Origin of the sequence: Polaribacter sp. KT 15, from assembly GCF_900143115.1 — a bacterium.
GTDB classification, from domain to species: domain Bacteria; phylum Bacteroidota; class Bacteroidia; order Flavobacteriales; family Flavobacteriaceae; genus Polaribacter; species Polaribacter marinaquae.
This window is the reverse complement of the sequence record NZ_LT670850.1, coordinates 1252100-1482785: the sequence shown is the minus strand read 5'-3', so window position 1 is coordinate 1482785 and position 230686 is coordinate 1252100. Positions and strand designations below refer to the sequence as shown.

Here is a 230686-nt window from a genome sequence, read left to right as displayed (position 1 = left end):
GATGATATTAGAACAGGAAAAATATCTACAGATACGCCAGAGTTTGAAGCAGCAGAAAAAGAAGTTGCAGATAGAATAAAATTCTTTATCAACAATAAAGGAACACATTCTGTAGATTATTACCACAAAAAATTAGGTAAAATTATGTGGGAAAAATGTGGAATGTCTAGAAATAAAGCTGGTTTAGAAGAAGCTATTGTAGAAATATCTGAATTAAGAAAAGATTTCTGGAAAAACGTAATTGTACCAGGAACAGATACAGAATACAACGAACAATTAGCAAAAGCAGGTAGAGTTGCAGATTTCTTAGAGTTAGGAGAATTATTTGCAAAAGATGCTTTAGTAAGAGAAGAATCTGCTGGTGGTCACTTTAGAGAAGAGCATCAAACAGAAGAAGGAGAAGCAAAGAGATTAAAAGAATTTCAATTTGTTTCTGCTTGGGAATATAAAGGAGAACCAAAAGACGCAGTATTGCATAAAGAAGAATTGGTTTACGAGAACATAGAAGTTAAAGAAAGAAGTTATAAATAAGATAGACATTATGAATTTAACACTTAAGATTTGGAGACAGAAAGACTCATCTACAAAGGGTCAAATGGTAGATTATAAGGTTACTGAAATATCAGAACATATGTCTTTCTTAGAAATGATGGATGTTTTAAATGAACAATTAGTAAATGCTGGTGAAGAACCAGTTGCTTTTGATCATGATTGTAGAGAAGGTATCTGTGGTATGTGTTCTATGTATATTAACGGAGAAGCTCATGGGCCAGATAGAGGCGTTACAACTTGTCAATTACACATGCGTATGTTTAAAGATGGCGATACTATAACAATAGAACCATTTAGAGCAGCTGCTTTTCCTGTGGTTAAAGATTTAGTTGTAGACAGATCTTCTTTTGATAGAATACAACATGCAGGTGGTTACATTTCTGTAAATACATCTGGTAATACACAAGATGCAAACTCAATTCCTATCTCTAAGCATGCAGCAGATGAGGCTATGGATGCTGCAACGTGTATTGGTTGTGGTGCTTGCGTTGCAACGTGTAAAAACTCTTCTGCAATGTTATTTGTAGGTGCTAAAGTATCTCAATATGCTTTATTACCACAAGGGCAAGTAGAAGCTGCAGATCGTGTGCAAAACATGGTTGCACAAATGGATTTAGAAGGTTTTGGAAACTGTACAAATACAGGTGCTTGTGAGGTTGAGTGTCCTAAAGGAATTTCTTTAGACAATATTGCAAGAATGAATAGAGAATTGATGAAAGCAAATATTTAAAAATTAAGCTTTTTGTAATTAAAAACCCCAAAACTATTTAAATAGTTTTGGGGTTTTTATTTTAGAAATTTAATTCTATATCTTTAAAAAAATCTTTTGGAGAAATTTTAAGTTTTAGTAAGATAATTAGCAACCGTTCTAAATCTAGCTTTGTTTTTCCTTTTTCTACTTTAAAATAGCCACTTTCAGAAATTCCGATAGCATCTGCTAACTCTACTTGAGAAACGCCAGCATTACTTCTTAAAGTTACTATTTTCTGCAGAATTTTACTGTGTGTAGCATTAATTATATCTTTTTCAATCATTTTTTTATAATATACAATAGAAATGAATCAATGATGCGTGTAAACTACAATTACTTAAAAAAGTAGTTAAGATCTACATCTAAAATTTCTGCTATTTCTAGCATTCGTCTAAAATTTAAATCTGTTTTTCCTTTTTCTATTTTGTAATAACCACTTAAAGTTATTTCAAGTTTATTTGCTAAATCGGTTTGGGTAAGACCTAATTTTTTTCTTCTGTAGATTATCATATTTAAAATATTATTAATCTGATGATCTACACTTTGCAGTGAGCTGTTTTCATTCATTTTTTATAGCATTTTTTAGTTTTTCTAATTTAGTTTTTTGGCTAAACAGTTGTTTTTTAGTCTTTTTCTTTTTTCAAAAGTAAGAAAAAAAAATGTATTTAACTTTCTAAATTGGACTAGCTGAAAACAGTATGTTTTGGGTGTCCCTGAATTCAGCTAGTCTAAATCGGGTGGGTAGTTTTTTAGGATTATTAAAAAATAAGTTTCATCTTTGGATGAGAGAAAAATGCTGTGAAAAAGAAAAGTTTCTCTACAATATAGTTTTAAATAGCCCTTTTAGGCAATTTAGAAGCCCTAAATAAATAAACCTTTATCGTTTAAATTCATAAAATAAAAAGATCATTTCACTACAAAAGAGATGATAACAGACTTTAGTATGATGTTTATTTTATTGAAGTAAATAGAATTAAAAAGAAAACCTCTGCTTGCAGATTTAAGAAATATAAAAATTACTAAATAAATGTATCACTTAAAACAAATGCTTATGTAAATAAACAATAACAATCAGAGGAAGTCTTACAAAAGTAATGCTTTTTCTACAAGTTTTTGAAGAATTTTTAACTTGTTTATTCATTTAAATCTTCAAAAAAGATAATTAACAAACCCATAAAATAGGGTTTCAAATTTTTTAAAATGAAAAAAATAATATTAGGTTTAGCTATTGTATTTGGAATGTCTTCTTTTACTTCGCTAGAAGAGAGTAATACTACTTATGAGAAGGAAGTAAGTGTTGATGAGGTTGTATTTAATTGTGGACCAAATGCATCAGCTATTTCTTCAAGTTGTTTTAGTGGATGTGTATCTGTTGTTCCAAGATTAACAGGTGTTTTAGAAGTAGATGTAAATATCGCTAATGCAGGACCAAGAAAACCAACAATTGCAGAATTTCAAATAGCTCAGGAATTTCTTGATGATTATTGTAACAGTTAAAACCTTTTTTAAATTTTTTATGAAATATCTGCTAGTTTTTATTATTTTTTATAATTCAGTTAACATTCAGTCACAGAATAGTGATTACTACAAAATTGTTTACCAAACTAAATCAATGTTACTTAAAACTTATAAACAGCCCAAAGAAGCTTATGCCAGTTTATATGTTTATAAGGACAAATCTATTTATCAATGGGATAATGAAAGTCAATTAGATTCAGTTAGAGCAAAACGAAAAATAACTAATGAAGATCTCAGCAGATATTTTTCTAGAGAAAAATATGCTATAGAATTCGAAAAAGATGTTTTAAAATATTATGACAATTTTGGGGATAATGAATACCAATATGAAGAAAAAATTTCTTTTAATTGGGTATTAAAACCTGAAACAAAAACTATAAAAGGGTATAAATGTAAAAAAGCTACATTATCTTATGGGGGAAGAGATTGGATAGCATGGTATGCTATTGACTTGCCTTTAAATGTAGGTCCTTATAAATTTAGAGGTTTACCAGGTCTTATTATAAAAATGACAGACATAACTAATTCATATACTTTTTCTATACATAGCTTAAAAACTAAAAAACATCTACATTTAAAAAAACTTTATCACCTTAAAGAAGAAAGTGAACGTATAGTTGTTGATAGATCTAAATATAATGAAATCCGTTTTAAATATAAAAGTTTAAGTTTTCAAGATAGAATGAATTTGCTTAACAAAAATCAAGGTGTTACAAATGTATTAGAGTTTACAGGTTCAGATAATAATAATCCTTTTAAAAGTGAAAGAAACGTAGATCGTTCAAAAAAGAACAATTTTATAGAAATTGATCATAAAAAATAATAAACGTTAATAAAAATTAGTTTTTGAATATATTCTCAAAATTATTTTACATTTATCTGTTCCTTTTTGTTGTAAATGTTTTTGGGCAACAAATTACTATCAAGGGTAAAATAACAGACTCTATTTTTAAGCCTATACCAAGAGCGTCAATAGTTGCATCCTACAGTAAGAATGAAACAAATATTATAGCGTATTCAACCTCTAAAAAGGACGGAAGTTTTGTGTTGAATTTCAAAGAAGATTCTGCATATAAAGAGTTTTGGATATCATTTAGGCATCTTTCTTATGGCGCCAAAACAAGTAAATACAAAAACATTTCACAAGATTTGAAAGTTGCTTTAAAATCAAAAACTAATCTTCTTGAAGAGGTGGTTTTAAAAGCAAAGAAAGTTCTTCAAATTAAAGGAGACACTATTACCTATAAAGTAACAGGAATTCAAAAAGAAAAAGATTATACAATAGAAGAGGTTATTAATAGAATACCAGGTGTCAAAATAAATGAGAATGGACAAATAAGTTACAACAATAGAATTATAAGTCATTTTTATATTAATGGAGTAGATTTATTAGAAGGTAGGTATAATATAGCAACAAGAGGAATACCAGCAAGCTCTGTTAAAGAGATAGATATTATGAAAAATCATAATCATTCTCGTATAGATAAAGGTATTACAGATTCTGAAGATGTTGCTTTCAATTTAAAAATTAAAAAAGACCATAGCTTAGTTTTTGGTAGTGCTAAAGCAGACATAGGTACCCCTTTCTTTGCAAGAAATTTAGAAGTCACACCAATATATTTAAAAGAAAATTTTCAAGATATAGCAAGTGGAAAAACTAATAATATAGGTAATTCTCTTGAAAATAATGGTATGAGCCTAACATTAACAAATAGTGATTTTATTGAAATGGAAATTAACCCTCCTAATATTTTAAGCCCACCAAATACGAGCGGAACATTTATATCTAATAAATATTGGTTAGATAACAACTCTTTTTCGGTTACCAATGATGCTCTGATAAAAAGTGGTGGAGACTTGATATTAAAAGCGGGTGCAAATTATAGCTACAATGATAATAGGTTAAACCGCAGCTCTACACAAAGGTTTTTTTTTGACACAGATACTACGTTAGTAGATAAAGTTAATAGAAATGAAATTACAAAAAAGAATTATTATTTAGGTTTAGTACAAGAAATTAATAAGGATAAATTATACCTAAAGAATAGGATTACGATTAACGGACAGAACTCTAAAGGGGGGTCTAAAATTTTGCAAAATGGAAACTTATTAAATTATCTATACAAAGATGATGTAAAATCAATTAAAAACTTAACAGAATTTAAAACAAAAATAAATAATCGAATTATAAATAGTGGGCTGTTATTAAAATACATAAGAAGTAAAGAAGGTGTAAATGTAACTCCTAGTGTTTTTAATGATGTTATTTTGAGTAATAACAAACCCGAACAAACCAATCAGAATATAAATGTTAAGCAGTTCTCTCTAGGAGTCTATAGTGCTTATAATTTTCAAATGGGTAAGTTAAAATCTCAGTTAAAGCAAAGAGTTAATTGGAGCAGAGAGTCCTTAATTAGTAATTTAGCTCAATTTGATGGTACTATGGAAGAACAATTGATATTTCCTTTCCGTTCAGATTTTAGATTAAATATTTTTGAATCTATATCTAATTTAAAAAGCACTGTAAAATTTAAGGATCTTATGATTACCTTGAAACCCTCTTTTAAATATATTCATTTAAATAAAGTTGAACGTTTTTCTCCAGTATTAAATAGGAGAAAAAATTATCTGTTCTTTCAACCAAGGGCAACAATTAGATATAAAATTGATCATCAATGGAATATTTCTACAGTGGGTAGTTATGTATCATCAGTATCTCGTTTTTCTGAATTATTTAATAGTATTATTTTAAAAGATTATAGTAATCTTTATAGAAATCCAGAAGAGATTAACGTAACACGAAATATTTTTGGAATTTTAAATATTGGGTATACTAATATTTTAAAAGGCTTTTTTTTTAGTAATAGTTCTAGTATTGTCGAATCAAACTCTGATTTTATACTTTCAAGTAGTTTAGATTTAAATGGACTTATTCAAACAGAAGCAATTAAGTTGCCAAACAGAAGGATTAGTTTTACGAACAAAACAAATTTCACAAAAAGTTTTTTTAGAATTTTAAAAACAGATTTAAAATATACATTTAATCAAATTAAGTCTAATCAAATTTTTAATAATATAGAGCAAGAAACAAAGTTAATAAACCACTCTATAAACTTTGGCGTTAATTTAGATAATGACACTTGGTATGGTTTAAGGTATAATGGTTTAGTAAGATTTGGGAAAAGTAAGTCTAACGGTTTTAACACCTCAAATACATTTCTTAAACATAATTTAGAACTGGACTTTTATACATCATTAAAAACAAGAATTAATTTGGAGTCAGAATCAGTTTTTACAAGTTTTTCATCAAGCTTAGTAAATAATAGAAACACACTTTTTAATGCATCTTTTTATTACAAACCATCTAAGAAGTTATTTCTTAGAGTATCTTTTAATAATATTCTTAATGAGAAGTTCTTTTCGACGGTTCAAAATAGCTCAAATTTTGTTTTTGAATCTAAATTTTCATTGCGGCCAAGACAGTTTACTGTTGGTTTAAATTATTCTTTCTAGTAACAATACTTCTAAACTTATCACCACAGAATCTTTTTTAACCATAGATTACGACTTTTTAGACGGCTTTGTTTTTTAATTTTGATAATAGAAAAATGGAAAGTTAATTATTAGTTTATTAAAAAATACTTTTTGATATTTGGAAAGAGAAAAATGCTGTGAAAAAGAAAAGTTTCTCTACAATATAGTTTTAAACAGCCTTTTTAGGCAATTTAGAAGCCCTAAATAAATAAAATTTTATCGTTTAAATTCATAAAATAAAAAGATCATTTCACTACAAAAGAGATGATAACAGACTTTAGTATGCTGTTTATATTATGAAAAAAGTAATATTAAGTCTAGTATTTGTGCTAGCAACAGGTACAACATTAATGAATGCATCATCTTCTAATGATGAATTTTTACCAAATACCACAGAAACTATTGAGATGGTTGAGGAGTTTGGATGTGCGAGAGATTGTGTAGATGCAGCATTAGGTGCAACATTTGAGGATGCAGTAGATAATGCAGAATTACCATCTATGGATTTTTATCATAATGCTTATGAAAACTGTTATTACTCAAATTGTGTTAACTAATTAATGAATTAACCAACCAAAGAATCACTAAAATTTATTTTTTAGTGATTCTTTATAAAAATAATTATATATGAAGAAACAATTAGTATTAACTGTTATAGTACTTTTTTTAATTATTCTTGATGTTATTGGGCAAGATTTATCTGGAAGAATTACCTATAATGTATCACTAAATTTAACTATTGAACAAATAACGGAAAGAAATAAAGCTATTGGAAGAAAAGTTTCCCAAAGTTCTATAGATATGATAAATAATGCAAGAGATATTTTAGCATATTTAGAATTTAATAATATACATTCTATCCAAAAAACTGAAATTAAACTGAAAACTGAAAATATTCGTAAAATTAACAAAACCAGAGCAGGTGCAGGATATGATAAAGTGTTTTATATTAGTAATTCTCTTACACAAAAAAATAATATTTTAGAATGTAAAGTTTTAGGGGAGTGTTTTTTAATAGAACAACCCAAAGCCAAATGGAAAATCACCCAAATTAGTAAACTAATAGGTGGTTATTTATGCTATAAAGCTATATATGAAACTCCTTTATATCAATCTAAAAAACCAGTTGCTTGGTTTACACCTCAAATACCTGCAAGATATGGGCCAAAAATATTCTCAGGGTTGCCAGGATTAATTTTAGAGTTAGAAGATAACACAGTAACATTTACTGCCATTAAAATAGAATTAAACCCAAAAGAAAAAATTAAAATAAAAAAACCTAAAGGGATTGCTATAACTAAAGAGAAATATGATGCTTTATTAAGAAAAAAATTTCCAGAGTTTTATAAAAAATGGGAAGCATATAAAAAAGAGAAAAAATCTTAAATAAAAAAAACAAATGAAACCCTCTTGTTTTTAATTCGTTTCTATAAATAAGAAAACTTTAATTAAACCATTTCTATGAAACCTATTTTTACCATTTTACTTTTTTTTATTTCCGGAACACTTTTTTCTCAAAATAATTCTGGTATTGTAAAATATGAAGTAACCTTAAATTTCACATTAGAAGATATTGTTGCAGAAGAAAAAAAGCAAAAGAAAGAGTTAAAAACAATGCGTAAGATAATTTCTGAATCTAAAAAATCTGAAGTTGTACTTAAATTTGAAGCTACACAAGCCATATCATCTGTTTCTAAAAGAATGAAAGTAAATGAAGAAAAGAACGGAACTGACTTTGTTTATTCAAGAGCAGGAAGAGATAAGAAGTTTGTTACAAACATAATTGTAAAATCTAATCATATGCAAGAGTGTAAAGTTTTAGAAAAATGTTATTTAATTCAGCAACCAAAACTAGATTGGAAACTTACCCAAGAAACTAAAATTATAGGAGGTTACTTGTGTTATAAAGCAATTAACATTTCCTCTAATAACAAAAAGAAAAAACCAATTGCTTGGTATACACCAAATATATCTGCAAGTTTTGGCCCAAAACAATATTTTGGTTTACCTGGTTTAATTTTAGAATTAGAAGAAGCTGCAGTAATTTTTAAAGCTAAAGAGATTACATTAAACCCTAAAAATAAAATAGTATTTGAAATTATTGACGGAATTAAAATAACTAAAGAAGCTTATAATAAAAAAGTAAAGGCTTCATATTCAGGTTTTTATAAAAAAATAAGGTTTTAGATGAATGTATTTAACTTTCCAAATTGGACTAGCTGAAAACAGTATGTTTTGGGTATCCCTGAATTCAGCTAGTCCAAATCGGGTGGGTAGTTTTTTAGGATTATTAAAAAATAAGTTTCATCTTTGAGAGGAGAAAAATGCTGTGAAAAAGAAAAGTTTCTCTACAATATAGTTTTAGGTAGCCTTTTTAGGCAATTTATAAACCCTAAATAAATAAACTTTTATCGTTTAAATTCATAAAATAAAAAGATCATTTCATTACAAAAGAGATGATAACAGACTTTAGTATGCTGTTTATTTTATTGAAGAAAATAGAATTATAAAGAAAACCTCTGCTTGCAGATTTAAGAAATATAAAAATTACTAAATAAATGTATCACTTAAAACAAATGCTTATGTAAATAAACAATAACAATCAGAGGAAGTCTTACAAAAGTACTGCTTTTTCTACAAGTTTTTGAAGAATTTTTAACTTGTTTATTCATTTAAAACTCTAAAAAATTATTAATTAAATAAACCTAAATAAAAAAATAGGTTATAAATTTTATATTATGAAAAAAGTAATATTAAGCCTAGTATTTGTACTAGCAACAGGAACAATGATGAATGCGAAAAACATGTCTGTAGATGCAATACAAGATATAGACTGTGATCAATTTGCTAATGTTTCACAAGCTATAGTTTTAATGAATGGAGGATCATATGGAGATTCTTTAATAGCTTTCGATAATGCATATTCTGGATGTGTTGATTATAACATTGATAATTTAATTGAAATGGAAGAGCCTGAAGAATTGGATTAATTTAAATAAAAAAGTGAATCTGAGAATATTGAAAATAAAGTATAACCTTAATTTTCGCTATTTTCAGATTTTTTATTAATAAAATAATTGATTATGAATAAAGTTATACGGTTGTTATTCTTTTGTACATTAGGTGTTTATTCTCAAAATAAAGGAATTATAACCTACAGTGTATCTAAAGTAAAAATTGATACTCAAAAATATTTTGAAGGAAAAAAGGATAATCCTGAACTAAAAAAAATGGTAAATTCCTTTATTAATACTAAGGATGAATTAACATACTTATTATATTTCAATGCAGATGAATCTATATTTTTTAAAAGTAAAAAATTAAACTTACCTAACAGAAAAGAAAAACTTCTAGATATATTGGCAGGTAATGGGGTGTATTATGTAAACCTAAATGATAAAAAAGTCTTACATCAAAAAGAATTTGGAGGAGAATTATTTTTAGTGCAATCTAATTTTTTTAAATGGACTTTAACACAAGACGTTAAAATAATAAAAAATTATAAATGCTATAAAGCTATAGGGGTAAAAACAGTTGAAAACAGTAAAGGTATTTTTAAAAAGAAAGTTGTAGCCTGGTATGCACCTTCTATTAATATTAATTTTGGACCAAAAGAATATACTGGATTGGCGGGTGCTATTTTAGAGTTAAACGATAGTGACCTTATGTATTCAGTTAGAAAAATTGATCTAAATACTAAAAAAGAAATTAAAATTAAAAAACCAAAAAAAGGAAAAAAATTAACAGATGTTGAGTTTGAATTGATGACTAAAAAACTCTTTTATGAAAGAAATTGGAAACAAAGAAATTAATTATAAAAAAGTTACATAAATATTCTAATACCAGTTTTTATTAATATTTTGTCTTACAATTTTAAGCTTACCAAATATGTAACTCTTCAAAGTGGTTTATAAGATAGTATGCAAACTTTAAATATGTTGTAAAATATAGAAGCCTAGAATATTAATTGAAACCATTTACTTTTTATTTCGTTCTTAATAATAAAAAGCCGTTCGTTTTATGAAAAAGAAAACCATTTTAACACTTATCATTTTTATAAACACCATTGTTTTTTCGCAAAACATAAGTGGTAAAGTTACTTATGTTGTTTCTATGGAATCTTTAACGAAAGAAAAAATAGATTCAATTTCTAAATCTTTTAAAAAGAAAAACATAAAAATGGGTAAATGGATGCGTAATATATTTGAAAATACGCCCAATGTAAGTGCATACTTAGAATTTTCTAATGATGAATCTTTGTATTATGTGGAAAATGAAATGCAAAATGATGGAAAACCTGTTTTTAATGTGAATAGAACTTTTGCAGGAGGAGAAGATAGATATTATAAGAATATTAAAACAAAAGAATTTTATCATGAAAGTGATGTTTTTGATGAACTTTCATTAATAGAAATCCCTATTAAAAAATGGAAATTAACACAGGAATCTAAAATTATAGGAGGTTATTTGTGTTACAAAGCAATAGATTTAAGTTATAAAAGCAATAGTACCTTTGCTTGGTTTACACCAGAAATACCAGTAAGTTTTGGGCCTAAAAAGTTTGTAGATTTACCTGGTTTGGTGCTTGAGGTACAGTTAAAAAGTAGAAAAATTATTGCAAGTAAAATAATACTTAATCCTAAAGAGGAAATAAATATTAATAAACCTACAAAAGGCAAAAGAGTAACCGCAGAAGAAGCTAAAAAAAGGTATTCTAATTTTTGGAACAGTGTACAAAAACAATAAAAGTTTATATGAAAAAGATAAGTCTATTAGTATTGTTTTTTAGTGTATCTATTTCATTTTTCGCCCAAAAAATAACACTTTCTGGAGCTGTAAAAGATAGTTTACAAAACCCAATGCCGTATGCAAATGTTATAGCAAAGCCCAAAGATGTCTCTAAAAATCTAAAATTTGCAATAACAGATAATGACGGTTATTATAAACTGCTTTTAGAAAAAGGAGATACTATTAACATTAGTATTTCTTATTTAGGTTACAAACCTATAGAATATCAGTTTATTGCTTTTAAAAATACTAAAAAAGATTTTGTATTACAACAATCTTCAGAAAGTTTAGATGAAATTGTTATCGAATTGCCAGTAACAGTTAGAGGTGATACCACAACCTATAAAACAGACAAATTTACAGATGGTTCTGAACGCAAACTTAAAAATGTTTTAAAAAAATTGCCAGGTGTAGAAGTCGATAAAAACGGTAGTGTTACTGTACAGGGCAAAAAGGTAATCAAAATGTTGGTAGATGGCAAAAAGTTTTTTGGTGGTAATTCTAAATTGGCCTTAGAAAATATTCCTGCAAATGCTGTGGGTAATGTAGAAGTAATAGACAATTATAATGAAGTAGCTTTTTTAAAAGGATTAACAGATTCTGATGAAATGGCAATGAATATCAAACTAAAAGAAGATAAAAAACGGTTTCTTTTTGGTGATGTAGAAGTTGGTAAAGGCAATGAAGATTTTTATAAGACCAGTGCTAATTTATTTTATTATGCGCCTAAAATAAACGTAAATTTGATAGGAAACATAAATAATGTAAACGAAAAAACTTTCACGACTAAAGATTATATAAGTTTTTCTGGTGGTGTAAATGCCATTTTTAGCGGTAATTTTAATTTTAAAGGAGGCGCTTTTTCGCAGTTTATGCAAAGCAATGATGTATTAAAAAGCAAACAAAAGTTTGGCGCACTTAACATTACAAAAACGGCAACTTCTAAATTAGATGTTTCTGGTTTTGCCATTTTTTCTGGTACAGAAACTACCAATTTTAAAGAAGATTTTAATCAGTATACGACTTTTACAGAAGCAAGAACTAACAAAACAATTGCAGATAATTTATTAGGAATTGGAAATTTAAACTTAGAGTATACACCTAATTCTAAAGAAAAATGGTACGTAAGAACGCAGGTAAAAAGAACTAATAATACTATTGATAATAGCTTAAATTCTATAGTAAACGCTACTTCAAATTTAATTACAACAGATAAAAGTTTAAAAGCTACGTACATTAATCAGAATATAGAATGGCACAAAAGACAAAATGATGCACATACGTTTTCTTCTGTGTTTAGTTATGTTTTAGATAAAAACAATCAAAATGCTTTTTGGGAAACCGAAAACCCAATTTTACAAGGTTTAATTCCTACGGATAATAACCAAGATTTATTAAGAATTCTCCAAAATAAAAGCACTCAGGAGCAAAATATAGATTTTGTTTTTAAGCATTTTTGGGAAATCAATAACAGCAATCATATTTATACAACTGGTGGTAACAAGTTTTTAAATGAAGATTTTTCTACGGATGATAGTCAAAAGCTAGATAACGGAACAATCAATAATTTTTTTAATGGTGGGTTTGGTAACAATCTTAATTTTAAATTAAATGATTTGTTTGTAGGAATGCATTACAAGTTTAGAACAGGCATTTTTACGTTAAAACAAGGTGCTTTTTTACATAATTATAATTGGCAGTTAAATCAGCAAACACAAACCACAAAAAACAAATGGGTGGTTTTGCCAGATTTTTTAGCAAAAATTGAGTTTAATAAATCGAAAAAAATTACTATTAATTACAATTTAAAAACTTCTTTTTCTGATGCGAGTAGGTTTGCCAATCGTTTTTATTTACAATCGTATAATTCTGTTTTTAAAGGAAATGAAAATTTAGAAAACAATTTATACCACGCAGCAAGAATTTATTATAGTCGCTTTAGTTTGTACAGAGGTTTAATGCTGTTTGCCAATTTAAATTACAATAAACAAATAAAAGGTGTTAGAAATACGGTTGCTTTTGATGTAAATAATACAGAAGAAACGCAAAGAATCAATCAGTTTTTAACAACGAAATTATTTAGCAATCCGTCGGAGGATTTAAGAGGAACTGTGCATTTAGAAAAAAGCATAAAAAACATAAAATATAAATTTGATGTTGGTTTTAAAAACGCTAGTTATGTGCAAGAAATAGACAACAACCTACAAACCAATAAAAATAATAGTTATAATTACGAAGTTGGTTTCGAAACGATGTTCGATAATTTACCTACCCTAGAACTTGGTATAAGTAGAGATATTGGGCGCTTTATTTCTAGTAACAACACTTCTAAATTTATCACCACAGAACCTTTTGTAACCCTAGATTACGACTTTTTAGACGGCTTTGTTTTTAATTTTGATTATAGAAAAAGCATCTACGAAAATAAAGATTTGGGGCAGAAAAATATTTATGAAATAGCAAATGCAACCTTGTCTTATAAAAAAGAAGACAGTGCTTGGTCTTATAAAATTAGTGCACAAAATATGTTTAACGCTCAGTTTAAACAAAGCAATCGTTTTTCAGATTATGTAGTTTCAGATTCTAAAACTTTTATTTTACCAAGAATTATAATGTTTAGTATTGGGTATAATTTGTAATTTCAGTTAACAATAATTTTATTGATAACTGTGTATTGCTATTGAATACCATTTACTTCCTACCAAAATCTGCAGGAATTTCTCCCCATGCTTTGGTTTCCCATTTTAAAATTGGGTTTTTAAAAGTATTTTCTTTCAACCATTTTTCTGCTCTTTTAATCAGTTCTAAAATGTCTTTATTAGAAGCATCAAAATGCATGTTGGTTTTACATCTTTTTTGTTTAATCCAACTCATGGCAATTTTAGAATCAGAATAAATAGGAATATCTTCTTTGTTTTTGCTTTTTAAAAGTGCAATACCATGTACCAAAGCTAAAAACTCGCCAATATTATTGGTTCCTTTAGCGTAAGGTCCTTTTCTAAAAATTTCTTGTTTATTGTGCGTTAAAACACCTCTGTATTCCATTTTACCGGGGTTTCCTGCACAAGCAGCGTCTACAGAAATACTCTCTAAATTTGGTTTGCCGTATTTTGTTTTATCAGCAATAGAAAGTGTCGGTTTTTTGGTGTTTTTACCAATATAATCAGTAAAATTTTTAGAAAACGCAACTTCAGCATCATCTAGGCTTGCAAAAGATTTGTATTGTGCACCTTCGAAGCCGTCAATTTGTTTTTTACAAACATTCCAAGACTTATAAATTCCTTTTTTACGTCCGTTCCAAACCACATAAAACTTTTTTTTACTCATTTGTAGCTAAAATAACTTCTTCTATAACCTTCGGAAAGTAGCGTTGTTCTAATAAATGAATCTTTTCTGCAATGGTTTCTGGTGTATCCTGCTCGTTTAAAGCTGTATTTGATTGAAAAATGATGGCACCTTCGTCGTAATTTTCATTTACATAGTGAATTGTAATACCTGTTTCGGTTTCGTTATTATCTTTTACGGCTTTATGAACATGCATTCCGTACATCCCTTTTCCGCCATATTTTGGTAATAATGCTGGGTGAATGTTGATGATTTTCTTAGGAAAAGCATCGACTATTTTTTGTGGAATTCTCCATAAAAAACCAGCTAGAATTATATAATCTGCTTCGTTTTTTAAAATATTTAAGACCGTATCTGTTTTAGAAAAATCGTTTCTATTAAAGTGTAAACAATTAATATTTAAGTTTTTACATCGTTCAAAAACTTTGGCATGCTCATTGTTACACAACACTTTAGTAACCTTAGCGGTTTTAGTATGATTAAAAAACTTAATAATGTTTTCTGCGTTCGAACCCGAACCAGAAGCAAAAACAACAATACGCTTCATATCTATATATCTAAGCTACAAAAAAAAGAATAATTATTAACAAACTGATTGTTTTGAGTAAAGATTAAATTATTTTATTTACTTTTAATAATCATTTTTGGGACAAAAATTAGTTATAATTAATAAGATTTGTATTTTTGCCCCGATTTAAAATTTAAAATTAAAAAATTATGTCAGACATTGCATCAAGAGTAAAAGCGATTATCGTAGACAAATTAGGCGTTGACGATAACGAAGTAACAACAGAAGCTAGCTTCACAAATGATTTAGGAGCAGATTCTTTAGATACTGTTGAGTTAATTATGGAATTCGAAAAAGAATTTGATATCCAAATTCCAGATGATCAAGCAGAAAACATTGGTACTGTAGGTCAAGCGGTTAGTTATATAGAAGAAGCAAAAAAGTAAGAATTATATGCAATTAAAACGAGTTGTAGTCACTGGACTTGGCGCATTAACGCCAATTGGTAATAATATTGAAGAATATTGGAACGCCTTAGTTAACGGAGTTAGCGGAGCAGCACCTATCACTTACTTTGATGCTGCCAAGTTCAAAACTCGTTTCGCATGTGAACTTAAGGGCTTTAAGGTTAATGATTTTATTGACAGAAAAGAAGCCCGTAGAATGGATCGATTTACGCAATATGCAATGGTAGCTTCGGATGAAGCAATTGCAGATGCAGATTTAGATCTAGAAAACATTAACAAATTACGAGTTGGTGTAATTTGGGGAGCTGGTATTGGAGGTTTAGAAACTTTTCAAAATGAAGCTATAAATTTTGGTGCTGGAGACGGTACACCAAGATTTAACCCTTTCTTTATACCAAAAATGATTGCTGACATTGCGCCAGGACATATTTCTATTAAAAACGGATTTATGGGGCCAAATTATACTACAGTTTCTGCCTGTGCATCTTCTGCAAACGCGATGATAGATGCTTTAAATTACATTAGATTAGGCCACTGCGACGTTATTGTTACGGGTGGTTCTGAAGCTGCTGTAACATATGCAGGTGTTGGTGGTTTTAACGCAATGCACGCTTTGTCAACTAGAAATGAATCTCCAGAATCTGCATCGAGACCTTTTGACGCAGAAAGAGATGGTTTTGTTTTAGGAGAAGGAGCCGGAGCAATTATTTTAGAAGAGTACGAGCATGCAAAAGCAAGAGGTGCAAAAATATATGCAGAAGTAATTGGAGGCGGTATGTCTTCGGATGCTTATCATATGACAGCGCCACATCCAGAAGGTTTGGGTGTAATTGCAGTAATGAAAAATTGTTTAGAAAATTCTGGTATTAAACCAGAAGATGTAGATCATATCAATACACACGGTACATCTACACCACTTGGTGATGTTGCAGAATTAAAAGCAATATCAGAAGTTTTTGGAGACCACGCTAAGAATATCAATATCAATTCTACAAAATCTATGACTGGGCACTTATTAGGTGCAGCAGGTGCTATAGAATCGATTGCTTCTATTTTAGCAATGAAACATAGTTTGGTGCCGCCAACAATTAATCATTCTAATGCAGATGAAAATATAAACCAAGAACTTAATTTAACTTTAAATAAACCTCAAGAAAGAGAAATTAAAGTTGCAATGAGTAATACTTTTGGTTTTGGTGGTCATAATGCTTGTGTAGCATTTAAGAAATTAGATGAGTAGTTTATGAATAGTTTTATTCGTAAAATAGTTCAACCGCATTCTAAAGAAGATGCAGAATTTCATAACGAATTAAGAAAACTACTAAATTTTTCTCCAAGAAAAATAAATCAATACAAAAAAGCTTTTACCCATCGATCTGTTCAAATGTTAGACAGAAAAGGGAATCCTATAAACTACGAAAGATTAGAGTTTTTAGGAGATTCTATCTTAGGGTCTGTAATTGCTGCTTATTTATATAAAAAAGTTCCTACAGGTACAGAAGGTTATTTAACACAAATGCGCTCTAAAATTGTTAGTAGAGAGCATTTAAATGAGTTGGGTAAAGACTTAAATTTAATAAGATTTGTAAAAAGTAATATCGATCAATCTAATGTTGGCGATAATATTCATGGTAATATTTTTGAAGCATTAATTGGTGCTATTTATTTAGACAAAGGATATAATTTTTGTCAGAAATTTATATACCATAATGTAATTGTACCCTACGTAGATATCGAAAAACTAGAAGGTAAAATTACTAGTTATAAAGGTTTGATAATAGAGTGGTGCCAAAAGCAAAAGAAAATTTACAGCTTCGATACTTACGAAGATTCTGGTAACGACCCTGTAAAACATTTTAGTGTTAAAGTAAGTATAGATGGCGAGCAAGTTGCCAAAGGTAGAGCTACATCAAAGAAAAAAGCAGAAGAGCAAGCATCTAAAAGAGTCTATTTTGCTTTTCAAAAGCAAATTTCTCTAGATTAAAGCGATAACGTTTTCGTTAAAATAACTTAGAATACTCGTAAACTATTAGTAATTTAGCAAGATTAAATACTAAAAGTAAATTTACGATATATGCAAATTCATGCTTTAGGTTTAGAAGATTTTTGTGAAGAAGAATACTCTTTAATAGGTATTCATACAGCATTAGAAGACTACAGGCTTGCATATTTACTAAACAAAAATTTAAGCATAAAATTTTCTAAATCGACCAAAAATTTAGAGTTCGAAAAAGATAATAATTTAGCATCATTTTCTATCTATAATTTTTCAAGTAAAAAATACGATTACGATTGGTTTTTAATTGCAAATAGCTTTAAAAATGAGAACCAAACACAGTCTAACGAGTTACTTTTAACTACAGAAACTAGAACTTACTTAATTCCGGAAAAGAAGAAAGTAGATTTTTTTATTAAAATTTCTGGTGAAGTAGGCGATGCTTATGTTATAAATACAGTAAAAAAAATAAAGGAAATTGAACAAGTAATAACATCTTATTCAATAGATAAAAACACACTAAAGTCTAAAGACTTTTTAATATTTTAATATGACAGATTATAAAAAAACTAAAATCGTTGCAACGTTAGGACCCGCTACAGGTACTAAAGAAATTTTAACAAATTTAGCAAAAGAAGGTGTAAACGTCTTCAGAATTAATTTTTCTCATGCAGAATATGAAAATGTAAAGAAGACTGTTAAGACTATAAGAGAAATTAATGAAGAAAATGATTTCAACGTAGCTATTCTTGCAGATTTACAAGGACCAAAACTTCGAGTTGGTGTTATGGAAGATGGTGTAGTTTTAGAAGACGGAGATCTATTTACATTTACTACAGAAAAATGTACAGGTACTAAAGAAAAAGCTTTTATGACCTATCAACGTTTTCCTAAAGATGTAAAAGTAGGAGAACAAATTTTAGTAGACGATGGTAAACTATTATTTGAAGTAGTATCTACAGATAAAGATAAAGAAGTAGTTGTTAAAACGATAGTTGGTGGTCCTTTAAAATCTAAAAAAGGAGTAAACTTACCAAATACAGCAATTTCTTTACCCGCTTTAACAGAAAAAGATAAAGAAGATGCAGTTTTTGCATTAAGTTTAAATGTAGATTGGATGGCACTATCTTTTGTTAGAACGCCAGAAGATTTAAGGATGCTAAGAGATTTAATCGATCAACATTCAGAATATAGAGTACCTGTAATTGCAAAAATAGAAAAGCCAGAAGCTGTTGCAAATATAGATTCTTTAATTCCTTATTGTGATGGTTTAATGGTAGCTCGTGGAGATTTAGGAGTAGAAATTCCTATGCAAGACGTACCGTTAATTCAAAAGAAATTAGTTAGAAGAGCAAAAAGAGCAAGAATACCTGTAATTATTGCAACGCAAATGATGGAAACAATGATCGACAACTCTGTACCAACAAGAGCAGAGGTAAATGATGTTGCAAATTCTATTATGGATGGTGCAGATGCAGTAATGCTTTCTGGAGAAACTTCTGTTGGTAAACACCCAATTAGAGTTATTCAAAAAATGGCAGAAATTATTAAATCTGTAGAAAATTCTAGAATGATAAAAGTGCCACATGAAGCACCACATATTAGAACGAATAGATTTATTACAAAAGCAGTTTGTCATCATGCAGCATTAATGGCAAATGATATCGATGCAGCGGCAATTTCTACATTAACAAATAGTGGTTATACAGCGTTTCAAATATCTGCTTGGAGACCACAATCGTCAATTTTAGCCTTTTCATCAGAAAGAAGAATTTTAGGAAAATTAAACTTACTTTGGGGTGTTAAAGCATTCTATTACGATAAAAATTTAAGTACAGATGATACTGTTGTAGATATTAATAAACTATCTAAAGATAAAGGATACGTAAAAGAAGGCGATTTAATGATTAATCTTACTTCTATGCCAGTAGAAGCAAAAGGTATGGTAAATACATTAAGAGTGTCAGAAATAGACTAAAAAGCTATTCTTTTAAAGAAAATAAAAAGCATTTTGAGAAATCGAAATGCTTTTTTGTTTTTTAAATATTATTATATAATTTTATTACTGTTTTTCTTATTTTAAAAATGGCACAAACATCTTTTTTAGATGAAAGTATTAAACGATTCAATAAAAAAATATTAAAGCAGCGTTAATCTGGGCTAAGCTATTTTAAGAATAGTTTATATTTTCTAAAGTCTAAATCACTTTAAAAAACAAGCTTTTTAGAGATAATAATAGCATCATTAGTAACAAAAGGCATTGGCATCATTTCTTCGGTTCTTGGCTTTATGTTGAAGTTTTTGTTGGTTAACAAATCATAAGAAATTTCATTTAAAATAATATCTAATTTCTCGTTCACATCAACAGTAAAAGAAATTGTTAATTCTTTGTCACTATTTCCAAAGTGATAAATTAAAAATGTACCAGGTTTTGCTTTGTATTTTTTACCATCATTAACCAACATATCATTTACTTTAAATTGATGTAAACTAATGTTGTTTTTGGTTATAAATTCGAATTTATTAACTTTTCTTGTAGGTAAAAAGGTTAACTCTAAAAATCGTTTTGAGCCAATAATTGTATCTAAATCTGTGATTAAATTAGCATTTTCTATATTTTTAAAACTAGTTTTTTTAGCAAATTTAAAACGTGTGTTGTATTTACTTTTTGTGTCGGCATTTTCAAGTCCGCCCTCAGAGTAATCAGTATTAAAAATTTGTTTAGTATAAGCGTCTAAAATGGTATTGTAAGTTCCGTAATAAGCAGTTTTATCATCAGAATTCTGAATGTAAACGATGCTGTTAGGTTTCTTGTTTTCTGTTGAAAATCCGCTATTATACGTTGCCAAACCAAAAAATACTATAGCTAATATGCCACTTAATTTCTGAGTAAAAAAAGCTTTCTTTTGATGAAAACTAAGAATCATCAAACCAAAAACCAACACAATAAAAATTGCGCTAACAAAGACTATTTTTAAACCTAAACCAACAGGAAACATTTTAACCAAAGGAGCAAAAATATAAAGAGTTGGTATCGATAAAATGGTAAATAATATTCTTTTAGAACCTTCTTTTAAGTCTAAGAAAATTGCAATTGCTAAAATTAGTAAGGCACTAATAACCGGAATAATAAAAAAGCCAGCACCTTTTAGTGTGTAAGCAATAATTAAATTAATAATTAACCAGAAAAATAAGGGCGCTACTAGTAAGTTTGTAGGTTTTAATTCTTTTGCGCTACGCTTATAGATTGTAAACAATAACCAAAGATTTAAAAATACAAAGGCCGTAATATATTGATAACCATTGTAAGTAAAACCGTGTAAAATATCTTTGTACTGCGGATGTATAATTTGTAATAATTGCCATAATCCGAAAGAAATTAATCCGCATAAAACCAATGAAACTAAAAACGGTACAAAACCTTTAAAAATTCCTTTTGCATCTATTTTATTAAGTGAAATTCCGAAGAAAAGCAAAATAATAAAAACAATTAAACAACCTATTGTTAATGGTTTTACCCAAGAAAACGGAAATGTAAGCATTTTAATAAACGGAAAATTTACATACACAAAATCTTCTTCAGAATTTAAATTTGATAGACTTGCGTTTGCAAAATAATTTAAAGAGGTTGTAAAGTAATCTGCTTGATGTAAAAGTGTTTCTCGGTCTAATCTTTCATAAGAATCTTGCGCTGTATGATAATCAAAATGATCGCCAATAAAAGCAAAGTTAAATCCGTTAATATTTCCACTTTCTCTAAAAACAGTTAAATCTGTATCGTTTGGTAGTTTTTTATAAATAGAATACATTAAAGAATTTGCTGCCGGAAAATTGGGTTTTGTAGCCAAAAACTCTGATAGTAATTTGCTGTTTTTACCATTTGTTTCCATAAGCATATAGCTTGGTCCGCCACTTCCTCTAGCTTCAAAATTTAAAACCAAACCAACGTTTTTAGCCCAAGAATGTTGATCTACAAATGCTTGCGCACCTAATAAACCTAGCTCTTCTGCATCAGAAATTAAAATAATGATATCATTTTTTGGGGTAGCTCCTTTTGCTAAAAAAGCTCTAATTCCTTCTAAAATAGTAACTACGCCAGAGCCAGCATCACTTGCAGCTAAAGAAGAGTGTGGGTTTGCGTCGTAATGAGTAAGTAGAAGTAAAGCTTTATCAGAATTTGTGCCTTTAATTTTAGCGATAATATTTTCTGCAGTAGTAGCGGCAAACCATTTTTTGTTGATAGCAGTTTGGGTCTGAATTTGCGGTTTTAATCCCATTTTTTGCAACTCTGTTACAATGTAATTCTGCACATTTTTATGTTCATCAGAACCAACATAATGGGCTTTTGTACTAATGTTTTTTAAATGATGTAAGGCATTGTCTAAAGAAAAAGATGTTTCGTTTGTGTTTTTAGAAGTATTTATAGAGGGTTTTAAACTACTAAAACTCCAAAAAATTACACCTAAAATTAGTAGGGTAGAAACAATCGTAGAAAATTTATTCATGCTAAAATTTTATTTCTATAAAAGTAGTGAATTAAAAAAAATTATCATCAAAAGTAAAACCGATTAAAAATTTTGCTAACTTTAGTACAACTAAAAATCTAATATTATGGGAATTAAGAGCTTTCAAGGTAAAAGAGAAACCAATCAAATTAAAGAAGAAACACAAATTTTAGTGTCGGATTATATGACTACAAATTTGGTAACCTTTAAAGCAGAAGATTCTTTAGATTATGTGATAGAACAGTTGATTATTAATAAAATTTCTGGTGGACCTGTGGTAAATGAAAAAAATGAGCTTGTTGGTATTATTTCTGAAACGGATTGTATAAAACATATTTCTGAAAGTAAGTACTACAATATGCCTGTAGATACAAATAATACTGTTGGTAAATATATGGTTACAGATGTAGATACTATTGATAAAAACATGAATATTTTTGATGCAGCATTTAAATTTATTTCATCTAGAAGAAGAAGATTTCCTGTAATTGAAAACGGTAAACTTATAGGACAATTAAGTCAAAAAGATGTATTAAAAGCTGCTATTAGTGTAGAGGGTAATACATGGTAAATGTTATCTTCTTTTGCTAAAATTAATTGAAGGTAAATCTGTTATTATCAATTTTTGATTTTCGGTACTTACCAGTTCTGCAATCTTAGAATATGGGTAACCATTAACAGGTTCTTTAAGGTTTTTCCATTTGGCGATGCCAGCAACTGTAACTGTTTCTTCTAACTCTATAATTGCCTCTGTGTATCTTAAAGATTTATTAAAACCCAAAAAACCTTCACTTTTAATATTATAGTTTTTTAAAAGTTCTAAAAATTCTTTTGTAGGGCTGTTAAATGTACCTGATGAAGTTTTTTTATCTACAACTAAATAACTTTTAAAGTTTTTTGGTTTTAAGCTAGGTCTCACAATTACGTGTTCACCTTTACTTTTTATAAAAAATTCTTGAATTTTAGATTCTTGAATTAAAGTTTTCCAATGAGAATTCTTACCGTTGCTTCTTTTTTCTTCTATTATAATTTTATAATAGACGCATTCTCTTTTACTAAAAGGCGCAATAAGTGGTTGTTTTACATGCAATGCTTTACCAGTAACTTTTGTAAAACTATTAGTTTTTAAACCACCAACAGGCTTATTTGGCGTTTTAGCAAGAGTTCTTATAATTACTTGTTTATTACTAAAGTAATAGATAGCAATTGCCAGTATTATTAAAGCGATTAATACAATAAAAATCATAGTGTCTTTTTGTAAGTTAGTAGCTCTAACTTACAAAAAGTTACACTTCTTATTTATCTTTTCTAATTAATAAAAAAGTTTCATTTTCTAAAGCTAAATAACCTTCATTGTAAATGTAATGGTACAAGTTGCCGGTTTTTGTTTTATAAATTGATGTAAAAAACTGAAAATCGAAACCCTTGTCATACAATTTAGTTCGACTAACTTTAGTTTTACCCGTAGAATTTAAATCAGAAAGTATTTTATAATTTTTTCGAAGTCTATTATTAATATTTCTGATTAAATTTTTACTGTCTTTATTAATTCGGTTATTGTACGAGTTTCTACAATAATCAGAACAGAATTTTTTATCGATTCTACCCTTTAGCAGCTCGTTGCACTCTAAACACTCTTTTTTTTCCATTAATAGCAATCTTATTACACTTTTACTTCACCCCAATTTTCGCCAGATTTAATTCTTCTTAACTGCATTGTTGTAATACCAAATTGACTTGCAATAATTCTTAATCTAGTTCTTCTGTTAGGGTCTAACAACTTTTTCTTAATAATTCTAACTTTACCTTCTGTTAATTTTGCGCCAGGTTTAATACCAAATTTTGCAATTCTTTTAGGATTCGTTATTTGGTGTTTTGTTAATTCTTTTTGATTTACCCACTTTAAATTTTGATAGTAATTATCTTTTAAATCGTGGTTTAAATGAATTACAAATTTTTGATCTTCTTCTTTTTTTAGAAATAATAAACCAACAACTCTGTGCACATAAGCATTTGCTTTTCTCTTACTACCTATTTTGGGGTATGTAAAGGTTTCAAAATTGTTAATTTGACCAATTCTAAGAAGTTCGAAGACACCCTCTTCAATTTCTCTTTTTACTCTTCCGTAATTAGAAACGTAAAGTTTTTCTCTAGCAACATCATAATTTTCTTTTTCAAATAGCTTCCATTGTTCACTTCTGTACGATTTCATGTCTATAAGATTTTCATTTAGTAAATATACTAAAAATTATCCGTTTACAAACGACTACAAGTAATTACAACCGAAAGTAATTGTTTTAAAACCGAATAAGGAAGCAGTAGTGTCGCAATTTTGCAATGTCTAAACGAGTAGACAAAGTAAAATATAAACTTGCATTACATAATAAATGCACAAAACTTATCTTATGAATACGTTAAGAAACAAAGTACAGTTAATTGGTAGATTAGGTCAAGAGCCAGAAATAATAACTTTTAAAGATGGCAACAAAATGGCAAAATTTTCTATGGCAACAGATGATAGTTATAAAGACAAAGAAGGTAACAAAGTAGAGCGTGCTTATTGGCATAACATTATTATTAAAGGCGGACTTGTAAAAGTTGTAGAAAACTATATAAACAAAGGACAAGAAATTGCGGTAGAAGGTAAGTTAACCAACAGAACTTATAATACAGAATCAGGAGAAAAACGATACGTAACAGAGATTTTAGTAAGCGAATTATTGATGTTAGGAAGTAATTCTTAAAGGATATTAAAATATTGAAAAAAATAAAATCTACTCAATTTGAGTAGATTTTATTTTATCTTGGCATATCATTTGACATACTAAGACTAAACTAGAAAAAAATGAAAGTCATGAAAATCTTAACAATCTTAACCATATTATTTGGTTTTTCTCAATGTGGTAGTAGTTCAATAATTAAAAACCCTGCTTTTAAAGTAGAAAAAGCATTTTATAATAACTGGGTTGGCGGTCAAAAAGGTGTTGCTGGTACAAAACTTGAAATTCAATTAGAAAATGCTTTAGAAATAGAGTTTGATTCGATTTATTTTCAAAATAAAATAGCCAAAGCAGAGGTTGTTGTAAATGGTAATAAAGTACAATTGATTGGTCATTTTTCTACAAATGTAAATATAAAAAGAGATGTTATTTTAGATTCAAACCCTACTAAAGAATTAGAAAATACTTTGCCAACTGTTAAAAAGTTTCCTTTTCAATTAGATAAAAACGAGGCAATAATCAGTTTTAATAAAGATGGTAAATCTGTTTTTTACAAAGTAAAGAATATAAAAGAAGTTCAATCTCGCGCTTTTCCTACGGCTCAAAAAAATAATTAAAACATTGATTTTTAACGGATTGTGATTTAAAATAATTTTTGGCACGCAATTTGAATATTTCTAACTGTAACTTTAAAACTACAGCTTATGAAATCTTTAAAACTACTTTTTACATTTATTTTAACAGGAGCATTTTTAGGCTCATGTACCACAGTTTTCGAAGACAATTTTATAGAGAATGAAATCTCTTTAGAAGAAGTTGTATCTAATTACGATTTGTGGTACGTAGATTATCACAGAACTATTGGTAACGGAGACATTCCGTTTGTTGCTAAAGCTTTTACTTTATCATTTTTAGATGGCGTTTTATATGCAAATAATAATATAGCAGATATTGGTTTTACAGGAAATGGTTTAGGTATAGATGTTGGTACATATGACACGTATACAGGTCTTTTAGAAACAAGACACGATTTAGACGGAAGAAATGATTTTGAAGTAACTATAACTTCTAACAACGAAATTAGATTGTATAATTACAGACAAAATGTTACTTATTTTCTAATTGGTTACCAGACAAATACTTTTGATTATGACAAGTTGTTCTATGATAACATAGAGTATTTTTTACAAGAGTATCAAGCTTGGGAGAAAACAAGTACAACAGGCGGAGTGCCTAATGCATTTGATTTAGAAAATTACTTGCAATTTACTCCAGAAAATACAACTACTTTTTATAGTTCTCAAGACAACTTTGGCACACAAATTGCAAATATAAATTGGAGTTACGTTGGAGATTATGAAGTGTTTGATGTAACTGGTTTCGAAGACCTTAAAATATTAACACTTAATTATGATGGCGGAGATATAGAAGAGTTTGAATTAAGCGTTATAAATGATGGAAAGATTAGTCTTTACAACATAGAGTCTGAAACAACATATGTTTTTAATGGTAGAGGTTTTGTACAATATTTAAAAACTGACGCATCAGAAAAAAGTGCAAAATCTATTGTAAGGAATTCGAATAGAAAACGTACTAAAATAGTAAGAAAAACAAAAATTAGAAGAAATTTAAAATAAAGTTTGGTTAGTTGATTTTTGGTTGGTTATTGCTTAATAACCAATTGAAAGAGAAACCGTCCTGAGGAGGACGGTTTTTTCTTTGTTAATAATTGCTAAAAAGTATCTTTATCATTTAATTTTAAGCCAAAAAGATTTCATAATTTTATACTAAGTTTTAGCTTAAAATAAAAAAACATGAAATTAACAGCATTTATTACTGGCGCAACATCTGGTATTGGCGAAGCAACAGCAAAAATCTTTGCAAAAAATAATATTAGATTAATTCTTTGTGGTAGAAGATTAGATAGATTAGAATCTTTACAAAAAGAATTAAGTATTATTACAGATGTTACTATTTTACAATTTGATGTTTCTAATAGAGCTGCCGTAGAAAAAGCAGTTGCATCACTTCCAGAAAATTTTAAGCAGATAGATATTTTAATTAATAATGCTGGTAATGCACATGGTTTATCTACAATACAAGAAGGTAGTTTAGATGATTGGGATGCAATGTTAGATATTAATGTAAAAGGATTATTGTATGTTTCTAAAGCTATATTTCCGCAAATGATAGAAAGAAACAATGGTTTTATAGTAAACATCGGTTCAATTGCTGGTAAAGAAGTATATCCGAACGGAAATGTTTATTGCGCCTCTAAACACGCTGTAAATGCTTTAAATAAATCTATGAGAATAGATTTGAATAAACACAATATTCGTGTTTCTGCAATTCATCCAGGAGCCGTAGAGACAGAATTTTCAGAAGTTCGTTTTAAAGGAGATTCTAAAAAAGCAGCAGCAGTTTATAGCGGTTATAAAGCTTTACAAGCAGAAGATATTGCAGATATTATTCATTTTGTTGTAACAAGACCATATCATGTAAATATCGAAGATTTAGTAGTATATCCAACAGCACAAGCAAGTGCTACAATTTTAAATAAAGAATAAAAGATGTCAAAATCAGAAATAATAATAGGTTGCATGTCTTGGGGAGTTTGGGGTAAACAGTTTTCGACAAAAGAGCAATCAGAAATGATTCAATTTTGTGTAGAAAACGGAAATTCTACATTTGACCATGCAGATATTTACGGTCATTTTACTACGGAAGCTTCGTTTGGTAAAGGTTTTAAAGAAAGCGGAGTTCATAGAGAGGATATAAAGTTAATTTCTAAGAGCGGAATTCAGTTAGTAACAGAATCTAGAAATAACAAACTAAAACATTATAATTATAGCAAAGAATATATTGTTTGGAGTGCAGAACAGTCTTTAAAAAATTTACAAACAGATTATTTAGATACTTTTTTATTGCACAGACCAAGTCCGTTAATGCATCCTAATGAAATTGCAGAAGCAATTACTGAATTAAAAGAAAGCGGAAAAATTATCAATTTCGGAGTATCAAATTTTACGCCTTCTCAGATTAATTTAATTACAGAAAAATCTCCAGTAGAAGTTAATCAAATAGAATTTTCTTTAACACAACACACAGCAATGCATAATGGTAGTTTAGATCAAATGCTGCAAAAAGACATTCAACCAATGTGTTGGAGTCCTTTAGGAACTGTTTTTAAAGAGCAAACTGAACAGACAACTCGTATTAAAAAAGTTTTAACTCAGTTAGCAGAAAAATATAATGTAACAGAAGATGTTCTATTATTATCTTGGATTTTAAAGCATCCTGCAAATATTTCGCCAGTAATTGGTACAACAAATAGAGACCGAATTTTAAATGCAAACAAAGCTTTAAGCATAGAGTTAGAATTACAAGATTGGTTCTTATTATTAGAAGCTAGTAAAGGAGAAGAAGTGGCATAAAATGATAAACAAACGCCTTTTAATTAAAAACTTACTTTCTCATAATGATGAGAATAGTTTTTATGATAAAAAGCAAAGATTATCTTTAAATAGAAAAGACGGGAAAGCGAAATTTTTAAAACATATTTGTGCTCTTTCAAATTCGAATCCTTTTAATAATTCTTACATTGTTATTGGGGTAGAAGATGAAGAAAATAAGATTTTAGGTGTAGATTTTTTTGATGATAGTAAAATACAAAATCTTGTAAATGCTTATGTAACAAATCCTCCAAAAATTGCCTATGAAAATGTTCGTTTTCCTAGTTTACCTCGACATAAAGTTATTGGTTTGGTTACAATTTATCCAAATAACTTAATAGCTTCTCTATCAAAAAAAACATGGAAATACAATAAAGGAACCATTTTTTATCGAAGTGGAAGTATTTCGATGCCTTTTCTTGGCGAAAATTTCGAATTAAGAAATAGAAACAAAGATATTGTTACAGCCATTGAAAAAAATGCAAGTAATAATATTGAGTTAACTTTAAATGGCGTTTTCGATTTTATAAACAATCATAAACTTAAATACAATCCTCAATACAAAGTTTTTAATGAACAATTTGTGCTTTGTTGGGCAGGAGAAAAAAAAATTATTGATAACGAAGTTTACTATTCTAGAGTAGATATAGAATTAATTAACGAGCAAGTTCAGTTGTTTTTCTCTGCTTTAGATGATGTTAAAATTACGTATAATAATAATTCATTTATTATAACAGAATTTATTTTTCTAGGATTAGAAAAGCAAGAAAAATATTATCCGTTAGAAAAAACAATAATTCATTTTAAAGAAAATGGCAGACACGATATTGTAAATGACTTTTTGTTTGAACCACCTGTTTTTAATAATAAAGTTATGATACATATTTATAATAATTGCAATTTAATTGTTAGAAAATTATCAGAAAATAGACGGTTATCTGTTACAGAACACGAAGATGTTTTAAGATTGCCAACCAATTATTTAATTTGTTATTTACACGGTTTTCTAGATGCTGAAGAAAATTTAAAAAAAGCTAAAAGCTATATTAAAAGTTTAGAAAATAAATCTACTTATATAAAATATAAAGAAACTTTGCGTGTTATTAGAAAATTAAAATACGCATAGTAACTTGGATAACACTATCAATTACCGTTGTGGTAATATGGCTTTCATATTTATTGTAATGCAATTTTGTTAAATATTCATTTATACTTCTTTTTTTCTCTATAATCATAAAAATTAATCACTTATGTGAAATAATTAATATTCTACATTTATAAATTAAGTATAAATACTTAGTTTTGTTTTTAAAATACGTAATTATGAAAACAATAATTGTTGTAGGAAATGGTATGGTTGGTTATAAGTTTTGTGAAAAATTTGTAAACCAATCTCAAAACAAAGAATTTAAAATTATTGTTTTTGGTGAAGAACCAAGACCTGCATACGACAGGGTTCATTTAAGCGAATATTTTGAAAACAAAGATGCTAAAGCCTTAGAAATGGCTCCACTTGCTTGGTATGAAGAAAATAATATCGATTTAATTACAAATACTAGAGTTACAGATATCAGCAGGAATTCTAAAACAATAACTACTACTGATGATACTAAATATACTTACGATTATTTAGTATTGGCAACAGGATCTTCTGCATTTGTGCCACCCATAAAAGGCATAGAAAAAGAGGGTGTTTTTGTGTATAGAACAATCGAAGATTTAGAGGCCACTATGAATTATGTAGCCAAATTAAAATCTACAGGAACACAGAAGAAAGCAGCTATTTTAGGAGGAGGTTTATTGGGTTTAGAAGCTGCAAAGGCTTTAGTAGATATGGGTTTGGAAACTGCTGTTGTAGAATTTGCGCCTAGATTAATGCCAAGACAATTAAATAATGATGCCAGTAAATCACTTCAAAAAAAACTAGAAGCATTGGGTATTGAAATTTTACTTAGTAAAGCTACACAACAATTAACAGGAGAGAAATTTATAACAGGAATGCAATTTTCCGAAGAGGAAACTGTTCCTTTTGATATGTTATTGGTTTCAGCAGGAATTAGACCAAGAGATGAATTGGCTAAAACCTGCAATTTAGATGTAGGTAAAAGAGGAGGTATTCTAGTATCTAATGATATGAGAACCTCAGATGAAGCCATTTTTGCAATTGGAGAATGTGCCTTATTAAATAGCATGATTTATGGTTTGGTGGCTCCTGGTTACGATATGGCAGAAATTGCTGTAGCTCAAATTTTAGGAGATAAAGAAGCAACAATGCCAACTGCAATAGACATGTCTACAAAATTAAAATTAAGTGGTATAGATGTAGCTAGTTTTGGAGATGCTTTAAATGATAATGATGGATTGGAAATTGTGTACGAAAATGCATTTGAAGGTGTTTATAAAAGTATTATTGTAAATAAAGAAGGTACTTCTTTGTTAGGGGGAATAATGGTTGGAGATGCTTCAGATTATAGCATGTTGCATCAAATTTTCTTAAACGGAATGAAAATTCCAGAAAACCCAGCACAATTAATTTTACCAGCTACAGATGGTGCTGCAACTTTAGGAGATGTCATGGATTTACCAGATGATGCTCAAGTTTGTTCTTGCGAAAGTGTAACTAAGGGGCAAATTTGTGGTGTAATAGAAAATGGAGAAGCTAAAGATTTAGCAGACGTAGTTTCTTGTACAAAAGCAGGTACAGGTTGTGGAGGTTGTAAGCCTATGGTGGCAGATTTAACCACAGCCACTCTTAAATCTTTAGGAATCACGGTAAAAGATACAGTTTGCGAACATTTTGATTTTAACAGACAAGATTTATATAAAATTATAGAAGTAAAAGGCTATACTACTTTTAATGAAGTTTTAGATAATCATGGTAATGGAGGTCATGGTTGTGAATTGTGTAAACCTTTAATAGCTTCTTTAATGGCAACAATTCATGCAGATACTGCCAATAAAGAATATGCCATACAAGATTCTAATGATCGTTTTTTGGCAAACATTCAAAGAAATGGAACCTACTCTGTAGTACCAAGAGTTCCTGGAGGAGAAATTACACCAGATAAATTAATTGCTTTAGGGCAAATTGCCAAAAAGTACGATTTATATACCAAAGTAACTGGTGGTGTAAGAATAGATTTATTTGGAGCAACCTTAAATCAACTGCCATTAATTTGGAAAGAATTAATAGCACATGGTTTTGAGAGTGGACATGCTTATGGTAAATCTTTAAGAACTGTAAAAACCTGTGTAGGTTCTACTTGGTGTAGATATGGTATGGCAGAAAGTGTAAGTTTTGGTATAGAATTAGAAAACAGATATAGAGGTATTAGAGCGCCTCATAAAATTAAAGGTGGTGTTTCTGGTTGTATTAGAGAGTGTGCAGAGGCAAGAGGTAAAGATTTTGGGTTAATTGCTGTAGAAGGTGGTTGGAATTTGTATTTAGGAGGAAATGGTGGTGCAAACCCACGTCATGCAGAATTATTTGCAGAACAAATAGATAATGAAACTGTTGTAAAATATTTAGATAGATATTTAATGTTTTACATGCGTACTGCAAAACCTTTGCAAAGAACTGCTGCGTGGCAAGAACGTTTAGAAGGCGGTTTAGACTATTTAAAAGAAGTAATTATAGACGATAAATTGGGTATTGCACATGATTTAGAAACAGAAATGCAAACCTTAGTAAATAAGTTTGAATGTGAGTGGACACAAGCTGTAAACGACCCAGAAGTAATGAAACGTTTTAACCACTTTGTAAATAGCGATGAAGAGGATGATAACATAGCATTTGTATCTTTAAGAGATCAAAAAATGCCACAGCCTTGGGTTTAAAAATTACAAAAACATTGTAAGTGTATTAAAAGAAACAAAGCATCAGTTTAGCTAAAGGTTGGTAAATAGTTGCGTTAGGGATTGAAACGACATCCTTTTTTGTGTCAGTTCGAGTTTTTTGTGAAGAAATGAACAAAAAGTATCTAGAACAAATAAAAAAGATATAGTGTAAAGCCCGACCTTTAGGTAACGCCAAAATAAATAACAATTATGCAAGAAATAGTAGACAATTATAAATCAGTATTAGAAAAAGACGTTAAAATTTGGTTTAAAGCAGCCTCTGTAAAAGATTTTCCTAAAGATGGTGGAGCTTGCGTAAAATATAAAAATAAACAGATTGCCGTTTTTAATTTTGCTAGAATAAACAAATGGTATGCTTGCCAAAATGTTTGTCCGCATAAAATGGAAATGGTATTAAGTAGAGGTATGATTGGTGACGATAAAGGCTTACCAAAAGTAGCTTGCCCACTGCATAAAAAAACGTTTTCTTTAGAAAATGGAGAAAATTTAAACGGAGACTTAGAGGCTATTGCCACGTATCCTGTAAAAATTGAGGCAGAAAATGTGTATATTGGCTTTCAAGAATAAAAGAAAAAAATGAAGCCAACAAAATTTGAGACTGCGATTGCCTTAATAGATAAAAAAAATGCAGAAGATCCTAATATCTATACTGTTTCTGGTTTAGATTACCCAAAAGAATTATTGTATTCTCAAAGAATGTCTAGAAAGCTTCTTCAATTCGACTCTAATGCATCAAAAGCATTGCAAATAGCAGCTAGAGCACAACATATATGTAGATGGATAATTCCACGAAATGAATTTCCAATGGATAGGGTTGGTTATTTAAAATGGCGAGAAACATTAAAAAAAATGCATGCAAAAACTACAGTAGATATTTTACAGAAAGTAGGTTTTGATGAGCAGTTTATAAATCGTGTAGAAAAGATTATTCTTAAAAAATTGATTAAAAAGAATGATGAATCTCAAACTATTGAAGACGTGATATGTTTGGTTTTTTTAGATTATTATTTTGATGAATTTGCCGTAAAACATTCCGATGAAAAAGTAATTGACATTTTACAAAAAACTTGGGTAAAAATGTCTGATAAAGGTAGAGAAGCTGCGTTGCAATTATCATTTTCTGATAAAGGTCTTAATTTGGTTAAAAAAGCTATTTCATAGATATTTTTGCAATGAAAAATAGCGGAAACTCTTTAGATCAGCGTACGTTTTCTAAACTAAGCCGTTTATATATTATTGCATTAAGTACTATTGCTCTTTCTGTAATTATAAGTCAGTTTTTTGTAAGAGATCATTTAAATAATCAAGAAAGTGATTCTACAGTTATAAACGTTGCTGGTAGGCAAAGAATGTTAAGTCAAAAGCTAACAAAAGAAATTGTTTCTTTGTCTGTTTCTTTAGAAGAAAAAAAACGAAAAGAACTTAAGAGCAAAATAAAAAAAACACTAGCTTTATGGAGTTTATCGCATAATGCTTTACAGAAAGGAAGTGATTCTTTAGGACTTCCTGCCAAAAATAGCACCGTCATAAAAGAAAAGTTTTTAGTGCTTAATCCTATTTTTGATACTATTCAAAAAGTAACTAAATCGATTATAGCCAAATTAGAAAAATCACCAATAATTTCTATTGAAGAATTAACTGTAGATATAAGTAAAGTTACAAAGAAAGAAAGTGATTTTTTATTGATTATGGATGATATTGTAAATCAATATGATAAAGAAGCAGATATAAAAGTTACTTGGTTAAGAAAGTTCGAGTTTTTTTTAATGATATTAACTTTGTTAATTCTTTTAGCCGAGTTTTTATTCATTTTTTGGCCGACTGCAAAATCCGTTAAATCTATTTTATCAGAACTTTTATCAGCAGAAAAAAAAGCGAAAAGAATGGCTTTTGAAGCAGATCAATTAAGTATTGCTAAAGAAAAGTCAATAAAAGAATTAAGAGCTTTAAGTCATGCGATGGATGAGACTCTTTTGTTTGCTCGAATATCTCAATTTGGCAATATTATTCATGTTGGAAATAAGTTTTCTAGATTGTTTAAACTATCAAGATTTAAGAAAGATATCTTGTTTTGGAAATTTTTAAGTACCGATGAAAATGAACAACAAAATATAGAAGATTTAATTAATAAGCATAACAAAACGGGTTGGCAAGGAGAGGTCAAAGCAACAACAAAAGACAATCAAGATGTTTGGTTAGAAATGTCGATAATACCTTATAGAGTTAGTGATGATAAATCAGAATTATTGATAATAGGTTCAGAAATTACAAAACGAAAAGCAGCACAATTAGAAATTGATAGACTTTGGCAAGATAGTTTTGATGAGAAAATGAATCAACAAAAAATAATTTCAAGTAAGATTATAGAGAACCAAGAAAAAGAACAAAATAGAATTGCGAAAGATGTACATGATGGCATTGGGCAAATGCTAACTGGTCTTAAATATAATTTAGAAAGTATCAATTTAGATAATATTGAAAAGTCTAGAGAGAAAATTGAAAACCTTAAGTTGTTAACTACAAGTATTATAAAAGGAGTAAGAACAGCCACTTTTAATTTAACACCTCCAGAACTTTCAGACCACGGTATTGTGCCAGCAATAACCAAGCTAACAAGAGAGTTAAGTAAGTTAACCGGTAAAGAAATTTTATTTCTTAATAAGACAGATTTTAATTTAAGGTTAGATTCTTTAATAGAAATAAATCTTTATAGAATTGTACAAGAAGCTGTAAATAATGCGATTAAATATGCAGCATCATCTTATATTTTAGTGACAATGTCGCATAGCAATAAAATACTTAGTATTGTTATTGATGATGATGGTAAAGGTTTTGAGCCTAATAAGATTAAGAAAGTTAAAGATGGAGATGGCGGAATGGGAATGACCTTTATGAAAGAGCGTATAAAGTATATAGATGGTAGACTTTTTATTTCTTCTCAGCCAAATGAAGGTACAAGAATTACGTTAAATATACCTATTTAGATGTACGTATTTTTACGTAAAAATAGTATTTTTGTTGGTCTAAAAAGTTAGGTATGATAAATGTAGTTTTGGCAGATGACCATGTTTTAGTAAGAAATGGTATTAAAGCATTATTAGAAGATGAAACGGGTATTACTGTTATTGACGAGGCTTCTGATGGTAAAGAAGCAATACGTATAATTTCTACTAATAAACCAGATATTTTAATCGTAGATATTCGAATGCCAGAAATGAATGGTATAGAGGTGGTTGCAGAAATAAGTAAAAATCATAAAGAAATTAAAACATTAGTTTTATCTATGCATGATTCTGAAGAGTATGTGGTAAAATCTATACAAGCTGGCGCCGATGGTTATTTGTTAAAAGGAGCAAGTAAAGAGGAGTTTTTAAAAGCGCTAACAAAAATTGCAGCTGGTGGTAAATATTTTACTGGTGATGTATCTTCTATTATTATGAGTAATTTTGTTAATGGAAACACGAGTGCTGCAGTAGAAACAAAAATGCAAAAAGAACTTCCTTTTAAGTTAACCAAAAGAGAAAAGCAAATACTTAGTTTGGTTTTAGAGTTAAAAAATAATAAAGATATTGCAGAAGAACTTAAAATTAGCAAAAGAACAGCAGAGGTGCATCGTTTTAATCTAATGAAAAAATTAGAGGTTAAAAATTTAATGGAGCTTACAGCTAAGGCTAAAGAATATCAATTAATATAAACTCTTTAGACATATTTTTATATTACAATCGTTTTTTTAATATAAATTTTACATTTTTCTTAAAATCATTCTTGTGTAATTATTAAATTACTAATAATTAAAATATACGTATAATTATCATTAAAATTAAGTATTTATACTTAGTTTTGTAAGATAAATATATGTATCATGCCAATTTTAGCACAAGAAAAATCAACAAAATTAAGTTTATTAGATTTTAAAAATGTTTCTACTAGAACATTTTGGATTACTTCCATATCATTTTTTATGTGCTTTTTTGCATGGTTTGGCATTGTGCCTTTTATGCCAGATGTTGTTAAAGACTTAGGCTTAACTCCAGATCAAAAATGGAATTCAATTATTTTGGCAGTTTCAGGAACTGTTTTTGCACGTTTACTAATTGGTAAGTTATGTGATAAATACGGTCCTAGATATTGCTATACATACTTATTAATGTTGGGTGCTATTCCTGTAGTTCTTTGTGGATTAGTACAAACACCAACACAGTTTTTAATTTGTAGGTTATTTATAGGTTTTATTGGTGCATCTTTTGTAATTACACAAGTACATACATCTTTAATGTTTGCGCCAAATATTGTTGGTACAGCAAATGCTACTTCTGCAGGTTGGGGTAATTTAGGAGGAGGAGCAAACAGACTAGGAATGCCTTTAATAGCAGCAGCGGTTGTAAGCCTTGGTGTAGCAGAAGCAGAAGCTTGGAGGTATTCTATGATAATTGCTGGTGTTATTTGTTTTTGTATGGGTATTATTTATTTCTTTTTCACAAAAGATACTCCTAAAGGAAACTATAGCGATTTAAAAGCTGCTGGAGAAATGGTAGTAACTAAAAAAGATCAAATAGGTTTTTTAGAAGTTTTAAAAGATTACAGAGTTTGGATTTTATTTATAGTTTATGCTGCTAGTTTTGGTATAGAATTAACGGTTTATGGTACTATGGATGATTATTTGCAAAATACTTTTCAATTAGAAAGAGTAACTGCTGGTAATTTAGTGCTTTCATTTGCTTTGATGAATATTTTTGCCAGAACATTAGGAGGTTTTTTTGGAGATAAATTCGGGAAACTAAGAGGTTTAAGAGGTCGTGTTTTATTTTTGTCGTTTATTTTAACACTTCAAGGAATTGTGCTAATTTCTTTTTCTGGAGCAACAAGCTTAATAGTAGGTGTTGTTTTTTTAATAATGTTTAGTTTAAGTGTTCAAATGGCAGAAGGAGCAACCTTTTCTGTAGTGCCGTTTATAAACAAAAAAGCTATTGGTGCTGTGTCTGGTATTGTGGGTGCTGGTGGAAATGTAGGCGCATTTTTAGCTGCAATATTATTAAAAACCAAATCTTCATTTGCAGAAAAAGCTGCAATTACGGCTAACGAAGGTTTGGGTGCAGAGGTTATAAAGAACGCACAATCAATCGCTTCATCTAGTGCAGTTTCAAGTGGTTATTTAATAATTGGTGTTATTGTTGTGGTAACAGGTTTGGTTGCATTATCTATTAAATTTTCTAAAGAAGAAGAACAGCTAGAAAGTAAAAAATATACAGAAGAAATAATACCTCAGTTAATTCCTATAAAGGTAAAAAGTTAAAATTTGTACTCTTTTTTATTGATTTATAAATTCAAGATATTCTTTTTTAAGAAAATCAGAATAATAAAATCAATCTTAGGTTTCTAGAGTTTTAATGTCGTATTTAGTATAAAATCTTGGTCTAAAATGATGAAAAAAGAAATAAAAACAACTTGTTCATACTGCGGAGTAGGATGTGGAATTGTTGTAAAAAAGGATATTAATAACAAGATTTTTGTTGAAGGAGATAAAGAACATCCGGTTAATAAAGGAATGTTATGTTCTAAAGGAATGAACTTGCATTATGTAGCTAATGATATTTCAGATAGAATTTTATATCCAGAAATGCGTTGGTCTCGATCTCATCCAAAAGAACGTGTTTCATGGAATGATGCATTAGATAGGGCTGCAAGCGTTTTTAAATCTGTCATAAAAAAGCACGGTCCAGACTCTGTTGCATTCTATGTTTCTGGCCAGAGTTTAACAGAAGAATATTACATTGCAAATAAGCTTACAAAAGGATTTTTAGGTACAAATAATATAGATACAAACTCACGTTTATGTATGAGTTCTGCTGTTGTTGGCTATAAGAAAACATTTGGCGAAGATAGTGTGCCTATCTCTTATGCAGATATCGAGTTGGCAGATTGTTTTTTAATTACAGGAGCAAATCCTGCTTGGTGTCACCCAATTTTATTTAGAAGGATAGAGCAGCATAAAGAGAAAAATCCGAATGTAAAAATTATTGTAATAGATCCAAGGAAAACAGATACAGCAAACTTTGCAGATTTACATTTACAATTAAAACCAGGAACCGATATCGTTTTATATAATGCCATTGGAAGGCGTCTATATAAAAGGGGTTTAATTGATGAGGATTTTATTAAAAATTATACTCAAGGTTTTCAAGATTATAAGAAAGTTATTTTAGAAACGAGTCTTAAAAAAGCTTCAAAAATATGTGGAGTTCTAGAAGACGATATCGAAAAAGCAGCAGAAATTATAGGGCTTTCAAAGGGTTTTATAAGTATGTGGGCAATGGGTTTAAATCAAAGTGTAATAGGTACAGATAAAAATACTTCTCTGCTAAATTTATCTTTAATTACAGGGCATGTTGGTAAACCAGGTTCAGGGCCTTTTTCATTAACAGGGCAACCTAACGCAATGGGTGGTCGTGAAGTTGGTGGAATGGCAAATTTATTGGCTGTTCACAAAGATTTAGATAATGAAGAACATAGAGCAGAAGTTGCTCAGTTTTGGGGTGTTGATAAAATATCTGCTAAACCAGGGCTAACAGCCACAGAAATGTTTGATGCTTTAGAAAGTGGTAAATTAAAAGCAATTTGGATAGCTTGTACAAATCCGTTAGTAAGTTTACCAAATTCTCATAGAATTGAGAAAGCGATGGCAAAATCTAAGTTTGTAGTCGTGCAAGAAATATCACATAAATCTGATACTGTAGCTTATGCAGATTTGGTTTTACCTGCAGCTGGTTGGTTAGAAAAAGAAGGAACTATGACCAATTCTGAACGTAGAATATCTTATTTACCAAAAGAAATAGATGCGCCAGGAGAAGCAAGACCAGATGTAGAAATTTTTTGTGATTTTGCACAAAGAATGGGGTTTAGGGGTTTTAATTATAATAGCACAGAAGAAATTTATGATGAATATACTGCTATGACTAAAGGCACTAAAATTGACGTTTCATTTTTAAATTACGAGAGATTAAAGTTAGAAGGAACTTTTCAATGGCCAGTAAATAAATACAGAAGTAAAGGAACTCCTCGCCTTTTTGAAGATAAGAAATTTTATACACCTTCTCAAAAAGCCATTTTTAATGTGCCTTCATCAATACAAAATACAGCAATAGAAACTTCAGATGAATTTCCTCTAATCTTAACCACTGGTCGTATTAGAGATCAGTGGCATACCATGACAAAAACAGGAAAAGTATCTCGTTTAAAAACACATTATCCAAAACCAGTTTTAGAAATAAATCCTGTAGATGGTTATTTAAATAACATAAAAGATGGTGATATTACTGAAATTAAAAGTGCAAACGGTGTTGTAAGGGTTCGTGCAAAAGTTACAGATGTAATTAAAGAAGGTGTTGTTTTTTTACCAATGCATTGGGGTAAAGTTTTGCAAAGTAATTTAAATAGAGCAAATAATTTAACCAACACGCATTTAGATCCAATATCTAAAGAGCCCGATTTTAAATTCACAACAGTTGCTGTATCTAAATATAAAAAACCTAAAGAAAAAATTATAATTGCGGGTGCAGGTGCCGCTTCATTTCGTTTTTTACAAAATTATCGAGACTATAATGATGTAGACGAAATTCATGTTTTTTCTATGGAATCTAACTTGTTTTACAACCGTGTTTTATTGCCAGAATATGTAACAGAAGAATTATCTTGGGAACAATTATTAAAAATAAAAAATGCAGAATTATCTGAGTTAAACGTTCATTTACATCCAAAAACACTAATAAATAATATCGATAAGAATAACAAAATTGTTACAGATTCTGAAGGTAAAAAACATACGTTCGATAAATTAATTTTAGCCACAGGAAGTAGAGCTTTTATACCAAAAGATGTTCAAATAGAATTACCCGGACGTTTTACAATGCGTAACAAGATAGATGCAGATAATTTTAAGAAATACCTAGAAGACACAGGGCTACCGCCAGAAGAACAACATGTGGTTATTGTTGGTGGTGGTTTGTTAGGCTTAGAATTAGCAGCAGCTATGAAACACAAAAATGTAAAAATTACCATTGTGCAAAGAGCTTCTAGATTAATGGAGCGCCAATTAGATAAAATTTCTAGTAAACTATTATCACTAGATGTGCAAGAAAGAGGTATCCAAATTTATTTTGATAACGAGGTAAGTACTGTTTTTGATGATGAAGAAACAGGTGAATTAAATATCAACCTTAAAAGCGGAAAATACATTACAGCAAACGCAATTGTGTATGCTATTGGTACAAGACCAAATATAGAAATAGCAAAAAGCGGTGGCATTCTTTGTGGTAGAGGTGTTAAGGTAAATCAACACCTACAATCTTCTCATCCAGATATTTTTGCTATCGGAGAAATTGCAGAATTTAAAAACCAGTTATTTGGAATTACATCGGCAGCTGAAGAACAAGCCGGAATTTTAGCAAATTTTATTGCTGGGGATATTAGCGAATCTTATAAAGGATCTGTGTTAATGAATATTTTAAAATTTAACGACTTAAACCTATGTAGCATTGGTAATATTACCGTTCCAGAAAATGATAACAGTTACGAAGAAATTATTTTTACTGATATTTCTAAACGTTATTATAAAAAATGTATTGTAAAAGATGATTTGCTAATTGGTGCAGTTTTAATGGGTGATAAGAATGAGTTTGCAGAGTTTAAAACAATGATAGAAAGTAAAATCGAATTGTCAGACAAACGAGATGCATTATTAAGAGGTTCTTCTAATGCAGAACCCGTTTTAGGTAAACTTGTATGTTCTTGTAGTCAAGTGGGTTCTGGAAACCTAGAAACTGCTATAACAAAAGGTTGTGTAAACTTTACAGAATTGTGTAATAAAACAGGTGCAGGCTTAGGTTGTGGAAGCTGTAAGACAGAAATAAGAGAAATCTTAAATAACTCAAAAGTAAGCATATGAAACAATTAAACAGAGTTATTGTTAAAGGAGGAGTACTAACTCCTGGAGAACTAAAATATATATGTGAATCTGTAGAAAGTTTAGGGTGTAAATCGATTTCATTTGGTTCTAGACAAGATATTTTATTGCCTAAAAAAGTACAACCAGAAGATTTACTTAAGTTTGATAAGTTACAAATTGTAGAGTTTGATGAGATAGGAGTCGAAAATATGGTCTCTTCTTACGTCTGTGCAGATATTTTTCCTTCTACATCTTGGTTAACAGGAGATCGTTATCTTTATATATTAGAACAATTTAAAGAGAAGTCAACATTAAAAATTAACATTACAGATCCAAAACAAAGACTGGTTCCGTTATTTACTGGTCATATTAACTTTATAGCTTCAGAGCATGAAGATTATTGGTATTTGTATATTAGATTGCCAGAATGGAGTGTTACAAAAATGTACCCTGCTTTAGTTTATAGTTGGGACTTGTTTAAAATTGAAGCTGCAATAGAAAGTTTGCTAAAAGAAGAACCAGAAGATATTGATACCATTTTTGAATTAGTTACAGATGCTGTAGATACTAATAATAGAACGGTAGATAAATCTTTAGAAGTTCCTTTTTATCCTTTTCCTTATTTCGAAGGAATGAATAAAATAGGATTGGATAAATATTGGTTGGGTTTATATTGGAGAAATAATAAATATGATGTTTCTTTTTTAAAGGAAATGTGCGAGTTGTGTCTTGATAATAAAATTGGTAAAATATCTATCACACCCTGGAAATCTTTTATTGTTAAAGGTATACCAAGAGAATCTAAATTAGTTTGGGAAAAATTTCTTGGCAAAAGAGGTATTAATGTACGTCACTCTATGTTAGAGTTAAACTGGCATTTACCAGTAGCTAACAAAGAAGCATTAAACCTCAAAAAATACTTGGTTGCTAATTTTGATCAAAATGATATTAGTACCTACGGATTAACATTTGGAATTACAGATTACAACAAATCATCTTACTATTTTACCTCTATTGTAATCGAAAAAAATAAACAACCAGAATTAATAGGTAATTTTCAAACAAGAGATACTTATAATTTATTGTATGCAAAAAATTTCGACCCAAATACTAGAGCATATATTATCCATGTACAAGATGTAGATAAGGTAGAGTTACCGGGGTTATTGATGGAGTTGAGTCAATTATATTTTGATCAATTAGGATCAGAAAAAGAAGAAGAAAAAAGAGCTATTGTAAAGAAAGAAGTTTTAGTTGAAGAAGTACATCAATGCAAAGATTGTTTTACAGTTTATAATAAAGTTTACGGTGACGTTACTCAAAATATTCCTAAAAATACTCCATTTCAAAATTTACCAGAAAGTTACCTTTGTTCTCTTTGTGAAGCGCCAAAAACTAGTTTCGAAAAAAGAGTATTAGAAAAAAACTAAATGATTGCCTTTAATTCACATATCAATGCACCACAAAATAATACAAATGCAAGGGTTTGCAATGTATGTAATAGTAAAAATTGCTTAATTCATAAAATAAACGAAACATTTTTAGATAATAATACTTCTCAAAGCACCATTATAAAATGCAAAAGAAGTCAACAATTTATTATTGAAGGAGCACCTGTAAATGGCTTGTTTTTTATAAAAAAAGGTACTGTAAAAGTATTTAGAACAGGTATAAATGGCCGAGAACAAATTGTGCGATTTGCTAAATCTTGCGAAATTATTGGTCATCGTGGTTTTGGCACACAAGAATATTATTCTATTGGAGCTATTGCTATTCAAGACACAGAACTCTATTATTTTTCTAAAGAATATTTACAGAAAATTTTACTAGAAAACCCCAAATTTTCTTACGAGATGATGTTGTTTTATGCCAATGAACTAAATAGAAGCGAAAACAAAGTTAAGTCGATATCTCAAATGACAGTTAGAGAACGAGTTATAGATTCTCTTTTATACATATATAGAAAATTTGGAGATTTAAGAGGTTTTCTAAATCTACCTCTTAGTAGAAAAGAATATGCAGATTATGCTGGTACAACAGAAGAGCAAGTAATACGTGTGTTTTCAGCTTTAAAAAAAGAGAGATTAATTATTACAAAAGGTAAAAAAATAGCCATAAATAACCTACAATCGCTTAAAAATGAAATTAGTGAACATAACTACTATTTAGATTTGTAAATAAGAATTAATTATTTTTAATAAAAGCCTTTTAAGTTTAAAACCTTAAAAGGCTTTTTCTATTAAAAATCTAAAATTACGTATAGATAAGTACTTGTGTTTTGTTTTTAAGTTGTTGCTTATTAACTATTTGTGATTTTAAACTGCGAAATAACAGGATTAAATATGTGGTAAAAAAATGTTTTAACATGTTTTATTTCATAATTCTATAAGAATACTACTTATATATTTGTTGAAAAAATAAGTATTAATACTTAATTTATTAAAATCTAACAAAATGAAATCGCTAATTAAAAAATCAACTTTAGTTTTATCTACAGCACTTTTATTAGTTGCTTGTGGTGGTAAAGAAACTAAAAAAGCAACAACAGCTGTTCAAACAACATCAAAAACAAAACAATTAAATATTGAAAAACCACAATTAACATTTGGGTTTATCAAGTTAACAGATATGGCACCTTTGGCGATTGCAAAAGAAAAAGGATTTTTCGAAGATGAAGGTTTGTTTGTTTCTGTAGAAGCACAATCTAACTGGAAAAACGTTTTAGATAGAGTTATTGATGGTCAATTAGATGGTTCTCATATGTTAGCAGGTCAACCAATTGCTGCAGGTGCAGGTTTTGGGCGTCAAGCAAAATTAGTAACTCCTTTTTCTATGGATTTAAACGGAAATGGAATTACAGTTTCTAATGATGTTTGGTCTAAAATGAAACCAAATGTACCAAAAGATGGTGCTGGAAAACCAATTCATCCAATTAAAGCAGATGCTTTAAAACCAGTTATTACAGAATACAAAAACTCTGGAAAAGCATTTAAAATGGGAATGGTATTTCCTGTATCTACACACAATTACGAAATTAGATATTGGTTAGCTGCAGCTGGAATTCACCCAGGAATGTACACCAAAGAAAATGTACAAGGACAAATTGATGCAGAGGTTTTACTATCTGTAACGCCACCACCACAAATGCCAGCAACATTAGAAGCAGGTACAATTTATGGCTATTGTGTAGGTGAACCATGGAATCAGCAAGCTGTATTTAAAGGAATTGGTGTTCCTGTAGTAACAAACTATGATATCTGGAAAAATAACCCAGAGAAAGTATTTGTTATGACAGAGAAATTTGTAAAAGAAAATCCAAATACAGCTATTGCAGTAACTAAAGCATTAATTAGAGCAGGTAAATGGTTAGATAAACCAGAAAACAGAAAGGAAGCTGTAAAAATCTTATCAATGTCTCAATATGTTGGTGCACCAGAAGCTGTTTTAGCAAATTCTATGACAGGTACTTTCGAGTTTGAAAAAGGTGATAAAAGAGAAATGGAAGACTTTAATGTATTCTATAAATACAATGCAACCTATCCTTTTTATTCTGATGGAATTTGGTTTTTAACGCAAATGAGAAGATGGGGACAAATTCCTGATGCTAAATCTGCAGACTGGTACGCATCAACTATAAAAGATATTTACAGACCAGATATCTGGAAAAAAGCAGCAACACTTTTAGTAGAAGAAGGTAATATTCCAGCAACAGATATTCCAGCAACAGATGGTTACAAGCCAGCAACAGCAGACTTTATAGATGGTACAACATATGATGCTAAGGATCCTATTGGATACATCAACAGTTTTAAAATAGGAAATAAAGACAAAAAGTAATTCTCATAAATTATTAAATAAGAAATTATGAAAGCAAGTAGTTTAACATTAGGAAAAGTATCTCACTTTTTAGGTTTTGGTTTTTTTACGACTTTAAGAAATCTATTTACAGGAAATTTAGAAAAAGAAGACCTAAAGAAGTTTCTGCGTAAAGTAATAGTGCCACTTGCTTCTATATTTTTATTTATTTTGATTTGGCATATTGGTGCCAAAACATTATTTAGTATCGAGGCCGAATTTAAAATCGAAAAAGCATTAGAAGATCAAGGTCAAGTAGCTGCAGACGCATTAACAGCTTGTATTGCTTCTGGTGAATCTAGTTGCCAACCCAATACATTACCATCTCCTGCACAGGTTTGGGAATCTTTTCAATCTTTGTTAAGAGATCATAATATTATTAGTGCAGATAAAGCAGCCTTTATAGAAAAAACTGCAGCTCTAAATAAAACAAGAATTGTTGCGGGTAAAGATGCCATTGTGTATACGGGTAGACCTTCTTTTGTAGATCAAATATTTAGAAGTTTACAAACAGTTTTTGCAGGTTTCTTTTTAGCATTATTAATTGCTGTTCCTTTGGGTATTTTAATAGGTTTAAGTTCGACATTAAAAAGTGCATTTAATTGGTTTATTCAAATTTTTAAACCAGTATCTCCGGTAGTTTGGTATTTATTAGTTTTTATGATTGTAAAAACTGTATTAATAGGTTCTACAGAAGATAGTTCATTTGCCATTTCATTTATTAGTGTTGGTTTGTGTTCTATGTGGGCAACTTTAGTAAATACGGCAATGGGTGTTTCTACAGTTGATAAAGATTATATAAATGTTGCAAAAGTTTTAAAATTAGGTACGTTTCAAAAAATATTTAAAGTGGTGTTACCCTCTTCTTTACCACTAATATTTACAGGTTTAAAGATAACGTTATCAGTTGCTTGGATGGTTTTAATTGCGATTGAATTATTGGCTCAAAGTCCTGGTTTAGGTTTGTTTGTTTGGGAAGAATTTCAAAACGGAGCAAACGACTCTAATGCCAAAATTATTGTTGCCATGTTTGCAATTGGTATTATTGGTTTTCTGTTAGATAGATTAATGTTAACCATACAAAATTGGGTGTCTTTTGATAAACAAGATGCCATATAAATCGATTTAACTATTGCGTTAAGGATTGAAGCGGCATCCTTTTTTATGCTGGTTCGAGTTTTTTATGAAGTATGAACAAAAAGTTTCGAGAACAAATAAAAAAGATATAGCGTAAAGCCCGACCTTTTAGGTAACGCCCAAATAAAATTTAAAGAAATGGCATATTTAGAGCTTAAAAATATTTATAAATCTTACGGTAAAGGAGACAATGAAACACAGGTATTGTCTAACATAAATCTAAAGATAGAAGAAGGAGAATTTGTTGCTATTGTTGGTTTTACAGGAAGCGGAAAAACAACTTTGGTAAACTTAATAAATGGTTTGCTAGAACCAACAAGTGGATCTGTTTTATTTAAAGGAGAACCCGTAAAAGGCACAAGTCATGAAAGAGGTGTAATCTTTCAAAATTATTCATTATTGCCTTGGTTAACAGTAGAGCAAAACGTAATAATGGCTGTAAAAGCAGCGTTCCCAAAACGAGATAAATCAGTCTGGAAACGTAAAGCTGCATATTATATAGAGATGGTAAGTTTAACGCCAGCTATTAACAAATTACCAAAAGAATTATCAGGCGGAATGCGTCAAAGAGTAGCAGTTGCAAGAGCTTTAGCTATGAAACCAGATATGATTATTATGGATGAACCTCTTGGGGCTTTAGATGCTTTAACTAGAGGTAATTTACAAGATCAAATCTTAAACATTTGGGAAAAAGACAAACGTACAGCTTTACTAATTACTAATGATGTTGATGAGGGAATTTATATGGCAGACAGAATTATTCCTTTACATCCTGGACCAAATGCAACTTTAGGACCAGAGTTTAAGATTGATTTAGATCGTCCGAGAGATAAAACTGCAATGAATGATAGTGAAAGTTTTAAAAAAACTAGAAATGCAATTATTGAATATCTAATGGATATTGGTGATGCTCGAAAAGCAGAAGCAAAGCAACAAATTATATTACCAGAATTAGAGCCAAAAAGTTTTGTTTCTTATTCTTAAAATAACAAAAGATGAGCGCACAAATAACTTTAAAAGAGGATAAAAAAAACATCACAAATACATCTAATGTAATGTTAGATTTAAAAGATTTAAAAAAAGTATATCCAACTCCAAAAGGAGATTATGTGGTTTTAGAACACCTAAATCTTCAAATAATGAAAGAAGAATTTCTTACTATTATTGGGCATTCTGGTTGTGGAAAAACAACAATGTTATCTATGATTGCTGGTTTAAACCCTATTTCTGGTGGAGATATAGCTGTTTTAGGAAAACCAATTAAAGGTCCTGGCCCAGATAGAGGTGTTATTTTTCAAGCGCCAAGTTTAATGCCTTGGATGACTTCTTTACAAAATGTATTATTAGGTGTAAAGCAGGTTTTTCCGCACGGAACCAAAGCACAAAGAACAGATATTGCCAAATATTATCTGCAAAAAGTAGGTTTAGAAGATGCGTTTCATAAAAAAGCATCAGAATTATCTCAAGGGATGCAACAACGTGTGGGAATTGCAAGAGCTTTTGCCATAAAACCAAAAGTATTATTGCTAGATGAACCTTTTGGAATGTTAGACTCTTTAACAAGAGGAGAATTACAAGATATCTTGATTGAAATCTGGAACAAAGAAAAAATTACAGCGGTAATGATTACTCATGATGTTGATGAAGCAATATTTTTAGCCGATAGAGTAGTAATGATGACTAGCGGGCCAAGAGCAAAGATTGGCGATGTTTTAGATATTGATTTTAAAAGACCAAGAACAAGAAAATCGGTACTAGAACATGATAATTACTATACATATCGAAAACATTTAATCGACTTTTTAGAACACTAAATAAACAAAATAAAAAATCTTTAGAACTTAAAACTTAGGATTATGAAACGTTGCAATTTCATATTCCTTAGACGTAAACAGGTAAAAATTAAACATAATAATTCAACAAATCACAGAAAATAAAAACTAAACAACATGAAAAAATATTACTTAATTTTAGTACTGATGTTAGCGTGTTTTCAATTCGCAACAGCACAATTTACTCTAGATGGGCAATTTAGACCAAGAACAGAATACAGAAACGGTTATCAGTCTTTAATACCAGATGCTGCAAATGCAGGTTTTGCAACCAATACAAGAGTAAGGTTAAATGCTGGTTATCAAACAGAGGCTTTTAAAGTTTATTTGAGCATCCAAGATCTTTTAGTTTGGGGAGAGAATCCGCAAATAATACCTGTAGATTCTAACAATTCTTTTGCTGTTTTTGAAGCTTGGGCAAGTTTAAAACTTACAGATAATTCAGGCATTAAATTAGGACGACAGGTACTATCTTATGACGATCAGCGTTTTTTTGGTGGTCTAGATTGGGCACAACAAGGTAGAAATCACGATTTAGCGATGTTTCAATATAGAACAGAAAACTTTATGTTAGATTTAGGTTTGGCTTTCAATCAAGATTTAGATGGCGCCGGAGGGCCATTATTTGGTTTTCAAAACGTAGGTACAGCATACCCTGCAAACAACCCATTTCAATACAAATCTATGCAACATTTGTATGCAAAGAAAACTTGGGAAGGATTTAATGCAAGTCTTTTACTAGTAAATTATGGGCATCAAAATTATGATTTAAATGGAAATGCAGATGGTGTAAATAGCTTAATTACAGCGGGTACTCATTTAAATTATAGGAAAGATAAATTTGGTTTAGCAGGTAATGCTTTTCTGCAAACGGGTACATTTTTTAATGGAAGTACAGATGTTGGAGGCGCTTATCTTTTAGGTTTAGATGCAAATTACAAGGCTACAGATAAAGTTAGTTTTGGTGCAGGTATAGAATTAATTAGTGGTGATGATGCTACTACATCAGATAAAACGGAAGCCTTTTTACCAACTTTTGGTACAAATCATAAGTTTAATGGTTTTATGGATTATTTTTATGTTGCCAATCATATAAATACTATTGGTTTAATAGACATTCATGCAAGTGCAAACATTAAATTGAATAAATCTTCAAGTTTAATGGCGAAAGTTTTAAATTTTAGTGGAGAACAGGCTTTGGCAAGCGGAGAGAAATCTTTAGGAACAGAAATAGATTTAGTCTACAAGAAAAAATTTAACGGGTTTTCATTAGTTGCAGGGTACTCTCAAATGTTTGCATCTGATGGTATGTATGAGTTAAAAGGTATTACAGAAAGTAATGCTTCAAACACTCAAAATTGGGCGTGGTTAATGTTAGTCATAAAACCAAAATTTATAACAGGTAAATAATACTTAACTAGTAAATGTTATTTATAAACTTAAAAAATCCCTTTAAAAAGGGATTTTTTTTTGCGATATTAATTCTTTAGAGTATTCAAAAAAAATACGTTATAAATTTAGTTTGAAAAACGTAATTAGGATAAAATACGCCTAAGAATAGAAAATTCTATATTCTCAATTTTTTGTAACTTCACTCCATAATTTTAAATCTACTTTCTATGCCAAACTACAATTTAAATGTTAACGGAAAAAATGTTACTGTTACTGCAGATGAAGATACGCCTTTACTTTGGGTTTTACGAGATGAGTTAAATTTAGTAGGCACAAAATTTGGCTGTGGTATTGCACAATGCGGTGCTTGTACAGTTCACATAGATGGTGTTGCAACAAGAAGTTGCCAAATGCAAGTTTCTATTTTAGATGATACAAAGATTACTACAATAGAAGGTTTATCTAAAGACGGTAAACATCCTGTACAAGAGGCTTGGAAAGAGATTGATGTGCCACAATGTGGTTACTGTCAGGCAGGACAAATAATGACAGCTTCTGCTTTTTTATCAGAAAATAAAAATCCATCAGAAAAAGAAATAAGAGAAGCAATGCATGGTAATATTTGTAGATGTGCCTCTTATAATAGAATAGAAAAAGCAGTAAAAGTTGCTTCAGAAAAAATGCAATAATCACTAAAATTTATAAAAATGAAACTACACAAAAAAGATAATTTTAGTAGAAGAAACTTTTTAAAAACCTCTGCATTGGCTAGTGGCGGTATGTTAATTGGTTTTAATTTACTTACAGCATGTAAGCCAGAAGCTAAAATGCCAGTAGATATAGCAAGGTTAAATTTTAACGATTTTAACGCATTTATAAAAATTTCTGATGAAGGTTATGTAACTATTTTTTCTCCGAATCCAGAAATCGGTCAAGGGGTAAAAACTTCTATGCCAATGATTATAGCAGAAGAGTTAGATGTAGATTGGGATAAAGTAAATGTTGCACAAGGTATTTTAGATACAAAAAATTATACAAGGCAAGTAGCCGGCGGAAGCCAATCTATTAGACAAGGTTGGGATGCGTTAAGACAAACTGGTGCAACAGCAAAACAAATGTTGGTAAATGCTGCAGCTGCAAAATGGCAAGTAGATGCAAGTTCTTTAAAAGCATCTAACGGAATAATTACAAATACTTCAGGAGAAAAACTAACCTATGGTGATGTTGTAAAAGAGGCAGCTCTATTAGAAGTGCCAGAAAATGTTGTGTTAAAAGACCCCAAAGATTTTACAATTATTGGGCAAGAAATTGTTAATGTAGATATTGATAAAATTATAACAGGTAAACCTTTATTTGGATTGGATTACAAAGCAGAAAACATGATGATTGCTGCTGTTTTAAGACCACCAGCATTTGGTCAAAAATTAGTTTCTTTTGATGATTCTAAGGCTAAAAATGTTTCTGGTGTAAAAGAGATTATAAAATTCGGAGATAAAATTGCAGTTTTAGCAAGTTCTACTTGGGCTGCAATGAAAGGTAAAAAAGCAATAAATGCTAATTGGAAAACAGATTCTAAAGCAGAATCTACGGAAGAACATGATAAATTATTAACCAAAATTTTAGATGGTAAAGGTTTAGATGTTAGAAGAGAAGATGGCAATGTAAAAAAGGCTTTTAGTGTTGCAGATAAAGTCGTAGAAAAAACTTATCACTCACCTTTTTTACCACATAATTGTTTAGAACCGATGAATTTTTATGCAAATGTTACTCCAGAAAAAGTGCATTTGGTTGGTCCTATACAAACACCACAATGGACGGTTAATAGAGTTTCTAAACTTTTAAATAGAAAAGAAGAAGATATTTTATGCGAAATGACTCGTATGGGTGGTGGGTTTGGTAGACGTTTATACGGAGATTTTGCTTTAGAAGCAGCAGAAATTTCTAGTTTAGCTAAAAAACCTGTAAAAGTTGTTTTTTCTAGAGAAGATGATATGACTGCGGGTACTTATAGGCCAGCAATTAAATATAGAATTAAAGCGGCTCTAAAAGACGGTAAAGTAACTGGTTATCATTTAAAAGAAGCCGCAGTAAATGGAAATATGTATGGTTTAATTCCTAACTTTTTTCCTGCAGGTTGCATTCCAAATTATAAAGTAGAAAGTGGTAATTATAAAAGTAATATCACAACTGGTGCTTGGAGAGCGCCTTATACAAATTTCTTAGCTTTTGCAGAGCAAAGTTTTTTTGATGAATTGGCATCAGAATTAAATATAGATCCAATTCAGTTGCGCTTAGATTTATTACAAAATGTAAAAAATACTACGGATAAACGTATCGAATATTCTGGTGAAAGAATGGAAGAAACCATTAAACTTGTAAGAAGTAAATCGAATTGGGGAAATGCTAAAAATGGTGTTTACCAAGGTTTTTCTGCGTATTATAGTCATAATACACATGTTGCAGAGGTTGCAGATATAGAATTAGTTGATGGTTATCCGGTAGTAAAAAAGGTTACGGTTGCTGTAGATTGCGGTATTGTTGTAAACCCCACTGGTGCTAGAAACCAGGTTGAAGGTGGTGTTTTAGACGGAATTGGACATGCAATGTATGCTGGTTTTTCATTTAAAGAAGGAGTTCCTCAATCTAAAAACTTCGATTCTTACAGATTGATAAGAATGAATGAAACCCCAAAGGTAGATGTCTTTTTTGTTGATAGTAATAAATCTCCTACAGGTTTAGGAGAGCCTGGTTTACCGCCAGCAGGTGGTGCTGTTGCAAATGCAATTAATGCTGCTTTAAGTAAAAGATTATATTCACAACCATTTATTAATGAATTTGAAAAGAGTAAAATTCTTAGTTAATTAAAATAAAAAAAACCTCAAGATTTTATTCTTGAGGTTTTTATCATTAATTCAAATTCAAATATATTATGCTGTCATAGCTAACTTGTTTTTCTTTTTATAATCTCTAGGAGAACAGTTGTATTTTTCTCTGAATCTTTTAGAGAAATAACTTCTACTAGAAAAACCTAAACTGTACACGATTTCAGAAATACTTAAATCAGTATTTATAATTAATTCTTCAGATTTTTTTAAACGTACAGATCTAATGTATTCACACACAGTTAAACCGTGCATTAACTTAAATCCTTCTTGAATTTTAGCTGCAGTTAAACCAATTTTTCTTGTTAAAACATTTATTTTATGATCTAAATCTGGATAGTTGTTTACATAATCTGTTAATTCCTTAATCAGCTCCATTTCGTTCTGAGTTAAAGAACCGTTAGAATTAGCATTGCTGTTTATGTCTTTTTTGTGTTGTTCGATTTCTAAACCTAAAATTAAGTTTACAATACCTTTAGTTAATAAAGCTCTAACAACTCCTTTGTTTTCAATAGATTTTAATTGCTTAATATGTTCTGCAATTTTAAGATTGTAAGAACCTAAGTATATATAATCTTTAGTTTTACCTGCAATAAAAGCATCTTTTAAAAGATTATTAATGTCTGTTTGTTGGCTATTATCATCCGCAGTATTTACAGATATAATGGTAGAACTAGTTTCTATACCTTTATATAGTGTAATTGTATTTTCTTCTGATACAATATTAGAAACTATACTTGTTTGAAAAGTTTCTACGGTGTTTTTAGTTGCGTTATTTTCGAAAGAATGAGAAATCTTACCTTTAGAACAGTATACAAAGTTAATATGTGTACCTGCTTTAGCATCTACAGCTATTTTAAGGTCTTCTTTAGGTGTAATATTAAATTCTAATAAACTAATACCACCGTCTAAATTAATAGATCTAATAGTACCTTTACCTATGTTGTTATTAATTTTAAGAAATTGCTCATTAGAAGTCACTTTTAACGTTCCCCCAATCTTCTTTTGTAATTTGTTAAAGAATAAATTTAAGCCTCTTAATTTAGAATTTACAGTAATCATAATTGGTTGAGTTTTTTTGATTGTTACTAATTTTATTTGATCTTAAAATTAAATAAGGAAGTATAAATTCTTTATTTAAAATTATACTGCAAAGTAACAACCGAACTCAAGTTTTTCCGTTACACGATTTTTTTTTTTTGTTATATGATTTCTATTTTTTGGTATTAATTAATTGATTTTCAAATAATTAAACTATTTTTTACTGAAATTATGTAACAACAAACTGTAATTATATAATTATTTTTGATAATTTTTTACAAGAAGAAATTTGTAGTAAAATTTACTATTTAAGAGTTTGTATCAATTCAAAATTATAAACTAAAATCTATAATGATAATTTAATTTTTATAAAAAATAATAAAGTAGAAGGAGTGAATAAATTATTGAGATGAAATTTTTTTCTAAATAAATTAGGTTAAATTTTGAAGATTTAATTTTTAGATTAAAAACAAAAAAAAAAGCTCTAAAGTAATTTTACTTTAAAGCTTTTAATATAAGTTTTATGTGTCTTTAATTTTGTACCAAATTATACCTAGAATAAAAGATGCTAGGAGTAATAAATGAATTAACGGACTTTCTATTGCAAGTACAAAATAACATACAGCCCATGCTATAATTATTAAAATAAATGTGATGTATAGAAAGTTTTTCATTTACTCTTCATTTAAAAGATTCTCTATATTTTCTTTTTTCTCTTCTAAGAAATACTCAGATTCATTTGCGAGTACATTCATAGATTCGTTATTAGTTATTTTTGCGAAATCACTCATTACCGCAACTTGCTTATCTATAATTTTATTTAAGGTTAACAAATAAGCTTTCTCGTTAGATTCTTTATTATTTACAACAAATGGTTTTTTTTCTAAAAACAATACATCATTTACATTAGGTATTAAAATCATTTCTTTTCTAGAAATGTCTTTAATAGAGCCTAAACGTTCTTTAACTCCTTTATTTATAGAGTTTAAAATCTGTTTTGTTTCTGGGGTAACAGAGTCTTTTTCTTTTATGTAATTGTTATAATTAATTATATAAATGTAGTTTTTTGTAGCTTCTACTAATAATTTAGCGTCTGTTTGACTGCTTAATATTTTGTCTTCTTTTTCTTTTGTAGTGGTTTTTTTATCACAAGAAAACATCAAAAATAGAAATGCAGTAAAAAGAAGACTAGCTAGTATTTTTTTAGTACGTTTCATTTATTCTCACTTTTGTTATTGGAATACAAAGGTCGAAAAAAGGATAGGATTTTTTGTTACAGAATTAATAAGAGAATTTATACAATTTCCATAAATTGTAAGTATAGCTAGAAAAAACGAGGGTGTTTTTTAGTTAAAAGGAAGATAAACTTCGAAAATTGAACCAATATTTGGCTTACCAGTAGCAAAAATATATCCTTGATGATTTTCTACAATTTTTTTACAAATAGATAAACCAATTCCTGTACCAGAATATTCGTTTTTGTTATGAAGCCTACTAAAAAGTACAAATATTTTTTCTGCGTATTCTTCATCGAAACCTATACCATTGTCTTCAAAAGTAATCTTATGGTAAAAATTAAACTTGGTGTTCTTTATTTTTTTTATATCGCTCGCATCAACTTTTTTGTAAGAAATTTTAATATTTGGTGAAACTTCTTTTTTGCTGTATTTTAATGAGTTACCAATTAAATTGATGAATAATTGTTGTAACTGAAAAGGTATAACTGTTAATGCGGGTATTGTTTCTGATGTAATAATGGCATCTTTTTCTAAAATAGTTTCTGCCAATTCTTGTTTTGCATTTTCAAGAATGATATTCATGTTAGTTTCTTCAAAAACTTCTTCAGATTTATTAGTCCTAGAAAATTGTAATAAATCGTCTATTAATAAACGCATTCTTGTAGAAGAGGTTTTTATCCTTTCTAAATATAAATTTCCTCTTTCAGATAAATTAGAAGCTTCTTTTTCTTCTAATCTAGAAATAAAAGTTTGTATTTTTCGAAGAGGTTCTTGTAAATCATGACTTGCAACATGATTAAAAGAAGATAATTCCTTATTGTTTCTTTCTAACTCTAAATTTCTTTCTTCTAGTAATCTATAATTTTCTATCTCATCGGTAATATCTGCAGTTGTACCAATAAGTCTTCTATTATCTTCGTTATCTGTAAGCACTTTGCCATAAGCTTTAAAGTATCTTATGCTGCCATTTTTTTGAACAATTCTATAGTAAATGAATGGCAAATCTTCTGTCTCCATCATTTTTTCGACTTGTTTTTTCAATTTATCTACATCCTCTGGATGTACAAATTGCATAAAATTTTCTATAGTAGGTTCAAAAGACTGAGGTTGCTCACCTAATAATCTGTATAAATTATCAGAATAACTAAATTTATTTTCTTCTATAAACCAGTTCCAAGTACCATGTTTACTAACAATTTCTGATTGATTTGTAGATTCTTTAAAAATTTCTAATTGAAGGTTTTTGGTTTGTAAATTTTTAATATCATTATTAATTTTCGAATACGTAAAAAGTAGTAATAGAAGGGCAATTATTAAAACCGAATAAATAATAATCGGTGTATTTGTTATACTTCTTTCGTTATCTAATTTTCTAATTCTTAAAAGATTGTTGTTATGGGTAATCATTTGATTAATTTCTAATCGAATGTTGTCCATGGTTTTTTTACCTGCAAGAAGTAGTGCATCAAACTCTTTAGAATCTAAATTATCGTTTTTAGAAAACTTAAAAGTCTCATCAAAATAATTTAAGTTTTTATCAATTAAAATTGTTAAATCTCTAAGCTTTTGTTGTTGTCTTTCGTCTTTTTTTGTTAATTCTTTTAAACGCGCAAAACTGTTATTTGTTTTTTCTCTACCAGAAAAAAATGATTCTAAAAACCGAGTATCTTCAGAAATTAAATAACCTCTTTGGCCAGTTTCGCTATCTTTTAGGTAAGAAAGTATTTGTTCTAATTCGATATTTACTTCATACGTATGCTCTACTAAATCAAAAGATTTAATTAATGTTTGCAGGTGTTTGTACGCCAAACCACCCATGCATAGTATTACAAAAAGACTTATACCAAAGGTAATCTTTAAGAAACGTGTAGATTTAAATATCGATTTTATATTCACTTTATAATCTTAATAAAAAGTTGTCTTTGTTAAGGCCACTTGTTTGATATTGCCAATTTATAGTAACTACATTAGAAAGCACTTTCTTTAATTTTTTAAAGTCGTTAGGTTTTTTAATGTAAACGTTAGCACCTAAAACAAAGGTGTTTTCTATGTCTTCTTCTGATGCAGAAGTAGAATAAATTACAATAGCAATATCTTTAAGTCTATCTACTTTTTTAATTTCTGTTAAACATTCTATACCCGATTTTTTTGGCATGTTTAAATCTAAAAAAAGTATTTTTGGCAGAATACTATCTTCTTGGTTTAAGTAGTTCATTAACTCTAAACCGTCTTTAAAAGTGCTTACTTTTGTGTTAATTTTTAACTCGTCAAAAGCATCTTCAAAGAAAAGTCTGTCGTCTTCATCATCATCTGCTAAAATTATAAAAACATCTTTATGTTGCATTTATTCTTGTTTTTTAGGGTTATTTAGCTCTCTTCTCTTTGTTATTATTCTTTGAAAAGCAGAAGGTGTTATACCTGTTGTATTTTTAAATTGTGTACTTAAATGTGCTACACTAGAGTAATTTAATTTATATGCAATATCGGTAATTTTTAAATCGGTATTGATAATTAATTGCTTTGTGTATTCAATTTTTTGTAGAATGATAAAGTTTTCTATGGATGTATAGGTAACTTCAGAAAATAAATTAGACAAATACCCGTAACTATGATCTAGTTTTTCTGATAAATACACAGAACTTTTAACATTTATATTTTCATCATCATTAAAAACCATATCTGTAATAGTATCTTTTATTTTTTGAACTAAAATACTTTTTTGGTTTTCAATAACTTCACTACCATATTCTTGTAAACTATCGTTTAATTGCGATAGTTGGTCTTCTGTAATTTTTTCTAAAAACTCTATTTCACCAAAACCTAGAATTTTATGTTTAACATCTAATTCATTTAACTTTTCTTCAATAAGTTTATTACAAACTGCAGTAAAATCAAATTTTATAAATATTTTCATGTGTAGCGTGTTATTTTGCTAATATAATAGATATATTACAATTATTTTCTTTAAGCATTTAAAAAAGAAATTGTATTGATATAATTTATAGATAATGATTAACAACACAGGGTTTTACAAAAAATTAAGTTACAATAATATTCCTATTAGAGAACTTCTTAAAAATGAAAATTTATTTAATGCTGTACCAAGCAATTGGGTAGTTATAGTAACAGATATTGTAAATTCTACAAAAGCGATAAAAAACGGAGGTCATAACGATGTTAATTTAGTTGCTACAGGTAGTATAATTACTGTTTTAAATAAAATTAAGAAGATCAATAAAAAAATTACGATTCCATATTTTTTTGGAGGTGACGGCGCAACTTTTATTGTTGCAAAAGAAATTCTAGAACCTGTTTATACAGCTTTAGAAAATTATAGTGATCACGTAGAAAAAAACTTTAATTTAAAACTAAGAGTAGGGCAAATGCGTGTAGAAGACATTTATGCAACTGGCGCTACTTTAAGAATCGCTAAATTAAAATTAAACTCTTTTTTAGTAACTCCGGTAATTATTGGTAACGGTTTAAAACTTGCAGAAAACCTAATTAAAGAGCAGTTTGTAGAAAATATTGATGATAAAATTGATGATATTTCTATTGATTTAGAAGGTATGGAGTGTCGTTGGAATGAAATTAAGCCCAATAGCGAAGAAAAAAAGGTAATATGCTTACTTGTTATGTGTAATAACGAAGAAAAACAAGCAGAAGTTTACACAACGATTATGGATGAGATAGATTATATTTTTGGAAGTCTATCTGAAAGAACACCAATAACAACTTTAAAACTGGCTTTAAATACATCTTTTGATAAAATTAAAACGGAAATGTATGCTCGTTTGGGTAAGTTTGATTTAATTTATCTTATAAAAAATTGGCTAATTACAAACTTTGGTAAATATTATTTTAGGTTTTTTAAGGATGGTAAAGCGTATTTATATAAAGTTTCTCAATTATCTGATACGATTATGTTAGATGGTTCTATAAACACTGTTTTTTCTGGTACAGAAAAACAAATTAGTAAGTTGAGGCTTTTGTTGGATTCATTAGAATCTCAGCAAAAAATAATTTACGGAATTCATGCTACATACGCCTCTATAATGTCTTGTTATATAGAAGATAGAGATGAAAAACATATACACTTTGTAGATGGTACAGAAGGCGGTTATACAACCGCTTCTAAAGAGTTAAAGAAAAAAATAAATAGTTATAAAGTTTACTCATAAAAAAAGCCGCTTTTTAGCGGCTTTTTTTAATTATATATAAAATATCAGAAGTTATTGTCCTACTTCTTCTTTAGCTTCTTCTACCATCTTTTCGTTAGGTAAAATAGCAACATTTACTCTTCTATTTTTGGCTCTACCTTCTGCAGTTGTGTTATCATACTTTGGTTGCGTTTCACCGAACCATTGTGTTGTAAATCTACCTCTTTGTAATCCTTTTGCTATTAAATAATTAGTTACAGATTTTGCTCTTTTTTCAGATAAAGTCATATTGTAGCTGTCTCTACCAGAGCTATCTGTGTGCCCAACAACTAAGATGTTTGTATCTGGAAATTCTGCAAAAACACTAGATAGTTTGTTTAAAGTTTCTTGCGATTTTGCATTGATGTCATCTTTGTTAGTATCAAAATAAACACCACTGTTTTCATCAAAAGTAACAACAATACCGTTATCTACTCTTTCTACTTCTGCTCCAGGAATCTCTGTTTCAATTTGTTTTGCTTGATCATCCATTTTTTTACCAATTAGAATTCCGGCACCACCACCAACAACTCCACCAATTACAGCTCCTAGTTTACTGTTTTTTCCGCTACCAACGTTATTACCAATAATGGCACCAATTAAAGCACCTGTTGTGGTTCCTATTACAGCACCTTTTTGTTTGTTGTTTGCATTTTTAGTTGCTTCGCAACTTGTTAAACTTGCTGTTAATGCTATTGCTACTGCAAAAGCAGAAATTTTGTTCAATATATTTTTCATAATTGTTATTGTTTTGTAAAGTTCATGTTTATAATAAACGGAGTTCCGTTTACCATTAAGTTTTGTTTCCAAGTCATATTTGTTTCAGAAAGATTAGATAATTCTAACCTAAAACCAATATTGTTTTCGTTATTTTTTGGTTTTAATAAAAAGTCATAATAACCTGATGTTTCATCAATTTCTTGAATTATAAAAATGAATTCTCTATCACCTGATTCACAACTCGAATTGTTTATTGTATAAATACCAGAATTATTATTTGGTACAAATTTCCAAGAACTTCCTTCTAAACATTCTTTTGTAGCATCATTAAAAAGAGTAACATTATAATCGCCTGTTTTGCTGTATGTAATATTATTTAAAGTCCAGTTTCCTTTTATGGTTTTTTCTTTACTTCTAACAGTTTTAGATGCTCCGCAAGAAACCAAAGAGGTTATAAATAATAGTATTAATAATTTTTTCATGAGATATTTTATTTATTCTGATACAAATAAACAAACATGATGGTTGATGGCTTAACTCAAAAGAAAATAATATGAATTCATTTAAAAAAAGATATCTTGAGCGAGTCTATAAGTATTAGAATGCGCATTTATAATAGTGCTTATGTTTTTTGAATACCCTCCACCCATAGAGCACATTATTGGAATTTTAAGATCAAAACAGGTTTGTAAAACAAACTTATCTCTTTCTTTACAGCCATTAATTGTTAATCCTAATTTACCAAGTTTATCGGTTTTAAGTACATCCACACCACATAAGTAATATATGAAATCAGGTTTCTCTTGCCTAATAATTTTTGGAAGTATTTCTTTTAGTATTGTTAAATATTGCAAGTCTTCAGTATCATTTTCTAAAGCAATATCTAGATCAGATTTTTCTTTTACGAATGGGTAATTACTTTTACCATGTATTGAAAAAGTAAAAACAGAAGTATCATTTTTAAAAATTTCTGCAGTTCCGTTACCTTGGTGTACATCTAAATCTACTATTAAAATTTTGTTAGCTAAGTCTTTATTTTGAAGATATTTTGCGGCAATAGCTTGATCGTTTAGCATGCAGAATGCTTCGCCTCTGTTAGAAAATGCATGATGAGTACCTCCAGCAATATTCATTGCAATTCCATTATGTATTGCAAATTTAGAAGCTTTAATAGTACCATCTGCTATTATCATCTCTCTTTCTATTAATTCTTCAGAAAGCGGAAAACCAATTTTTCTAGCAGCTTTTTGTGGTAAAGTTAAATTTAAAAGATCGTGAAAGTACTCTGAATCATGTACAGAAAAAAAATGTTTGATATTAGGAACCGTTGGTTCAAAGAAGTTTTCTAAGACACAAGTGCCTTCATGTAATAATTGTTGTGGTAAAAGGTCATATTTTTCCATAGGAAAACGATGACCTTTCTTTAACTTATGATTGTAAATTGGATGGTATGCTATTTTTAGCATTTTATTCTACTTCATTTGTTGTGTTAATAATTTGTGTTTCTGAGATGAAATTATTATTTAAAACACCTTCTATAAATAGCTTTGATGAGTTAGTATTTGTATTTAAAATTTTAAATATAATATACCCATTTTCATTTACTTTTAAATTAGGAAGCCAAGCGATTGCACCAAATTTTTTAAATATTTTAGAATCATAATTCCTGTAAATAGGAGTATAGTACTTTTTAGGAGAATTGAAAGTTAAAGGAAATTTGTATGAAGCAATTTCATTTTTAGTATAACGATATTTCATTCTTTTTACAGGGTCTGTTACAATTTTAATAACACCTGCACCTCCTCTTATTCCATATCCAATTCCAACCTTATCTATTTCAATATAATCTACAATATTCATTTTAAAATTTTGTAAAAAACTAAAGTCTGATAATGGTACATTATCTAATATTACTAAAGGAATAGTATTATTTGGCGTATTCGGATTTGGATTTACAATTACTAATTTACCTGAATAATCATTTGCTCTAAAACCTCTTCCAGTTAAATAACTAGCAAGAGTATTGCCACCTTTAGTATCGTCATCAGTAAAAAAATCTACAGTTCCTCTACTATTATTTCTTATTTTTTTCTGCCTATCTTCACTCTTATTAGACTTAATTTTAATTTCATTTAACATTATTGCATTATCAAAATTTATGAAAGATAATTCTGAGTTGTCTATATCGAAATAATTTTTTTTATAAGGTATTTCATAAGAATCAATTGAAAACCTTGGTATTTTTGTAGGATAAAATTGGATATATAAACTTGGTTTATCTGTATTATTTCGTTTATTAAGTATACTAACTCTATAGGTTTCATTATCCTCTGGAAAAAGCTCTGTATGTATAAATGCTTTATCGTTTTCAGTAGGTTTAAAGATTTGAGTGTTATTGTTTTTTAAAGGATATGCTAAAAACCCTTCGCTAGACTCTCCGTTGATATTCGCAACCAAGTTTATACCTTGTTCAAATTTATTTGGATAGGTCTGAGGTTTAAAAATATCACCCCAATTATAACTGCTCCAACCTTGAGTTATTAACAAGTTGTCTAAATCATATTTTGTTTTAAAACTTTCGTTAGAAAAGTAATAGGATGCGTCTTGAATAAAACCTTTTAAATATGGTTCTAAATATAATTTTGATAAGATATTTGAATTAAAACGATATGAATCTGTTGTAGACGGTAATACAGAAACGCTTATGTTTTGTAACTGATTTTGAGTTATATTTTTATTTAAACGCATTTTAACTAAAATGGAATCACCTCTAACAGAAGTTTCTATATTTTCTGTTTTTATTTTAGATATTGCTGAAGAATTAAAAAATAAACGTTCAGAAATAGGAATGTTTTTTTCAAGATCAAAAAGTGTAAAGATGTTTATACCAGAATACAATTCTTTGTAATTGATTGTTTTTAATATTTCCATTTCATCCTTAAAATCTACATTAGAGGTTTTAAGTTGATGTCCGTTATGAATAGCTAGAATATATTTTTTCTTTTTTAAAATTCGTTTAGTTTCACTGTTTATCTTAAAAGAAATACCTACTTTGTCTCTAAGATCAGCAACAGATAAAACAATACCTTTATTTTCTATACCTTTTATATGTTTAATAACTTCACCTTCTTTAGTATTTAAAACTAAATTATATTTTTCGTTAAATAAAGGAGTAAATGAAGTTCTAGCAATCCCAAACTTATTTAAAGTAAATTCTGCTATACTTTTATTTTTACTATCTACAATCTTACCCTTTATGTTAGCCAAACCAAAACCTTCTTTGTCTTTTACAATAATACCAAGTACATTATTAATTTTAGAGACTAAATGTCCTCCTTCAGGAGTAATTTGTACATTATAGGAATTTTTAGAGGTTTCTTTCTTAACAACCTTTTTTGTATCAGAATTTATTACAACAAACGGATGCTCGTAAAAGTTACGCTCATTAAAGTTTAGCATCCAATTAGTATAAGCTTTAAATTTGTATTTACCGGGGGTAAAAGTAGTGTCTATTTTAAATATATTGTTAGTAAAACCATCTTCTACTTTTACTAATTTACCTTTTATAACTTCGTTTTTATCATTGGTTATTGTGCAGTATAAGTTTTTTGTAATTGATATTGGTTCTTTTTTAGATTTATCAAAAACATAAGCACTAAATCCAAGTATTTCATTTTTAAAAAAAACTGATTTATTCATATGTATGTATACTACTTCTCTGGTAGTTACACCAAACTCATCATATTTTTTAAGTATTTTTTTTTTGTTAATTTGACTTTCTATACTTAATAAGGGAAAAGTAATAAATAAGAATAAAATAATTTGTTTGACTGAGGTAGTTTTTTTCATAGCTAATTTTTTAAAATTCTTTAAATATAATCAAAATACATGCCAATTCATTTAAAAGTAAAAAGTCGTTAAAATCAAGAAAATATGATTTTAACGACTCTTAAATTAATCATATGCATGATTAAATTAGATTGGGGGATTTTTCTTTGATTAGCAATTTTAGGGGGCGCTAACTGATTGCAAATTTACAACCTCAATACACATTTTTATATACTTATTCTACTAGTTGAAGATTGTGTATAGATAAAAGGTAAATTACTGTAGATTAGATGATAATTAGGGTTTTAATGTTTCTAGTAAAAAAAAATCGCTAAAACCAGTCAAGGTATTAGCGATTAATTTTGATTGTTAATTTTAGGGATTTTAACAACTAGTTTTTCTTTGATTAGCAATTTTAGGGGACGCTAACTGATTGCAAATTTACAATCTCAATACACGTTTTTATGCACTTATTCTACTAGTTGAAGAATGTGTATAGGTAAAAGTTAAATTACTGTAGATTAGATGATAATTGGGGTTTTAATATTTTCAGCAAAAAAAATCGTTAAAACCAGTCAAGGTATTAACGATTAATTTTGATTGTTAATTTTAGGGATTTTAACAAAGTGATTTTTTTCACAGCGTTTGCATAATTAGGGGGGTGCTAACGCATTACAAATTTACAACTGTTTTAAATTTGAGTTTTTATATTTTCTATTAATTAACTGTAAAGGTTAGATGAATAACCATTTATTATAGATTAACTTTAAAAACTAAAAATTAATTGTGTAAAAAAAATCGTTAAAACCAATGAAGGAATTAACGATTCGAAGTGATTATAATTTAAATTAGCTATAAGGCTAGGGAATCTTCTAACGGGTTAAAATGTATAATCTCAATGTTATATTGAGGGGTAAACAAAAATACATAGTTGTTTGTTTCTTTTTAAATTAAATCTATTATTCGATATAAAGGTATGCTAGAATACGCTTAAGTGTCGATGAACTGAATTTACAAGCTAATCTTTTAAATAAAAAAAACCACTTCTAAAAGTGGTTTTAATACGTTATCGAGAAATATAATATTCTTTCTAACTCACTTGTTGTCCGTTTTTCACGGCCTTTTCAGGTTCAACAAAAGCTAGTTTTCCTTCTGGTGTGTCTGTCATTAAAATCATTCCTTGGCTTTCTACTCCTCTAATTTTTCTAGGAGCTAAGTTTACTAATACAGAAACTTGTTGACCAATAATATCTTCCGGAGAAAAACTTTCTGCAATACCAGAAACGATAGTTCTTGTGTCTATACCAACATCAACTTTAAGTTTTAAAAGTTTTTTAGTTTTTGCAACTTTTTCTGCTTCTAAAATGGTACCAATTCGAATGTCTAATTTTGTAAAATCATCAAACTCTATGGTTTCCTTTTGCGGCTCTACAACTTTATTTTCTTGTTCGTTGGCAATTTTTGTTGCTTCTAGCTTTGCTACTTGAGCCTCAATTGTTTTGTCTTCAATTTTAGAAAACAATAACTCTGCTTTGTTTATTTGATGTTCAGCAGGTAATAAAACATCTTTTGCTGTTATATCTTCCCAAGAAAGGTTTAAATCAAGATTTAAAATACCTTTTAATTTTGTTGATGTAAAAGGTAAAAATGGTTCTGAAACAACTGCTAAAGCTGCAGAAATTTGCAATGCCACATACATAATTGTTTGAACGCGTTCTGCATCAACCTTTATTACTTTCCATGGCTCTTCATCGGCTAAATATTTGTTTCCAAGTCTTGCTAAGTTCATTAATTCTTGACTAGCTTCTCTAAACCTATATCTTTCTATAGATTTGCCAATAATATTAGGAAACTCTTTTACAGCAGCTAAAACATCTTCGTCAACTTCTGTATAATTACTTGCAAGTGGCACTTGCCCTTGGTAGTATTTATTTGTTAAAACAACAACTCTGTTTATAAAGTTACCAAATATGGCAACTAATTCGCTATTATTTTTAGCCTGAAAATCTTTCCAAGTAAAATCATTGTCTTTACTTTCTGGCGCGTTTGCCGTTAATGTATAACGTAAAACATCTTGTTGATCTGGAAATTCTTCTAAATATTCGTGCAACCAAACTGCCCAATTTTTAGACGTTGATAATTTATTTCCTTCTAAATTTAAAAATTCATTTGCGGGTACATTATCTGGTAAAATGTAATCTCCGTGTGCTTTTAACATACTCGGAAAAATAATACAGTGAAAAACAATATTATCTTTACCAATAAAATGCACCAACTTGGTGTCGTCTTTTTTCCAATAATCTTCCCAGTTTTTGCCTTCTCTTTCTGCCCATTCTTTGGTAGAAGAAATGTAACCAATTGGTGCGTCGAACCAAACGTATAAAACTTTACCATCTGCACCTTCTACAGGTACCGGAATTCCCCAATCTAAATCTCTAGTTACTGCTCTTGGTCTTAAACCATCGTCTACCCAACTTTTTACTTGACCGTAAACGTTAGGTTTCCAATCCTTTTTATGTCCTTTTAAGATCCATTCACGTAAAAATTCTTCGTGCTTATCTAAAGGTAAAAACCAGTGTTTTGTTTCTTTTAAAGAAGGCACATTACCAGTTATTGCAGATTTAGGATTGATTAAATCTGTTGCGTTATGAGATGTACCACAATTTTCACATTGATCACCATAACTTTCTTCGAAACCGCATTTTGGGCAAGTACCAATTACAAACCTATCTGCTAAAAATTGGTTTGCTTCTGCGTCATATAATTGTTCAGAAACTTCTTCTATAAAATCTCCGTTTTCATACAATTTTGTAAAAAATTCTGATGCAGTTTTATGATGTATTTCTGATGAAGTTCTAGAATAATTATCAAAAGAAATACCAAAATCTGCAAAAGATTTTTTAATAATACCGTGGTATTTATCGATAATATCTTGCGGAGAAACACCTTCTTTTTTTGCTCTCATTGGTATTGCAACACCATGTTCATCAGAACCACAGATGTATGCAACATCTTTACCAGTTAAACGTAAATAACGTGCGTAAATATCTGCTGGCACGTAAACACCTGCTAAATGCCCAATATGAATAGGACCATTTGTATAAGGTAAAGCTGCTGTAATTGTATATCTTTTTGGAGCACTCATGTGTTCTTTGTGTTAATTTTAGAAGTGCAAAAGTACAAAAAACACGGTTTTAAAAGTCAACGAAAATAGATACATTTACATTCGCTAGTTATTTAAGCGATTGAATGCTAAAAAAAAAGATTCATTTTGAAGAAAATACAAGTACTTATTACAATTTTATTAGTTGTTTTTTCAACTATAAACGCACAAGAAAAAAGCAATAATTTAGTTACACCACCATATTTAAAACAAGGAGATACGATTGCAATTGTTGCACCTGCAGGAATTTTAAGAGGAAGAAAAGCAACAGTAGATAAAGCTAAAAAATTAGCAGAAAGTTGGGGTTTAAAAGTGGTTTTGGGTAAAAATATGTTCAACCAAAATAACCATTTTGCAGGAACTGATAATGAGCGTTGTCAAGATTTTCAAGATGCATTAGATAATCCGAATATTAAAGCAATTTGGGCTGCCAGAGGTGGTTATGGTTCTGTTAGAATTTTAGATAAATTAGATTTTAATAAATTCAAAAAAAATCCGAAGTGGATAATTGGTTATTCTGATATTACTGCGTTTCATAATCATATACATAATTTAGGCGTAGAAACGATTCACGGAATGATGGCAACAAGTCTAGAAGAAAAGCCAGAAGAAACTATAGAAACAATTGCTAGTTTTAAAAAAGCACTTTTTGGTGAAGATGTAAAGTATGTGTTTGCTGATAATGAGTTGAATAGAAAAAATAGATTAAATACTTCTGAATTAAAAGGACAATTAATTGGCGGAAACTTAGCAATATTAACATCTATGTTAGGTTCTAAAAGTCAATTAAATACAGAAGGAAAAATACTTTTTATTGAAGAAATAGGCGAATATAAATATTCTATTGATAGAATGTTGCAAAGCTTAAAAAGAGCAGGTTATTTTAGAAAAGTAAAAGCTGTAATAGTAGGAGATATGTCTTTAATAAAAAAGAATTCTACAAAATGGGGAAGTTCTATAGAACAGCTAATTTTAGATGTAATACCGCAAGATATACCTGTTGTATTTGATTTTCCTGCGGGTCACGAAGCCGACAATCGAGCATTAATTTTTGGTAGAAATGTAACTTTAGAAATAGATATGGAGAATTGTTTGTTAGATTTTTCTAAAAATTAAAAATGGCTGCACACAATGAACTTGGCGAAAAAGGAGAAAAACTAGCAATAGACTTTTTATTAGAAAAAGGGTATGCTATTTTAGAGAAAAATTACCGTTATTTAAAAGCAGAAGTAGACATCATAGCCAAAGTAGAAAACACATTGGCTGTAATAGAAGTTAAAACGCGCTCTACAGATTATTTTGGTAATCCAGAAGAGTTTGTAAACCCTAAAAAGATTAAATTACTTCTTTCTGCAATAGATTATTACGTTACAGAAAACGACTTAGATGTAGATGTAAGGTTTGATATTATTGCAATTGTACAGCAACATAAATCAACAAAAATTAAGCACTTAGAAGATGCTTTTTTACATTTCTAAATTGTTTAAATAAGCTTTTAATTTTTCTAAATCTTGAGGTTTTGCTATAATTTTCTTATCACTATCTAACACAAAATAAGTTGGTGTAGAATTAATGTTATATGTTCTAGCAATCTTGTTTTCCCATTTGTTTAGACCTAAAACATGATGCCAATTTGGTAGTGTGGTTTTCATGTTATTCCAACCAAATTCATCATTTTCTAGAGAAAAAGCGACTGCTTTTAATTCGTTTTTATTTGCTAAAAACTTATGCAATTGTGGTATTTCTCTTAAACAATGAGAACAACTAGTACTCCAGAATATTAAAACATAATTTTTAGCATCATTTAAAGTAGATAATTTATAGTTTTTGCCGTTTTCTTTCCAAGAAAAATCGGGTGCAATTCTACCAACTTCAGACGCTAATAAAGATAGTTTTTCGTTTTTATATTTTTCGTTTTGTAAAGATTTAGGCAATTTGTTGTAGTAATTGTCAAAAAGATAATCTACCATTTCTAAATTTTTACTTTGCTCAAATTGATTGATCAAAAGCTCTATAACGTTTTTTCTAAATACCACTTCTTTTACCTTCGTAAAAACTTTATTTACAGCGTTTTTGTAAAGTATTTGTTGTTGTTCTAAATCTTCTGAGTAATTAATGTAAAAGATGTAGTCGGATATTCTATCAATTAAAAAAGAAGAATTTATTAATGTTTTACTAGAAAAATCCATATTATCAAAAAAAGTAGCATTTATATTTTGCATATACTCTTTTGCATTGGTTTTTATTTCTGATGGATTTGATCTAGAAGTTGCCTTAATAAAAGGTTGAACATACATTCCGTTTGAACTCTCTAAATATTTTTGTTGTATCGCATTAATTGTTGCTAAAGTAGTTCTGTAATTCGTTTTTAAATCTACTTCTGGGTTTCTTAAAGCGGTAATTTGTAAAGAATCTAGTTTTTGTTGTGCAACAGAAACTTCGCTTAAATAGTTTTTGTAAATAATATTTTCATCAGAATTAGAAAATAAAGTAGTTTGCTCAGGATAATCTGGGTGAAAAGTAAAGCTTACATTTTCTTTGTTGAAGATAAAATCTACAAAACCTGGTGCATCTGTTCTGTAGGTAATTCTGTAAGAACCTACTTTTGCATCTGCAGGTAAATCAAACTGAAAAGTACCGATAGTTTGCTTTTTACCTTCAATAGCAATAGTATCTTTTTTTATCGTTGTATTGGTAACAAATTTTTGTTTTGCGCCTTCTATTCTATATAAAATTGCCCAATCTGTTTTTATATCATTAGTTAAAGTACCATTAATACTAAATTGTGCTTGTGCAAATGATGATATTAGAAATATTAAAACAAGTACTTTTTTCATTTTTTTCTTCGGATTTTATTTCTCGAAATACTATTTTCAAGAAGTGTACCAAAAATACTATTTCTCTAACAAATTAGGTATATTGTAAACCAAAATTTAACAATATGTCTTTTTCTAATAAAGTAGTTTGGGTAACTGGTGCATCTTCTGGTATTGGTAAAGCTTTAGTAATAGAACTCTCTAAGCAAAATGCAAAACTTATTATATCTTCTAGAAATTTAGAGGCATTAAATTTGGTAAAGCAAGTATGCGAAAATGCTAATAATATTAAAATCTTAGCATTAGATTTAGAAGATTATATAAGTTTAGAAGAAAAAGCTACTGAAGCTATAGCTGCTTTTGGACGTGTTGATGTACTAATAAATAATGGCGGAATTAGTCAACGCTCTTTAGTAGAAGAAACAGAAATTACTGTTGATAAAAGAATTATGGATATCAATTACTTGGGCACAGTTGCCTTAACAAAAGCTATTTTACCTCATTTTTTAGAAAATAAAAATGGTCATTTTGCGGTAACTACAAGTATTGTTGGTAAAATAGGAACACCATTAAGATCTAGTTACGCGGCAAGTAAACATGCTTTACATGGTTTTTTTGATAGTTTTCGAGCAGAAGTTCATCAGAAAAATATAAAAGTAACTCTAATTTGTCCTGGATTTATAAATACAAATGTTTCTAAAAACGCGTTAACCGGTAGCGGTAAACCACAAGGAATTATGGATGCAGCAACTGGTAACGGCATGTCTGCAGAACTTTGTGCAAAACGAATGCTAAAGGCTATAAATAAAAATAAAGAAGAAGTTTATATTGCTGGTTTTAAAGAAAAATTAGGTGTTTATGTAAAAAGATTTATACCAAGATTATTTTCTATTTTAGTTAGAAAAATGAGTGTAACTTAATCTTCTAAATACTTTAAGTTATCAAAATAATTTACAATTGCTTCTTTCATTAAAACTGTTTGTTCACCTGGTTTTAAGTTTGGTAATTCTGTAATTATTTTATAATGAGGCCAGCTATCATCATCAAAATAATCAAATTCATAATAACCATAAGGTTCTAAAAGTTTACAAATAGCAATATGCATTAAGTTTACTTTTTCATCTTTTTTAAAGCTAGTTTGCCCAGTACCTAATTCTTGTACGCCAATTAAGTAGATAATTCCATCCATATTTAACTCATCACCATCTGCAAATTGTTTAGTAAGTTTATCTACTAACAAATTCCATTTTTCTTTAAGGTTTACTACTTTTTCCATGCTTAAAATTTAAGATTACAAAGATACAATGCCCATTTTTAATTTTTAAAAAAAAGATGTAGGTTTGAAGAAATTAATTTAATGAATGTTTTTGATATAGTTATTGCAGCATTGCTACTGTTTGGTTTTGTAAGAGGTGTAATGAAAGGTCTTTTTGTAGAAATAGCGTCTTTAGTTGCCTTAATTGGTGGTGTTTATGGTGCAATACATTTTTCGTTTTTTGTAGGTGATTTCTTAAAAAAATCCGTATCTTGGAGCAAAGAATACATTTCTTTAGCAGCTTTTGCTGCAACTTTTATTATAATTATAGTAACTATAGCCTTAATTGGTAAATTGCTAACTAAATTGGCAGATTTTGCATCTTTAGGTATTATAAATAAAATTTTAGGAGGCGTTTTTGGCGCATTAAAAATAGGTTTAATCTTAAGTGTAGTTTTTATTTTCTTCGGAAAAATGAACGATACTATTCCATTTATTGAAAAAGAAACTTTAGAAAACTCAATTTTATACACTCCTGTAAAGAAAATTGCCCCTACAATATTTCCTTCCATCATTAAAGATGAAAAAGAGGAAAAAACCCCTGTTATAAACATTTAATTAAACTATTTTTTTTGTAGTTTTATATTTATATTAATTAGCCATGAAAAAATTATACTTTTTAATCGCGTTTGCAGGAGCTGTAGTTTTAAGTTCTTCAAAATTAGCTGATTGCAATATTTTAAAAAATAACGCATTCAAGTATAAAGTTGGTAGTAAAGATGTTTTAGTTCAGTTTGGTGAAGATGAATATATCGAATATCACGAAAACAAAAAATATTTTATAAAGTCTGATATCGAATGGTTAACAGAATGTGAATATAAATTAATTATTCAAGAATCTACTTTACCTAATTTCCCTTTTAAAACAGGTACCACGATGCGTATTAAAATAGATAGAGTAAAAGGAAAGAAAGTATATTATACGGCAAAACTAGGTGGTAGAAGTTGGGAGTGGCGAATGACTAAAGTAAATAAGTAATAAAAAAAAATCCAGCTTTTAAAAGCTGGATTTTTTTTGAAATCTAATGTAATTTATAACATAGTAACTTTACCAGTTTCTAAAGAGTAAATACCTCCTAATATTTTAATTTCACCATTTTCTTCCATATCTTTTAAAATAGGACTTTTTTCTCTAATTCTTTCTACCGTTAAAAGTACATTGTTCTCTACCGTCTTAGCTACAAACTCTGGGTTACTTGAGTTTGCTTCACCTTCAACTTCTTCTGATGATTTTTTTACAGCTGGCATAATATTGTTTAACATTGCAGTTATGTTACCAAGCTCTACACCATCACAAGCTGCTTTAACAGCACCACAACTTTGGTGTCCTAAAACTAATACAACTTTACTTCCGGCTACTGCACAAGAATATTCTAAACTTCCTAATATGTCTGTATTTTCGAAATTTCCTGCCACTCTAGAAACAAAAATGTCTCCAATTGTTTGATCAAAAACTTGTTCTACAGGTACTCTAGAATCTATACAAGATAATACAACAGCTTTTGGGTATTGACCACCCACAGTTTCTTTTACCAAAGATTTGTAATCTACAGCTTCTAAAGAATTGTTCATAAACCTTTTGTTTCCGTCTAAAAGATTATTTAAAACATCATCTGGTGTTAATGCATCTTGTGCTACTTTATTTATTGCTAATTTTCTCATTTTTTTAATTTTTTAAAATTCGTCTTTAATATTTTCTTTAACCCATAAAACACAAGTATCAAAGTTTTTAAAAATGTGTTCTAAAGGAATAAAATCGGGTATGATGTCTATTCTTTCCATCATATATCTTGGTTGCTCTAATAAATCTACAAACAAGACTTCTATATTTCTTTTCTTTAAATCTAACAGCATATCTTCCATCGCATATAAACCAGATTGATCTATATATTGCATTTTGCCTAAACGCATAATAACGGTTTTGGCAGTTTCTGGTATTTGTTGCGACAATGCTTGAAACTCGCTAGTAGAACCAAAAAATAAAGGTCCTTTTAGGTGTTTGATAAACACTTCTTCTTTTAAATTTTCTGGAAAATTAATCTCATCAGACCAAACTTCTTCTTTTAAAGATTTTACGTCGGATCTTTTTGCAGTTAAATCTCCAATTTTTTTCATGAACATTAAAGAGGCAATTACCAAACCAATTCCTACGGCATAAACCAAGTTCCAAAAAGTAGATAGTAGTAAAACCACCATCATAATTAATACTTCAGAACTCAATTTTATCGGACCTATTTTTATGTCCTTTGGTAAGTGTGGTATTGCCTTTAAGCCTTTATAATCCATCACACCAATTCCTACAGTAATTAAAATTCCGGCTAATACACCTGCAGGTATTTTAGAAGCTATAGGTCCTAAACCTAACATAATTACAAGTAACATAATACCTGCAATCATACCAGAAATTTTCGTTTTTCCACCGGCATTAATATTTACTACAGTTCTAATTGTTGCACCAGCACCCGGAATTCCGCCAAAAATAGCAGCAATAGTGTTACCAATACCTTGCCCAACAAGTTCTTTATTCGGTTTGTGTTTGGTTTTTGTCATGTTATCAGCTACAACACTTGTTAACAAAGAATCTATAGCACCTAATAATGATAAGGTAAGTGCTGTAAATATGTAGGGTGTTACGTTGGTTAAACTAAAATCTGTAAAGATTTCCCATTTCGGAATTGGAATTCCGCTTGGTATTTCTTGAATAGTTCTATAATCTAAATTAAAACCAACCGCTATACCAGACATTACAATTAAAGCAACAAGTGTGCTTGGTATTTTTAATGTAATTCTCTTAAAACCATATATAATTACAATGGTTCCTAAAGCCAATAACAACTCTAACAAATTGATGTTTTTTAGTGCTCTTGGTAAAACTTTTAAAGCACCTAATGCACCAGAAGCTTCTTTTGCTGCCAATGTTTTAGACTCTCTAGTAACATCTTCTAAACTGATGTTTTGCGCATTATTAATAGTTTCTTTAAAATTATCTAAAACTAATGTGCCTTCACCAACTTGTTCTTTTAAAATGTTTTCTAAAATTATTTCTTGAGCTTCGGGTTTAAATGTATTTACAAACTCTACATCTTCCTTTGGATAATAACCAACAGAAGGAAGTATTTGAGTAAGTAAAATAATAACTCCAATTGCTGTCATAAAACCAGATACAACAGGATAAGGTATGTACCTAATGTATTTACCCAAACCTACAACACCTAAAATAATTTGAAACAAACCAGCTAAAATAAACACTGTTAAAATAGCGGGCATTGCCTTTGTAATATCACCGTCGTTTGCGGCAATAATACCAGCAATAACTACCATACTTACGGCTGTCATTGGAGCTGTTGGACCAGATATTTGAGTATTTGTACCACCAAATAAAGCAGCAAAAAAACTAATAAAAATTGCACCATACAATCCTGCACTTGGTCCTAGACCAGAAGAAACTCCAAAAGCTAAAGCTAAAGGTAGTGCAACAATACCAGCTGTAATTCCGCCAAAAAGATCTCCTTTTATATTAGAAAATATGTTTTTCATTGGTTTATTCTTTTAAATTCTATATTTATCAATTAGTTTAAACTTTACTTTCTCGCGGTTATACTTTATTAGTAATTAGCAGAGAACAGTTTAAGTTTTTAGCAATTGAACTTACTTTAGAATTAATTTCTAGCGTTTTATTTTTGTTTCTATTTAAAAATAACAATTGTAAAGATGAATTACTTACGTAATCATTTACACTTGCAACTGTATTTGATTTTTGGGTTAACACAACTTTTTCGATGTTGCTAATTTTACTGTTTAAAGAATCTGAAGCAGCGCTTTTTTGCAAAAGTTTTATAGGTTTTTTAGAAAATGCAACCAATTGTTCTTTAATACGATTGTTTTCTAAATCAATAGTATCAATAAAACCAATATCTAGTTTGTCATTTGCTGCTAGGGTTTTGTCTTCCGAAGAAATCATAATAGTACCATCAAATTCTTTTAAGATAAACGCTGTTAACTTATCTCCAAGAAAAGACATTGTTTTAGATTTACTTTTACCAAGTACAATTACACTTGGCTTAACTGCAGCTATTTGTTTGCTAACATTCTCTTTTAAATTACCAAATGCAACGTTATGTTTAATATGAACATCATCATCATCTATAGCTACTTTATTAATTATAGTTTTTAGGCTATTGTCTGTAGCTATAAATGTTTGATTTATAGATCTCATTGCAGATAACTGACTCTCTTTTGAAGCAACTTCTGTTGCTTTTTTTACACAAAAAAGAGATACATCAGCGTTTATAATTCTTGCTAAATTAGTTGCATTGGTAACAATTGCTTCTGTAGCAGAATTTAAATCTGATAGTACAAGAATTTTATGTTTTTCTGACATGGATCTTATGTTTTAAGCTGTTTTTTTAGGTCTTAAATTAAAAAACTCAATATAACTTGGTGGGTTTTCTACAATTCCTCTTTCAGAAATTAATTGTATATCGATATTTCTTTCTTTAGCTTTAAAAGCAAAATCTTCTAAAATTTCGATAATATCATTATCTAAATACCTTGTTTTACGAACATCAATTTCTAAGTACGTATTTTCTGGTAAGCTATCTAACTCTTTTAAAATTGCTCCTTTGTTAAAAAACGTAACTTCTTCTGCTAGTGTCATTTTAATTCTGTTTTTACCATTGCTTTTATCTTCAATATGTAAAAAGTGAGAATTTTGAAAACTTTTGATTAAAATCACTACAATACCTACAGCTAAACCTAAAGCAATACCTACAAGTAAATCTGTAAATACAATACCTACTACAGTTACTGTAAATGGCAACCATTGTTTCCATCCTAACTTAACCATTTCTTTAAAAACCGATGGTTTTGCTAACTTGTAACCAACAATTAATAGTACAGCAGCTAATACAGATAACGGAATTTTATTTAATAAAGTAGGAATTAAAAGTACCGAGATTAATAATAGAAAACCATGAATAATTGCAGATAACTTTGTTCTACCACCAGATTGTATGTTTGCAGAACTTCTAACAATTACTTGTGTAATTGGTAAACCACCAATTAAACCAGATACAATATTACCAGTACCTTGCGCTAATAACTCTCTGTTTGTTGGTGTTACATTTTTATGAGGATCTAATTTATCTGTAGCTTCTACACATAATAAGGTTTCTAAACTTGCCACTAAAGCAATAGTAAAACCTGTAACCCATACTTGCGGATTAGAAAGTGCACTAAAATTAGGAAAACTAAACTGTCCTAAGAAAGAATCGATACTATCTGGTACAGGTACACTTACTAAATGTTCTGAATTGATTCCGTATTTAGAGTTTTCACTAGTTACAAAATAATAAACAATACCGGCAACTACTGCTACTAATGGGCCTTGAATAATTTGAAAAAACTTACCTTTTTTAGATAAAACATTGCTCCAAAGTATTAAAATAGCCAATCCAATAATACCAATAATTGTAGAACCTAAACTAATGTTATTTATAGAATTTATAATTTCTGAAAATGTATTTTGACCATCTACTTGAAAGAATGCAAAATCACCTTCTGGATCTGCATCATAGCCAAAAAAGTGTGGTATTTGTTTTAGTATAATGATAATACCAATACCAGTTAACATACCTTTAATTACAGATGACGGAAAATAATAACCAATAATTCCTGCCTTTAAAAAACCAAAAATTAACTGAATTACACCACCTAAAACTACAGCAACTAAAAAGTTTTCATAACCACCTAAAGTTCCTATGGCAGTTAAAACAATTGCAGCTAAACCTGCAGCCGGACCACTTACTCCGATTTTAGAACCACTTAAACCACCTACAATAATACCACCAATAATACCGGCAATTAAACCAGAAAATAAAGGAGCACCACTTGCCAATGCAATACCTAAACATAATGGTAATGCTACGAAAAACACAACTATACTAGCAGGAATGTCGTTTTTAATATATTTAAACATATATAAATATTTTATTCTTTACTCTTTTTAGAATAAAGCTTTTAATTAAATTTAATAATAGATTTTTACTTGTACTTCGAGAAATTAAAGTACAAATTCGGGTGGTTGGGTAATAATTTTTGGATAAGGAGAAACGTAACTTTTAGAAGTAAATTGTACGATTCTTTTTTTCTGAATTTTAGTAAAAGAAATACTTGAGTTTGAATTTACATTCACTTTTAATTCTTTTACCGGATTTTTCCAGCTATTCTCTTCCTCTTCTTCACTCAAATTTAAGAAAATTGAAATATCTTGATTTTTGTCTACCAATGTAATTATTGTTGGTGCAGATATTAGCCCCACAAATAGAAAGGTAAAAAAAATGGCAATCTTAATTTTCAAATTAGCTTAAATTTTATTGTAAAGGGGTAAGTTGGTTTAGTTATTATCTAACATTTTTATTTCATCAGAAATAATCCAACCTATCTTCCCGTCTGCTAATTTAATCTTTTTCCAATTATCTACCGCATCTAAAACAATTACTTTTGTACCCTCGTGTAAAGTAAAAACTTCTTCTGAGTTTAAAGTAGGTGCATTTCTAACTTCTGTTTTGGTTGCAAACACAATGGCTTTTTTTGTGTTTTTAGAAAAATTATATTGATTATAGGTAATGCTAATTGCGGCAACAAATAATATAAAACTAATAATAGCTAATGTAAAAAAGAATCTTTTTTTAGTTGGAGTATAAGTAAAATAGAACAATAAAAACAAGACTGCACTTAACAACACAAATACAATTGTTACAACAGCCCATTCATTATAAGACAACTTTTGAAGGTAATTTGTATTAAATTTTTGTAAAAAAGTTTTTGGTACTTCTTCGATATTATCTAAAGCTAAACGTTTTGCAAAAACCAGATTGTTTTTTACATCTTGGTTTAAAGGGTTTAATTGTAAGGCCTTTTCATAGTAAAATATTGAAGGTCCAACTTTATTAAGTTTGTAATAAGAATTTCCTAAATTATAAAATAACTCATCAGAAATAGCATCTTGTTCTAATATTTGTTTATAACTTTCTATTGCTTTATCGTAGTTGCCGTTTCTATATAATTCGTTTGCAGAATTAAATAAGCTATCAATATTCTGTGCTGCTAAACTGTTTGCAATTAGCAACAATAAAAATAAAAATTTCTTCATCTTATAACTGTTTATCTAATTGAACAATAACTTCTTTTGCTCTTTCAAACTCTTCTTTCATTTGAGTAGCTGTAAATGGAGTGTATCTAGCAAAATCAGAACTTTTTAACACATCAATAAATTTTAAAATAGCATCTTTATCTACACCTTTGTTTTCTAATATTTCTGTTATCTTTTCTTTACTAATATCAGAAGTTTCTATTCCTAATTTAGCTTTTAAGTAATTGTGCAAAGCCCTTTCTAAGGCTTCGTAAAAAGCTTCTTTTTTACCTAACTGTTTTTTAGCTTCAGATAAATATTTTTTAACTAGTTTGTTTGCTTTTCTAGTTTTATTACCAATAACGTCGTTATTTCTTTCTTCTGCTTTTCTAGCTAAAAATAAAATAATTGGTATTGCTATAAATGGTAAAATTAAAAGAATATAGAACAAGGTAGACTTAAAAAAGTCTTTTTGTAGAGTTGTAATAAAATCTGTTTTTATTGCAATGTATCTAAAATTATTACCTGTTGTAACAACATTTTGTTTTCTTACAAGAGTTGTATCTACAGTTACCAATTCTTTGCCTTCTAAAACATCTACAAATAAATCTTCTGTAGTAATAGTTTTGTATTTTTTCTCTTTCGGATTAAAGTAAGAAAACGAAATACTTGGTATTTTATATTTTCCTTTGTATTGAGGAACTACAGTGTAATTATCTGTAATGTAACCAGAAATTCCGTTAGCGCCAACACGTGTGCTTTCTTTGCGTTCTGGCTGATACATTTCTAATTCTGCCGGAGTTTCTACTTCAGGCAATTCAAATAAGTTTAAATTACCATTACCAGAAACTTTTACTTTTACTTGGCTACTTTCGTTTGCTTTTAATACCTCTTTGCTAAGCGCAACATCAAATTTAAACTGACCAACGGCGCCGTTAAAGTTAGCCGGTTTTCCTTCTAAAGGTAATGCTCTTGGATTGATGATTTTTTTAGCAGAAGCAAATTCTCTTCTAACATTTTTTGTAATTGCATTTCCAAAGAAATCTGTTCTGCCAGAAGGTACACCAATTACGATATCCATTTTCATGGGATCTATCGAAAGTTTACCTGTTTTTGTAGGAATTAATAAGGCTTTCTGAAGTACAATATATCTATAATTTTCACCATTGTATTTTCCCATTTTTACAGGAAAACCGTTAATTTTAATGTTCTGATTCCAGAAACCATTATATTTTGGTGCTTCGGTAACGTTTGTATCGTAAACGCTTACATTTTCACTTACATATAATCTGTATTCTACATAAACACCTTCGCCAACATAAGGTCTAGATTTAGAAATTTCTGCAACTAGGTGTATGTTTTGTTGTGCAATATAATTAGGGTCGTTTGGGTCTTTTGGAATTTCTACAGCATCTAAAACAATAATTTTTACAGGATCTGATTTTATTGTTTTTCCATTAAAAGTAACAGATGCGCTACCAATAGAAAGTACTCCTTTTCTTTTTGGCTGAATGATGTATGTATAAGATTGCGAAAATGTAACTTTTCTACCACTTGGTGTAGAACTGATACTTTGGCTAACAGATTGACTTGGCCCACCAACAATTTTAAAATTAGTAAAATTAGGAGGAGTAAAATTATCTCCGCCTTGTTTGTCAATAGAAAAAACAACTCTTAAACGCTGATTAACACCTAGTTTGTTTTTGCTGACTTTCGTTTTTAATGTTGCTTCTTGTGCAACAAAAGAAAAACTTAATAAGCAAATAATTATGGATATGTAAACTTTCGACTTCATCTTCTTTTTCTGTAAACGGCTAATTTACCAATCTTTTTCTTGTTTTACTTTTTTACCCTTTGCTTTTTTGGCATTCATTTTCTTTTGGGTTTTTTTCTCTTCGTTATTTAAACTTTCTAGCAATTGTTTAACTTGCTGCGGAGTCATTTTACCCTGTTGTGGTTTTGGTTTTTGCTGATCTTTTTTATTGTCTTTTTTAGGATCTTGCTTTTTGTCTTTGTCCTTGTCACCATCACCGTCTTTATTCTCGTCTTTTTTATCTTTGTCTTTTTGGTCTTTATTGTCCTCGTTCTTATCTTTATTCTTGTCGTCTTTATCTTTGTCCTTTTGGTCTTTTTTATCTTTATCCTTGTCTTTGTTTTTGTCGTCTTTATTGTCTTGCTTTTCTTTTTCTAAAAGCTTTTGAGCAACGGCTAAATTGTAACGAGTTTCATCATCTTTAGGATTATTTCTTAAAGAATTTTTAAAAGCATCTACAGCACCTTGATAATTTTTAGATTCCATCATAGCATTACCAATATTATGGTAAGCTTCTGCTCTTGTAAACTTGTTTGTTGCAGTTTTTGCTGTTAATTCGTATTGAGGAATTGCTTCTTTAAAATTTTTATTCTGATAGAAAGCATTACCTAAATTATAAGTAGCTTTATCGTAATTAGAATTGCTGCCTAATGCTTTTTGATAAGCCACAGAAGCATCTGTAAATTGTTGTTTGTTATAAAGCTCGTTACCTTGACGTAACATTTTACGTGCAACTCTTTGTTGTGCTACAGTATCTTTTTGCGCTACTATTTCTTTTGTTGAAAATAGCATTAAAAAGACAATTACTATGTATGTAAACTTCATTATCTGTTTTGTTTTTTACTTCAAAATACTTGGTTATAATAAGTATTAATAGAAGTTGTGTTCTACTATTTTTTTAGATTCTTTTCTTCATTAAATAAATCTACTTTTCTTAGCCATTTTGTTTTCTTATCAAATAAGAATACATCTATTACTAGAAATAGCAAACCTAATGCCAAAAACCATTGAAATTGATCTTTATAATCAGAAAATTGCTTGGTTTCGAATTCGTTTTTTTCTGCATTGGCAATTATCTCTGCCATAGCATTTACAGGCTTTTCTGTGATATTACCATCAATATAAGCGCCATCAGCTACATCTGCAATTCCTTTTAAAACTTCTGGTTTACGTTTTGTAATTACAGTTTCGCCTTTATTATCTTTTTTATAGCCAATCATAGAGCCATTTAAACGCATTGGTATTGGTCCTCCTTTTTCTGTACCAACACCAACAGTATAAATTTTTACACCTTCGTTGGCTAAGTTTTGTGCAACTTGTTTTGTTTCTTCTTGATGATCTTCACCATCAGAAAGAATAATTAAAAAACGATTTGTTTGATCGTCGTTATTATAATACGTTTTTGCTAGTTCTAAAGCGCCATTAATATCTGTACCTTGGCTAGAAACCATATCTGGATTGGCGTTTTGTAAAAACATATTTGCGGCACCATGATCTGTAGTTATTGGTAATAACGGATAAGAATTACCTGCATAAACAATAATACCAACTCTATCAGAGCCTAATTTATCTATTGTTTTAGAGATAATTTGTTTTGCTTTTTCTAGTCTATTTGGTGCAATATCTTCTGCAAGCATACTTTTAGAAACATCTAAAGCAAAAACAATATCTACACCTTCTCTTTTTACAGTTTTTAGTTTTGTACCCATTTTAGGGTTTGTTAGAGAAATAATTAAAAAACTAATTCCTAACAGTAGAAAAACTAATTTTAAAGTAGTTTTAAAAGCTGATGAATTTGGTGCTAATTTTTTTAACAAAAGAACATTAGAAAACTTGCGTTGTGTTCTTTTTTTCCACCAAAAAACCAACAAGAAAATAACAACCATTACCGGAATGATTGTAAGTAAATAAAAATAAATTGGTTCTTCTATTCTGTACATTTATATAAAACTCTTAAATAATGTGTTTCTTAAAATAAATTCTAAAACTAATAGGCCTAAACCTAAAAAGACAAAAATTCTAAATTTTTCTTGATAATTGTAATACTTAAACTCTTCTATTTTAGTTTTTTCTAGCTTGTCAATTTCATCATAAATCTCTTTTAAAGATTCATTATCTGTAGCTCTAAAATATTTTCCTTCTGTTTCTGCAGCAATTTCTTCTAAAAGTTTTTCGTCTATTGTTACTTGTTGTTTTCTAAAATTTAATTTACCTGTTCTTGGGTCTCTACTCCAAGGAAAATCTGCCATACCATTTGTACCTATACCAATAGTATACACTTTAATCTTTAATTCTTTTGCTAACTCTGTTGCTGTTCTCGGGTCGATATTACCAGAGTTATTTACACCGTCTGTTAGTAAAATAATTACTTTACTTTTAGCTTTACTTTCTTTAAGCCTGTTAACTCCAGAACCTAAACCCATTCCTATAGCAGTTCCGTTTTCTAATTGCCCCCATTTTAATTCAGAAATGGACCTTTTTACAATGCCTTTATCACTAGTTATAGGTGTTTTCGTAAAACTTTCACCTGCGTAAACAACAATACCAATTCTATCGTTTGGCCTTCTATCTATAAAATTTACAGCAACTTTTTTAAGTGCTTCTAGTCTGTTTGGTTTTAAATCTCTTGCAAGCATACTTGCAGAAATATCGATTGCCATTACAATATCGATTCCTTTATTTGTTTTTGTTTTTTTACTTACAGAAACATTTCGTGGTCTTGCCAATGCTACAATAATTGCGGCTAAAGCTAGTAACCTTAAAACGTATAGTATCGGTTTTAACTTTGCTAGAATAGATGTTTCTGCTTTAAAGCCTTTTATACTTGGCATTGTTAAAACTGCTGCATCTTTTTTTCGCATAAAAAAATGCCAAACAGCTAATAACGGAATTAATATTAATAGCCAGAGAAACTCAATATTTAAAAATTCGAAATTACTCCAGTTCATCTTCTTGTGCTGTTATTTGTTTAGGTTTTAAATTTCCTATAATAAATTCTGCGTCTTTTCTATCGTCTTCTATTTCTATTGCTAATGGTTTCGATTTTGCAAATTTTACTAAATCTGCTTCACGTAGTAAATCTTTTAACTTGGCAATTGTTTCTTTAGAAGTTTCTATTGTATCAGACTTTTTAAAATCGTTAATCATTTCTAAAACTTCATCTGTGGTGTTTTCTAAAGCAGGTACATTTAATTCTCTTTCGATGTAACCTCTAACAATTTCTGTTAGTTCAGAATAATATTCTTTTACTTTATTGTTTTGCCACAATAGTTTTTCGTCTAATTCATTTAATTTAAAAATAGCTTCTTCGTAAGGAGGCAAAGTTCTGTAAGTTGGCGCTTCTTCTTCCTCTTTTCTTTTTCTGATTACGAACCAATAAATCCAAAAACCAATAATTGCCAAAATAGCCAAAGCAATATAAATGTAGATTTTAAAATCGTCGAAAGTATATGGTTCTGCTTTTATAGCTTTAATAGGAAATTTCTTGACTTTTGTAGTATCTACAGCAATGGTAGCAACATTTACCAATAAAGAATCTGTTAAATAAGCTTGGTTTTTTACAAAGATTTGTTGTTGCGGAATGTAAAATGCACCGCTATCAAAACCTGTTAAAATGTATTTTCTGATTAAGCTATTTTTAATAGTATCTACTTTTGTAGAATCTACAATTTCTAAACCTTTTAATTTTATCTTCGGAATAATTACATTCTTTGTTTCATCTACAGAAATTTTTAATTGAAACTGTTCTCCAATTCTAATGTTGGTTGTATCAATTTCTGCTTTTACCATTGGGTTTTGTGCAAAACTTATGGTCGAAATAAGAAATAATATATAGAATATCTGTTTTTTCATCATTTTAGCTCTCGATACTAATTTGTTCATTCTTCTCAAAATTCACCCGAACTGATATTTTGTTAATTTACTTTCCTTTATGCTTAAAATATCCTAATAATTTTTTTACATAATTTTCGTCTACTCTAGTATTTACAGCGCCTGCACCACTTCTTTTAAACATGTTTAAGTAATAATCTGTTAGTCTTAAAGCGTTTGCTTTATAATTGGTTCTTACAGATTTTGATGCGGTATTTATAGTTAAAATGTTACCTGTTTCTGCATCTAACATTGGCACCATTCCTAGATTAGGAATTTCTTCATCATGTTTATCAAAAACTCGAATACCAGTTAAATCGTGCTTTTTCGCAGCTATTTTTAGTGTTTTTTCATAATCATCATCCATAAAATCTGATAACATAAAAACAATAGCTCTTTTTTTAAGCACACTAGATAAAAATTTTAATGCCGCTGCAATATTAGTTTTTTTACTTTTAGGTTGAAACTCGATTAATTCTCTAATAATTCGTAAAACATGACTTTTTCCTTTTTTAGGAGGAATGAAGAGTTCTATATCATCAGAAAATAAAATTAAACCAACTTTATCGTTGTTTTGAGTTGCAGAAAACGCAAGTGTTGCTGCAATTTCTGTAACTGTGTCTTTTTTAAATTGTGTTGAAGTACCAAAAAGTTCTGACCCAGATACGTCTACTAAAAGCATCATGGTTAGTTCTCTTTCTTCTTCAAAAACTTTAATATACGGTTCGTTGTACCTTGCAGTTACATTCCAATCGATTGCTCTAACATCATCACCAAATTGATATTGGCGAACTTCAGAAAAAGTCATACCACGCCCTTTGAAAGAAGAATGGTATTCTCCGCCAAAAATATCATTAGACAAACGCTTTGTCTTAATTTCTATTTTACGAACTTTTTTAAGTATTTCTTTTGTATCCATTTTTTGCTTTTGGCTTTTAGTGAGTTAGCTTTTAGCGAAAGGCTAAAGGCAAATTGCTAATAGCTTCTATGGCACTTCTACTTCGTTAATAATAGAATTGATAATGTCTACAGATGTTACATTTTCTGCTTCTGCTTCATAAGTAATACCAATTCTATGACGTAAAACATCTTTTACAACAGCTCTAACGTCTTCTGGTATTACATAACCTCTTCGTTTTATAAAAGCATAACATTTAGCTGCTTTGGCTAAATTGATGCTTCCACGAGGTGATGCACCAAAATTTATTAAATCTTTTAATTGTGGTAAGTTGTATTTTTCTGGATAACGTGTCGCAAAAATGATGTCTAGAATGTATTTTTCTATTTTTTCATCCATATAAACCTCATTAGCAACTTCTCTTGCTTTAATAATTTGGTCTACTGAAATTACCGGATTTACTTTTGCGAATCCGCCAGTTAAATTTTGACGCATAATTACTTGTTCGTCTTGTAACTTAGGATAATCTATTACAACTTTAAGCATAAATCTATCTACCTGTGCTTCTGGTAATGGGTAAGTACCTTCTTGTTCTACAGGGTTTTGAGTTGCCATTACTAAGAATGGTTCGTCTAATTTAAAGGTTGTGTCGCCAATGGTAATTTGACGCTCTTGCATTGCTTCTAATAGCGCAGATTGTACTTTAGCTGGTGCTCTGTTAATCTCATCTGCTAAAACAAAGTTTGCAAAAATTGGTCCTTTTTTAATTGCAAAGTCGTTTTCTTTCATGTTGTAAATCATGGTTCCAACAACATCTGCAGGTAGTAAATCTGGTGTAAATTGTACTCTACTAAAACTACCTTGTACCGCTTTAGATAGCGTGTTAATTGCTAGGGTTTTTGCCAAACCAGGCACACCTTCTAGTAAAATATGACCATTACCAAGTAAACCAATTAGCAAACTTTCTATCATTTGCTTTTGACCTACAATAACTTTGTTCATTTCTAAAGTAAGAATGTCTATAAAAGCACTTTCTCTCTCAATTTTTTCATTAATAGCTCTTACATCTATATCCATTGTATTTTATATTAGGCGTTATATATCTCGTAATAATCTTATAGTAACAAAACTACAATTTTAACATATTTGTTTTTGTTAAAAGTAGGTTAAAGATGATTGATATATTTTTGTTATTTTTAAAAATTATTAGCCCTTAAAAATATAAATGGAAAAATTAACAGACAAATATTTATGGAAATCTTTAAAAGAAGGTGATTTAAAAGCGTTTTCTGTTCTTTTTGAAACTTATTATTCTAATTTACATAGTTACGGTTTAAAGATATGTAAAGATGAAGCGCTAACAGAAGATACTTTGCAAGACTTTTTTATGTACGTTTATGAACATAGAGAAAATTTAAGCGATTTAGATACAATTGCACCTTACCTTTTTACATCTTACAAACGATTTTTATTAAAAGTAATTAAGAAAAATGAAAAAGTAAAACCAACAGATTTTTCAAATGAAAATTTTGTAGACATTCAATTTACGGCAGAAGAGTTGATAACAAATCAAGAAGTTGAAAGCTTTAAAAATAAAAACTTAACGCAGCTTTTAAATAAATTACCAAAAAGACAAAAAGAGGCAGTTTACTTAAAATATTACAGCGGTTTAAAAGCGAAAGAAATTTCTGAAATAATGGGTATTAACTACCAAAGTGTCGTAAATACTTTACATAAAGCAATTAAAAACTTAAAGGAAGAAATTTCGATTATTAAATTATTTAAGTTTTAATAAAAAAATAAGGGTATAAAAAAGCAATAAATACCTTATACAAATAGATTCTATACATTTAATAGATAATGAGTAAGAAAAATTACGATAGCATAAACGATTTTTTAGATGATAATTCATTTAAAAATTGGGTTTTTCAAAACAACGGAACCGATGTGGGTTTTTGGGATTTTTGGATAGCTAATAATCCTGATAAACAAGATTTAGTGAATGAAGCTAAAGATCTTGTTATTGGTGTATCTTTTAATAAAAAACAAGTTGGTAAAGAAAAAGTTGCTTTCGAATGGCAAAAATTAGAAGCTAAAATTAAAGCAAAACAAAAACAACCAAAAAGAAAATTAAGACATTTACATAAATATGGTGCAGTTGCATCAATTCTTCTATTGGTGGTTTTAGGAGTGTATTTTATCAATAGAAATACTAGAATTACGCACAAAACAAATTACGGAGAAATTTTAACGATTAAACTTAAAGACGGTAGTGATGTTACACTAAATTCAAATTCTAGTTTATCTTATTATAAAAATGAAAGTAGAAAAGTTTGGTTGAAAGGTGAAGCCTTTTTTCAGGTTGATAAAAAAATAGCAACCAATGCTAAGTTTTGGGTGTTAACAGATGATTTGTCTGTAGAAGTCTACGGAACATCTTTTAACGTAAGTACCAAAAGAAAGAAAACAGATGTGTTTTTAGAAGAAGGAAATATTTGGCTAAAACTTAAAAACGGTCAAGATAAAAAGATGATTCCGGGGAACTATATTTCGTATTCATCAGAAAAAAATAAAGTATTAGAAGATAAAAACATTTTTAATGCTAGAATAAAAACTTCATGGAAAAACGGTTCTTTATTGTTCGATAACTTATCTTTAGAAGATGCAATGGAAAAAATAAAAGAATCTTATGGGTTTTCTATTATTTTTAAAGATGAGGAGAGCAAAAAATTATCAATTACAGGTGCTGTACCAATTACCAACATAGATATTTGTTTACAAGCTATAGAAAAATCTGTAAATGTAGCAATTGTTAAAGAAGACAACTCTTTAGTAATTAGCAAAAAATAAGTGTAATTTTAAATTTATAGATGTTTTCGAAAATAGTATTTTTAAAATTTTTATTACTTGTTTTTGCTGCATTTATCACCTTACCTACACTTTCTCAAAATCATAAAAAAGAAAAAGTTCCTTTAGCTGTTTTACTAGATAAAATTAGTAACGAACACAAGATTTTTTTTACATATAACGCTAATTTACTAGCAAATAAGTTTGTGCAAGAAGAAAGTTTTGTAAACTTATCTTTAAAAGAATCTATTTCTTTATTAGAAAAAATTACACCCTTTTTATTTGACGATTTAGGAAATAGTTATTACGTTATTTACAAAAAGAAAGAGTCTAATAAACGAAAAATTCACGCTAGAGGAAATACCGTTTTTAAAAAAGATATTGTTGTTGATAGCGCATTTTTGAATAAAAAAATTACAGTTAAAGGTATTGTTTTAAGTTCAGAAAATATTCCTTTAAGCGGTGCAACATTACAAGAAGAAAAAACTTTAGTAGGCACAACCACAAATGCAGATGGTACATTTGAATTCGAGGTTTTATCTAACAACAGTATTATTGTTAGTTTTATTGGTCATAATTCTAGAATATTACAATTGTATCCAAATAAATTTCATACCATAATATTAGCATCAGGACAAGATTTAGATGAAGTACAAGTGGTTGGTTCTAGAAATAAAAACAGAGTTGCAAGCGATACGCCTGTTGCAATAGATTTTATAGATATCGAAAAAACAGCTACAAAAAGCAGTCAAGTAGAAGTCAATCAATTTTTGCAATATGCAATTCCTTCATTTAATGCTACCAAACAATCTGGCGCAGATGGCGCAGATCATATAGATCCCGCAACTATTAGAGGTTTAGGACCAGATCAAACTCTAGTTTTAATTAATGGTAAAAGAAGGCATCAAGCTTCTTTAATTAACCTTTATGGTACACGCGGTAGAGGTAATTCTGGTACAGATTTAAATGCAATTCCTATTTCAGCAATTAAAAGAATAGAACTTTTAAGAGATGGCGCTTCTGCTCAATATGGTTCAGATGCAATTGCGGGTGTGTTAAACATTGTTTTAAAAGACAATGATAATTCACTAGATGTTAAGTCTACTTTCGGTTTTTACAATGCAGATCCTAATCGTTTTTTTCCGAAAAGAACAGATGGTTTTACTACTAAATTGGGTTTAAACTACGGAACAAAAATAAGTAAAAATGGATTTTTTAATTTTTCTGCAGAAGCAATTTCTTTAGAAAACACCACAAGACCAGCAACAGAAGCGAGAGAAAAATACGGGCAAGCAGAGGTAAAAGGAGTAAGTTTTTTTTTAAATTCAGAAATTCCTATTTATAAATCGACAAAACTCTACTTTAACGGAGGTGTAAATTATAAAAATACAGAAGCTTTTGCCTTTACAAGAAAATCGCAAAGCGAACGAAATGTTCTAGAAATTTATCCAACAGGATTCAATCCTTTAATCACCTCAAAAATAATTGATAATTCTTTTTCGGTTGGTTTGCTAACAACTTATAAAGATTGGAGTGTTGATTTAAATAATACCTTCGGAAGAAATAACTTTCATTACTTTATTAAAAACACCATAAATGCAACTTTGGTAGAAAATTCGCCAACAGAGTTTGATGCAGGCGGGCATCAATTGATTCAGAATACAACAAGTGTCGATTTTTCAAAATATTTTAATGAAAAAACTTACGGATTTAATGTGGCGCTTGGTTTAGAGCATCGTTTAGATAAATATAAAATTTTTTCTGGTGAAGAAGCCTCTTATGCTGCTTACGATGTAAATGATAATTTAGTAAATTCTGACACTTCTTTAGAAGATTATAAAACGTTTAATGGCAAAATAAGACCTGGCGGATCACAAGGTTTTCCTGGGTATTCTCCAGAAAATGAGTTAGATAAAAGTCGCTCTAATTTTAGTTTTTATTTAGATACAGAAGTAGATTTTTCTAAAAAATTTATGATTGGTTCTGCTGTTAGATACGAGTATTACAGTGATTTTGGTAGCACATTAAATTTTAAGTTTGCTTCTCGATACAAAATTTCAGATAAATTTAATTTAAGAGGTTCTTATAGCACCGGTTTTAGAGCGCCTTCTTTAGCACAAATATATTACAACTTAACGTTTACTAATTTTATTGGCAGCAAGCCGTCGGAGTCTTTTTTAGTGCCCAATAATAGTCCTATAGCTAGAAGGTTTAATATCGAAAAATTAAAAGAAGAAAAAGCCAAAAACTTTAGTTTAGGTTTTGCTGCAAAATTTAATAAATCTTTTAATGCAACCTTTGATGCTTATTACGTTGCAGTTAAAGACAGAATAATTTTAAGCGGTAATTTTGATGCATCAGATTTGGGTTTAGGCATTGAAAATGTACAGTTTTTTGCAAACGGAGTTAGTACAAAAACAACTGGTATTGATGTTGTTTTAAATTGGTATAAGAATTTTGAAAACAGCAAGCTTTCATTAGACTTTTCTGGAAATATCAATCACATGATAATTACAGATATTAATAATAAAGAGTTAGATGAAGAAACTTTTTTTGGCAAAAGAGAACAACAATATTTACTAGCTTCTGCACCAAATAACAAATTTAGTTTGGGTGTAAATTATCAGTATAAAAAACTTAAAACGGCTTTAAATTTTACAAGATTTAGTAGCGTTAAACTAATCGATTGGCAAATTAGTCAAGATTTAGCTAATTTTAATAACTCAGAAGCAGAAAGGTTAGATGCTTCTGTAGATATTTATCAGCCAAAATTAACAACAGACTTACATTTTAGTTATCAATTTAATAAACTAATAAATTTGCAAATTGGTGCTAATAATCTTTTTAATATTTACCCTACAAAACAAGAAAGCTTTACTGATAGCGGAGGTTTGTGGGATGCTACGCAAATGGGAACAAATGGTTCTTTTTACTACACAAAATTGAATATAAAATTATAAATACTGACGATTCGTTTAAGTTTTTTGATTTTTATTGAAAAAAAGTCAATTTAAAAAGAGTATACTTTTATTTTTTTTGTCTTATGTAATAAATCGAGCAATTCATTTTATTAAAATGGATAGTTCAATTTAAACACATTTACTAACTAATAATTTATTTATGAGACAAAAGTATTTATTAAAACTATTTACAGTTGCTTTTATGTTTATGCTACCACTTGGGTTTATGGCACAAACTATAAAAGGGAAAATTACAGACAAATCTGGTAGTGCATTACCTTTTATGAATGTTTTGGTTAAAGGAACTTCTATAGGAACAACTACAAGTGATTCTGGAGAGTTTAGCCTAAACGTTAAAAGTTTACCAGCTACATTGGTAGTGTCTTCTATAGGCTACAAAACAAAACAAATTAATGTTACAGATACTTCTTTTCTAAACATTACAATAGAAGAAGGAGATGAGTCTTTAAATGAAATTGTAATTACGGGTTCTAGAGCACCAGCTCGTAGTAATACAAAAAGTCCGTTACCAATAGATATCGTTTCATCTAAAGATTTAGTTTCTACAGGACAAACAACTTTTGATAAAGCTTTACAGTACAAAATACCTTCTTTTAATACGGTACAAACTCCTGTTAACGATGCAACATCTTTATTAGATCCTTATGAAATTAGAAATATGGGACCAAGTAGAACGTTAATTCTTATAAACGGTAAACGTAAAAATTTAAGTGCATTATTGTATACACAAACTTCTCCAGGTAGAGGAGAAACAGGTTCAGATATTTCTGGTATACCAACAGATGCAATTAAATCTGTAGAGGTTTTAAGAGATGGTGCTTCTGCGCAGTATGGTTCTGATGCAATTGCAGGTGTAATAAATATTATATTAAAAGATAGTCCAAATGCAGGTTCTGCAACTTTAAGAACAGGAATTACTTCTGAAGGAGATGGAGAAATGTTTGGTGTAAGTGTAAATAATGGATCTACAATTGGTGATGACAAAGGTTTTATTAATTATACAGTAGATTTTTCTAAAACAAGTTTATCAAATAGACCAGGAACAGTAGATGCTGCTGGTGAAGCTGCAGATTTTGGAGCAAATATTGCAGATGTTCAAGAGTTTTTATCTAGAAGACCAGATGCAGGAAACATTAACGGAGCGCCAGAAACTGCTGCTGCTAAATTTTTAATTAATGGTTCTTATAAATTAAGTGAGCAGTCTAACTTTTATTTTAATGCTGCATTTGTAAATAAGAAAGTAAATTCTTTTGCAAACTATAGAACTCCTTATTGGAGAACCGTTACAGATTTTCCTTATTTAGCAGATTTCTTTCCAGGAGACAACCCAAATACAGCAGGAGGTTATGATGGTTATGTACCAACTTTTGAAGGAGATTTAAATGATTACAATGCTACTGTTGGTTTTAAATCTGTAATTAACGATTGGAATGTTGATGCAAGTTTTACAACCGGTGGAAACTCGCAAACTTATAAAGTAAACAACTCTCATAATAGAAACTTTGTGTATTCTCCTTCTACTTGGGTAGATGCTAATAACAACGGAACAATTGATGATGGTGAAGTTACAGAAGGTTCTCAATTATATAGAGAAAACAGTAAAAAATCTTTTGATCCAGGAGGAACTTCGTTTTCTCATAATGTTGGTAATATTGATGTTTCTAAGATTCTTTCTGATAATTTAAGTGTTGCTTTTGGTACAGAATTTAGATATGAAACTTTTGAAATTATAGAAGGTGAATTAGGTTCTTATGATGGTGGAGGGGCAGATTCTTTTGCAGGAAATAGCCCAGAAAATTCAGGACAATTTACACGTTATAACTTTGGTGGTTATGCTTCTTTAAACTGGAATCCTACAGAGAATTTAACTTTAGATGGTACAATTAGAAGTGAAAATTATTCAGATTTTGGAAATGCTTTTGTTTGGAAAGCAAGTGGTGCTTACACAATAAATGATAAGTATACATTAAGAGGTTCTTTGTCTACAGGATTTAGAGCGCCAACATTACATCAAATTTATACACAAAAAGCTCAATATAGTTTTGTGCCAGGTCAAGGTATTCAAGTAGGTGGTTTGGTTAACAATGTATCTTCTCAGGCAGGATTGTTAGGAATACCTAAATTAAAAGAAGAAACTTCTACAAACTTTACTTTAGGTTTAGGAGGAAAAGTAAACAGAAACCTAAGTTTTACAGTAGATTATTATAGTATTAATGTAGAAGATAGAATTGTTCTAAGTACAGAAATTACACCACCAGCTTTACCAGCATTTGATGGTTTATCAGATTTAAGCTTTTTCGTAAATGCTTTAGACACTAAAACTTCTGGTTTAGATGTTGTAATTGGTTATAATAAAATAGAATTAGGAGATGGTAAATTAGGATTTAATTTATCGGGTAACTATACGATCAAAAATGAGAGAGATGGCGAAGTTAAAAACCCTGCTTCTGTAGCTGCTACAGGTCAGTCTGTTGTTAATGCAACTCAAGAAGCATTGTTTTTTACTTCAAGGCCACAAACAAAATGGATTTTAGGTTCTACTTATGATATTAATAAGTGGGGATTCTCTTTAAACAACACGTATTTTGGTAAAACAACATTTAAACAACAAGGTTTAGATGCTAATTTAAGAACAGAGTTTACACCAAAAGTTGTTACAGATTTAGGAATCAACTTTAACGCTACAGAAAAGTTAACTTTAGCTTTAAACGTTAATAATTTATTTAATGTTTTACCAGAATGGAGCTTTAAAGCAGAAAACGCAGCAGGAACAGCAATTATTAATGATCCGGCAGCAATTAAAAATCAATCTAACTTGATAACTTTTAACCAACGTTATTCTCAAATGACGTATGATGGTTACCACTTTAGCCAGTTAGGTACAATGTTTAATTTATCTTTAAACTACCAGTTCTAAAGAATAATTATATTTGATTAATTGAAAAACGCTACTTGAAAAAGTAGCGTTTTTTTTATATTTATATTGAAGAAATATTAGTCCTTTTTAAGAGAAAGTGTTTCGTTTTCGAATTCACCAAATGTAAAATACTGAATCCAATCTCCTAAGTTTATGTAAGTAGAATTTTCTTTTAGTTTTATTTCTAAAGGAAGGTGTCTGTGCCCAAAAACAAAATAATCGTAGTGTTTTTGTGTTAGCTTCTTTTTACAATATTGTACTAGCCATTCGTTATCTTCTCCTAAAAACTTAGCGTCTTCATCACCAGAAATCATTTTGTTTTTTACAGACATATATTGTCCTAATTTAACACCTAAATCTGGGTGAAGCCATCTAAACATCCATTTAAATAAAGGAAAAGTAAATACTTTTTTCATGCGTTTATAGCCTTTATCTCCTGGGCCTAAACCATCACCATGTCCTATTAAAAAAACTTTATTATTTATTTTAAACTCTTGCGGACTGTGAAATACAGGAATATTTAATTCCTTTTCAAAATAATCGTTCATCCATAAATCATGGTTTCCAACGAAAAAATAAATAGGAATTCCAGCATCTTTAATTTCTGCAAGTTTTCCTAAAACCCTAACAAATCCTTTAGGTACAACTGTTTTGTATTCGAACCAAAAGTCGAACAAATCGCCTAATAAAAAAATAGCTTCAGCATCTTTTTTAATAGTATTTAACCAATTTACAAACCGTTGTTCTCTAGGAAAACTAGCTTCTGCAGTTGGTGCTCCTAGATGTTGATCTGAAGCAAAATATACTTTTTTGTTATTGGCTGTAGTAATAGAAATCATTGCTACAAAGTAAAGCTATTCGTTGTTAGTTTCCAACTCTAAAACTTTTTGAAGCATTTTGTCGTCTTTATGTATAATTCTATAAAAACCAACATCGCCAAAAAGTACGTTTGCAATAGATGCTTTTAAGTATTTCTTGATGCTTTGTTTTGTTCTAAAAGAAGGTTTTATTTTGTCTTTAATTTCTGATAAATAAGTATTGTATATTTTGTCGTCTGTATCAAAATCATTTATAAAAGATTCGATATTCCAAGTAGATAATTCTTTTCTATTATTATCTACGTAACCAAAAGCAAAATCGTTAATAGTATTAAAATAATATCTATTCATGTAAGAAGTTGTGTCTACGGCAACAAAAACATCAGGAATAATACCACCACCGCCATATACTATTTTTCCTTTAGGTGTTTTAAAACTTAAAGAATCTACTACTTTTATACTGTCTTTATTTAGTAATTCTCCTCTATTAATTCTTTCTTGATAGTCTTTATAATAGTTGCTATTTCCGTTACCAGAATATGGTTTTTGAATAGATCTACCGGTTGGTGTGTAATAACGAGCAGTAGTTAATCTTACTGCAGAACCATCGCCTAAATCCATTTCTATTTGCACCAAACCTTTACCAAAAGAACGTCTACCAATTATGGTTCCTTTGTCGTTGTCTTGCAAGGCACCGGCAACAATTTCTGATGCTGATGCTGAGTTTTCGTCAATTAAAACATATAAACCACCTTTTTCAAAATCTCCTTTAGATGTTGCAAAAGATTCGTCGATATCGCCTTTATTGTCTTTTGTAAAAACAATTAATTTATCGTCTTCTAAAAACTCATCAACAATACTATTCGCAATGTCTATAAAACCACCGCCGTTGCCACGAAGATCTAAAACTAAATCTGTCATACCATCGTCTATTAAACTATTTAATGATGATTTAAATTCTGAATACGTGTTTCTTGCAAAACGATCTAATTTTATATAGCCAATAGAGTCGTTAATCATGTAAGATAAATCTACACTTTTAATGTTTACTTTACCGCGAGTAACATCTACGGTAAAAATAGAATCTGTACTTTTTCTATAAATTTGAAGCTCTACTTTGGTACCAGGTTCTCCTTTTAAGTATTCTGGCACTTTGTTAGCAAAAACATTTACACCAAACTTGTTAAACATATTTTGCCCAAATAAAGTGTCTTGGTTTGCCATTAAGATTCTGTCGCCGGCTTTAATACCTGCTTTAATACTTGGACCTCCTTTTATAGGCTGAATTACGGTAATTGAGTCTGAAATCATTCTAAATTGAACACCAATACCAACAAAATTACCTTGCATGTTTTCTTTAACAGCTTGTAAGTTTTCTTTAGGAATATAAACAGAATGTGGGTCTAGTTTACCCAACATTTGTGTAATTGCACCATCTAATAAACTATCTGTAGAGACTTTGTCTACATAATCATTTTCTATAAAATTTATAAGTTTTTTTATTTTTTGTTCTTGAGAAGAGCTTTTCGAAAAAGACATTAAACTGCTAGAGTTTCCGCCAAAAGATAATCCTATTAAAATTCCAAAAACAACAGCAACTGCAAGAAATAATGGAAGGTTTTTTTTATTCATAAGGTAAATTCATTAATTCTACGCCAGCCTTTTCTAAAAATTTTAAACCAGAAAGATCTTTGTATGCATTTGCATAAACAACTCTTTTAATACCTGCTTGATGAATTAATTTACTGCATTGCGTACAAGGAGATAAAGTAATGTAAAGTGTTGCGCCTTTTGCAGATTGAGTAGAACTTGCAACTTTTAAAATTGCGTTTGCTTCTGCGTGTAAAACTTCCCACTTTGTGTCTCCGTTATCATCTTCACAACAGTTGTCAAAACCCGTTGGGGTTCCGTTAAATCCGTCTGAAATAATCATTCTATCTTTTACAATTAAAGCACCTACTTGTTTGCGTTTACAATGAGAAAGTTTGCCCCATTCTAAAGCCATTCTTAAGTAAGCTTTGTCGTATTTTAATTGCTTCTTTTCTGTCATAGTTTACGAAAGTATAAAGATTAATAGAATTAAGACGTTAATTATTAGTCAAAATTGATAGTTACCAAAAAACTCTGTCTAACATCATTTGTATAGAAAAACCGATTACGATAGAAGAACAAACTAAAATCCAATCTCTTCTTGTTACCTTAAAAAAGTTTTGTAAAAGAGTACCAATTATTAATATTCCTAAAACAATTATTATTTGTGCAGCTTCTATACCAACAGCAAATTCTAATAAAGGCATTAATTTATCATCTTCTTTACCAATCATCATTTTAAAATAATTAGAAAAACCTAAACCGTGAATTAAACCAAAAAATAAAGCAAATACTAAGTTGGTGTTTTCTTTACCATAAGATGATTTTTTAGCTGTAAAAACATTAATTACACCCGTAATAAAAATAGTAACTGGTATTAAAAACTCTATCAGTTTCATATCTATATTTAAAATACCGTAAGCAGATAAAGCTAAGGTTATAGAATGACCAATGGTAAAAAGTGTAACCAACCATAAAACTTTTTTTAGTTGGTTAAAACTGAATACTACAGCTAAAACAATTAAAAATAAAATATGATCGTAAGCATTAAAGTCTAACACGTGGTTAAGACCCATTTTAAAGTATAAAATAAAATCGTCCATTTTTGTTGAATTTAGAGGAAAATCAAAGATATTAAAAACTTAAAACAACTCTAAATTATTTTAGAAACTATTATTGGTAAACCAAACTGGTTTACCAATAATAATATGGTTATATTTGTGTTGTTGGCTTGTTTTGAATTGGTTTAGTTTTTTGTAAATCATTTAATTAGTCTCTAAAAAGTACTGCTTTTGAACTAGTATTTACCATTTACTTATTTTTAAAATAATCTTTGATGAAAAAATATCTTCTAATTTATATAGTAATTCTTTTCTTTAATACTCATGATTTTGAAGCTCAAGAAAAATTTGTAGCTAGTATTTCTGAATATAACGAGGCAATTAAAAAAGCAAAAGCTGGTGATGTACTTATTCTTAAAAATGGTGTTTGGAAAGATGTCGAAATTAATGCTTACGGTAAAGGTACTAAAGAGTTGCCAATTGTAATAAAAGCAGAAACTGCCGGTAAAGTTATAATTACAGGAAATTCTACCTTAAATATCTATGGAGAATTTATTATTGTTAGTGGTTTATGGTTTAAAAACGGAAATTCTACTTACAAGTCTGTTGTTCAGTTTAAAAAGAATACCAAGTTTTTTGCAAATAATTGCCGATTAACAAATTCTACAATTTCTTACTTTAAAGTTACGCCAGGTATAAAAGATCATTGGGTAGATATTTGGGGTAAAAATAATAGAGTAGATCATAATAATTTTACTGGAAAAACAAGTACTGGTACAACATTAGTTGTTTGGTTAAAAGGAAACGAGCATATAGAAAATAATCATAGAATTGATAATAATTTATTTGGTTTTAGAGAAGAACTTGGTGAAAATGGCGGGGAAACAATTAGAATAGGAACCAGCACAAATTCGATGAAATCTTCTAAAACCATCGTAGAAAGAAATGTCTTTGCAAGTTGTAACGGAGAAATAGAGATTATTTCTAATAAATCTGGAGATAATATTTTTAGAGATAATTTGTTTGTTGGAAGCAAAGGAACTTTAACATTAAGACACGGTAACAATGCTTTGGTAGAAAGAAATGTTTTTTTAGGAAACGGGGTTAGTAAAACTGGCGGAATTAGAGTAATTAATTCTGGTCATATAATCAAAAATAATTTACTAATTGGTTTGCAAGGAGAAGGTTATAGAGGTTCTATTGTGTTAATGAATGGAGTTTTAAACTCGCCTTTAAATCGATATCATCAAGTTAAAAATGTAGACATTCAAAATAATACAATTATAAATTCTGGTCCGTTAGTTTTTGGTGCAGGTAAAGATGATGAGAAAACCTTAGCTCCAGAAAACGTTAATTTTTCTAACAACCTAATTTTTAATAATAAAGCTGCTAATAATATACAGTTTTTAGATGCGGTTTCTGGTATTAATTTCAATACAAATTATATCGATGCAATGGATGCTGATGTTGTTGGGTTTTTAAAAACTAAAATAAACTGGAAAGAATTAAAAAATTATCCAATTCCGACGAAAGAAAATCGAGATTTACTTAAAGTAACTAAGAATAATTTAAGTCCTGTAAAAGATATTGCAAGAAAATTAAGATCAGTATTAAATGCAGGTGCTTTTAATTTAGGTTCAAACAGATTGCCGATTGCTTTAAGTTTAAGAGCAGGACCAGGTTGGAAACCAAAAATAGTTGCACCAAAGGTAAAACCGCAAGAAATATTAGTAAAACCTGGTGTTGCAACTTTAGAAAAAGCTATAAAAAATGCTGTTAAAGGAACTGTTTTAAAATTAGAAGCAGGAGCATTTTTATTGAAGAAAAAAATTAAGATTACAAACGATGTAACAATTATTGGTGCTAAAAATGCAGCTTCTATAATCTCTGTAAGCGACGATGTAGAAAATCAATTAGATTATATTTTTAGAGTTAATGAAGGTGCAACGTTTAAATTGTCTCATGTTACTTTAAACGGAGAAACAAAATCACCTAAATACGCCATTGTATCACCAAACAAGCAAGAAGGCGGTTTGTACAAAGTATTTGTAAACAATGTGATTTTTAAAAATTTTAAAAACAAAAACGGCGGTAGTGTTTTTAAAGCTTACAACGGTACGTTAGCAGATACTTTAAGTTTTAAGAATTCTAAATTCGAAGATAATTATAGGGGTTTAAATTTATCTTACGATAAAGATATCTTCGGAAAAATTAATGCAAATAATATCATTTTACAAAATTCTGTTTTTAAAAATATTGAAGGTGAAGCGTTAAATTATATCAGAAAAATACCATCACCAGAAATTCTTGGTGGGAATTTAGTTGTTAAAAATTGTGTTTTTAGCAAGGTGAACAATAAAGAGAAAGGACAATTTTTAAAGACCAACGGAATACATAAAGTAACAATATCTAATTCTGTTTTTGAGAAAAGTTATAATATTAAAGTTCCTTTGGATTTAAAAGGGAGTAATAATATTATGTCTAATTGTTTGATTTTTTCTAGTGGATTTGTAAAAGTTAGCAAAAACGCGAAGAAGATAAATTTAATTTATAAGAACCCTAAATGGGAAGATCAAGTCTTGTTTATTCCTAGTGAGAAATCAGAATTATTAAAGAAAAATAATAAAATAGAACGCATTGGCTTACTACAATAAAAGCTAGTTTCTAAAATGAAAAAAAGGATCTCTTTGTTTTTTTTCTTCGGATTATAGCTGTTTTTACTCACGATTTTTAAAATATTGATGCGCATATTAAAGTAAACGATTTGAAGAAAGTGTTTTTAACAAATTGTACCCAAAACTTATTACAGGTTTAAGGGTGCAGCAATGTTAATATCAATATTGAAAAAACATTTAATTTAAAAAGAATTAGATACTTGTAATTTTTTAACAATTTTTAGGTGAAATACATTTTAAAAACGGTTAAAAATTATCGTAAATTCAGCAATGCTTTTTTACCCTTAATTTCTTATTAATACAAAATATTTCAAAAATTGAAATATAAAACCTATATTTGGTTTACCAATTTGGTAAACCAATTGTGATTTTAGCAGAAATTACTTACTAAATTGTACATTTTAGCAACAAAACATTAACTACATTTTAAAAATTTTATGAAGAATTTAATTTTAGTAATCACTACTTTATTTTTATTCATTTCTTGCAATGAAACATCAGTCAATAGTATTTTAGTAAACAATTCATCAGAATTATTAGATGCTGTAAAAGAATTAAAAGCGGGTGATGAAATAGTATTAAAAAAAGGAACTTACAAAGATGTAGAAATTAAACTGATTGGAGAAGGAACCGAAAACAATCCAATTAAACTAAAAGCAGAAACGCCAGGAGAAGTTTTTATAGAAGGTGCCTCTAGCTTAGAAATTAGTGGAGATTACCTAGAAGTAAGCGGTTTATTTTTTAGAAACGGACACTCACCAAAAACAAATGTTATCGCTTTTAGAACAAGTCCTAAAGAAGTTGCCAATCACTCTAAAGTTACCAACTGTGTAATTTTAGATTTTAATAATTTAGAGCGCGATCAAGACAATCTTTGGGTGCAGTTATATGGTAAACATAACGAATTTAGCAACTCTTATCTTGCCGGTAAAACAAATGGTGGTCCAACTTTAAGAGTAGATTTAAAAGGAAATCAAAGCATTAGAAACTATCATAAAATTATCAATAATCACTTTGGTCCAAGGCCAAGAAAAGGTGGTGCAAGAGGAGAAACGATTCAGTTAGGAAGTAGTTTTACATCAATGAGTCCTAGTAACACATTAATTGCAAATAATTTATTTGAAGAATGTAATGGAGAAGTAGAAATCATTTCAAGCAAAACCAATTTCAACATCATTAAAAATAACGTGTTTTACAAAAGTGAAGGTTCTGTTGTTACAAGACACGGAAATTATGTTACGGTAGACGGAAATTATTTTATTGGAGATGGCGTAAACGATCAATATGGTGGAATTAGAATCATTAATACAGGTCATTGGGTAATTAACAACCTATTTTACAAAATAAAAGGTAAGAATTTTAGAAGTCCGATTGCTATAATGAACGGAATTCCTAAGTCACCATTAAACCGTTATAATCAAGTGACAGATGTTGTAGTTGCGTATAATACGTTTGTAGATTCTAGCTCGCCTTGGCAATTTGGTGTAGGTACAAATATTGCGCAAGCAGATGTTTTACCAAAGTCGGAAATAAGATCTGCAAGACCTTTAAGAACCGAAGTTGTAAATAATATTATTTATAATTCTGAAGGTGATGCAAATCCAATTATTGAACACGATAAAGCAGATGGCGTAACATTTGCAAATAATATTATCGATAATAACGGAGTAGAAGTTGAAAACAATCATGGTTTAATTACTAAAGATTTAACCTTAACAGATATAGGTTCAAACTTATCTGTACCAACTTCAGGATTCGATGATGTAGAAGTGTATAAAGGTTACGATTTTGAAACAATTACGAATGATTTATTAGGAAATTCTAGAGAAAAAGCGAATACCATTGGAGCAATTGCAAAAGCTGGAGACATAAATTTAGACTTGTTAGATAAGTCTAAATATGGTGCAGATTGGTTTTCAAACGAAGTAGAAGCAAAAGAAACAACAACACATACCGTTGCAAATGCTTCAGAATTGGTTAGTAAACTTGAAGCAGCAGAAAGCGGAGATATTTTAAGCTTAAATGAAGGTGTTTATAATATTTCAGAATCGTTAATCGTAAACAAAACAATCACAATTCAATCTAAAGGAAATGCTGAAATTGTTTATGCAGGTGCAGAAAATACGCCAGCGATCGAATTACATCCTTATGGAAAACTAACTGTAAAAAACATCAAGTTAAAAGGAACAGGTTCTCAGCAAGCATTTGCGAGTTTAAAAAAGAACATGTCTAATCATTTTGGGTTGGAGGTTTTAGATTCTGAAATCAGTAATTTTAATTATGCTTTAAAAGTGTACAAGCAATCTTTTTCTGAAGAAATCATCTTTAAAAATACAGCAATTTCAGATTGTGAGAACGGTTTAGAATTATCCGAAGAAACAAACGATAGAGGTGATTATAATACTGAGTATTTAACTGTTGATAATTGTAAATTCACAAACGTAAAACAAAACGTTATCGATTATTATCGTGGTGGTTATGATGAGTCTACAATTGGCGGAAACTTATTGGTAACAAATAGTACGTTTACTAATTCTGGTGCTAAAGAAAAAAACGGAATGTTGTTAAATCACAGAGGAATTGTAAATGTAAACATCAATAACAATACATTTAAAAACAACAAAGTACAATTTGTTTCAATTCTTTGGGGAGCAAAAAACAATGTACAATCAAACAACACTTTAATTAATTCTGGTAAAATTAAAACAGAAGAAAACTTAAAACAAACCTTAATGTATTAAGACATTGTAGCGAAAGCTAAGAAATACGTTAACCACAACTTTATATAATTTTTCATGAAAAAACTACCTCTTATAATTGTAGCAATTTTAACAATTGTTGCATGTAAAAACGAATCAAAAAAGAAACAAGAATCTAGTGCTGTTTCAACTACAAATACTATTAAAAAAGCACCAAGCGATGTCATTCCGTTTATGGATAAATGGAAAATCCTTTTAGGAGACGGAACAAAATCTGAAGATTTAGTAGGTTTTCAAAAAGATGGTTTTTTCTATGTAGAGACTGAAAATAATACAGATTGGGTTGTTTATAAAACGCCAAATTCTGGTATAACTTCTAGAACTTCTAGCAATACAAGAACAGAGTTAGGTGAAAAAAAACATTGGATTCCGGAAGAAGGCGGAAAACTGACAGGTACTTTAAAAGTAAAACACGTATCAACTACAGGTGATGCTACAGCAGCTTCGTCATATTCGGTTGTTGTTGGGCAAATTCATAGTGACGAAGGTCATGAAAACGAACCTTTAAAAATCTATTACAAGAAATTTCCAGGTCATACAAAAGGTTCTGTATTTTGGAATTATGAAATCAATACAGAAGGAGATAATATTGGAAGATTCGATTATTCTACAGCAGTTTGGGGACACGATTTTTCTGTAGTTGGTAAAGATGCAACTAGTTATCCTGAAGAACCAGAAAATGGTATTGCTTTAAATGAAGAGTTTAGTTACAAGGTAAACGTCTATAAAGGTATCATGTATTTAACTTTTAAAAGTGAAGGTCATGAAACGGTAACATTTACTAAAAGTTTGATAAAATCGGAATTTGCAACAAGAGAAGCTGTGCCAGAACAAGTTAAACGCGTTTATGCAAATAGAGAAAAAGGTGGAGGTGTTGAAAGAGCTATCGCTTATGCTGGCGAGATTAATTACTTTAAACAAGGTGCTTATAACCAAGCAAACTATAAATCGACAAAATCAGAAATTTATGGTGGAGATATTGCTAAACAATACGAAAACGGAAGTTATGCCGAAGTTTGGTTTAAAACTGCAACCGTAGGAGAGGCAACAGCACCAAATAAATAGCATTTTGAATACAGTTGTATTTATAATGGGAGTTTCTGGTTGCGGTAAAAGCACTATCGGAAACTTATTGGCTAAAGAATTAGAGATTCCTTTTTTTGATGGAGACGATTTTCATCCGGAAAGTAATATTAGAAAAATGTCTAATGGAGAAGCTTTAAATGATGAGGATAGACAAGGTTGGTTAGGGACTTTAAACGATTTGGCGAAAAAACAAATCGAAAACAATAGTTGTGTAATTGTCTGTTCTGCGTTAAAACAAAAGTATCGCGATACATTAAGTTTTGGTATTCAAAATCAAACAAAATGGATTCATTTAACAGGAACCTTTGATCAGATTTATGCAAGAATGCAAAATAGGGCAAACCATTTTATGCCTTCAGCATTATTAAAAACACAATTTGAAACTTTAGAAAATCCTGAAAATGCAATTTCTATTGATATTAGTTTCACACCAGAACAAATTATTAAAAAAATAAAACAGCATATAATGAAAACATCAGAATTTGGATTGTTTGGTTTAGGTGTTATGGGAAAAAGCCTGTGCAGAAATTTAGCCAATAACGGATTTAAAATCTCGATGTTTAACAGACATGTTGATAATGTTGAGGTTGATGTCGCTAAAAATTTCAAAGCACAATATCCAGAATTATCGCAAGCGGAAGCTTTTGATGATATTTCTGTATTTGTAAATTCTTTACAGCAACCAAGACGCATTATGCTAATGGTAAATGCTGGTAAAACAATTGATTATGTGATTGAAGATTTACTGCCTCATTTATCTAAAAATGATATTATTATTGATGGCGGAAATTCTAATTATAAAAAAACGAAAGAACGTTACGATTATTTAAAATCTAAAGGCATTCATTTTATTGGAACTGGTGTTTCTGGTGGAGAAGAAGGTGCTTTAAAAGGACCTTCAATTATGCCAAGTGGAGACAAAGAAGCTTACAATAAAGTCGCTCCTTTTTTAGAAACTATTGCTGCAAAAGATAAACACGGATTGCCATGTTGTACTTATGTTGGACCAGAAGGAAGTGGACAATTTATAAAAATGGTGCATAATGGCATTGAGTATGTTGAGATGCAATTATTGGCAGAAGTAACAACTATTTTAGAAAATTTAGGTCAAAATCCTGATGCCATTTCTAATACTTTAGAATCCTTTAAAAACGATGCGAATAGTTACTTGTTAGAAATTACAATTACTATTTTCAAAAAGAAAGAAGGTGACGATTGGTTGGTGAAAAAGATTTTAGACAAAGCAGGAAATAAAGGTACAGGTAATTGGACTACTATCGCTTCCGCAGAACTTGGTGTGCCAAGTACATTAATTAGTTCAGCGTTGTTTTCAAGATATATTTCGTTTTATAAAGAAGAAAGACTTCAGTTGAATTCATTTTTTAAAACAGAAAGCACATCAGAATTAAATATTACAACTAACCAGATTTTAGAAGCTTATCAATTTGCTAGAATTATAAACCATTATCAAGGATTTAAATTGATTGCAGAAGCTTCAAACAAATTTCAATGGAATCTTAATTTAAGTGAAATTGCAAGAATTTGGACAAATGGTTGCATTATAAGATCAATGTTGATGGAAGAATTGGTTACTGTTTTTAAAGAAACAACAAATATTTTAACCAATGAAGAATTAATCAATTCATTGAAACAATTTAAACCTTCGGCTAAAAAAGTAGTTTCAGAATGTTTATTAAATGATTTAACAACACCAGCTTTAAGTGAAGCTATTCAGTTTTTTAACGGAATTACTACAGCTTACGCTTCGGCAAATGTAATACAGGCACAACGTGATTATTTTGGTGCGCATACTTATTTGAGATTGGATGATGATTCGGGAACATCACATCATACTAACTGGAACTAACAAAATTAACTAACCAACGCATTACTATTATGGACGAAAGCACAAAAAAAAAATCATTTCTTAAAAAAATTATTGCTATTATTTTAGGTTTCGGACCTGGTATTTTTGCTATTGGTTATACTATAGGTACAGGTAGTGTTACCTCTATGATTGTTGCAGGAAGTAAGTTTAATATGGATTTACTTTGGGTATTGTTTTTAAGTTGTTTGTTTTCTGGAATTTTAATGTTTGCCTACGGAAATTATGGTCTAATAACAGGAGAAACTGCACTTTACGGATTCAAAAAACATTTAAAATTTGGTAAAGCATTAGCGATATTAATTATTGTTGGTATCACCTTTGGTCAATGGAATTCTTTAATGGGAATTTTAGGAATCTCATCTAATATTATCTACGAGATTTTAGCTGTCAATTTTGATGGATTAAGTGGTTATAAATATGAAACCGTTTTAATAACAGCAATTGTAATTATTATTACTTTTTATTTATTAATGTTAGTTGGGAAGTATACTTTTTTCGAAAAAATACTAGTCATTTTTGTAACCTTAATGGGTTTGTCTTTTGTGTTGTCATTATGTTTTGTACAACCATTGCCATTAGATGTTGTTAAGGGTTTAATCCCTAAAATACCAGATGTTCCAGGAGGAAAAATGTTAGTAGCAGCTTTTGTTGGTACAACTATGGCTTCTGCAACTTTTTTATCAAGACCCTTATTTGTTAAAGGAAAAGGTTGGACGATTAATAACTTAGATCAACAAAAAAAGGATTCTATTACAGCAGCAATTTTAATTTTTATAATAAGTGGTGTTATTATGGCAGTTTCTGCAGGTGCTTTATTTTACGAAGGTAAAGAAGTAACACATGTTTTAGATATGGCAAATACTTTAGAGCCAGTAGCTGGTAAATGGGCTGTTACAATTTTCTTTTTTGGAGCCTTAAGTGCTGGATTATCTTCAATATTTCCGTGTTTATTAATCGCACCATTATTAATTGCAGATTATCAATCAGGTGAGTTAGATACCAATTCTAAACAATTTAGAATCATCACTTTTATTGCTTGTTTAGTTGCTTTAATTGGTCCTGCTTTTGGTGCAAATCCGATAGAAATTCAAATTTTATCACAAGTATTTAACGTTTTTGTGTTGCCACTTGTAATTCTAGGAATCATCATTATGGTGAATAACAAAAAAATAATGAAAAACTATAAAACCAGTTTGTTTGTTAACATTGGTTTGTTTGCATCGCTACTTTTCGCATGCATCATTTCTTATAACGGAATTATAGCGTTAACAGAATATTTTTAATAGGAACTAAGTAACTTTTAATTTAAAAAATTTAAAATATGTTTAATAGAAAAAATATAACAAGATCTTTAATTGCATGTATACTCCTACTTACATTAAATAGTTGTAAAAAAGAAACTAAAAAACAAGGTGTAAATGATGTGCAAAAAAAGGTATATGCAAGTGAGGTTATTCCGTTTTTTGATCATTGGAAATTAATTTTAGGAGATGGTTCTAATGTTGGTTTTGCAAATAATTTTGAAAATAAAGACTTCTTTTATACGACAAAGGAAAACGGTACAGATTGGGTAGTTTTTAAAGCGCCAAATGCTGGTGATACTCACGGTACATCAAACAACACAAGAACGGAGTTGGCACAAGCAAAAAAGTGGTATCCAAAAACTGCAAACGATAAATTAACAGCGACTCTAAAAGTGATGAATGTTTCTGCCACTGGTGATGCTAGAGTTGCGGCTTCGCATGCTGTTGTTGTTGGTCAAATTCATAGTGCTGACAAGCATGAAAATGAACCACTTAAGATTTTTTATAAAAAATTTCCTGGTCATACAAAAGGTTCTGTTTTTTGGCATTATGAAATTAATACTGCCGGAGAAGACAATGCTGGGAGATGGGATTTTTCTACAGCAGTTTGGGGAAATGATTTTTCTGTAGTTGGCGAAACTGCAAATACATATCCAGATGAACCAAAAGAAGGTATCGCTTTGGGTGAAGAGTTTAGTTATGAAGTTGAGGTAAAAGACGGAATAATGAAATTGACATTTACAAGCAAAGGCCATGAAACAAAAACGTTCACAAAAAATTTGATTGAATCTGAGTACACCACAAAAAAAGATATTCCAGAGCAAACTCAAAAACTTTTTGTGCCAATTGGTCAAGATGGTGTCGAGCGTAAAGATGCTTATACAGACGAAGGTTGTTTTTTTAAATTAGGAGCATATAATCAAACAAACGGTAAATCTCCAGAGGTGAATAAAAATTGGTGTTCTGGTGCAGAAACTCATAACGGAAATGTCGGAAAACAATATGCAGACGGAAATTATGCAGAGGTTTGGTTTAAATCAGCAAGTATTTCAGTAAGTGAGACTGCTGTTTCTAACGAAGGTTATTTTACTAAAAACGATTAAAAAAAGTAATATGAATAATAAATTAAAAGGAAAAAATGTATTAGTTACTGCTGGTGCACAAGGTATTGGAGAAGCGATTACAAAACATTTTATAGATAGCGGTGCAAACGTTGCTATTCATTATTTTTCAAGTTCAGAAACTGCAAATAAATTGGTAGCTTATGCTGTAAAAAATAACGTAAAAGCTGTAGCTGTTAGTGGTGATTTAACAAAAGAACAAGAAGCTAACAATGTAGTTGGTAAAACTGTAGAAGCCCTAGGTGGTTTAGATATTTTAATTAACAATGCTGGGTCTTTAGTTGCACGTAATTTATTAGAAGATTTAAAAACTGATTTTTGGTATAAAGTAATGGATATTAACATGACATCTATGATGTTAGTTACAAGAGCTGCAGGTCCTTATTTAGCTAAAAACACAAATAGTAGTATTGTTAATTTAGCATCGCTTGCGGGTCGTAAAGGTGGTCATCCAGGGTCTTTAGCATACGCTACAAGTAAAGGTGCAATATTAACATTTACAAGAGCTTTGGCAACAGAGTTTGGACCTCAAGGTACAAAAGTAAATGCTGTTGCTCCGGGTTTAATTTTAGGAACTTCATTTCACAATACACATACTACAAAAGAGTCTGCAGCAGCTACAATAGCTGGTATTCCTATTGAAAGAGCTGGTAATGCAGATGATGTTGCAAGAGCCGTTTTATTTTTGGCTTCTGAGTACGATGGTTTTATTACAGGCGCAACTTTAGATATAAACGGTGGTGTTTATAACATGTAAAGTAACAAGGTGTAAAATTAGAATTAGAGAGCGCTATTTTTGTAACTAAAATATTATTCATATATTGGTAAACCAATTTGGTAAACCAGTATATTGTCATGAAAAAATATTTTAATTTTCATTTAATTATAGCGCTTTTAATCTTCGGATTTATTTCTTGTAACAATAAAAAGAATGCAGTTGGCGAAAATTCTTTAAAAACTGAATCCTCTCAAGAACATCCTAAACTTATTTTAACTGCTAAAGGTGTTAAAGATATAAGAGCTCAGTTAGGAACTATTCCTATTTTCGATAAATCTTTAGAAGCAGTAAAAAAAGAAGTTGATGCCCAAATTAAAGCCGGAATCAATGTGCCAATTCCTAAAGATTATTCCGGTGGTTACACGCATGTAAGACATAAAAAAAACTGGTTTATACTTCAAAAAGCAGGTTTATTATATCAAATTTTAGATGACGAAAAATATGCCAAGTATGTAAAAGACATGCTAATGGAATATGAAGCGTTGTATAAAACTTTGCCATTACATCCCAAAACAAGATCTTATGCAAGAGGAAAATTATTTTGGCAATGTTTAAACGATTCTAATTGGTTGGTATATGTAAGTCAGGCTTACGATTGTATCTATAATTACCTAACGGAAGAAGAACGAAACAAATTAGAAACAAATTTATTTAGACCATTTGCAGATCACATTTCTGTGGATAGTCCGCAGTTTTACCAACGTGTGCACAATCACAGTACTTGGGGAAATGCTGCTGTTGGAATGATTGGTTTGGTTATGGATGACGATGAATTAATCAATCGAGCTTTATACGGAATTAAAGATTTAAAATTAGATGCTAATAAAAAAGATGACGATGGTGGTTTTTTAAACAAAGACGGAAAAGCAGGTTTTTTAGCAAATATAGAAGAGCCTTTTTCGCCAGATGGTTATTATAATGAAGGACCTTATTATCAGCGTTATGCAATGTATCCGTTTTTGGTTTTTGCAGAAGCATTACATAATGTAAAACCAGAACTTAAAATTTTTGAGTATAAAGAAGGTGTACTTCTAAAATCTATAAATGCACTATTAAATTTATCTGATGCAGATGGTGAGTTTTTCCCATTAAACGATGGTCAAAAAGGAATGTCTTATTACACAAATGCTTTGGTAACAGCTGTAGATGTGTCTTATCATTTTGGCAATCAAGATCCTGGTTTGTTATCAATTGCTAAAGAACAAAATAAAGTATTGTTAGACGATTCTGGTTTGGCAGTAGCTCTTGGCATCAAAAGCGGAAAAGAAAAAACGTTCACTAAAAAATCTATCAACTTATCCGATGGTCCTGAAGGAAAACAAGGTGGTGTGGGTATTTTGAGAAACGAAAATTTAGAACTTGTTTTTAAATATGCAGCACAAGGTTCTAGTCACGGACATTATGATAAATTGTCATATTCGTTATATGAAAATGGAGAAGAAGTTATCCAAGATTACGGATTATCACGTTTTGTAAATATCGAACAAAAAGGAGGCGGAAATTACCTAAAAGAAAACAAAACCTGGGCAAAACAAACCATTGCACATAATACAGTTACTCAAAATGAAACCTCTCATTTTAAAGGTAAATACGATATAGGAAGTTTACATCATTCTGATTTGAATTATTTTTCTTCGGATGATAAAAATGTACAAGTAGTTAGTGCTATCGAAAAAAATGCTTATCCAGGAACTACAATGTTGCGTACAATGGCTATTATTAAAGACAAAGATTTCGAAAAGCCTTATATGCTTGATATTATGAAGGTCACATCCGCGACAGCGAATCAATATGATTTTCCTTTTTATTATTTCGGACAAGTATTACAAACAAATTTTGAATACAATTCACCTGAAACTCTAAAACCGTTAGGAAGTAAAAATGGTTATCAGCATTTATATTTAGAAGGCTCAGGTAAAGCATCAGAAGAAAACACTAGGTTTTCATGGTTTAACAATAATAAATTTTACTCGTTAACTACAATTACCAACACAAAAGACGAATTACTATTCACTAGAATAGGTGCTAACGATCCAGAATTTAATTTACGTCGTGATCCGGCTTTAATGTTAAGAACTAAAAATGCTAAAAATAGAACATTTGTTTCTGTAATAGAATCTCACGGAAGTTATAGTGCGGTGTCAGAATCTGCAGTAAACTCTAAAACTAGTATAAAATCAATAAAAACACTTTTAGATACAGATAAATATACAGCAATTGAGATTATTAATATAAACGGTAATGTAAAATTGTTTATCACAGCAAATAAAAACAATTCAAAAGAAGCAAAACACAATTTAACAATTAACAATAAGAATTATAAATGGTCTGGTTCTTATTATTTCAATTAAAGCAAAATAAATACAAATAAAAATGAAAAGATTTAGCGAAAAGTACATTGTAGCAAAAGACATGGAGTGGGAAAAACTTGGTGGAGGAGTTTCTAGAAAATTTTTAGGTTACGATAATCAAATTATGATGGTAAGTGTGAAGTTTGAAAAAGGAGCTTTAGGTGCGCCACACCAACATTTTCATACACAAGCTACATATTGTGTGTCGGGAAAGTTCGAATTTGAAATTGATGGTGTAAAGCAAATAGTTGAAGCTGGAGATGGTGTTTACATTGAGCCAAATTTATTACATAGTGCAGTTTGTTTAGAAGAAGGACAGTTAATAGATACGTTTAGTCCCGTTAGAGAAGACTTCTTAACAGGTGATGGTCCTTCATACTTTAGTGATAAAGAATCCTAAATAGATAAAAAAAGCCCTAAATATTGAGGTTTTTGTGAAATTTTTAACAAAATTTTGTTTAATTCAAAAAATAGGGTATATTTGGTAAACCAATTTGGTAAACCAGTTTGGTAAACCATGAATATTTCTTTTGGAAATTCAGTAATAATTTTCAAGTTTTAATGATTAGATATAGCAGTATTTATTCTTAAAATGTATTACCAAAATCTCTAAAAGAAATATTTAATTAAACAAATTAATTCAAATACAATTAACTATGAACTTAAAAATTAAGTTAGTATTTATTGCAATGCTTTTACTAAGTGCGGTTAACTATGCGCAACAGAGTGTTACAGTAAAAGGAAATGTTACGTCCAAAACAGATGGCGAGCCAATTCTTGGTGCCAACATTATTGTTCTCGGGACTACAACAGGAACAAGTACCGATTTTGATGGAAACTATCAAGTTAAAGTGAAAAGCGGAGATGTAATTCAATTCTCTTATTTAGGGTTTGTTACAAAGAAAGTAACTTTCACAGATCAAAAAACAATTAATGTACAATTAGTAGAAGATGCAAGTACATTAGATGAAATTGTAGTTGTAGGTTATGGTACGCAAAGAAAAAGTCATTTAACAGGTGCTATTTCTAAAGTGAAAAATGAAAAATTAGATCAGATTGCAGTTTCTAGGGTAGATGATGCTTTAGTTGGGCAAGTTTCTGGTGTAAATATTCAGGCTACAGAAGGAGAAGCAGGTTCTGCGCCAACAATTAGAATTAGAGGTACGGGTTCTATTACTGGTAATTCAGGTCCTTTAGTTGTAGTAGATGGTATTGTTGTAGATTCAGATTTCTTAGGATCTATGGATATGAATGATGTAGAATCTTTTGAGGTTTTAAAAGATGCAGCTTCTGGTGCAATTTATGGTTCTAGAGGTGGTAATGGTGTTATAATGATTACTACAAAAAGTGGTAAATCTGGTAAAACAAAATACTCTTATAGTACTTTTACTGGTTATAAAACGGCTAGACAAAGTGATGCATACTATAGTTCTGTAACAGGTAGTGCTCAAGAAGAATTAAACTATACTTATGGTTTAACAGATAAAACTAAATACAAGTTATTATTAGGTAACCAAACTAATTGGCAAGATGTTATTTTTGATGGTGGTTCTATTACAAACCATGCATTTAGTGTTCGTGGTGGAAACGACAGATTAAAATTTAGTGTTGCCTTAAATTATTTACATGATGAAGGTGTTCTTTTAACAGATGATTTTAAGAAATATAACTTTAATGGTAAAATTGAATACGATGTAACTAAAAAATTAACTGTAGGTGCTCGTTTTAATCCTTCTTATAATGAAAGAAGAAGATTCGATGGTTCTACACACGATATTTTAAGACAACCATCTTGGTTGCCAGTATATTTAGATGAAGATAACATTCAGTTTGTTAACAGATTTAGAGATAATGGTAAATACGCAGATGCTCAAGTTGGTGATTATGCAATACAACGTATGTTTGATGATTATGATTTAGTTGCAGGTGCACCAAGTACTGGTAGTGGTATCGATATTAGTAATACTTCTAATACAAACCCAGCAGCAAAAATTTTAGAAAGAGACAGAAGAGATTTTAAATTAAAGTTATTCGGAAGTTTATATGCTAAATATAAAATTAATGATGATTTAAACTTTAGAACAGCAGTTTCTGGAGATTATTCAAGAACAAGACAATCTAGATATCAAGGTGTAGAATCTAACAGAAACGGTGCAAGTGCATCTAGATTAGATAGTACAATGATTAAGTCTTATCATATTGTTGTAGATAATATTTTATCTTACAATAAAGATATTGGTAAACACAATGTAGGTGCGGTTGCTGGTATTACTGCAGAAAAAACAAAGTTAGATTTCGAAAGTGTACAAGGTTCTGTTTTTGAAGATGATACTAGACCTTATATTAATGCTGCTGCAAGTATAACAGATAGAAATCAATATGAATTTGAAAACACATTATTATCTTTCTTTACAAGAGTAAATTATGTTTTTGATGATAGATATTTAGCTTCTGCAAGTTTTAGAAGAGATGGTAGTTCTGTTTTCGGACCAAACAATAAGTACGGTAACTTCGTAGCATTATCTGGTGGTTGGAATGTACATAATGAAGAGTTTTTACAAGATAGTAAAATCGTAAATAGGTTAAAATTAAGAGTTAGTTACGGTGTAACTGGTAATAACGATTTTAGAACAGGTAACCGTTTAGTAGACAACTATCCTTATTTAGCTATTTTAGATGATACTACAACTGGTGTTTCTCAAGGAAATGCATCTTTAGTTGTAAATCCTTTAAATATTGCAAACCCAGATTTAAAGTGGGAAAGACAAATAGAATTTAACCCAGGTGTAGATTTTAGTTTATTTAATAATTTTCTTACAGGTTCTGTAGATTATTATTCAAGAACATCAGATCAGTTATTATTATATAACCCAATATCTTCAACTACAGGTTTTACTAATGCATTAGTTAACTTAGGTGAAGTAGAAAATAGTGGTATCGAGGTTGAGTTAAGAACTAGAAATATTTCTAAAGAAAACTTTAAATGGTCTTCTACATTCTTAGGTTCTAAAAACAAAAACACTTTAAATGATTTTGCAGATTCTAATGGGCAAATTCAAAATGTAGATGGTAAAAGAGCTGCAGAATGGATTAATTTAGAAGGAAACCCAATTTCATCTTTTTATGGATGGGTAGTAGAAAGAGATATTCCTAGAGAATTCTTAAGCAATCCTTTTCACCCAATTGGTGCAGAAGCGCAAGATGTTTACGTAAAAGATTTAAACGGAGATGGTTTAATTGATGATGATGATAAGACAATCTTAGGTAATCCTTATCCAGATTTTGTATGGAGTTTATCTAACGAGTTTAAAGTAGGAGCTGTAGATTTTAGCTTTATGTTTCAAGGAAGTCATGGTGCAGAAATTAGAAACATGGGAGATCAATACATCTTAAATCACTTTAACAGTGGTCAAGACTTTATCTCTACTACACCAAACCAAGGGTTTATTAAGCAAAAAATATTTACAAATGATATTATTCAAGATGCTTCTTATATCGCTTTAAGAAATGTAAACATTGGTTATACTTTTAACAGAAGTATTTTAGATAAAATTAAAATGTCTAAGATGAGAGTTTACCTATCTGGTCAAAACCTTATGTACTTAACTGCAAGCGATTATACAGGTTTCAATCCAGAGTCTATAAACACTACAAGTGCAACAACTTATGGTTACCAAAGAGCAGGTTCGCCAGTGTTTAGTACTGTTACTTTAGGTTTAAATGTAGAGTTTTAAGAAACAATGAATTTTAAAAAAGATAATATTATGAAACAAATTAAATTTTTAATTGTACTTGTAGTAGCTGTATTTGTTTCTTCATGTGAAGACACATTTTTAACACCAGACTTAAAAACAGGTATTAGTGCAGAAGCATACTTTACTACAGAAGCAGAAGTAGAAGCAGCTGTAATAAATATGTACGATGGTATACAAGGTTTTAACGCCTTAAAAGACACAGGTTCTGGTTTAAACCATGGAGTTCAAGTAGAGTTCTATGTAACAGAAATGAGAAGTGATAATACAAGAACTAAGAGTCAAGAAGGAGATGCTGCTCAGTTTGAATTCTATACAATAGAATCTACAAACGGTATTGTAGCAGATTATTATAGAAGTTACTATAACGTAATTTATAGAGCTAACTTAGTATTAGAAAACTTAGAAGCTGCTGGTGCCTCTAGCGCACAGTTCGAAGCAGAAGCTAAATTTGTAAGAGGTTATGCTTACTTTAACTTAGTACGTTTATTTGGAGACATTCCATTAATCGATAAAGTAATTGCACCTTTAGATTTAGAAACTTCTTTTACAAGAGTAGCACAAAGCAATATCTACGATTTAATTGTAAGCGATTTAGAATCTGCAGTAGCAAATCTAGATGATACTTTTAAAGATAGAGCATCAAAAGCAGGTGCAGAAGGTTTATTAGCCAAAGTATACTTAACTTTAGGTAGATATGGTGAAGCACAAAGCTTATTAGAATCTATAATGAATCCATCTAGAGGATTTGGTTTAGAATCAGACTTTAAAGATGTATTTTATAACGAAGGAAATAAAGAAACTATTTTTTCTATAGGTTTCTTACCAGGTTCTAATGATGACAGTCAGAATTTTTCTGCAGAATGGTTAAATGCTGTAGGTAGAACAAGCGGTGTAAACTATGTTACTTTAGATGCAAAGGCAGCTTTAGACGCTTTAGGTGGTGACAGAACAGCGTTATCTTATAGAGAAGATTCTGGTCAGGCAGGACAATACCAAGTAGTAAAATATTTGCCAAACGGAGATGATAGTTTAGGAATTCCTGTAACTTCAGAAGACCCTACATCAGCAGGAAACGATTGGATTGTATTAAGATATGCAGATGTTTTATTAATGCATGTTGAAGCTATAATGGCTGGATCTTCAGAAACATCTTCTCAAGAAGCAAAAGATTCTTTTAATGCAGTTAGAGCAAGAGCTAATATGCCAACAATTGATGCATCTACTCCGATTACTAAACAAGATTTATTAGACGAAAGAAGAGTAGAGTTAGCTTTTGAAAATCACAGATTTTTTGATTTAGTAAGAATGGGAGAAGCACAAAATGTGTTAAGTTCTTTCTCTAATGCTTATGGATTAGGTTTTACAGGTACAGATTTATTATTACCAATTCCTCAAGTAGAAATTGGTTTAAGCAACGGTCTTTTATCTCAGAATCCTGGATATTAATTTTAAAATTTAAAAAGAAATAATCATGATTAGATTAAACAATAAAAAATACAAATTTACTAACGTAATGAGTTTACTCATTATGTTAGTATCATCAATAGCTTTTATATCTTGTGAAGAAAATGAATTACCAGAAACAGGTTCTATTCCAGATTTAACACCTCCTTCTGCTAACTTTTCTTATGTAGCTTCTACAGGAGATTTTAAAACAATTTTATTTACAAATTTATCTGAAAGTTCTTCAGATTTTACATGGAGTTTTGGTGATGGAGGAACATCAACAGAAGCAAACCCAGAATATACTTATGCTGCCGGAGAAGGAACTTATTCAGTTAAGTTAATTTCTAAAGATGGAAACGATTTAACAGACGAAATTACATTAGATGTAGATGTAGTTGATGTTTTAGTTCCTGTTTTTGAGTGTCCAAGTTTCGAGTGTGATGATAGATCTGTTTGGGGAGGTGGTAATGCATCTAGTCCATATTCAGGTTCTGGTTCTCCAACTCCTGCCGATGGTACAACTGGTGCTAAAATTAGTGCAAATTCTACATCTAAGTTTTTAGATCAAACAATTTTAGTTTCTGCAAATACTAGTTACGTAGTTTCATTTTGGTACGTTAGTAAATCTTCTGGTACACACGCTGGTAAATTATTAATTGAAGACAAAGATGATAATACAGCATTTATAAACGAGAATGTTCCTTTAAGTGCTAACTCTTCTACTTACGAGCCAATTTCTTATACTTTTACAACAGGTGCAACTACAGAAAATCTTAGATTTTTTATGGCAGCAGGTGATGTAGAAACTAGATTTGATTTAGTAGAAATTAAGAAAAATTAAAGATTAAAAAAGTAAAACGAATTCACCTTTTTTAAGGTGAATTCGTTAACAATAAATAGTAATTTAAAAGATGTAATAGTATTGAAAGTATTGAAATTGATTCTTTCACATAGATGTAACTTAATATGTTTGGTAGTGTAGTAAGTTTTTATATATTTATACCACTTATTTGGTTAACCAGTTTTTTAATTTAAATCATTGAATATGAAATTAGAAGTACTTACTAAAAACGAAAACAAAAAGGTAGAAAATTTTATAATAAAAGGTATTAGAGACCTTATAAATTATAAGAATTTAGAACCTGGAGATAAGTTGCCTTCAGAAAGAATGCTTTCAGAAAAGTTTGAAGTAAGTAGAAGTAATGTAAGAGAAGCTATTCAAAAATTAGAATTCTATGGATTGTTAAAGTCAAGGCCTCAGAGCGGTACCTTTGTTGCAAATATTGGTGTTACGGCTATGAATGGTATGATAGAAGACATCTTACGTTTAGATGAGCCAGATTTTAAATCTTTAGTAGAGACTAGAATTCTATTAGAATTAAAAACTGTAAAGTTAGCTGCATTAAGAAGAACTGAAGAAGATCTTCAAAAAATGGAGCAAGCTCTACAAGCATACAAAGAAAAAGTTTTAAATGGTGAAGATGCAGTTCAAGAAGATTTGTTATTCCATTTAGCTATTGCAAAAGCAAGTGGTAATAGTACCATGAATACTTTTATGTTAATTATTACACCAGAAATTATTACAAAATTCGAAAAATACCATGTTTGTGATTCAGATTTATCTCAAAGAGGTATAGCAGAACACCAAGCAATATTTGATGCTATTAAAAGTGAAGATACACAATTAGCAAAACAAAAAATGAAGGATCATTTTAAAGAATTGTATCAATATTGCTATCAAACAACTTAATTTTAAGCAATATATTCTATTTTTCTTATCATTTTTTTAAATTAATCTAAAAATAAAAATTTTAGATAAGTATTTTCTCATATAAAAACTTTAAATTTGGTAAACCAAACTGGTAAACCAATACAGTTTAATAATATTAACTAACTAAAATGAAGGTAAAAGGTTTAAGATGGTGGGTTGTAGGCCTTGTGGCATTAGCAGCTGTTATTAACTACATAGATAGGCAAGCTTTTGGTGCTTTATGGCCAGATATTGCCAAAGAATTATTTCCAGAAATGACTTCTGATGAAACAAAATTGATATATGGTACTATCTCTGCTGTATTTATTATGTCTTATGCTTTTGGACAAACAATATTTGGGAAAATTTTTGATTGGATTGGTACAAGAATTGGTTTTGCTTTATCTATAGGAATTTGGTCTTTAGCAACTATGATTCATGCATTCGCGCAAGGAGTGTTAAGTTTTTCTGTTTTTAGATCAATTTTAGGAATTGCAGAAGCTGGTAATTGGCCCGGAGCCGCAAAAGCAAATGCAGAGTGGTTTCCTACTAAAGAAAGAGCTTTAGCACAAGGTATATTTAATTCTGGTGCAGCTGTAGGTGGTATTGTAGCATACCCTATTATAGGTCTTCTTTCGATTTATTTATCTTGGCAAGCTATTTTTGTTTGTGTTGGTTTGTTAGGTTTATTATGGTTAGTTCCATGGCTATTTATTGTAAAATCTTCTCCAGAAAAACATCCATGGTTAACAGAAGAAGAGAAAACATATATTCTAACGGGGCAAAGAATAGAAGATGATAAAGGAAATTTAATAGAAGAATACAATCCGCCAACTGCAGAATTATTAAAAAGAAAAGAAAGCTGGGGTGTTATTATAGCATCTGCTGCTATCGATCCAATTTGGTGGCTATTTATAGTATGGATTCCTATATATCTTAACGAAGTTTTTGGTTTAGATGTTAAAGAAATTGCATTTTCAGCTTGGGTTCCTTATGTAGGTGCTATGTTGGGCGCATGGGCAGGTGGTCTTATAGCTCAAAATAGATTATCAGCTGGTTGGTCCGTAGATAAAACAAGAAAGATGGTAATAACTTTAGGTTGTATAATGATGATTCCTTGTTTTATTTTATTAAGAACACCAGGAACTGCTGTTAATGCAGTTATAATTATGGCTGTTTTATTGTTTGGCTTTCAAGTAGCTATAGGTAATGTACAAACTCTACCAAGTGATATGTTTAGTGGTAAAGTTGTAGGAACTTTATCTGGTTTTGCAGGAACAGCTGCGAAATTGGGAGCTTTTGGATTAACCATATTAATACCATTATTAACCACTGGAGGTAATTATACACCGGCATTTTTAATAGGTGGAGCATTAGCAATTATTGCTTTGTTAGCCGTTTGGATTTTGTGTCCTAAAATTGAACCCCTAAAAACAAAAAATTAAAAAAGAATTATTAAAAGAATAAATTATTAAAATATGAGTAATGCAAATAATAAAGTAGCAATAATCACAGGTGCTACAGGAGGAATTGGTTTCGAAGTAGCAAAAAGATTAGGGCAAGATGGCTTTACTGTTATTTTAAACGGAATTGATGATGAAGCTGGTGCACAAAGATTAAAAGAATTATCTGATGCAGGTATCAATGCAGAATATTATGGTTTTGATGTAACTGATGAAAATGCAGTAACTTCTAATATTGTTGCAATAGGAGAAAAGTATGGTAAAATTGATGTACTTGTAAATAATGCAGGTGGTTTAGGTGGTAGATCTCGTTTCGAAGAAATGACTACAGAGTTTTATAAGTTTGTAATGGCTTTAAACTTAGATTCTACTTTTTATGCTTCTAGAGCAGCTATCCCTTTCTTAAAGAAAAGTGATTATGCATCTATTATCAACTATACGTCTAATGCAGGTTGGAATGCTGGTGGACCAGGAGCAGGTATTTACGGTACTTCTAAAGCAGGTGTACACGCAATAACAAGAGCTTTAGCAAAAGATTTAGCAGAATATGGTATTAGAGTAAATGCAGTTTCTCCAGGAACTATAGATACTCCTTTTCACGCACAAATTAAATCAACAAAACCAGAAGTTTTTGCTTCTTGGGCAAACAATATTATGTTAGGTAGATTAGGACAACCAGAAGATGTTGCCGGTGTTGTGTCTTTCTTAGCAGGTAAAGATTCAGCTTTCTTAACAGCAGAAACTATTCAAGTTGGTGGTGGACAAGCTTTAGGAATTTAAGAAATTATTTTTTTTGAATTTGAGTTTAAACCTCTCTAAAATTTATTTTAGGGAGGTTTATACTTTATTAGAAGATTTTCTTACAATTAATTCTGCATCAAGAATTTGTTTTCTTAATTCTTGTTTAATCGTTTTTTTATGAGTGTAGTTTAGAAAAGTTTCTGCAGCTAATTTACCTATTTGTTCACTGTGTTGGTTAACACTTGTTATGCTAGGTGTAACCATATCTGTAAAAGGTTCATTTCCAAAACCAACCAATGCAATTTCTTCTGGCATTTTAATACCTTGTTCATTTAATACTTGTAATGCACCCAAAGCGGCATAATCACCGGCAACATAAACTGCATCTGGTCTATTTTTTAATTTTAAGAGTTCTTGCATTTTCTCTCTTCCATTTTCAATAGAGAGATTCGTTTCAATCAACAACTCATCATCCAAAGGTAAATTGTGTTTTTTTAATGCATCAATATAACCTCTAATTCTGTTGTTATAAATTCTTGTTCTTTTGTAACCACCTATATGCGCAATTCTTTTGCATCCTTGTGCTAACAAGTGTTCTACTATTACGTGGCTACTATTATAATCATCAATACCAATATAATCTACATTTAAATCGTTCTCACCTCTATCAAACAATATTAATGGTATTCCTTTAGATTTAATCTTTTCATAATACTGTAAGTCTACAGTTTCATTGGCCATAGAAGCAATAATACCATCTACTTGTGTAAAAAGAAGTGTATCTATACTATCACATTCTTTTTTATAAGATTCGTTAGATTGGGTTATTATTATATTATAGCCTTTACTGTTTAAAACATGTTCTATATTTTGAATAACAGAAGAGAAAAAATTACTATTTGTTCTAGGTACAATAACGCCAACCAAATTTGATTTACCGCTTCTTAATGCACTTGCCAAATGATTTGGTTGATAATTTAAATTTTCGGCAACTTGTCTTACTGCCTTTTTAGTTTTTTCGCTAATTCTAGAATCGTTATGTAGTGCTTTAGAAACTGCTGCTGCAGAGATATTAAGCACGTTAGCAATATCTTTTATAGTAGTTTTCTTTTTTTTATTCAAATTTTATCTATATTTGCTTAAACGTTTAAGCAAATATAGAACGATAATATTAATAATCAAAATAGACTATTAGCAGTCTCTATTTTGATTTTATTTTAAAAGATTGGTTAAACGTTTAAGCAATTAACAATTAAATAAAAAATTACAGTAAAAATGGGTAAAGTAGTAACTTTCGGAGAAATTATGTTAAGATTGGCTCCACAAGGGTTTTTAAGGTTTTCACAAGCAAATAATTTTGATGTTGTTTATGGTGGTGGTGAGTCTAACGTAGCAGTTTCTTTAGCAAACTATGGTGTAGATGTAGATTTTGTAACTCGTTTACCAAAAAATGATATTGGTGAGTGTGCAATGATGGAGATGAGAAAACGTGGTGTAAATGTTGATAAAATAGTTTGGGGTGGAGACCGTTTAGGGATTTACTTTTTAGAAACAGGTGCAGTATCAAGAGGATCTAAAGTAGTTTATGATAGAGCACATTCTGCTATTGCAGAAATAGAATCTGGTATGATCGATTGGGATGCTGTTTTTGATGGTGTAGAGTGGTTTCATTGGACAGGTATTACACCAGCAATTTCGCAAGGTTCTGCAGATGTTTGTTTAGAAGCCGTAAAAGCTGCAAGCGCAAAAGGAATTACGATTTCTACAGATTTAAATTACAGAGCAAAACTTTGGAAATTTTGTGATGATGCACATAGAGAAAAAATTATGACTGAGTTAACTTCTTACTGTGATATAGTTTTAGGAAATGAAGAAGATGCAGAAATGCATTTTGGTATTAAGCCAGAAGGAATCTCTGTACAAACAGAAGGACATAACGTAAAAGCAGAAGCTTTTTTATCTGTATGTGAGCAAATGATGGAAAAGTTTCCAAGAGCTAAAAAAGTAATTACAACTTTAAGAGGGTCAATTTCTGCATCTCATAATACATGGGCAGGAGTTTTATATGATGGTAAAACATTATACCAAACACGTCAATACCAAATTACAGATATTGTAGATAGAGTTGGTGGTGGAGATTCATTTATGGGAGGTTTAATCTACGGATTATTAAAATATCCAGAAGATGATCAAAATGCATTAGATTTTGCCGTTGCAGCTTCTTGTTTAAAGCATACTATTAAAGGAGATGCTAACTTAGCAACAGTTGCCGAAGTAGAAAAATTAATGGGTGGTGATGCATCTGGTAGAGTAGCTAGATAAAAATTAGTATTATTATTTGAATTTAATTGAGTTCTTAAGAAAGTAGTTTTAGGAACTCAATTTTAATTAAAAAAAAGAAATAAAATGGCACAATATACAAGATTGGAAGTGGCACAAGTAATGAAAGATACAGGTATGGTTCCTTTATTTTTTCATAATGACATAGAAGTAAGTAAAAAAGTTTTAAAAGCTTGTTATAATGGTGGTGCTCGATTAATGGAGTTTACTGCTAGAGGAGATTTTGCACATGAAGTTTTTGGTGAACTTACAAAATACGCAATAAAAGAATTACCAGGAATGATTATGGGAGTAGGTTCTGTTACCGATGGTGCAGCAGCTTCTTTATACATGTCTTTGGGTGCAAACTTTATTGTAACACCGGTTTTAAGAGAAGACATTGCAATTGCTTGTAATAGAAAGAAAGTATTATGGTCTCCTGGTTGTGGTACATTATCAGAAATTGCTAAAGCAGAAGAATTAGGTTGCGAAATAGTAAAATTATTTCCAGGTGATATCTACGGACCTCAATTTGTTAAAGGTATTAAAGGACCACAACCTTGGACGAGTATTATGCCAACAGGTGGAGTGTCTCCAACAAAAGAAAATTTAGAAGGATGGTTTAATGCAGGTGTAACTTGTGTTGGTATGGGTTCTAAATTAATGGCAAAAGATGCAGATGGGAATTTTGATTATGAAAAAATAGAAAGTAAAACAAAAGGTGCTTTAGATATTATTAAAGAACTTAGAAAATAATAGTATTTTTAATCTTTTAAATATAAACCCTTCAATATTTAAAATTGAAGGGTTCTTTTTTTATGAAAAATAACTCAGCAATTTCTTATATGATATTTAGTGTTATTGCATTTGCAATAATGAATGCTATTATAAAATATCTTACAATATTTAATGTATATCAGGTAGTTTTTTTTAGATCAATAGGTACTTTGTGTTTTACAATACCTTTAATTTTAAAACAGAAAACATCATTTTTAGGAAATAATAAAAAATTGTTATTCTTAAGAGCTTTTTTTGGTGTTATTTCGATTACTTGTTTTTTTCAATCATTAAATTATTTAGCCGTTGGTACTGCCGTTTCTTTAAGATATACATCGCCAATTTTTGCTGCAATTTTTGCTGCAATATTTTTAAAAGAAAAAGTAAAAAAAATACAATGGTTACTATTTTTTATTGCGTTTTTAGGGGTATTAATTATAAAAGGATTTGGTGTAGATGTAAATACAATTGGGTTATTATTAATCATAACATCAGCTATATTTTTAGGTTTAATTTTTGTAATAATTCGTAAAATAGGTAATTCAGAAAATCCTTTAGTAATTATAAATTATTTTATGATTTTGGCCTTTGTTTTTGGAGGTATTATGTCTGTTGATAATTGGATTATGCCAAATAATTTACAGTGGCTTTTATTACTTAGTTCGGGTGTTTTTGGTTATATCGGACAACTGTATATGACCAAAGCTTTTCAGTCTAACGAAACAAACCTTGTAGCGCCTTTAAAATACTTAGAGGTAATAGCAATGATAGTTATTGGTAGTATATGGTTTGATGAAGTTTACAATTTATGGTCTTTGCTAGGAGTCTTTTTAATATTAGTAGGCCTCATTTATAATATTTATCTAAAGAGAAAAATTTCATAAAAAAAACCTCAACTTTTAAAGTTGAGGTTTTTTTTTGCTTAAAATTTAATGACTAAGTTATCTTAAAAAAAAGAATAAAAACTTTTTATTTTTAGTTTATGGTTTTGGTTTATAGTTTTTTATTTAGTTGGTTTTCTTATAGAAATTTCTTCTAAAAATAATTAAAATAAGATAAAAGAACCAATACAAGATAGTACAGGATATACTAATTATCTTACTTAATTAACTTTACTTAATTAAAATAATTCATTAAAAGATTTACTTATAAATGAGCAAAATAATTGTATTAACCGGAGCAGGAGGTGTTCTTTGTAGCACAATGGCAAAAGCACTTGCAAAGCAAGGAAATAAAATAGCTGTATTAGATTTAAGAGAGGAAGCAGCAAATAAAGTTGCTAAAGAAATTGAAGATGCTGGTGGCGAGGCAATAGGTGTTTCAGCTAACGTGTTAGAAAAAGATTCTTTACAAAAAGCTAAAGAAGTAATAAACAACACTTTTGGTAAAGTAGATATTTTAGTAAATGGGGCAGGAGGTAACCATCCTTTAGGAACAACATCTAACCCGTTTTTTGCAATGGAAGATTTAGAAAATACAGTTGAAGGTTTTAAATCTTTTTTTGATTTAGATCCAAAAGGTATTGAATTTACATTCAATTTAAATTTCTTAGGAACATTAATACCTACTCAGGTTTTTGCTGTAGATATGGTTGGTAGAACAGGTTGTTCTGTATTAAATATTTCTTCGATGAATGCGTATACACCTTTAACAAAAATACCAGCATATAGTGGTGCAAAGGCGGCTATTTCTAATTTTACACAATGGTTGGCGGTACATTTTTCTAAAGTAGGTGTTCGTGTAAATGCTTTGGCTCCGGGGTTTTTCTTAACAGATCAAAATCGTGCTTTATTAACAAATGAAGATGGTAGCTTAACCAAAAGAGGGCAGCAAATTATAGATCAAACTCCTATGGAACGTTATGGTAAGCCAGAAGATTTAATTAGCACAACTTTATATTTATGTGACGATGCTTCTTCTTTTGTTACCGGAATTGTAATTCCTATTGATGGAGGTTTTTCTGCATATAGTGGAGTTTAATAAACTATAATTTAACTTTTATAAATAAGAAATGATTCAAAATTTAGAACAAACTTGGCGATGGTATGGGCCCAACGATCCGGTTTCTTTATCAGACATAAAACAATCAGGAGCAACAGGGATTGTTTCTGCACTGCATCATATTCCGAATGGAGAAGTTTGGACAGTTGATGAAATTATTAAAAGAAAACAAGCAATAGAAAATGTTGGTTTGACTTGGTCTGTGGTAGAATCTGTACCAATTCATGAAAATATAAAAACGAAATCAGGAGACTATCAATTATATATCGATAATTATAAGCAAACGCTCTTAAATTTAGGTAAGTGTGGTATAGACATTGTTTGTTATAACTTTATGCCAGTATTAGACTGGACGCGTACCAATTTAGATTATGAAGTATCTGATCAATCTACAGCATTACGTTTTGAAGCTGCTGCTTTTGCTGCTTTCGAATTGTATTTATTAAAAAGACCAGGTGCAGAAAATGAATATTCTGATGCTCAAAAGCAAAAAGCGGCTGAGTTTATCAAGAATTCATCAGAAGAAGAACAAACAAAACTAATCAGAAATATTATTGCTGGTTTACCAGGTGCTGAAGAAGGATATTCTTTAGAAGAGTTCAATCAAATTTTAGCAACCTATAAAAATATTGGTCCAAAAGAATTGAAAGCGAATTTATTCTCGTTTTTATCAGAAATTATTCCAGCAGCAGAACAAGCAGGCGTGTTAATGTGTATTCACCCAGATGATCCACCATTTCCAATTTTAGGTTTACCAAGAGTCGTTTCAACAGAACAAGATATCGAAGATATATACAAGGCCGTACAATCACCAAATAACGGATTGACATTTTGTACAGGTTCTTTTGGTGTTAGAGATGATAATGATTTAGCAGGTATGGTTGAGCGTCTAGGAGATCGAATTCACTTTATTCATTTACGCGCAACAAAACGAGATGCAGAAGGTAATTTTCATGAAGCAGATCATTTAGAAGGAGATGTAGATATGTATGCTGTTATGAAAGCGTTGATTTTAGAGCAACAAAAAAGAATTGCAGCAGGAAGACAAGACTTAAGAATGCCTTTTAGACCAGATCATGGTCATAAAATGCTTGATGATTTAAAAAAGAAAACCAATCCTGGGTATTCAGGTATCGGTCGTTTACGAGGTTTAGCTGAATTAAGAGGCTTAGAACTAGGTATTAGACGTTCGTTATAAAATTATAAGTACAATTAAAAAAAAATAAAATGGCAACAACTTTCGAAACAAGATATGCTTCGAGTCCGCAAGCAGTAAAAAAATACGATACACAAGAATTAAGAGACGAGTTTTTAGTACCAGATTTAATTCAACCAGGTAAGGTTAAATGGGTTTACACTCATTACGATCGTTATATGGCAGGTGGTGCGGTACCTACAGATTCAAATTTAAAGTTAAAAACTATCGATCCATTAAAATCAGAGTTTTTTTTAGAGCGTAGAGAAATAGGTATAATTAATGTAGGTGGAGACGGAATTATTTATGTAGATGGCGAAACATATAAACTTAGCCATAAAGATGCATTATATATTGGTTCTAAAGTAAGAGACGTAGTTTTTAAAAGTGTAGACGCTAAAAACCCTGCTAAATTTTACATGAACTCAGCACCAGCACACACATCTTTCCCTACTGTACAGGTTACTAAAAAGGATGCCAATAAAATCGAATTAGGTAGTTTAGAAACAGCAAATCACAGAACAGTAAATCAAATGATTATTGGGGGAATTGTAAAAACGTGTCAACTTCAAATGGGAATGACAGAATTAAAAAAAGGTTCTGTTTGGAATACAATGCCCGCTCATGTTCACGATAGAAGAATGGAAATCTATTATTACATGGATATAATGGAAGAGCAAGCGGTTTGTCATTTTATGGGAGAACCTCAAGAAACACGTCATATTTGGATGCAAAATCACGAAGCAGTAATTTCTCCGCCTTGGTCTATTCACTCAGGTTCTGGTACTTCTAATTATACTTTTATTTGGGGTATGGCAGGAGAAAATCTTGATTACAATGATATGGATGTTGCAAAAATTACAGATTTAAGATAATAATATGTCTCAAACATTATTTGATATAACAGGAAAAGTAGCTTTGGTTACAGGATCTACTCATGGATTGGGAATGTCTATGGCTATGGGATTGGGTAAAGCAGGAGCTACAATTGTTGTAAACGGAAATTCATCACAAGAAAAAATAGACAAGGCAGTTGCATTGTACAAAGCAGAAGGTATAAACGCTGTTGGTTATAAATTTAATGTTGCTGATGAAGCTCAAGTGATAGAAAGCATCAACAAAATTGAAGCTGAAGTTGGTAGCATCGATATTTTGGTAAACAACGCAGGAATCATTAAAAGAACACCTCTTGCAGAAATGGAAGTTGAAGATTTTAAGCAAGTTATAGATATTGATTTAGTTAGTCCTTTTATTGTTTCTAAACACGTTATCAAAGGAATGATGAAGCGTAAAGCAGGAAAAATTATCAACATTTGTTCTATGATGAGCGAATTAGGTAGAAATACTGTTGGAGCTTATGCTGCTGCAAAAGGTGGTTTGGTAATGCTAACCAAGAACATGGCTACAGAATGGGCTCGTTTTGGTGTTCAAGTAAACGGAATTGGACCTGGATATTTTGCAACTTCTCAAACAGCACCTATTCGTGTTGACGGTCATCCTTTTAACGACTTTATTGTAAACAGAACACCTGCAAAAAAATGGGGAGATCCTAATGATTTAGCAGGAGCAGCAGTGTTCTTGTCTTCAAAAGCAAGTGACTTTGTAAATGGTCATATTTTGTATGTTGATGGCGGAATTTTAGCAACGATAGGTAAACCATCAAACGAAGAATAACTTTACTCCACAAGGTTTTAATGCCTTGTGGATATTTTAATATATAGTATGAAACGAATAATTATCTGCTGTCTTCTAGCGAGCATTTTTAGCAATTGTGAAAAAAAAACAGAACTAATTTCTACAATCGAAATAAAAAACACTTTAAATATTGATAGAGAATTTGAAACTGTAGAAATTGATATTTCTGAAATTACACAAGAAAAAGTTGCCGATTTGATTGTTTTAGATGAAGAAAACACACAATTAACATCGCAAATAGTAGACACAGATTTAGATGGTATAAATGATGTGATTTTGTTTCAACCATCAATTAAAGCAAATGCTACAAAAACATATACGTTATCAATTTCTGATAAAAAACAAGACTCAGTAATTAATTACTGCTATTCACGTTTTGTACCAGAGAGAACAGATGATTATACCTGGGAAAATAATAGAGTTGCTTTTAGAACTTTTGGGCCAGTTGCACAAAAAATGGTAGAAGATGGTGTAAAAGGAGGTACATTGTCTAGCGGAATTGATGCTTGGTTAAAACGTGTAGAATATCCTATTATTAATACTTGGTATAAAAGGAATGATGTTAAAAAAGGTGCATATCATAAAGATCACGGAGAAGGTTTAGATAATTTTCATGTGGGTGTAAGCAGAGGTATTGGCGGTACTGCTGTAAAGGTAGATACTTCTTACTATTTTTCTAAAAACTTTACTTCATATAAAACAATTACAACTGGTCCTTTAAGAACAAGTTTTGTGTTAACCTATGCAACTTGGAGTGCTAACGGAAAACAAATTGATGAAACCAAACACATTTCTTTAGATTATGGTCAAAACTTAACACGTTTTGAAATTGATGTGAAAGGAACTGAAACTATTTCTTCTGGAATAACATTACATAATAAAAAAGGAGTTACAAACCAAAATGATGCAAACTTTTGGGTTAGCCATTGGGAAGCTTTAGATGATTCTGAAGTAGGAACAGGAATTGTAACGACAAAAACTTATTTCTCAGATTCAGAGAAATATGTTACTTCAAAAAAAGACGAAAGCAATCATTTTCTACATTTAAATGTTGTTGATGGAAAAGTAATTTTTTACAGTGGTTTTGGATGGAAAAAAAGCAAACAATTTTCTTCGAAAGAAGATTGGGAAAACTATTTGACTGATTATTCAAAAAAAATAAACACTCCGCTACTAGTAACTACTAATTCATTTTAAACATTCATAATGAGGAAACAACACTTCTTTCAATTCATATTTTTTTTGACTTTAACGATACTTTTTTTAGGTTGTAAATCAGAAAAATCTTCAAAAACATTAAGATTAGGACATACTTTAGATGTGCAACACCCTGTGCATAAAGCTATGGTAATTTTCGGAGAAGAATTAGATAAACTATCTAAAGGGAAAATTAAGGTAAACATCTATCCTAGTGGACAATTAGGAGGAGAAAGAGAATGTTTAGAACTGTTGCAAATAGGTAGTTTAGATATTACTAAAGTATCTGCAGCTGTTCTAGAAAACTTTATTCCAGAATATAAAGTATTTAGTATTCCTTATATGTTTAGAGATAAAGCACATACGTTTAGTGTTTTTGATAGCGAAATTGGTGAAAATTTATTGCTTAAAGGAGAAAGATTTAGATTACGTGGTTTAACATTTTATGATGCTGGTAGTAGAAGCTTCTATATGAAAGAAGCACCAGTAAAAATGCCTAAAGATTTAAAAGGTAAAAAAATTAGAGTCCAAAAAAGTAATATGGCAGTTGCTATGATAAATGATTTAGGGGGTTCGCCAACACCTATTTCATGGGGAGAATTATACACAGCATTACAACAGGGAGTTGTAGATGGTGCTGAAAATAATCCACCTAGTTTTTATACTTCTAAACATTACGAGGTTTGTAAGTTTTATTCTTTAGATGAGCATACATCTGTACCAGATGTGTTATTAATTGGTACAGATACTTGGAAACGCTTAAGCAATCAAGAAAAAGAGTGGGTTAGTAAGGCAATTAAGGTTAGCACTATAGCTCAAAGAAAATTATGGGCAGCATCAGAAAAAGAATCTTTAGCTGCTGTAAAAGCTGCTGGCGTGCAGATTTTTTACCCAGAAAAAAAGCCTTTCGAAGAGCAAACTAAGGGGATTTTGAGCTTATTTGATGAAAATAAAGAAATGAAAACATTAATAAGTTCTATAAAAAATAAACAATAATGAGAGCAAAAATAGATAGCGTTTTAGAAAAGGTAGTTCTTTTTATATTATTACTAATGTTAGTTAGTGTTGTTTGGCAAGTCTTTTCTAGATTCGTTTTAAGAGCACCCAGCACAATTACAGACGAAATATCAAGTTTTTCATTAATTTGGTTAGGTTTATTAGGTGCTGCTTATGCTGCAGGCAAAAACCTTCACTTAGCAATCGATTTAATATCAGAAGACTTAGTAAAAAGAAAACAAGGTTTTTTTAACGGAGTTGTTTTTATATCTATAGCTCTTTTTGCTTTTACAGTGATGATAATTGGTGGCATTAGGCTTGTACAGTTAAGTTTTCAATTTGGTCAAACTTCTGCCACTTTAGAAATCCCTCTTGGAATAATTTACATGATAGTACCTATTTCTGGTATGTTAATATGTTACTATAGTATTGATACACTTTTAAATTTACGAAAATTAAACAAAGCATAAATTATGAATTTAGTTGAAGTCCTTATTTTAGTTGTTAGCTTTTTAATTTTTTTATCTTTAAGAGTTCCTATCGCTTTTGCTATTGGTTTAGCAGCTTTGTTTACATTATTAAGTGCTATGCCTTTTTTACCATCTGTAACAACATTAGCGCAAAGAATGGCAACTTCATTAGATAGTTTTACATTATCTGCAATTCCGTTTTTTATACTAGCAGGTCAAATTATGAATAGAGGAGGTATTGCGGTGCGACTCATAAATTTTGCAAAAGCAATTGTTGGTCCACTTCCGGGTGGTTTGGCATTTGTAAACATTATTTCTTGTATGTTGTTTGGTGCAATATCTGGTTCTGCTGTTGCAGCAGCTTCTGCTATTGGTGGTTTTATGAATCCAATGATGGAAAAAGATGGTTACGATAAATCTTTTAGTGCCGCGGTTAATATTACAAGTGCCACAACAGGATTAATTATTCCACCAAGTAACGTACTTATTGTTTATTCTTTAGCAAGTGGAGGTGTGTCTATAGCTGCTTTATTTATTGCAGGTTATATACCGGGCTTATTAATCGGTTTAGCTTTAATGATTGTTGCCTTAATATATTCTATTATAAAAAAATATCCTACAGATAAATTAGTAGGTTTTAAAGAGTTTTTTAAAAGATTTGTAGACGCTTTTCCTAGTTTAATGCTATTAGTTGTTGTTATTGGTGGTATAGTTGCCGGAATTTTTACAGCAACAGAAGCATCTGCTATTGCTGTAATCTATACATTAGTTTTAGGTTTTGTTTATAAAGAAATTACATTTAAAGATGTTTCCCCAATCTTATTAGAAACAGTAAAAACATCTGCAATTGTTTTACTGTTAGTTTCAACTTCTATTGCCATGTCTTGGGTAATGAGTTATGAAAATATACCACAAGAAATTAGTAATTCATTATTATCAATAAGTGATAATCCAATTGTTATATTAATTATTATTAATTTGATTTTACTATTTGTTGGAATATTTATGGATATGACACCTGCAGTTTTAATTTTTACTCCAATTTTTTTACCAATAGTAACAGGTTTAGGTATGGATCCTATTCACTTCGGAATTATAATGATTATGAATTTATGTATCGGATTATGTACTCCGCCTGTAGGTTCTGTGCTCTTTGTAGGCTGTAGTGTTGCCGATTTAAAAATACAACAAGTAATACGACCATTATTACCTTTATTTTTAGTAATGATTGGCGTATTGTTGTTAATTACCTATTTTCCAGATTTGACACTTTGGTTGCCAAGAGCTTTTGATTTGATATAATATTATTAGTTTCCCAAAAAATATATCTTGTCAATTAAAGTTTAGATAGATTTACAACTTATAAGAAAGGATATTATTAGTTTATTCTTGAGTAGTAAATCTATCTAAGATTTTCATAACATCAACACCATCTTTTACAGTACAAGGGTTTTTCGCTTTTCCTAAAAAGTATTTTACCGTTTCTTCTATTAAAGGTTGTTGCACATGTACGGGGTTTTCAAAAGAAAAAACTTCTTTTTTATTGGTAGTATCTAAAATCACTTTTTTACCGTAAAAAGAGAAAGTGATAGAACCATTTTCACCATAAATTATACATTGATCTTTTACATCATTTTCTGATGCAATAAAATTCCAAATTCCTCTAAATTGTACACCGTTTTCAAAGTTTATAATTCCGTTTACAATATCTGCAACTTTATTGTTTTTTGTTGCGGTAGCAAAACCTTGTACATTTTTAATTTTTCCGAAGTAATGAAGCATTAAATCGATTTGATGCGGTGCAATATCATGAAAATACCCACCTCCAGAAGTTTCTGGTTTTAGGCGCCAGTTATCTTCTGTTTTTGCAATTATGTTGTTTGTTGTAGATTGTAAAATAGTAATATCAGTAAAATGTATTTTACCAATACTGTTTGTGTTTAAAAGTTCTTTAACTTTTTGAAAAGCTGGCAGGTTTCTTCTATAGTGTGCAATTACTATTTTATTATTATCAGTAATTATCTTTTCCAATTCTATGGCTTCATCAGCATTCATAGTCATTGGTTTTTCTAGGTAAACAAATTTACCAGCATTTAAACATTGTTTTGCAATTTCTAGATGACTAGAAGGAGGTGTAGCAATGTAAAGTGCATTGATATCAGGATGATTAATAATATCGTCTATAGAATCATAAAAAAAAGGTACATTATGTCTTTTGGCGAAATCTTTAGATTTAGCTTTATTTCTTCTCATTACTGCAACCAATTCAGAATTTGCTACCTTTTGAAAAGCAGGACCACTTTTTATTTCTGCAACATCACCACAGCCAATAATTCCCCATTTAATAGTATCCATTTTATTTAAAATTAAAATAGTTTTTTGCATTATGATAACAAATATCACTTATAATTTTACCAAGAAATTCTTCATCTGCAGGTAACTCACCATTTTCAACATCAGTACCAATGATATTGCATAAAATTCTTCTAAAGTATTCGTGTCTTGGAAAAGATAGAAAGCTTCTAGAGTCTGTTAACATACCTACAAAACAAGACAATAATCCTAAATTAGATAATGCATTAATTTGTTTTTCCATACCATCTTTTTGATCTAAAAACCACCAAGCAGCACCGTATTGCATTTTACCCTTTATGGTACCATCATTAAAATTTCCAACCATGGTTGCAAAAACTTCACTATCTGCTGGATTTAAATTATATACAATTGTTTTTGCTAATTGGTTTGTACTATCTAATTTATTTAAGACACCACTTAAAGCGCGAGCTTGCGAAAAATCTCCAATAGAATCAAAGCCAGTATCTGGCCCAAGTTGATCAAGTAATCTTTTATTATTATTTCTGATTGCACCTAGGTGAAATTGTTGTGTCCAACCAACTTTATGATACATTTTGCATAACTCAATAACTGTTTTAAATTTAAAGAAGGCAATTTCATTATCTGTCAGAGATTCATTGTTTTTTACTTTTCCAAACAAGGAATGTACATCATAAATTTCTTTTTCAAAAAAGTTCAACTGCTCAAAACCATGATCAGATAATCTACCTCCATTATCATTAAAAAAGTTAATCCTACTTTCTAAAGCCTTTAATAAATCATCATAATTATTTATGTCAACTTTCGATAATTTTTCAAGTTTAGATAAATACTGATTATAGGTTTTGGTATTTTCAACTGCAAGAGAATTATCTGGTCTAAAAGTAGGAAATGTCTGAACTTTTGAAGCATCTTTTTGAATTGCAATATGATATTCTAAAGAATCTGCAGGATCATCTGTTGTACATAAACTTTCTACATTTTGCATTTTTAGCAAACCGTTTGCAGAGTGAGATTTTTGTTGTAAAATTTTAGAAGTTTTTTCATAAATTTCCTCAGCGTTTTCAGGACACAGAATTTCATCAATATCAAAATATGCTTTCAATTCTAAAGCTGTCCAATGAAAAAGTGGGTTTTTGATAGTGTAAGGAACAACTTCTGCCCATTTTAAGAACTTTTCTTTGTCTGTAGCATTACCCGTAATATATTTTTCATCTATACCAAAAGCTCGCATTGCACGCCATTTATAATGATCGCCATATAGCCAAACTTGTGTAATATTTTCGAATTGTTTATCATTTGCAATTTGATCTGGAGGCAAGTGATTGTGATAATCTATAATCGGGTTTTTCTTAGCGAAATTGTGATATAATTTTTCTGCAAAATCGTTTTTAAGTAAAAAGTTCTTGGTTAGAAAAGTGTTCATAGTTATTTTTATTTATCTGTAATCTTTGAAGTGTACAAAGGTAATGTCAAAAAATCTTTTAGCTAACTATCAATAGAAATTAATATTGAATATAAATAAGTTAAAATAATATATATTTCAGTATAGTACAGGATACTGATTTAGTCCATAGTTTGTAAAATTGTGTTAATTAACATTATGGTATAGTTATTATTTACAATTTATTAAAACTAATTTTAAACATGAAACAAACTTTTAAAAAGCGAAATCCATCATTGAGGATAATTCTGGTATTATTTCTCTTGTTTTCGGGTTTTACAACTTTAAACCTAGAAGCCCAAGAAAGAATTACGGGTTCAGTGTCAGATAATAGTGGAAATATTTTACCAGGTGTAAATATTTTACAAAAAGGAACAAGAAATGGTGCAAGTACAGATTTTGATGGTAATTATTCTATTACGCTTCAAAAAGGACAAAAAACACTAGTTTTTTCTTATTTAGGTTATAAACAAAAAGAGGTTTCTGTTGGAAATAATACTACGATTAATGTGGTTTTAGAAGACTCATCAGAATCTTTAGAAGAAATTGTTGTAATTGGTTTTAGAGAAGTAAAAAGAGATAAAATATTAGGAGGAGTTTCTACTGTAAAAGCAGAATCTATTCAGCAAGCAGCACCGGTAGATCCTTTGCAAGGTATTCAAGGTAAGATGTCTGGTGTTCAAATTGTTTCTAACAATGGTCCTGGTGAAGGTTTTGATATTAGAATTAGAGGTGTCTCTACTTTTACTGCGGGTAACACAGGGCCGTTATATGTTGTAGATGGTCAGCAAACTTTTAATATTGATAATATAGATCCAAATGATATAGAATCTTTAGAGGTTTTAAAAGATGGTGCAACTACAGCAATTTATGGTGCGCAAGGTGCAAATGGTGTGGTAATTGTAAAAACAAAAACAGGTAAATCTGGTAAAATACAATTAAGTATTACAAATGTTACAGGGGTAAATAAGCTTATTGGAAATTTACCAGCGCCTAATGCAGCTCAAAGAATAGAGCAGGAAAGAAGAATGAACTTAGGTGGTAGTTTTATTGGTGCAGGTAGAGATTCTTTAAGTTTAGTTGGTAGAAATTCTCCAGACATACAAAAGCTAGTTACAAGACCTGCCTTAAGAAACCAGGTAAACGTTGCGTTAAGTGGTGGTTCTGATAAGGTAAAGTTTTATTGGAATACAGGGTTCTTTAATGAATCTGGTATCATAATAAATAGTGGTCATAAAAGAGTAAATACTCGTTTAAAATTAGATTTAACACCAAATGAAAAATTTAAAACAGGTACTTTAATTAATTTATCTTATGAATTTACAAATAGTACTACTTCTGGTCCTGTTTTAGGTCACCTTTTGAATAGAGTAGCATATTTACCGTTGTTTGAACCAGATGGAAGTTTTACTCCAGGTTCTCCTCGTAAATTTAGTTTAAATCCTATACAAAATGCTGTTTTAAGAAAAAATGACAGAAAAAGATACAGAGCGAATTTATATACTTATGCTCAATATAAAGTATTACCTTCTTTGTCTATAAGATCAACTGTTGGTGCTGATTTCTTTTACGATAAAAGAGAAGGTTTTGTTCCTTCTATTTTAGATCCTAGAAACTTTGCAGATGGTAACCCTACAGGTAGCGAAAGACATCAATTAACAACAAGAATACAACAAGATAATACCTTAAATTTTAACCAGCAATGGGGTGATCATGATTTAGGTGTTTTTGCAGGTATGCAAATACAAAAAATAGTTTCTGATAATTTAAAAATTGATTCTAGATTTTCTAATGATTTAATAGAAACGTTTAATAACGCAGATCCAGAGTTTCTTTTAGTTGATACAGCTGGAGGAGATGCAACTCAAAAAGAATCTACAGGCTTATTTTCTTTATACGCAGGTTTTGATTATGATTATAAAAACAAGTATTTATTAGGGGCAACAATCCGTAGAGATGGTTCTTCAAAATTTGGAGCAAATAATAAGTATGGTATTTTTCCATCTGTTACAGCAGGATGGAGAGTTAGTAAAGAAAATTTCTTAAGAGGAAATTCTGTAATTAAAAATTTATTAGTTAAAGCAAGTTATGGTATTGTAGGTAATGATAGAATACCAAATTATAACTTTACTAGTTCTCTTGTGCCAGGTTCAGATTATAATGGAGAAACAGGTTTTGCACCTAGTAGATTAGGTAATGCAGACTTAAGATGGGAAGAAACAGAATCTACAAACCTGCAGTTAGACATGAGTATGTTTAAAGGTAGAAGATTAAACTTTTCTTTAGCATTTTGGAGAAAAGTAACAGATGGTTTGTTGGTAAATACAGAAATACCAGAAGAATCTGGATTTAATAACATTAGAGAAAATAGAGGTGTTGTTAGAAATCAAGGTATAGATTTTGAAATTAGTGGAACTATACTTAAAACAAAAGATTTCTCTTGGAGATCTGGGTTTAACATTGGTTTATTAGAAAATACAGTTCAAGAGCTTGATGTTCCAATTCGTACAGGTCGTTTTATAACAGAAGAAGGATCTCCAATAGGAAATATTTGGGGTTATAAAAATCATGGAGTTTTTCAATATGATGAGTCGAATGCATTTACTCCATCAGGAGATAGATTATTTCCAAACTTTGATTCTAACGGATTTTTCTTAGGAACTTATAATATGGCTAACGGTGAGCAATATCCTTTAGATGGTGAGATAAAACAATTAGTTCACGGTTCTACTAGAAATATTTTGAAGGGTGGAGATTATATTTGGGATGATGCTAATGGAGATTTTGTAATTAATAGTGATGATGAGCAAGTTTTAGGTAATGGTTTACCAACAACTTACGGAGGATTTAGCCACGATTTAACTTATAAAAATTGGACTTTAGGTACTTTATTTGATTATAGTTATGGTAACGAAATCTACAGAAGATATGACCATGATAGAAATAGTTTAAGAGCAACAGTATTAACAGTATCTCCTGATAGATTAGATAACGCTTGGCAAAATCAAGGTGATATTGCTCAATATCCAATATTACAAGCAGGTAGAGCTAGAAACCAAAATAGATTTGATTTTACAAATAGTACAGCGAATAGTACATACGTTTCAGACGGAAGTTTTATTAGATGGAGGTATGTACGTTTAGGATATAAATTTCCTAAAGATGTATTAAAACAGATAGATATAGGTATTACTGGTTTAAGTTTCAATTTTGCGGTAAACAATCTTTTAACTTGGACTAACTATGAAGGTTATAACCCAGAGTTTGGTAGTAGAGGGAACCCTTTAACACCAAGTGAAGATGCCTTAAGATATCCTAATGATAGAGAGTTTTTACTTACTTTAAAAGCACAATTTTAATCAAATAAAAGTTATGAATATAAATAATATATCAAATAAAATAAAACAAGCACTAATGCTTTGTGCTACTATAGGATTACTTTATTCTTGTGACGATTTCGTTCAAGAACTTCCTGTAAGTGAAATATCTCCTGATGGATTTTATTCTAATAACGCAGAATTAGAATCAGGTATAATAGGTGCCTATGATGGTTTACAAGTTGCATATAGTCAATTTTACCTTAATGTTGGTGAATTTAGATCAGACAATTTTCAACCAAATGGAAACAATACTTCTAGAAATTCTTTACATAATAGTACAATAGATCCAGGAGAAGGTTTGTTAAGATGGGCTAATCTTTATACTGTAATAGATAGAGTAAATAGAGTTATTAATGCAGGACCTAATATTGATGGTGTAGATAAAGATTTATTAGGTGAAGCTTATGCAATGAGAGCTAAAATATATTTTGATTTGGCAAGAGTTTGGGGAGATGTACCTGTATTTTTACAATCAATTACGGCGATCAGCGAAACGCAAAAACCACAAACTTCTTATGAAGATGTTATGAATACTGTTGTAATTCCTGATATGAAAAAGGCAGAAGAATTAATAACAACACCTTCAAGAGAATTTAGATTTTCTCAAGCCAGTGTATTTGCATTACAAGCAGAAGTTTATATGTGGATTAAAGAAGAAGGTTTGGCAAAAGATGCAATAGAAAATTTAATAGCTTTAGGATCTCATAGTTTGGTACAAACACCAGAGGCTTGGCAAGATTTATTTATAAATCAACCAAGTACAGCAGAGTTTCCTCAAGGACCTGGAAAAGTTCAAGCAGGTCCAGAATTAATATTTTCTGTTCATTATGCTTTAGAAGAAACAACTTCTGGTGTTGCAAGAGCATACATGGCAGGTGCAGCAATTAGTGTAATGTCTGAAGAAGCAGAGACTAAATGGGCAGAAAGATTTCCAATAGACTCTCTTGGTTGGGCAGATAAGTATACAGCTACAAACAGAAGATTGCCAGTATTTACAAGAGAGATAGAATTAGATGACGGTTCTACAATTATCGAACCGATTTATGGAGATTGGAGACAGTTTGCAACTAGATTTGGTGGAGATTTTGAAGATGGTTTAGGAAGTGATGAGTTTGGTGAAGCAAGATGTGCTAAATGGGTAAAAAATAGATCTCACTTAAACCCTAATGACGATGATACTAACTTACCAGTATATCGTTATGCTGATATGATTTTATTATTAGCAGAAGCAGAATTAAAATTGCAAAATGCGCCTAAGTGTTTAGAGTTAATAAATCAAGTTAGAACAGCAAGACAATTGCCTTTAGCTACGGATGAAGAATTTGGAGACAATTTTGATGCACAATTAGACTTTTTATTAGTAGAAAGACAATTAGAGTTGTTTGGTGAAGGTAAAAGATGGTGGGATTTAGTAAGAAATGACAGAGCTATCGATGTTATGAACCCAATACTAGAAGAAAGAGAAGTAACTCCTCTTACTAGCGATAGAATAATATGGCCAATTTTTATTGATCATTTAAGAGAAAATCCTTTGTTAAACCAAAATCCGGGGTGGTTAAATTAATTTTAAAAATTTAAGACAATATGAAAACATATTTAAAAATTATAGGAGTTGCTTTAATAGCAGTTATATTTAACTCATGTACTTTAGAATTACAAGAACCTTTCGATTTTCAACCAGAAAATACGTTTGCAGACCCTTTTCAAAATATGACAGCTTGGGAGCATATTCAAACAAGAACTTCTGGAGGTTTAGTTGATGATCAAGGTAGAAAACGATTAGATGGTGAAGAATTAGATTACATGATTGCAGCAATAAAGCGTGTAGGTTATGAAGATTTATATAATCAAACATCAACAGAAAGAACTTATCTTTTATTAAACAATAATGCTTTTACAGGTGGTAATAGAGATAGAGATATATTAAGAGTTATTACAGGAAGAACACAAAGTCCTGCTGCTAGAGTAGATGCAGACGAAGTAATGGCTGCTATTACATCAGAAGAACAACTTAATATGTTAAAAGCAGTATTAAAATATCATATAGTTACAGAAAAAGTTGCGCAAGTACCTAAGCTTACAATTTTTGATAAAAACTTTGTTTTTAAAACGATATTACCTGCGTTAACATTAGATGTAAATGGTTTGCCAACAGGCTTGTCTAACAGTAGCACAGAAATAGTTTTTAGAAGAAATATAGAATGGAAAATGGAAGTAAATCCAATTTCATCTCCATTAATATCAACAGCAGTTGGTCCTGGGTTTAATGAAAAAGTAAGATCACATAACTATGTTTTTAATAATGGTATTGGTCACTATTTAAACGATCCTGTTAGATATCATCCGATTCCTTTTTACGAAAATTACAACGTAGATTAAAATAATTTAAAAGTATTTAATTAATTAATCTAGCTTAAAAAAATATAAAAAATGAAAAATAATAAAATCATAAAATTTCTTTTTACAGGTTTGCTAGCTTCTTTATTGCTTGTTTCTTGTAACTTGCCTGAAGACGATGCTGTTTACATACCGTTTGAGCCAGAGTTGGTAGAAAATCCAGAGACAATTACACAGTTTATAATCTTTAGAGATGATTTAAGCATTTTAGAATCTGCAATGCGAATTATGGAAGAAGAAGGTGATGTTAAATTGTTATCAGAATTAAATATTCCTGGTGGTACAACAGTTTTTGCACCAACAAATGATGCTTTTCAACAATTCTTTACTAAAAACGGAATTGATGAAATCGAAGATTTACCTTATGAAGATCTAGAAAGTGTAGTTTTAAATCATATTGTTACTGGTAAATTTTTATCTAGTAGCTTATCTTCTGGATATGTTTCAACTAGAGCTTTTAGAGAAGATACAGACCAAAATTTAAGTATGTATGTAGAGGTTTCTAATGGTGTTGTTTTAAACGGAGAATCTAAAGTTACTACTGCAGATGTAGAAGCAAATAATGGTGTATTACATATTGTAGATACTGTAATTGGTCTTCCTAGTAACGTAACTTTAATAGAACAAAATCCAGATTTCTCTAGTTTTTTAGAAGCATTAAATAGAGCTGATACTTTTGTAAATGAAGAAGGAAACTCGCCAGAATTAGAAAATTTATTAAGAAACTTAGACAGAAAACTAACTTTATTTATACCTAACAATGCTGCTTTTTCAAGCTTATTATCAGAATTAGGTGTAGCTTCTATACAAGAAATAGAGCCAGAAACTTTAGTTGCTGTATTAGCTATGCATATTGTAAATGGTAAATTTATAAATTCAGAAGATTTAGAGTTAGAAACAGTAGAAACTTTAAGAGGAAATACTATTGATATCAATCCTGATAATTTAACATTAACAGACTCTAGAGGTAGAGTTGCTAATTTTGATGTAGATTTTATAGACATACAATCTGCTGGAGGTGTTATACATGCTATCGATAAAGTATTGTTAAATCCAGAAATGTAAATTTATATTTAAAATAAAATTCAATAAAACCCTCTATTTTATAGAGGGTTTTTTTATGTTCGTTTTAGAATGAAATGATCATTTATATCTAAAAAATAGTACTAAATTAATTTTTATATTGAAAGTAGGTAATTAGTATTATACTTGATTTTTTTCAGGACAGGGCAGGATGCAATTTAAAAGTACTAGATATATTTTTATCCATAAACAATATTCAGAAATTAATAAGATTTAATTAAGATAAGACCATATGTTAAAGCGCAGTTTTTTATTACTTTTTTTAAGTTTCTATAGCTTAATAAACGCACAAAGCAATTCTAATTCAGAAAAACCTAATATTATTTTTATATTAACTGATGATCAACGTTTTGATGCAATTGGTTATGCTGGTAATAAATTTGTTGAAACTCCAGAAATGGACGATTTAGCAAAATCTGGTACTTATTTTAACTCGGCTATTGTTACTACACCAATTTGTGCAGCAAGTAGAACAAGTATTTTAACTGGTTTACATGAAAGAGCGCATAATTTTAATTTTCAAACAGGTAATGTAAGAGATGAGTATATGGATAACTCTTATCCAAGATTACTTAAAGATAGCGGTTATTATACGGGTTTTTATGGTAAATACGGTACAAGGTATAATCATTTAGACAAACAATTTGATGAATATGAATCTTACGACAGAAATAATCGTTTTAAAGATAGAAGAGGTTATTATTATAAAACTATAGATAATGATACTGTTCACCTAACTAGATATACAGGTCAAAAAGCAATAGATTTTATAGATAAAAATGCAAGTAACAAGAAACCGTTTTGTTTATCTATAAGTTTTAGTGCACCTCATGCGCACGATGGTGCGCCTAAGCAATATTTTTGGCAAGAACCATTAGATGCGATGTTAAGTGGTACAACGATACCAGAACCTGAATTAGCAGAAGATAAATATTTTTTAGCACAACCTAAGATTGTAAGAGATGGATTTAACAGATTACGTTGGACTTGGAGATATGATACGCCAGAAAAATATCAGCATAGTTTAAAAGGGTACTATAGAATGATTTCTGGTATCGATTTAGAAATAAAAAAAATACGTGCTAAACTTAAAGAAACAGGTCAAGATAAAAACACAGTCATTATTTTAATGGGTGATAACGGATACTTTTTAGGAGAACGTCAGTTTGCAGGAAAATGGTTAATGTATGACAATTCTATAAGAGTGCCATTAATTGTTTTTGATCCTAGAGAAAACAAGCATCAAGATATAGATGATATGGTTTTAAATATAGATGTTACTAAAACCATTGCAGATTTAGCAGGTATTAAAGCACCAAATACATGGCAAGGTAAAAGCCTTATGCCAATTGTTAGACAAGAAAAAAAATCAATAGAAAGAGATACAATTTTAATAGAACATATTTGGGATTTTGATAACATTCCGCCAAGTGAGGGTGTTCGTACTAAAAAATGGAAATACTTTAGATATGTTAATGATAAGACTATCGAAGAACTATATAATTTAGAAAAAGATCCACAAGAAATCAAAAACCTTGTAGGTAAACGAAAATACAGAAAAGTTTTAGCAAATTTAAGAGCTAAAACAGATGAATTAATCAAAAAGAACAGTAATCATTTTAGAGACGCTCCAACAGATTTAACTGTTGAGTTAATTAGAGAACCAGGAACTGATGTAGAAATTTTTGATTTAAAACCAGAATTTGGTTGGACAGTTCCTCTAGGTGCAAAATACCAAGGAGCATATCAAATTTTAGTGGCTTCTAGCAAAGAAATTATCGATGCTAATAACGGAGATGTTTGGGATAGTAAAAGAGTCGCATCATCAAAATCTACAGATGTAGAATATGAAGGGAAAGATTTAGAAATAGGAAAAACGTATTTCTGGAAAGTAAGAATTTGGGACGAAGCAAACAGACTGGTAGATTATGCAGCACCTCAGAAATTTACTACAGGTAAAAGCAGTAGCTATATTATATCTACAGAAAATAAATTTATTACTGCTAAAATAAAACCTAAAAAGTTTAAAAAATTAGGGAATTTATATGTTATGGATTTTGGAAAAGCAGCTTTTGCTACCCTTAATTTTAACTACAATGCAAAAACACCGCATACACTTACTGTAAGAGTTGGAGAAATGGTTAATGATAATGGAAGTGTAAATAGAACGCCTCCAAAAGTTAGTAATATTCGTTATCAAGAATTAAAGGTAGATGTAAAACCAGGAAAAACTCAATATCAGATTCAAGTACAAACGGATGAAAGAAATACAAGGCCTAATAAGGCAATACCTTTACCAAAAGGTTTTCCTCCTTTAGTTCCTTACAGATATGCAGAAATAGAAGGTTTTCGAGGAGAATTAAAAGCAGAAGATTTTACGCAATTAGCCTTTCATACCTATTGGGATGAAGATGCAAGTAGCTTTAAGAGTAATAATACTATTTTAGATCAAGTTTGGGATTTATGTAAATACTCAATCAAAGCAACAACATTTAATGGATTGTATGTAGATGGAGACAGAGAACGTATTCCTTATGAAGCAGATGCATACTTAAATCAGTTAAGTCATTACACAACAGATAGAGAATTTGCTATGGCAAGAAGAACTATCGAGTATTTTATGCAACATCCAACATGGCCAACAGAATGGCAGCAACATGTTCCGTTATTAATCTATGCAGATTATATGTATACCGGAAATACGGAGTTGGTAGAGCGTTATTATGATGCATTAAAACACAAATCTTTGTATGAATTATCTAATGAAGACGGTTTAATTACTTCGACTAAAGTTGATAAGGCATTTATGAAAAAGTTAGGTTTTCCTGAAGGATATAAAAAACCTTTAACAGATATTGTAGATTGGCCAGGTAAAAACTTTAACAGAAGTAAAACAAAAGGAGAGCGTGATGGATTTGTATTTAAACCTTACAGTACAGTAATTAACTCATTTTTCTATGAAAACATGAAGATTATGGCTGAATTTGCTAAAATCTTAGGAAAAACTCAAGAAGCTTTAGATTTTGAATACAGAGCAATTAAAGCAAAAAAAGCAGTAAACGAACAAATGTTTGATAAAAAACGAGGAATTTATGTTGATGGAATAGGCACAGATCACGCTTCTTTACATGCAAACATGATGCCTTTAGCATTTGGTTTAGTGCCAGAAGAACATTACGAGTCTGTAGTGAATTTTGTAAAATCTAGAGGAATGGCTTGTAGTGTTTACGGAGCTCAATTTCTAATGGATGGATTATACAATGCAGGAGAAGAAGATTATGCTTTAGACTTATTAACAGATACTTCATCTAGAAGTTGGTATAATATGATTAAAATTGGCTCTACAATTACTTTAGAAGCTTGGGATAATCAATATAAAAATAACTTAGATTGGAACCATGCTTGGGGTGCAGTACCTGCAAATGTAATTCCTAGAGGTTTATGGGGTATAAAACCAAAAACAGCTGGTTTTGGTGTTGCTACTATTAAACCTCAAATGAGTAATTTAAAAAAGAGCTCTATAGAAGTGCCTACCGTTAGAGGAACAATAAAAGCAAACTATACTTATAATGGTAAGAGGTTGCAAACCTACGAAATTGAAATTCCAGGTAATATGGTAGCAGAGTTTTCTTTAAATGGTTCAGAAGGAAAAGAATTTATTCATAACGGAAAAAGTGTTCCTTCTGCATTTAAAGTAGTAAGGTTAACACCAGGTAAACACACAATTCAATTAAAGATTAACTCGTTTTAAAAAATTAAAATATAAACTTTTAAAAAGCAACCTTAAAGTGTAAAAACTTAAAGGTTGCTTTTTTTATAAACGATAATTTTTCTTCCCAGAAACATTAATTACTAATACATTTGGTAACATACTTTCAATTAGAATATGTGATATTTTAACCTAAATATTTACAAAATTACCCCTAACACATAATAGTACAGGATACTACTATGTTTCTAAATTGTTAAAATTGTGTTAATTAACAATACTAATCTTACCTAATAATTCATTTCCCTCCAATGTTATTAGGTTTAATAAACACAATTATGAGAAAAATTTTACAAAAATTATTTTTTGCTGTACTTGTTATAAATTGTTCTGCACTTTATAGCCAAACTACATTACCAGGAACCATTGAGGTTGAGAATGGTGATCTTTCACAAAATAACAACCATTTTGAGCGAAATATTGTAGGGTCTGGAAATGGAGGAACAAATAATATAGTATTAGGATTTAGAAAAACCCGTACCGAAGAGGTTGATGGAGATGGTGAAAGTGGTGCTGGTGTAAACGGTACTATAATTAATAATGTAACTGTTACAGCAGATGGAAATTATGATTTTACGTTCACGTATTTTAAAAATTCAAACGACAATACAATAACAATAAATTCTACAGATGCCACTGGAGGTAACTCTACCACATTGGCTTCATTTACATTAATTAGAAACGATGCTTCTGGAAACAATACAGCTACAACTAGTAGTTATAGCACACAAACAGTTACAGGTGTTGCTTTAACTACAGGTATAAATTATATTACAATAACAAATGCTGCATCAGCAATTCTTAATTTAGATAATGTTATAGTATCTGCTTCATCTGCTGCTATTCCGCCAACAATGACATCTAATGGAACAGGAAATTGGAATGAAGCTTCGACATGGACCGTGTCTGGAACAGCTGCAACTACACCAAGTACAACACCAACCGCAGAGTATGACGTTGTAATAGGTGCGCATATAATAACAATACCATCTGGTATGGGAGCCGCAGAAGCAAAATCAATTACATGTGCAGCTGGTCAAGGTGGGCAATTAATTTTAAGACAAAATAATACTTTAACAGTTACTGATGATATTTCTTTTGATAAGTCTAATGATGGAATGATTTTGTACGCCCAAAACGGTAACTTTTCTACGGTAACTTTTGGTGGGTCTTATCTCTCTGGTAAGAAAACGACTATTATCAAAAGATTATCAGAAGATAAATGGACTTTAGTTTCATCAGGTTTAAATAATTCAAAACAATTTAAAACATTAGATGATAGTAGAAATTACACAGTTAAAGTAGGCACTAAACATGCTTTTGGTTCTTATGATGATTCTAGACCTGCATTTGATGCGGCGGCACCAGCAGGCACAACTGGTAAATACGTATACGTTAATGATGGTTATGGTACAGGACCTACTTGGGGTAGTGGAATAGGTTGGGCTACAAAATCAGATGAAGACCCAGCTAATACTTCAGATAGTAAGCACGATGTGGTTTTTCAAGGAGATTTACACTCTGCAGATGTTCCTGTTTCTCTAGCTAATGCAGGTTTCAATTTGGTAGGAAATCCTTACCCAACTTATTTATATGGAAACGATGATACCGTAGAAGCAACCAATAATGTATTAACTGTAAATGCTGATAAATTAACAGAACCTACCTTATGGTTTTGGGATTCTGATAATGAAACATGGATTACAAAGAATCAGTCTAGTGGCGCATATCATATTAGTCCTCTTCAAGGTTTCTTTGTTAAAACTAATGCAGCATCTACGTCTTTTAGTTTCACAGAGGCAATGCAGACACACACATCTAATAGTGATACATTTTTAAAATCTTCTAGCAGTAATTTTTCTATCGACTTATCTATAGAAAATGAAGGAAGAACTACAAGCACTTTAGTTAATTATTTAGAGAACACAACCACTTCTTTTGATAATGGTTTTGATAGCTCAACATTTGGTGGTTATTCTTCTACTTTAGAAGTTTATACACATCTTTTAGATGATAACACCAGTAAAAAATTAGCAATACAATCTTTACCTAATAATAATTTAGAGGATATGATTGTACCTGTAGGAATTTCTGCAGCAGTAAATTCAGAAATTTCTTTTACTGCAGAAACTTTAAATGTACCAACTGGTTACAAAGTGTTTTTAGAAGATAAATTAAAAAATACGTTTACTAGGTTAGATGAAGCGGATGCTAAATATACTGCTATAGTATCAGAAAAGACTACAGACGGACGTTTTTACATACATACTTCTGCTAAAAATGTTTTAAGTACAGAATCAGAATTATTAAAAAGCATTAGTTTATATAAATCTAGTAATACAACTTTAAAAATTGTTGGTTTATCTCAAGGAAAAACTAATTTAAAATTATACAATGTTTTAGGGAAACAAGTGCTAAGTCACTCTTTTAGTGCTAATGGTGTTAAAGAAATTTCTTTACCAAAATTGTCTAAAGGTGTTTATGTTGTTCAATTAGAAACTGAAACTGGAAAACTGAACAAGAAGATAGTTTTAGAATAATCGATTATTAATTAACGTCAAAAACAAAACACCATGAATAAAAACATAAAAAACACCCAAAATAAAGAGCAAGACATTACACGTAAAGAAGCTATAAAAAAAATAGGTAATTATGGTAAATATGCAGCATTAACTGCTTTAGGAACCTATATGATATTAAATCCTCAAAAATCTCAAGCTCAAAGTCCAGAAGCACCTGGAGTAGGATTTTAATGTTAAAACTAATTCAAATAAAAACACCAACTAATTTTAAGTTGGTGTTTTTTTTTTGGCCAAACACAACAGGATAAAGTTTTGTTTTACTATTTCTAAATTTACTTTTGATAAGTAGTAATAGATGAAAATAAATAAACTAATCACAATATTTTTATTGACAATTTTTACATTTTTAGGATGTAAAACCAATCAATTTTTAAGAAATAATATTAATACCAAAGACTATGTTTTTATCGAGGCAGAAAAAACAGTATCAGATTTACAAAAATGGCAATTGGTTAAAAAAGGTGACCAAAATTATATAGAGAGAGCTTCTGGAGATGCTTATTTAGAATTTATGGGAAATAAACCCATTACCGGGAAACCCAATTCTCCTTTAATTTATCAGTTTACTGCACCTACAACAGGAGATTTTCAATTAATGCTAATGTCTAGCAAAAGATTAGAAGGTGTAAAAAGTGATTGGTGTAATGATGCCTTTGTTCGACTTTCTGGAAATTTTGAATCCGGATCAAAACTATCAAAGAAAGCATTGCAAAAAAACATCAAAATTTTACAAGATGGTAATGATGAAACTTCAGAATTACAATGGCATTGGGCATCTACTGCAGAAAAAGACAGACATGTTTATAACAAGTTTATTTACAAACTTATAAAAGGAGAAAAATATACAATAACGCTTTCAGGAAGATCAAAACGATTTAGTGTCGATTATATACTTCTTTATAACACAGCAAAATTTAACAATCAAAAAGCTAAAGAACTTTTTAAAATTCAATAATAAAAATGATTAAGAAATCAATAATTGTACTTGCATTTATATGTTATGTGTTGCAATTAAATGCGCAACAGAGTAGAACAAAATATAATTTTAATCCAAATTGGAAATTTATAAAAGCAAATCCTACAAATGCACAAGCTGTAGATTATGATGATGCAACTTGGTCTACAATAAGCACGCCTCATACTTTTAATGATACAGATACTTTTGATGATTTAAGTATTGGTAAACATATAGGAGAGAAAAATCAATTTAGAGGAACAGTTTGGTATAGAAAACATTTTAAAGTGCCAAAAACAGATTCTGGTAAAAAAATCTACATAGAATTTGAATCTGTTCGTCAAATAGCAGACGTGTACATCAATGGAACATATATAGGAACCAATAAAACAGGTTTTATTCCTTTTGGATACGACATATCTCAACACCTAAATTATGGAGATAAAGAGAATATCATAGCAGTAAAAGTAAACAATGATAGAGGAGAACATTTTAGAGAAAACTTTCCTTTAGTTTGGCACCATGAACATTGGCATCCAAATCATGGAGGAATCTATAGAAATGTATTTTTACATGTTATGAATTCTGTTCATATTACTTTGCCTTTATATGATAATTTAAAAACAGTAGGTACTTATGTTCACGCAGAAAACATATCGAAAAAGAAAGCAGATATTTATGTTTCTGCAGAAACAATCAATGAATCATCAGTAGAAAAAACAATCACTTTTGAAGCTAAAATTATTGATGCTGATGGAAAAACAGTATGTACTTCAAAGAAGAAAAAAGTATTACAACCAGGAGAAACTTTTACCTTTTCGACAAAAAATAAAGTAAAAAAACCAAATTTATGGTACACTCGTAAACCATACATGTATAAAGTTGTTACTACATTAAAAGAAGATGAAATAGAATTAGACTCTTACACAACGCCTTTAGGAATTAGAACTTTTAAGTTTGATAAAGATACAGGTTTTCATAATAATGGTGAGTATGCTAAACTACATGGTTGGGGACAAAAACCTACTGCTGGTTGGGCAGGTTTAGGAGCAGCACAACCAGATTGGTTAAAAGAATTTACCTATCGTTTAATGGATGAAGCAGGAGGTAATTTTATACGTTGGGGACATTGTGCTGGTTCACCGGCAGAAATTGCAATGGGAGACAAATATGGTTTTGTAACTTTAATGCCAGGTGTAAGTGGTGAATCTCAAGATGAAGGTGAAACTTGGGATGTTAGAATTGCTGCGTTTAGAGATATGATTGTGTATTATAGAAATCACCCATCTATTTTTATTTGGGAAGGTGGTAACTGGGCAGAAACCGAAGCACATTACAAAGAAATTTTAAATATTATTAATACCTATGACCCTCACGGAAAACGTTTAATGGGAAATAGAAGAGCAGATGTAAAAGAAGATTCAGAACCATATATTTCTATTGAAATTGGTACGGAAGGTTGGCAAAGAGAATATGCACATTTACCGCTAATTGAAAGTGAATATTTAAGAGACGAAGGTGCAAGACGTGTTTGGGATAAATTTACCCCTGATGACAATTTTTGGACCCATCCTAACATCTCAAGAAACGTTTATAAAATTGGTTCAGAAATTTTTGCGATTCGTCAAGTAGAAGATTGGTGGGGTAAAATGGGAAAGAAATCGTATCACAGTGGAGGTGCTAATTGGGTGTTTTCAGATGGTACTCATGGTGGAAGAAATCCAACAGAGGTTACCAGAGCAAGTGGCGAGGTAGATGCTGTAAGATTAAAAAAAGAAGCTTTTTACACCACAAAAGCAATGTGGAGACCAGAAGCTCAAATTCATGTAGTTGGTCATTGGAATTACGAAGCAGGTACAAAAAAAACAATGTATGTAGTTTCTAACTGTACAAAAGTAAAATTATACATCAACAATAAATTAATAGCAATAGATGACAAAGCTGATAGTGGGTATTTGTATAAATTCCCTAATGTTGAATTCCAAGAAGGAGAAATTAAAGTAGAAGGTTATTTAAATGACAAATTATTGGTTTCTCAAACTAAAAAAACGGTTGGAGAATCAGTTGCAATTAAATTATCATCAACTGTGGGTCCAGAAGGATGGTTAGCAGATGGATCTGATATCGCTTTAGTTGATTTTGAAATTGTAGATAAAGAAGGTCATAGAAATCCTTTAGGTAGAAATAAAGTTGATTTTACTATTTCTGGTCCTGGAATTTGGAGAGGTGGTTACAATAGTGGAAAAGCTAACACCACAAACAATTTATTTTTAGATGCAGAAGCAGGGATTAATCGTTTGGCAATTCGTTCTATGTTACAAGCTGGAACTGTAACCATTACCGCTAGTGCAGAAGGTTTAAAATCAGATACGATTACTATTACATCTAAATCTGTGGCTATTGATAACGGATTGTCAAAATTATTACCTCAAGAATTTAAAGTTGATGCTAATTTTGAAGAACCTTTGCCAATTTACACACCAAAAACTGAACCTTACAACCCTGCAAGAGTTAACAAAAGCGATTTGTTTACCAAGTTTAGTTACACAGGAAATGGAAAAGCAGCACTCAGAAAAAATGTACATTGGGGTAAAAAAGCCTATACAGATATGGAACATAATTATACTGTTATTCCTAGATATTTGGTAGGTTCAGAATACATTAGAGTTCCGAATTCTGATGGTAAGTATTGGGCAAGAGATCAATTACAATTTATTGCAGGTAAAGACATGATTATTTATGTTGGTCATGATGATCGTGTAGAAAGACCAGTATTTTTAACTAAAGATTATAAAGATACAGGAGATGATGTTAATTTAGGAGGTGTTAAAATGTCACTTTTTAAAAGAATAGCAAAAAAAGGAGAAAGTATAATTATGGCAGGTAATAGTGATGGTGATGTTCCTGAAAATACAAGAATGTATTTTGTAATTGGAAAAAAAGTAAAAAAATAACGAATCGATTATATTATAATTTTTTGGAAAGAAAAAGTTAAGGTTTCTTGTACTTTAAATACCATTATAGTACAGGATACCTTTTTTTAGTATAAAAATTATTTTTATTTTTCTTTAGAAGGATTAATAAAAAATCAAATACGAATCAATTCAATTTCAAAATAAAACAATACATGAAGAAATTACTAATTTTATCTTTAATCGCAGTTCTCTTTTATGCATGTGGAGATTCATCATCAAAAGAAAAAGATTATAAAGATAAATCTTTATCAATAGATGAAAGAGTTGACGCACTACTTCCGCTAATGTCTACAGAAGAAAAAGTAGCACAAATGCGAATTTTTCATGCCAATATTGGTGCAAAACCAGACGAAAATGGAAATTTAAAATTATCTAAAAGAGTAATTAAAAAACTAAAATTAGGTATTGCTGGAATAAAAAATCCGGGAGAACATATAGATCCTGTGGCTGCAGCCAAAATGAATAACGAGTTGCAAAAGTATATTATAGAGAATAACAGATGGGGCATACCTGCTTTATTTGTTACAGAATCTTACAATGGTGTAGATGCTGATGGTTGTACTTTGTTTGGTCGCCCAATGACGTCTGCAGCATCTTTTAATCCAGAATTAGTGCAAAGACAATGGGATGTTGTTGGTAGAGAAGCACGTTTAAGAGGTATGCACATGTGCCATTCCCCAGAAGCAGATATTGTTAGAGATCCTCGTTTTGGTAGAATGAGTGAAGCCTTTGGAGAAGATACTTATCTAACAACTCAAATGGTTAAAAATGCCATTATTGGTGTGCAAGGAAATTACGAAGGTTTAGGCGCAGGAACACATATTGGTGCTGTTGCAAAACATTTTGCAGGTTATGGCCAAGTGTTAGGAGGTTCTAATTTTGCTGCAATAGAAATTTCTGAAAGAACATTAATAGACGAAATCTATCCGCCTTTTGAAGCGGCTGTAAAAGAAGCAAAAACATTAGGAATTATGGCTTCTCATGGAGATTTAAATGGAGTAGCAAGTCATGGAAATCCAGAGTTGTTAACAGGAGTTTTAAGAGATGATTGGGGTTTTGAAGGTTATGTGGTTTCAGATTCTAATGATATTGCACGTTTATTTTACTTTATGGGTGTTGCAGAATCTCCAGAAGCTGCTGCACAAATGGGGCTAGAAGCAGGTATAGATATCGATTTATATGCAGAAGATTCGTATTCTTATTTACCAAAAATGGTAGAAAAAAATCCTGAATTAATGAAGTTGATTGACCGATCTGTTAAACGTGTTTTAAGAACAAAGTTTATCTTAGGTTTGTTTGATAATCCTTACATAGATTTAGAAGAAACTAAAAAAGGAGTTCGTGCAGCATCTTCTTTAGAATTGGCAAAAGAATCTGATTTAGAATCTATTATTTTATTAAAGAATGAAGAAAATACGTTGCCTTTAAATAAAAATAGATCAACAAAAGTTGCTCTTTTAGGTCCTTTATTAAAAGAGAATACCAAAGAAATGTTTGAGTCTGCAGTTGGAAATAGCAATGTAAAATTCACCGCAGAAAAAGGGTTTAATTTAACTAACGAAAAAGGTGGTGCTCCAGAATTATTAAATAGAGATCCAAAAGCGATTGCTAAATTGGTAAATATTGCAAAACGATCTGATGTGGTTGTGTTGTTTTTAGGAGGCGATAAATTTACAGCGAAAGAAGCATATTTTAGTAATAGTACTTTAGGAGACAGAGCAACTATAGATCCTGTTGGCCCACAAGATGAATTGGTAGAAAAAATCACTGCTTTAGGGAAAAAAGTAATTGTAGTATTAAAACACAGAAGAACATTATCTATAAACACAATTGCAAAAGAAGCAGATGCAATTTTAGATACATGGGATTTAAGTGAATTTGGAGATCATTCTACTGCTAAAATTATTTTTGGAGATGTTTCTCCTTCAGGAAAATCTCCCGTAACTATTCCAAGATCAATAGGTCAGTTACCTTACCATTATAGTATGAAAGAAATCAACTATAAAAAAGAATATTTATTTTTAGAAAAAGGACCAATTTATCCTTTTGGACATGGTTTAAGTTATGGTGATTTCGAATATTCTGATATTAAATTATCAAGTTCAGAAATTACACCAGATACAGAAATTACTGCAAGTGTAACAGTTACTAACAACAGCAAAGTAAAAGCTAAGGAAGTAATACAAATGTATCTTAAAGATGAAATTGGATCTGTAACAAGACCAGATAAAGAATTAAAAGGATTTCAGAAGATTGAATTTGCTGCAGGCGAAAGTAAAACGATATCTTTTAAAATTACACCTAAAATGTTAGAATTTACAGGCATTTCTATGCAAAAAGTATTAGAAGCTGGAGATTATACTGTTAAAATAGGTACTTCTTCAAATCAATATCTAGAAGCAAAATTCAAATTAAAAAAATAGTCGATAATGAAAAAATCAATAGTAGTTTTATTAAGTGTTTTAACGCTTATTAGTTGCTCTAAATCGCAAACAGCAGTTGCTGAAAAAAGTGCTAATTTAGATCATACAGCAATAAAAAAATCGATGATAAAAGCCCTAGAATGGCAAGAGGCGCATCCTATTTTTGCAATTGCACCTACAGATTGGACAGCAGGAGCCTACTATACAGGTGTTGCAAGAGCACACAAAACAACTAAAAACATGATGTATATGGCTGCACTTAAAAACCAGGCATATTGGAATAAGTGGCAAACTTACAATCGCTTACATCATGCAGATGATGTAGCCATTTCGTATAGCTATTTATATGTTGCTAGAAACGAAAAAAGAAGAAATTTTGCAGATTTAGAACCTACAAAAAAGTTTTTAGACACGCATTTATTTGAAGATAATAACTGGAAAGCAGGTACAAACAAAAGTAAAGAAGACAAAACTATTTTATGGTGGTGGTGTGATGCTTTATTTATGGCTCCTCCAGTAGTTAATTTATATGCAAAACATACAAAGCAACCTAAATACTTAGAAGCAATGCATAAATATTATATGGAAGCATATAATAGATTGTATGATAAAGAAGAAAATTTATTTGCAAGAGATATGCGTTTTGTTTGGAAAGGAACAAAAGATGATAGAAAAGAACCAAATGGTAAAAAAGTATTTTGGTCTAGAGGAAATGGCTGGGTAATTGGTGGTTTGGCGTTACTTTTAGATGATATGCCAAAAGATTATGAACACAGAGATTTTTATGTAAGCCTTTATAAAGAAATGGCAGCTAAAATATTAGAAATTCAACCAGAAGATGGTTTATGGAGAACAAGTTTGTTAAGTCCGGAATCTTATAATCATGGAGAAGTAAGTGGAAGTGGTTTTTACACATTTGCTTTAGCTTGGGGTATTAACAATGGTTTATTAGACAAAAAACATACTTCTGCAGTAAAAAAAGCATGGAGTGGTTTAGCTGCTTGCCAACACGAAGATGGTAGAGTAGGTTGGGTACAAAATATTGGTGCTTTTCCAGAACCTGCATCTGCAGATAGTTGGCAAAATTTTGGTACTGGTGCGTACTTATTGGCTGGTAGTGAAATATTAAAATTGAAGTAAATAATTTCAAAAAAAATATTAAGATCGAGGGTAAAATCCTCGATTTTTTTGCTTTAAATAAACGGTGTTAAGTACTTTAATATTGTTAGTTGTAAAAGTAAATCAGGACTACACAGGATAGATATTACTTTGTATAAAAGTAAATTTATAGACTATAATAACTTACAATATAATTTAGAATTTAATAAATCAATCAACAAATAAGATGATGAAAAATATAACTGCTATCAAATTAGTTCTTTTAGTATTTCTATTAAATCTATTTAATGCATGTACATCTACTGAAGCTAATAGTTCTAATAGCAAAGAAGATGATGAAATTACTAGCAAGGTGAACGACTTATTAAGTCAAATGACTTTAGAAGAAAAAATTGCAGAAATGACCCAAGATGCTCCTGCAAACGAAAGATTAGGAATCCCGTATATGAAATATGCAGAAGCATTACATGGTGTTTGGCTTGTTTTAGATTATTATGGTAATACAACCGTGTATCCACAGGCAATTGCCGCTGCTTCTACTTGGCAACCAGAGTTGGTTAAAAAAATGGCTTCACAAACCGCTTTAGAAGCTAGAACTTTAGGCGTTACACACACCTATTCACCTAATTTAGATGTAATTTCTGGTGATCCAAGATATGGTCGTGTAGAAGAATCTTACGGAGAAGATCCTTATTTAGTGTCTAGAATGGGTGTTGCATTTATACAAGGTTTACAAGGAATGGGTAAGGAAAGATTTGATGAAAATCATGTAATTGCAACTGCAAAGCATTTTATTGGCTATCCAGAAAACAGACGTGGAATTAACGGTGGTTTTAGTGATATGTCTGAGCGAAGATTAAGAGAGGTTTATTTACCACCTTTTGAGGCTGCAATAAAAGAAGCAAAAGTTGGTGCTGTTATGCCTGGGCATCAAGATTATAATGGCGTTCCAAACCACATGAACACTTGGTTGCTAAAGGATATTTTACGTGATGAATTAGGTTTTGATGGTTTTATTGTTTCTGATAATAATGATGTTGCCCGTTTAGGAACCATGCATTTTATTGCAGAAACTAGAACAGAATCGGCTATTTTAGGTTTAAAAGCTGGTGTTGATATGGACTTAGTTATTGGAAAGAATGAGATGTTAGCAGCATATAATACCAAAGTTTTAAAAGATACGATAACTAAGAATCCTGATTTAGAAAAGTATATAGACAAAGCAACATCTCGTATTTTAAAAGCAAAATATCAATTGGGTTTATTTGATTCTGAACCAAAAGAGATTGACACAAAAACGATTAACGCAGGTAGAAAAGAACATCAAGAATTTTCTTATGAAATGGCTAAAAAAGCAATTATTTTATTAAAAAATGATAATAATACATTGCCTTTAGACATGTCTAAAATAAAATCGTTAGCTGTAATTGGACCAAATGCTCATGAAGAAAAACCTAAAAAAGGAACATATTCTTTATTAGGAGGTTATTCTGGCTTACCTCCATTTTATGTTTCTGCTTTAGACGGAATAAGAGCTAAAGTTGGCGATAAAGTAAAAATTAATTATGCCAAAGGTTGTGATTTATTAAGCAATTCTAAAGCAGGTTTTCCAAAAGCAATTGCAGCTGCAAAAAAATCTGATGCTGTTATTTTAGTTATTGGTGGTTCTAGAAAAACTGGCGGCGAAGGTGTAGATAGAGCTAATTTAGATTTGTATGGTGTGCAAAAAGAATTGGTAAAAGCAATTCATAAAACAGGTAAGCCAGTTGTGGCTGTTTTAATTAATGGAAGACCTTTGTCCATTAACTATGTTGCAGAAAATATTCCATCAATTTTAGAAACGTGGTATTTAGGTATGCGTTCTGGAGATGCCATTGCAGATGCTATTTTTGGCGATGTGAATCCAGGAGGAAAATTAACAGTTTCTTTTCCGAGGTCTGTAGGTCAAGTTCCTGTTACTTATTTACAAAGACCAGATTTTATTGGATCTGGTAAAGGGTTGTTTAAAGATGCCGACAAATCTCCGTTGTTTCCTTTTGGATATGGGTTAAGTTACACAACGTTTACATACAGTAAACCAAAATTTAAAAATGCTTCAATTTCTAAAGACGAAAGCACAACAGTTTCTGTAGATGTAACCAATACAGGAAAAAGAGCTGGAGATGAAGTGGTACAAATGTATGTTAGAGACGATTACGCTTCTGTTGGACGTTACAACAAAATGCTAAAAGGTTTTGAACGTATTTCGCTTGAACCAGGAGAAACTAAAACAGTAACTTTTACCTTAGGTTTTGATGAATTAAATATTTTAAATCAACAAATGAAAAAAGTGGTAGAACCAGGTACATTTACAATTTCAGTTGGAGCATCATCCTTAGAAAAAGATTTACATAAAGCGATATTAACAGTAAAATAGAAACTCTATTTAATTCAAAAAAAAGCCTTTTATAATTTTATTTATAAGAGGCTTTTTTATGTTTAAGCCTTAAGACTCTGCAGGATTAATTTATTGTTTAGATAGGTTAACTTTAGGTGTTAAATAAATATGTTTTAAAATGTTTAAAAAGCTGATTTTTTCGTTTATAATTTTATGTTTTTCAAGTGCTGTGTTAGCTAAGAGTTCTAATTTTTCGAGTATAAATGTAAATATGATTGCTCATTTAACAGAAAAAGAAGTGTTATTAGACACTTTAAAACATCCTCGTATTTGGGTTTCACCAAAAGATAGAAATGGTATTTTAGATAATATTTCGAAATATACTTGGGCCAATAGTTTGTTTAGTCAATTGAAAAAAAATCAATCTTCTAAATATTTAAATCATGCGAAAAATCCATCAGAAGAAATAAATTTAATACCTAATTTACCCGGAGATAGAAAAATACATAGAACAATATTAAATGATGGTGTAGAATGTGCAATACTTTATTATCTAACAGAAGATGAAAAATATGCCCAAATAGCATCAGATATAGTATATCAATATGTAAAAATGATAAGTAATAAAGATCCTTTAAAATTAAAGTTTTACCATAAAAAGTTTAATCATTTAATACAAACAAGAGAACATTTTCCGAGAGTAGCAATGATATACGATTTTGTACAGCCCTATTTAACTAACCCAAGTACAAAAGTTTATGATATAAGTACTAAAAATAAAGTGCGTTTTAATTTTAAAATTGCCCAAAAAGCTTTTGAAGTGATGGCAAATAATGTAATAAAATTGGGTGGTAATAATTCCAATCATCCTGTTTTAGAACTTCCGGGTGCTTTGTACGCTATAATTTGCATGGATAATAAAATAGCAAGAGACCGTTTTTTTGATAAAATTTTAAATGGACTGGCAAGGTCTAGGCAACCAGGAATTAATTGGATGTTAAATAGATTTAGTAAAGAAGATCGCTTATGGCCAGAATCTGCAGGTTATGGTAAGTTTACTCATGCTTTATTTATTCAGTTAATGAATATTATGGATAGATATCAACCAAATTTAAAGATTATAGATAATCATAAAGACATTTTAGAAAGTGTTTTTATTTATGAAAACTTTTTATATCCAAACGGTGCAACTATGGCTTACGGAGACATTGGTAGAAGTTTTACCAATCATGCTCATATTTATAGAAATGTTTTAAAAATTGCAGAAAGAAAAGGATATACGGCGTTAAAAAATAGAGCAGCTACTGTATTACAAGAAATTTATAAAGAAGAAGGTGGCTACAATCCAATAATAAAAAATCAAAGATTAGAATGGAACAATCCATTACAGTTATTGTGGGGTGTAAATATTGATACTTTAGTAAGTGATGCTGGTGAGCCTAAATATAGAACTGTAAAAGCAACTCACGCAGGTATTGTAATGCAACGTAATTATTCTGGTAAAGATGATAAACAGAATGGTTTAATGTATTACACTGGTGGCGGTACTTATGTTCATGCGCACGCATCAGGCTTGGATATGGAGTTGTACGGATCAGGATATGTTATTGGACCAGATTACGGAGGATCTGCTAGTGGTTATGGATCTAAACTTCATGAACAATACGCTGTTTCTTATGCAGCACATAATACAATTATTGTAAATGGTACTTCTGGTAGAGGCTCTAAAATAAATGGGAATAGTACATGGCAAAATATTGTAAATCCTGTGGTTTTAAAAGCTTCAGAGCCAAAACCGTATGTAAATGCTATTGCACAAAATTTTAGTTTTTCTACGCAGTTTTTAGGTGATGTTATTAATAATGTAAATCAGCAACGTACTAATAGCATTGTAAGAACTAGCGCAACTTCTGGTTATTATGTCGATATTTTTAGATCAGTTTCAACGACTAAAAATAATTTTCACGATTATTTATTTCATGGTTTAGGAGATAAAATGCAAATAAAATCGAAAAATAATAATTTGTTTATGGTAGATACTCCAAACAGATTTCAAAATGATTCAGGAGATGCAAGAAAACAACCAGGTTGGAGGTGGTTTTCTGATGCTAAAACATCTTTATTAACCAGCGATCCTGTTACTACAAGGTTTGATTTACAGGTTACAAAAGATTATTTACACATGAGTATTCCTGGAGGTGTTACAAAAGAATATAGTGCTGTACTTGCACCACCAACACAAGATGTAAGTAACGGATATGATAAAAAAGACACTCAGGTTTTTATAATGCGTAAATACGGTGAAGCTTGGAATAAACCTTTTATTGCGATTTACGAACCCTCTAAAAGTAATAAGCCAACAGTAAAAAGAACAGAAAACATTATTATTGATAACAAAGTTATTGGAGTAAAAGTTATTTCTAAGGTAGATGGACAAGAAATTCATGATATTATATTGTCAAATGATAACGATACAACAACTTTAAAATTACCGAAATTTAATATTGTTTTTACGGGTAGATTTGCGATTGTTAGAACTTTAATTAAGGCAAATAAAACTAATGTTTACATGTATCTAGGTGATGGTAATGAACTTCAGTTTTTAGATAAAAAAATTAAGGGAGATATAGATGGTAAGGCATATTTAGAGTATATTTTGAAATATGATATATCAAAAAATAAAAATTAAATCATATAAAAATATGCAAGTAGTTTAAATATTTGATGCTTTAATTTAATAAATACTTTAAGGTCAGGATAGGTCAGGATGGTAAATTAAAATTTTTTACGAAACTTTACCATACTAATAACGATTTATAAAACTTATGTTAATAAAAGGAATTCAGAATAATACTTTCAAATCAATACTATTTTTTGTTATTGTTTTATTTACGTTTTGTGCTTTTGCACAAGATGCGCCACCTTCTGATGGTGTTTTTAGGTTACAAAATGTAGCAACAGGAAAATATTTAACAGATGCAGGTTCAAGTGCATCTGCTGTAACGATGTCAGATTCAAGAGAAAATGTAAGTACCCATTTTAAATTTGTACAAAGTGGCTCTTTTTACAATATAGATAGTGAAGTTTTAGGAATACTTCGTGCTCCTGGTGCGGGTGGTCCTGGAGGTGCTTATGTAGTTGTTAGTACAACTAAAAGTTCACCGGCTTCAGATACAGATAAAACATGGACTATATTTCATAATCAAACAGATGATACTTACAGATTTGGCTCTAGAACATCAGGTAGGTTTTTGTATCATGAAGAAAATGGTACTGTAACTCATGCTATTGCAGCAGATTCAGATAACAGAAGTAATTGGAAACTAATTCCTTTCGTAGAAGTTGCCGTAGAAGCAGCTTCAGACGAAGATACAAGTACAGATCTTAATTGTCCATCCTCTGGAGAATTTGAAAATAATAGTACTAGAAATGTAGATATATCTAATCCTGTAAATGTAGGAACTGCAGATGATAGAAGTTGTTATTCTGATTATTCAGAAAGTACTGTAAATAATAAAACGTGGGGTGTTTACAATATTACTGCTGGTTCTAACCATTGGGATGGCGCTACATTACAACCAAGAATAGAGCGTTCTATGCCAAGATCTGGAGAAACTGGTGTGGGTAGTTTTGCAAGATTTAACGGAACTTTTAGAATTCTAGAAGTAGGTGAATTATCAGGTAATGGAACTGGTAGCCAAGATGGAAGTTATTTAGCACAAGCAAAAGGAAAACACTCTGGCGGTGGTGGTTCTAATGACCCAGCAATTTGCTTGTATTTAGCAAAAGCAGTTTATGGGACTGGTATTAATGCAGATAAACAAGTAGCTTTTAATATATATGCAGAACGTATTTTAGAAAGAGGAGGAGAAGGCAGTGGAAGAGAAGTTGTTTTTCTAAAAAGAGTAAATAAAAATGAAGAAGTTGATTTTCAATTAGAAGTTGGTTTTAGAGCAGATCCAAATGATCCAACAAAAAAAATACATTATTGTGATGCTATAATTGGAGGAGAAGCTTTTAATTATAACATTCCAGAACCTGAAAGAGGTTTAGAATCGGGGATAAGATATGGTGCGTATCGAGTTAAAGGAGGTAGAGCTCAGTTTAGATGGGCAAACACTACATATCAAAAAGTAGAAAAAGAAGATAGCAATGTAGCAGAGCCTTCTGATGATATTTTTAGATTAAGAAATGTAGCAACAGGCAAATTTTTAACAGATGCCGGTTCCAGTGCAACACCAGTTACAATGACAGATTCTGGAGATGCAACGAATACTCATTGGACTTTTGTGAAATCTGGAGATTATTTTAATATAGATAGTGAAAGTTTTGGAATAATAAGAGCTTTAGGAACAGGAGGAGTAGTTAGTACATCAAAAGCTGCACCTGCTTCTGATAGCGATAAAGTATGGACTATACGCGACACTGGAACTGAGAATGTATTTAGATTTGAAGCTAGAAACAATGGAAGGTTTTTATATCATGAAGAAGATGGTAGCGTTTCTAATATTGCTGCTTCTGATAGTGACCAAAGAAGTTTTTGGGAAGCGATTCCTACAAGTCAATCATTAAGTATAAGTGAAGAAGAGTTGTTGTCAAAATCAATAAAAGTATATCCAAATCCGGCTAAAGAAGATTTCACCATAGAAATTAGCAATTTAAACAGTTCAAAAGTTGAAATTTTTAACCTCATAGGAAAACTTATCTTTACTAAAGAAGTAAATGAAAACAAAATTCAAATAAACAACTATAATAGATTTAAGCAAGGAGTCTATTTTGTAAAAGTTACTACAAAAGACAACAATAAAGTGTATCGCAAAAAACTTATAATTAAGTAAATTATAATTTTATCTTAATAAAAAAGCCAGAAGAATATTCTTCTGGCTTTTTTTATTTTAAATTAATCAGGATAAAACAGGATACAGATTAAACTTAATCTTCATAATTTCATAATTCATAAAATATATTTAGAATGAAAAGACGTAACTTTCTACAACTCTCTGCATTTGCAGCTGTAGGTTTATCATTACCAATGTCAGGAATATTAAATGGCTGTTCTAATCAACTAGAACATTCTTTAGAATTTAAAAACTTAATCACAGGTTTATTAAAAGATTGGAGTGATGGTATGTTGAAAGTTCAAATTAATAATCCATCAAATTTAGATGTTCATGGTGCATTAGGTTGCCCATCTTGTTCTCATATTCATGGACGATGTATGGATGCCGTCTATCCGTTTTTATACATGGCAGATAAAACTGGTGATCAAAAATATGTAGAAGGCGCAAAATTAGTAATGACTTGGGCAGAAAACAATGTCTCTCAAGAAAATGGTGCTTGGACCGTAATTAAAAATCCAAAATCTTGGAAAGGAATTACAATTTTTGGTGCAATAGCTTTAGCGGAAGCATTGCATTATCATGGGCATGTTTTAGATGAAGAAACTCGCAAAGCTTGGACACTTCGTTTGGAAAAAGCAGGTCAATATATTTATGACACATTTACTATAGATTTTACCAATATCAATTACCCAGGAACAGCAGTTTATGGTTTAAATTTAATTGGAAATGTTGTAAAAAGAGATGATTTTAAAGCGAAGAGTAAAACTTTAGCGACTCAAGTAAAAGCTTATTTTACAGAAAATGAAGGGTTGTTATTTGGAGAATGTAAAAAAAGCTCAAGTAAGCTAAGTGAAAAAGGTTTACATGGTGTAGATTTAGGCTACAATGTTGAGGAAACATTGAATAGTTTGGTGATGTATGCAATAAAAGAGAAAGATGATGAATTACTACAAATCTTAACCAAATCATTAAACAGTCATTTAGAGTTTATGTTACCAGATGGTGCTTGGGATAATAGTTGGGGTAACAGAATGTATAAATGGAGTTATTGGGGAAGTAGAACTTGTGATGGTAGTCAGCCAGCATTCGCAATGATGGCAAATATCAATCCAGCATTTGGTACAGCAGCCGTAAAAAATACAGAATTATTACAACGTTGCACTACAGATGGATTAATTCATGGAGGTCCTGGTTTTATTGAAGCAGGAATTCCAGCGTGTGTACATCATACATTTACACATGCCAAACCTTTAGCAGCATTATTAGATCATTGGGATCATTTACCAGAAATAAATGCAAATGCTAGTTTGCCTAGAGCAACCGCAGATGGTGTAAAACACTTTAAAGATTTAGATGTTTATCTTTTTGCAAGAGGAGATTGGAGAGGTACTGTAAGTGCTTACGATGCAGAATATCATTACAAATACGATTTTAGACAAGCATCTGGTGGGGCTTTAGGAGTTTTATATCACAACAAAGTCGGACTTTTATGTGCTGCAAGTATGGCAGAATATCATTTAGTAGAAAAAAACAATCAGCAACCACAACCAGGTAAAGATATTTGTTTAACGCCAAGAATTGAAACTTTTAAAGACGAGGTTTGGTACACAAACTTATACGATTTACCAGCAACAGTAGCAACTAAAGATACAAACGAAACTATTGAATTAATAGCAGACGTAAAGTTAAAAAATGTAGATAGAAAAGAAGTTGAAGGTACTGCTGCTGCATTCGATATTGGGTACAATTGTACTGCTGATAAAACAGAAATTACAGTAACTACACAACAAGATATCAAAGCACAAACTGCTTTTGTATTGCCAATAATTTCTCCTTCAAGTGAAGTTATTTCAAAAATTAATGAGAACGAAATTACCATTCAAAAACCAGAAGGATTGTTAACCATTAAGGCAACTGCACCAATAAAGACAAAAGAAATGGAAGGAAAAAGAACTTTTAACATGGTTCCAGGGGTAGAAGCCTTACCATTAGAAGTATTTTTCGAAAAAGGAAGTAAAAAATTAGAAATTTCAATAACCGTAAGTTAATTTTTTCTGATTCTATTTTATTACAATTTATGCAATAATCACAGAAATTTAAAACCTGTCTAAAAATTTACAAATGATTAAAAGGTATCCATTCATATTAATTTTTCTTTTAGCTGTTTTTTATGGATGCGAATCCTCATCAGTAATAAAAGTAAACGATTTAAAATGTGAATATCGCAAGAATCCATTAGGAATCGAGAATACAAAACCTCGTTTAAGTTGGAAACTTTTTGAAACGAATCAAACTAGAGGACAAAAACAAACAGCTTATCAAATTTTTGTAGCTAGTAGTTTAGAAAACCTTGATAAAAATATTGCAGATGTTTGGGATTCTGGTAAGGTAGATTCCAATCAGTCTGTAAATGTAACTTATCAAGGTAATGAACTAGTATCTGCAAAGCAGTATTATTGGAAAGTAAAAGTTTGGGATAAAGATGGAAATGTTTCTAATTGGAGTAATTCAGGAAAGTTTTCTATGGGATTACTAAAACAATCGGATTGGAAAGGTGATTGGATTTTAAAACAGAATCAGAAAAAAACAGACCATAATTGGTACAGAAAAAATGTAACACTTTCAGATAAAGCTTCATCAGCATTTGTGTTTGTTGGGTCTTTTGGCTATCACGAATTGTATGTAAATGGTGAAAAAATTACCCAAAATGTAATGAATCCTGTATCAACTTACATGAAAAAAAGGATTGCTTATTTAACCTATGATATTTCTGATAAACTAAAAAAAGGAGACAATGTTATTGCCATTTGGCACGCTGCAGGTTGGTCTCGTTGGCGAAGAATTAGAGAATATAGAAACATCCCTTTTGTATTTAAAGCACAAGCCGAAATTGTAGCAGGTGGTAAACAAATTACTTTAAAAACAGATACTTCTTGGAAAACTAAAAAAAGCCACACAGAATATTATGGAGATTGGGATATTTTGCGTTTTGGTGGAGAAACCATTGATGATAGAAAACGAGAAGATGATTGGAATACATCAAAATATGATGATAGTAATTGGATGAATGCCAGTGTGTATAATCACGAAGAACTGAATGCGAAAATTCCTGAAGGAAATAACATCAGTTTTGCATTAAATAGCAGAAAAAATAGAGAAGTAAGAGCAATTTACAGTCCAATTAAAGCAAAATTGAGTGCACAAATGGTAGAGTCTCAAGTAAAATTTAAAGAAATAAAGGCGATTGGAGTTGATAAAAATGATGATGGAACATACAGAATTGATATGGGAGAAAATTATACTGGTTTTTTCGAAATGGATTTGTATCAAGGGCAAGAAGGCGATTCTATTTTATTTGAAATTAGCGACAGAACAGAAGTACAATCGAATTGGAAACAAAAAAGTAAATATATTTTTGGAAAATCAGGTAAAGGGAAATTTGAAAATCGATTTAATGTCGCAGGTGGACGTTGGATTACCATTCACGGATTAAAATATCAACCTAAAATAGAAGATGCAAAAGGTTATGTTGTCACAAACAATCGTAAGCAGATTAGTAGTTTTAAATCTTCAAGTAAGCAATTAAATCAGATTTATCAAGTGAACTTAAACACTTATTTAGCCAATACTATGGATGGTATTTTGGTTGATTGTCCGCATCGTGAACGTCGTGGTTGGGGAGAAGTAACAGTAGCTGCTATGTATGGTGATGCTTTGCCAAATTTTGAAAGTGGCGCTTATATGGATCAGTATTTACAATATACAAGAGATGCGCAATTGCCAGATGGAAAAACACGAGCTGTGATTAATGAAGAAGATCGTCCGTTTTTAATGTGGAAAGCAAATAACCCGCTAACTGTTTGGGAAACCTACAGAATGTTGGGTGATAAAAAAGTATTGAAAGACAATTATAAGTCTATGCAAAAATGGATGACTTGGTTGTATGAAAACTCAAATTACGAAACAAAAGGAGCCATAAAAGCTGGTAAACAGGGCTTAAGAGAATTCCCGGGATTGGGAGATTGGTGTACACCAAGAGGTAACTTCTGGACAAGTAGTAACTCGCCAGAAGCTATTCATTTTAACAACTGTTTGTATGCGTTTATGTTAGAAAATGCAATGAATATTGCAGACGTTTTAGGAAAAACCGAAGATGCTAAAACTTATAAGGATAGACTGAAAGTTCAACAAGAAGCGACACATAAATTATCATATAATCCAGAAACTGGAAAATATGTAAAAGGCTATCAAGTAGATCAAGCTTTTGCCTTAATATCTGGCGTAACACCAGCATCAGAAAAAGAAAAAGTAGCAGCAAATTTGGCAGATAATGTCTTGTATAAATTTCCGTATTACGATACAGGAAGCTCTGGTCAGGCACTTTATACGCGCTATTTTACAGAGTATGGAGAGCGTATGGATTTAATTTACGAGCTGTTAAGAGACAAGCATCACCCTAGTTATGGTTATTTTTTAGAACAAGGCAAAACAGTTTGGCCAGAACGTTGGTCTGCAGTTGGAAACAGTCAAATACATACGTGTTACACAGGAATTGGTGGTTATTTTATCAAAGGTTTTGGCGGAATTCGCCCAAATCCTGAAGAATTAGGAATGCAAAATATGATTGTAAAACCTGCACCTGTTGGCGATTTAACTTTTGCAAACACAAGCTATGAATCGATGTATGGAAACGTAGTTGTAAACTGGAAAAAAGAAGATAATGGCGCAACATTTCACATTGAAATTCCTGTAAATACAAGGGCTAAAGTTTATTTACCAGCAACAAGTAAAGACGGAATAAGTGAAAGTGGTCTTTTAGCAGAGAAATCGGATAATATCACTTACGTTGGAGCAGAAAAAAGTAAAGCTGTTGGTAATTATGTAATTTATAATGTTACTTCTGGAGTTTACAATTTTAAGGTGGATGAAATGCCTGTAACACAATTTCCTGAACCTTTAAATGATTTAAAGAATCTTGCGAAACTAGGAAGAATGAATGCCTCATCAATGTTTATTAAAACAGAAAAACTACCCGTTTTTGAAGCCTTTAGAGTAAATGATGAAGATGAAGAAACACGTTGGTTAGCAACAGAAACCAAAAATCAATATTTAGAAGTAGATTGGGTAAAACCACAAACGTTTAATCAGATTGTTGTTGATGAATATGAAAATAATATCACTTCTTATAAACTTCAATATTTAGAAAATGGTAAATGGAAAGATATTGTAAAAGGAACCAGTTGTGGTGCAATCAAAACGCATCAATTTGATCAAATAAAAACCACAAAAGTTAGGGTTTTTATTGTTGATGCAAAACAAGCGCCTTCAATTAAAGAAATTAAAATTTTTGATAAAAATTAATTAAATATGCTCAAATCAAATCATAAAAAAGAAGTCTTATTTCTACTTACGATTCTTTTTACAACCTTAGTAAATTTTGCAGCTACGTCGCCAAATTGGGAAGGCGCTCAATGGATTTGGCAAGAAGAAGATGGTCCATCTAACACATGGATGAGTTTTAGAAAAACAATTGCAGTAGAAGAAATTCCGGAAATAGTTGAAGCACATATTGCTGTAGATAGCAAGTTTTGGTTATGGATAAACGGAGAAATGGTGATTTTTGAAGGAGGTTTATCAAGAGGCCCAAGTCAAGCAGGAGACTGGAATAGAAAGAAAAAAATAACACCTACAAACTCTTGGTACGAAACGATTGATATTCAACCTTATTTAAAAAAAGGTAACAATACTATTGCAATATTAGTTTGGTTTTGGGGAAGAGAAACACATAAAGGTACGCATATTGATAGTGGAAAAGGAGGTCTTTTGTTTTCTGCACAAATTGGAAATCAAAAATTAGTTTCTAATGCATCTTGGAAAGCCATACAACATCCTGCTTATAGCAATAGTATACCACCAGCGAGTAAAGCTTTAGTTCAGTATCCTGTGCAGTTTGATGCTAAAAAGTCTATGGGAGATTGGTCTAAAAATGCTTGGTATACTTCTAATTTTGATGATAGTAATTGGCCAAAATCCTTAGAAAAAGGAAATGCAGGTATTGCACCTTGGTATAATCTAGAGCCTAATATTGTACCTCAGTTAATAAACCATGGTTTAGAAAATTATAAAAATCATAATGACTTACAATTTCCATTTATAAGCAGTGGGCAAGTTATAAAATGCAAACTTCCTTCTAATAAACAAATTACACCGTATTTAGAAGTCGAAGCAAAAGCTGGCGATACAATTTTTGTAACAACAGACAATCGGCTTAATAAAATTACAGCAACTTATATCACTAGAGCAGGAACTCAGAAGTTTGAAAGTTTTTCTTGGATGAATGGTAATGAAATACGTTATACCATTCCAAAAGGTGTTAAAGTAAAAGCTTTAAAGTACAGGTGGATGAGTGTAGGCGAAATGGTTGGTAAATTTGAAATTGATGATCCATTTTATAATCGTTTATGGTGGATGGGAAATAATACCTTATTTGTTTGTGCTCGAGATAATTTTATGGATTGCCCAGATAGAGAACGTGCACTTTGGATTGGAGATGTAGCCGACCAAACAGGTTACCTATTTTATTCTATGGATAATGCAGGACGCCAACTACTTAAAAAAGCTATTCTACAAACGATGTCTTTTAGTCAAGATGGTGTAATAGGTGCGTTAGGTCCTTTAAGAGTTCGTGAGTTGGTTGCGCAAAGTTTACAATTTATTGCACAAAGTATTTGGCCTTATTATTTAAATACGGGCGACAAAGAAACCTTACAAAAGGTGTATCCATTTGTATATGAGTATTTAGCATTATTTCCAATGCAAGAAAACGGATTGCCAGAATACCGTAAAAGGAAAAGTCCAGATTCTTGGGATTGGGTAGATTGGGGTGTTAAAAACACAGCGGATAAAGAACCGATACAAATGGCATTTTATTACTTGGCTTTAAATAAAGCCAAAGAAATGGCACAAGTTTTAGGTGAAGAAAAACACGCCAAATGGTATGAAAAACGCATGAAAACCATGAAACCCGCCTTTGAAAAAGCATACTGGAAAGACGGTTTTTACAGTTCAAATGCGGCAAAATTAAAAGACGATAGAGCTAATGCTATTGCAATTGTTTCAGGAATTGCAAATTCAAAATTTCACAATCAAATTGTAGACAACGTTTTAATTCCAAATCGTTATTCTAGTCCGCACTTCGAATGGCTTGCAGAAGAAGCAATGTGCATTGCTGGAAGGTATAAAGCCTCATTAGCTAGAATGAAAGAACAGTACCAAAGTCAGGTAGATAAAAAATCGATGTCTACCTTATATGAAATGTTTCCAAAAGGCGGAAGTTATAATCACGCTTGGAATGGGTCAAACAAAATTCTATCAAAATATATAGCAGGAGTTGAACCAACTAAAGTAGGGTGGAGTGAATTTCAAATATTACCTAATTTGGTACATTTTAAGCAATTTAAAAAAGTGATTCCAACAGTAAAAGGAAACATTACTATTGATTTACAGGTAAAGGATAATTCATATCAATTGGCATTAAAATCTCCTGCTAATTCATTAGCAACTATTGGAGTTCCTAAACAAGATAGGGAAATTAAGGAAGTCTTTGTTAATGGTAAGTTGGTCTGGAGAAAAGGTAAAAACAAGAAGTCTCTTAAAGGTTTAACTCATGATGGTGAAAACGAAAAGTTTCTAAAATTTAAAGTTCAATCTGGTATTTGGGAAGTTAATGCCACTTACAATTAGTTTAAAATAAATCACTTTTGAAAACAAATAGACGCGACTTTATAAAAAGTATGTCTGCACTTGGAATTCTGGGTGCAACCTATCCTTTGTTATCTGCTTGTGCAAGTAAAAATGGAAATGAATATTTAAACGAAAAGATTACAAAGATCGAAATATTTCGATACGATATTAATATACCTCGTTATTTTTCTTGGGGAACTTGGCACAATCGTCAGCATTTATTTATTAAAATATCTGCAGGTGATTTTTATGGTTGGACAGAAACGCCAGCATCAAAAAATAATCCAGATTTTAAACCAACAGCTTGGGTTAAATATCTAGAACAATTTAAAGGACTAACATTAGGGGAAGCTCAAAAACTATTAGCATCAGAACAGGTATTAGGAACAAAACGGTCATTAAAAATGTTAGAGTCTTTAGATATGGCACTTTTAGATGTTTCAGGAAGATTGCAAAATAAATCTGCTGTTGAATTACTAGGTTTAACAGGAACAAATCCAGTTCCAGGATTGTATTGTATTCTAGATAAGGATGAAAAAAAAGTTAGAGAAGAAGCCGAAAAAAGTATAGAACAGAATCTAGCCCATCATATGAAATTCAAAATGTATGGTGATGAAGCTGTCGATATGAAACTTCTTAAAACCATTAGAGATGTTTTAGGAGATGAAGCTGTTGTGATTTCAGATGTAAATAAAGGCTACAAAAAGTGGCAATCATTAGACAAATTAAAAGAAATTTTAGATCGTTTTAGTGCAAATGGACTGAATGCTATTGAAGATCCAGCACATTTAAAAACAACACAATGGATTCAATTGCAAAAAATGGTGGGTGATTTAACATTAATTCCAGATGCTCCTATGCGTCCTGCTTGGAAAGGTATCAACACCATGCAAAAAGGCATGGGACGTATTTATAATTTGCATCCCTCTACAATGGGAAGTTTAACCCACACAGCAAAATTAGCGCATAAAGTAAAGGCAATAGGTGCAAAAGTAATGATAGGTGATGATAGTTTGGTTGGTCCAGCTTGTTCTGCGTGGCAACAAATAGCGATTGGCGTTGGAGCCACTTGGGTAGAAGCGATTGAGAAAAAAGAAGACTCTAAAATCTATTTAGAATGTTTGCAAAGCTCAGCAACTAAAAAAGAAACTAATGGTTATTATTCCTTTAAACCAGCACCAGGTTTTGGACTAGAAATAAATACAGATCGTTTGAAAAAAGTAAGTGAATTGTATATAGAAGTTTAACATAAATATAAATTTTTAAAAGACTGTTGAAAACGATAAAGAGCATAATAATCATACTTAAAAAAATAGATCCTATTTTTTTCGTTATGTTATTTTTTTTCCTGTTGACGAATTGTCAAAAAAAACAAATTGTTCAAAAGCCAAATGTGCTGCTTATTTGTGTGGATGACCTTCGTCCAGAGTTAAAGAGTTTTGGAGCAGAGTATATTAACTCACCTAATATTGATGCTTTAGCGGAAAAAGGAATTAAATTTCAGAAACATTTTGTAAACTCACCAAGTTGTGGTCCATCTAGATATACCTTATTAACAGGGCAGTATGGGCCAGCTGGAAACAATGCCCTTTTTAGTAGAGCAAAAAAAATAAAACAAGGCACTCAAAAAGTAGATAAAAGTATCCCAGAGTGGTTCAGAACATATGGCTATACAACGGTTTCGATTGGAAAAGTATCTCATCACCCTGGAGGGAGAGGTGGAAAAAATTGGAATGATAGCACAAAAGTAGAGATGCCCAATGCGTGGGATAAGCATTTGATGCCAGTTGCAGAATGGCAACACCCACGAGGAATGATGCATGGATTGGCTGATGGTGAGACTCGATTAAAATCAGGCGGTATGGATGTTTTTCAAACAGCAGAAGGTAACGATAACATTTATCCAGATGGAGCAATTACAGATGAAGCTTTAAAGCAACTACGCGAACTGGCAAGCAATAATGAAAAACCATTTTTTCTTGCTGTTGGAATTATTAAACCACACCTGCCTTTTGGTGCACCTAAAACTTATTATGACAGGTATGATGGTGTTGATCTTCCCGAAATAAAACATCCTCAAAAACCGAAAGGAAGAACAACATGGCATGGATCTGGTGAATTTATGAAATACAACCGTTGGGGTAAAAATCCTAATAAAGATGCTGAATTTGCGAATGAAGTGCGTCGTCATTATGCTGCGTGTGTCAGTTATGCAGATGCCCAAGTTGGTAAAATTCTTGCAGCATTAAAAAAAACAGGAGCAGATAAAAACACTATTGTTGTACTTTGGGGAGACCATGGTTGGCATCTAGGAGAGCATGCGATTTGGGGTAAACATAGTTTGTTTGAGGAATCGTTGCATGCTCCTTTAATAATTCATTACCCAGGAATGAAACATGAAGGTTCAAATACAGATGCTATTGTAGAAACAGTCGATATTTTTCCAACGTTATGTGATTTAGCAGAAATTGAAATCCCTGAGTATGCTCATGGTTCGTCTCTAAAAGAAATATTAGTAGACCCAAATGCTAAAGGTCACTATGCTATATCCTATAAAAATAATGCTTCAACCATCAGAACTTCAACGCATAGAATGACACTACATCAGGATGGATTTGTAGAATTATATAATCACACAACAAGAGAAAAAGAAACAAAGAATATAGCAGAAGAATACCCAGAATTAGTTAAAGAGTTAAAAGTGAAGTTAAGTACTAGGTTAAAACTAGAATAAAAATATATTAAATAATGATAAAAGTAGGATTGTTTGGAGTAGGTTTGGATACCTATTGGCCTCAGTTTGAAGGACTATTAGAACGTTTAGAGGGTTATCAACTACAAATTGCTACTAAAATGGAAAGTTTTGGTGCTGAGGTTGTAAATGTTGGTTTAGTAGATTCTCCTGTAGTTGCTAGAGAAAAAGCGGAGGTACTAAAAAAAGAGGATGTAGACATCTTGTTTTTATACATCTCAACGTATGCCTTATCATCAACAGTATTGACTGTTGTACAAAAAGTAAAATGTCCTGTAGTTATTTTAAACATACAACCAGTTGCAGCTATAGATTATGAAAGTTTTAATGCGTTGGGAGATCGCGGAAAAATGACAGGAGAATGGTTGGCGCATTGTCAAGCTTGTTCGGTGCCAGAATTTGCGAATGTTTTTAATCGTGCAGGAATTGATTATGAATTTATAACGGGATATTTAGGCGAACAATTTGTTTGGGACGAAATTGAGGATTGGATTGATGCGACGAAAGTAGCTTTTATAATGCAAAATAACAGATTAGGTGTTTTAGGTCATTATTATGCAGGTATGTTAGATGTGTATTCTGATTTAACCAAACAATCTTCAGCCTTTGGGACACATATAGAAATTGTTGAAATGTGTGAAGTGAAAAAGTATCGAGATGCAGTTACGACATCTGAAATAGAAGAAAAAATAATAGAATTTAATAACGTATTTGAGGTTGTTGACGCTTGTGAAGAAGATGAAATTATTCGCGCAGCAAAAACATCAATAGCTTTAGATAAGCTAGTAGCAAATCATGATTTAGGTTCTTTAGCCTATTATTACGAAGGTGAAACTGCTAATGAATACGAAAATATTGTAACCTCTGTCATTGCAGGAAACACTTTATTAACTGGTAAAAATGTACCAGTTGCAGGAGAATATGAAGTAAAGAACGCACAAGCCATGAAAATTATGGATGCTTTTGGTGTTGGTGGTTCGTTTTCTGAATTTTATGCGATGGATTTTAATGATGATATTGTGATGTTAGGTCACGATGGTCCTGCACATTTCGCAATCGCAGAAGGTAATGTTCAATTAGTGCCTTTACCAGTTTATCACGGAAAACCAGGTAAAGGGTTGTCTATTCAAATGACAGTAAAACATGGGCCTGTAACTTTATTGTCTGTTGTAGAAGGTAAAGATGATGTATTTTTATTAGTTGCAGAAGGCGAATCTGTAGAAGGACCTGTGTTACAGATTGGAAATACAAATAGTCGTTATCGTTTTTCAATAGGTGCCAGAGCATTTATAAACGAGTGGTCAAAACAAGGTCCATCTCATCACTGTGCTATTGGTGTAGGTCATATTGCTAATAAAATCGAAAAATTGGGGAATATTTTAAATTTACGCGTGGTTCGTATTTGTTAAGAACTATCAACCAAAAACTAATAACAAAATTATGCAAGCAATTTTAGGTCTTTTATTTCATTCATTAGGAGGTGTAGCAGCAGGTAGTTTTTATATGCCATACAATAAAGTAAAAGGTTGGTCTTGGGAAACCTACTGGATGTTTGGAGGTATTATGTCTTGGTTAATTGTGCCACCCATTGCAGCTTATTTAACAGTACCAGGTTTTGTAGAAATTATTGCATCAAGCTCGAATACTATTTTAGGAATTACCTTTTTAATGGGATTATTTTGGGGTGTTGGTGGTTTGTCTTATGGTTTAGGAGTGCGTTATTTAGGAATGTCTTTAGGAAACTCCGTAGTTTTAGGATTTTGCGCTGCTTTTGGTGCTGTTGTACCATCTGTTTATTATAATTTTAATCCTCAAGAAGGTAAAACTTCGTTTACAGAAATGATATCTTCTACTGGCGGACAAGTTGTTTTACTCGGAGTTTTGGTTTGCCTTTTAGGTATTGCGCTTTCTGGAAAAGCAGGAATGCTAAAAGAAAAGGAATTATCAGAAGAAGAAAAGAAAAAGAGTGTTTCAGAGTTCAATTTGGTAAAAGGATTAATTGTTGCAATCTTATCAGGAATTTTAAGTTCCTTTTTTAGCTTTGGTATAGAAGCGGGAAAGCCTTTAGCAGATGCTGCTGTTGCAGCAGGATATGACCACTTGTTTGCTAATAATGTAACCTTTGTGGTGATTCTTTGGGGTGGTTTAGCTACGAATTTAGTTTGGACTACCATTTTGAGTATCAGAAATAAATCGTACAAAGATTTCACAAATAAAAGTACACCAATCCGTAATAATATTTTATTCTCTGCATTAGCAGGAACCATCTGGTTTTTACAATTTTTCTTTTATGGAATGGGTGAAAGTAAATTAGGAAATGGAGCAAGTTCTTGGATTTTACATATGTCTACTATTATTTTAACTGCCAACCTTTGGGGAATTTATCGCAAAGAATGGCAAGGTGTTACCCAAAAAACAAAATGGACCATAACATCAGGAATTGTTGTGATTATTTTATCCGTTGTTTTGGTGGGTATTGGAAATTCTATATAAAAATAAGTAATCATAATACATCAGGAGACTACAGGATATAATCAAAATTTTAAACGGTTAGTTTTGAGAAGTTTGATACCCATAAATGTAATGATGAAAAACCAAAAGTTTTTAAAGCATAATCTCCTTATTTTACTGAGTTTTACTTTTGTAGCCTTTACGCAAGCTCAAGTAAAATTATCTACTGATTTTACAAGTGAAAACGATAAAAAACTTCCTATTCACAATGTTTGGAATACAGCAAATAGGATAAGTCCAAAAAGTGGTTCTAATATTCGTAAAGGGCTTAAAATGAATATTGTTAGGATGATTGGAGGAATTAATAAAAAAGTAAATGGTGAAAATGTAAAAGATTTAGATTTTGATCCTTGTTTATACGATTCTATCAATAATAAATATGTGTATAGATGGGATCCTTTAATAGAAAGATTAAATAAAGTAGTCAATTCACAAACAGAAATTTTACAAATTGCTTTAGATCAACCACCTTGGGCTTTTCAACATGGATATACTTTTATTCCTGAAGGGACAAGAGATAATGTTAACTTTCGTGAAAATGAAAAAATATCCATTTATGGAAATTCTTTGCCTCCTGCAGATAAACAAGCCTATCACGATTTTATAAAAGCGTTGATGATAAAATTGGTAGAAACCTATGGAGAAGAACAAGTCTTAAAATGGCGTTTTAGAGTAGGTTCAGAAATTGAAACACCAGATCATTGGTTTGGTACCAAACAAGATTTTATAGAACATTTTGCAAATACAGAAAGTGCAGTAAGAGCTATTTTACCAAATGCTAAGGTTGGATTGCATACTAGAAATCCTGGGTTTTTATATAAAAATGGAACTATTTTAAACTATAAAGGAGAGCCTTATGCTTCTTTTATAGACGATCTTATAGAGTATAACGATGCTAATAATATAAAATGTGATTTTTGGGGATTATCAGATTACATTATTATAGATAATAGTGCTCTTAGAGATATAAATGGAAAATACACCAAAAATTTTGAACCATTAATTAATAACCCTAAATGGAATCCTGAAACAACAATAGATATTATGGAATATGCTACTGTTACAACTATGAAGGGTGCTGATGGAAAAGGATATATAACTTGTGAAACTTCACATAGAGAAATCGTAGAATTGATTTTTTCGAATACCTTTTATAAAAATAAAGACAAAGGTTTAGAATTTATTTATAGATGGGGAAATAGAACAGTTAGTGAAAATCCAGATGGAATAAAAGAATTAGATGCAATGCAAGGTTTAGTTCGATACGAAACTAGTATTTCAGGAAATCCTAATACATCCACAAACGAGTTGGATGCTATTTTTGTAAAAAGCGATGCAAAAGATGAGTATGATGTATTAATTTATAATTACAATAGTAGTTCTATTGCTTATAAAACGAATGAAACTGTAGAGGTTTCATTTTCTACAGATTTACCAGTAGGCACAAAATTATACTACAGAAGCAAATCTTATGGAAAAGAAAATAACAAACTCCAAAATTTTTTAATCAATAATGCAAACTATGTAATGAATGGTTTTGATTCGAAAGGAAATCCAAATCGCACCTTAACAGAGGCAGGTTTTACTGCATATCAAAATTATGAAAATCCAAATCCTCACCAATTTACAGAATGGAAAAGTATTGCTACTAAAGCAAGAACTGATGGTGAGTCAGGATCTGAAGTAGAAATATCAACTGAAATTGGGTCTTTTGCTTTTGAGAAATTTGAATTTAGACCAGAAGCCAATTTTGTAGAAGCTATTACTCCGGCAACTTTTATTTGGGCTACCACTCAAGATTTTTCTGCTTGGTCTGCAGTTAAAAATGGAATGACTATAAATAGAGATAATGATAAATTAAGTGTGAATTTTTCTTCTGATGTTTCTTGGCCAATGTTAGCCGTGACAGATGTTAACATCAATGCGAATTTGTATAGTACTTTAAGAATTGTAGTTAAAAATAGTACAGACAAACCAGATCTTCAAATGGCACCAAATGCTCCAGGTACAAGTTTTGTGTCTGGAAGAAAAAAAGAAACAGTACCTAATGATAACCAATGGCATACTTTAGATTTCGATTTAACAAATTGGGGATTATGGACAGATACAATCAATGAATTTAAATTTTATAATAATTTTAGTTCTGGAAGTATTGTTTTTGATAAGATAGAATTTATTCCAAATAATTCAATGACGCATTCAATAACGCTTAGTAAAGAAGGTCAAGGTCTATTAAATTTTGGCAGTGGTACTGCACTGAATGGACAAAAATTGAGTTTAATTGCTGTTGCCAATGAAGGTTGGACGTTTGAAGGTTGGGAAGGAGATATTACAAGTACAGATAATCCATTAGAAATAACAGTAACATCAGATTTAAATATCAAAGCCATATTTTCTAATGGTCAATTATCTGTTGGAAAAAATAATTTTGAAAAGATAGTCGTTTTTCCAAATCCTAGTAGTGATGGTGTGTTTCAAATAAAAAATCAAACACCTAAAAGTTGGCAAGTTTATTCCATCACAGGAAAAAAAATAATTGAAGGGAAAGGAAATATTATTGATATTTCTGCTAAAGCCAAGGGTATTTATATTCTAAAAATCAACAATTTTTTTGTAAAACTACTTTACTAAAATCAACAAAATAAAATTTACCAAATGATAAAAAATCAAACATTATTATCAATTATATTCTTAGTCTTTATTTGTGTTTCATGCAATAAACCTTCAACTTCTAGTTCTATTGTTTTTGACAAGTTATTGGTTAATACGCAACAAAATCCATTAACAATAGAAAGTATACAGCCTTTATTTTCTTGGATTGTAGATGCAGAAGGTTATAATAAATCACAATCTGCTTATCATATTTTAGTAGCTACATCCGAAGAAAATTTAAATGAAAATGATGCTGATGTTTGGAATTCTGATAAAGTAAAAAGTGATAAATCAACGTTTGTAAAATACCAAGGAAAGCCTTTAAAAGCGCTTCAAAATTATTTTTGGAAAGTAAAGATTTGGGATGAAAAAGGAGCTGCATCAAATTGGTCTGCTGTTCAGGAGTTTGAAATGGGTTTAATGGATAACAAAAACTGGGGCGACTCTAAATGGATTACTTTAAATAAAGATACCAGAACTTCTGCTTATCAATTTAGAGATTATAAAACAGGCAGAATGAAAAATCAGCCTGCAAAAAAGGTAAAAGGTTTTGCGGCTAGTTATTTTAGAAATGAACTAAAGATTGATAAAAAAATAGAAAATGCCCAAGTTTATATCTGCGGATTAGGATATTACGAGTTGTTTTTAAATGGAGAAAAGGTGGGCGATCATGTTTTAGATCCTGCACCTTCAAACTATAATAAACAAGCCTATTATGTAAATTATGATATTACATCAGATTTAAAATCAGGTAAAAATGCATTCGGAATTATTTTAGGAAATGGTTTTTATGGTCAAAATATTTCTTGGAAAAGAGATCCAGAATCAGAAAAAGATATGGCTTATGGCCCGCCAACTGTAAAGTTTTTATTAAAATTAAAATACACAGATGGTTCTACAAAAGATTTTTACACGGATGAACAGTGGAAAGAAGCTACAGGTCCTATAGTCTTTAATAATATTTATGGAGGAGATACTTACGATGCCAACTTCGAATTAGGGAATTGGACTTCTGTTGATTTTGATGATACTACTTGGGGAAATGCAAAAATTGCATCACCCAAATTAAGAACAATTAGTGCACAACAAATGCCCGCCATTAAAAAACTAAAAGAGTTAGCACCTACAAGAGTTTTTAAAGGTACAGATGGAGAATGGATTGTAGATTTTGGGCAAAACATTGCTGGTTGGGTAAAAATTAATGTAGAAGAAAAAAAGGGACAACTCATAGATATTATTACTACAGAAGCACTTTTAACAAACGGAAAAGATATTTTTAAAGGCTCTACAGGTGGTGGCGCTAATGGAATGACACAAGTGTACAAATACATTTGTAAAGGAAATGATTTAGAATCTTGGGAACCAAAATTTAGTTATCACGGATTTAGATATGCTAAAATTAAAGGAATTTCTAGAAAGCCAGATGCAGATATGATTAAAGCAGTTTTGGTAGCTACAGATATTCAAGAAACAGGTAGTTTTTCGTCTTCTGATGCGCTGCTAAACAAAATGCATGATATTAGTAAATGGACAATTGTAGACAATTTACACGGAATTCCAGAAGATTGTCCTCATAGAGAAAAATGTGGTTGGTTAGGTGATGCACATGCGTTTTGTGAATATGCGTTGTATAATTATGATATGTACGATTTCTATAAAAAATACATGGAAGACATTAAAACACAAATGCGACCAACAAAAGGACATAACAATCCTGAATTAAAGTTTCAAGTGCCAACAATGATTGCTCCTGGTAAAAGAACATCAACTTATGCAAAAATAGATTGGGGTGTTGCAACCATGTATTTGCCTTGGTACAATTATAAGTTTTACGGTGATGATGAAATCGTAAAAGACTATTATGAACCAATGAAAGGATTGACCGATTTTTACCTAAACTTTAAAGGAGAAAACGGAATTATGCAAGATGGAATGGGAGATTGGTGTCCGCCACTTTGGGATAGAAGAAAAAACCCAAGTGCAATGGAATGTGATCCTATTATTTCTGCAAATGCCTATTTTTATGATGTTTTAGGAATTATGGAGAAATTTGCAAAAATGAATAATGATGCTGCTTATGAAGCGAAAATGAAAAAAGAAAAAGAAGCGTTGTTAAAAGCCTTCAATCAACAGTTTTTAGTTGATATTCCAAACACAAAACACAAATGGTATCAAAGTCAGACAGCAACTGTACAGGCTTTACAATTTAATATGGTTCCAGCATCAGAAATAGAAACTGTTGTAAATGGTTTAGTGTACAATATTGTTGAGGTAAAAGGAGGCCATCACTCTACAGGAATTCATGGTAACAGATACATTTATACAGTGTTGTCTAAATACGGAAAAGCAGATTTAGCGTATCAAATATTAACAACACCAGATTTTCCAAGTCAAACTTATGTAATGAATTCAGGTTTCACAACATGGCCAGAGCGTCAGTTTATTTGGGAAGAAATGGAAGGACCATCAAACTCTTTAAACCATCCAATGCACAGTGGTTTTGCTGCGTATTTTTACGAGTCTTTAGGTGGTATTCAATCATCAATAGAAAAAGCAGGATTTAAACAATTTATCGTAAATCCAGAATTTTCAGGTCAGATTTCAAGTACAAAAGTATCTGTACCTACTCCGTTTGGAAAAATCAAAAATAATTGGACTTCTGAAGATGGTTTATTAACAATGAATTTAGAAGTACCTTTTAATACTGAGGCTAAAATCATTTTAAATAAAAACGAGTTTGAATCTTTAAAAATAAATGATACATCTTTTGATGCTTTTAAAGATAAAAATAATGTTGTCATAGCAGATAAAACAAATATACTTTTAGGTTCTGGAACCTATAAAATAAAATATCAAAAATTATCAAAGTAAAGCATTATACAACAGGATGCTTATAAAATAAGCAAAACTTATTTTTGACTTTATACAAAAGAATTATGAATAAATTTTTTTTACTTTTTACCTTATCATTCGTTTCAATTCAATTGTTTGCACAAACAGCTACATGCGATGGTACATTACCCTTTGAAGAAAAAGATGGTTTGTTAACAATAGAAATGGAATCTGGAATACTAAACGATGACAGATGGAAAATAGCAACAGAAACATTTGAAGGAGAAGAAGTAACCTATTTACATTGGACAGGAAATGAGTCTTTTAATGCACTTTCTGGTGCGCCAATTGTTTATAAAATAAAAATTAATAATCCTGGTACGTACAGATTTGCATGGAGAATGAGAGTTGGTAAAGGTACTAGTAAAGGAGAGCATAATGATGCTTGGTTAAAGATAGATGGAGAAGATTTTTATGGAATAAAAAACGGTGCCAAAGTTTATCCAAAACCATATTGTAATTCTAGTGCAGATTTACATTGTGCAGAAGGAAGTTCTACAGAGAATTTTATTAAAGCATTTGGTAATCGTTTAGATTATGGTTTTGTAACTAATACCAATGATGGAGATTCTCATCGAGTTTTTGTCACTTTTAATGAGGCTAAAGAGTATACAATTACTATAGATGCTAGATCTTCTTATTTATTTATTGATAAAATGGTGTTACATAGAAATAGTGTTTCTAGTACAACTGCTTTTAATTTAAACAATCCTGAATCTACGTGTTATAATGCATCATTATCTACCAATGCTATTAAAAAAAAAGAATTAAAAATTTATCCAAATCCAACTAAAGGAAAAATAGAGATAAAAAATATTCCAAACAATTCAAAACTTACAATTTCTAATATTTTTGGAGCTATCATCAAAAAAATAGAAACAAAAGAATCTTCAGAAATTATTGATATGAGTGATTTAAATAGTGGTGTTTATTTTATTTCTAATGATGATAAAAATAATAGTTTCACAAAAAAAATTATTAAAATTTAAGTTGATAAAAGCACAGGTTTACGTTTTCTTATTATGTACAGCTCTTATTTTTAGCTGTAACAAAGAAGAAGAACAAAAACACAAAAAACCAAATATTCTATTTATTCTTGTTGATGATTTAGGATATCATGATCTAAGTGTTACAGGAAGTAAATTTTACGAAACACCAAATGTAGATCAACTTGCAAATCAAAGTGTAATTTTTACACAAGGTTATGCAGCTAGTAGAGTTTGTAGCCCTTCTAGAGCCAGTATAATGACTGGTAAATTTACTGCACGTCATGGAATTACAGATTGGATTGGAGCAAAAACCGGTACAAATTGGCGCAGTAGAAAAAGGTATGATAAATTATTGCCAGCAAATTATGTTCAGAATTTACCAAAAGACGATATTACTATTGCAGAAACTTTAAAAAGCAATGGTTACAAAACTTTTTTTGCTGGTAAATGGCACTTAGGTAACAAAGGTTCGTATCCAGAAGATCATGGTTTTGAAATTAATAAAGGAGGTTTTCATAGAGGAGGTCCTGCAGGTGGTTTTTTTAGTCCTTGGCAAAACCCGAAATTAGAAAACAAACAAAAAGGAGAAAATCTTACCATACGTTTAGCCAAAGAAACTGCCAATTTTATCCAACAAAATAAAGATTCAACCTTTTTTGCTTTTTTATCTTTTTATGCAGTGCATGCACCTATTCAGACTACAGAAGTAAAATGGAAAAAATACAGAGATAAAGCAGATAGTTTAGGCATTGCCAAATCTGGTTATAAAATGGAACGCGTTTTACCAATTCGTAAAGTGCAAGACAATTCTATTTATGGAGGTTTAGTAGAAACCATGGATGATGCTGTAGGAATCGTATTAAAAACTTTAAAAGATAATGGTCTAGATAAAAACACCATTGTTGTTTTTACTTCTGATAATGGTGGTGTGGCTTCTGGAGATAATTTTTCTACAAGTAATTTACCTTTAAGAGGTGGAAAAGGCTACCAATGGGAAGGTGGAATTAGAGAACCTTTTTTCATAAAAGTTCCTTGGTTAAAAAGTAAAGTAACAGAAACAAATTTCCCAGTAATTCATACCGATTTTTATCCAACGTTTTTAGATTTAGCAGGTATTGCTCTAAAACCAAAACAGCATATAGATGGTATTAGCTTAAAACCTATTTTAGAAGGAAAAGAAATCAATACAGATAGACCATTATTTTGGCACTATCCACATTATGGTAATCAAGGAGGAGAACCATCTTCTATAATTCAACAGAATGGTTGGAAATTAATTCATTATTGGGAAGATAATCGTTTGGAATTATTCAAGTTGCCATCAACTGAAAAAGACGAACAGAACGTAGTTGCAAAACACCCAAAACTGGCAAAACAACTTCATAATAAATTGATGAGTTGGTTACACGAAGTCGACGCTAAATTTCCTGAAAAAGACACAGAATACGATAGTATAAAAGACGCAAAAAGAGATTTTAATATTATCAACAAAAAATTAAAATCCTTAGAAAAAAATAGATTAGAAATACTTTCTAAAGATTTTAAACCCAATGCTAATTGGTGGAAAAGTAAAATTACAAAAGATTAATTTTTCTTTTTAGGACCTCTTTTAGGTTCAGGATTTTTTGCAATAAAATCTAATAATATTTTTTGTACATCATCAACAGTTCCTTGTTTTAGACCATTGTTTTTGTTGGCTCCAGTAATCCAATATAAAATCATTCCAGCATCAGAGCAATCCCATTTTCCTTTTTGAAATCGAACAACATCATCTACTTCTGCTAATTTACCAAGTGTCCAAATTAATTGAATACGCGAATCAGAATGGTTTTTAGCCCAATTCCATTGTGCAATAGGTACTTTTAATTTTATATTTTGATCAGGAATTCTTACTTCTTCTATTCCAAAATCTAAAATTTGTTGCCATGTATAAAAATCACCAGCATTATCATTTGCAGGATGATGCGTAATTACTTTTATAAATTTGTGTTTTTCTTTAGGTGTTTTTTGCAAAGCAAGCCCTATAATATCTGGTTCGCCAGCTTCAATAATCCATAAAGGATCATTTTTTGTTGACGCATTTATTGCCCAAGCTAAATCGTTAATAGTTTCTTCCTTTTGCCAAATAGCATCAAAAAAAGTTAAATGTTTAAAACCTGTCCAACGTCTTGCTGTCATATCACAAGCTATTTGCATTAAATGATGACGTTCTTTTTCTGCTTTTTCAGAAATACGATCATCCCTAACCAAATCACAACTATGAGAATAATGTACCAATCTGTCTTCTAAACCAGCAGATTTTAACAAAGCAATAGTTATGGCGGTTCCACCTAAGTCATCAGGGTCAGGAGAATTTCCATCAGCAACAATAGCAATTCTTCCTTTTGGAGGATTGATGGTTTGTGCTGTAATTTGATAGAAAGAAAATAATATTGAAAATGCAATTAAAACATTTTTTTTCATCGTATTGTTTATTTAGATGTTTAAAAATAATATCATCTTATCTTATAAATACCCTGTAGTATCCTGTCATAGAAGATGTTTCTATAAATAATAACTTAACAATCGGTACACTACAAGATACATAAGAATTACTTAATAACTAATTTGCAAAAGAACATAATACAATAAACCTATAGAATATGAAACAGTATATTTTTTTAATTCTAATTACAGTTTTCTTTATAACTAGTTGTAAACAAGAAAAAATTGCAAATAAACCACCCAATATTCTTTGGCTGGTAACAGAAGATATGGGACATTATATACCTTCTTTTGGAGATTCTACAATCGTTACTCCGCACTTAAGTAAATTAGCTAAAGAAGGTGTAGTTTATCCGAATTTACATTCAACTTCTGGTGTTTGTGCACCTAGTAGAGCTGCAATTGCAACAGGTATGTACCCTTCTAGTATTGGCGCAAATCATATGCGAACAACTTCTTATAATGATGTAATTGGTATTCCTAAATACGGCGCTGTTCCGCCAGCAGAAGTAAAAATGATAAGCGAACTACTTCGTAAACAAGGTTATTATTGTTCTAATAATTACAAAACAGATTACCAATTTAAACCACCAGTTACAGCTTGGGATGAAAGTAGTCCTTACGCACATTGGAGAAATAGAGGCAAAGATCAACCATTTTTTGCAGTGTTTAATTTTACTGAAACTCACGAATCTGGTTTGTTTGAACCTTATGGTTTTAGAGAAATAGAAACTAGACATTATTATTCGGGTGATAGAAATTATAAATGGAAAGGTTTTGGAAAATCGCATGCTAAAAACAGAATGACAGAGGCTGAAACTCCTGTGCATGTATCAAAAAACACTAAATTTAAAATACCACCTTATTTGCAAGACAATGAAGTTTCTCAAAGAGATTTATGGAAATTGTACAATAATATTGCAGAAATGGACAAACAAGTTGGTGCTGTTTTAAAACAATTAGAAGACGATGGATTATTAGACAATACGATTATTTTCTTTTATGGAGACCATGGCGGACCAATGCCAAGAGAAAAAAGACTGATTTACGATTCTGGTTTAAAAACACCAATGATTATTCGTTTTCCTGATAAAAAAAATGCAGGAATCAAAGATGGGCAATTGTTAAGTTTTGTAGATTTTGCACCTACTTTACTTTCTTTAACAAAACAAGAGCCAAAAGAATACATGCAAGGACAAGCGTTTTTGGGAGATTTTAAAGCAAAAGAACGAAATTATATTCATGCAGCTGCAGATCGTTTTGATGGTTTTACTGATGCAATTAGAGCGGTAAAAGACAAACAATTTAAATATATTAGAAATTATAGGCCAGAACAAGCGTATTACCTTCCTATTACTTATAGAGAAAAAATACCAACAATGGAAAACCTGTTAATCTTAAAAAATGAAGGTAAATTAAATGAATTTCAAATGCAATGGTTTAGAGAATCTAAACCTAAAGAAGAGTTATTTGATTGTTTAAATGACCCTTTTGAGCTGAACAATTTAGCAGAGAATCCAAAATACAAAGAAAAACTGATAGAGCTATCTAATGAAATGGACAGATGGTTATCAGAAATTAAAGACACTCCAAACTTACCGGAAAAAGAATTGGTAACTAAACTATGGAATGGTAAAAAAACAAAACCAATTACTGAGGATCCAGTTGTTCAGTTTGAAAATAATAAAGTAAAAATTAGTTGCGATACAGAAGGAGCATCAATAGGTTATAAAACAAACCCAAAAGCGAAGAGTTGGAGTGTGTATTCTAAGCCTTTTAGTATAGAATCTAAAGAAAATTTATTAGTGAAGGCCCATAGAATTGGTTATGTGCCTAGTAAATCTATTCAAGTTAACATTGCAGATTTAAAATAAATAAGAGCAATTAAAAACAACTGTTGTGCATTTATAGAATTTATTAAATGCACAACAGTTTTTTTACTTCTTCCAAATACTTTCCATTTCTTCTAAAGTTTTTCCTTTAGTTTCTGGGATATATTTCCAAACAAACCACATGGCTATTAAAGACATAAAACCATATACCCAATATGCAAAACCGTGATTAAATTGTTCTGTAAGTGCAGTGTTATCATTCATCATAGGAAATGTAAGTGAAACTAAATAATTAGATACCCATTGCGCTGCAACAGCAATTGCCATTGCTTTTCCTCTAATTTTATTTGGAAATATTTCTGATAAAAGCACCCAAGTAACTGGTCCCCAACTAAGGGCAAAACTAGCAACATATAACATCATACATCCAAGTGCTAAATAACCTGTTGCGCCAGAGAAAAATACAAATCCTAGAGCTAACATAGCCACTGCCATACCTAAAGCACCAATTAACATTAATGGTTTTCTACCTTTTTTATCTACAGTTTTTACAGCGATAATTGTAAATAAGAAGTTTACAATTCCTACAATTATGGTAAGTAATAAGGCCCCATCAGTATCTGGGTCTATAGATTTAAAAATTTCTGGAGCATAATATAACACTACATTAATTCCTACAAATTGTTGAAAAACAGAAAGAAGAACACCTATTATTATTACTGCCCAACCATAAGATAATAGTTTTCCAGAAGTTTCTGTCACAGAGTTTTCTATTTCAGATAGCACTCTTTTACCTTCTTGTTCTCCATTAACTTTAATTAAAACATCTAAAGCTTCCTCTGGTTTGTTTTTTAACATTAAAGAACGAGGTGTGTCTGGCACGAAGAATAATAACCCTAAAAACAATCCTGCAGGTATCACTTCTGATGCAAACATCCATCTCCAACCAACTTCATTTAACCAGGCATCAGAACCACCACCTCTAGAAATAAAGTAGTTTACAAAATAAACCACCATAAAACCACCAACAATGGCAAGTTGATTAAAAGACACCAATCTCCCTCTACTATTTGCAGGTGCAATTTCTGCAATATATAAAGGAGATAACATAGATGCTAAACCAACACCAATACCACCTATAATTCTGTACATAATAAATATGGTAGAAAACGTATGGTCTAACTCACCAATAGGTGCTATTAACATTTCTGGCATAGCAGAACCTAATGCTGAAATTAAGAAAAGAACTGCAGCAAGAATCAACCCTTTTTTACGCCCTAATTTCTTGCTAATAAGTCCACCAAATAGTCCGCCAATTATACAACCTATTAATGCACTAGCTATTAAAAAACCTTTAAAAGCATTGGCAGCAGCTTCAGGCAATCCTTTAGGAGTCACAAAAAAGGTTTCTAAAGAACCTACGGTTCCAGAAATAACACCAGTGTCGTATCCAAATAAAAGACCTCCTAAGGTTGCGACTAAAGTTAATTTTAATAAGTATTTAGAATTATTTGATGAACTCATAGTTTAAATTTTAGATATATTGATTGATAATATTCTCAAAAAGTTCTTGTTTACCGCTTGTTAAAGGAAGTTCTCCATTTTCTTGGGCAATTTTATACAAGTCTTTTAATTCTAATTTACCGGTTTCAAAAGCAGCACCATTTCCAGAGTCAAAAGAACTGTATCTTTTTTCTCTTAAAGAATTGTAAGCAGAAGAAGTCATAATTTTATCAGCAGTAATTAAGGCTCTTGCAAACGTGTCTGCTCCACCAATATGTGCTAAAAAAACATCTTCTAAATCTGTAGAATTTCTTCTGATTTTTGCATCAAAATTAACACCACCACCTTGTAAACCACCAGCTTCTAAGAAAACTAACATAGCTTCTGTAGTTTCTTGTATATTGTTTGGAAATTGATCTGTATCCCAACCATTTTGGTAATCTCCTCTGTTGGCATCTATACTACCTAACATGCCTGCTTTGGCAGCAACGGCTAACTCATGTTGCATTGTATGCTGAGCTAAAGTCGCATGATTTACCTCAATATTCATTTTAAAATCTTTGTCTAAACCATATTCTTTTAAGAATCCAATGGCTGTAGCAGAATCAAAATCGTATTGATGCTTCATTGGTTCCATAGGTTTTGGTTCTATAAAGAAAGTACCTTTAAAACCTTGCGCTCTTGCATAATCTTTTGCCATGGTTAAAAACTGCGCCATGTGATCTAATTCTCGACCCATATCTGTGTTTAACAAAGACATGTATCCTTCTCTTCCTCCCCAAAAAACATAATTCTCTCCACCTAATTTAATCGTTGCATCTAAAGCCAATTTTACTTGTCCACCAGCTCTTGCAACAACATTAAAATCAGGATTTGTAGAAGCACCGTTCATGTATCTTGGATTTGAGAAACAATTTGCTGTTCCCCATAATAATTTTACACCACTTGCTGCTTGCTTTTCTTTGATGTAATCTGTTATTGTATTTAATCTAGCTTCAGATTCGGCAAACGTTGCGCCTTCTTGTACTAAATCGTAATCATGAAAACAAAAATATTCAAAGCCCATTTTATGAATAAATTCGAAAGCTGCATCTGCTTTGTCTTTAGCTGCTTGTATTGGGTCTGAAGCTTTGTCCCACTCAAAACTTTGTGTTCCTGGGCCAAAAGGGTCTGAACCTTGACCACAGAAGGTATGCCAATAAGCAATTGAAAACTTGAACCAATCTTTCATTTTTTTACCAGCAACAACTTGTTCTGGATTGTAGTATTTAAATGCTAATGGATTGTCTGATTCTTTACCTTCGAATTGAATTTTATCAATTCCTTTAAAATATTCTTTATTTGCCATTTTGATAAATGTTTAATTGTGTTTTTGTTATCTGTACTAATTTTGCGTTAGGGATTGCAGTGGAAATCCTTTTTTGAGGAACGAATAAAAAGATTGAAACGTAAAGCCCGACCTTTTTAGGTAACGCCCAAATGTTATGTGTTTAAAATTAATTCTAGTTCTTTTTTCCAGTTTTGATACGCTTCTTTAAAAGCCTGTTTTTCTTTATTGGGTGTAAATGTCATTACATAATCATTATTCATGATTGTTTTGCTAAAAGAAGCAAAATCGCCAGTATGTAAATTGGCCGCTCTTGCTGCACCAATAGCACCTGTTGTGTTATAAATTTCTATTTCTTGATCAATTAATGTAGCAACCGTATTTGCAAAAATTTCTGAACGAAAAAGGTTGTCATTTCCAGCTCTAATTACCTTTGGGTTGATGCCGTCTGAAGTTAAAATTTCCATGCCGTATACAAATGAAAACGCAATTCCTTCTAAGGCTGCTCTACACAGATGGCCTTTATGATGATTGTTTAGATTTAAATTTAGTACACGTGTACCAATTTCTTTATTATTTAACATACGTTCTGCACCGTTACCAAAAGGAATTAAGCAAACTCCATCTGAGCCAATAGCAATTTCTGAAGCCAAATTATTCATGTCTTCGTAAGAAGAAACATCTAAATTATTTAATAACCATCTGTATTGAATTCCTGCTCCGTTAATACAAAGTAATTTTCCTATTCTTGCTGCAGCTCCTTTTTGATAATTTACATGCGCAAAATTATTTACTCGATTACTTTCTTTGGCAGACAAACTATCTGTAACCGCATAAAAAACACCAGAAGTTCCGCCAGTTGCTGCTACTTCACTAGGATGAAATACGTTTAAAGATAGCGCATTATTAGGTTGATCTCCTGCTCTGTAATAAATTGGAGTTCCTGTAGCTAAACCACTTTCATCAGCTCCTTTTTGATCAACCACAGATTGCATACCAAAGGTTTCTACAATATCTGGCACTAAAGAAGGGTCTAAACCATAGTGTTCTAGAAGAAAATCTGCAATTTTATCATTTTTAAAATCCCAAAAAATACCTTCTGATAATCCTGAAATCGTGGTGTTTATTTTGTTAGAAAATTTATAAGCAATAAAATCTCCTGGTAACATAAATTTATAAATCTGATTGTAAATATCAGGTTCGTTTTCTTTTACCCATTTAAGTTTAGAAGCTGTAAAATTTGCAGGAGAGTTTAATAATTGCGTAGCACATTTTTCTTCTCCAATCTGTTTGAAAGCATTTTTACCAGTTGCTACCGCTCTACTATCGCACCAAATGATGCTTTTGCGCAAAGGTTCTCCTTGTTTACCTACCAAAACCAAACCATGCATTTGGTAAGAAATACCAATACCTTTAATTTGGGTTTTATTAATGTTATATTGTTTTTTTAAAGATTGTATTGCGTTGCAAACATGCAACCACCAATCTTTTGGTTCTTGTTCTGCCCAACCATTTTTTTGAGCAAACATGCTCATTTCCTCTTTCGGTTCTTGAACTACCCCAATACTTTTACCAGAGTTAATTTCTACTAAAGCTGCTTTTATCGAAGAACTTCCGATGTCTAATCCTAAATGGTAATTCATTTTTTTTTTATGTATTAGCAATTTTAATTTTTTTTAAGGCAACTTTTATCCTGCACTGTCATGATAATTTTAACTGATTGAAATAATATTTATATATAGTTATTAATTATTCTAAAAGTCGGTAGTGTACAGGATGCAATAAATATTTAGACACTTTACTTTTAAGAAAAAATAGTATTTCAAATGAAAAAAAGTCTTTTTATAATCACCTTATTGATTTTTAGTATTACGAGTTCTTCGCAAATTAAACATGGCTTAAGAGACAAACAAGGTAGGCACATTGTACCTAGAGGTTTTGTTATTAATACTAATGACCATAAAGGAGAAGTTTTTTTTAATAATGATGATTATGCAAGACAAGTTAGAATGGGTGCAAATCATCAGGTTATTCGTTTAGAACTTGGTAAAGTAAGCGAATTTCCTGGAGGAAAAGTAGTACCAAAATATCTACAAAAATTAGATTCTTTAGTTGCTTTAGGTAAAAACCACGATATAAAAACTATTTTTAAAATGACGGTTTATGGCGTAGATAAATTTGTTTGGGAAGAATTTTGGGAAAATAAAAATGATTATCAATACAAAACATATATAAATGCTTGGAAAGTTATCTGGAAACGATTTGCAAATGAGCCTTATGTTTTGGGATATGATATTGTTAATGAGCCTAGAAAACTTAAAATGAACATTTCTTACAAAGATTTAACAGATAAATATTTAATTCCTTTATATAAAAGAATTATTGATGCAAGTCAAAAAATAAATCCAAATAAGAAGATTTTATTTCAGTCTATTTTTATGAATAAAGGTGAAAAAATAGATAATAACCAATATGCAGAAATCAGTTCTCCTTTAAATAGAGAAAATATCATTTTTGCGCCTCATATTTATCAAAACAACATAGATTTTATTAAAAAAAATATGGATCGTTTTGATAAAGAATCGGCAATGTTAAAAGCACCAATTTTAATAGGTGAATGGGGTTTTCCAACATTTGCAAGAACAGATACTACTTTGGTTGGAAATTGGGGGCAATTAAAATACAAAGAAATGTATATTAGAACAGCAGAGGTTTTCGATAAAATGGGTGTAGGCTCTATTAAAGCTTGGTTTTTAGGTAACAGAACTATGCAAAATTTTCTTAAACCAGGCCCATCAACATGGTCTATATTTAGCGATAAAACAGACGCAGGTACGGTAGAACGTAAATATATTACAGATGTAATTTCAAGGCCTTTTCCGCAAGCAATTGCAGGTAATATTCAGTCGTTTTTATACAATTTTGCTAAAAGAGAATTAACCTTAAATATTACATCAGATAATAGTAAAGGTGCTTCAAAGATTTTCATTGGAGCCAACAGGCATTATCCAGATGGTTTTTCAATCATTATTAATAACGATTTTATAATGTATTACAATCCGCTTAAAAATGTTGGTTTAGAAGTTTATAAAACAACTAAAAATTCTAATCCAGCAGATTTTATTTGGGATGTTAAAACACAAAAACTAATTGTCTTAAAATGGGGTAAAGACAATGCAGAATATAAGGTTAAAATAGTACCAGGACTTCGAAATTTTTAAAATTATTATGCCTTTAACAATGATCAAAAAGAATTTAGTATTACTTTTTTTAAGCATAGCATTTTTAACAAATGCACAAAATGTAAGACACATAGAAACCATAAACGATGCGTGGCAATTTTATAAAGGAAACATCGAAAATCCTTTTTCTAGTGATGTATCTCGTTCTTGGGAAAAAGTAACTTTACCGCACTCTTGGAACACACAAGATATTTTAGACGATGAAGATGGTTATTATAGAGGAGAAGGTTGGTACAAAAAAACAATTAAAATTCCACAGATTTACGATAACCAAAAAGTATTTTTATTGTTTGAAGCTGCTAATCAGGTTACCTCATTATTTGTAAACGGAAAAGTAGTTGAAAAAGATCATATTGGTGGTTATACCACGTTTGCAAGAGATATTACAAGAGTATTAAAAAAAGGAACAAATGAAATTGTAGTAAAAGTAGATAATTCTCATAATGATGAAATTATTCCGCAATCTGCAGATTTTTCTTTTTACGGAGGTATTTACAGAGATGTTCATTTAATTATAACCAAACAAGTTCATTTCGAAGTAGCTAATTTAGGTGCAAACGCTGTATTTATTTCTACACCAAAAGTATCAGAATTATCAGCAGAAATTTCTGTAAAATCTAAAATAGTAAGGCCCAAAAAAGGAACATATTATGTAAAGCAATCTTTATTAGATGCTCACAATAATTTGGTTAAAACTATAAAAACAAAATCTAACTTTGGTAAGGAGGTAATTAGTGATTTTTCTGTTGAAAAGCCAAATTTGTGGTCTCCAGAAAATCCGTATTTGTATAAAGTAATTACAGAAATTATAGATAAAAAAGGAAATATTTACGATCGAGTAGAGAACACCTTAGGGTTTAGATGGTTTAGTTTCGATGCCAATAGAGGTTTTTTTATCAACGGTAATAAAACTAAATTAATAGGAACTAATAGACATCAAGATTTCTACAAAAAAGCAAATGCTGTAAGTGATGAAATTCATAGATATGATATGAAGCTATTAAAGGAAATGGGAATTAACTTTTTAAGAATAGCACACTATCCGCAAGACCCAGCAATTTTAGAAATGTGTAATAAAATGGGATTTATTACAACTGTAGAAATTCCTTTTGTTAACAAGGCTGCGGCTAATGAAACAGGAAAACAAAATAGCATTAATATGCTAAAAGAAACCATTCGTTACAACTATAACAATCCGTCTATTGTAGCTTGGAATTTAGGAAACGAAACAACTATGAAAGCGCCTGATAAACTCGGAGAAGCATATACAAAGCACTTTATAGAAACTCATAAAGTTTTATCAGAAACCATAAAAGAGGAAGATAAAACTAGGTATTCTTATACCGTTTTTTTTAGAGAACCAGCTTATCAAGATAAATTAGGAATTCGATTTACAGAAATTGTAGGCTATAACAAGTATTACGGTTGGTACATTGAAGAATTAGAAGATATTGATAAAAATCTACGTAGTTTGGTAAAACGAACTTTAGCTTTAAATCCTGATAAGCCTTTGATTTTAAGTGAATATGGTGGAGGAGCAGACCCAAGATTAAGAACTTATAATCCAACTCGTTTTGATTTTAGCGTAGAATATCAATTTTTATTGCATAAAGCTTATATGAAAGCCATTTTAGAAATTCCAGAAATTGTTGGTGCAAACGTTTGGAATTATGCCGACTTTCAAGTAGAACATAGAAAAGATGCAGTGCCACATATTAATAACAAAGGTTTGGTGTCTGCATCAAGAGAAAAAAAAGATGTATATTATTTGTATCAAGCATTATTGAAAAAAACACCATTTTTAGCAATTGCTTCTAAAGGCTGGAAAAAAAGAGCAGGAATAGAAGATAGCGAAAACTCTAAAGTAGCAACTCAACCTATCACTATAGTAGGAAATACTGATGATGTAGAGCTAATTATCAACGGAAAATCATTGGGAAAACAAAAATTTAATTTTGCTACCACCACTTTTAATGTACCTTTTCAACAAGGACAAAATTTAATTGAAATAGTATCAGAAAAAGAAGGTAAAGTTTTTAAAGATTTTGCTAATATCGATTTTACACTTCAGCCTAAGAACTTAAAAAGTAAAATCAATCCTTTTAAAGAAATTGCTATAAACGTAGGTTCTTACTGTTATTTTATAGAAACCGATAATGTAGATTATCTATGGATGCCGGATCAAGCGTATACAAAAGGAAGTTTTGGATATCTTGGTGGAGATTTTTTAAGAACCAAAACAAAACGAAGAAATAATATTGGAGTAGATGTTAGTGTAAAAGGAACAGAGAATGATCCTGTTTTTCAAACCCAAGTAGTTGGTTTAGAGTCTTATAAATTTGATGTACCAAAAGGAACTTATGAGTTGTCTTTATCTATGGCAGAATTAAAGTCAAGAAAAGAAAACAGTATGGATATTCTTGTAAATGATAAAAAAGTTTGGGAAAACCTAAACCTTAAAAAACAATATGGTAAAGATAGAGGTGTTACCAAACGTTTTTTAATTTCTGTTGATAATAACGATGGTATTACTATTAGTTTTAAGGCATTAAAAGGACAAACTAGATTAAGCGGAGTTAAACTTAGAAAAGTAAATTAGATTTTTTTAATTAATTCTTAAAAAAATAAAAAACCATTACTGTCGAGTATTAAAACGTAGAAGATAGCCAATACACCTAAGCTTTTTAGGCTATAAGCGTTTTTTTAAGATTGAAAATAAATATGCGAAAAGTACTGTTATATGATTTAAAATTAGAAGTTTAAAAACTATAAAGCAGTATAGAGCAGGATACTATTCATAACATTTGTTTTTATTTTTAGATAATAATTAACTAAAATATTTACTTATGAAAACAAAATTACACAAATCATTATTTATTGCAGCTTTAGCTCTTTTTGGGGTTCAAGCATCAAATGCACAATACAAAGGTTATCCATGGGGAGGCTCTGCACCAGTAATAAGCGGTACGTTAGGAGCTACAACAAAAATTCAAATGGAAAATTTTGATGCAACAAATGTAGATGGATCAGATGATGGTGCTAATTTTTCTGATAATGCATACCTTCCAGGTGATTTAAGTGAAGGTACTTATAGAGATAAAACTGCAGATCAATTAGGATTATTATGGGATCCAGAAGGAGGAGATGAAGGAACAGGAGGTTATGGTGCTGCAAATGAAGAGTACAGATCTGGTTCTGAGGCAGATATTTATCAACATCCTTATACAAACGGAGATTTAGGTTGGAATATCGGAAGTACTCAAGGGCAAGAATTTTTAATGTATACTATTAACTTTGAAAAAACTGGTAATTATAATATAGGAATTAATTATGCCCATGGTGGAGATAATACTTCTAAAAGAATGCAGATTTTCTTAAAAAATACTGATGATTTATCTGGTGTTGCTACAATAATGAATTTAACTTCAGATCAGGCATTACCTTCTACAGGAGGAGTTCCTAATTTTCAAGATTGGGAAGATCCAGATGCAGCAGCCGGAATTGATATTGAGGCTGGTACTTATGTTATGATTGTAAGATTTTTAGCAGCAGGACCAAACTACGATTATGTATACTTTACTACAAACTCTGTATTAAGCACAGAAACATTTGATAAACAATCTTTTTCTGTTTCTAATCCTGTAAATGATCAATTAAACATTAAAGGATTAACTTCTAAGGTTAAAGAAGTATCTGTATATTCTATTTTAGGTAATAGAGTGTTAAGAAGAAAAGTAGATACAGATAATGCAATTAACTTAAACGTTAGTTCTTTATCTAAAGGTGTTTATATTGTTGAAATTAAAGGAAACGAAGGTAGTAGATTTACACAAAAAATAATAAAGCAGTAAACCTTTATTAATAGATTAGTAACTTTTAAATCATTCTATATTTTTTTAAAAAATATAGAATGATTTTTTTTAAATACATATGTATGCAAAGATTAGCCTTTAAAATGAAGTTAAAAAAAGGACAAAAAGAAGCTTATGTGAAACGACATAATGAAATCTGGCCAGAATTGAAAAAATTATTAAAAGAAAATGGAGTAAGTGAGTACTCTATCTTTTTAGATGAAGAAACCGACACTCTTTTTGCTTTTCAAAAAAATACTGGTTTAGTTGGCTCACAGGATTTAGCAAACAATAAAATTGTAAAAAAATGGTGGGATTTTATGGCAGATATTATGGATGTAAATCCTGATAATTCCCCTGTTTCCGTACCTTTAGAAGAAGTTTTTTTTATGCCGTAATAATTATTAGTTTCTTTTACCTAATATTTTTAAATTAAAAAGTAGTTGATAGATATAAAATTATTCTTCTAGTTTTATATGCCCACTACAGGATAGTTGTTTATTAAAAAAATGTCATATTGCTAATTGAATATAGTAATAAGATGATAATTTAATGATTCATAAATCTATGCAAAAGGCATTTACAATTTCGATTTTATATGTTGTTTTAATAAGTTTAATATCTTGTAAACAAAAAGAAACTTTAGAAAAAGCAAACGATTTAAAAATTTCAGAAGGTTTTGAAAATCCTTTAGGGTTTTATAATGCAATACCAACATTTTCATGGAAATTACCTGCTTTAGATAACAATAAAAGTCAATCTGCATATCAAATTGTAGTAGCTAGTAGGCCAGATTTATTACCTAATAAAGCAGATTTATGGAATTCTAAAAAGCAAAATTCTGCAAAATCTACTTGGGTTAAATATCAAGGAGAAAAGTTAAAATCGCGCCAAAAAGTTTATTGGCAAGTAAAATATTGGAACCAAGACAAAGAGTCTTCTTTTTGGAGTGACATCAATCACTTCGAATTAGGTTTATTAAATAATTCTGATTGGAAAGCTAAATGGATAGGATTAGATACCAAAAAAGAAAAAATTATTGGAATCCAAAAAAATATACTACACAGACCGCAATACTTGCGTAAAAATTTTAAGATATCCAATACGATAGCATCTGCAAGATTGTATATTACCGCAAAAGGAGTTTTTGATGTTGCTTTAAACGGAAAAGATGTAAGTGATGATGTTATGCCACCGGGATATACTCCGTATAAAAAACGTATAGAAACCATTACATATGATGTAACAAATTTAATCGAATCTGGTCAAAATACTATTGGTGTAGAACTGGCAGCAGGTTGGCATTCTGGACGCTTAGGATGGATGAAAAAATTTTGGTTAGATACAGAAACTCCCAAAATACTTTGTCAATTAGAGCTAACTATGAAAGATGGCTCAAAAGAAATAATACTTTCTGATGATAGCTGGAAAGCAACTACAAAAGGGCCAATTCGTTTGGCTAGTATATATGACGGTGAAACGTACGATGCCAATTTAGAAATGCCAAGTTGGACAACCAACAGCTTTATAGATAAAACTTGGGAACATGTAAATGTATTTCCTATTTCTGATGATATTCGTTTAGAACCTAAAAGACATACCACCGTAAAATCTAAAATTAAACTTACTACAAAGCAAATATTTGAAAAAGATGGCGCTATAATTTTTGATTTAGAACAAAATATGGTAGGTGTTCCTTTGATAAAAGTACCAATGAAAAAAGGGCAAACACTTAAAATTAGATTTGCAGAAATGTTATCTCCAGATGGAACTTTTTACACAGAAAATTATAGAGGAGCATTGTCTACAAATTACTATACAGCCAAAGAAGATGGAATTATAGAATACATGCCAAAATTTACATTTCACGGGTTTAGATATGTAGAATTAAGTGGATTTGATACTTCTAAAAATCCTTCAAAAAATTGGGTAACGGGTTTGGTACAATACTCTGATTTTGAAAAAAACGGAACTTTTATGTCGTCTCATCCAAAATTAAATCAATTACAAAGTAATATTGTTTGGGGTTTAAGAGGTAACTTTTTTGATATACCTACAGATTGTCCTCAGAGAGATGAACGTATGGGGTGGACAGGAGACGCACAAGTATTTGGGCCTACCTCTATGTTTAATGCAGATGTGTATAAATTTTGGGCTAGTTGGTTACAAAGTGTAAGAGAATCTCAATTTGATAACGGTGGTATTCCTTGGGTGGTGCCAGATGTTTTATATAACAATAAAGTAAGTGCTGGTTGGGGAGATGTTTGTACGATTATCCCTTGGAAAATTTACATGAGAACTGGAGATGAAAAGGTTTTAGAAGAAAATTTTGAAATGATGAAGGCTTGGGTATCTTTTCATGAATCTAAAGCTAAAAATTACATTTCAACAATGGGATTTTTTGCAGATTGGTTGCAACCGCTTCCAGAAAACGGAGATAATAGAGGTGATACTTCTAAGTCTTTAATTGGAACTGCTTTTTTTGCACACTCTGCTAATTTAACAGCAAAAACAGCAAAAGCTCTAGGTAAAACAAAAGAGTTTGAAAAATACAATACCTTGTATAAAACTGTAGCAAAATCTTTTGAAAAGAAATTTTTTGTAAACGGAAAGGTAATTAAAGTTGCAGAAACTCAAACTTCTTACTTACTAGCTTTAGCTTTTGGTTTATTATCAGATCAACACAAAGAATCGGCAAAAACACATTTATTAAGAAAAATTGCAGAGGCAGATAATCATTTAAGAACAGGGTTCTTAGGTACGCCATTATTATCTGAAGTTTTAGGCGCTACAGGAGAGATAGATTTAATGTATAAATTGTTGTTTAACGAAACCTATCCATCTTGGTTTTATTCTATCAATCAAGGTGCAACCACTATTTGGGAACGTTGGAATAGTTATAGCAAAGAAGAAGGATTTAATCCTCAAAAAATGAATAGTTTAAATCATTATGCGTATGGTGCTATTGGAGAATGGATGTACGAGCGTATTGCGGGTATAGCACCAATAGAAGCGGGTTATAAAAAAATTAGAATAGCTCCGCAACCAAGAAATCCATTAACTTCTGCATCTGCAAGTGTACAAGTACCTTTTGGTAATGTAGCTTCTTCTTGGCAAATAAAAGGTGATAAATTTCATTTAAATATTACTATTCCACCAAATACATCAGCTAAAGTTTTGCTTCCAGCAGATACCAATAAAAACTTCCTTTTAAATGGTAGTGATTTTGTAGAAAATACATATGTAAAATTAAAATATAAAAGTAAAGATGAGTTTGAACTACTTGTGCAACCAGGAGTTTACAAATTCACTTCAAATTTAAATAAAGATCAATAAAATGAAGCATAAATTATTTTTGAAAGTAGTTCTTGTAATTGGAATTACGTTAATAAGTTGTCAAAAACAATCTAATTCTAAATCAGAATCTAAAAATACAAAAGTAGCTGTAAAAAAACCAAATATCGTCTATATTCTTACAGATCAATGGAGGGGTTCTGCTTTAGGTTATGCGGGTAACCCAGATGTTAAAACGCCTAATTTAGATGCTTTTGCTAAAGAATCTGTAAATTTTACAAATACGGTTTCTGTAACACCTGTTTGTACACCTCATAGAGCTGCTTTGTTAACGGGTAAATTTCCAACTACAACAGGTATGTTTCTAAATGATATTTATTTACCTGAAGACGAGGTTACCATGGCAGAAATTTACAAGAAAGAAGGTTATAATACTGCATATTGGGGTAAATGGCATTTAGATGGTCATGGAAGGTCTACTTATATTCCAAAAGAAAGACGTCAAGGATTTGATTTTTGGAGAGCTTTAGAGTGTTCTCATAACTACACAAAAATGCCCTATTACGATAATGAAAACACAACATTAAAACATTGGAAAAAGTATTCTCCTTTTGCAATTGCAGAAGATGCTAATAGTTATTTAGAGAAACACGCAAAAGATGAAAATCCATTTTTGGCATTAATTTCTATTGCAACTCCACATTACCCTCATGGTTCTGCGCCCAAGAAATATAAAGACATGTATCCGCCAGCAAGTTTAACATTAAATCCAAATACTGCAGATAAATTTAAAGAAAGAGCACGTAAAGAATTACAAGGCTATTATGCACATGCGACAGCAACAGATGAAGCTATTGGAAATGTTATTAATAAAATAAAAGAATTAGGTTTATTAGAAAATACCATAATTGTGTTTTCTGCAGATCACGGAGAAATGATGGGAGCACATGGCGTTAAACCTTTTGTAAAACAATTGGCTTGGGACGAATCTGTTAGAGTTCCTTTCTTAATTAGATACCCTAACATTAATAATAATAAAGGTAAAGTTGTTAACGCTCCTATAACAACGCCAGATATTTTACCATCATTATTGGGGTTAACAAATATTAATATTCCTAAAGAAATTGAAGGAGAAAATTTATCAGAATTAATTAAAAATCCTAATCCAAATACTGATAGAGCTGCTTTGGTAATGAATGTTGCACCTTTTGGCGCAAATTATAAAGATGAGCCTTATCGAGGTATAAGAACAAAACAATATACCTATGCAATTACGCCTAAAGGACCAAGTATGTTTTATGATAATATCAAAGACCCTTATCAGCAAAATAATTTATTAGGGAAGTCAGAATTTGAAGAAATTGAAAAAGATTTGGATTTTAAATTACAGCAAGAACTTCAAAAAATTGGAGATGAGGTTAGACCGAGAGATTATTATATGGAAAAATGGGGTTTTAAGTTTGACGAAAGTAGAAGAGCCATTAATTGGTGGGATTGGAAAAAAGGTATTGGCACTGTGCAATCTCCAAAAAAAATATAAATTAAGATGAAAAAAAATATAATATTACTATATATCACTTTTTGTTTATCAAATGTTTTTTCTCAGGAAGAGAAGCCAAATGTATTGATATTTTATGTTGATGATTTAAGAGCAGAGATAGGTTCTTATGGAAGCAAAACAGCAATAACACCAAATATAGACGAATTGGCAAAAGACGGTGTGCAATTTAATAAAGCATACGTACAACAAGCTATTTGTGCACCCTCTAGAATGAGTACATTAACAGGTTTAAGACCAGAGAATTTAGGTATTTACAGTATTTTTACGCCACTTCGTAAAGTTCATAAAGAAGTTGTTTCTATGCCTCAATTTTTTCAAAAAAATGGATACAAGACAGTAAGTATTGGTAAGGTATATCATCATAGTGTAGATGATAAACAATATTGGACACATCATTTTAAAAAAGAAAACAATAGCTACGTAAAACCAGAGAATATTGCTTTAATGAAGCGCTTAAAAGCCTCTGGTAAAAAATCTTTAAAAGGGCCTGCTTATGAAGATGCAGATGTTGCAGATGAGGCATATAAAGACGGTAGAGCTTCTAAATATGCCATAGAAACATTAAAAAAACTAAAAGATGATAAGTTTTTAATGTTTGTAGGCCTAAGTAAGCCGCATTTACCTTTTAATGCCCCAAAAAAATATTGGGATTTATATAACAAAAACGATTTTACGATTCCGTCTAGAGAAAAGCCAGAAGGAATGTATCGTTTGGCTTTGAGTAAATGGGGAGAATTAAAAGGATATTACGGAATTCCTAAAAAAGGCGATTTGGAAGATGATTTAACAAGAACCCTAATACATGGCTACCATGCTTCTATTAGCTATATCGATGCACAAATTGGTAAAGTTATGAAAACGCTTAATGAGTTAAATCTACGTAAAAACACGGTAGTTATTTTTATGAGTGATCATGGTTATAAAATAGGTGAATACGGTGCATGGTGTAAACATTCTAATGTAGAAATAGATGTAAGAGTACCATTAATTATTAGTAGAGAAACCGATTACAAGAAAAGAAAGAAAAATAAAATTTCTAATGCTTTGGTAGAAAATGTAGATATTTTTTCAACTTTAGTAGATATATGTGATTTAGAAAATGCTCCAATCACAGACGGAAAAAGTATAGTACCTGTTTTAAATAATCCTAATAAGAAATGGGACAAGGCAGCATATAGTGTTTATGCACGAGGAAAAAAAATAATGGGCGTAACAACTACAGATGGAAATTGGAGGTATACAGAATGGAGAAATTCGATAACAAATGCAATTTTAGAGACAGAATTATACCAACATAAGAGTAGTTTATTATCTTTTGTAAACCTTTCTGGAAATAAGAAATATAAAAAAGTAGAACAACGAATGAAAAAACTTTTAGAAATTCAATTTCCTAGAAATAAGCCTTTTTTACAAAATGATATACCAAGAAAAAGATAAAATTATTTCATCTAAAACCAAACTACTTATAATCAATAAGAAATAGTGTTAAAAAATTTTTGGTTACCCTAATTCAGATTTTTAGTTTACTACGGCATCATATCTTTAAGGCACATTAACTAAAGATATTATGATTGAATTTATTAAACTAGATGCTCACTCAATGCAACCTAAGTATATGCAGATTATAGATTCTATAATCCATAATATATCTATTGGAAACGTAAAGATTGGAGACAAAATTCCTTCTATTAATACGCTAAGTAAAGAATTTTATTTATCTAGAAATACCGTAGAGAGAGCATATAGTATTTTAAAAAAACGAAAAGTTGTTGTTTCTGTTCACGGTAAAGGAACTTATATTTCTCAAGACCAAATGCTCTTAAAACCTAATGTTTTGTTTTTGGTTAACAAGTTAAGTACATTTAAAATGAAAGTATATAACTCATTTGTAGAACAAATGGGTAGCGATTATCAAGTAGATTTACATAGTTATCATTGTGATGAATCGTTGTTTTTAGAACTTTTAAACAAACATAAATTTGCTTATAATCATTATGTGATAATGCCTCACTTTAGAAGCAAGAATTTGTTACATAGAAGTTTTACAAATAGCGTTTGTGCGGCAATTAACGAATTGCCAAAAGAAAATCTTGTGTTATTAGATAATAATGAACATAATATAAAAGGAGATTTTATAGAAGTTTACCAAGATTTTGAGAAAGATATTTTAAACGCATTAGAAAAAGGTAAAGAAAAGATTTTAAAATATAAAAAGTTAATCTTGGTGTATCCTAAATCAACCTTTTACCCATATCCTCAAAAAATCTTGTCTGGTTTTCAGAAATATTGCATCAAAAATAATTTTGATTTTGAAGTTGCAGAAGAAATTTCTAATGAAACCGAAATTGAAAAAAAGACTTTATTTATTACTATCGAAGAAAACGATTTGGTACAAATAGTAAATAAAGTTAGAAGTAATAACTATAAGTTTGGTGAAGATATAGGTGTAATTTCTTATAATGATACACCTTTAAAACAACTCTTAGGAATTACCGTAATAACAACAGATTTTGTTGAAATGGGTAAATTAGCTGCAGAAATGATTGTAGAAAAGAAAACAGAAAAGATAAAATCAACTTTTAATTTTATAGATAGAGATTCACTTTAAAATAATTACCTTAACATTAATTAATAAATAAAAAGAAGTCTTAATTTAAGACTTCTTTTTCCTTTTCTAAAAATAACTGTAAATTAAATTCTATTTTCTACCTTCGAAAAATCAGTAATAAAAATTAAGCTTTTAATGAAAAACAAATTTCTTTTATTATTCTTAATGTTTAGTTATGTTGCTATTTTACAAGGGCAACAAAATAAATTTAATTTTAGAAATATTAATATTTCTGATGGATTGTCTAATAATACAGTTTCATCAATTGCAGAAGATCAATTTGGTCAAATATGGTTTGGTACAAGTAATGGCTTAAATAAGTATAACGGTAAAGATTTTACTGTTTATAGAAATATACCTAAAGATAAATACAGCATAAGTAATAGCGAAATCTTAGACATTCTTGTAGACAAAGAAGGATATATTTGGGTAGGTACTTTTAATGGTTTAAATAGATATAACCCTAAAGAAAATACATTTAAAAGATTTTATAAAAGACAAGGTAATAAGTACTCATTAACAAATAGCTTAATTATAAGTAGCTTAGAGATGAGTAATGGAGATATTTGGTTTGGTACTGCCAATGGTATTTCTATTTATAAAAAAAACAAAAGAAGATTTGTAAGATTTTTACAAGGCAACTCTAAAATAGGGCCAAGATCTATTCATGATATTTATAATGATAATAAAGGTAATATTTGGTTGGCTACTAATAATGGGATTATAAAAGTTTATAGAAATAGCAGTAATAAATTAAAATTTAAAGAATATAATTCAGGGACTCAAAGGAAAGATTTTAATATCAATACAATTATAGAAGTTTTACCCGGAATTATGGGTGTGGGTTCTAAATATGATGGATATTTATATTTTAATACGACTTCAGAAAAATTTACAAGACCAAAAGACATAGAGATTCCTTATGATTTAGATGTGAGAGATCTTAAGGTTGATAATGATAAAAACTTATGGATAGCAACAACAAGCGGTCTTTTTGTTCTTAATAAAGAGAACAAATTAATTTCTAAAAAAGAAAATTATATAGATAACTCTAGTACAATTAAGAGTTTTATAAGAAAAATTTATAAAAGTAAAAATGGTTTTATTTGGTTAGGTACTCAAAACGGAGGGGTCATGACTTGGGATAAATCTTATCAAAATTTTCTGTATTTTAAAAATCAAAATTTACTTAACAATATTACAAATAGTATTGTCGCAGATAAAAAAGGTACTATTTATTTTGCTACAGAAGGTGGTGTTGTAAATGTCTTAAACAAAAAAGGTGAAGTTTCTGAAGTTTTTAGAATAACAAATTCTAACAAAGCAATAAATTATCCTATTAAATCTTTATATGTTTATAATGATAAATTTTTATTTATTGGTACCTTAAACAGAGGTATAATAGCTTATAATTTATCAGCAAAAAAAGTGCAAAAGAGTTATTTTTCTCAAGAATTGAAAGAGTTATTAGAAAACATACTAATATATGACCTTAAAAAAGATTCTAAAGAAAATTTATATATAGCAACCTTTGGTAAAGGGCTTATTCGTTATAATTTAAAAACCAAAAAAATAAGAAAATTTGCAAGACCTAGGTTGGTTACAAATATTATAAAAAGTATTGCTATTGATAGTAAAGATAACGTGTTGATAGGCGGATTAGGAGGCGCTTCTAAATTAGAATTTAATCAAAAACAAAAAGTAAATATTAAAAATTATTTTAAAGACAGGCCTTTAGTAAAGTACAATATTAGTGCAGTATTTAAAGACTCAAATAATGTTTGTTGGTTTGGTAGTAAAACAAGAGGTTTGTATCGACTTGATGGCGATAAAATAAAAAAAATTAACATATCTAATCGAAATATGTTTTATTCTGTAAACTCCATTTTAGAAGGCGAAAAAGGAGTTCTTTGGCTAAGTACAGATAGGGGTATTGTAAAATACAATTCAATAAGCGATAAAAGCGTTGTTTATGATCAAAATAGTAGTATTGTAAATAATGATTTTAGACAAAATTCTAGATTAAAAATTAACGATCAATTTTATTTTGGAGACCTTTATGGGATTACAACTTTTAACCATAAAAATATTACTAAAATTACAGATGTACCCAAAGTGGTTTTGTCTAAATTAAAAATTAAAAATGAAGTAGTAGAAATAAATAAAGGGGTTTTACAGAAAAGTTTAAACTACTTAGATGTATTAGAGTTAAATCATAATAATTCAAATTTTTCTATCAGTTATGCTCTTCCAAATTATATAAACTCTAAAGGGAATAGGTATGCGTATCGTTTAAAAGGGTTAGATGATTCTTGGACCTACACAACACAAACAGAAGCCTTTTTTACACTTCAAACAGCAGGTACATATACTTTTCAAGTAAAAGCTGTAAACCACGATAATGTGTGGAATACGAAAACAACAAATATTAAAATAATTATACATCCAGCACCATGGAAGACATGGTGGGCATATACTATTTATCTCCTATTGATTTTTGGATTATTTTATGGAATCTCTTGGATAGTTCAATCTAAATCTAGACTAAAAGACAAATTAGAGCTAGAATATATTGCAAACAAGAAAAATGAAGAATTAAATAAGGCAAAACTTCAATTTTTCACAAATATTTCTCATGAATTTAGAACCCCTTTAACACTAATTATAGGTCCATTACAAAATATAATTCAAGATTACACAGGCACAAACGCTACGTATAAAAAATTAAGAATTATAGAAAGTAGTACAAATCATCTATTAAGATTAATTAATAGATTAATGGATTTTAGAAAGTTAGAAAATAACCATTTTCAATTAGAAGCAGCAGAAGGAAATATTGTAAAATTTCTAAAAGAAATATTTTTATCATTTTCTGAATATGCAAAAAACGGAAACTATGATTATAAGTTCTTTACCCAAGAAGAAGAAATAAATGTTTATTATGATAGATATAAATTAGAAAGAGTTTTTTATAATTTAATATCCAATGCTTTTAGATATACCAAAGAAGGAGGATCAATTTTAATCGACATAAAAAAAGAAGCTGAAGAGATAATTATTAGTGTAAAAGATTCTGGAGTTGGTATTTCTACAGAATATATTGATAAAATATTTGATCGCTTTTTTGAAGTAGCAGCACATAAACAATTAGAAGGTGATTATACCAAAGGTACTGGTATAGGACTTTCTATTGCAAAAAACATAGTAAAACTTCATCATGGCGAGATTTCTGTAAGAAATGAAAAACCTAAAGGAGCAGTATTTTCTGTTAAGTTAAAATTAGGTAAAACTCATTTATCAGAAAAAGAGATTGTTAAGAACTTTAAAATGAGTGATGATGTTTCTCAGTATGTAACTCAAATGGAGATTCCGCAAGTAAAAGAAAAGCAAAATATAGAAGATTTGATTGCTTCAGAAAAGAAATTTACCATTCTTGTAGTAGAAGATAATGCTGTATTAAGATCGTTTATAAAAGAAATTTTAAAACCGAATTACAATATTCTAGAAGCAGAAAACGGAAAAATAGCATTAAATAAGGCAATAAAAAATTTACCAGATTTAATTATAAGTGATGTTGTAATGCCGCAAATGGTTGGTACAGAATTATGTTCTAAAATTAAAACAACTCTTGCAACTAGTCATATACCGGTTATTTTATTAACCTCTAGAACTTCTTTAGTATATAAATTTGAGGGCTTAGAAAGTGGTGCAGATGATTATATTAGTAAACCTTTTGATTTAAAAGAGTTTAACTTAAAGATTAGAAACTTATTAGAATCTAAACAAAGATTAAAAGAAAAATTTACATCTAACCAAAACATAGAATTTTCAGATGTTTCTTTAACGTCATTAGACCAAAAATTGCTAAAAAAAGCATTTGAAATAGTTAAAGAAAATTTAGCAAATGAAGATTTTAATATAACTCAATTTGGCGAAGAATTAGGGGTAAGTCGTTCTATGCTTTTTACCAAAATTAAAGCTTGGACCAACTCAACTCCTAAAGATTTTATACAAGATATTAGATTAAATCATGCTAAAAAATTATTAGAGTTAGATAAATTTACCGTTAGTGAAGTAAGTTATAAAGTTGGTTTTAAACGAACTAAGTATTTTAGTCAATGTTTTAAGAAAAAGTACAACCTAACTCCGTCAGAATATTTAAAGAAATTTAATACTACTTAAAAAAGACGTCATGACACCACAGGATTAAATATCATTAAGTAAAAGTTAAGTTTGTTAATTAAGATCCAAATAGTTAACAACATGAAAAACTTTTTCTTCTTTTTAGTACTCTTGTTTGAGGTTTTTTCACTGCAAAGTCAAAGGATAGAAACCAATTTCAATAACAGTTGGAACTTTATATTGGCAGATAACTCCTCATTTTCAAAAGAGAATATTGATGATTCTTCATGGCAAAACTTAAACGTACCTCACGATTGGTCTTTTGAAAAAGGCGTAAGAAAAGGAGGAGATCAAGGTCAAGGTGGTGGTTATCATGATGGTGGAATTGGTTGGTACAGAAAGTATTTTGACGTAAAAAAAGAAAGCCTTTCTAAAATTACCTACATCAATTTTGATGGCGTTTACATGAACAGCGAAGTTTGGGTAAATGGAAATCGTTTAGGAAAAAGACCTTATGGTTACATTAGTTTTAGATATGATATTTCAAAATATTTAAAAGAAGGAAAAAATACTATTGCTGTTAGAGTTGATAATAGTTTAGAACCTTCTGCTCGTTGGTATCATCCTTGTGGAATTTACGCGCAAGTAAAATTAATTGAAGTGAATCCTGTTCATTTTAAACCTAATTCAATTTTTATAAAAACACCTTCAATTTCAGAAAAGAAAGCTACAGTTTCTATTGATGCTGAAATTACAAGACTTAAAAAAGGATTGAGCTATGATGTAAAAATATTCTCTCCTTCAGGAAAACAAATCAATAATAATTCTGAAAAATTAAAAATAACAAATCCAGTTGTAAAATTAGAAGTTAAAAACCCACAATTATGGAGTCCAGAAACTCCAAGCTTATATAGAGCAGTCACTCAAATTCTAGATGGAAAAAAAGTCATCGATGAAATAGAAACTACTTTTGGATTCAAAACGGTTAAATGGGAAACCAAAACTGGTTTTTGGTTGAATGGCGAAAATGTAAAACTAAAAGGTGTTTGCGAACATTGGGAAGGTGGTCCTGTTGGAGGAGCTTGGACAAAGCCAATGTTGCGTTGGAAATTGCAAAGTTTAAAAGATATGGGTATCAATGCTATTCGACCATCTCACAACCCAACACCGCCAATGTTTTATGATATCTGTGACGAAATTGGTTTGTTGGTAATGGATGAAATTTTTGATGGTTGGCATAAAAAAGCACCACAAGATTATGGTAAACAAGCTTTTGATGAATGGTGGAAACGAGACGTTACAGAATGGATTACTAGAGATAGAAATCACCCAAGTATTTTTGTATGGAGTTTAGGTAATGAAACACATAGCCCAATTGGACTAGAATTGGTGAAGTTTGGAAGGCGTTTAGACCCAACACGCTTATTTACATCAGGTGCAGGAAATCCTGAAGATATGGATATTACAGGAGTAAATGGCGGTTCTGAAACCAAATCGTTTATAGAAAGCAGAACTTTTGATAAACCATTTATTTCTACAGAAGCGCCACATACTTGGCAAACAAGAGGCTATTACAGAACTCAAACTTGGTGGAGAGATAACGAATTACCAGGAACATATGAACTACCAAATTTAACTGAAAAAGAAATTTTCTTTTACGAAGGCATCAATCCTAAAAATTGGAGAAACAGAAAACAAAGTTTCAATTCGTCTTACGATAATGCAACTGTAAGAGTTTCTGCAAGAAAATATTGGGAAGTGATGCGAGACAATCCTTGGCATAGTGGTCATTTTAGATGGACAGGTTTTGATTATTATGGAGAAGCAGGTTTGGTGCATGGTGGTTTGCCTTTTAATTTATTTATGGGTGGCGCTTTAGATGTAGCAGGATTCAAAAAAGACCTGTTTTATTTCTACCAAAGTCAATGGACAACAGAACCAATGATTCATATGTTACCACATTGGTCGCATCCAAGAATGGAAAAAGGGACTGTAATTCCTGTTTGGGTGTATTCGAATGCAGATGAGGTGGAACTATTTTTAAACGGAAAATCTTTAGGAAAAGACAAACCAGGAACTGTTTGGAACGAAATGCAATGCGAATGGATGGTTCCTTACGAAGAAGGAAAATTAGAAGCTGTAGCCTATATTGATGGTAAAGAAGTAAAAAGAACATCTTTTAGTACAAGTAAACAGCCATCAAAATTAAAAACAAGTCTCCAGAAATTACCAGCAGAAGATAGTTTTGAGGCAAGTTATATCATCTCTTCAGAAAGTTTAGATGCAAATGACAATTTGTATCCTTATGGAGAAAACAAAATCTACTACAATATTTTAGGTGATGTAAACAAGGTTTCTATGGAAAATGGAAATCCTATTGATCCTACAAGTAGAACAAAATCAGACTTTAGAGCTTTGTTTTTTGGGAAATCAAGATTGTTTTTAAGAGAACAACCCAATGCAAAAAAAGCATCTATAATTACAGGAGCTATTTTGGGCGATAAAGCCTTGTATTCGTCAAATAAAATTTCCATCATAGCCAATCAATTTAATGTAATAGGAAATTCAGAATTTACTGACTTAGAAATTCTATACACCACAAATGGAGATAATCCTGAAACTAACGGAAAAGTTTACAACGGAGCTTTCGAAATTAAAGATAATATCACTGTAAAAGCCATTGTAAAACAAAATGGTGAAATTGTATTAAATATGGAAGAAACTTTTGGTAAAACCGAAGGTTTATTTTGGGGTGATGAGCATTCTAAAGATATGTGGATTGGTAGAGGTGTAAATATTTCTGCTGAAGATGGGATTTTAAAAGGAAGTGCTACTGCAAGCAGAAAAGCAAGACGTTTTAAAGGAACTGGTTTTGTAGATTTTAAAGGCAATGAAGGTTCAGTAGAATTTTATCAAGAAAATGACGGTGAAGCTGGTGATTACAGCATCCGCTATAGATACATGCACAACAATATTGGTGAATTTCATCCAATGAAATTGTTTGTAAATGATGAATATATAAGAACTTTAGAATTTAAAGCAACTGGCGGTTGGGAAAAAGAATGGAAGTTTGTGCCAACTATTATCAGGTTAAAAGCAGGAGCCAATAGTATTCGATTAGAAACCACAGGAAAAAGTGGTCCTTATTTGGATGAAATGTTTATTGATTAATTGAAGATAATTAGAGTTTTATGAAGAATAAAATAGCATTTTGTAAAAAGTTGATTCTTGTACTTTTCATAAGTATATATGGATGTTCAATCACCCAAAACAATACAAATAAAGTTTCTAATATAGATTATGAAAGTTTAGAAGCTCAAAAATCACTCATTAAAAATGGTGATAAACAGTCTGTAGAAAATTATCATAAACTATTAGCTGAAGCAGATGACCTTTTAAAGGTTGATGGTTTTTCTGTAACAAAAAAAACAGGTGTTCCTCCGAGTAAAAATAAGCACGATTATATGAGTATTGGTCCTTATTGGTGGCCGAATCCAAAAACATCAAATGGCTTACCTTATGTTAGAAAAGATGGAGAAATTAATCCAGAAACACGTAATAATTTTACAGATTTTGTTGAGAAAAAGAATTTTATTTCAGCTGTAAAAACGTTAAAAGATGCATTCTTTTTTAGTGATAATAAAAATTACGCTAACAAAAATATAGCGTTCATCAAAACTTGGTTTTTAAACGAAAACACTAAAATGAATCCTAATGTAAATTTTGGGCAATATGTTCCTGGTAAATCAGAAGGTAGGTGTTTTGGTATTATTGAATTTGATGGTCTTATAGAGGTTGTAGAGTTTCTTGAATTAGCTAAGTATAAAGGCGTACTTGATAAGCAAACTGAAAAAGGTATGATTAACTGGTTTACAGATTATAGCAATTGGTTAAAAAATAGCAAATTAGGAAAAGAGGAGTCTACAAGAAAAAACAATCATGCGACTCATTATGATGTACAGTTATTAAGTATTTTAATGTATCTAAATAGAACGGAAGAAGTAAAAGAATATCTGTCTACAATAACAAAAGCAAGAATTTTTAGTCAAATAAAACCAGATGGGAGACAACCTTTAGAGCTGAAAAGAACAAAATCTTTTTCTTATTCAGTAATGAACTTACACGGATTTTTACAATTGGCACAAATAGGACAAAAAGTAGGTGTAGATCTTTGGAACTTATCTTCAAAAGATGGCAGCAGCATAAAAAAAGGATATCAATTTATGTTGCCTTTTTTAACTAAAGAAAAAGAATGGCCATATAAACAAATTAAAGACAAAAAACCTTCGGAAGATAAATTAATAGCAGATTTAAAAAAGGCTCGTAAACTATTTAAAGAGGATGCTTTTGATAATACTCTAGAAAAATTAAATAAAAACTAATGAAGAATTTAGGTTACATCTTGTTAATAATGCTTTGCTTTTGTTTCAGTAATTGTAATGAAAAGAAAAAGGAGCGTCAAAATTTAACCTTAGAAGAAGGTTTTAAAAATCCCCCTCAAGCATCAAAACCTAGAACTTGGTATCACATCAACAGCGGAAATGCTTCTAAAGAAGGCTTTACCAAAGATTTGAAAGCCATAAAAGATGCAGGTATTGGTGGTGTTTTGGTCTTTAATGTATCCATGGGATTGCCAGAAGGCGATGTAAAATACAACTCTCAAGAACACAGAGATATTTTAGCACATGGTGCAAAAGAATGTGAAAAATTAGGGTTGAGTTTTGGGGTACACAATTGTGACGGATGGACATCTAGTGGGGGACCTTGGGTAACTCCAGAACACGCAATGAAAGTTGTGGTGAATAGCCAAGTAATTGCAAAAGGAGGAAAAGAAGTTAGCATAAAATTACCACAACCACCAGCAAGACATAACTATTACAAAGATATTGCTGTTGTGGCATATCCATCTTTAGAAACCGAATTGATTGACGACACTGTAAATCCTATAATCACATCTTCAGATAAAAGTTTTAATATCGCTTTAGCTACGGACAAACAAACCAATACACATGCAGATTTAAAAGCCAATAATTGGGTGCAATATGATTTCGGAAAAGCACACACCATTCAATCAATGAATGTTTTTATCAATAAACGTAAAGGACGATTGACTTTATTAAAATCGGACGATGGTGTCAATTTTACAGTAGCTCACAAGCCAAGAGAAGAACGTATTGGTAAAGACGAATGTTATTTCTACGAAAGTTTTAAACCAGTTACAGCACGTTATTTTAGGATAGAAACCCAAATGGATGCAGGATTTTATGAAATGCAACTTTCTGCAAGTCCTGTTTTAGGAAATATTATGGAGTACACGTCTTACAGAAAAAATAGACGTCCAATAGGTAAAACTGATGTAAAAGCATTCATAAAAAAAGAAGACATTCTTATTTTAAGTGATAAAATGGATGCCAATGGTGTTTTAAAAATAACATTACCAGAAGGAAATTGGACCATTATGCGTTTTGGATTTACAGCCTCTGGAGCCACCAACGAACCTTCTTCAGAAGAAGGTAAAGGATTGGAAGTCGATAAATTCAGTAAAAAAGCATTAAAAGTACATTACGATGCCTTTGTAGGGAAATTGGTTGAACAAGCAAAAGTTGATGCACCAAACGCTTTACAATATGTAGAAATTGATAGTTATGAAGTTGGCCCACAAAACTGGACTAACGATATGGAAAAGCTATTCGAAGAACGTTTTGGTTACGATTTTACACCTTTTTTATTGATGTACGCAGGTAAAAGTATAGAAAATAAAGAAACTGTTGAATCCGTTTTTTGGGATATGAAACAATTGGTAAGCGATTTAATGGTTACCAATTATTTCGATTATTTCACAGAATTATGCCATCAAGATGGTTTGATATCTTATATAGAACCTTACGGATTTGTGGGGCCTTTCAATAGTTTAGATGCAGGTCGAAATGCGGATATTCCAATGGGAGAGTTTTGGTTAGGAAAACCAAACAAACATAAACGTGCAGCGGTATCTGCTGGTCATATTTATGGTAAAAATGTAATTTCTGCAGAAGCCTTTACAAGTACTAAATTAAATTGGGGATTTCATCCAGCGTTAGCAAAACAAAAAGGCGATTATGAGTGGACAAACGGAATCAATGAGTATATGTTCCATCGTTTTGCGCATCAATCGAATACTCACGTAAAACCAGGAATGAGTATGAGTTTTGTAGGTTCTCATATTGATCGCACACAAACGTGGTGGGACAATGCAGGTCCAGAATGGTTTAATTATTTAGCAAGAGGTTCGTATATGCTGCGTCAAGGAAATCCTGTGTTAGATGTATTGGTTTTTGTGGGAGATAGAGCACCAAGTCACGTTATTCACGCCAACCAAATGCGACCTAAACTTCCAGCAGCTTATAAATACGATTGTGTAAATTCTGATGTAATTGTAAATCGACTAACAGTAGAAAACGGAAAATTAAAATTACCTAATGGCATTACGTATAATGCTTTGTCTTTGCAGAGAAATGATATCATCAACATAGAAACTTTAAGAGGGATTCATAAATTATCGCAACAAGGCGCTTTAATTGTTGGTAAAAAACCTAAAAAATTAGGAGGTTACAATATAACTAAAGAAATGGAAGCTGAATTTGACGCACTTGTAAAAGAGATTTGGTCAAATACAAAAACATACAGTACGGGAGAATGGGAACAAATTTTTGAAGAAAATACAATTCAAAAAGATGTAATTGTTGAAGGACAACCAGACTTTAATTTTTATCACAGACGTACAGAAAACGAAGATATTTACTTTGTGTACAATCATAATTTAACAGAAAAGGAAGTGCTAAACTGTAGCTTTTTAGTAGAAGGAAAAGTACCAGAATTATGGAATGCAGAAACTGGAGAAATAACCAAATTAGTGGAGTATACCAGTAAAAACGGGCGAACCAATATTGCTATTCCAATGAATTCTCAAGAATCGGTTTTTGTTGTTTTTAAAGAATCAAAAAATAAACAAACAAAAGTAGTTTATGAACAATCTAACAATTTACCAAAACCTTCTTTTACTTTAGATAACGAAAATAATTTACAGGCCAAAGTTTATGCAAATGGAAACTATACTGCAAAAGTAAACAATTCAGAAAACTGGAATATTAATGTAAGTGATATTCCTAATCCTGTTGAAATTAAAGGTAATTGGGAAATCAATTTTAGAGCAGAAGATTTTTACAAAGCCTCAATGAATACAGATGAATTGTTTGATTGGACAACAAGTAAAGTAGAAGAAATAAAACACTATTCTGGAACCGCAATTTATACAACAACATTCAACATAGAAAAAGGAATGTTGCAATCGGATAGACAATTTCAACTTAATTTAGGCGAGGTTAGTGTGATCGCAAAAGTATTTGTAAACGGAAAAGATGTTGGGGTAAGTTGGATAACGCCTCACGCTTTAAATGTAACAACAGCTCTAAAAGAAGGAGAAAATACTTTAGAAATTCAAGTGACAAACCAATGGACGAATCGTTTAATTGGTGATGAAAAATTACCCAATCAAACGGAGTATGATGTAAGAAGGTCAAAAAAAGGTTTTGGCTCTGAAGATTATAGAGGCAAATATAAAAAAATGCCAGATTGGTTTAGAAATAATCAACCACTTCCAGATGGACCTCGTAAAACATTTAGTGCCTATTCATTCCAAAAAGCAACTGATGATTTATTGCCTTCAGGTTTATTAGGACCTGTTACGATATTGACTTCAAAAATTATAAAAAGAAAATAACGAATGAAAAAGTTAGTCATTTTAGTTGTTCTGTTTTTAGGTTTGGGATGCAATTTATCTTCGGAAAAAGAATTACAAACCGTAACTTTAGAAAACGGATTTAAAAATCCGCCAAACGAAGCTAAAGCCAGAACTTGGTGGCATTGGATAAGCGGTAACGTATCTAAATCAGGAATTACAAAAGATTTGGAATCAATGAAAGTAGTTGGCATACAAGAAGCACAATTGTTTAACGTGCATTTAGGATTTCCAAAAGGTCCAGTAAAATATTTAAGTGAAGAATGGCTAGATTTATTCAAGTTTTCTGCGGAAGAAGCCAAACGTTTGGGCTTAGAGCTGGCGTTTCATAACAGTGCAGGTTGGTCTTCTAGTGGTGGACCTTGGATAACCGAGGAAAATGCAATGCAAACTGTTGTTTTTAGCGAAGTTGAATTAAATGGAAATCAAAATTACAAAGCGCAATTACCACAACCAAAAACGAAATTTACCTATTATAAGGATATTGCAGTTTTAGCATTTCCAAAACCTAAACAAGTTACAAAAATTGATGGTTTAGACTATAAAACTCTATCTGAACGCGTCAGAAATCATTTATTTCCAGATACGAAAGACATTCCAAAAACAAGTACTATTCAAAAGGAAACTATTGTTAATTTAACAGATAAAGTTTCTAAAGACGGATTTTTAGATTGGAATGTACCAAAAGGAGAATGGATTATTTTAAGACTTGGACACACACCAATTGGAACAACCAATAGACCAGCACCACCAGAAGCCAAAGGTTTAGAAGTTGATAAAATGAGTAAAACAGCGGTAGACGCCTATTGGAAAGGTGGCGTACAACCCATAATCGATAAGTTAGGCGATTTAATAGGAACCACTGTTAATAATTGTTTAATTGATAGTTATGAGGTAGAAACTACCAATTGGACTGCAGGATTTGATACGCAATTCGAGAATTTAAGAGGTTACGATTTAACCTCATATTTGCCCACTCTAGCAGGATATTATGTTGAAAGTGGTGAGATTTCAGAACGTTTTTTGTGGGATTTTAGAAGAACTATTGGCGATTTAATCGCAGAAAACTATTATGCGTATTTCGCAGAATTATGTCATAAAAACGGAATGAAATTTTCTGTTGAACCTTATTGGGGTCCTTTTGATAATATGCAAGTAGGTGCAACAGGAGATATTGTAATGTGTGAATTTTGGAGTGGAGGATATCCGTTTTTTGATTCCGCAAAATTTGTGTCTTCTATAGCACATTTAAACGGAAGTTCCATTGTTGGTGCAGAGGCATTTACAGGAATTGGTGGTTGGGACAAACACCCAGCAGATATAAAATCAATCGGAGATCAAGCTTGGGCACAAGGAATTACACGTTTTATTTTTCATTCTTATGTACATCAACCTTGGGATGTTGCACCTGGTTTGGCATTGAGTTATCACGGGTTTGATTTTAATAGAAATAATACTTGGTGGAATCAAGGAAAAGGATTTTTAGATTATATAGCACGATCTCAATTTTTATTGCAGCAAGGAAAAAATGTGGCCGATGTTTTAGTGTTTACTGGAGAATCATCACCAAATACGGCTTTTCTAAAACCAGAAATTAAAAAAATGGGTTTTGATTATGATTTGATTGGTGCCAATAAATTGAAAGACTTAACTGTTAAAAACGGAACAATTTATTCTTCAGTAGGCAACACTTATAAGTTTTTAGTCTTACCAGAGTCTAATTTCATAAAAACTGAAACTTTAAAAAAAGTAAAAGAATTGGTTGAAGGTGGTGCAATTGTTATTGGAAAAAAACCAACACAATCGCCAAGTTTAACTGATTATCCTAAAAATGATGAAGTTGTTAAAACTTATGTAGATGAATTATGGGGAAAAGATTTGGTAAAAGACATTTCTGTTAGCGAAGTTTTAAGTGAAAAAACACCCGATTTTAAAATAGAAAGCAGCGATCAAACAGATTTGAGTTTCATCCATAGAAAAACTGATGATGCTGATATTTATTTTATCGCCAATGCTAGAAAAGAAGCAAGAGCTATTGTAGCGCGTTTTCGAGTTTCTGGAAAACAACCAGAACTGTGGAATTCAGAAACAGGTAAAATAAAAGATGTGGTGGTCTTCAAAGAAAATGAAGATGGAACAACCACAATTCCTTTACAGTTAGGGATTGAAGAATCTGTTTTTATTGTATTCAAAAAGCCAACAATAGCAAACCATTTAACAACCGTTAAAATGGAATTAGAACAACCAAAATCAGAGCCTCTTTCTAACTTAGAAATTGTAAAAGCAGAATACGGAACATTTCTTCAAGAAGGTTTAATCGATATTACAGACAAAGTAAATAAAGCTATAATTGATGGTGAATTAGACTTTAAAATGTCGAGAGCATTTTGTGATTGTGATCCAGCAATGGGATACAAAAAAGAGTTAAGAATGGAATACCAAATAGGTAATACCAAATATCAAATTTATGCAGAAGAGAGAGAACATATTAAGGTTGATGCAGGTAATAAACCTTTAAAAGTTTTAAAAGCTGTATTCGGAAAGTTTAAAACAGAAACCAAAGGCATTCCTGAAAATTATAAAACTTTTGAGATTACAAATAAAATTAAGGAACTAGTTTCAAACAATACTTTCGATATTTTGATTTCTAATCAATTGATAAAAAATCAAATTGCTAAAGGAAATAAAATAGTATTAAAAATTACTTACAAAAAAGATGGGAAAGAACGCACGATGTTCGTTCCTGAAGGTCAAATTTTAAAACTAGCAAAAGATACACCAAAACCTGAGTTAGTGTTTAATGAAGATGTTATCCAATGGGTAACACCAAATTCAGGTAAAATTACTTATACCAATGCATCAGGAAAAACAAAAACTGCAGCAGTAAATGCAATACCAGAACCCATTGATTTATCAAATTCTTGGCAAGTTGATTTCCCTTTGAACTCAGAGAATAGTATAAATAAAACCTTTACTGATTTAAATTCTTGGTCAAATCATAAAGATGAACGTATTCAACACTTTTCAGGAACAGCAACTTATTCTAAAGAATTTGAACTTAAAGAAGACTTATTAAAAGAAGATAAAAGTTTAGAATTAGATTTAGGAAGTGTTGCTGTTATTGCAGAAGTAATCATCAATGGAAAAAAAGTAAGCACTTTATGGAAACCACCTTTTAGAACTAATATTGATGGCTTTGTAAAAAAAGGTACAAATGTTATAGAAGTAAAAGTGACCAACTTATGGCCAAACAAATTAATTGGTGATGAAGGTTTGCCATTAGATTATGAACGAAGAGGAAATAAACTAAAAAAACTACCAGATTGGTTATTAAATACCACAGAACGTCCATCAAAACGAACCACGTTTTCATCTTGGAAACATTGGCGTAAAAATGATGAATTGCTAACATCAGGTCTTTTAGGTCCTGTTAAACTTAGAGTTTTTAAAAAAATATCGATAAACTAATGATAAAAAAAGAATTAATTTTTAAAATCTGCTTTTGCTTTTTTTTAGTAGGATGTAATGTTAATAAAAAAGTAAGTTCAAAAGAAGAAAATAAAGACAGAACGGTAGATTATTTTGCCAATAACGGTTTTGGTAATGCAGTGGCTATTGTACAGCATCCTTCTGGAGTTTATCATAAGGGAGTTACATATGTAGCGTATCAAGGAACATTGGAAGATCCTTATGTAGCATCGTACAATCACAAAACCAAAGAATGGAAAGGTCCTTTTAAAGCGGGTGTTAGTGAAATGGGTAAAGACCCGAATCGTAAAAAGAAAATAGATAATCATGGTAAACCTGCATTACTTATTGATGATGCTGGTTATATTCATATTGCATTTGGTGGACATGGAGGAAGACCATCAGATGGCAAAAATCCTTTAGGAAACCATCATTATGGCAAAAACCTGCATGCTGTTTCTAAAAAACCATTAGATATTTCTGCTTGGGAAACCTTAGATAATGTTTCGTTATTTGGTACCTACAGTCAGTTTGTAAAAATGGACAATGGAGATATGTATTTGTTTTACAGACATGGTGCGCATAGAAGTGATTGGGTGTATCAAAAATCTACAGACAATGGAGTTACTTTTGATGAACCAGTTTCTTTTTTAAAACACAAAAGAAGAACAAATATTGAAGCTGAAGATTCTTGGTATCCTTGGGTTGGTAAAGGAAACGGAGATGATATTATTGTAGCATTTGATTATCATATTTGTAGAGATAATAAAAACACTCAAGATAAAAGAGGGCACATTCCAGAACGTCACAATTTGTATTATATGCTTTTTGATACAAAGACAGGCGAATGGAAAAATGTTAAAAATGAATCTTTAGAAATGCCTTTAACTAAAGAAATGGCAGATGAAAAAACCTTAGTAAAAAAAATACCTGATGATTGGACTTTTCAAGGAATTGCTGATGTTGATCCTGATGGAAAACCACAAGTTTGTGTGTTGGTTGGTCCAGATATAGGAGCCAAAAGAAGCGGACCTAAACGTTTACAACATTTTAGATGGAATGGACAAGAGTGGTTACAAAGTAAGAATACTAATCTTCCTAGAGGAAATGGAGATTTAGAAGTAAAGTCTGCAACAGAAGTGAGTATTTACTTAGAGAGTGAAACAAATAATGATGTCGGAGAAATTGCTAGATGGGATAGTTTTGATGGTGGTGATACTTTTAAAAAGAGTAAGGTTTTTTTACAAAGAAAAAACTCTGGTTTTGTTATTTCATCTCTTATCAAAAATGCGCATCCAGATGCTAGAATTATAGTTGGAGAAAAAGAAAAAGGAACAGATTTTAGAAAAATGTATTTGTTGGGAGATAATGGCCCTATTAAAAGAGCTAAAAAGGAAGTTGATATTATAAATTTAAATAAAAAATGAAAAATTTAATTGTAGTATTCGTTTTGTTTAAAGTTTTTTTCTTGTCAGGGCAATCTTTACAACATCCAATAATCTGGACAACAAATGCAGAAAAATCAGAAGTTTTGTCTAAAATTGATAATTATGATTGGGCAAAAAGTATTGTGGCAAAAGCAAAAGCAGCAATAGAATCTAAAGTAAATACCCATTTAACAAACCCTGTTTCAATCTTAAATACCATACCAGCTTTGGCATCTGATGATAATTTGTCAGAAAGTCAAGCTACTACAAATGGTGCGCACTCAAAAGTGTTAAATTATGCTTCTTATGCAGCGATGGTTTATCATATTACAGAAGAAGAAAAATATGCACAGTTTGCTGCGGATATTTTATGGTATTATATAGAACAACTTGCTCCAAGAAATCCTAGTAATACAGCAATGAGTGGTAGCCATTTCTACGATCCACGTTCTGGATATACGCAGTTTGCGATTGCTTATGATTTTATGGTGAATTATTTAAAAGATTCAGCAACCAGAGTATATCAAAAATCAACAGGAACTAAAATAGCTTTTGATAATGTGAAAGCACAAAAAGCGGTTTATAATATTGCTATGAATGGTTTGCAAGAGCATGCAGGCAATGACAGTAAATACGGTAAAACTGTAAGTAATCATCCTATTTTAACAGCTCCAGGAGTGTTATACAGTATTCTTTGTGTAGAAGATGATACAGAAAGAGAAAGGATGTTTAATGTATTTTGGAATGTAGGTACCAAACATCAGAATTCGTTTACCAAAACCATTTTGCCAATGTTTGGCGAACAAGGTATTTGGCCAGAAGCAGTTAGTTATAGTTTTATGTCGGCAGTAACTCAAGTACTAAATGTTGTAGACAAGCTAAAACCAGAATTGAATGTGATGGAAAATAATATGCATATTCTTGATGGAAATTTTTTGTTTGATAATTTAAGAATGCCTAATAGATTATTTGTAAAATATGGCGATTCAAAAAGATATATTGATAGAACAAAGCAATTGTATCGTTTTACATTAAATTTAGCTAATAGAAGAGGTTTTTCAGAATATGAACAAAAAGCAAAGGTTGCTTTAAGGCAGGCTTATGATACAGAAGGAGGATACAATCCGTCTGCGCCAATAAGTACTTTTGGTAATTATGATGCTTTTGAACAGTTATTTTGGGGAATTAATATTCCTGATACGATTGAAGGGGAAATCGACTTTCAAAAACCAACCGTAATAATTAAGCATGCAGGTGTAGCGTTACAGCGTAATTATGTGAAAGAGAATAATAAAGATTTTGGACTTGCGGGCATTATTGGTGGCGCACATTATGTACATTCTCATTGTACAGGTATTACTATGGAATTGTATGGAGCAGATTATATTATGGCACCAAATGCAGGATTACCTAAAACAATTGCAGAAAGAAAATTACCAGAACACACCAATTATTTTTGGAGACACGCCGGAAATAACACAATGATTGTTAACGGAACAACCCATGGTATACAGCCTGGTTCTTGGAATTCTGATTCTTATTTATGGATGAACACAACTGTAAATGAAGCTGCAGAACCAAAACATTTAGAAGATCCTATCAACCCAAATTTTAGTTTTGCAACACAGTTTTTAGATGATACTGTAAATAATGATCAACAAAAAAGAACACTTAGCACCATTAGAACCAGTGAAACTACAGGTTATTATTTTGATATGTTTCGTTCTAAATCTTTAGGAACTAATAATTTTCATGATTACATCTATCATAATTTAGGTGATGTTACAAATATTATGGAAATGGACGGAACAGAAGTTTCGGTTTCTCCAACAACGAGATATCAAAACGATATTGGTGATTTACAAAAATCTCCAGGATGGAGGTTTTTCGAAGATACAAATGTAACAGCATCAACAGATAAAGCTATTCAGGTTCGTTTTGATTTAAATGAAACGAATACATATATGAATATGTTTGCGCCTGCTGGAGTAGCTAGAGAATACACAAAAGCACTTGGGCCAGCAACTCGAGAAGCAAAAGGAGGCTATATTAATAAGAAAACACAAATTGTTGCCATAAGACAACAAGGTGAAGCTTGGGATAAACCCTATGTGCATATTTTTGAACCTTCTAAGTCTATAAATTCAAGCGTAAAATCTGTAGAACATTTGTACAGAGGAGAAGTTATTGTTGGTGCGAAAGTTAAAAGTCAAATAGGAGATAAAGTTATAATTGATTATGTACTTTGTCAAGAAGATGCTTCAAAAGTAGTTAGTATTCCAGATGCTGGAATTAGGTTTACAGGTCATTTTGCAGTAGTTCGTTATGAACAAACTTTAAGCAAAGCCTTTGTTACTTTATATATTGGTAAAGGTACAAGTTTAACCTACAGAGAACATTCTTTAACTGCAGATGGAACTAAAAAAGGACAAAAAGTAATTGAAGTTGAAGCAGATTCTAGTAGAATTCTAGGTTTTAAAGATTTGAAAAACAATCAAGAAATACCTAAAGGTAGTGATTTAACTGTTAAAGCTATTGTTGGAACCGATTTTACAGAGGCAACACTTTTTATAAACGATGTAAATGTTGGCACTAAAACAGCAGCTCCTTTTGAATGGTTGTCTATACCAGAATTAACAAATATGACAGAACCTGCCTATTTACTTAAAATTGAAGCAAAAGATGCACAAGGTAATATAGAAGAAAGAGCATTGACCGTTTTAACTCCTAATCAATGGGCGTATACTTCAGATAATAAACCACATTCAATTCCTAAAAAAATAGAGTTTGAACATTATGATCAAGGAGGTATTGATATTGCTTATTGGGATAAAAAAAACCAAAACAGTTCTTCGTTTAGACCTAATGAAATGGTTGATATTAGTTCAAATGGTCAAATTGTTAGAGACATAAAATCAGGAGAATGGTTAGAGTTTACAATTGATGCAGCTCAATCTGGAAATTATGAGTTAGAAGTAACCCATCAAACAAGAAGAAGTCCTTCATTTAAACAATTAACAGTTTCTTTTCCTGATGAAAATATTACTTTTTTAAACGATATTGTATTAACCAACACAGGTTCTGGTAAATACTTAACAGAAACAATTGGTGATTTTGATATAGAAGCAGGAACTCATGTACTAAGATTTAACTTATTAGATTATGGTTTTGATTTAGATTCTTTTGAATTAAAATTAAAAACGCTATCAATATTAGATGATTTATTAGTTGATAAAGCTAGAATATTGATGTACCCAAATCCGGCATCGAAATTTGTTACTATAAAATCAGAAAATATGACTTGGACAAACCTTAGTATTTTCAATATGTTAGGCAGCCAAGTATATTATAATGATACTGTTCTTGATAGAATAACGGTTAATACGCAAGAAAATAAAATTTCAAGCGGATTGTATTTTGTGGTAATTAGCGATCAACAAGGAAAACAATACAAACGAAAATTAATTATTAAGTAATCTAAAAACATAGATTTAAAAAGAAATCACCATGAAAAATTTACTTTTTTTATTGATTGTTGTATTTATGGTATCATGTACATCAAATACAAAAGATTTTAAAAGCCAAGAAAGCACTAAACCCAATGTGCTTTTTATAGCTGTTGATGATTTAAATAATTGGATTAGTCCAATTCAAAATTTTTCAAATGTAAAAACACCTAATTTTGATAGACTTGCAAAAATGGGAGTTACATTTACAAACGCCCATGTACAAGCTCCTTTGTGTGGCCCTTCTAGAGCATCTATAATGACTGGTTTACGTCCGTCTACAACTGGTATTTATGGGATGACGCCAGATAATAAAATTAGAAGACCAGGAAACCTAGCCACAAAAGACATTACGTTTTTACCAGAATATTTTGAGCAAAATGGATATCATACTATGGGTATTGGAAAACTATTTCATATTCATGCTCCTGATAGTGTTTTCAACGAATCTGGAGGACGTGTTAAAGGTTTTGGACCCTATCCTAAAAAACGTTTTGTATGGGATGGTTTCGGAAAAGGAATTAGAGGTACTCATGGAAGAACAAGTACAGATTGGGGCGCTTTTCCAGCAAAAGATTCTTTAATGCCAGATCATCAGTCTGTAAATTGGGTTGCAGAACGTTTAGATAAAGAATATGATAAACCATTTTTTATGGGGTTAGGGTTTTTACGTGTGCATGTTCCTTTGTATGTGCCCCAAAAATGGTTCGATTTATATCCTTTAGAAAACATTCAAACACCACCTTATAAATCAGATGATTTAAATGATATTCCGCCTGTTGGAATGCAAATTAACGATTTACCCATGATGCCATCAACAGAATGGGCAAAAGAAAGTGGTGAATGGAAAAAAATTGTGCAAGCTTATTTGGCATGTATCAGTTATGTAGATTATGAGTTAGGTAGAGTTTTAGACGCTTTAGAAAGTAGTAAGTATTCAGATAATACTGTAATTGTTTTGTGGTCTGACCATGGGTATAGATTAGGAGAAAAAGGAACGTTTGCAAAACACGCACTTTGGGAAACAGCTACCAAAGCTCCATTAATGTTTGCTGGACCTAATTTACCTAAAGGTAAAAAGATTGAAGCTCCTGTAGAAATGTTATCTATTTATCCAACTTTATTGGAATTAAGTGGTTTACCTGCTTACCAGAGAAATGAAGGGTACAGTTTAGTTGATATGATGCAACAAGATAAAGGACTTGCAGATGCAAAAGCGATCACAACTTTTGGGATGAATAACCACGCTATTAAAATGGATAAATATAGATATATTCAATATGAAGATGGAAAAGAAGAGTTTTACGATCATCATTCAGACCCAAATGAATGGAATAATGAAGCAGGAAATCCAAAATATAAGGCTCAAATAAAAAAAATGAAAGGCTTTTTACCTAAGGTAAACTCTAAATGGGATGCTAGTTCAAACTACACGTTTCAACCTTATTTTGTTGAGCAAAAGAAACGTGTTAACGCAAATAAATAAGTCAATTAAAGTAATTGGAACTGAAAGAAACAATTTAAGGAATTTAAATAATGAAAAGACTTTTTTTTTTGAAAATAGGGATTGTTATTATAGGGCTAACAAGTTGTGTTGGTAATAATAAAAAGACTTTAGAAAAAGTACATGATAATTTTCAAAAACCTAACATCATTTTTTATTTAGCAGACGACCAAGATGTTTACGATTATGGTTGTTATGGCAATGAGAAAGTTAATACAGCTGCTGTAGATCGTTTGGCAAAAGAAGGAATGTTATTTACCAATGCGTTTACAGCTCAAGCCATTTGTGCACCAAGTAGGTCTCAGGTTTTTACAGGTAAATACCCTGTTAAAAATGGTTGTTTTGCAAATCATACAGCAACAAGACCAACTATTGAAAGTGTAACTTCTAAAATGAAAAAGTTGGGTTATGAAGTGGTACTTGCTGGAAAAAGTCATGTAAAACCTTCTAGTGTTTACCAATGGGATAAAGAATGGTTGCCAGTTCCTAAAAAAGATGTTCCAAGAGCTTATATTCCATTAGATAGTATCAAAGCGTATTTTAAGAAAACCAAAAAACCATTTTGTATGTTTATCACCTCAAAATACCCACATGGAAAATATTTTGATGTAGAAAACGCAAAAACTGAAGATATTAAGTTTTATCCTTTTAATGAAAGTAAAAAAAATGATAAAGCCTTTATCCAGAAAAAAGCAGGTTATTATAGAAGTATTGCAGAAGATAATACCCAAATAGAAAAAGTATTAGAATTTGTGGATGAACATTTAAACGATAACACTTTGTTTATTTACAGTGCAGATCATGGTGTTTCAGGGAAATTTACAGTAAAAGATATTGGATTGAAGGTGCCTTTTGTTGTAAGATGGCCAAAAGTAATTAAAGCAGGAACTACCTCAAATAAATTGATACATTATACAGATGTTTTACCAACCTTTATGGAAATTGCAGGAGGAAAATCATCAAAAGATATTGATGGGAATAGCTTTTTGCCAATCTTACAAGGAAAAAATAATGCAATAAATCAATATGTTTACGGAGTAAGAACCAATCAGAATATTTTAAATTCAGAAGTTTTCCCATCAAGAATGATACGTAATCAGCGTTATAAATATATTCGTAATTTTAATTCCTTAGAAGTTGTAGAAGAAAACTTAACAGGAAAATCAAATGTAGATTATTTTATAAAACGAGGAGCTAATGCTTTTAAGAATGAACCTTTTGAAGAATTATACGATTTGCAGAATGATCCTTTTGAGCAAAAAAACATAGTTAATAATCCTGAGTTAAAATTAATAAAAGAAAAATTGGTAAAAGATTTGTTTAGCTGGATGAAAACTCAAGGTGACTTTTTAAATGAAGAAAAAGGAAATATGCCTTTAATTACGGCAAAAGGAAATAGAGGTTTTAAATTAGATAAAGATACACCAAGACGAAAAATTCCTGATTCGATAAAAAATACATTATTAGAAGAAGATTATAAGATTATAAAACATTGGTAATAATCAGATATATGAAAACAATAACTAAACTTTTTTTACACTATTTAATAATTAGTGTTCTATTAATTTCTTGTAAAACTGACAAGAAAGAAGTTGCTATTAACACAAAAAAGACACCAAAAAATATTTTATTTATTGCGGTTGATGACTTACGACCAGAGTTAAATTTTTATGGAGCAAAACACATTAAATCTCCAAATCTGGATAAATTGGCTAGTGAAAGCCTTGTATTTGAAAGAGCTTATTGCAATATTCCTGTTTGTGGTGCCTCAAGAGCGAGTTTATTAACAGGAATGAGACCTACAAGACATCGTTTTATAAACTATAAAACGAGAGCAGATGTAGATGTGCCTTATGCTATTTCTTTACCAAAGCTTTTAAAACAAAATGGTTACACAACAATTTCAACAGGTAAAATTTACCATACTAATGAAGATGATGGCCTTTCTTGGAATGAAAGATGGTTTCCAAAAGGAAATATTCGAAACTATCAATTAGAAAAAAATATAGTGGAAAATGGTAAAGCCAATTTAGCTATGGGAGGTGCCAGTGCTTTTGAAATGGCAGCTGTAAATGATACTGCTTATTTTGATGGTAAAATAGCTCAAAAAGGAATTGCTGATTTAAAGAAACTTAAAAATAGTAAACAACCTTTCTTTTTGGCATTGGGTTTTATGAAGCCGCATTTACCATTCAACGCACCAAAAAAATATTGGGATTTATATGATAGAAATACAATAGAACTTCCTGAAAGTTATCTCCAACCAAAAACGACACCCAAAAAAGCATTTCACAACTTTGGGGAGTTACGTAATTATGGAAACATACCTAGAAAGGGACAAATTTCTAATGATTTGGCAAAAGAATTGATTCACGGTTATTATGCATGTGTAAGTTATGTTGATGCTCAAATTGGTTTGGTTTTAGACGAATTAAAACGTTTGGAATTAGAAGACGATACTATTGTAATTTTATGGGGAGATCATGGTTGGAATTTAGGCGACCATAAATTATGGTGCAAACATGTCACCTTTGAAACTGCTTTAAGAACGCCATTAATCATTAAAGTTCCAGGAAAAACTAAAGGAACAAAAACAGAAGCCATTACAGAATATATCGATATTTATCCGAGTTTGACAGAATTAATTGGTTTAGAAACTCCAGATACTGTTGAAGGGAAAAGCTTTGTGCCAATCATTAATGGTAAAGACTCAGATAAAGATTGGGCAGTATCTAAATTTAAAGATGCTGTAACCCTGATTAAGGGCGATTTATTTTACACAGAGTGGACAAAAGATGATGGTATTGCTTATGAAAGAATGTTATTCGACCACAAAACAGACCCTTTAGAGTTAGATAATCTAGCTGAAAAGCCAGCATATCAAGAAAAAGTAAAAGCACTGGCTTTAGAATTAAGAGAAAAGTGGGGAAAAGATTTTTTAAAATAAAGAAAAGTGAAGAAATTACAACAGATTATAACATATATATTAAATCTTATGTTTAAAAAGACAATCTTATTTTTGTGTTCAACAGTTTTTTTATTTGGATGTAAAACAGTTCAAAATAAAACGTTACTTTTTATTGGAAGTTTTACAGATAAAAAACCTGGAGAAGGTATTCATGTTTATGAATTTAATACAGAAACAGGAGAAGCTAATTTAACTTTTACACTTGACAATATTACAAATACGTCTTTTTTAAAAATCTCTAAAGATGGTAATTACTTATATTCTGTGGTAGATAGCCAAATGAAACACAATGGTAAAGTTGCTGCTTTTAAAGTAGACGCAATAAATTCTAAAATAGAGTTGTTAAATATGCAAGATTGTGGAGGATTAAATCCTGCACATTTGGCAATTGATAATTCTGGAAGTTATTTAGTAAACTCTAATTATTCAGATGGTACTTTAAGTCTTTTTAAAATAAAAGAAGATGGTGGTCTAACAAAAACAACTCAACTGTTACAATTTAAAGATAGCAGTGTCATCAAAAGTAGACAAAAATCTTCTCATATGCATTCTGCTAATTTTTCTCCTGATGATAAATATGTTTTTGGGCACGATTTAGGTGCAGATAAAATCAGAGGTTTTCAACTTGAAAATAATCAAGGAAAAGTTTCTCTAAAAAATCCCAAAGTAATTAACGTTAAACCAGGTAGTGGACCAAGACATTTTGTGTTTCACCCTAATGGGAAATTTGGATATTTAGTTAACGAATTAAGTGGTAAAGTTGATGCATACAACTATAATAATGGATCTTTAGATTTTATTGAAGATTATGCTACTTATCAACAAAAACAAGATATTTACAGAACAGCAGATATTCATATTTCTCCAGATGGTCAATTTTTGTATGCTTCTAATCGCGGGCAAGAAGAAAATACTATTGTTGTGTTTTCTATCAATAAAAATAACGGAAAATTACAACTTATAGAGCATGTAGATACAGCAGGAAATCATCCTAGAAATTTTGCGATTTCTGATGATGGCAATTTTTTATTAGTCGCTAATCAGTTTACAAATAATATTACAATCTTTAAAAGAAATATAAAAACAGGAAGTTTGACTAAATTACCAAATCAGATTACAGTTAATAGTCCTTCTAGCATTCAATTAAAAAGTTATTAAAGAGATTCTCTATCAATAAAATTAAAAGGAACTTTAACTTTACCTTTAGTTTTATTTAAGATCATTTCTGCAGCAGTTTCTCCCATAACTTTAAAATCTGTAGATATAACAGTAATTCCTAAAAGTTCTTTTAACGGAGTATCATTGTAAGAAATAACACCAATATCTTTACCTAGTTTAAATTCGTCTTCTCTAGCTTGTTTTACTAAGTTTACCAAGTCAGATTCTTCTATGGTAATAAATAAATCTCCTTTTATTAAAATCATGTCATCGTAGATTTTGTCAAGTATTTCAAAATCTAAATTATGCTCAACACAAAATTTTCTAAAACCATGCAGTATTCTTCTAGGATAAGGATAAACAGCTTTTTCTGGATATACTAAAATTATTTTCTTGTAATTTTTAATTTTGTTTACGCCTTCGTTAAGTGCGTTGTATATATCATTTTCAAAATCTTGATAAATTTGTATTAAGCTATCGTGTATATTTTCTTTTATGTTGTCTAAGATGATTAATTTTTCATTAGGAATTTTTTGTATTGTTTTTAAAACCTTTTCTGGTAAACTAATATGTTTAGAGTCTTCAGTTTTAAAATGAGGCATTATAATAAAATAATCGTAAGCTCTTTTGTTTTTTTCTATTAAGTTTAAAAATAACGTTTCGTCACAGTGATAGATGTGCAAATCTGTATGAGAATTAGCACCAATACTATCTATAAAGTGATTGTAAGTTCTAAGTTTGTATGAGCTTAGTTTGTTTACCAAAAACAAAATATTAACTTTAGATATTAATTTTGTTCTAGATATATAAAACCCTTTACCTCTAATAGAAGTAATAATTTTACGTTCTTTTAGTATACTATATGCTTTTTCTACGGTATCTCGAGATAAATTAAATTCTTCACTAAGCATGTTAATTGAAGGAATTTTTTGATCCATAACAAGTTTATCGCGAGAAATATTATGAATAATAGAATCTATAATCTGTTGATATTTTGGTACCCTAGAGCTTTCTTCAATTGTTATAAGTTTTAACATATCCATAATGTAGAAAAATATTGTTTTTTAAACGTGTTAATAAACCAAAAGTAATAAAAGCGTTATAATAATAATCAGAATACCATAAAGAACTTCCTAAAAACTATAATCTTACAAATAATTAAGGGTTTAAAAATTAAAACTAAATGTATATTTATAGGTTAATTTAAGTATTTATCTCATTTTTTATTTATTGCGGTATAGTACAGGATACAAAAGTTTATATTGAAATCTATATTTGAACTATAACTTATCACTTACAGAACAATGAAACAAACAAAACAAAGTTTTAAATACGTTGATTATTTATGGGACGAAGAAAAAGCCTTATCTCTTGGAGATAATCAAGTAGAATTATTTTTATATCGCTCAAACATCTTAGGGTCTGATTTAAGAATTACAAATTATGGAGGAGGAAACACAAGTTGTAAAACTATAGAGAAAGATCCATTAACTAATGAAGATGTAGAAGTTATGTGGGTTAAAGGTTCTGGTGGAGACATTGGTACTTTAACACGTTCTGGAATTGCAGGTTTGTACACAGAAAGATTGCGTGATTTGAAAAATGTATACCAAGGCTTACATGATGAAGATAGAATGGTTGCCTTATTTAATCATTGTATTTACGATTTAAATAGTAAAGCACCTTCTATAGACACACCTTTACATGGTTTATTACCATTTGCTCATATAGATCACTTACATCCAGATGCTTTAATAGCAGTAGCTGCAGCAAAAGACAGCGAAAAAGT

Annotated in this window: 168 protein-coding genes (2 of these 168 cut by a window edge); 122 read left to right on the top strand and 46 right to left on the bottom strand. The window is 30.4% G+C overall.

Annotation, left to right across the window (positions count from 1 at the left end):
• Window positions 1–531 carry the final stretch of a fumarate reductase/succinate dehydrogenase flavoprotein subunit gene (locus tag B5464_RS06630; protein ID WP_077810597.1) on the top strand. It extends 1467 nt beyond the left edge of the window, so 531 of the gene's 1998 nt are visible here — the last part of the coding sequence; the start codon falls outside the window, past its left edge; it ends in the stop codon at window positions 529–531.
• Window positions 532–541: 10 nt separating this feature from the next.
• Complete coding sequence (locus B5464_RS06625; protein ID WP_077810596.1) at window positions 542–1282, top strand: succinate dehydrogenase/fumarate reductase iron-sulfur subunit; 741 nt, start codon at window positions 542–544, stop codon at window positions 1280–1282.
• Between the two features lie 61 nt (window positions 1283–1343).
• Here the strand turns inward: B5464_RS06625 and B5464_RS06620 are convergent, their stop codons facing one another.
• Together B5464_RS06620 and B5464_RS06615 are read right to left on the bottom strand one after the other, a co-directional pair.
• On the bottom strand, window positions 1344–1586 hold the full coding sequence (locus B5464_RS06620) for a helix-turn-helix domain-containing protein (protein WP_077810595.1): 243 nt from the start codon (window positions 1584–1586) through the stop codon (window positions 1344–1346).
• 50 nt (window positions 1587–1636) lie between these two features.
• A complete protein-coding gene (locus B5464_RS06615) occupies window positions 1637–1870 on the bottom strand; it encodes a helix-turn-helix domain-containing protein (RefSeq protein WP_079737724.1) in 234 nt (77 codons plus the stop codon).
• A gap of 633 nt (window positions 1871–2503) precedes the next feature.
• On the opposite strand from B5464_RS06615, the gene B5464_RS06610 reads away from it, so the two are divergent.
• From B5464_RS06610 to B5464_RS06565, 10 genes are all read left to right on the top strand, one after another.
• Window positions 2504–2800 (top strand): hypothetical protein, encoded by a 297-nt coding sequence (locus B5464_RS06610; protein WP_079737723.1) that lies wholly within the window; start codon window positions 2504–2506, stop codon window positions 2798–2800.
• Window positions 2781–3644, top strand: a complete 864-nt coding sequence (locus B5464_RS06605) for a GLPGLI family protein (RefSeq protein ID WP_079737722.1) — start codon at window positions 2781–2783, stop codon at window positions 3642–3644. Before B5464_RS06610 ends, B5464_RS06605 begins: the two co-directional genes overlap by 20 nt.
• Before the next feature lie 23 nt (window positions 3645–3667).
• Entirely contained in the window at window positions 3668–6334 is a 2667-nt protein-coding gene (locus B5464_RS06600; protein WP_154066947.1) for a TonB-dependent receptor, read from the top strand.
• 317 nt (window positions 6335–6651) lie between these two features.
• Window positions 6652–6912, top strand: a complete 261-nt coding sequence (locus B5464_RS06595) for a hypothetical protein (protein WP_079737720.1) — start codon at window positions 6652–6654, stop codon at window positions 6910–6912.
• A gap of 70 nt (window positions 6913–6982) precedes the next feature.
• Window positions 6983–7741 (top strand): GLPGLI family protein, encoded by a 759-nt coding sequence (locus B5464_RS06590; RefSeq protein ID WP_079737719.1) that lies wholly within the window; start codon window positions 6983–6985, stop codon window positions 7739–7741.
• A gap of 75 nt (window positions 7742–7816) precedes the next feature.
• The gene (locus tag B5464_RS06585) at window positions 7817–8542 is read left to right on the top strand and encodes a GLPGLI family protein (protein ID WP_079737718.1); all 726 of its coding nucleotides are present in this window, start codon (window positions 7817–7819) and stop codon (window positions 8540–8542) included.
• Window positions 8543–9093: 551 nt separating this feature from the next.
• Complete coding sequence (locus B5464_RS06580; RefSeq protein ID WP_079737717.1) at window positions 9094–9345, top strand: hypothetical protein; 252 nt, start codon at window positions 9094–9096, stop codon at window positions 9343–9345.
• 93 nt (window positions 9346–9438) lie between these two features.
• Entirely contained in the window at window positions 9439–10167 is a 729-nt protein-coding gene (locus B5464_RS06575; RefSeq protein ID WP_079737716.1) for a GLPGLI family protein, read from the top strand.
• Window positions 10168–10375: 208 nt separating this feature from the next.
• The gene (locus tag B5464_RS06570) at window positions 10376–11101 is read left to right on the top strand and encodes a GLPGLI family protein (RefSeq protein WP_079737715.1); all 726 of its coding nucleotides are present in this window, start codon (window positions 10376–10378) and stop codon (window positions 11099–11101) included.
• Between the two features lie 8 nt (window positions 11102–11109).
• Window positions 11110–13782 carry a carboxypeptidase-like regulatory domain-containing protein gene (locus B5464_RS06565; protein ID WP_079737714.1) on the top strand — a complete coding sequence of 891 codons (2673 nt, stop codon included), beginning with the start codon at window positions 11110–11112 and terminating at the stop codon, window positions 13780–13782.
• A 52-nt stretch (window positions 13783–13834) separates the two neighbouring features.
• Here the strand turns inward: B5464_RS06565 and B5464_RS06560 are convergent, their stop codons facing one another.
• Window positions 13835–14470 carry a viroplasmin family protein gene (locus tag B5464_RS06560; RefSeq protein ID WP_079737713.1) on the bottom strand — a complete coding sequence of 212 codons (636 nt, stop codon included), beginning with the start codon at window positions 14468–14470 and terminating at the stop codon, window positions 13835–13837.
• Window positions 14463–15035 carry a phosphoribosylglycinamide formyltransferase gene (locus tag B5464_RS06555; protein ID WP_079737712.1) on the bottom strand — a complete coding sequence of 191 codons (573 nt, stop codon included), beginning with the start codon at window positions 15033–15035 and terminating at the stop codon, window positions 14463–14465. Before B5464_RS06555 ends, B5464_RS06560 begins: the two co-directional genes overlap by 8 nt.
• 170 nt (window positions 15036–15205) lie before the next feature.
• Between B5464_RS06555 and B5464_RS06550 the strand changes: the two genes are divergently transcribed.
• The 5 genes from B5464_RS06550 (at window position 15206) to pyk (ending at window position 19437) form a co-directional block, all read left to right on the top strand.
• Window positions 15206–15442, top strand: coding sequence for an acyl carrier protein (locus B5464_RS06550; protein ID WP_004569249.1), 237 nt, complete (start codon window positions 15206–15208; stop codon window positions 15440–15442).
• A 7-nt stretch (window positions 15443–15449) separates the two neighbouring features.
• The gene (gene fabF, locus B5464_RS06545) at window positions 15450–16703 is read left to right on the top strand and encodes a beta-ketoacyl-ACP synthase II (protein ID WP_077810578.1); all 1254 of its coding nucleotides are present in this window, start codon (window positions 15450–15452) and stop codon (window positions 16701–16703) included.
• Between the two features lie 3 nt (window positions 16704–16706).
• Entirely contained in the window at window positions 16707–17447 is a 741-nt protein-coding gene (gene rnc, locus B5464_RS06540; protein ID WP_077810577.1) for a ribonuclease III, read from the top strand.
• A gap of 90 nt (window positions 17448–17537) precedes the next feature.
• Window positions 17538–18008: an IPExxxVDY family protein gene (locus tag B5464_RS06535; RefSeq protein ID WP_079737711.1), complete on the top strand. Its 471-nt coding sequence runs from the start codon at window positions 17538–17540 to the stop codon at window positions 18006–18008.
• A gap of 1 nt (window position 18009) precedes the next feature.
• A complete protein-coding gene (pyk, locus tag B5464_RS06530; RefSeq protein WP_079737710.1) occupies window positions 18010–19437 on the top strand; it encodes a pyruvate kinase in 1428 nt (475 codons plus the stop codon).
• 229 nt (window positions 19438–19666) lie between these two features.
• Here pyk and B5464_RS06525 read toward each other — a convergent pair whose 3' ends face one another.
• Complete coding sequence (locus B5464_RS06525) at window positions 19667–21964, bottom strand: M28 family peptidase (RefSeq protein ID WP_079737709.1); 2298 nt, start codon at window positions 21962–21964, stop codon at window positions 19667–19669.
• A gap of 106 nt (window positions 21965–22070) precedes the next feature.
• Here B5464_RS06525 and B5464_RS06520 point away from each other — a divergent pair, with 106 nt between their 5' ends.
• Window positions 22071–22535, top strand: a complete 465-nt coding sequence (locus tag B5464_RS06520; RefSeq protein WP_079737708.1) for a CBS domain-containing protein — start codon at window positions 22071–22073, stop codon at window positions 22533–22535.
• Between the two features lie 3 nt (window positions 22536–22538).
• On the opposite strand, the gene B5464_RS06515 is transcribed toward B5464_RS06520, so the two are convergent.
• Genes B5464_RS06515 through B5464_RS06505 form a run of 3 tightly spaced genes read right to left on the bottom strand, consistent with a single transcriptional unit; the run spans window position 22539 to window position 24176 of the window.
• Entirely contained in the window at window positions 22539–23210 is a 672-nt protein-coding gene (locus B5464_RS06515) for a hypothetical protein (protein ID WP_079737707.1), read from the bottom strand.
• A 49-nt stretch (window positions 23211–23259) separates the two neighbouring features.
• A complete protein-coding gene (locus B5464_RS06510) occupies window positions 23260–23613 on the bottom strand; it encodes a hypothetical protein (protein WP_077810571.1) in 354 nt (117 codons plus the stop codon).
• A 14-nt stretch (window positions 23614–23627) separates the two neighbouring features.
• Entirely contained in the window at window positions 23628–24176 is a 549-nt protein-coding gene (locus B5464_RS06505; protein ID WP_077810570.1) for an HNH endonuclease, read from the bottom strand.
• A 193-nt stretch (window positions 24177–24369) separates the two neighbouring features.
• Here B5464_RS06505 and B5464_RS06500 point away from each other — a divergent pair, with 193 nt between their 5' ends.
• The 22 genes from B5464_RS06500 (at window position 24370) to B5464_RS06395 (ending at window position 52012) form a co-directional block, all read left to right on the top strand.
• Window positions 24370–24708, top strand: a complete 339-nt coding sequence (locus tag B5464_RS06500; RefSeq protein ID WP_079737706.1) for a single-stranded DNA-binding protein — start codon at window positions 24370–24372, stop codon at window positions 24706–24708.
• Between the two features lie 110 nt (window positions 24709–24818).
• A complete protein-coding gene (locus B5464_RS06495; protein ID WP_079737705.1) occupies window positions 24819–25301 on the top strand; it encodes a hypothetical protein in 483 nt (160 codons plus the stop codon).
• 87 nt (window positions 25302–25388) lie between these two features.
• Window positions 25389–26321 carry a hypothetical protein gene (locus B5464_RS06490; RefSeq protein ID WP_079737704.1) on the top strand — a complete coding sequence of 311 codons (933 nt, stop codon included), beginning with the start codon at window positions 25389–25391 and terminating at the stop codon, window positions 26319–26321.
• A 177-nt stretch (window positions 26322–26498) separates the two neighbouring features.
• On the top strand, window positions 26499–27251 hold the full coding sequence (locus B5464_RS06485) for an SDR family NAD(P)-dependent oxidoreductase (RefSeq protein ID WP_079737703.1): 753 nt from the start codon (window positions 26499–26501) through the stop codon (window positions 27249–27251).
• Between the two features lie 3 nt (window positions 27252–27254).
• Window positions 27255–28118 carry an aldo/keto reductase family oxidoreductase gene (locus tag B5464_RS06480; RefSeq protein WP_079737702.1) on the top strand — a complete coding sequence of 288 codons (864 nt, stop codon included), beginning with the start codon at window positions 27255–27257 and terminating at the stop codon, window positions 28116–28118.
• Between the two features lies 1 nt (window position 28119).
• Entirely contained in the window at window positions 28120–29262 is a 1143-nt protein-coding gene (locus tag B5464_RS06475; protein WP_079737701.1) for an ATP-binding protein, read from the top strand.
• A 197-nt stretch (window positions 29263–29459) separates the two neighbouring features.
• Window positions 29460–31973, top strand: coding sequence for a nitrite reductase large subunit NirB (gene nirB, locus B5464_RS06470; protein ID WP_079737700.1), 2514 nt, complete (start codon window positions 29460–29462; stop codon window positions 31971–31973).
• Window positions 31974–32183: 210 nt separating this feature from the next.
• Complete coding sequence (gene nirD, locus B5464_RS06465) at window positions 32184–32561, top strand: nitrite reductase small subunit NirD (protein WP_079737699.1); 378 nt, start codon at window positions 32184–32186, stop codon at window positions 32559–32561.
• Window positions 32562–32570: 9 nt separating this feature from the next.
• Complete coding sequence (locus B5464_RS06460; protein ID WP_079737698.1) at window positions 32571–33155, top strand: DUF4202 domain-containing protein; 585 nt, start codon at window positions 32571–32573, stop codon at window positions 33153–33155.
• Window positions 33156–33166: 11 nt separating this feature from the next.
• A complete protein-coding gene (locus tag B5464_RS06455; protein ID WP_079737697.1) occupies window positions 33167–34978 on the top strand; it encodes an ATP-binding protein in 1812 nt (603 codons plus the stop codon).
• Window positions 34979–35031: 53 nt separating this feature from the next.
• On the top strand, window positions 35032–35688 hold the full coding sequence (locus B5464_RS06450) for a response regulator transcription factor (protein ID WP_079737696.1): 657 nt from the start codon (window positions 35032–35034) through the stop codon (window positions 35686–35688).
• 168 nt (window positions 35689–35856) lie between these two features.
• A complete protein-coding gene (locus tag B5464_RS06445) occupies window positions 35857–37287 on the top strand; it encodes a NarK family nitrate/nitrite MFS transporter (protein WP_079737695.1) in 1431 nt (476 codons plus the stop codon).
• Between the two features lie 126 nt (window positions 37288–37413).
• A complete protein-coding gene (locus tag B5464_RS06440; protein WP_079737694.1) occupies window positions 37414–40935 on the top strand; it encodes a nitrate reductase in 3522 nt (1173 codons plus the stop codon).
• On the top strand, window positions 40932–42365 hold the full coding sequence (locus B5464_RS06435) for a rubredoxin domain-containing protein (protein ID WP_079737693.1): 1434 nt from the start codon (window positions 40932–40934) through the stop codon (window positions 42363–42365). Before B5464_RS06440 ends, B5464_RS06435 begins: the two co-directional genes overlap by 4 nt.
• Window positions 42366–43112: a Crp/Fnr family transcriptional regulator gene (locus tag B5464_RS06430; RefSeq protein WP_079737692.1), complete on the top strand. Its 747-nt coding sequence runs from the start codon at window positions 42366–42368 to the stop codon at window positions 43110–43112.
• Between the two features lie 277 nt (window positions 43113–43389).
• Window positions 43390–44772 (top strand): CmpA/NrtA family ABC transporter substrate-binding protein, encoded by a 1383-nt coding sequence (locus tag B5464_RS06425; RefSeq protein ID WP_079737691.1) that lies wholly within the window; start codon window positions 43390–43392, stop codon window positions 44770–44772.
• A 27-nt stretch (window positions 44773–44799) separates the two neighbouring features.
• The gene (locus B5464_RS06420) at window positions 44800–45909 is read left to right on the top strand and encodes an ABC transporter permease (protein ID WP_079737690.1); all 1110 of its coding nucleotides are present in this window, start codon (window positions 44800–44802) and stop codon (window positions 45907–45909) included.
• A gap of 156 nt (window positions 45910–46065) precedes the next feature.
• The gene (locus B5464_RS06415) at window positions 46066–46911 is read left to right on the top strand and encodes an ABC transporter ATP-binding protein (protein WP_079737689.1); all 846 of its coding nucleotides are present in this window, start codon (window positions 46066–46068) and stop codon (window positions 46909–46911) included.
• An 11-nt stretch (window positions 46912–46922) separates the two neighbouring features.
• Window positions 46923–47741 carry an ABC transporter ATP-binding protein gene (locus tag B5464_RS06410; RefSeq protein WP_079737688.1) on the top strand — a complete coding sequence of 273 codons (819 nt, stop codon included), beginning with the start codon at window positions 46923–46925 and terminating at the stop codon, window positions 47739–47741.
• Between the two features lie 135 nt (window positions 47742–47876).
• The gene (locus B5464_RS06405; RefSeq protein WP_079737687.1) at window positions 47877–49169 is read left to right on the top strand and encodes an alginate export family protein; all 1293 of its coding nucleotides are present in this window, start codon (window positions 47877–47879) and stop codon (window positions 49167–49169) included.
• Between the two features lie 209 nt (window positions 49170–49378).
• The gene (locus tag B5464_RS06400; protein WP_079737686.1) at window positions 49379–49840 is read left to right on the top strand and encodes a (2Fe-2S)-binding protein; all 462 of its coding nucleotides are present in this window, start codon (window positions 49379–49381) and stop codon (window positions 49838–49840) included.
• An 18-nt stretch (window positions 49841–49858) separates the two neighbouring features.
• The gene (locus B5464_RS06395; protein WP_079737685.1) at window positions 49859–52012 is read left to right on the top strand and encodes a molybdopterin cofactor-binding domain-containing protein; all 2154 of its coding nucleotides are present in this window, start codon (window positions 49859–49861) and stop codon (window positions 52010–52012) included.
• A gap of 66 nt (window positions 52013–52078) precedes the next feature.
• Here the strand turns inward: B5464_RS06395 and B5464_RS06390 are convergent, their stop codons facing one another.
• The 6 genes from B5464_RS06390 to B5464_RS06370 all read right to left on the bottom strand — a co-directional run bounded on the left by B5464_RS06390 (window position 52079) and on the right by B5464_RS06370 (window position 57226).
• A complete protein-coding gene (locus tag B5464_RS06390; RefSeq protein ID WP_079737684.1) occupies window positions 52079–53095 on the bottom strand; it encodes an AraC family transcriptional regulator in 1017 nt (338 codons plus the stop codon).
• 500 nt (window positions 53096–53595) lie between these two features.
• Window positions 53596–53748, bottom strand: a complete 153-nt coding sequence (locus B5464_RS14325) for a hypothetical protein (protein WP_154066946.1) — start codon at window positions 53746–53748, stop codon at window positions 53596–53598.
• Entirely contained in the window at window positions 53749–54291 is a 543-nt protein-coding gene (locus B5464_RS06385; protein WP_154066945.1) for a hypothetical protein, read from the bottom strand.
• A 129-nt stretch (window positions 54292–54420) separates the two neighbouring features.
• On the bottom strand, window positions 54421–56208 hold the full coding sequence (locus tag B5464_RS06380; RefSeq protein ID WP_231963665.1) for a CHASE3 domain-containing protein: 1788 nt from the start codon (window positions 56206–56208) through the stop codon (window positions 54421–54423).
• 1 nt (window position 56209) lies between these two features.
• Window positions 56210–56656, bottom strand: a complete 447-nt coding sequence (locus B5464_RS06375; RefSeq protein ID WP_079737681.1) for a response regulator — start codon at window positions 56654–56656, stop codon at window positions 56210–56212.
• Window positions 56657–57226: an AraC family transcriptional regulator gene (locus B5464_RS06370; protein WP_079737680.1), complete on the bottom strand. Its 570-nt coding sequence runs from the start codon at window positions 57224–57226 to the stop codon at window positions 56657–56659.
• Between the two features lie 94 nt (window positions 57227–57320).
• Here B5464_RS06370 and B5464_RS06365 point away from each other — a divergent pair, with 94 nt between their 5' ends.
• A complete protein-coding gene (locus tag B5464_RS06365) occupies window positions 57321–58493 on the top strand; it encodes a DUF3095 domain-containing protein (protein ID WP_079737679.1) in 1173 nt (390 codons plus the stop codon).
• Between the two features lie 51 nt (window positions 58494–58544).
• On the opposite strand, the gene B5464_RS06360 is transcribed toward B5464_RS06365, so the two are convergent.
• The 5 genes from B5464_RS06360 to metG form a co-directional block, all read right to left on the bottom strand.
• Window positions 58545–59249 (bottom strand): OmpA family protein, encoded by a 705-nt coding sequence (locus B5464_RS06360; RefSeq protein ID WP_079737678.1) that lies wholly within the window; start codon window positions 59247–59249, stop codon window positions 58545–58547.
• Window positions 59250–59254: 5 nt separating this feature from the next.
• Window positions 59255–59713, bottom strand: a complete 459-nt coding sequence (locus tag B5464_RS06355; protein ID WP_079737677.1) for a lipocalin family protein — start codon at window positions 59711–59713, stop codon at window positions 59255–59257.
• Window positions 59714–59794: 81 nt separating this feature from the next.
• A complete protein-coding gene (locus B5464_RS06350) occupies window positions 59795–60697 on the bottom strand; it encodes a histone deacetylase (RefSeq protein WP_079737676.1) in 903 nt (300 codons plus the stop codon).
• Window position 60698: 1 nt separating this feature from the next.
• The gene (locus tag B5464_RS06345) at window positions 60699–63080 is read right to left on the bottom strand and encodes a hypothetical protein (RefSeq protein ID WP_079737675.1); all 2382 of its coding nucleotides are present in this window, start codon (window positions 63078–63080) and stop codon (window positions 60699–60701) included.
• Window positions 63081–64149: 1069 nt separating this feature from the next.
• On the bottom strand, window positions 64150–66204 hold the full coding sequence (metG, locus tag B5464_RS06340) for a methionine--tRNA ligase (RefSeq protein ID WP_079737674.1): 2055 nt from the start codon (window positions 66202–66204) through the stop codon (window positions 64150–64152).
• A gap of 126 nt (window positions 66205–66330) precedes the next feature.
• Between metG and B5464_RS06335 the strand changes: the two genes are divergently transcribed.
• Window positions 66331–67338: an LD-carboxypeptidase gene (locus B5464_RS06335; protein ID WP_079737673.1), complete on the top strand. Its 1008-nt coding sequence runs from the start codon at window positions 66331–66333 to the stop codon at window positions 67336–67338.
• A gap of 2 nt (window positions 67339–67340) precedes the next feature.
• Window positions 67341–67700: a YraN family protein gene (locus B5464_RS06330; RefSeq protein ID WP_079737672.1), complete on the top strand. Its 360-nt coding sequence runs from the start codon at window positions 67341–67343 to the stop codon at window positions 67698–67700.
• Here the strand turns inward: B5464_RS06330 and B5464_RS06325 are convergent.
• Entirely contained in the window at window positions 67689–69059 is a 1371-nt protein-coding gene (locus B5464_RS06325) for a TlpA disulfide reductase family protein (protein WP_079737671.1), read from the bottom strand. The genes B5464_RS06330 and B5464_RS06325 overlap by 12 nt on opposite strands.
• 104 nt (window positions 69060–69163) lie before the next feature.
• Between B5464_RS06325 and B5464_RS06320 the strand changes: the two genes are divergently transcribed.
• The gene (locus B5464_RS06320; protein ID WP_079737670.1) at window positions 69164–69958 is read left to right on the top strand and encodes an SDR family oxidoreductase; all 795 of its coding nucleotides are present in this window, start codon (window positions 69164–69166) and stop codon (window positions 69956–69958) included.
• Here the strand turns inward: B5464_RS06320 and B5464_RS06315 are convergent.
• The gene (locus B5464_RS06315) at window positions 69955–70314 is read right to left on the bottom strand and encodes a hypothetical protein (RefSeq protein WP_077810545.1); all 360 of its coding nucleotides are present in this window, start codon (window positions 70312–70314) and stop codon (window positions 69955–69957) included. The two genes, B5464_RS06320 and B5464_RS06315, sit on opposite strands and share 4 nt — an antisense overlap.
• Before the next feature lie 81 nt (window positions 70315–70395).
• Between B5464_RS06315 and B5464_RS06310 the strand changes: the two genes are divergently transcribed.
• Both B5464_RS06310 and B5464_RS06305 read left to right on the top strand, forming a co-directional pair.
• Window positions 70396–70911 carry a CvpA family protein gene (locus B5464_RS06310; protein WP_077810544.1) on the top strand — a complete coding sequence of 172 codons (516 nt, stop codon included), beginning with the start codon at window positions 70396–70398 and terminating at the stop codon, window positions 70909–70911.
• Window positions 70912–70954: 43 nt separating this feature from the next.
• Window positions 70955–71332: a hypothetical protein gene (locus B5464_RS06305; protein ID WP_077810543.1), complete on the top strand. Its 378-nt coding sequence runs from the start codon at window positions 70955–70957 to the stop codon at window positions 71330–71332.
• Between the two features lie 53 nt (window positions 71333–71385).
• Here B5464_RS06305 and B5464_RS06300 read toward each other — a convergent pair whose 3' ends face one another.
• From B5464_RS06300 to B5464_RS06240, 13 genes are all read right to left on the bottom strand, one after another.
• A complete protein-coding gene (locus B5464_RS06300; RefSeq protein ID WP_079737669.1) occupies window positions 71386–72015 on the bottom strand; it encodes a carbonic anhydrase family protein in 630 nt (209 codons plus the stop codon).
• Between the two features lie 12 nt (window positions 72016–72027).
• A complete protein-coding gene (locus B5464_RS06295) occupies window positions 72028–73890 on the bottom strand; it encodes a SulP family inorganic anion transporter (protein WP_079737668.1) in 1863 nt (620 codons plus the stop codon).
• Between the two features lie 58 nt (window positions 73891–73948).
• Entirely contained in the window at window positions 73949–74734 is a 786-nt protein-coding gene (locus tag B5464_RS06290) for a hypothetical protein (protein WP_079737667.1), read from the bottom strand.
• 12 nt (window positions 74735–74746) lie between these two features.
• The gene (locus B5464_RS06285) at window positions 74747–76330 is read right to left on the bottom strand and encodes a SulP family inorganic anion transporter (protein WP_079737666.1); all 1584 of its coding nucleotides are present in this window, start codon (window positions 76328–76330) and stop codon (window positions 74747–74749) included.
• Between the two features lie 84 nt (window positions 76331–76414).
• On the bottom strand, window positions 76415–76711 hold the full coding sequence (locus B5464_RS06280; protein ID WP_231963664.1) for a hypothetical protein: 297 nt from the start codon (window positions 76709–76711) through the stop codon (window positions 76415–76417).
• A 36-nt stretch (window positions 76712–76747) separates the two neighbouring features.
• A complete protein-coding gene (locus B5464_RS06275; RefSeq protein ID WP_079737665.1) occupies window positions 76748–77506 on the bottom strand; it encodes a tetratricopeptide repeat protein in 759 nt (252 codons plus the stop codon).
• 1 nt (window position 77507) lies between these two features.
• Window positions 77508–79280, bottom strand: a complete 1773-nt coding sequence (locus tag B5464_RS06270; protein WP_079737664.1) for a BatD family protein — start codon at window positions 79278–79280, stop codon at window positions 77508–77510.
• Between the two features lie 24 nt (window positions 79281–79304).
• Window positions 79305–80123, bottom strand: coding sequence for a tetratricopeptide repeat protein (locus tag B5464_RS06265; RefSeq protein WP_231963663.1), 819 nt, complete (start codon window positions 80121–80123; stop codon window positions 79305–79307).
• Between the two features lie 65 nt (window positions 80124–80188).
• Window positions 80189–81238 (bottom strand): VWA domain-containing protein, encoded by a 1050-nt coding sequence (locus tag B5464_RS06260; RefSeq protein ID WP_154066944.1) that lies wholly within the window; start codon window positions 81236–81238, stop codon window positions 80189–80191.
• On the bottom strand, window positions 81239–82246 hold the full coding sequence (locus B5464_RS06255; RefSeq protein WP_079737662.1) for a VWA domain-containing protein: 1008 nt from the start codon (window positions 82244–82246) through the stop codon (window positions 81239–81241).
• Complete coding sequence (locus tag B5464_RS06250) at window positions 82233–83180, bottom strand: BatD family protein (RefSeq protein ID WP_231963662.1); 948 nt, start codon at window positions 83178–83180, stop codon at window positions 82233–82235. Before B5464_RS06250 ends, B5464_RS06255 begins: the two co-directional genes overlap by 14 nt.
• 37 nt (window positions 83181–83217) lie before the next feature.
• Entirely contained in the window at window positions 83218–84087 is an 870-nt protein-coding gene (locus tag B5464_RS06245; RefSeq protein ID WP_079737661.1) for a DUF58 domain-containing protein, read from the bottom strand.
• Between the two features lie 66 nt (window positions 84088–84153).
• Entirely contained in the window at window positions 84154–85143 is a 990-nt protein-coding gene (locus B5464_RS06240) for a MoxR family ATPase (RefSeq protein ID WP_077810532.1), read from the bottom strand.
• Window positions 85144–85291: 148 nt separating this feature from the next.
• On the opposite strand from B5464_RS06240, the gene B5464_RS06235 reads away from it, so the two are divergent.
• From B5464_RS06235 to B5464_RS06220, 4 genes are all read left to right on the top strand, one after another.
• Window positions 85292–85858 (top strand): RNA polymerase sigma factor, encoded by a 567-nt coding sequence (locus tag B5464_RS06235; RefSeq protein ID WP_079737660.1) that lies wholly within the window; start codon window positions 85292–85294, stop codon window positions 85856–85858.
• 68 nt (window positions 85859–85926) lie between these two features.
• Window positions 85927–86916, top strand: a complete 990-nt coding sequence (locus tag B5464_RS06230; RefSeq protein ID WP_079737659.1) for a FecR family protein — start codon at window positions 85927–85929, stop codon at window positions 86914–86916.
• Between the two features lie 20 nt (window positions 86917–86936).
• Window positions 86937–89873, top strand: coding sequence for a TonB-dependent receptor (locus tag B5464_RS06225; protein WP_079737658.1), 2937 nt, complete (start codon window positions 86937–86939; stop codon window positions 89871–89873).
• A 160-nt stretch (window positions 89874–90033) separates the two neighbouring features.
• Window positions 90034–92811 (top strand): TonB-dependent receptor, encoded by a 2778-nt coding sequence (locus B5464_RS06220; RefSeq protein WP_079737657.1) that lies wholly within the window; start codon window positions 90034–90036, stop codon window positions 92809–92811.
• Between the two features lie 77 nt (window positions 92812–92888).
• On the opposite strand, the gene B5464_RS06215 is transcribed toward B5464_RS06220, so the two are convergent.
• The 4 genes from B5464_RS06215 to B5464_RS06200 all read right to left on the bottom strand — a co-directional run bounded on the left by B5464_RS06215 (window position 92889) and on the right by B5464_RS06200 (window position 96322).
• The gene (locus tag B5464_RS06215; protein WP_079737656.1) at window positions 92889–93650 is read right to left on the bottom strand and encodes a UDP-2,3-diacylglucosamine diphosphatase; all 762 of its coding nucleotides are present in this window, start codon (window positions 93648–93650) and stop codon (window positions 92889–92891) included.
• A 15-nt stretch (window positions 93651–93665) separates the two neighbouring features.
• A complete protein-coding gene (locus B5464_RS06210; protein ID WP_079737655.1) occupies window positions 93666–95261 on the bottom strand; it encodes a S41 family peptidase in 1596 nt (531 codons plus the stop codon).
• Window positions 95254–95679 carry a dCMP deaminase family protein gene (locus B5464_RS06205; protein ID WP_079737654.1) on the bottom strand — a complete coding sequence of 142 codons (426 nt, stop codon included), beginning with the start codon at window positions 95677–95679 and terminating at the stop codon, window positions 95254–95256. Before B5464_RS06205 ends, B5464_RS06210 begins: the two co-directional genes overlap by 8 nt.
• Before the next feature lie 61 nt (window positions 95680–95740).
• Window positions 95741–96322: a HupE/UreJ family protein gene (locus tag B5464_RS06200; RefSeq protein ID WP_079737653.1), complete on the bottom strand. Its 582-nt coding sequence runs from the start codon at window positions 96320–96322 to the stop codon at window positions 95741–95743.
• Between the two features lie 233 nt (window positions 96323–96555).
• Here B5464_RS06200 and B5464_RS06195 point away from each other — a divergent pair, with 233 nt between their 5' ends.
• From B5464_RS06195 to B5464_RS06125, 15 genes are all read left to right on the top strand, one after another.
• Window positions 96556–98934: a polysaccharide lyase 6 family protein gene (locus B5464_RS06195; protein WP_079737652.1), complete on the top strand. Its 2379-nt coding sequence runs from the start codon at window positions 96556–96558 to the stop codon at window positions 98932–98934.
• Between the two features lie 458 nt (window positions 98935–99392).
• Window positions 99393–101696, top strand: coding sequence for a chondroitinase-B domain-containing protein (locus tag B5464_RS06190; protein WP_079737651.1), 2304 nt, complete (start codon window positions 99393–99395; stop codon window positions 101694–101696).
• A gap of 54 nt (window positions 101697–101750) precedes the next feature.
• Window positions 101751–102779 carry a polysaccharide lyase family 7 protein gene (locus B5464_RS06185; RefSeq protein ID WP_079737650.1) on the top strand — a complete coding sequence of 343 codons (1029 nt, stop codon included), beginning with the start codon at window positions 101751–101753 and terminating at the stop codon, window positions 102777–102779.
• Window positions 102780–102783: 4 nt separating this feature from the next.
• Window positions 102784–104667 (top strand): NADP-dependent phosphogluconate dehydrogenase, encoded by a 1884-nt coding sequence (gndA, locus tag B5464_RS06180; protein ID WP_231963661.1) that lies wholly within the window; start codon window positions 102784–102786, stop codon window positions 104665–104667.
• Between the two features lie 29 nt (window positions 104668–104696).
• Window positions 104697–105971 (top strand): Nramp family divalent metal transporter, encoded by a 1275-nt coding sequence (locus tag B5464_RS06175; protein WP_079737648.1) that lies wholly within the window; start codon window positions 104697–104699, stop codon window positions 105969–105971.
• A gap of 38 nt (window positions 105972–106009) precedes the next feature.
• Window positions 106010–107095, top strand: a complete 1086-nt coding sequence (locus B5464_RS06170; protein WP_079737647.1) for a polysaccharide lyase family 7 protein — start codon at window positions 106010–106012, stop codon at window positions 107093–107095.
• A gap of 10 nt (window positions 107096–107105) precedes the next feature.
• Complete coding sequence (locus B5464_RS06165; protein WP_079737646.1) at window positions 107106–107870, top strand: SDR family NAD(P)-dependent oxidoreductase; 765 nt, start codon at window positions 107106–107108, stop codon at window positions 107868–107870.
• A 98-nt stretch (window positions 107871–107968) separates the two neighbouring features.
• Window positions 107969–110242 (top strand): alginate lyase family protein, encoded by a 2274-nt coding sequence (locus B5464_RS06160; RefSeq protein ID WP_079737645.1) that lies wholly within the window; start codon window positions 107969–107971, stop codon window positions 110240–110242.
• A gap of 22 nt (window positions 110243–110264) precedes the next feature.
• Complete coding sequence (locus tag B5464_RS06155; protein WP_077810519.1) at window positions 110265–110642, top strand: cupin domain-containing protein; 378 nt, start codon at window positions 110265–110267, stop codon at window positions 110640–110642.
• Window positions 110643–110898: 256 nt separating this feature from the next.
• Window positions 110899–113976: a TonB-dependent receptor gene (locus B5464_RS06150; RefSeq protein ID WP_079737644.1), complete on the top strand. Its 3078-nt coding sequence runs from the start codon at window positions 110899–110901 to the stop codon at window positions 113974–113976.
• A gap of 30 nt (window positions 113977–114006) precedes the next feature.
• Window positions 114007–115443 (top strand): RagB/SusD family nutrient uptake outer membrane protein, encoded by a 1437-nt coding sequence (locus B5464_RS06145; protein WP_079738986.1) that lies wholly within the window; start codon window positions 114007–114009, stop codon window positions 115441–115443.
• A gap of 25 nt (window positions 115444–115468) precedes the next feature.
• On the top strand, window positions 115469–116284 hold the full coding sequence (locus B5464_RS06140; protein WP_079737643.1) for a PKD domain-containing protein: 816 nt from the start codon (window positions 115469–115471) through the stop codon (window positions 116282–116284).
• Window positions 116285–116488: 204 nt separating this feature from the next.
• A complete protein-coding gene (locus B5464_RS06135; RefSeq protein WP_079737642.1) occupies window positions 116489–117193 on the top strand; it encodes a FadR/GntR family transcriptional regulator in 705 nt (234 codons plus the stop codon).
• Window positions 117194–117342: 149 nt separating this feature from the next.
• The gene (locus B5464_RS06130) at window positions 117343–118638 is read left to right on the top strand and encodes an MFS transporter (RefSeq protein ID WP_079737641.1); all 1296 of its coding nucleotides are present in this window, start codon (window positions 117343–117345) and stop codon (window positions 118636–118638) included.
• Between the two features lie 33 nt (window positions 118639–118671).
• Window positions 118672–119436, top strand: coding sequence for an SDR family NAD(P)-dependent oxidoreductase (locus B5464_RS06125; RefSeq protein ID WP_079737640.1), 765 nt, complete (start codon window positions 118672–118674; stop codon window positions 119434–119436).
• Window positions 119437–119493: 57 nt separating this feature from the next.
• Here the strand turns inward: B5464_RS06125 and B5464_RS06120 are convergent, their stop codons facing one another.
• Window positions 119494–120519, bottom strand: coding sequence for a LacI family DNA-binding transcriptional regulator (locus B5464_RS06120; RefSeq protein WP_079737639.1), 1026 nt, complete (start codon window positions 120517–120519; stop codon window positions 119494–119496).
• Between the two features lie 153 nt (window positions 120520–120672).
• On the opposite strand from B5464_RS06120, the gene B5464_RS06115 reads away from it, so the two are divergent.
• The 11 genes from B5464_RS06115 (at window position 120673) to B5464_RS06065 (ending at window position 131349) form a co-directional block, all read left to right on the top strand.
• Window positions 120673–121719, top strand: a complete 1047-nt coding sequence (locus B5464_RS06115; protein ID WP_077810512.1) for a sugar kinase — start codon at window positions 120673–120675, stop codon at window positions 121717–121719.
• A gap of 84 nt (window positions 121720–121803) precedes the next feature.
• Window positions 121804–122472, top strand: a complete 669-nt coding sequence (locus B5464_RS06110; protein WP_079737638.1) for a bifunctional 4-hydroxy-2-oxoglutarate aldolase/2-dehydro-3-deoxy-phosphogluconate aldolase — start codon at window positions 121804–121806, stop codon at window positions 122470–122472.
• Between the two features lie 62 nt (window positions 122473–122534).
• Window positions 122535–123377, top strand: a complete 843-nt coding sequence (locus B5464_RS06105) for a DMT family transporter (protein WP_231963660.1) — start codon at window positions 122535–122537, stop codon at window positions 123375–123377.
• 268 nt (window positions 123378–123645) lie between these two features.
• Window positions 123646–124473 carry an SDR family oxidoreductase gene (locus B5464_RS06100; protein ID WP_079737637.1) on the top strand — a complete coding sequence of 276 codons (828 nt, stop codon included), beginning with the start codon at window positions 123646–123648 and terminating at the stop codon, window positions 124471–124473.
• A 31-nt stretch (window positions 124474–124504) separates the two neighbouring features.
• Window positions 124505–125692: a mannonate dehydratase gene (gene uxuA / locus B5464_RS06095; protein ID WP_079737636.1), complete on the top strand. Its 1188-nt coding sequence runs from the start codon at window positions 124505–124507 to the stop codon at window positions 125690–125692.
• A gap of 29 nt (window positions 125693–125721) precedes the next feature.
• On the top strand, window positions 125722–126564 hold the full coding sequence (gene kduI / locus B5464_RS06090; protein WP_079737635.1) for a 5-dehydro-4-deoxy-D-glucuronate isomerase: 843 nt from the start codon (window positions 125722–125724) through the stop codon (window positions 126562–126564).
• Between the two features lie 4 nt (window positions 126565–126568).
• A complete protein-coding gene (locus tag B5464_RS06085; RefSeq protein WP_077810507.1) occupies window positions 126569–127363 on the top strand; it encodes a gluconate 5-dehydrogenase in 795 nt (264 codons plus the stop codon).
• Window positions 127364–127411: 48 nt separating this feature from the next.
• Window positions 127412–128581 carry a DUF4861 family protein gene (locus B5464_RS06080; RefSeq protein ID WP_079737634.1) on the top strand — a complete coding sequence of 390 codons (1170 nt, stop codon included), beginning with the start codon at window positions 127412–127414 and terminating at the stop codon, window positions 128579–128581.
• A 9-nt stretch (window positions 128582–128590) separates the two neighbouring features.
• Complete coding sequence (locus B5464_RS06075) at window positions 128591–129577, top strand: TRAP transporter substrate-binding protein (protein WP_079737633.1); 987 nt, start codon at window positions 128591–128593, stop codon at window positions 129575–129577.
• Complete coding sequence (locus B5464_RS06070; protein WP_079737632.1) at window positions 129577–130047, top strand: TRAP transporter small permease; 471 nt, start codon at window positions 129577–129579, stop codon at window positions 130045–130047. Before B5464_RS06075 ends, B5464_RS06070 begins: the two co-directional genes overlap by 1 nt.
• 3 nt (window positions 130048–130050) lie before the next feature.
• A complete protein-coding gene (locus B5464_RS06065; RefSeq protein WP_079737631.1) occupies window positions 130051–131349 on the top strand; it encodes a TRAP transporter large permease in 1299 nt (432 codons plus the stop codon).
• 81 nt (window positions 131350–131430) lie between these two features.
• On the opposite strand, the gene B5464_RS06060 is transcribed toward B5464_RS06065, so the two are convergent.
• Window positions 131431–132402 carry a Gfo/Idh/MocA family protein gene (locus tag B5464_RS06060; RefSeq protein WP_079738984.1) on the bottom strand — a complete coding sequence of 324 codons (972 nt, stop codon included), beginning with the start codon at window positions 132400–132402 and terminating at the stop codon, window positions 131431–131433.
• A gap of 1 nt (window position 132403) precedes the next feature.
• On the bottom strand, window positions 132404–133807 hold the full coding sequence (gene uxaC, locus B5464_RS06055) for a glucuronate isomerase (RefSeq protein WP_079737630.1): 1404 nt from the start codon (window positions 133805–133807) through the stop codon (window positions 132404–132406).
• Window positions 133808–134028: 221 nt separating this feature from the next.
• Between uxaC and B5464_RS06050 the strand changes: the two genes are divergently transcribed.
• The 25 genes from B5464_RS06050 (at window position 134029) to B5464_RS05930 (ending at window position 182853) form a co-directional block, all read left to right on the top strand.
• Window positions 134029–137184: a SusC/RagA family TonB-linked outer membrane protein gene (locus tag B5464_RS06050; RefSeq protein ID WP_079737629.1), complete on the top strand. Its 3156-nt coding sequence runs from the start codon at window positions 134029–134031 to the stop codon at window positions 137182–137184.
• 13 nt (window positions 137185–137197) lie between these two features.
• Window positions 137198–138769 carry a RagB/SusD family nutrient uptake outer membrane protein gene (locus B5464_RS06045; protein WP_079737628.1) on the top strand — a complete coding sequence of 524 codons (1572 nt, stop codon included), beginning with the start codon at window positions 137198–137200 and terminating at the stop codon, window positions 138767–138769.
• Between the two features lie 20 nt (window positions 138770–138789).
• Window positions 138790–139584, top strand: coding sequence for a hypothetical protein (locus B5464_RS06040; RefSeq protein ID WP_079737627.1), 795 nt, complete (start codon window positions 138790–138792; stop codon window positions 139582–139584).
• 51 nt (window positions 139585–139635) lie between these two features.
• Window positions 139636–140667 carry a fasciclin domain-containing protein gene (locus tag B5464_RS06035; RefSeq protein ID WP_079737626.1) on the top strand — a complete coding sequence of 344 codons (1032 nt, stop codon included), beginning with the start codon at window positions 139636–139638 and terminating at the stop codon, window positions 140665–140667.
• A 250-nt stretch (window positions 140668–140917) separates the two neighbouring features.
• On the top strand, window positions 140918–144436 hold the full coding sequence (locus tag B5464_RS06030; protein ID WP_079737625.1) for a sulfatase-like hydrolase/transferase: 3519 nt from the start codon (window positions 140918–140920) through the stop codon (window positions 144434–144436).
• A gap of 296 nt (window positions 144437–144732) precedes the next feature.
• Complete coding sequence (locus tag B5464_RS06025) at window positions 144733–146994, top strand: T9SS type A sorting domain-containing protein (protein WP_172830864.1); 2262 nt, start codon at window positions 144733–144735, stop codon at window positions 146992–146994.
• Between the two features lie 33 nt (window positions 146995–147027).
• Complete coding sequence (locus B5464_RS06020) at window positions 147028–147207, top strand: hypothetical protein (RefSeq protein ID WP_077810495.1); 180 nt, start codon at window positions 147028–147030, stop codon at window positions 147205–147207.
• 157 nt (window positions 147208–147364) lie between these two features.
• Window positions 147365–147991, top strand: coding sequence for a hypothetical protein (locus B5464_RS06015; protein WP_154066943.1), 627 nt, complete (start codon window positions 147365–147367; stop codon window positions 147989–147991).
• A 5-nt stretch (window positions 147992–147996) separates the two neighbouring features.
• Window positions 147997–150945, top strand: coding sequence for a glycoside hydrolase family 2 protein (locus tag B5464_RS06010; RefSeq protein WP_079737622.1), 2949 nt, complete (start codon window positions 147997–147999; stop codon window positions 150943–150945).
• 173 nt (window positions 150946–151118) lie between these two features.
• Window positions 151119–153389: a glycoside hydrolase family 3 N-terminal domain-containing protein gene (locus tag B5464_RS06005; RefSeq protein ID WP_079737621.1), complete on the top strand. Its 2271-nt coding sequence runs from the start codon at window positions 151119–151121 to the stop codon at window positions 153387–153389.
• Window positions 153390–153395: 6 nt separating this feature from the next.
• Window positions 153396–154529 (top strand): glycoside hydrolase family 105 protein, encoded by a 1134-nt coding sequence (locus B5464_RS06000; protein ID WP_079737620.1) that lies wholly within the window; start codon window positions 153396–153398, stop codon window positions 154527–154529.
• Between the two features lie 205 nt (window positions 154530–154734).
• Window positions 154735–156924 carry a beta-xylosidase gene (locus B5464_RS05995; protein WP_231963659.1) on the top strand — a complete coding sequence of 730 codons (2190 nt, stop codon included), beginning with the start codon at window positions 154735–154737 and terminating at the stop codon, window positions 156922–156924.
• A 232-nt stretch (window positions 156925–157156) separates the two neighbouring features.
• On the top strand, window positions 157157–159574 hold the full coding sequence (locus tag B5464_RS05990) for a heparinase II/III family protein (protein WP_172830863.1): 2418 nt from the start codon (window positions 157157–157159) through the stop codon (window positions 159572–159574).
• 136 nt (window positions 159575–159710) lie between these two features.
• Window positions 159711–161723 carry an RICIN domain-containing protein gene (locus B5464_RS05985; RefSeq protein WP_079737617.1) on the top strand — a complete coding sequence of 671 codons (2013 nt, stop codon included), beginning with the start codon at window positions 159711–159713 and terminating at the stop codon, window positions 161721–161723.
• A 134-nt stretch (window positions 161724–161857) separates the two neighbouring features.
• Window positions 161858–163774 (top strand): hypothetical protein, encoded by a 1917-nt coding sequence (locus B5464_RS05980; protein ID WP_079737616.1) that lies wholly within the window; start codon window positions 161858–161860, stop codon window positions 163772–163774.
• A 73-nt stretch (window positions 163775–163847) separates the two neighbouring features.
• Window positions 163848–167087 (top strand): family 78 glycoside hydrolase catalytic domain, encoded by a 3240-nt coding sequence (locus B5464_RS05975; protein ID WP_079737615.1) that lies wholly within the window; start codon window positions 163848–163850, stop codon window positions 167085–167087.
• 6 nt (window positions 167088–167093) lie between these two features.
• Window positions 167094–169469: an alpha-L-rhamnosidase C-terminal domain-containing protein gene (locus B5464_RS05970; RefSeq protein ID WP_079737614.1), complete on the top strand. Its 2376-nt coding sequence runs from the start codon at window positions 167094–167096 to the stop codon at window positions 169467–169469.
• Between the two features lie 17 nt (window positions 169470–169486).
• Complete coding sequence (locus tag B5464_RS05965) at window positions 169487–170716, top strand: mandelate racemase/muconate lactonizing enzyme family protein (protein WP_154066942.1); 1230 nt, start codon at window positions 169487–169489, stop codon at window positions 170714–170716.
• An 86-nt stretch (window positions 170717–170802) separates the two neighbouring features.
• Window positions 170803–172203 (top strand): sulfatase, encoded by a 1401-nt coding sequence (locus B5464_RS05960; protein WP_079737612.1) that lies wholly within the window; start codon window positions 170803–170805, stop codon window positions 172201–172203.
• Window positions 172204–172217: 14 nt separating this feature from the next.
• The gene (locus tag B5464_RS05955; protein ID WP_079737611.1) at window positions 172218–173630 is read left to right on the top strand and encodes an L-fucose/L-arabinose isomerase family protein; all 1413 of its coding nucleotides are present in this window, start codon (window positions 172218–172220) and stop codon (window positions 173628–173630) included.
• Window positions 173631–173661: 31 nt separating this feature from the next.
• Window positions 173662–174714: an L-rhamnose/proton symporter RhaT gene (gene rhaT / locus B5464_RS05950; protein WP_079737610.1), complete on the top strand. Its 1053-nt coding sequence runs from the start codon at window positions 173662–173664 to the stop codon at window positions 174712–174714.
• Window positions 174715–174804: 90 nt separating this feature from the next.
• Window positions 174805–177363 carry a T9SS type A sorting domain-containing protein gene (locus B5464_RS05945; protein WP_079737609.1) on the top strand — a complete coding sequence of 853 codons (2559 nt, stop codon included), beginning with the start codon at window positions 174805–174807 and terminating at the stop codon, window positions 177361–177363.
• 24 nt (window positions 177364–177387) lie between these two features.
• Window positions 177388–180255, top strand: a complete 2868-nt coding sequence (locus tag B5464_RS05940; protein WP_079737608.1) for an alpha-L-rhamnosidase — start codon at window positions 177388–177390, stop codon at window positions 180253–180255.
• Window positions 180256–180320: 65 nt separating this feature from the next.
• A complete protein-coding gene (locus tag B5464_RS05935; RefSeq protein ID WP_079737607.1) occupies window positions 180321–181265 on the top strand; it encodes a T9SS type A sorting domain-containing protein in 945 nt (314 codons plus the stop codon).
• Window position 181266: 1 nt separating this feature from the next.
• Complete coding sequence (locus B5464_RS05930; protein WP_231963658.1) at window positions 181267–182853, top strand: sulfatase; 1587 nt, start codon at window positions 181267–181269, stop codon at window positions 182851–182853.
• On the opposite strand, the gene B5464_RS05925 is transcribed toward B5464_RS05930, so the two are convergent.
• The gene (locus B5464_RS05925; protein WP_079737605.1) at window positions 182850–183728 is read right to left on the bottom strand and encodes a hypothetical protein; all 879 of its coding nucleotides are present in this window, start codon (window positions 183726–183728) and stop codon (window positions 182850–182852) included. The genes B5464_RS05930 and B5464_RS05925 overlap by 4 nt on opposite strands.
• Window positions 183729–183907: 179 nt before the next feature.
• Between B5464_RS05925 and B5464_RS05920 the strand changes: the two genes are divergently transcribed.
• Entirely contained in the window at window positions 183908–185623 is a 1716-nt protein-coding gene (locus B5464_RS05920; protein ID WP_079737604.1) for a sulfatase, read from the top strand.
• A gap of 63 nt (window positions 185624–185686) precedes the next feature.
• Here the strand turns inward: B5464_RS05920 and xylE are convergent, their stop codons facing one another.
• The 3 genes from xylE to B5464_RS05905 all read right to left on the bottom strand — a co-directional run bounded on the left by xylE (window position 185687) and on the right by B5464_RS05905 (window position 190054).
• On the bottom strand, window positions 185687–187105 hold the full coding sequence (xylE, locus tag B5464_RS05915) for a D-xylose transporter XylE (RefSeq protein ID WP_079737603.1): 1419 nt from the start codon (window positions 187103–187105) through the stop codon (window positions 185687–185689).
• 10 nt (window positions 187106–187115) lie between these two features.
• Window positions 187116–188432 carry a xylose isomerase gene (gene xylA / locus B5464_RS05910; RefSeq protein ID WP_079737602.1) on the bottom strand — a complete coding sequence of 439 codons (1317 nt, stop codon included), beginning with the start codon at window positions 188430–188432 and terminating at the stop codon, window positions 187116–187118.
• 134 nt (window positions 188433–188566) lie between these two features.
• Entirely contained in the window at window positions 188567–190054 is a 1488-nt protein-coding gene (locus B5464_RS05905; RefSeq protein WP_079737601.1) for a xylulokinase, read from the bottom strand.
• Window positions 190055–190237: 183 nt separating this feature from the next.
• On the opposite strand from B5464_RS05905, the gene B5464_RS05900 reads away from it, so the two are divergent.
• The 19 genes from B5464_RS05900 (at window position 190238) to B5464_RS05810 (ending at window position 228897) form a co-directional block, all read left to right on the top strand.
• Window positions 190238–191632, top strand: a complete 1395-nt coding sequence (locus B5464_RS05900; RefSeq protein ID WP_079737600.1) for a cellulase family glycosylhydrolase — start codon at window positions 190238–190240, stop codon at window positions 191630–191632.
• A 19-nt stretch (window positions 191633–191651) separates the two neighbouring features.
• A complete protein-coding gene (locus tag B5464_RS05895; protein ID WP_172830862.1) occupies window positions 191652–194252 on the top strand; it encodes a glycoside hydrolase family 2 TIM barrel-domain containing protein in 2601 nt (866 codons plus the stop codon).
• A 247-nt stretch (window positions 194253–194499) separates the two neighbouring features.
• Window positions 194500–195504 carry a T9SS type A sorting domain-containing protein gene (locus B5464_RS05890; RefSeq protein WP_079737598.1) on the top strand — a complete coding sequence of 335 codons (1005 nt, stop codon included), beginning with the start codon at window positions 194500–194502 and terminating at the stop codon, window positions 195502–195504.
• Between the two features lie 59 nt (window positions 195505–195563).
• Window positions 195564–195902, top strand: a complete 339-nt coding sequence (gene rhaM / locus B5464_RS05885; RefSeq protein WP_231963657.1) for an L-rhamnose mutarotase — start codon at window positions 195564–195566, stop codon at window positions 195900–195902.
• A gap of 154 nt (window positions 195903–196056) precedes the next feature.
• On the top strand, window positions 196057–198840 hold the full coding sequence (locus tag B5464_RS05880) for a family 78 glycoside hydrolase catalytic domain (RefSeq protein WP_231963656.1): 2784 nt from the start codon (window positions 196057–196059) through the stop codon (window positions 198838–198840).
• A gap of 1 nt (window position 198841) precedes the next feature.
• Window positions 198842–200338, top strand: a complete 1497-nt coding sequence (locus B5464_RS05875; protein ID WP_079737596.1) for a sulfatase — start codon at window positions 198842–198844, stop codon at window positions 200336–200338.
• Window positions 200339–200344: 6 nt separating this feature from the next.
• A complete protein-coding gene (locus B5464_RS05870) occupies window positions 200345–201796 on the top strand; it encodes a sulfatase (protein WP_079737595.1) in 1452 nt (483 codons plus the stop codon).
• 130 nt (window positions 201797–201926) lie between these two features.
• Entirely contained in the window at window positions 201927–202967 is a 1041-nt protein-coding gene (locus B5464_RS05865; RefSeq protein WP_079737594.1) for a GntR family transcriptional regulator, read from the top strand.
• Between the two features lie 135 nt (window positions 202968–203102).
• Window positions 203103–207149 carry a hybrid sensor histidine kinase/response regulator transcription factor gene (locus tag B5464_RS05860; RefSeq protein WP_079737593.1) on the top strand — a complete coding sequence of 1349 codons (4047 nt, stop codon included), beginning with the start codon at window positions 203103–203105 and terminating at the stop codon, window positions 207147–207149.
• Window positions 207150–207230: 81 nt separating this feature from the next.
• A complete protein-coding gene (locus B5464_RS05855; RefSeq protein ID WP_079737592.1) occupies window positions 207231–210260 on the top strand; it encodes a DUF4982 domain-containing protein in 3030 nt (1009 codons plus the stop codon).
• Window positions 210261–210280: 20 nt separating this feature from the next.
• Window positions 210281–211471: an alginate lyase family protein gene (locus B5464_RS05850; RefSeq protein ID WP_079737591.1), complete on the top strand. Its 1191-nt coding sequence runs from the start codon at window positions 210281–210283 to the stop codon at window positions 211469–211471.
• Entirely contained in the window at window positions 211471–214848 is a 3378-nt protein-coding gene (locus tag B5464_RS05845; RefSeq protein ID WP_079737590.1) for a glycosyl hydrolase, read from the top strand. The genes B5464_RS05850 and B5464_RS05845 overlap by 1 nt, the downstream gene beginning before the upstream one ends.
• Before the next feature lie 3 nt (window positions 214849–214851).
• Window positions 214852–218334 carry a glycosyl hydrolase gene (locus tag B5464_RS05840; RefSeq protein WP_079737589.1) on the top strand — a complete coding sequence of 1161 codons (3483 nt, stop codon included), beginning with the start codon at window positions 214852–214854 and terminating at the stop codon, window positions 218332–218334.
• Window positions 218334–219761, top strand: coding sequence for a BNR-4 repeat-containing protein (locus B5464_RS05835; RefSeq protein ID WP_079737588.1), 1428 nt, complete (start codon window positions 218334–218336; stop codon window positions 219759–219761). The genes B5464_RS05840 and B5464_RS05835 overlap by 1 nt, the downstream gene beginning before the upstream one ends.
• On the top strand, window positions 219758–223237 hold the full coding sequence (locus tag B5464_RS05830; protein WP_079737587.1) for a T9SS type A sorting domain-containing protein: 3480 nt from the start codon (window positions 219758–219760) through the stop codon (window positions 223235–223237). Before B5464_RS05835 ends, B5464_RS05830 begins: the two co-directional genes overlap by 4 nt.
• A 31-nt stretch (window positions 223238–223268) precedes the next feature.
• Complete coding sequence (locus B5464_RS05825) at window positions 223269–224753, top strand: sulfatase (RefSeq protein ID WP_079737586.1); 1485 nt, start codon at window positions 223269–223271, stop codon at window positions 224751–224753.
• 50 nt (window positions 224754–224803) lie between these two features.
• Window positions 224804–226270 (top strand): sulfatase, encoded by a 1467-nt coding sequence (locus B5464_RS05820; protein WP_079737585.1) that lies wholly within the window; start codon window positions 224804–224806, stop codon window positions 226268–226270.
• A gap of 11 nt (window positions 226271–226281) precedes the next feature.
• Complete coding sequence (locus B5464_RS05815; protein ID WP_172830861.1) at window positions 226282–227718, top strand: sulfatase; 1437 nt, start codon at window positions 226282–226284, stop codon at window positions 227716–227718.
• Between the two features lie 48 nt (window positions 227719–227766).
• The gene (locus tag B5464_RS05810) at window positions 227767–228897 is read left to right on the top strand and encodes a lactonase family protein (protein WP_079737584.1); all 1131 of its coding nucleotides are present in this window, start codon (window positions 227767–227769) and stop codon (window positions 228895–228897) included.
• Here the strand turns inward: B5464_RS05810 and B5464_RS05805 are convergent.
• Window positions 228894–229934, bottom strand: a complete 1041-nt coding sequence (locus B5464_RS05805) for a GntR family transcriptional regulator (RefSeq protein WP_079738981.1) — start codon at window positions 229932–229934, stop codon at window positions 228894–228896. The genes B5464_RS05810 and B5464_RS05805 overlap by 4 nt on opposite strands.
• Before the next feature lie 267 nt (window positions 229935–230201).
• Between B5464_RS05805 and B5464_RS05800 the strand changes: the two genes are divergently transcribed.
• Window positions 230202–230686 carry the start of a bifunctional aldolase/short-chain dehydrogenase gene (locus B5464_RS05800; RefSeq protein WP_079737583.1) on the top strand. Its footprint extends 1621 nt past the window's final position, so 485 of the gene's 2106 nt are visible here — the first part of the coding sequence; its start codon is at window positions 230202–230204; its stop codon lies beyond the right edge, outside the window.

Bases quoted from the DNA above. Each gene is read 5' to 3' on its own strand.
- B5464_RS06625 (WP_077810596.1), top strand. From the start codon at position 542: ATGAATTTAACACTTAAGATTTGGAGACAGAAAGACTCATCTACAAAG.
- B5464_RS06620 (WP_077810595.1), bottom strand. From the start codon at position 1,586: ATGATTGAAAAAGATATAATTAATGCTACACACAGTAAAATTCTGCAG.
- B5464_RS06615 (WP_079737724.1), bottom strand. From the start codon at position 1,870: ATGAATGAAAACAGCTCACTGCAAAGTGTAGATCATCAGATTAATAAT.
- B5464_RS06610 (WP_079737723.1), top strand. From the start codon at position 2,504: ATGAAAAAAATAATATTAGGTTTAGCTATTGTATTTGGAATGTCTTCT.
- B5464_RS06605 (WP_079737722.1), top strand. From the start codon at position 2,781: ATGATTATTGTAACAGTTAAAACCTTTTTTAAATTTTTTATGAAATAT.
- B5464_RS06595 (WP_079737720.1), top strand. From the start codon at position 6,652: ATGAAAAAAGTAATATTAAGTCTAGTATTTGTGCTAGCAACAGGTACA.
- B5464_RS06590 (WP_079737719.1), top strand. From the start codon at position 6,983: ATGAAGAAACAATTAGTATTAACTGTTATAGTACTTTTTTTAATTATT.
- B5464_RS06585 (WP_079737718.1), top strand. From the start codon at position 7,817: ATGAAACCTATTTTTACCATTTTACTTTTTTTTATTTCCGGAACACTT.
- B5464_RS06580 (WP_079737717.1), top strand. From the start codon at position 9,094: ATGAAAAAAGTAATATTAAGCCTAGTATTTGTACTAGCAACAGGAACA.
- B5464_RS06575 (WP_079737716.1), top strand. From the start codon at position 9,439: ATGAATAAAGTTATACGGTTGTTATTCTTTTGTACATTAGGTGTTTAT.
- B5464_RS06570 (WP_079737715.1), top strand. From the start codon at position 10,376: ATGAAAAAGAAAACCATTTTAACACTTATCATTTTTATAAACACCATT.
- B5464_RS06565 (WP_079737714.1), top strand. From the start codon at position 11,110: ATGAAAAAGATAAGTCTATTAGTATTGTTTTTTAGTGTATCTATTTCA.
- B5464_RS06560 (WP_079737713.1), bottom strand. From the start codon at position 14,470: ATGAGTAAAAAAAAGTTTTATGTGGTTTGGAACGGACGTAAAAAAGGA.
- B5464_RS06555 (WP_079737712.1), bottom strand. From the start codon at position 15,035: ATGAAGCGTATTGTTGTTTTTGCTTCTGGTTCGGGTTCGAACGCAGAA.
- B5464_RS06550 (WP_004569249.1), top strand. From the start codon at position 15,206: ATGTCAGACATTGCATCAAGAGTAAAAGCGATTATCGTAGACAAATTA.
- fabF (WP_077810578.1), top strand. From the start codon at position 15,450: ATGCAATTAAAACGAGTTGTAGTCACTGGACTTGGCGCATTAACGCCA.
- rnc (WP_077810577.1), top strand. From the start codon at position 16,707: ATGAATAGTTTTATTCGTAAAATAGTTCAACCGCATTCTAAAGAAGAT.
- B5464_RS06535 (WP_079737711.1), top strand. From the start codon at position 17,538: ATGCAAATTCATGCTTTAGGTTTAGAAGATTTTTGTGAAGAAGAATAC.
- pyk (WP_079737710.1), top strand. From the start codon at position 18,010: ATGACAGATTATAAAAAAACTAAAATCGTTGCAACGTTAGGACCCGCT.
- B5464_RS06525 (WP_079737709.1), bottom strand. From the start codon at position 21,964: ATGAATAAATTTTCTACGATTGTTTCTACCCTACTAATTTTAGGTGTA.
- B5464_RS06520 (WP_079737708.1), top strand. From the start codon at position 22,071: ATGGGAATTAAGAGCTTTCAAGGTAAAAGAGAAACCAATCAAATTAAA.
- B5464_RS06515 (WP_079737707.1), bottom strand. From the start codon at position 23,210: ATGATTTTTATTGTATTAATCGCTTTAATAATACTGGCAATTGCTATC.
- B5464_RS06510 (WP_077810571.1), bottom strand. From the start codon at position 23,613: ATGGAAAAAAAAGAGTGTTTAGAGTGCAACGAGCTGCTAAAGGGTAGA.
- B5464_RS06505 (WP_077810570.1), bottom strand. From the start codon at position 24,176: ATGAAATCGTACAGAAGTGAACAATGGAAGCTATTTGAAAAAGAAAAT.
- B5464_RS06500 (WP_079737706.1), top strand. From the start codon at position 24,370: ATGAATACGTTAAGAAACAAAGTACAGTTAATTGGTAGATTAGGTCAA.
- B5464_RS06495 (WP_079737705.1), top strand. From the start codon at position 24,819: ATGAAAATCTTAACAATCTTAACCATATTATTTGGTTTTTCTCAATGT.
- B5464_RS06490 (WP_079737704.1), top strand. From the start codon at position 25,389: ATGAAATCTTTAAAACTACTTTTTACATTTATTTTAACAGGAGCATTT.
- B5464_RS06485 (WP_079737703.1), top strand. From the start codon at position 26,499: ATGAAATTAACAGCATTTATTACTGGCGCAACATCTGGTATTGGCGAA.
- B5464_RS06480 (WP_079737702.1), top strand. From the start codon at position 27,255: ATGTCAAAATCAGAAATAATAATAGGTTGCATGTCTTGGGGAGTTTGG.
- B5464_RS06475 (WP_079737701.1), top strand. From the start codon at position 28,120: ATGATAAACAAACGCCTTTTAATTAAAAACTTACTTTCTCATAATGAT.
- nirB (WP_079737700.1), top strand. From the start codon at position 29,460: ATGAAAACAATAATTGTTGTAGGAAATGGTATGGTTGGTTATAAGTTT.
- nirD (WP_079737699.1), top strand. From the start codon at position 32,184: ATGCAAGAAATAGTAGACAATTATAAATCAGTATTAGAAAAAGACGTT.
- B5464_RS06460 (WP_079737698.1), top strand. From the start codon at position 32,571: ATGAAGCCAACAAAATTTGAGACTGCGATTGCCTTAATAGATAAAAAA.
- B5464_RS06455 (WP_079737697.1), top strand. From the start codon at position 33,167: ATGAAAAATAGCGGAAACTCTTTAGATCAGCGTACGTTTTCTAAACTA.
- B5464_RS06450 (WP_079737696.1), top strand. From the start codon at position 35,032: ATGATAAATGTAGTTTTGGCAGATGACCATGTTTTAGTAAGAAATGGT.
- B5464_RS06445 (WP_079737695.1), top strand. From the start codon at position 35,857: ATGCCAATTTTAGCACAAGAAAAATCAACAAAATTAAGTTTATTAGAT.
- B5464_RS06440 (WP_079737694.1), top strand. From the start codon at position 37,414: ATGATGAAAAAAGAAATAAAAACAACTTGTTCATACTGCGGAGTAGGA.
- B5464_RS06435 (WP_079737693.1), top strand. From the start codon at position 40,932: ATGAAACAATTAAACAGAGTTATTGTTAAAGGAGGAGTACTAACTCCT.
- B5464_RS06430 (WP_079737692.1), top strand. From the start codon at position 42,366: ATGATTGCCTTTAATTCACATATCAATGCACCACAAAATAATACAAAT.
- B5464_RS06425 (WP_079737691.1), top strand. From the start codon at position 43,390: ATGAAATCGCTAATTAAAAAATCAACTTTAGTTTTATCTACAGCACTT.
- B5464_RS06420 (WP_079737690.1), top strand. From the start codon at position 44,800: ATGAAAGCAAGTAGTTTAACATTAGGAAAAGTATCTCACTTTTTAGGT.
- B5464_RS06415 (WP_079737689.1), top strand. From the start codon at position 46,066: ATGGCATATTTAGAGCTTAAAAATATTTATAAATCTTACGGTAAAGGA.
- B5464_RS06410 (WP_079737688.1), top strand. From the start codon at position 46,923: ATGAGCGCACAAATAACTTTAAAAGAGGATAAAAAAAACATCACAAAT.
- B5464_RS06405 (WP_079737687.1), top strand. From the start codon at position 47,877: ATGAAAAAATATTACTTAATTTTAGTACTGATGTTAGCGTGTTTTCAA.
- B5464_RS06400 (WP_079737686.1), top strand. From the start codon at position 49,379: ATGCCAAACTACAATTTAAATGTTAACGGAAAAAATGTTACTGTTACT.
- B5464_RS06395 (WP_079737685.1), top strand. From the start codon at position 49,859: ATGAAACTACACAAAAAAGATAATTTTAGTAGAAGAAACTTTTTAAAA.
- B5464_RS06390 (WP_079737684.1), bottom strand. From the start codon at position 53,095: ATGATTACTGTAAATTCTAAATTAAGAGGCTTAAATTTATTCTTTAAC.
- B5464_RS14325 (WP_154066946.1), bottom strand. From the start codon at position 53,748: ATGAAAAACTTTCTATACATCACATTTATTTTAATAATTATAGCATGG.
- B5464_RS06385 (WP_154066945.1), bottom strand. From the start codon at position 54,291: ATGAAACGTACTAAAAAAATACTAGCTAGTCTTCTTTTTACTGCATTT.
- B5464_RS06375 (WP_079737681.1), bottom strand. From the start codon at position 56,656: ATGCAACATAAAGATGTTTTTATAATTTTAGCAGATGATGATGAAGAC.
- B5464_RS06370 (WP_079737680.1), bottom strand. From the start codon at position 57,226: ATGAAAATATTTATAAAATTTGATTTTACTGCAGTTTGTAATAAACTT.
- B5464_RS06365 (WP_079737679.1), top strand. From the start codon at position 57,321: ATGATTAACAACACAGGGTTTTACAAAAAATTAAGTTACAATAATATT.
- B5464_RS06360 (WP_079737678.1), bottom strand. From the start codon at position 59,249: ATGAAAAATATATTGAACAAAATTTCTGCTTTTGCAGTAGCAATAGCA.
- B5464_RS06355 (WP_079737677.1), bottom strand. From the start codon at position 59,713: ATGAAAAAATTATTAATACTATTATTTATAACCTCTTTGGTTTCTTGC.
- B5464_RS06350 (WP_079737676.1), bottom strand. From the start codon at position 60,697: ATGCTAAAAATAGCATACCATCCAATTTACAATCATAAGTTAAAGAAA.
- B5464_RS06345 (WP_079737675.1), bottom strand. From the start codon at position 63,080: ATGAAAAAAACTACCTCAGTCAAACAAATTATTTTATTCTTATTTATT.
- metG (WP_079737674.1), bottom strand. From the start codon at position 66,204: ATGAGTGCTCCAAAAAGATATACAATTACAGCAGCTTTACCTTATACA.
- B5464_RS06330 (WP_079737672.1), top strand. From the start codon at position 67,341: ATGGCTGCACACAATGAACTTGGCGAAAAAGGAGAAAAACTAGCAATA.
- B5464_RS06325 (WP_079737671.1), bottom strand. From the start codon at position 69,059: ATGAAAAAAGTACTTGTTTTAATATTTCTAATATCATCATTTGCACAA.
- B5464_RS06320 (WP_079737670.1), top strand. From the start codon at position 69,164: ATGTCTTTTTCTAATAAAGTAGTTTGGGTAACTGGTGCATCTTCTGGT.
- B5464_RS06315 (WP_077810545.1), bottom strand. From the start codon at position 70,314: ATGGAAAAAGTAGTAAACCTTAAAGAAAAATGGAATTTGTTAGTAGAT.
- B5464_RS06310 (WP_077810544.1), top strand. From the start codon at position 70,396: ATGAATGTTTTTGATATAGTTATTGCAGCATTGCTACTGTTTGGTTTT.
- B5464_RS06305 (WP_077810543.1), top strand. From the start codon at position 70,955: ATGAAAAAATTATACTTTTTAATCGCGTTTGCAGGAGCTGTAGTTTTA.
- B5464_RS06300 (WP_079737669.1), bottom strand. From the start codon at position 72,015: ATGAGAAAATTAGCAATAAATAAAGTAGCACAAGATGCATTAACACCA.
- B5464_RS06295 (WP_079737668.1), bottom strand. From the start codon at position 73,890: ATGAAAAACATATTTTCTAATATAAAAGGAGATCTTTTTGGCGGAATT.
- B5464_RS06290 (WP_079737667.1), bottom strand. From the start codon at position 74,734: ATGTCAGAAAAACATAAAATTCTTGTACTATCAGATTTAAATTCTGCT.
- B5464_RS06285 (WP_079737666.1), bottom strand. From the start codon at position 76,330: ATGTTTAAATATATTAAAAACGACATTCCTGCTAGTATAGTTGTGTTT.
- B5464_RS06275 (WP_079737665.1), bottom strand. From the start codon at position 77,506: ATGAAGAAATTTTTATTTTTATTGTTGCTAATTGCAAACAGTTTAGCA.
- B5464_RS06270 (WP_079737664.1), bottom strand. From the start codon at position 79,280: ATGAAGTCGAAAGTTTACATATCCATAATTATTTGCTTATTAAGTTTT.
- B5464_RS06265 (WP_231963663.1), bottom strand. From the start codon at position 80,123: ATGAAGTTTACATACATAGTAATTGTCTTTTTAATGCTATTTTCAACA.
- B5464_RS06260 (WP_154066944.1), bottom strand. From the start codon at position 81,238: ATGTACAGAATAGAAGAACCAATTTATTTTTATTTACTTACAATCATT.
- B5464_RS06255 (WP_079737662.1), bottom strand. From the start codon at position 82,246: ATGAACTGGAGTAATTTCGAATTTTTAAATATTGAGTTTCTCTGGCTA.
- B5464_RS06250 (WP_231963662.1), bottom strand. From the start codon at position 83,180: ATGAACAAATTAGTATCGAGAGCTAAAATGATGAAAAAACAGATATTC.
- B5464_RS06245 (WP_079737661.1), bottom strand. From the start codon at position 84,087: ATGGATACAAAAGAAATACTTAAAAAAGTTCGTAAAATAGAAATTAAG.
- B5464_RS06240 (WP_077810532.1), bottom strand. From the start codon at position 85,143: ATGGATATAGATGTAAGAGCTATTAATGAAAAAATTGAGAGAGAAAGT.
- B5464_RS06235 (WP_079737660.1), top strand. From the start codon at position 85,292: ATGGAAAAATTAACAGACAAATATTTATGGAAATCTTTAAAAGAAGGT.
- B5464_RS06230 (WP_079737659.1), top strand. From the start codon at position 85,927: ATGAGTAAGAAAAATTACGATAGCATAAACGATTTTTTAGATGATAAT.
- B5464_RS06225 (WP_079737658.1), top strand. From the start codon at position 86,937: ATGTTTTCGAAAATAGTATTTTTAAAATTTTTATTACTTGTTTTTGCT.
- B5464_RS06220 (WP_079737657.1), top strand. From the start codon at position 90,034: ATGAGACAAAAGTATTTATTAAAACTATTTACAGTTGCTTTTATGTTT.
- B5464_RS06215 (WP_079737656.1), bottom strand. From the start codon at position 93,650: ATGATTTCTATTACTACAGCCAATAACAAAAAAGTATATTTTGCTTCA.
- B5464_RS06210 (WP_079737655.1), bottom strand. From the start codon at position 95,261: ATGAATAAAAAAAACCTTCCATTATTTCTTGCAGTTGCTGTTGTTTTT.
- B5464_RS06205 (WP_079737654.1), bottom strand. From the start codon at position 95,679: ATGACAGAAAAGAAGCAATTAAAATACGACAAAGCTTACTTAAGAATG.
- B5464_RS06200 (WP_079737653.1), bottom strand. From the start codon at position 96,322: ATGGACGATTTTATTTTATACTTTAAAATGGGTCTTAACCACGTGTTA.
- B5464_RS06195 (WP_079737652.1), top strand. From the start codon at position 96,556: ATGAAAAAATATCTTCTAATTTATATAGTAATTCTTTTCTTTAATACT.
- B5464_RS06190 (WP_079737651.1), top strand. From the start codon at position 99,393: ATGAAGAATTTAATTTTAGTAATCACTACTTTATTTTTATTCATTTCT.
- B5464_RS06185 (WP_079737650.1), top strand. From the start codon at position 101,751: ATGAAAAAACTACCTCTTATAATTGTAGCAATTTTAACAATTGTTGCA.
- B5464_RS06175 (WP_079737648.1), top strand. From the start codon at position 104,697: ATGGACGAAAGCACAAAAAAAAAATCATTTCTTAAAAAAATTATTGCT.
- B5464_RS06170 (WP_079737647.1), top strand. From the start codon at position 106,010: ATGTTTAATAGAAAAAATATAACAAGATCTTTAATTGCATGTATACTC.
- B5464_RS06165 (WP_079737646.1), top strand. From the start codon at position 107,106: ATGAATAATAAATTAAAAGGAAAAAATGTATTAGTTACTGCTGGTGCA.
- B5464_RS06160 (WP_079737645.1), top strand. From the start codon at position 107,969: ATGAAAAAATATTTTAATTTTCATTTAATTATAGCGCTTTTAATCTTC.
- B5464_RS06155 (WP_077810519.1), top strand. From the start codon at position 110,265: ATGAAAAGATTTAGCGAAAAGTACATTGTAGCAAAAGACATGGAGTGG.
- B5464_RS06150 (WP_079737644.1), top strand. From the start codon at position 110,899: ATGAACTTAAAAATTAAGTTAGTATTTATTGCAATGCTTTTACTAAGT.
- B5464_RS06145 (WP_079738986.1), top strand. From the start codon at position 114,007: ATGAAACAAATTAAATTTTTAATTGTACTTGTAGTAGCTGTATTTGTT.
- B5464_RS06140 (WP_079737643.1), top strand. From the start codon at position 115,469: ATGATTAGATTAAACAATAAAAAATACAAATTTACTAACGTAATGAGT.
- B5464_RS06135 (WP_079737642.1), top strand. From the start codon at position 116,489: ATGAAATTAGAAGTACTTACTAAAAACGAAAACAAAAAGGTAGAAAAT.
- B5464_RS06130 (WP_079737641.1), top strand. From the start codon at position 117,343: ATGAAGGTAAAAGGTTTAAGATGGTGGGTTGTAGGCCTTGTGGCATTA.
- B5464_RS06125 (WP_079737640.1), top strand. From the start codon at position 118,672: ATGAGTAATGCAAATAATAAAGTAGCAATAATCACAGGTGCTACAGGA.
- B5464_RS06115 (WP_077810512.1), top strand. From the start codon at position 120,673: ATGGGTAAAGTAGTAACTTTCGGAGAAATTATGTTAAGATTGGCTCCA.
- B5464_RS06110 (WP_079737638.1), top strand. From the start codon at position 121,804: ATGGCACAATATACAAGATTGGAAGTGGCACAAGTAATGAAAGATACA.
- B5464_RS06105 (WP_231963660.1), top strand. From the start codon at position 122,535: ATGAAAAATAACTCAGCAATTTCTTATATGATATTTAGTGTTATTGCA.
- B5464_RS06100 (WP_079737637.1), top strand. From the start codon at position 123,646: ATGAGCAAAATAATTGTATTAACCGGAGCAGGAGGTGTTCTTTGTAGC.
- uxuA (WP_079737636.1), top strand. From the start codon at position 124,505: ATGATTCAAAATTTAGAACAAACTTGGCGATGGTATGGGCCCAACGAT.
- kduI (WP_079737635.1), top strand. From the start codon at position 125,722: ATGGCAACAACTTTCGAAACAAGATATGCTTCGAGTCCGCAAGCAGTA.
- B5464_RS06085 (WP_077810507.1), top strand. From the start codon at position 126,569: ATGTCTCAAACATTATTTGATATAACAGGAAAAGTAGCTTTGGTTACA.
- B5464_RS06080 (WP_079737634.1), top strand. From the start codon at position 127,412: ATGAAACGAATAATTATCTGCTGTCTTCTAGCGAGCATTTTTAGCAAT.
- B5464_RS06075 (WP_079737633.1), top strand. From the start codon at position 128,591: ATGAGGAAACAACACTTCTTTCAATTCATATTTTTTTTGACTTTAACG.
- B5464_RS06070 (WP_079737632.1), top strand. From the start codon at position 129,577: ATGAGAGCAAAAATAGATAGCGTTTTAGAAAAGGTAGTTCTTTTTATA.
- B5464_RS06065 (WP_079737631.1), top strand. From the start codon at position 130,051: ATGAATTTAGTTGAAGTCCTTATTTTAGTTGTTAGCTTTTTAATTTTT.
- B5464_RS06060 (WP_079738984.1), bottom strand. From the start codon at position 132,402: ATGGATACTATTAAATGGGGAATTATTGGCTGTGGTGATGTTGCAGAA.
- uxaC (WP_079737630.1), bottom strand. From the start codon at position 133,807: ATGAACACTTTTCTAACCAAGAACTTTTTACTTAAAAACGATTTTGCA.
- B5464_RS06050 (WP_079737629.1), top strand. From the start codon at position 134,029: ATGAAACAAACTTTTAAAAAGCGAAATCCATCATTGAGGATAATTCTG.
- B5464_RS06045 (WP_079737628.1), top strand. From the start codon at position 137,198: ATGAATATAAATAATATATCAAATAAAATAAAACAAGCACTAATGCTT.
- B5464_RS06040 (WP_079737627.1), top strand. From the start codon at position 138,790: ATGAAAACATATTTAAAAATTATAGGAGTTGCTTTAATAGCAGTTATA.
- B5464_RS06035 (WP_079737626.1), top strand. From the start codon at position 139,636: ATGAAAAATAATAAAATCATAAAATTTCTTTTTACAGGTTTGCTAGCT.
- B5464_RS06030 (WP_079737625.1), top strand. From the start codon at position 140,918: ATGTTAAAGCGCAGTTTTTTATTACTTTTTTTAAGTTTCTATAGCTTA.
- B5464_RS06025 (WP_172830864.1), top strand. From the start codon at position 144,733: ATGAGAAAAATTTTACAAAAATTATTTTTTGCTGTACTTGTTATAAAT.
- B5464_RS06020 (WP_077810495.1), top strand. From the start codon at position 147,028: ATGAATAAAAACATAAAAAACACCCAAAATAAAGAGCAAGACATTACA.
- B5464_RS06010 (WP_079737622.1), top strand. From the start codon at position 147,997: ATGATTAAGAAATCAATAATTGTACTTGCATTTATATGTTATGTGTTG.
- B5464_RS06005 (WP_079737621.1), top strand. From the start codon at position 151,119: ATGAAGAAATTACTAATTTTATCTTTAATCGCAGTTCTCTTTTATGCA.
- B5464_RS06000 (WP_079737620.1), top strand. From the start codon at position 153,396: ATGAAAAAATCAATAGTAGTTTTATTAAGTGTTTTAACGCTTATTAGT.
- B5464_RS05995 (WP_231963659.1), top strand. From the start codon at position 154,735: ATGATGAAAAATATAACTGCTATCAAATTAGTTCTTTTAGTATTTCTA.
- B5464_RS05990 (WP_172830863.1), top strand. From the start codon at position 157,157: ATGATTGCTCATTTAACAGAAAAAGAAGTGTTATTAGACACTTTAAAA.
- B5464_RS05985 (WP_079737617.1), top strand. From the start codon at position 159,711: ATGTTAATAAAAGGAATTCAGAATAATACTTTCAAATCAATACTATTT.
- B5464_RS05980 (WP_079737616.1), top strand. From the start codon at position 161,858: ATGAAAAGACGTAACTTTCTACAACTCTCTGCATTTGCAGCTGTAGGT.
- B5464_RS05975 (WP_079737615.1), top strand. From the start codon at position 163,848: ATGATTAAAAGGTATCCATTCATATTAATTTTTCTTTTAGCTGTTTTT.
- B5464_RS05970 (WP_079737614.1), top strand. From the start codon at position 167,094: ATGCTCAAATCAAATCATAAAAAAGAAGTCTTATTTCTACTTACGATT.
- B5464_RS05960 (WP_079737612.1), top strand. From the start codon at position 170,803: ATGTTATTTTTTTTCCTGTTGACGAATTGTCAAAAAAAACAAATTGTT.
- B5464_RS05955 (WP_079737611.1), top strand. From the start codon at position 172,218: ATGATAAAAGTAGGATTGTTTGGAGTAGGTTTGGATACCTATTGGCCT.
- rhaT (WP_079737610.1), top strand. From the start codon at position 173,662: ATGCAAGCAATTTTAGGTCTTTTATTTCATTCATTAGGAGGTGTAGCA.
- B5464_RS05945 (WP_079737609.1), top strand. From the start codon at position 174,805: ATGATGAAAAACCAAAAGTTTTTAAAGCATAATCTCCTTATTTTACTG.
- B5464_RS05940 (WP_079737608.1), top strand. From the start codon at position 177,388: ATGATAAAAAATCAAACATTATTATCAATTATATTCTTAGTCTTTATT.
- B5464_RS05935 (WP_079737607.1), top strand. From the start codon at position 180,321: ATGAATAAATTTTTTTTACTTTTTACCTTATCATTCGTTTCAATTCAA.
- B5464_RS05925 (WP_079737605.1), bottom strand. From the start codon at position 183,728: ATGAAAAAAAATGTTTTAATTGCATTTTCAATATTATTTTCTTTCTAT.
- B5464_RS05920 (WP_079737604.1), top strand. From the start codon at position 183,908: ATGAAACAGTATATTTTTTTAATTCTAATTACAGTTTTCTTTATAACT.
- xylE (WP_079737603.1), bottom strand. From the start codon at position 187,105: ATGAGTTCATCAAATAATTCTAAATACTTATTAAAATTAACTTTAGTC.
- xylA (WP_079737602.1), bottom strand. From the start codon at position 188,432: ATGGCAAATAAAGAATATTTTAAAGGAATTGATAAAATTCAATTCGAA.
- B5464_RS05905 (WP_079737601.1), bottom strand. From the start codon at position 190,054: ATGAATTACCATTTAGGATTAGACATCGGAAGTTCTTCGATAAAAGCA.
- B5464_RS05900 (WP_079737600.1), top strand. From the start codon at position 190,238: ATGAAAAAAAGTCTTTTTATAATCACCTTATTGATTTTTAGTATTACG.
- B5464_RS05895 (WP_172830862.1), top strand. From the start codon at position 191,652: ATGATCAAAAAGAATTTAGTATTACTTTTTTTAAGCATAGCATTTTTA.
- B5464_RS05890 (WP_079737598.1), top strand. From the start codon at position 194,500: ATGAAAACAAAATTACACAAATCATTATTTATTGCAGCTTTAGCTCTT.
- rhaM (WP_231963657.1), top strand. From the start codon at position 195,564: ATGATTTTTTTTAAATACATATGTATGCAAAGATTAGCCTTTAAAATG.
- B5464_RS05880 (WP_231963656.1), top strand. From the start codon at position 196,057: ATGATTCATAAATCTATGCAAAAGGCATTTACAATTTCGATTTTATAT.
- B5464_RS05875 (WP_079737596.1), top strand. From the start codon at position 198,842: ATGAAGCATAAATTATTTTTGAAAGTAGTTCTTGTAATTGGAATTACG.
- B5464_RS05870 (WP_079737595.1), top strand. From the start codon at position 200,345: ATGAAAAAAAATATAATATTACTATATATCACTTTTTGTTTATCAAAT.
- B5464_RS05865 (WP_079737594.1), top strand. From the start codon at position 201,927: ATGATTGAATTTATTAAACTAGATGCTCACTCAATGCAACCTAAGTAT.
- B5464_RS05860 (WP_079737593.1), top strand. From the start codon at position 203,103: ATGAAAAACAAATTTCTTTTATTATTCTTAATGTTTAGTTATGTTGCT.
- B5464_RS05855 (WP_079737592.1), top strand. From the start codon at position 207,231: ATGAAAAACTTTTTCTTCTTTTTAGTACTCTTGTTTGAGGTTTTTTCA.
- B5464_RS05850 (WP_079737591.1), top strand. From the start codon at position 210,281: ATGAAGAATAAAATAGCATTTTGTAAAAAGTTGATTCTTGTACTTTTC.
- B5464_RS05845 (WP_079737590.1), top strand. From the start codon at position 211,471: ATGAAGAATTTAGGTTACATCTTGTTAATAATGCTTTGCTTTTGTTTC.
- B5464_RS05840 (WP_079737589.1), top strand. From the start codon at position 214,852: ATGAAAAAGTTAGTCATTTTAGTTGTTCTGTTTTTAGGTTTGGGATGC.
- B5464_RS05835 (WP_079737588.1), top strand. From the start codon at position 218,334: ATGATAAAAAAAGAATTAATTTTTAAAATCTGCTTTTGCTTTTTTTTA.
- B5464_RS05830 (WP_079737587.1), top strand. From the start codon at position 219,758: ATGAAAAATTTAATTGTAGTATTCGTTTTGTTTAAAGTTTTTTTCTTG.
- B5464_RS05825 (WP_079737586.1), top strand. From the start codon at position 223,269: ATGAAAAATTTACTTTTTTTATTGATTGTTGTATTTATGGTATCATGT.
- B5464_RS05820 (WP_079737585.1), top strand. From the start codon at position 224,804: ATGAAAAGACTTTTTTTTTTGAAAATAGGGATTGTTATTATAGGGCTA.
- B5464_RS05815 (WP_172830861.1), top strand. From the start codon at position 226,282: ATGAAAACAATAACTAAACTTTTTTTACACTATTTAATAATTAGTGTT.
- B5464_RS05810 (WP_079737584.1), top strand. From the start codon at position 227,767: ATGTTTAAAAAGACAATCTTATTTTTGTGTTCAACAGTTTTTTTATTT.
- B5464_RS05805 (WP_079738981.1), bottom strand. From the start codon at position 229,934: ATGTTAAAACTTATAACAATTGAAGAAAGCTCTAGGGTACCAAAATAT.